This window comes from Paenibacillus lacisediminis, assembly GCF_046567315.2.
The window spans coordinates 288,358-519,043 of sequence record NZ_JBKIAX020000002.1 but is presented as its reverse complement, the minus strand read 5'-3'; the positions used below and the strand labels follow the sequence as shown (position 1 = coordinate 519,043).

General features: G+C 51.1%; 221 protein-coding genes, 2 pseudogenes and 1 riboswitch (1 of these 224 cut by a window edge). Of the genes and pseudogenes, 167 read left to right on the top strand and 56 right to left on the bottom strand.

Going from position 1 to position 230,686, the window contains the following annotated elements:
* Positions 1-82: 82 nt before the first annotated feature.
* Positions 83-2,188, bottom strand: coding sequence for a GxGYxYP domain-containing protein (locus ACLD72_RS05750; protein WP_411001795.1), 2,106 nt, complete (start codon positions 2,186-2,188; stop codon positions 83-85).
* Positions 2,189-2,452: 264 nt separating this feature from the next.
* On the opposite strand from ACLD72_RS05750, the gene ACLD72_RS05745 reads away from it, so the two are divergent.
* The 8 genes from ACLD72_RS05745 (at position 2,453) to ACLD72_RS05710 (ending at position 15,532) form a co-directional block, all read left to right on the top strand.
* Complete coding sequence (locus ACLD72_RS05745) at positions 2,453-3,736, top strand: GntR family transcriptional regulator (RefSeq protein ID WP_411001796.1); 1,284 nt, start codon at positions 2,453-2,455, stop codon at positions 3,734-3,736.
* Positions 3,737-3,938: 202 nt separating this feature from the next.
* Entirely contained in the window at positions 3,939-4,946 is a 1,008-nt protein-coding gene (locus tag ACLD72_RS05740) for a carbohydrate ABC transporter permease (RefSeq protein WP_411001797.1), read from the top strand.
* Entirely contained in the window at positions 4,918-5,841 is a 924-nt protein-coding gene (locus ACLD72_RS05735) for a carbohydrate ABC transporter permease (RefSeq protein ID WP_411001798.1), read from the top strand. The genes ACLD72_RS05740 and ACLD72_RS05735 overlap by 29 nt, the downstream gene beginning before the upstream one ends.
* A gap of 72 nt (positions 5,842-5,913) precedes the next feature.
* A complete protein-coding gene (locus ACLD72_RS05730; protein ID WP_458475607.1) occupies positions 5,914-7,386 on the top strand; it encodes an extracellular solute-binding protein in 1,473 nt (490 codons plus the stop codon).
* Positions 7,387-7,416: 30 nt separating this feature from the next.
* Entirely contained in the window at positions 7,417-10,563 is a 3,147-nt protein-coding gene (locus ACLD72_RS05725) for an alpha-mannosidase (RefSeq protein ID WP_411001800.1), read from the top strand.
* Positions 10,564-10,587: 24 nt separating this feature from the next.
* Positions 10,588-12,807 carry a hypothetical protein gene (locus ACLD72_RS05720; protein ID WP_411001801.1) on the top strand — a complete coding sequence of 740 codons (2,220 nt, stop codon included), beginning with the start codon at positions 10,588-10,590 and terminating at the stop codon, positions 12,805-12,807.
* 61 nt (positions 12,808-12,868) lie between these two features.
* Positions 12,869-14,941, top strand: a complete 2,073-nt coding sequence (locus ACLD72_RS05715; RefSeq protein ID WP_411001802.1) for a glutaminase domain-containing protein — start codon at positions 12,869-12,871, stop codon at positions 14,939-14,941.
* Positions 14,942-15,202: 261 nt separating this feature from the next.
* Positions 15,203-15,532, top strand: coding sequence for a substrate-binding domain-containing protein (locus ACLD72_RS05710; protein ID WP_411001803.1), 330 nt, complete (start codon positions 15,203-15,205; stop codon positions 15,530-15,532).
* Between the two features lie 59 nt (positions 15,533-15,591).
* On the opposite strand, the gene ACLD72_RS05705 is transcribed toward ACLD72_RS05710, so the two are convergent.
* From ACLD72_RS05705 to ACLD72_RS05690, 4 genes are all read right to left on the bottom strand, one after another.
* Positions 15,592-16,428: a YitT family protein gene (locus tag ACLD72_RS05705; protein ID WP_411001804.1), complete on the bottom strand. Its 837-nt coding sequence runs from the start codon at positions 16,426-16,428 to the stop codon at positions 15,592-15,594.
* A 26-nt stretch (positions 16,429-16,454) separates the two neighbouring features.
* A complete protein-coding gene (locus ACLD72_RS05700; protein ID WP_411001805.1) occupies positions 16,455-16,949 on the bottom strand; it encodes a cation:proton antiporter regulatory subunit in 495 nt (164 codons plus the stop codon).
* Between the two features lie 114 nt (positions 16,950-17,063).
* Positions 17,064-17,423 (bottom strand): hypothetical protein, encoded by a 360-nt coding sequence (locus ACLD72_RS05695; protein ID WP_411001806.1) that lies wholly within the window; start codon positions 17,421-17,423, stop codon positions 17,064-17,066.
* An 85-nt stretch (positions 17,424-17,508) separates the two neighbouring features.
* Positions 17,509-18,792, bottom strand: coding sequence for an ArsB/NhaD family transporter (locus ACLD72_RS05690; protein ID WP_411001843.1), 1,284 nt, complete (start codon positions 18,790-18,792; stop codon positions 17,509-17,511).
* 353 nt (positions 18,793-19,145) lie between these two features.
* On the opposite strand from ACLD72_RS05690, the gene ACLD72_RS05685 reads away from it, so the two are divergent.
* The 11 genes from ACLD72_RS05685 to ACLD72_RS05635 all read left to right on the top strand — a co-directional run bounded on the left by ACLD72_RS05685 (position 19,146) and on the right by ACLD72_RS05635 (position 30,010).
* Positions 19,146-19,463, top strand: coding sequence for a hypothetical protein (locus ACLD72_RS05685; RefSeq protein WP_036619784.1), 318 nt, complete (start codon positions 19,146-19,148; stop codon positions 19,461-19,463).
* A 65-nt stretch (positions 19,464-19,528) separates the two neighbouring features.
* Positions 19,529-20,203, top strand: a complete 675-nt coding sequence (locus ACLD72_RS05680) for a PspA/IM30 family protein (protein WP_251591583.1) — start codon at positions 19,529-19,531, stop codon at positions 20,201-20,203.
* A 4-nt stretch (positions 20,204-20,207) separates the two neighbouring features.
* On the top strand, positions 20,208-20,699 hold the full coding sequence (locus tag ACLD72_RS05675; RefSeq protein ID WP_411001807.1) for a PspC domain-containing protein: 492 nt from the start codon (positions 20,208-20,210) through the stop codon (positions 20,697-20,699).
* Between the two features lie 3 nt (positions 20,700-20,702).
* Complete coding sequence (locus ACLD72_RS05670) at positions 20,703-21,404, top strand: PspA/IM30 family protein (protein WP_411001808.1); 702 nt, start codon at positions 20,703-20,705, stop codon at positions 21,402-21,404.
* A 111-nt stretch (positions 21,405-21,515) separates the two neighbouring features.
* Positions 21,516-22,166 carry a cell wall-active antibiotics response protein LiaF gene (liaF, locus tag ACLD72_RS05665; RefSeq protein ID WP_411001809.1) on the top strand — a complete coding sequence of 217 codons (651 nt, stop codon included), beginning with the start codon at positions 21,516-21,518 and terminating at the stop codon, positions 22,164-22,166.
* A 19-nt stretch (positions 22,167-22,185) separates the two neighbouring features.
* A complete protein-coding gene (locus ACLD72_RS05660; protein WP_411001810.1) occupies positions 22,186-23,259 on the top strand; it encodes a histidine kinase in 1,074 nt (357 codons plus the stop codon).
* Positions 23,243-23,893: a response regulator transcription factor gene (locus ACLD72_RS05655; RefSeq protein WP_251591578.1), complete on the top strand. Its 651-nt coding sequence runs from the start codon at positions 23,243-23,245 to the stop codon at positions 23,891-23,893. Before ACLD72_RS05660 ends, ACLD72_RS05655 begins: the two co-directional genes overlap by 17 nt.
* Positions 23,894-24,292: 399 nt before the next feature.
* Positions 24,293-25,282: a hypothetical protein gene (locus ACLD72_RS05650; protein WP_458475606.1), complete on the top strand. Its 990-nt coding sequence runs from the start codon at positions 24,293-24,295 to the stop codon at positions 25,280-25,282.
* 101 nt (positions 25,283-25,383) lie between these two features.
* Complete coding sequence (locus ACLD72_RS05645; RefSeq protein WP_411001812.1) at positions 25,384-26,202, top strand: spermidine synthase; 819 nt, start codon at positions 25,384-25,386, stop codon at positions 26,200-26,202.
* A 513-nt stretch (positions 26,203-26,715) separates the two neighbouring features.
* On the top strand, positions 26,716-28,272 hold the full coding sequence (gene zwf / locus ACLD72_RS05640; protein WP_411001813.1) for a glucose-6-phosphate dehydrogenase: 1,557 nt from the start codon (positions 26,716-26,718) through the stop codon (positions 28,270-28,272).
* 154 nt (positions 28,273-28,426) lie between these two features.
* Positions 28,427-30,010, top strand: coding sequence for a peptide chain release factor 3 (locus tag ACLD72_RS05635; protein ID WP_411001814.1), 1,584 nt, complete (start codon positions 28,427-28,429; stop codon positions 30,008-30,010).
* A 79-nt stretch (positions 30,011-30,089) separates the two neighbouring features.
* On the opposite strand, the gene sspI is transcribed toward ACLD72_RS05635, so the two are convergent.
* A complete protein-coding gene (sspI, locus tag ACLD72_RS05630) occupies positions 30,090-30,329 on the bottom strand; it encodes a small acid-soluble spore protein SspI (RefSeq protein WP_411001815.1) in 240 nt (79 codons plus the stop codon).
* Positions 30,330-30,457: 128 nt separating this feature from the next.
* Between sspI and ACLD72_RS05625 the strand changes: the two genes are divergently transcribed.
* The 3 genes from ACLD72_RS05625 to ACLD72_RS05615 all read left to right on the top strand — a co-directional run bounded on the left by ACLD72_RS05625 (position 30,458) and on the right by ACLD72_RS05615 (position 34,943).
* Positions 30,458-31,132 carry a potassium channel family protein gene (locus tag ACLD72_RS05625; protein WP_411001816.1) on the top strand — a complete coding sequence of 225 codons (675 nt, stop codon included), beginning with the start codon at positions 30,458-30,460 and terminating at the stop codon, positions 31,130-31,132.
* A gap of 244 nt (positions 31,133-31,376) precedes the next feature.
* Positions 31,377-32,168 (top strand): TrmH family RNA methyltransferase, encoded by a 792-nt coding sequence (locus ACLD72_RS05620; RefSeq protein WP_411001817.1) that lies wholly within the window; start codon positions 31,377-31,379, stop codon positions 32,166-32,168.
* Positions 32,169-32,720: 552 nt separating this feature from the next.
* Positions 32,721-34,943, top strand: coding sequence for an ATP-dependent helicase (locus ACLD72_RS05615; protein ID WP_411001818.1), 2,223 nt, complete (start codon positions 32,721-32,723; stop codon positions 34,941-34,943).
* A 42-nt stretch (positions 34,944-34,985) separates the two neighbouring features.
* Here ACLD72_RS05615 and ACLD72_RS05610 read toward each other — a convergent pair whose 3' ends face one another.
* Entirely contained in the window at positions 34,986-35,345 is a 360-nt protein-coding gene (locus ACLD72_RS05610) for a hypothetical protein (RefSeq protein ID WP_411001819.1), read from the bottom strand.
* Positions 35,346-35,550: 205 nt separating this feature from the next.
* Between ACLD72_RS05610 and yunB the strand changes: the two genes are divergently transcribed.
* A complete protein-coding gene (gene yunB / locus ACLD72_RS05605; protein ID WP_251591558.1) occupies positions 35,551-36,423 on the top strand; it encodes a sporulation protein YunB in 873 nt (290 codons plus the stop codon).
* A 33-nt stretch (positions 36,424-36,456) separates the two neighbouring features.
* Here the strand turns inward: yunB and ACLD72_RS05600 are convergent, their stop codons facing one another.
* The gene (locus tag ACLD72_RS05600) at positions 36,457-37,470 is read right to left on the bottom strand and encodes a M23 family metallopeptidase (RefSeq protein ID WP_411001844.1); all 1,014 of its coding nucleotides are present in this window, start codon (positions 37,468-37,470) and stop codon (positions 36,457-36,459) included.
* A gap of 200 nt (positions 37,471-37,670) precedes the next feature.
* Between ACLD72_RS05600 and lipA the strand changes: the two genes are divergently transcribed.
* The 3 genes from lipA to ACLD72_RS05585 all read left to right on the top strand — a co-directional run bounded on the left by lipA (position 37,671) and on the right by ACLD72_RS05585 (position 39,335).
* A complete protein-coding gene (gene lipA / locus ACLD72_RS05595; RefSeq protein ID WP_251591556.1) occupies positions 37,671-38,570 on the top strand; it encodes a lipoyl synthase in 900 nt (299 codons plus the stop codon).
* Positions 38,571-38,598: 28 nt separating this feature from the next.
* Entirely contained in the window at positions 38,599-38,913 is a 315-nt protein-coding gene (locus tag ACLD72_RS05590; RefSeq protein ID WP_251591554.1) for a YutD family protein, read from the top strand.
* Between the two features lie 146 nt (positions 38,914-39,059).
* Positions 39,060-39,335, top strand: a complete 276-nt coding sequence (locus tag ACLD72_RS05585) for a hypothetical protein (protein ID WP_411001820.1) — start codon at positions 39,060-39,062, stop codon at positions 39,333-39,335.
* A 222-nt stretch (positions 39,336-39,557) separates the two neighbouring features.
* Here the strand turns inward: ACLD72_RS05585 and ACLD72_RS05580 are convergent, their stop codons facing one another.
* The 3 genes from ACLD72_RS05580 to ACLD72_RS05570 form a co-directional block, all read right to left on the bottom strand.
* Entirely contained in the window at positions 39,558-40,016 is a 459-nt protein-coding gene (locus ACLD72_RS05580) for an SRPBCC domain-containing protein (protein ID WP_411001821.1), read from the bottom strand.
* Between the two features lie 229 nt (positions 40,017-40,245).
* A complete protein-coding gene (locus ACLD72_RS05575) occupies positions 40,246-40,557 on the bottom strand; it encodes a YbjQ family protein (protein ID WP_411001822.1) in 312 nt (103 codons plus the stop codon).
* 103 nt (positions 40,558-40,660) lie between these two features.
* Positions 40,661-41,320: a CPBP family intramembrane glutamic endopeptidase gene (locus tag ACLD72_RS05570; protein WP_458475603.1), complete on the bottom strand. Its 660-nt coding sequence runs from the start codon at positions 41,318-41,320 to the stop codon at positions 40,661-40,663.
* 555 nt (positions 41,321-41,875) lie between these two features.
* On the opposite strand from ACLD72_RS05570, the gene ACLD72_RS05565 reads away from it, so the two are divergent.
* Positions 41,876-42,610 carry a response regulator transcription factor gene (locus ACLD72_RS05565; RefSeq protein WP_411001845.1) on the top strand — a complete coding sequence of 245 codons (735 nt, stop codon included), beginning with the start codon at positions 41,876-41,878 and terminating at the stop codon, positions 42,608-42,610.
* Positions 42,607-44,346, top strand: coding sequence for a sensor histidine kinase (locus tag ACLD72_RS05560; RefSeq protein WP_411001824.1), 1,740 nt, complete (start codon positions 42,607-42,609; stop codon positions 44,344-44,346). The genes ACLD72_RS05565 and ACLD72_RS05560 overlap by 4 nt, the downstream gene beginning before the upstream one ends.
* A gap of 238 nt (positions 44,347-44,584) precedes the next feature.
* Here the strand turns inward: ACLD72_RS05560 and ACLD72_RS05555 are convergent, their stop codons facing one another.
* A complete protein-coding gene (locus ACLD72_RS05555) occupies positions 44,585-44,872 on the bottom strand; it encodes a hypothetical protein (RefSeq protein WP_411001825.1) in 288 nt (95 codons plus the stop codon).
* Between the two features lie 195 nt (positions 44,873-45,067).
* On the opposite strand from ACLD72_RS05555, the gene ACLD72_RS05550 reads away from it, so the two are divergent.
* Genes ACLD72_RS05550 through ACLD72_RS05540 form a run of 3 tightly spaced genes read left to right on the top strand, consistent with a single transcriptional unit; the run spans position 45,068 to position 48,770 of the window.
* A complete protein-coding gene (locus ACLD72_RS05550) occupies positions 45,068-45,814 on the top strand; it encodes a DeoR/GlpR family DNA-binding transcription regulator (protein WP_411001846.1) in 747 nt (248 codons plus the stop codon).
* 2 nt (positions 45,815-45,816) lie between these two features.
* Entirely contained in the window at positions 45,817-46,731 is a 915-nt protein-coding gene (gene pfkB / locus ACLD72_RS05545) for a 1-phosphofructokinase (RefSeq protein ID WP_411001826.1), read from the top strand.
* Positions 46,732-46,781: 50 nt separating this feature from the next.
* Positions 46,782-48,770: a fructose-specific PTS transporter subunit EIIC gene (locus ACLD72_RS05540; RefSeq protein WP_411001827.1), complete on the top strand. Its 1,989-nt coding sequence runs from the start codon at positions 46,782-46,784 to the stop codon at positions 48,768-48,770.
* A gap of 106 nt (positions 48,771-48,876) precedes the next feature.
* On the opposite strand, the gene ACLD72_RS05535 is transcribed toward ACLD72_RS05540, so the two are convergent.
* From ACLD72_RS05535 to ylbJ, 3 genes are all read right to left on the bottom strand, one after another.
* Entirely contained in the window at positions 48,877-50,349 is a 1,473-nt protein-coding gene (locus tag ACLD72_RS05535; RefSeq protein ID WP_411001828.1) for a S41 family peptidase, read from the bottom strand.
* A gap of 46 nt (positions 50,350-50,395) precedes the next feature.
* Positions 50,396-51,199, bottom strand: a complete 804-nt coding sequence (locus tag ACLD72_RS05530) for an NAD kinase (protein WP_411001847.1) — start codon at positions 51,197-51,199, stop codon at positions 50,396-50,398.
* Between the two features lie 82 nt (positions 51,200-51,281).
* Entirely contained in the window at positions 51,282-52,508 is a 1,227-nt protein-coding gene (gene ylbJ, locus ACLD72_RS05525) for a sporulation integral membrane protein YlbJ (protein WP_411001829.1), read from the bottom strand.
* A gap of 407 nt (positions 52,509-52,915) precedes the next feature.
* On the opposite strand from ylbJ, the gene ACLD72_RS05520 reads away from it, so the two are divergent.
* Positions 52,916-53,293: a globin domain-containing protein gene (locus ACLD72_RS05520; protein ID WP_251591538.1), complete on the top strand. Its 378-nt coding sequence runs from the start codon at positions 52,916-52,918 to the stop codon at positions 53,291-53,293.
* Positions 53,294-53,347: 54 nt separating this feature from the next.
* Positions 53,348-54,046 (top strand): DUF2225 domain-containing protein, encoded by a 699-nt coding sequence (locus ACLD72_RS05515; RefSeq protein WP_411001830.1) that lies wholly within the window; start codon positions 53,348-53,350, stop codon positions 54,044-54,046.
* Positions 54,047-54,159: 113 nt separating this feature from the next.
* Here ACLD72_RS05515 and ACLD72_RS05510 read toward each other — a convergent pair whose 3' ends face one another.
* Both ACLD72_RS05510 and ACLD72_RS05505 read right to left on the bottom strand, forming a co-directional pair.
* Complete coding sequence (locus ACLD72_RS05510; protein WP_251591536.1) at positions 54,160-54,393, bottom strand: hypothetical protein; 234 nt, start codon at positions 54,391-54,393, stop codon at positions 54,160-54,162.
* Complete coding sequence (locus ACLD72_RS05505; RefSeq protein WP_411001831.1) at positions 54,390-54,614, bottom strand: YycC family protein; 225 nt, start codon at positions 54,612-54,614, stop codon at positions 54,390-54,392. Before ACLD72_RS05505 ends, ACLD72_RS05510 begins: the two co-directional genes overlap by 4 nt.
* 102 nt (positions 54,615-54,716) lie before the next feature.
* Here ACLD72_RS05505 and ACLD72_RS05500 point away from each other — a divergent pair, with 102 nt between their 5' ends.
* Entirely contained in the window at positions 54,717-56,519 is a 1,803-nt protein-coding gene (locus ACLD72_RS05500; RefSeq protein ID WP_411001832.1) for a M3 family oligoendopeptidase, read from the top strand.
* Between the two features lie 570 nt (positions 56,520-57,089).
* Here the strand turns inward: ACLD72_RS05500 and ACLD72_RS05495 are convergent.
* A complete protein-coding gene (locus ACLD72_RS05495; RefSeq protein WP_458475600.1) occupies positions 57,090-57,992 on the bottom strand; it encodes a transposase in 903 nt (300 codons plus the stop codon).
* Between the two features lie 275 nt (positions 57,993-58,267).
* On the opposite strand from ACLD72_RS05495, the pseudogene ACLD72_RS05490 reads away from it, so the two are divergent.
* Together ACLD72_RS05490 and ACLD72_RS05485 are read left to right on the top strand one after the other, a co-directional pair.
* A pseudogene (locus tag ACLD72_RS05490) lies at positions 58,268-58,527 on the top strand (IS4 family transposase); the annotation flags it as partial.
* A gap of 120 nt (positions 58,528-58,647) precedes the next feature.
* Positions 58,648-59,064, top strand: coding sequence for an O-methyltransferase (locus tag ACLD72_RS05485; RefSeq protein ID WP_410996501.1), 417 nt, complete (start codon positions 58,648-58,650; stop codon positions 59,062-59,064).
* 97 nt (positions 59,065-59,161) lie between these two features.
* Here ACLD72_RS05485 and ACLD72_RS05480 read toward each other — a convergent pair whose 3' ends face one another.
* Positions 59,162-59,386 carry an alpha/beta-type small acid-soluble spore protein gene (locus ACLD72_RS05480; RefSeq protein WP_128629835.1) on the bottom strand — a complete coding sequence of 75 codons (225 nt, stop codon included), beginning with the start codon at positions 59,384-59,386 and terminating at the stop codon, positions 59,162-59,164.
* 202 nt (positions 59,387-59,588) lie between these two features.
* Complete coding sequence (locus ACLD72_RS05475; RefSeq protein ID WP_410996499.1) at positions 59,589-60,584, bottom strand: aldose 1-epimerase; 996 nt, start codon at positions 60,582-60,584, stop codon at positions 59,589-59,591.
* A 514-nt stretch (positions 60,585-61,098) separates the two neighbouring features.
* On the opposite strand from ACLD72_RS05475, the gene trpS reads away from it, so the two are divergent.
* From trpS to ACLD72_RS05460, 3 genes are all read left to right on the top strand, one after another.
* Positions 61,099-62,082, top strand: a complete 984-nt coding sequence (trpS, locus tag ACLD72_RS05470) for a tryptophan--tRNA ligase (RefSeq protein ID WP_410996497.1) — start codon at positions 61,099-61,101, stop codon at positions 62,080-62,082.
* A 226-nt stretch (positions 62,083-62,308) separates the two neighbouring features.
* Positions 62,309-63,247 (top strand): heme o synthase, encoded by a 939-nt coding sequence (gene cyoE / locus ACLD72_RS05465; protein WP_251591521.1) that lies wholly within the window; start codon positions 62,309-62,311, stop codon positions 63,245-63,247.
* Between the two features lie 14 nt (positions 63,248-63,261).
* A complete protein-coding gene (locus ACLD72_RS05460; protein ID WP_410996495.1) occupies positions 63,262-63,864 on the top strand; it encodes an SCO family protein in 603 nt (200 codons plus the stop codon).
* 12 nt (positions 63,865-63,876) lie between these two features.
* Here ACLD72_RS05460 and ACLD72_RS05455 read toward each other — a convergent pair whose 3' ends face one another.
* The gene (locus ACLD72_RS05455; RefSeq protein WP_251591517.1) at positions 63,877-64,224 is read right to left on the bottom strand and encodes a toprim domain-containing protein; all 348 of its coding nucleotides are present in this window, start codon (positions 64,222-64,224) and stop codon (positions 63,877-63,879) included.
* A gap of 353 nt (positions 64,225-64,577) precedes the next feature.
* Between ACLD72_RS05455 and ACLD72_RS05450 the strand changes: the two genes are divergently transcribed.
* A complete protein-coding gene (locus tag ACLD72_RS05450; RefSeq protein ID WP_410996493.1) occupies positions 64,578-65,522 on the top strand; it encodes a serine/threonine protein kinase in 945 nt (314 codons plus the stop codon).
* Here ACLD72_RS05450 and ACLD72_RS05445 read toward each other — a convergent pair.
* Positions 65,488-67,575: a vWA domain-containing protein gene (locus ACLD72_RS05445; protein ID WP_410996491.1), complete on the bottom strand. Its 2,088-nt coding sequence runs from the start codon at positions 67,573-67,575 to the stop codon at positions 65,488-65,490. The two genes, ACLD72_RS05450 and ACLD72_RS05445, sit on opposite strands and share 35 nt — an antisense overlap.
* A 376-nt stretch (positions 67,576-67,951) precedes the next feature.
* On the opposite strand from ACLD72_RS05445, the gene ACLD72_RS05440 reads away from it, so the two are divergent.
* From ACLD72_RS05440 to ACLD72_RS05300, 29 genes are all read left to right on the top strand, one after another.
* Positions 67,952-70,123, top strand: coding sequence for a transcriptional regulator (locus ACLD72_RS05440; protein ID WP_410996489.1), 2,172 nt, complete (start codon positions 67,952-67,954; stop codon positions 70,121-70,123).
* Between the two features lie 141 nt (positions 70,124-70,264).
* The gene (locus ACLD72_RS05435; protein ID WP_128629826.1) at positions 70,265-70,699 is read left to right on the top strand and encodes a membrane-associated protease 1; all 435 of its coding nucleotides are present in this window, start codon (positions 70,265-70,267) and stop codon (positions 70,697-70,699) included.
* Positions 70,700-70,760: 61 nt separating this feature from the next.
* Positions 70,761-71,258 (top strand): DnaJ domain-containing protein, encoded by a 498-nt coding sequence (locus tag ACLD72_RS05430; RefSeq protein ID WP_410996487.1) that lies wholly within the window; start codon positions 70,761-70,763, stop codon positions 71,256-71,258.
* A 37-nt stretch (positions 71,259-71,295) separates the two neighbouring features.
* Positions 71,296-71,835, top strand: a complete 540-nt coding sequence (locus ACLD72_RS05425) for an FHA domain-containing protein (RefSeq protein ID WP_458475599.1) — start codon at positions 71,296-71,298, stop codon at positions 71,833-71,835.
* A 45-nt stretch (positions 71,836-71,880) separates the two neighbouring features.
* Positions 71,881-72,405, top strand: a complete 525-nt coding sequence (locus tag ACLD72_RS05420; RefSeq protein WP_410996543.1) for an FHA domain-containing protein — start codon at positions 71,881-71,883, stop codon at positions 72,403-72,405.
* 17 nt (positions 72,406-72,422) lie between these two features.
* On the top strand, positions 72,423-73,316 hold the full coding sequence (locus ACLD72_RS05415) for a PP2C family protein-serine/threonine phosphatase (RefSeq protein WP_458475626.1): 894 nt from the start codon (positions 72,423-72,425) through the stop codon (positions 73,314-73,316).
* 42 nt (positions 73,317-73,358) lie between these two features.
* Entirely contained in the window at positions 73,359-75,473 is a 2,115-nt protein-coding gene (locus ACLD72_RS05410) for a serine/threonine protein phosphatase (RefSeq protein ID WP_410996480.1), read from the top strand.
* Positions 75,470-76,756: a normocyte-binding protein gene (locus ACLD72_RS05405; RefSeq protein ID WP_410996478.1), complete on the top strand. Its 1,287-nt coding sequence runs from the start codon at positions 75,470-75,472 to the stop codon at positions 76,754-76,756. The genes ACLD72_RS05410 and ACLD72_RS05405 overlap by 4 nt, the downstream gene beginning before the upstream one ends.
* Positions 76,747-77,448 carry an iron-dependent peroxidase gene (locus tag ACLD72_RS05400; protein WP_410996476.1) on the top strand — a complete coding sequence of 234 codons (702 nt, stop codon included), beginning with the start codon at positions 76,747-76,749 and terminating at the stop codon, positions 77,446-77,448. The genes ACLD72_RS05405 and ACLD72_RS05400 overlap by 10 nt, the downstream gene beginning before the upstream one ends.
* A 340-nt stretch (positions 77,449-77,788) precedes the next feature.
* The gene (locus ACLD72_RS05395; RefSeq protein WP_410996474.1) at positions 77,789-80,479 is read left to right on the top strand and encodes a molecular chaperone; all 2,691 of its coding nucleotides are present in this window, start codon (positions 77,789-77,791) and stop codon (positions 80,477-80,479) included.
* A gap of 14 nt (positions 80,480-80,493) precedes the next feature.
* The gene (locus tag ACLD72_RS05390) at positions 80,494-81,039 is read left to right on the top strand and encodes a hypothetical protein (RefSeq protein WP_410996472.1); all 546 of its coding nucleotides are present in this window, start codon (positions 80,494-80,496) and stop codon (positions 81,037-81,039) included.
* 374 nt (positions 81,040-81,413) lie between these two features.
* Positions 81,414-81,929 carry an RDD family protein gene (locus ACLD72_RS05385; RefSeq protein ID WP_410996470.1) on the top strand — a complete coding sequence of 172 codons (516 nt, stop codon included), beginning with the start codon at positions 81,414-81,416 and terminating at the stop codon, positions 81,927-81,929.
* Between the two features lie 41 nt (positions 81,930-81,970).
* Positions 81,971-82,543, top strand: a complete 573-nt coding sequence (locus ACLD72_RS05380; protein WP_410996468.1) for an RDD family protein — start codon at positions 81,971-81,973, stop codon at positions 82,541-82,543.
* A gap of 23 nt (positions 82,544-82,566) precedes the next feature.
* Positions 82,567-83,340, top strand: a complete 774-nt coding sequence (locus ACLD72_RS05375) for a DNA and RNA helicase (RefSeq protein WP_410996466.1) — start codon at positions 82,567-82,569, stop codon at positions 83,338-83,340.
* A gap of 58 nt (positions 83,341-83,398) precedes the next feature.
* Positions 83,399-85,000: a contractile injection system protein, VgrG/Pvc8 family gene (locus tag ACLD72_RS05370; RefSeq protein WP_410996464.1), complete on the top strand. Its 1,602-nt coding sequence runs from the start codon at positions 83,399-83,401 to the stop codon at positions 84,998-85,000.
* A gap of 13 nt (positions 85,001-85,013) precedes the next feature.
* Entirely contained in the window at positions 85,014-85,211 is a 198-nt protein-coding gene (locus ACLD72_RS05365; RefSeq protein ID WP_410996462.1) for a hypothetical protein, read from the top strand.
* A gap of 13 nt (positions 85,212-85,224) precedes the next feature.
* Positions 85,225-85,866 carry a hypothetical protein gene (locus tag ACLD72_RS05360; RefSeq protein WP_410996460.1) on the top strand — a complete coding sequence of 214 codons (642 nt, stop codon included), beginning with the start codon at positions 85,225-85,227 and terminating at the stop codon, positions 85,864-85,866.
* Entirely contained in the window at positions 85,838-86,341 is a 504-nt protein-coding gene (locus tag ACLD72_RS05355) for a hypothetical protein (RefSeq protein WP_410996458.1), read from the top strand. The genes ACLD72_RS05360 and ACLD72_RS05355 overlap by 29 nt, the downstream gene beginning before the upstream one ends.
* A gap of 12 nt (positions 86,342-86,353) precedes the next feature.
* Positions 86,354-87,490: a PAAR-like protein gene (locus ACLD72_RS05350; protein ID WP_410996456.1), complete on the top strand. Its 1,137-nt coding sequence runs from the start codon at positions 86,354-86,356 to the stop codon at positions 87,488-87,490.
* Positions 87,491-87,505: 15 nt separating this feature from the next.
* Positions 87,506-90,193 (top strand): hypothetical protein, encoded by a 2,688-nt coding sequence (locus ACLD72_RS05345; protein ID WP_410996454.1) that lies wholly within the window; start codon positions 87,506-87,508, stop codon positions 90,191-90,193.
* Between the two features lie 224 nt (positions 90,194-90,417).
* Positions 90,418-91,068 (top strand): hypothetical protein, encoded by a 651-nt coding sequence (locus tag ACLD72_RS05340; RefSeq protein ID WP_410996452.1) that lies wholly within the window; start codon positions 90,418-90,420, stop codon positions 91,066-91,068.
* 245 nt (positions 91,069-91,313) lie between these two features.
* Positions 91,314-91,532, top strand: a complete 219-nt coding sequence (locus ACLD72_RS05335; RefSeq protein WP_458475598.1) for a hypothetical protein — start codon at positions 91,314-91,316, stop codon at positions 91,530-91,532.
* A 514-nt stretch (positions 91,533-92,046) separates the two neighbouring features.
* The gene (locus tag ACLD72_RS05330) at positions 92,047-92,352 is read left to right on the top strand and encodes a hypothetical protein (protein WP_410996448.1); all 306 of its coding nucleotides are present in this window, start codon (positions 92,047-92,049) and stop codon (positions 92,350-92,352) included.
* Positions 92,353-92,660: 308 nt separating this feature from the next.
* Entirely contained in the window at positions 92,661-94,004 is a 1,344-nt protein-coding gene (locus tag ACLD72_RS05325) for a hypothetical protein (protein ID WP_458475597.1), read from the top strand.
* Positions 93,943-95,397, top strand: coding sequence for a hypothetical protein (locus ACLD72_RS05320; RefSeq protein WP_410996444.1), 1,455 nt, complete (start codon positions 93,943-93,945; stop codon positions 95,395-95,397). Before ACLD72_RS05325 ends, ACLD72_RS05320 begins: the two co-directional genes overlap by 62 nt.
* A complete protein-coding gene (locus ACLD72_RS05315) occupies positions 95,379-95,873 on the top strand; it encodes a hypothetical protein (RefSeq protein WP_458475596.1) in 495 nt (164 codons plus the stop codon). The genes ACLD72_RS05320 and ACLD72_RS05315 overlap by 19 nt, the downstream gene beginning before the upstream one ends.
* A gap of 207 nt (positions 95,874-96,080) precedes the next feature.
* Positions 96,081-96,503: a hypothetical protein gene (locus tag ACLD72_RS05310; protein ID WP_410996440.1), complete on the top strand. Its 423-nt coding sequence runs from the start codon at positions 96,081-96,083 to the stop codon at positions 96,501-96,503.
* Positions 96,504-96,708: 205 nt separating this feature from the next.
* Complete coding sequence (locus ACLD72_RS05305) at positions 96,709-97,314, top strand: pentapeptide repeat-containing protein (RefSeq protein ID WP_410996438.1); 606 nt, start codon at positions 96,709-96,711, stop codon at positions 97,312-97,314.
* A 582-nt stretch (positions 97,315-97,896) separates the two neighbouring features.
* A complete protein-coding gene (locus tag ACLD72_RS05300) occupies positions 97,897-98,400 on the top strand; it encodes a hypothetical protein (RefSeq protein ID WP_410996436.1) in 504 nt (167 codons plus the stop codon).
* A 583-nt stretch (positions 98,401-98,983) separates the two neighbouring features.
* On the opposite strand, the gene ACLD72_RS05295 is transcribed toward ACLD72_RS05300, so the two are convergent.
* A complete protein-coding gene (locus tag ACLD72_RS05295) occupies positions 98,984-99,187 on the bottom strand; it encodes a helix-turn-helix domain-containing protein (RefSeq protein ID WP_036619881.1) in 204 nt (67 codons plus the stop codon).
* A gap of 227 nt (positions 99,188-99,414) precedes the next feature.
* Here ACLD72_RS05295 and ACLD72_RS05290 point away from each other — a divergent pair, with 227 nt between their 5' ends.
* From ACLD72_RS05290 to ACLD72_RS05275, 4 genes are all read left to right on the top strand, one after another.
* Entirely contained in the window at positions 99,415-99,678 is a 264-nt protein-coding gene (locus ACLD72_RS05290; protein ID WP_410996434.1) for a DUF6809 family protein, read from the top strand.
* 556 nt (positions 99,679-100,234) lie between these two features.
* Positions 100,235-100,741, top strand: coding sequence for a hypothetical protein (locus ACLD72_RS05285; RefSeq protein WP_458475595.1), 507 nt, complete (start codon positions 100,235-100,237; stop codon positions 100,739-100,741).
* Between the two features lie 85 nt (positions 100,742-100,826).
* On the top strand, positions 100,827-101,156 hold the full coding sequence (locus tag ACLD72_RS05280) for a hypothetical protein (RefSeq protein ID WP_410996430.1): 330 nt from the start codon (positions 100,827-100,829) through the stop codon (positions 101,154-101,156).
* A 178-nt stretch (positions 101,157-101,334) separates the two neighbouring features.
* Positions 101,335-102,078 carry a hypothetical protein gene (locus ACLD72_RS05275; protein ID WP_410996428.1) on the top strand — a complete coding sequence of 248 codons (744 nt, stop codon included), beginning with the start codon at positions 101,335-101,337 and terminating at the stop codon, positions 102,076-102,078.
* 388 nt (positions 102,079-102,466) lie between these two features.
* Here the strand turns inward: ACLD72_RS05275 and ACLD72_RS05270 are convergent, their stop codons facing one another.
* On the bottom strand, positions 102,467-102,673 hold the full coding sequence (locus tag ACLD72_RS05270) for a helix-turn-helix domain-containing protein (protein WP_128629791.1): 207 nt from the start codon (positions 102,671-102,673) through the stop codon (positions 102,467-102,469).
* Positions 102,674-102,878: 205 nt separating this feature from the next.
* Between ACLD72_RS05270 and ACLD72_RS05265 the strand changes: the two genes are divergently transcribed.
* The gene (locus ACLD72_RS05265; RefSeq protein ID WP_410996426.1) at positions 102,879-103,166 is read left to right on the top strand and encodes a DUF6809 family protein; all 288 of its coding nucleotides are present in this window, start codon (positions 102,879-102,881) and stop codon (positions 103,164-103,166) included.
* Positions 103,167-103,376: 210 nt separating this feature from the next.
* Positions 103,377-104,084 (top strand): GntR family transcriptional regulator, encoded by a 708-nt coding sequence (locus tag ACLD72_RS05260; protein ID WP_410996424.1) that lies wholly within the window; start codon positions 103,377-103,379, stop codon positions 104,082-104,084.
* A 78-nt stretch (positions 104,085-104,162) separates the two neighbouring features.
* On the opposite strand, the gene ACLD72_RS05255 is transcribed toward ACLD72_RS05260, so the two are convergent.
* Together ACLD72_RS05255 and ACLD72_RS05250 are read right to left on the bottom strand one after the other, a co-directional pair.
* Positions 104,163-107,066 (bottom strand): S-layer homology domain-containing protein, encoded by a 2,904-nt coding sequence (locus ACLD72_RS05255; RefSeq protein ID WP_410996422.1) that lies wholly within the window; start codon positions 107,064-107,066, stop codon positions 104,163-104,165.
* A gap of 345 nt (positions 107,067-107,411) precedes the next feature.
* Positions 107,412-108,101 carry a hypothetical protein gene (locus ACLD72_RS05250; RefSeq protein ID WP_410996420.1) on the bottom strand — a complete coding sequence of 230 codons (690 nt, stop codon included), beginning with the start codon at positions 108,099-108,101 and terminating at the stop codon, positions 107,412-107,414.
* A 271-nt stretch (positions 108,102-108,372) separates the two neighbouring features.
* Here ACLD72_RS05250 and ACLD72_RS05245 point away from each other — a divergent pair, with 271 nt between their 5' ends.
* The 7 genes from ACLD72_RS05245 (at position 108,373) to ACLD72_RS05215 (ending at position 115,054) form a co-directional block, all read left to right on the top strand.
* A complete protein-coding gene (locus ACLD72_RS05245; RefSeq protein ID WP_410996418.1) occupies positions 108,373-109,890 on the top strand; it encodes an MFS transporter in 1,518 nt (505 codons plus the stop codon).
* The gene (gene yiaK, locus ACLD72_RS05240; protein WP_458475594.1) at positions 109,865-110,920 is read left to right on the top strand and encodes a 3-dehydro-L-gulonate 2-dehydrogenase; all 1,056 of its coding nucleotides are present in this window, start codon (positions 109,865-109,867) and stop codon (positions 110,918-110,920) included. Before ACLD72_RS05245 ends, yiaK begins: the two co-directional genes overlap by 26 nt.
* A 23-nt stretch (positions 110,921-110,943) precedes the next feature.
* On the top strand, positions 110,944-111,411 hold the full coding sequence (locus tag ACLD72_RS05235; protein ID WP_410996414.1) for a YhcH/YjgK/YiaL family protein: 468 nt from the start codon (positions 110,944-110,946) through the stop codon (positions 111,409-111,411).
* 25 nt (positions 111,412-111,436) lie between these two features.
* Positions 111,437-112,462 (top strand): zinc-binding alcohol dehydrogenase family protein, encoded by a 1,026-nt coding sequence (locus ACLD72_RS05230; RefSeq protein WP_410996412.1) that lies wholly within the window; start codon positions 111,437-111,439, stop codon positions 112,460-112,462.
* A 216-nt stretch (positions 112,463-112,678) separates the two neighbouring features.
* Positions 112,679-113,659 carry a YiiG family protein gene (locus tag ACLD72_RS05225; RefSeq protein WP_458475593.1) on the top strand — a complete coding sequence of 327 codons (981 nt, stop codon included), beginning with the start codon at positions 112,679-112,681 and terminating at the stop codon, positions 113,657-113,659.
* Positions 113,660-113,672: 13 nt separating this feature from the next.
* Positions 113,673-114,695 (top strand): DUF3829 domain-containing protein, encoded by a 1,023-nt coding sequence (locus ACLD72_RS05220; protein ID WP_410996408.1) that lies wholly within the window; start codon positions 113,673-113,675, stop codon positions 114,693-114,695.
* A 29-nt stretch (positions 114,696-114,724) separates the two neighbouring features.
* On the top strand, positions 114,725-115,054 hold the full coding sequence (locus ACLD72_RS05215) for a hypothetical protein (RefSeq protein ID WP_410996406.1): 330 nt from the start codon (positions 114,725-114,727) through the stop codon (positions 115,052-115,054).
* Positions 115,055-115,119: 65 nt separating this feature from the next.
* Here the strand turns inward: ACLD72_RS05215 and ACLD72_RS05210 are convergent, their stop codons facing one another.
* Positions 115,120-115,266 (bottom strand): helix-turn-helix domain-containing protein, encoded by a 147-nt coding sequence (locus ACLD72_RS05210; RefSeq protein WP_410996541.1) that lies wholly within the window; start codon positions 115,264-115,266, stop codon positions 115,120-115,122.
* A 572-nt stretch (positions 115,267-115,838) separates the two neighbouring features.
* Between ACLD72_RS05210 and ACLD72_RS05205 the strand changes: the two genes are divergently transcribed.
* The 14 genes from ACLD72_RS05205 to ACLD72_RS05140 all read left to right on the top strand — a co-directional run bounded on the left by ACLD72_RS05205 (position 115,839) and on the right by ACLD72_RS05140 (position 126,455).
* On the top strand, positions 115,839-116,540 hold the full coding sequence (locus tag ACLD72_RS05205) for a GntR family transcriptional regulator (RefSeq protein ID WP_251591482.1): 702 nt from the start codon (positions 115,839-115,841) through the stop codon (positions 116,538-116,540).
* An 84-nt stretch (positions 116,541-116,624) separates the two neighbouring features.
* Entirely contained in the window at positions 116,625-117,620 is a 996-nt protein-coding gene (locus tag ACLD72_RS05200; protein WP_410996404.1) for an ADP-ribosylglycohydrolase family protein, read from the top strand.
* A gap of 3 nt (positions 117,621-117,623) precedes the next feature.
* Positions 117,624-118,970, top strand: a complete 1,347-nt coding sequence (locus tag ACLD72_RS05195; protein ID WP_128629780.1) for a purine-cytosine permease family protein — start codon at positions 117,624-117,626, stop codon at positions 118,968-118,970.
* Entirely contained in the window at positions 118,957-119,859 is a 903-nt protein-coding gene (locus ACLD72_RS05190; protein ID WP_410996402.1) for a PfkB family carbohydrate kinase, read from the top strand. The genes ACLD72_RS05195 and ACLD72_RS05190 overlap by 14 nt, the downstream gene beginning before the upstream one ends.
* A 309-nt stretch (positions 119,860-120,168) precedes the next feature.
* Positions 120,169-120,906, top strand: coding sequence for a tRNA(His) guanylyltransferase Thg1 family protein (locus ACLD72_RS05185; RefSeq protein ID WP_410996539.1), 738 nt, complete (start codon positions 120,169-120,171; stop codon positions 120,904-120,906).
* Between the two features lie 2 nt (positions 120,907-120,908).
* Positions 120,909-121,352 (top strand): AAA family ATPase, encoded by a 444-nt coding sequence (locus ACLD72_RS05180; RefSeq protein WP_410996400.1) that lies wholly within the window; start codon positions 120,909-120,911, stop codon positions 121,350-121,352.
* Positions 121,353-121,595: 243 nt separating this feature from the next.
* Positions 121,596-121,997 (top strand): hypothetical protein, encoded by a 402-nt coding sequence (locus tag ACLD72_RS05175; protein WP_410996398.1) that lies wholly within the window; start codon positions 121,596-121,598, stop codon positions 121,995-121,997.
* A gap of 42 nt (positions 121,998-122,039) precedes the next feature.
* Positions 122,040-122,372, top strand: a complete 333-nt coding sequence (locus ACLD72_RS05170) for an MmcQ/YjbR family DNA-binding protein (protein ID WP_410996396.1) — start codon at positions 122,040-122,042, stop codon at positions 122,370-122,372.
* Positions 122,373-122,388: 16 nt separating this feature from the next.
* On the top strand, positions 122,389-123,333 hold the full coding sequence (locus tag ACLD72_RS05165; protein ID WP_410996394.1) for a WG repeat-containing protein: 945 nt from the start codon (positions 122,389-122,391) through the stop codon (positions 123,331-123,333).
* Positions 123,334-123,361: 28 nt separating this feature from the next.
* The gene (locus tag ACLD72_RS05160) at positions 123,362-124,012 is read left to right on the top strand and encodes a hypothetical protein (protein ID WP_410996392.1); all 651 of its coding nucleotides are present in this window, start codon (positions 123,362-123,364) and stop codon (positions 124,010-124,012) included.
* A gap of 136 nt (positions 124,013-124,148) precedes the next feature.
* Positions 124,149-124,328: a hypothetical protein gene (locus tag ACLD72_RS05155; RefSeq protein WP_458475591.1), complete on the top strand. Its 180-nt coding sequence runs from the start codon at positions 124,149-124,151 to the stop codon at positions 124,326-124,328.
* Positions 124,329-124,332: 4 nt separating this feature from the next.
* Positions 124,333-125,307, top strand: a complete 975-nt coding sequence (locus ACLD72_RS05150; protein ID WP_410996390.1) for a hypothetical protein — start codon at positions 124,333-124,335, stop codon at positions 125,305-125,307.
* Positions 125,308-125,349: 42 nt separating this feature from the next.
* A complete protein-coding gene (locus tag ACLD72_RS05145; protein WP_410996388.1) occupies positions 125,350-125,799 on the top strand; it encodes a DUF6630 family protein in 450 nt (149 codons plus the stop codon).
* Positions 125,800-126,221: 422 nt separating this feature from the next.
* Positions 126,222-126,455, top strand: a complete 234-nt coding sequence (locus tag ACLD72_RS05140) for a suppressor of fused domain protein (RefSeq protein ID WP_458475590.1) — start codon at positions 126,222-126,224, stop codon at positions 126,453-126,455.
* 142 nt (positions 126,456-126,597) lie between these two features.
* Here ACLD72_RS05140 and ACLD72_RS05135 read toward each other — a convergent pair whose 3' ends face one another.
* Entirely contained in the window at positions 126,598-127,596 is a 999-nt protein-coding gene (locus tag ACLD72_RS05135; protein WP_410996537.1) for a UDP-N-acetylmuramate dehydrogenase, read from the bottom strand.
* 125 nt (positions 127,597-127,721) lie between these two features.
* Positions 127,722-127,874 (bottom strand): hypothetical protein, encoded by a 153-nt coding sequence (locus tag ACLD72_RS05130; RefSeq protein WP_410996383.1) that lies wholly within the window; start codon positions 127,872-127,874, stop codon positions 127,722-127,724.
* 893 nt (positions 127,875-128,767) lie between these two features.
* Here ACLD72_RS05130 and ACLD72_RS05125 point away from each other — a divergent pair.
* The 17 genes from ACLD72_RS05125 to ACLD72_RS05045 all read left to right on the top strand — a co-directional run bounded on the left by ACLD72_RS05125 (position 128,768) and on the right by ACLD72_RS05045 (position 144,655).
* The gene (locus tag ACLD72_RS05125; RefSeq protein ID WP_410996381.1) at positions 128,768-130,864 is read left to right on the top strand and encodes a BglG family transcription antiterminator; all 2,097 of its coding nucleotides are present in this window, start codon (positions 128,768-128,770) and stop codon (positions 130,862-130,864) included.
* Positions 130,865-130,892: 28 nt separating this feature from the next.
* Positions 130,893-131,324 (top strand): PTS sugar transporter subunit IIA, encoded by a 432-nt coding sequence (locus ACLD72_RS05120; protein WP_410996379.1) that lies wholly within the window; start codon positions 130,893-130,895, stop codon positions 131,322-131,324.
* Between the two features lie 46 nt (positions 131,325-131,370).
* A complete protein-coding gene (locus ACLD72_RS05115; RefSeq protein WP_410996377.1) occupies positions 131,371-131,634 on the top strand; it encodes a PTS sugar transporter subunit IIB in 264 nt (87 codons plus the stop codon).
* Between the two features lie 83 nt (positions 131,635-131,717).
* The gene (locus ACLD72_RS05110) at positions 131,718-133,016 is read left to right on the top strand and encodes a PTS ascorbate transporter subunit IIC (RefSeq protein WP_410996375.1); all 1,299 of its coding nucleotides are present in this window, start codon (positions 131,718-131,720) and stop codon (positions 133,014-133,016) included.
* A 31-nt stretch (positions 133,017-133,047) separates the two neighbouring features.
* Positions 133,048-134,040, top strand: coding sequence for a phosphotriesterase (locus tag ACLD72_RS05105; protein WP_410996373.1), 993 nt, complete (start codon positions 133,048-133,050; stop codon positions 134,038-134,040).
* 13 nt (positions 134,041-134,053) lie between these two features.
* Positions 134,054-134,800 carry a creatininase family protein gene (locus ACLD72_RS05100; RefSeq protein ID WP_410996371.1) on the top strand — a complete coding sequence of 249 codons (747 nt, stop codon included), beginning with the start codon at positions 134,054-134,056 and terminating at the stop codon, positions 134,798-134,800.
* A 6-nt stretch (positions 134,801-134,806) separates the two neighbouring features.
* The gene (locus ACLD72_RS05095; protein ID WP_410996370.1) at positions 134,807-135,541 is read left to right on the top strand and encodes an SIS domain-containing protein; all 735 of its coding nucleotides are present in this window, start codon (positions 134,807-134,809) and stop codon (positions 135,539-135,541) included.
* Between the two features lie 329 nt (positions 135,542-135,870).
* Positions 135,871-136,767 carry a class I SAM-dependent methyltransferase gene (locus tag ACLD72_RS05090; protein WP_410996368.1) on the top strand — a complete coding sequence of 299 codons (897 nt, stop codon included), beginning with the start codon at positions 135,871-135,873 and terminating at the stop codon, positions 136,765-136,767.
* Complete coding sequence (locus tag ACLD72_RS05085; RefSeq protein ID WP_410996367.1) at positions 136,721-137,386, top strand: class I SAM-dependent DNA methyltransferase; 666 nt, start codon at positions 136,721-136,723, stop codon at positions 137,384-137,386. Before ACLD72_RS05090 ends, ACLD72_RS05085 begins: the two co-directional genes overlap by 47 nt.
* Position 137,387: 1 nt before the next feature.
* Positions 137,388-137,627: a hypothetical protein gene (locus ACLD72_RS05080; protein WP_410996365.1), complete on the top strand. Its 240-nt coding sequence runs from the start codon at positions 137,388-137,390 to the stop codon at positions 137,625-137,627.
* Positions 137,620-137,928, top strand: a complete 309-nt coding sequence (locus tag ACLD72_RS05075; RefSeq protein ID WP_410996363.1) for a pyrophosphohydrolase domain-containing protein — start codon at positions 137,620-137,622, stop codon at positions 137,926-137,928. The genes ACLD72_RS05080 and ACLD72_RS05075 overlap by 8 nt, the downstream gene beginning before the upstream one ends.
* Positions 137,929-137,936: 8 nt before the next feature.
* The gene (locus ACLD72_RS05070) at positions 137,937-138,488 is read left to right on the top strand and encodes a TIGR00725 family protein (protein ID WP_410996361.1); all 552 of its coding nucleotides are present in this window, start codon (positions 137,937-137,939) and stop codon (positions 138,486-138,488) included.
* Positions 138,489-138,538: 50 nt separating this feature from the next.
* Positions 138,539-139,747, top strand: coding sequence for a hypothetical protein (locus ACLD72_RS05065; protein WP_458475589.1), 1,209 nt, complete (start codon positions 138,539-138,541; stop codon positions 139,745-139,747).
* Positions 139,748-139,766: 19 nt separating this feature from the next.
* On the top strand, positions 139,767-141,449 hold the full coding sequence (locus ACLD72_RS05060; protein WP_410996357.1) for a glycosyltransferase family A protein: 1,683 nt from the start codon (positions 139,767-139,769) through the stop codon (positions 141,447-141,449).
* A gap of 47 nt (positions 141,450-141,496) precedes the next feature.
* Positions 141,497-142,432: a DUF1848 domain-containing protein gene (locus ACLD72_RS05055; RefSeq protein ID WP_410996355.1), complete on the top strand. Its 936-nt coding sequence runs from the start codon at positions 141,497-141,499 to the stop codon at positions 142,430-142,432.
* A 17-nt stretch (positions 142,433-142,449) separates the two neighbouring features.
* Positions 142,450-143,721: an MFS transporter gene (locus tag ACLD72_RS05050; RefSeq protein ID WP_410996353.1), complete on the top strand. Its 1,272-nt coding sequence runs from the start codon at positions 142,450-142,452 to the stop codon at positions 143,719-143,721.
* Positions 143,722-143,983: 262 nt separating this feature from the next.
* Complete coding sequence (locus tag ACLD72_RS05045) at positions 143,984-144,655, top strand: hypothetical protein (RefSeq protein WP_410996351.1); 672 nt, start codon at positions 143,984-143,986, stop codon at positions 144,653-144,655.
* 99 nt (positions 144,656-144,754) lie between these two features.
* On the opposite strand, the gene nfi is transcribed toward ACLD72_RS05045, so the two are convergent.
* Positions 144,755-145,429 carry a deoxyribonuclease V gene (nfi, locus tag ACLD72_RS05040; protein WP_410996349.1) on the bottom strand — a complete coding sequence of 225 codons (675 nt, stop codon included), beginning with the start codon at positions 145,427-145,429 and terminating at the stop codon, positions 144,755-144,757.
* Positions 145,430-145,541: 112 nt separating this feature from the next.
* Between nfi and ACLD72_RS05035 the strand changes: the two genes are divergently transcribed.
* The 4 genes from ACLD72_RS05035 (at position 145,542) to ACLD72_RS05020 (ending at position 147,710) form a co-directional block, all read left to right on the top strand.
* Complete coding sequence (locus ACLD72_RS05035) at positions 145,542-146,066, top strand: SMI1/KNR4 family protein (RefSeq protein WP_410996347.1); 525 nt, start codon at positions 145,542-145,544, stop codon at positions 146,064-146,066.
* A 42-nt stretch (positions 146,067-146,108) separates the two neighbouring features.
* The gene (locus tag ACLD72_RS05030; RefSeq protein ID WP_458475587.1) at positions 146,109-147,068 is read left to right on the top strand and encodes a hypothetical protein; all 960 of its coding nucleotides are present in this window, start codon (positions 146,109-146,111) and stop codon (positions 147,066-147,068) included.
* Positions 147,069-147,329: 261 nt separating this feature from the next.
* Positions 147,330-147,524, top strand: a complete 195-nt coding sequence (locus ACLD72_RS05025) for a hypothetical protein (RefSeq protein ID WP_410996343.1) — start codon at positions 147,330-147,332, stop codon at positions 147,522-147,524.
* A gap of 54 nt (positions 147,525-147,578) precedes the next feature.
* Positions 147,579-147,710: a hypothetical protein gene (locus ACLD72_RS05020; RefSeq protein WP_458475586.1), complete on the top strand. Its 132-nt coding sequence runs from the start codon at positions 147,579-147,581 to the stop codon at positions 147,708-147,710.
* Positions 147,711-147,824: 114 nt separating this feature from the next.
* Here ACLD72_RS05020 and ACLD72_RS05015 read toward each other — a convergent pair whose 3' ends face one another.
* Together ACLD72_RS05015 and ACLD72_RS05010 are read right to left on the bottom strand one after the other, a co-directional pair.
* Positions 147,825-148,595 carry a response regulator gene (locus ACLD72_RS05015; RefSeq protein WP_410996341.1) on the bottom strand — a complete coding sequence of 257 codons (771 nt, stop codon included), beginning with the start codon at positions 148,593-148,595 and terminating at the stop codon, positions 147,825-147,827.
* Positions 148,592-149,830, bottom strand: a complete 1,239-nt coding sequence (locus tag ACLD72_RS05010; protein WP_410996339.1) for a PocR ligand-binding domain-containing protein — start codon at positions 149,828-149,830, stop codon at positions 148,592-148,594. Before ACLD72_RS05010 ends, ACLD72_RS05015 begins: the two co-directional genes overlap by 4 nt.
* Positions 149,831-150,919: 1,089 nt before the next feature.
* Here ACLD72_RS05010 and pduA point away from each other — a divergent pair.
* The 14 genes from pduA (at position 150,920) to nrdF (ending at position 166,204) form a co-directional block, all read left to right on the top strand.
* Positions 150,920-151,204: a propanediol utilization microcompartment protein PduA gene (gene pduA, locus ACLD72_RS05005; RefSeq protein WP_124333160.1), complete on the top strand. Its 285-nt coding sequence runs from the start codon at positions 150,920-150,922 to the stop codon at positions 151,202-151,204.
* 15 nt (positions 151,205-151,219) lie between these two features.
* Positions 151,220-152,062 carry a propanediol utilization microcompartment protein PduB gene (gene pduB, locus ACLD72_RS05000; RefSeq protein WP_410996337.1) on the top strand — a complete coding sequence of 281 codons (843 nt, stop codon included), beginning with the start codon at positions 151,220-151,222 and terminating at the stop codon, positions 152,060-152,062.
* 43 nt (positions 152,063-152,105) lie between these two features.
* The gene (locus ACLD72_RS04995) at positions 152,106-152,735 is read left to right on the top strand and encodes a BMC domain-containing protein (RefSeq protein ID WP_410996335.1); all 630 of its coding nucleotides are present in this window, start codon (positions 152,106-152,108) and stop codon (positions 152,733-152,735) included.
* A complete protein-coding gene (locus tag ACLD72_RS04990; protein ID WP_410996535.1) occupies positions 152,735-153,394 on the top strand; it encodes a phosphate propanoyltransferase in 660 nt (219 codons plus the stop codon). Before ACLD72_RS04995 ends, ACLD72_RS04990 begins: the two co-directional genes overlap by 1 nt.
* A gap of 5 nt (positions 153,395-153,399) precedes the next feature.
* Entirely contained in the window at positions 153,400-154,188 is a 789-nt protein-coding gene (locus tag ACLD72_RS04985) for a hypothetical protein (protein WP_410996333.1), read from the top strand.
* A 36-nt stretch (positions 154,189-154,224) separates the two neighbouring features.
* Positions 154,225-155,733 (top strand): acetaldehyde dehydrogenase (acetylating), encoded by a 1,509-nt coding sequence (locus tag ACLD72_RS04980; protein WP_410996331.1) that lies wholly within the window; start codon positions 154,225-154,227, stop codon positions 155,731-155,733.
* A gap of 15 nt (positions 155,734-155,748) precedes the next feature.
* Complete coding sequence (locus ACLD72_RS04975; RefSeq protein WP_036619984.1) at positions 155,749-156,012, top strand: EutN/CcmL family microcompartment protein; 264 nt, start codon at positions 155,749-155,751, stop codon at positions 156,010-156,012.
* Between the two features lie 21 nt (positions 156,013-156,033).
* Positions 156,034-157,167 (top strand): 1-propanol dehydrogenase PduQ, encoded by a 1,134-nt coding sequence (locus ACLD72_RS04970; RefSeq protein WP_410996329.1) that lies wholly within the window; start codon positions 156,034-156,036, stop codon positions 157,165-157,167.
* A 59-nt stretch (positions 157,168-157,226) separates the two neighbouring features.
* Entirely contained in the window at positions 157,227-159,794 is a 2,568-nt protein-coding gene (locus tag ACLD72_RS04965) for a glycyl radical protein (RefSeq protein WP_410996328.1), read from the top strand.
* 23 nt (positions 159,795-159,817) lie between these two features.
* Positions 159,818-160,738: a glycyl-radical enzyme activating protein gene (locus ACLD72_RS04960; RefSeq protein ID WP_410996326.1), complete on the top strand. Its 921-nt coding sequence runs from the start codon at positions 159,818-159,820 to the stop codon at positions 160,736-160,738.
* Positions 160,739-160,777: 39 nt separating this feature from the next.
* Complete coding sequence (locus ACLD72_RS04955) at positions 160,778-162,019, top strand: acetate/propionate family kinase (RefSeq protein ID WP_410996324.1); 1,242 nt, start codon at positions 160,778-160,780, stop codon at positions 162,017-162,019.
* Between the two features lie 763 nt (positions 162,020-162,782).
* On the top strand, positions 162,783-163,142 hold the full coding sequence (gene nrdI, locus ACLD72_RS04950) for a class Ib ribonucleoside-diphosphate reductase assembly flavoprotein NrdI (protein WP_251591408.1): 360 nt from the start codon (positions 162,783-162,785) through the stop codon (positions 163,140-163,142).
* The gene (gene nrdE / locus ACLD72_RS04945) at positions 163,129-165,213 is read left to right on the top strand and encodes a class 1b ribonucleoside-diphosphate reductase subunit alpha (protein ID WP_410996323.1); all 2,085 of its coding nucleotides are present in this window, start codon (positions 163,129-163,131) and stop codon (positions 165,211-165,213) included. The genes nrdI and nrdE overlap by 14 nt, the downstream gene beginning before the upstream one ends.
* Before the next feature lie 31 nt (positions 165,214-165,244).
* The gene (nrdF, locus tag ACLD72_RS04940; protein WP_410996321.1) at positions 165,245-166,204 is read left to right on the top strand and encodes a class 1b ribonucleoside-diphosphate reductase subunit beta; all 960 of its coding nucleotides are present in this window, start codon (positions 165,245-165,247) and stop codon (positions 166,202-166,204) included.
* A gap of 102 nt (positions 166,205-166,306) precedes the next feature.
* On the opposite strand, the gene ACLD72_RS04935 is transcribed toward nrdF, so the two are convergent.
* The 3 genes from ACLD72_RS04935 to ACLD72_RS04925 form a co-directional block, all read right to left on the bottom strand.
* Complete coding sequence (locus ACLD72_RS04935) at positions 166,307-167,068, bottom strand: GNAT family N-acetyltransferase (RefSeq protein WP_410996319.1); 762 nt, start codon at positions 167,066-167,068, stop codon at positions 166,307-166,309.
* Between the two features lie 136 nt (positions 167,069-167,204).
* Positions 167,205-167,399, bottom strand: a complete 195-nt coding sequence (locus tag ACLD72_RS04930; RefSeq protein ID WP_251591699.1) for a hypothetical protein — start codon at positions 167,397-167,399, stop codon at positions 167,205-167,207.
* 113 nt (positions 167,400-167,512) lie between these two features.
* Positions 167,513-168,682 (bottom strand): MFS transporter, encoded by a 1,170-nt coding sequence (locus ACLD72_RS04925; RefSeq protein ID WP_410996317.1) that lies wholly within the window; start codon positions 168,680-168,682, stop codon positions 167,513-167,515.
* Between the two features lie 512 nt (positions 168,683-169,194).
* Here ACLD72_RS04925 and ACLD72_RS04920 point away from each other — a divergent pair.
* The 5 genes from ACLD72_RS04920 (at position 169,195) to ACLD72_RS04900 (ending at position 175,937) form a co-directional block, all read left to right on the top strand.
* Positions 169,195-169,635 carry a hypothetical protein gene (locus tag ACLD72_RS04920; protein WP_251591402.1) on the top strand — a complete coding sequence of 147 codons (441 nt, stop codon included), beginning with the start codon at positions 169,195-169,197 and terminating at the stop codon, positions 169,633-169,635.
* Positions 169,636-169,724: 89 nt separating this feature from the next.
* Positions 169,725-170,873, top strand: coding sequence for a transglutaminase domain-containing protein (locus ACLD72_RS04915; protein WP_410996315.1), 1,149 nt, complete (start codon positions 169,725-169,727; stop codon positions 170,871-170,873).
* A gap of 434 nt (positions 170,874-171,307) precedes the next feature.
* On the top strand, positions 171,308-173,323 hold the full coding sequence (locus ACLD72_RS04910; protein ID WP_410996313.1) for a peptidoglycan D,D-transpeptidase FtsI family protein: 2,016 nt from the start codon (positions 171,308-171,310) through the stop codon (positions 173,321-173,323).
* A gap of 111 nt (positions 173,324-173,434) precedes the next feature.
* Positions 173,435-175,489 carry a peptidoglycan D,D-transpeptidase FtsI family protein gene (locus tag ACLD72_RS04905; protein ID WP_410996310.1) on the top strand — a complete coding sequence of 685 codons (2,055 nt, stop codon included), beginning with the start codon at positions 173,435-173,437 and terminating at the stop codon, positions 175,487-175,489.
* A gap of 199 nt (positions 175,490-175,688) precedes the next feature.
* Positions 175,689-175,937 carry a polysaccharide deacetylase family protein gene (locus ACLD72_RS04900; RefSeq protein ID WP_410996533.1) on the top strand — a complete coding sequence of 83 codons (249 nt, stop codon included), beginning with the start codon at positions 175,689-175,691 and terminating at the stop codon, positions 175,935-175,937.
* Positions 175,938-176,202: 265 nt separating this feature from the next.
* Here ACLD72_RS04900 and ACLD72_RS04895 read toward each other — a convergent pair whose 3' ends face one another.
* From ACLD72_RS04895 to ACLD72_RS04865, 7 genes are all read right to left on the bottom strand, one after another.
* A complete protein-coding gene (locus tag ACLD72_RS04895) occupies positions 176,203-177,414 on the bottom strand; it encodes an ABC transporter permease (protein WP_410996309.1) in 1,212 nt (403 codons plus the stop codon).
* On the bottom strand, positions 177,411-178,130 hold the full coding sequence (locus tag ACLD72_RS04890; RefSeq protein WP_410996307.1) for an ABC transporter ATP-binding protein: 720 nt from the start codon (positions 178,128-178,130) through the stop codon (positions 177,411-177,413). The genes ACLD72_RS04895 and ACLD72_RS04890 overlap by 4 nt, the downstream gene beginning before the upstream one ends.
* A complete protein-coding gene (locus tag ACLD72_RS04885; protein ID WP_410996305.1) occupies positions 178,127-179,584 on the bottom strand; it encodes an efflux RND transporter periplasmic adaptor subunit in 1,458 nt (485 codons plus the stop codon). The genes ACLD72_RS04890 and ACLD72_RS04885 overlap by 4 nt, the downstream gene beginning before the upstream one ends.
* A 202-nt stretch (positions 179,585-179,786) precedes the next feature.
* Positions 179,787-180,920, bottom strand: coding sequence for a TolC family protein (locus ACLD72_RS04880; RefSeq protein ID WP_410996303.1), 1,134 nt, complete (start codon positions 180,918-180,920; stop codon positions 179,787-179,789).
* Positions 180,921-181,055: 135 nt separating this feature from the next.
* Positions 181,056-182,210, bottom strand: coding sequence for a hypothetical protein (locus ACLD72_RS04875; protein ID WP_410996301.1), 1,155 nt, complete (start codon positions 182,208-182,210; stop codon positions 181,056-181,058).
* Positions 182,207-183,667 carry a sensor histidine kinase gene (locus tag ACLD72_RS04870; protein ID WP_410996299.1) on the bottom strand — a complete coding sequence of 487 codons (1,461 nt, stop codon included), beginning with the start codon at positions 183,665-183,667 and terminating at the stop codon, positions 182,207-182,209. The genes ACLD72_RS04875 and ACLD72_RS04870 overlap by 4 nt, the downstream gene beginning before the upstream one ends.
* Positions 183,664-184,377 (bottom strand): response regulator, encoded by a 714-nt coding sequence (locus tag ACLD72_RS04865; RefSeq protein WP_410996297.1) that lies wholly within the window; start codon positions 184,375-184,377, stop codon positions 183,664-183,666. The genes ACLD72_RS04870 and ACLD72_RS04865 overlap by 4 nt, the downstream gene beginning before the upstream one ends.
* A 338-nt stretch (positions 184,378-184,715) precedes the next feature.
* Here ACLD72_RS04865 and ACLD72_RS04860 point away from each other — a divergent pair, with 338 nt between their 5' ends.
* Genes ACLD72_RS04860 through ACLD72_RS04845 form a run of 4 tightly spaced genes read left to right on the top strand, consistent with a single transcriptional unit; the run spans position 184,716 to position 188,344 of the window.
* Positions 184,716-185,699 carry a metal ABC transporter solute-binding protein, Zn/Mn family gene (locus ACLD72_RS04860; protein ID WP_410996295.1) on the top strand — a complete coding sequence of 328 codons (984 nt, stop codon included), beginning with the start codon at positions 184,716-184,718 and terminating at the stop codon, positions 185,697-185,699.
* Positions 185,700-185,740: 41 nt separating this feature from the next.
* On the top strand, positions 185,741-186,499 hold the full coding sequence (locus tag ACLD72_RS04855) for a metal ABC transporter ATP-binding protein (RefSeq protein ID WP_410996293.1): 759 nt from the start codon (positions 185,741-185,743) through the stop codon (positions 186,497-186,499).
* Positions 186,500-186,504: 5 nt separating this feature from the next.
* Positions 186,505-187,458 carry a metal ABC transporter permease gene (locus ACLD72_RS04850; RefSeq protein WP_410996531.1) on the top strand — a complete coding sequence of 318 codons (954 nt, stop codon included), beginning with the start codon at positions 186,505-186,507 and terminating at the stop codon, positions 187,456-187,458.
* A gap of 1 nt (position 187,459) precedes the next feature.
* Complete coding sequence (locus ACLD72_RS04845) at positions 187,460-188,344, top strand: metal ABC transporter permease (RefSeq protein WP_410996291.1); 885 nt, start codon at positions 187,460-187,462, stop codon at positions 188,342-188,344.
* Between the two features lie 382 nt (positions 188,345-188,726).
* Here the strand turns inward: ACLD72_RS04845 and ACLD72_RS04840 are convergent, their stop codons facing one another.
* Positions 188,727-189,767 (bottom strand): LacI family DNA-binding transcriptional regulator, encoded by a 1,041-nt coding sequence (locus tag ACLD72_RS04840; protein ID WP_410996529.1) that lies wholly within the window; start codon positions 189,765-189,767, stop codon positions 188,727-188,729.
* Positions 189,768-190,311: 544 nt separating this feature from the next.
* Between ACLD72_RS04840 and ACLD72_RS04835 the strand changes: the two genes are divergently transcribed.
* The 10 genes from ACLD72_RS04835 (at position 190,312) to ACLD72_RS04790 (ending at position 204,806) form a co-directional block, all read left to right on the top strand.
* Positions 190,312-191,196 carry an ABC transporter permease gene (locus ACLD72_RS04835; RefSeq protein WP_410996527.1) on the top strand — a complete coding sequence of 295 codons (885 nt, stop codon included), beginning with the start codon at positions 190,312-190,314 and terminating at the stop codon, positions 191,194-191,196.
* Between the two features lie 45 nt (positions 191,197-191,241).
* The gene (locus ACLD72_RS04830) at positions 191,242-192,123 is read left to right on the top strand and encodes a carbohydrate ABC transporter permease (protein WP_251591382.1); all 882 of its coding nucleotides are present in this window, start codon (positions 191,242-191,244) and stop codon (positions 192,121-192,123) included.
* A 56-nt stretch (positions 192,124-192,179) separates the two neighbouring features.
* Positions 192,180-193,793: an ABC transporter substrate-binding protein gene (locus tag ACLD72_RS04825; protein ID WP_410996287.1), complete on the top strand. Its 1,614-nt coding sequence runs from the start codon at positions 192,180-192,182 to the stop codon at positions 193,791-193,793.
* Between the two features lie 76 nt (positions 193,794-193,869).
* Positions 193,870-195,324 carry a glycoside hydrolase family 32 protein gene (locus tag ACLD72_RS04820; protein WP_410996285.1) on the top strand — a complete coding sequence of 485 codons (1,455 nt, stop codon included), beginning with the start codon at positions 193,870-193,872 and terminating at the stop codon, positions 195,322-195,324.
* Positions 195,325-195,652: 328 nt separating this feature from the next.
* Complete coding sequence (locus tag ACLD72_RS04815; protein ID WP_410996283.1) at positions 195,653-196,543, top strand: ROK family protein; 891 nt, start codon at positions 195,653-195,655, stop codon at positions 196,541-196,543.
* A 101-nt stretch (positions 196,544-196,644) separates the two neighbouring features.
* A complete protein-coding gene (locus tag ACLD72_RS04810; RefSeq protein WP_410996281.1) occupies positions 196,645-200,475 on the top strand; it encodes a GH32 C-terminal domain-containing protein in 3,831 nt (1,276 codons plus the stop codon).
* An 896-nt stretch (positions 200,476-201,371) separates the two neighbouring features.
* The gene (locus ACLD72_RS04805; protein ID WP_410996277.1) at positions 201,372-201,806 is read left to right on the top strand and encodes an RQC-minor-1 family DNA-binding protein; all 435 of its coding nucleotides are present in this window, start codon (positions 201,372-201,374) and stop codon (positions 201,804-201,806) included.
* A 24-nt stretch (positions 201,807-201,830) separates the two neighbouring features.
* Positions 201,831-202,574, top strand: coding sequence for a Cof-type HAD-IIB family hydrolase (locus ACLD72_RS04800; protein ID WP_410996275.1), 744 nt, complete (start codon positions 201,831-201,833; stop codon positions 202,572-202,574).
* Positions 202,575-202,590: 16 nt separating this feature from the next.
* Positions 202,591-203,076 carry a DUF456 domain-containing protein gene (locus tag ACLD72_RS04795; protein ID WP_251591676.1) on the top strand — a complete coding sequence of 162 codons (486 nt, stop codon included), beginning with the start codon at positions 202,591-202,593 and terminating at the stop codon, positions 203,074-203,076.
* A gap of 98 nt (positions 203,077-203,174) precedes the next feature.
* The gene (locus ACLD72_RS04790) at positions 203,175-204,806 is read left to right on the top strand and encodes an oligosaccharide flippase family protein (RefSeq protein ID WP_410996273.1); all 1,632 of its coding nucleotides are present in this window, start codon (positions 203,175-203,177) and stop codon (positions 204,804-204,806) included.
* 659 nt (positions 204,807-205,465) lie between these two features.
* Here ACLD72_RS04790 and ACLD72_RS04785 read toward each other — a convergent pair.
* The gene (locus tag ACLD72_RS04785) at positions 205,466-207,160 is read right to left on the bottom strand and encodes a DUF2515 family protein (RefSeq protein ID WP_410996271.1); all 1,695 of its coding nucleotides are present in this window, start codon (positions 207,158-207,160) and stop codon (positions 205,466-205,468) included.
* 722 nt (positions 207,161-207,882) lie between these two features.
* Here ACLD72_RS04785 and ACLD72_RS04780 point away from each other — a divergent pair.
* From ACLD72_RS04780 to ACLD72_RS04740, 9 genes are all read left to right on the top strand, one after another.
* Positions 207,883-208,248 carry a thioredoxin family protein gene (locus ACLD72_RS04780; RefSeq protein ID WP_410996269.1) on the top strand — a complete coding sequence of 122 codons (366 nt, stop codon included), beginning with the start codon at positions 207,883-207,885 and terminating at the stop codon, positions 208,246-208,248.
* Positions 208,249-208,582: 334 nt separating this feature from the next.
* A complete protein-coding gene (locus ACLD72_RS04775; RefSeq protein ID WP_410996518.1) occupies positions 208,583-209,536 on the top strand; it encodes a COX15/CtaA family protein in 954 nt (317 codons plus the stop codon).
* A 15-nt stretch (positions 209,537-209,551) separates the two neighbouring features.
* The gene (locus ACLD72_RS04770; protein WP_410996267.1) at positions 209,552-211,318 is read left to right on the top strand and encodes a UbiD family decarboxylase; all 1,767 of its coding nucleotides are present in this window, start codon (positions 209,552-209,554) and stop codon (positions 211,316-211,318) included.
* Between the two features lie 15 nt (positions 211,319-211,333).
* A complete protein-coding gene (locus ACLD72_RS04765) occupies positions 211,334-212,050 on the top strand; it encodes a Cthe_2314 family HEPN domain-containing protein (protein WP_410996265.1) in 717 nt (238 codons plus the stop codon).
* 100 nt (positions 212,051-212,150) lie between these two features.
* A riboswitch (SAM riboswitch) is annotated at positions 212,151-212,308 on the top strand.
* A 276-nt stretch (positions 212,309-212,584) separates the two neighbouring features.
* Complete coding sequence (locus ACLD72_RS04760) at positions 212,585-213,601, top strand: methionine ABC transporter ATP-binding protein (RefSeq protein WP_410996263.1); 1,017 nt, start codon at positions 212,585-212,587, stop codon at positions 213,599-213,601.
* A complete protein-coding gene (locus ACLD72_RS04755; RefSeq protein ID WP_251591368.1) occupies positions 213,601-214,269 on the top strand; it encodes a methionine ABC transporter permease in 669 nt (222 codons plus the stop codon). Before ACLD72_RS04760 ends, ACLD72_RS04755 begins: the two co-directional genes overlap by 1 nt.
* Positions 214,270-214,330: 61 nt before the next feature.
* Positions 214,331-215,227 carry a MetQ/NlpA family ABC transporter substrate-binding protein gene (locus ACLD72_RS04750; RefSeq protein WP_410996260.1) on the top strand — a complete coding sequence of 299 codons (897 nt, stop codon included), beginning with the start codon at positions 214,331-214,333 and terminating at the stop codon, positions 215,225-215,227.
* A 342-nt stretch (positions 215,228-215,569) separates the two neighbouring features.
* On the top strand, positions 215,570-215,692 hold the full coding sequence (locus ACLD72_RS04745; RefSeq protein WP_458475584.1) for a hypothetical protein: 123 nt from the start codon (positions 215,570-215,572) through the stop codon (positions 215,690-215,692).
* Positions 215,693-215,772: 80 nt separating this feature from the next.
* Positions 215,773-216,546 carry an SDR family oxidoreductase gene (locus ACLD72_RS04740; protein WP_251591361.1) on the top strand — a complete coding sequence of 258 codons (774 nt, stop codon included), beginning with the start codon at positions 215,773-215,775 and terminating at the stop codon, positions 216,544-216,546.
* A 70-nt stretch (positions 216,547-216,616) separates the two neighbouring features.
* Here ACLD72_RS04740 and ACLD72_RS04735 read toward each other — a convergent pair whose 3' ends face one another.
* Positions 216,617-216,862, bottom strand: coding sequence for a NifU family protein (locus ACLD72_RS04735; protein WP_251591359.1), 246 nt, complete (start codon positions 216,860-216,862; stop codon positions 216,617-216,619).
* Positions 216,863-216,941: 79 nt separating this feature from the next.
* Here ACLD72_RS04735 and ACLD72_RS04730 point away from each other — a divergent pair, with 79 nt between their 5' ends.
* Positions 216,942-217,181, top strand: a complete 240-nt coding sequence (locus ACLD72_RS04730; RefSeq protein WP_410996258.1) for a YuzB family protein — start codon at positions 216,942-216,944, stop codon at positions 217,179-217,181.
* A 28-nt stretch (positions 217,182-217,209) separates the two neighbouring features.
* Here the strand turns inward: ACLD72_RS04730 and ACLD72_RS04725 are convergent, their stop codons facing one another.
* A complete protein-coding gene (locus ACLD72_RS04725) occupies positions 217,210-218,274 on the bottom strand; it encodes an NAD(P)/FAD-dependent oxidoreductase (protein ID WP_410996256.1) in 1,065 nt (354 codons plus the stop codon).
* A 49-nt stretch (positions 218,275-218,323) separates the two neighbouring features.
* Positions 218,324-219,430 (bottom strand): aminofutalosine synthase MqnE, encoded by a 1,107-nt coding sequence (gene mqnE / locus ACLD72_RS04720; RefSeq protein WP_410996254.1) that lies wholly within the window; start codon positions 219,428-219,430, stop codon positions 218,324-218,326.
* 205 nt (positions 219,431-219,635) lie between these two features.
* Here mqnE and ACLD72_RS04715 point away from each other — a divergent pair, with 205 nt between their 5' ends.
* The gene (locus ACLD72_RS04715; RefSeq protein WP_410996252.1) at positions 219,636-219,992 is read left to right on the top strand and encodes a HesB/IscA family protein; all 357 of its coding nucleotides are present in this window, start codon (positions 219,636-219,638) and stop codon (positions 219,990-219,992) included.
* Positions 219,993-221,188: 1,196 nt separating this feature from the next.
* Here ACLD72_RS04715 and ACLD72_RS04710 read toward each other — a convergent pair.
* Positions 221,189-221,410: a helix-turn-helix domain-containing protein gene (locus ACLD72_RS04710; RefSeq protein ID WP_410996250.1), complete on the bottom strand. Its 222-nt coding sequence runs from the start codon at positions 221,408-221,410 to the stop codon at positions 221,189-221,191.
* Positions 221,411-221,705: 295 nt separating this feature from the next.
* On the opposite strand from ACLD72_RS04710, the gene ACLD72_RS04705 reads away from it, so the two are divergent.
* Together ACLD72_RS04705 and ACLD72_RS04700 are read left to right on the top strand one after the other, a co-directional pair.
* Positions 221,706-222,008 carry a hypothetical protein gene (locus tag ACLD72_RS04705; protein ID WP_410996248.1) on the top strand — a complete coding sequence of 101 codons (303 nt, stop codon included), beginning with the start codon at positions 221,706-221,708 and terminating at the stop codon, positions 222,006-222,008.
* On the top strand, positions 221,992-222,351 hold the full coding sequence (locus ACLD72_RS04700) for a hypothetical protein (protein WP_410996246.1): 360 nt from the start codon (positions 221,992-221,994) through the stop codon (positions 222,349-222,351). The genes ACLD72_RS04705 and ACLD72_RS04700 overlap by 17 nt, the downstream gene beginning before the upstream one ends.
* Positions 222,352-222,417: 66 nt before the next feature.
* Here the strand turns inward: ACLD72_RS04700 and ACLD72_RS04695 are convergent, their stop codons facing one another.
* A complete protein-coding gene (locus ACLD72_RS04695) occupies positions 222,418-223,329 on the bottom strand; it encodes a helix-turn-helix transcriptional regulator (RefSeq protein ID WP_410996244.1) in 912 nt (303 codons plus the stop codon).
* A 517-nt stretch (positions 223,330-223,846) separates the two neighbouring features.
* Here ACLD72_RS04695 and ACLD72_RS04690 point away from each other — a divergent pair.
* Together ACLD72_RS04690 and ACLD72_RS04685 are read left to right on the top strand one after the other, a co-directional pair.
* Positions 223,847-224,311: a VOC family protein gene (locus ACLD72_RS04690; RefSeq protein ID WP_410996242.1), complete on the top strand. Its 465-nt coding sequence runs from the start codon at positions 223,847-223,849 to the stop codon at positions 224,309-224,311.
* A gap of 113 nt (positions 224,312-224,424) precedes the next feature.
* Positions 224,425-224,905 (top strand): annotated as a pseudogene (locus ACLD72_RS04685) (YdeI/OmpD-associated family protein).
* Between the two features lie 231 nt (positions 224,906-225,136).
* On the opposite strand, the gene ACLD72_RS04680 reads toward ACLD72_RS04685, so the two are convergent.
* The 5 genes from ACLD72_RS04680 to ACLD72_RS04660 form a co-directional block, all read right to left on the bottom strand.
* On the bottom strand, positions 225,137-225,664 hold the full coding sequence (locus ACLD72_RS04680; protein ID WP_410996516.1) for a VUT family protein: 528 nt from the start codon (positions 225,662-225,664) through the stop codon (positions 225,137-225,139).
* Positions 225,665-225,812: 148 nt separating this feature from the next.
* Positions 225,813-226,268: a hypothetical protein gene (locus ACLD72_RS04675; protein ID WP_410996240.1), complete on the bottom strand. Its 456-nt coding sequence runs from the start codon at positions 226,266-226,268 to the stop codon at positions 225,813-225,815.
* Between the two features lie 59 nt (positions 226,269-226,327).
* On the bottom strand, positions 226,328-226,999 hold the full coding sequence (locus tag ACLD72_RS04670) for an SOS response-associated peptidase (protein ID WP_410996239.1): 672 nt from the start codon (positions 226,997-226,999) through the stop codon (positions 226,328-226,330).
* 21 nt (positions 227,000-227,020) lie between these two features.
* Positions 227,021-228,211, bottom strand: a complete 1,191-nt coding sequence (locus ACLD72_RS04665) for an AI-2E family transporter (protein WP_410996237.1) — start codon at positions 228,209-228,211, stop codon at positions 227,021-227,023.
* Between the two features lie 157 nt (positions 228,212-228,368).
* Complete coding sequence (locus ACLD72_RS04660) at positions 228,369-228,599, bottom strand: hypothetical protein (protein WP_410996235.1); 231 nt, start codon at positions 228,597-228,599, stop codon at positions 228,369-228,371.
* A 207-nt stretch (positions 228,600-228,806) separates the two neighbouring features.
* Between ACLD72_RS04660 and ACLD72_RS04655 the strand changes: the two genes are divergently transcribed.
* Together ACLD72_RS04655 and sda are read left to right on the top strand one after the other, a co-directional pair.
* Positions 228,807-229,469 (top strand): YheC/YheD family protein, encoded by a 663-nt coding sequence (locus ACLD72_RS04655; RefSeq protein ID WP_410996233.1) that lies wholly within the window; start codon positions 228,807-228,809, stop codon positions 229,467-229,469.
* A gap of 235 nt (positions 229,470-229,704) precedes the next feature.
* Positions 229,705-229,848 carry a sporulation histidine kinase inhibitor Sda gene (gene sda, locus ACLD72_RS04650; RefSeq protein WP_128629692.1) on the top strand — a complete coding sequence of 48 codons (144 nt, stop codon included), beginning with the start codon at positions 229,705-229,707 and terminating at the stop codon, positions 229,846-229,848.
* Between the two features lie 52 nt (positions 229,849-229,900).
* Here the strand turns inward: sda and ACLD72_RS04645 are convergent, their stop codons facing one another.
* Positions 229,901-230,149 (bottom strand): hypothetical protein, encoded by a 249-nt coding sequence (locus ACLD72_RS04645; protein ID WP_410996231.1) that lies wholly within the window; start codon positions 230,147-230,149, stop codon positions 229,901-229,903.
* Positions 230,150-230,222: 73 nt separating this feature from the next.
* Positions 230,223-230,686, bottom strand: partial view of an NAD(P)/FAD-dependent oxidoreductase gene (locus tag ACLD72_RS04640; protein ID WP_410996229.1) — the 3' portion only. It continues 538 nt past the right edge of the window; only the last 464 of its 1,002 coding nucleotides appear in the window; the start codon falls outside the window, past its right edge; it ends in the stop codon at positions 230,223-230,225.

Below are 230,686 nucleotides of genomic sequence, written 5' to 3'. Positions count from 1 at the left end.
ACAGCCGCGCAAAGAAAAGCCCTTTCTTCATCCCATACGAGCAGGAAGAGAAAGGGCCTTGCAATCTCCATGTTGGTTTATGTTATTCGCTTGCTTCCATTTGCAAGCTTTCGCTTTCCAACGCCCGTGGCTTGGCGGGCAGGTCATACGCTTCGCGGATCAGCGAGAAGTAGTGATCGCCGCGGACGATTTCATATTCCGGACCCAGCACGTCGCTCATCCGGACAACGTCTGACGGCGTCATGCTCCAGGCGAGCAGGCCGAGGGAGACGAACAGCGGGGATTCTCCATCCCAGCCGGCCTTGGCCTCCTCCAGGATGCGCAGGCCGTCCTGAACCGTGCTGATGCCTTGGATTGTCGAAACCGGCAGCGAATCGTGCAATATTTCGACGCCGTGGCGATCCTCCCAGCTCAGGAACAGGCCGGGCGCTTTGTAATAGCGCTCGTAGGCGCGGGCGTAGGATTCGCCTAATGGGACGTTTTCGCCGTCAATCCGGTTCAGCACGTAAGGAAGGCCCATGCCGGTTTTTTGCAGGTACTTGTAGGACTGTTTCAAATAATCGGCGAAGGTCGCTTCCGGCCAAGCTTCCGGATAAAAGTAGCCTGCGCCGGAAGGTCCGGCGATAATCAAGTCATTCTCTGTCGCCGTTTTCCGGTAATAGTTCAGCATCGCCGGCGCCGCATCATACAGCAGCGGGCTCGAGGTCCAGTTGATCGGCACCTCGCCGCGGGCCGGATCGTCCCACAGATTCCGCATCTTGTGCTGGTTGTACTGGAAGTTGTCGCCCTCGCTGAACGTATAGGTGACGTAGATTTTGTTCTCCAGCTCGGGCGCCCGGGGAGCTTTCGCTTTGACCGGCTGGACTTTGGTGCCGGAAAAAACGGTCAGATTACTAAACCAGTCGGCGGCTAGCACATATACCCCGTAATTGGACGTCACTTCTACCGAGCTGAATTCGCCGGCAACGTCGTTGCTGAACCAGCCAAGGTAAGGCGTGCCCGGCTCGACCTCGGACAGGATTCGTTCAAACAGCGCTCTCTGCTGCGGATCGTTCACTTCAAGCCAGAACACCATCGCCTTGTTGGCCACCGCGTAATCGCGGAGGTAGCCGTAAGGCTCCTTCTGCTCGGAGGACGGCGGCCCAACGTTCCCGGCCGATACCTTGTATTGGTTCCACATGACGACGGAGGCGGTCAACTCGCGTGTACCTTCCGGCGGAGTAAACCGGTAGACGAAATAACGCCCGTTGTCGGCGAAACGATGCCCGCCGTCCCCGGCGGAAACCTGTGAGTCCTGCCGATCGTACAGGAACTTCTCCTCCTCCGGTGTGCCCGGAATGAACTGCGCGATGATCTCCCCGTCCGCCTTAACGACAATTTCGTGAACGGCAGGGCCCCAGCCGTCCTGAGTAAAGGCATCATCGAAACGCAGATAAACCGATTCATCCCCCAAAAATCCGGATAAATCAAAATCGTACGTTCGTTTGTTGCTGGCGTCGCGGATCTGCTCGGTTTCTTCCGCGATCACTTCAAACGATTCGGGCAGCACCGGCGGGATGCTGATCGAGGTGTTTGGGCTGAGCCCGACCAACATACGGTGCGTCGTTTTGCTCCATAAATTTTCGTATTGCCATGTATAGGCATCCATGCGGTCCTTGAATTTGCCGCGAAGATCGTCGGCCACCTTCAAGTTATAAGGGGAAGCCTTAAGCCGCTCTGCCAGTTCAGGGCTGGCGACGACGGCGTCCTTCAGCCCGGCCAAAGTTGTGGCAACGTTAATCGAGTCGGGCACCTCCGGGTCGTAGATGATCATGCCTTTGACTTCATTTTTGTATTTCCGAACAAGATTCCAATAATCGTCGTGCAGCGTGTAGGGTACCTGGAGATCGTTCAGCCAGGTCAGCTTGCCTTCTTCCTGGCTCTCCAGCAGGTAAATCCGCGGCTCCGTGCGGTTAACGACCCCTTGCAAGGTGGCTAGCAGCAGCCGGATATCGCCGGGAATTTGGTACACGTCAGCGACATCAAGCCGCTTAACCTTCGCAAAGGTTGGAAGCGCTTGCGATTTGGGCCAGCTGATGGAGTTCTTTTGCGGCTGCGCTGAGGATTGTGCATTGACTGAGGTGGTGCCTAGGGTTAAGGACAACGTGCATAACAATACGAAACATGTCATCGTCAGCTTTCGAATCAAGCTCGTTCACCTCGGATCCTCTAATGTGGAGCCATCGTTGGCGGCCAGACGTTCCTTCCCTCCTTCTTCGGCTTTTTTGCACGACAACACCTGAATAATATGTTAAATATATCTAATTATCCTTGTCAAGCAGCCAAACAACATAAATGAAATAAATGCTACTTTAGTACGCCTTGATTAGACGTATGGAATTAAACAATTGACTAAATGACATAAATGATATAACTTGTGGAGTAGGAGAGATTAAAGATAGGAGAACCTGCGATGCAAAATGAACGAGTTCCGTTATATATGCAAATCCAGCAGCATTTTAAAGATTTGATACAGCAAGGACAATTAAAGGAAAACGACAAAATCCCCTCCGAAAAAGAACTGATGGAGCAGTTTGACGTCAGCCGGATCACTGTCGCCAACGCGCTGACGCAGCTGGCCAAGGACGGATGGATTTACCGTATTCCGGGAAGGGGGAGCTTTGTCAGCGAAAATATCAACGAGCTGCTGGGCGGCCCCCATGTCCATGAACCGGGTTCGGGGACGCGCATGGAGAACGGCGCAGGCAGCGCCGGCGGTACGAGCGGTATGGGCAGTGTGGCCAATACGAGCCTAGTGACCGCGGGAACGGCCGCAGCGGCGGACAAAATGCTCTTCTATACCCCAGATACTGCACCGCCTGGAGCTGAAGGAAGAAAAACGATCGGCCTCGTTATGCCGCTTCTCGTCGATTATTTTGGCATCCGCCTGATCCAGGGCATCAACAACGTGATCGAAAACAGCGGATACAGCCTGCACATCGTGCTGACGTACAACTCGATCGAACGGGAAAAAGAGGCGATTCAAGACCTGCTCCGCAAAGGGGCGGCGGGGCTGATCATTTTCCCGTGCGACGCGGAGACGTACAATGAGGAAATCCTGGCGCTGAAACTCAGCGGCTTTCCGTTCGTGCTGCTCGACCGGTATTTGCCGGGGATCGCCACGAATGTGGCCCGCAGCGACGGCCTGATCGGCGGGCAGCTCGCTGTCGATTATTTGTGGGGCCTCGGGCACCGCGATATCGCCATCTGCTCCGATTCGCCGCTGCCGACGATCACGGTCGAGGACCGGATTAATGGCTATATGGAGGCTTTGAAGCAAAAAGAGGCGATGATTAATCCGGCGCTCATCCTGACCGATTTCAACGTCGATTACAGCGGCATCGACAAAACGCACCCCCTGTACCGGTTTATCAAAAACCGGATCGCCACGGCCTACATTACGCTGAACGGACGGTTGGGGCTGCATATTTATTCGATTTGCAAAGAACTCGGCCTTCAAGTTCCGAAGGCCGTATCGATTCTTACCTTTGACGATCCTTCGCCGGGCCTGCATGAGTGGGGCTATTTTTCGCATATTTCCCAATCCGAAGTCGAAATGGGGGAGGCGGCCGCCAACATTTTGCTGCAAATTTTCGAAAATTCCGACAATAAAGAGCCGGGTTATGCCAAGGTCATTTTGCAGCCGAAGCTGCTCGAAAGCCAGTCCACCGGCCCGCTGATCCACGAGAAGCGATAATCCAAGCAGCCTGCGAAGAATTCGGGCGTCTGCATGATCCACCATGGCAGGCGTCTTTTTTATGTGAAAATTAGCGATAAATGATATATCTAATATCTTGACATAAATGATATAGTGAAATATATTTAATGATACAAATGATTGGTTGAATTGTAAGCGTTTAAGTGCAGGCGGAATTTGGTTAAGGAGGTCAGAAGCAGGTATGGAAAAAACGGCAGGACGGGAGGGAAGCTCTTCTTTCCGGTGGGGGCAGGGGCGCCGGCAGACATTTGGCAGGCATAAAGATGCTTGGATCGCTGCGGTCATCCTTGTGCCGATGTTTTTGTTTTGGCTGGTCGTCTCCGGTTTTCCGACGTTGTTCGGCTTTGGGCTCGGTTTTTTTGAATGGATCGGTCTGGCGTCCTCACCGAAATTCATCGGGTTCGATAATTTCATTAGCTTCTTTAACAACCCGGTTTATACCGAAGCCTTGTGGAGGTCGGTGTGGCTGGGCGGGCTGGTGACGGTTATTACGCTGGCGGCGGGCTTTGGGGCTGCGTTGCTAATGAATATGCCGCTTATGGGCAAAGGCTTTTACCGCTCGATTTGGTATATCCCCGCCGTAACGGCGACCGTAGCGACAACGCAGGTGTTCAACATTTTTTTGGATTCGAATAACGGGGTCATCAACAATTTGCTGAAAGCGCTGGGCAAGGAACCGATCGTATGGCAGTATTCCGTATCCTGGGGTATTTTCTGGATCGTCGTTTATTCCGTCTGGAAAGGCGTTGGAGGAGCGGCGCTCATCTGGCTTGCCGGGCTCCAATCGGTCGACGTGTCGCTGTACGAGGCGGCGGAGATCGACGGTGCGGGGCGTTGGGGGAAATTGCGCTACGTCACGCTCCCCGGCCTGAAGCCGATCGCGACCTATATCGTGATTACCAATCTAATCGCGGCGATTCAAATCTACGAACAGGTGCTGTTCATTACGAACGGGGGGCCGTACGGGCAAACCGAAGTGCTCGTCTTCCGCATTTACCGCGACGGGTTCTGGGACTTCAATCTGGGCATGGCCGGCGCTTCGTCTTTGATTATGGCGGTCATCGTGATCGTCATCACCGTGTTGTATTACAACTGGTCAACCCGGACGGACAAACGGACGGCGATTCCGATCAAACCGGTTAAAAAGGGGGCGGGAAACCATGCCGGAAACGTTAAGCGCGAAGTTTAAAAAGCAATGGAAGCCCGTATACCTGCTGGGTCATATCCTGTTGCTCGGCATCGGCCTGATTTTGCTCTATCCGCTGATTTTCATGGTGCTCGCGGGATTTTTTACAAAAACGGAGTTTACCTCTACTGTGCTCGGCATTTTCCCGATTCCGAAAGCGCCTACGCTGGAAAATTTCAAGGCGCTCGTCGTCGGCTCCACCGACGCCGCTGTTACGACCTATTTGAAAAATTCGCTCATCCGCACGGCCTACAACACATTTTGGGCGATCCTGACTTCGTTTTTGGCCGGTTACGTATTTGCACGGCTCCGGTTCAAAGGAAGGGATACGCTGTTTCTAATCCTGCTGGCGACGCAGATGATCCCAGGCACGCTGGCGATTATTCCGACGTATCTGGAATTTGCCCGTTTTCCGTTTGCCGGGGGCAACCATATTTTCACCGGGGGAACCGGCATTTTGAACTCGTGGTGGATTTATTTGATCGGCGGGCCCGCCATCAACATCATGGGCACGTTTTTGGTGAAGCAATCGCTTGAAAAAGTTCCGCTGGAAATCGATGAAGCGGCGATCGTCGACGGCGCCGGGACGGTCCGGCTGATTTTTCAAATCCTGTTCCCGCTGCAGCTTCCGATTATGGCCTTTATCGCCATTACGACGGCGCTCGGTACGTGGAACGATTTCATTACACCGTTTTTCTATACAACCAGCGACAATTTGCAAACGCTTCCGGCGGCGATTACGAGATTGTCCTCCGTCGGGGCCAGTCCGGGCGCGGTGATCAACTATCCGATGATCATCACGCTGAGCCTAGGCATTACGCTGCCTGCATTGCTGATTTTTGCCTTCTTCCAGAAGTACATCGTCCAGGGTTTGGCCAACACGGGGATCAAAGGGTAGGTACATGCGGCCTGCCTGCTTTTTGGAGTGTATGTCGATACACATGATTTCTTAATAAATGGAGGGGTACGAATGTGGCTTAAAAAGATGAGCGCCATTGCGCTTACGCTTATGTTATCCATCGGTTTGGCGGCTTGTTCGTCAGGGGGGAGTGGAGCAGCCGGAGGCAACGCGGGAACGGGCGATCCCGGCACGGCGCAATCGGAAGGCGGCGGCGCGAATACGCCGGAGACTTCGGGCGGCACAACGATCACCGTACTGAATGAAGGAGCCGTCGGCATCGGCGTAGGGGTACTGAACGATTTGCTGGAGAAAAAGAAGCAGTCCCTCATTAAGGATGAAACGCAAAATCCGCGCATCACGGAGGAGGATTTCTCGTATACTCCCGGCCAACCTCTGAAAAAAGCCGGCGTATTCCCGTATTACTACCAATCGATCATCATCGATAATCTCAAGAGCAAGAACATTACCGTCAAAACGGAGGATTGGGGCTGGGGCGAGCCGCTGATCCAGAAACAAACGGCCGGTTTCCTGGCGAAAAACATGCCCGATATCATCGTCGGCGAAACACAAATGCCAGGTTTTGCCCAGCAGGGCTTGCTGGAGCCGTTCCCGGAGGAGATGGCCAAGGAAATTCGCGAAAAAACCGCCCCGGCAGCTTGGAAGCCGATGGAATATGACGGGAAAATTTATGGATTCGCCTCCCAGCCGGGCGTCAGCAGCTTGTTTTGGAACAAGAAGCTAGTGCAAGAGGCCGGCCTCGATCCGGACCAAGCGCCGGTAACCTGGGAGGAGTTCGCCGCCAATGTGCAGAAGGTGACGGAAGCCGGGGGCGGCAAGTTTTACGGCGGCGGGGTGTACGCCGGGCCAAACGCGGGCGGATATTTACGGTACGGCACGCTGCTCGTCATTAACGGCGGCGGCTTTGCCGACGATCAAGGCCAGCCTGTATTTAACTCGGATGCGAACGTGGAAACGGTGCAATTTCTAAAGCAGTTGAATGCGGGCCATCCGGCCGGTCTGATGGTTAATACGAACGAGGGCACCTATTTCGACGCCTTCAAAAAAGGGCAAATCGCCTACCTGATCGACGGCCCCTGGCGCGCGATCGAAAGCGCGCAGATCGGCATCGATTACGGGATGGCGCAAATTCCGTTGTCGCCGGACGGCCAGCCCGGCAACATTACGATCGGCGCGGCCTTCCACGCCGTACCGAAGGACGCGAAAAACAAAGAGGCGGCGTTCGAATACATCCGCGCGATGTACAGCGAGGAAATTCAACAGCTGATCGCCGATACCGGGGTCCGCTCGCCGGTGCTGAAATCGATCGCCGAATCGGAAGGCTACAAGTCCGCCCATCCGGAGATGTACCAGCATTATCTGGCCATGTCCGGCAATGTGCAGGGGCTGCCGACGTTCGCGAAGGAAGATTCGAAGGTGTGGCAAATGTTCGGCGACGCGGTCACCAAATCGCTGATGACAAACGGGGACATCAAGACGATTTTGGACGAAGCGCAGAAAAAAGCAGAGGCGGTTACGAAGTAAGGCGGCGAATAAAGGAGAGAGTGATGCAGCATGCCATATGAAACAAATCAGATCATGACGCAAAGGGCGAAACAACGGCTTTCCAAGCTGGAAAGCTGCATATATCAGCCTGTGGAAGCCTTGGCGGTCACAGCTTGGGTTACGAGGGAGCCGGTCCCCTACGCGGAGCGGAAAAGCGGAAAGCCAATGGAACTCAAGTCCGGAGATAAGTGGGGAGAACTGTGGGATTGCGCCTGGTTTCATTTTCGCGGGGAGGTTCCGGAGGCACTTGCAGGCAGTAAGGTGGTACTGCTGATTGATATTAATGGAGAGCTATGCTTGGTCGATGCAGAGGGAGCTCCTTATCAAGGGTTAACGAACGTCAGTTCCGGGTTCGACTACAGCTTGGGGCGTCCCGGCAAGCGGGTGGTGGACGTCAGTCCCGCGGCTAAAGGCGGGGAAACGATCGATTTGTGGGGGGACGGCGGCAACAACGACCTGTTCGGAGAGTTCCGGAGCGGGACGTTGAAGGAAGCTTGCATCGCCGTCTGTCATGAGGAAGCCCGGAGCTTGTATTACGACCTGGGGGTGCTGATCGAGCTGGCCGAGCAATTGCCGGAAACGAGCGCAAGAAAAGCGCGGGTGCTTCAAGCCGTATACGAGGCGGCGAACCTGCTGGCCGAAATCAACGACAGGACGGTACGGTTGGCTCGGGAGCGGGTATCCGGCGAGCTGGCGATGCGGGGCGGCGATCCGGTATTGACGGTCAGCGCGATCGGGCACGCGCATATCGACCTGGCCTGGCTATGGCCGATCCGGGAAACGATTCGCAAAGGCGCGCGGACATTTTCTACGGCGCTTCGCAATTTGGAAAAATACCCGGACTATGTGTTTGGCGCCAGCCAGCCGCAGCTGTACCAGTGGATGAAGGAGCATTATCCGCAGCTGTACGAGCGAGTGAAGGAGCGCGTCCGGGAAGGCCGCTGGGAGGCCCAGGGAGCGATGTGGGTCGAGCCGGACACGAACATTTCCGGAGGCGAGGCGCTGGTACGTCAGATCCTGTACGGAAAACGGTTTTTCCGGGAGGAGTTTGGCCAGGAGATGAAGGTGCTGTGGCTGCCCGACGTGTTTGGCTATACGGGGAGCCTGCCGCAGATATTGAAGAAATCCGGCGTCGATTTCATGATGACGCAAAAATTGTCCTGGAGCACGTATAACACGCATCCGCATCACAGCTTTATGTGGGAGGGAATCGACGGGACGAAGGTATTGACGCATCTTCCGCCGGAGGATACGTACAACAGCCCGGCCGCGCCGCGGTCGCTGGCGAAAATCGAGCAGAGCTACCTCGACCGCAACGTATCCGGGCACGCCCTGATGCTGTTCGGGATCGGCGACGGGGGCGGCGGCCCGGGCGAGGAGCATCTGGAGCGGCTGGCGCGGGAGAAAAACCTGCTTGGCCTGCCGCCGGTCGTTCAGGAACCCGCGCTCGCGTTCTTCCGCCGCTTGGAGCAGGAGGCTGCGCGTTTCCACACCTACCGCGGCGAATTGTACCTGGAAAAACACCAGGGGACGCTGACGACGCAGGCCCGGAACAAATGGTACAACCGCAAGCTGGAAAAAGCGCTGCGTGAGCTGGAGTTCGCGGCTTCGCTGCTGTGGGCGCTGGGCGGCGTGGCATATCCGGCGGGACGGCTTGAGGCGGTTTGGAAAGAAGTGCTGCTGTACCAGTTCCACGATATTTTGCCGGGCTCCTCGATTACGAGGGTTTACGATGAGTCTTTGGCGCGGTATGAGGCGCTGCTTGGCGAGGTCCGGCCGATGATCGAGGAGATGTACGGTAGGGTTGCCGCTTTGTCCGGTCTGGCGGATGGGCCGGTGTTGTTTAATTCGCTGCCGTGGGAGCGGCGGGAATGGGTGGAATATGGTGGCCGCTGGCATCGGGTAAGCGTACCGGGGATGGGCTGGCGGTCTTTGCGGGAGGCGAGCGCGGTAATGCTTGAGGTTCGCCCGGAACCGGGGATGGGGAGTGAAGTGCTCGTGGCCGAGGAGCGGCGGCTGGAAAACGACCGGCTGGCGGTCTGCTTCCATGAGGACGGCAGCATTGCTTCGCTGTACGATAAGGCGGCCGCGCGGGAGGTGCTGCCGGACGGCACCAGGGCCAACGTGTTTATGGTGTACCACGACGACGGAGATGCCTGGGATTTTCCGCGCGATTACCGCGAAATGGTCGCGGGGACGATGGAGCTTGTCAAGGCGTCGGCTTATGTGCAAGGGCCGAAGGCGGTGATCGCGCAGGAATACCGGTTCGGGAACTCCATGCTGACGCAGAAAATCAGCCTGCTTCAAGGCGGCGCTACGCTGCAATTTGAAACGGAGTGCGATTGGCGGGAGTCGGCGAAAATGCTGCGGGTGGCTTTTCCGGTGAACATCGCCAGCGAACAGGCGAACTGCGAGATTCAATTCGGCGTCATCAAGCGGCCGACGACCCGGAACAATCGGATCGAATTTGCCCGGGACGAAATTTGCGCCCACCATTACATTGACCTGTCGCAGCCCGATTACGGCGTGGCGCTGCTGAACGACAGCAAATACGGGCACAGCGTGGACGGCAACGTGATCGACCTGAACCTGCTGCGCAGCCCGGGATATCCGGACCCGGTTGCCGACCGCGCGCAACACAAATTTATGTATGCCTTGTACCCGCATGCGGGCGACTTCATCGAGGCGGGCGTCTACCGCAAAGGATATGAACTGAATGTTCCGCTGATGGCGGTGGAGCCGGGTACGGCTGTTGACGGAGAGAATGCTGGGGAGAACGGTGCCCGGATCGGCGGTGGAAATGTTGGCAAAACCGGTGGCGAGACCGTCGGAGAGAACGGCAGTAAGATCGTTGGCGCGCAAGGTGACAAGATCAACGGCGAACTGGTCCGGCTGCGGCAATTCGTGCAAATCGATCACCCGCACGTGATGGTGGAAGCCGTTAAAAAAGCGGAAGATAGCGGCCATTTGATCGTCCGCCTGTACGAGACGGCCGGGGCCGGAGCGCGGGCCGGGCTGGCGTTTGGGTTCGAATGCTCCGCCATTGAAGAAGCCGACTTGCTGGAAAATCCGCTCCGTCTGCTGGCGGAGGAACAAAGAAGTGTAAACCTGCAATTTACTCCGTTTGAAATCAAAACGATCCGCGTCCGTTTATAACGGGCGTTAAAGGAGGAGCGGCGTATGCAGAGTCAGGGACGCGAGGAGGAACGCACGGGCTTTCAGGAGGGAGGCTCGTTCAGCCCTTCCTACGATCTGCAGACGGATTTTGTCATGGTGTACGGGATCAATGAATCGATGCCGCAGCGGATTCACGAATGGGCGGACCGGGGCTACCGGGTGCATTTGATGACCGGCGTGTCGTGGGGCGGGTATCAGGATTATTTGAACGGCAAGGCCGATGGCCGTCCCCATTGGGACGAAGCGCAAAAATACGAGGACGGCGAAACGATCATCCACGGTACCTCGGCCGACATCCCGTACATGGTGCCGACGATCGCTTATGCCGATTTCCTGGCCGGCCGGATTCGCCCGGCCGTCGATGCCGGGGTGGACGCCATTCATTTGGAGGAGCCGGAATTTTGGGTCGAGGGCGGGTACTCTGAGGCGTTCAAGCGGGAGTGGCAAAATTTTTACAATGAGCCGTGGATCGCTCCGCACGCGTCGGAGGACGCGCAGTACCGCGCCTCCAAGCTGAAGGCGTATTTGTACGCCCGCTGTCTGGACCGGATCTGCTCAGCGCTCAAGGAATATTCGCTCGTTCGCTATAACCGGCCGCTGCGCTTTTTCGTGCCGACGCACAGTCTGATCAACTATGCGCAGTGGCGTATCGTCAGCCCGGAATCGAAGCTGCTGGATCTGCCCTCGATCAACGGCTACATCGCCCAGATCTGGACGGGAACCTCCCGCACGGCCAACGTGTACGAGGGGAAGCGGGCGGAACGTACGTTTGAAACGGCGTTTCTGGAATACGGGATCATGCAGGAACTCGTGCGGGGAACGGACCGCAGCATGTGGTTTCTGCATGATCCGATGGAGGACGATCCGAAGCGGACCTGGGCCGATTACCGTGAAAATTACATCAAAACGCTGACCGCATCGCTGCTCCATCCGGAAGTGTCCCGCTATGAGGTGGCCCCCTGGCCGAGGCGCATTTTCGAGGGGCGTTATCCTTCCAAAGACGGCAGCGGCAAAGAGGGGATTCCGGCCGACTACGCCACGGTGCTGCTCACGGTGATGAATACGCTACGCGACATGGCTCAGGCGGATGTGGAGATGGACGGAACCGGTGCTGTGGCCGGCGTTTTGCTGGCGGATTCGGCCATGTATCAGCGAAAGCGCATCGGCGTGAAAACGGCCGGGTTCCTCATGAAATATGACGGAACCAATGAGGTGGAGCTTACCGACGAGGACGCGGTGGAACTGCTCAACTTCTCCGCTTTTTACGGCCTGACGCTGCCGCTGGTCAAGCACGGACTGCCGGTCAGACCGGTCCAGTTCGACAACGTCCGGCGGTTCCCGGGTTATCTGGACGGTTATCGGCTGCTGGTGCTGAGCTATGAGTTTATGAAGCCGGAGTACCCGGATCTTCACAGTGCGCTGGCGCAATGGGTCCGGGAAGGCGGGACGCTCATCTACGTCGGCGACGACAGCGATCCGTATCATCGCGTGCGGGAATGGTGGAACCGCGGCAAGCGGAAGTATACTTCCCCGCGCGAGCATCTGTTCGAATGCCTTGGCCTGAGCGCCGATGCCCCGGAAGGGCTGACGCCGGTCGGGGACGGCTTCGTTTCCTATTTGCGCTTGCGCCCGGAACGGTTTGCGGAAAGCGCCGAAGGGGCGGAGCGGCTGCGGCGTGCCGTGAGGGAGGCGCTCGCGGCTTTGGATGGCGGCGATTCCCGGGTTCGCTGGGAACCCGCGCATTATTTTAAAATCCGCCGGGGCCCGTACGTAATCGCGTCCGTGATGACCGAATCGGTGAGCGATTCGCCGCTGGAGCTGAAAGGGCGGTTTGTCGATTTGCTGGATTCGGGACTGCGCGTCGTGGATCGTGTTACCGTACAACCGGGGAAACAAGTGCTGCTCTACGATTTGGATTATGCGGGGGCGCCGCGTTGCGGAGTGATCGCCGCTTCCTCGCGGGTCGAAGATTATACCGAAGACGATCGGACGATTTCGTTTGTGGTCCGGGGGCCGCGGCCGCTGCAAGCGGTGGCCCGCGTTCGCTGTGGGGCGAAACCTGCGGCGGTGACCATGCTGGCCAGCGGCAGCGGCGGAGAACCCTCGCCGGCGCAAACCGGCATCCCGCTTCCCTTCGCTTGGGATGCGGCGTCCCGCACCCTCCTGGTGTGTTATGAGCATGCCGAGGAGAAAGCGCGTATTACGATCCATAAAAGTGCGTGATCAAAAGCGGATTTTTTGAGCTACCTCTAAAACAGATTCCATGCAGGGAGGGAAGTGACTTATGAATACCATTCTACGCCCGCCGGCCGTTCCGTTGGTGACGATCGATCCTTACTTCAGCGTATGGTCGATGGCGGACCGGCTCACCGATGATTTTACGCGGCACTGGACCGGCAAACGAAACGCGCTTACCGGGATCATCCGGATCGACGGTGTCCCCTGGCGTTTCGCCGGGCTGCTTGAGCCCAACGCGGAAAACTACTACCCCGAACCGGAGGCGATGCCGCAAACCGGGCTTGAAGTGACTCCGCTTTCCAGCACTTATCGCTTTGAGGGGGCGGGGGTTCGGCTTGAGGTGAAATTTACGAGCCCGCTGCTTTTGGATGATCTTAAGCGGCTGTCGCGGCCTGCCTCCTACGTGCATTTCCGCGTTTGTGCCGTGGACGGCCGGCCACATTCCGTGCGGATCTATTTTGACGTGACCGGAGAATGGTGCGTAAACTCTAGCGATCAGAGCATCGTATGGCGGCAAGAAAAAGCGGCCGGCTTGACGCTGCTGCATGTCGGCCATGCCGAGCAAAACTGTCTGAACACATCGGGCGACGACCGGCGGATCGATTGGGGTTATTTCTATTTGGCGGCGCAAGAAGCGGCCGACACCCGCACCTTTATGGACACCGCTGCGGTCCGCAAGGCATTTGCGAGAACCGGGGAAGCGGAGCTGGAGCCTGGCTCCGTTGGAAAAGACCTGTCCAGCATACCTCAGCCGCAGCCGGTGAGGGACAGCCAGCTCGTCATGGCCAGCGTGTGGGAGTGCGGGGAAGTGACTGAAGCGGAGAAGACGAATTTGCTCGTGCTCGCTTACGACGATGTTTATGCGATCGAATATTTCGGCCAGCAGTTGGAGGCTTATTGGAAAAAAGACGGCCAAACCGCTGCGGCGATGCTGGCGGATGCGTACCGGGAGTACACCGATATCATGGAACGCTGCGACTCATTTGATCGGCAACTCCGGCAAGATGCAGTTGCCGCCGGCGGGGAAAAATACGCCGACATCCTGGCTTTGTCCTACCGCCAGGCCATCGCCGCGCACAAGCTGATCACAGGCCCGGAAGGCGAATTCCTGTTCATGTCCAAGGAATGCTTCAGCAACGGCTGCATCGCCACGGTGGACGTAAGTTATCCTTCGATCCCGCTGTTTTTGCTGTACCGGCCTGAACTCGTACGGGGAATGATGCGGCCGATTTTTCGATATGCGGCAAGTGAGGCGTGGCCGTTTGACTTCGCGCCGCATGATGTCGGACAGTATCCGCTGGCGAACGGCCAGGTGTACGGTGAGAACGCCCTGGACGGACAAATGCCGGTCGAGGAATGCGGCAATATGCTGATCATGGCTGCCGCGGTCAGTTTGGCCGACCGGAACGCGGAGTTCGTGCGGGAGCATCGGGAACTGCTGGACCGGTGGGCGGGCTATTTGCTGCAACACGGGCTGGACCCGGAAAATCAGCTTTGCACGGACGATTTTGCCGGCCATTTGGCCCGCAATGCTAACCTTTCGGCGAAGGCGGTTATGGGGGTGGCCGGCTATTCGCTGCTGCTCGGTCTGCTTGACGAACCGGAAGAAGCGGAGCGCTATAAGGCAGCGGCAAAAGAGATGGCCGCACGCTGGGCGGAACTGGCCGAGGAGCGGAGCGGCGGAAAAAATGGGGACAGCGGGGCTCACGGCCACACTGTGCTGGCGTTTGGACAAGAAGGCACGTGGAGCCTGAAGTACAATCTGATCTGGGACATTTTGTTCGGCACCCGTTTATTTGACGAGGAAATCGTGCGGCGGGAGGTGGCCTGGTATGTGTCGCGGCAGGAGCGGTACGGCGTTCCGCTGGATAACCGCGAGCATTACACGAAGGCCGACTGGCTCGTTTGGGCCGCCTCGCTGGCGGAGAACCGGGACGATTTCCTCCGCCTGATCGAGCCGCTTTGGGATTTCCTGAACGAAACGCGCGACCGCGTCCCTTTTTCGGACTGGTATGACACCCGTACGGCCCGGCAGATGAACTTCCAGCACCGCAGTGTGGTTGGCGGAATGTTTATCAAGCTGCTTAAAGAGAAAGGGTTAGGTTCGGCGGGAAAATAAACGGCACAATGAAGCCGATCTGCGGGTTGCCTGCGGGTTGCAGGTCGGCTTCGGCCGTTTCTCGAGCGGCCCAGCTGTCTGATTGGAAATATCCAATAGAATTGGAAAATAAATGGTAAATGTGGCTGCTAGATTGGATATTTCCAATAGATTGGGGTCGGCGGGGTCCCAAACGGGCGATTTGAGCGAAATTTATTGGATTTTTTCCAATGAGAGCTCAAAATTCCGTTCGATTACCGCCAATCTATTGGAATTTTTCCAATGGGCCTTGAATTTTTTAGAGTGACGCTGGCAGGGATACCGCTTCGATCCGAAGTGTGGGCGGCGGGGATCGGGCTGCGGTTCCATGCGGTGATGGAGCTTGGAGCGATCGAAACGATGAAGGAAGCGGTGAAATGCAACATCGGGATCGCCGTGCTGCCCCGGCGGAGCGTGGTGCGGGAAACCGCGTCCGGCGAGCTGATCTGCCGCGATCTGCCGGGGTACAGCAACAGCCGGCGGATATGCCTCGTGTGCCGGGAGGAAAAATCGCTGTCCCCCAGCGTTCGCAGATTTAACGAATACCTCCTGGAGCAGCTTCCGAAACATTGACCGAAAAAAGAAAACCCCTTCTCTGCCAAGAGAAGGGGTTATTGCAGCCGTATAAGGCATCAGAAGCGAAACGTTATTTTACCGTCCGCATCGTGGTCTCTGACGATCGCCCTTAAACGGAAAAGCTCCAGGCGGTTGCACTCACACTCGAGTATGCCGTGTTCTTCCCCGTTTTCCGCCGGGAAGGGGCGGAAGGCGGCGCGGAGGTTTAAATACCGCTGCAAATCCGCCTGAATTTCCTGGTAATTCCGGCTTTGGATCAGCACGGTGTAGGTAAATCTAAAGCCTTGAACCGGTATTTTTACGGCCTCAAAGGCGAGGATATATGCGATCACGGAATAGACCGCCTGATCGAAGCCAAAATGGAAGCCGGCTGCAATCAGGATCGTACAATTGAAGATCAGAATGATCCATTCCGGCGATATAATTCCAAACCGCATAAACTCTGCGGCCTGTTCTGCGGTATCCAAGGCCCCTCCGAAACGAAGTGCCAGGCCGATGCCCATGCCGAGCGACAGCCCGCCGAGCAGTGCGGCAGGAAGCTGTTCGCCGGTCAGGGACGGGTAGGGGTGCAGTATGATCGTGCCCAGCGAAAAAACGAGCAGGCCCAACACGGTGAAGATTCCGAACGTGAAGTCGATTCTTTTACGTTGAAGCAGCAGAAAAGGGACGTTAAACAAGAAAAGAAACAATCCCAACCTCATTTCCGTTTTGAAAGCGAATAAAGCGGACAATCCGGTCATTCCGCCCACGACAATGCCATGGGGCATCAGGAACAATTCCAGCCCGATGGAAGCGAGCAAGGCTCCGGCGCTCACGCCCAAACAGCGTATTGCCGCATGGCTCTGATGCCGCCCGAGGTTTATGGGGGAGCCGACGCTGCCCTTTTGCTTCAAATGAGCCCCTCCTTTCGACTAGCGTATCAACTGCTTCCACTCAATAGAATCTGCTTAATTTGCTGTTGGTGCAGCCGTTCGCCGAGAACAACAACCATCGCTTCCGCGGTCAGAAGCAAATCGGCGCCGGGGTTGACGTGTTTCGTATGGTTTTTCTCGATCACCGCGATAATGGTAGCCCCGGAGCGCTGCCGGATCCGCAGTTCGCCGATCGTTTTGCCGATCGCTTTATAGTGGGGCTCGAGTTTGTACCATTCAATGATGAGATCGCCCAGGGCCACTTCGATATTTTCCAGTGCCGTCGGCTGATACGTTACCCCTCCGATGATGGATGACACGTATCTCGCTTCGTCGTCGTCGAGCGTGACCATGGAGATGCTGGTATCGGGTTCGTCATTGTCAAAATGGTAAAGCTCGCGCCGGCCATCGTCGTGGATAATAATGGTCAGATTATCACCGCTGCGGGTTTGGATCGCGAATTTTTTACCGATTCCCGGCAGAATGGTTTCTTTGAGATTCATTTGCGTCAAGCCTCCAGTTTTATGGTCGCTTTTTAATTTTGGGTATTGCAAAACAAGCCTGAAGCTGCGGGCCGTTTGGACCGGCTTAAGGACTTTGTCAAAACCGGAAAAATGTCAAGCCATAAACATACTTGTGAATTTAATGGGCATTAGCAGCCGCCGTTTCAAAAACAGGCAAAACAACGGGCGGAATTGAACCCAGGCGGCGATCAATACCAGCACCGCTTCGGCAGGCACCTTGAAGAAGCCCTGCACGGTTCTGTCGATGAAAAGCTTGCCATGAGGCGAGGAAGCGTTGAGACGCAAAGGCGGTTTGTGAGAATGGTGGTAATCCGTTTCAAACGCCTCCCTCTCCGTGGCCTCCGAAGTGACTGGAGCCCAGGAGAAGGAAGGGAGGAGTAGGGTCAAAAACAACGAGAGCAGCAGCAGCGGGGAACCAGCAAGTTTGCCAAGCCCAGCGAACCGAACTTTCATGATGACCCCTCCTCCTAATGTAGATTCGTATTATAAGGATAGCATATATAGCGCAATTAATGAAGGAAAGGGTCTGCATCCTGCATTAGATCAGGAAGTAACGGATCAGCACATATGCGGCCGAGAGCGCTACCGATAAGATCATGAGCGGAAAACCGTATTTCAAATATTTCATAAACGAAATCGGTTCGCCTTCCTTGGCGGACATCCCGGCGGCGATCAGGTTCGCGCTGGCGCCGATCAGCGTGCCGTTGCCGCCCAGACAGGCGCCAAGCGCGAGGCTCCACCAGAGCGGCTCCAGATTGGCGATGCCCATGCTCCCCATATCCTGGATCATCGGAATCATCGTGGCGACAAACGGGATGTTGTCGAGGAACGAGGAAGCGATGGCGCTGAGCCAGAGAATCAGCATGGACGTCAGCATTGCGTCTCCACCGGTCAAATGAATGGCCCATTCGGCCAGCCGCTTGATCGTGCCGGTATCGATCAGCCCCCCCACGAGCACGAACAGTCCGATAAAGAAAAAGATCGTTGGCCATTCGACGGTTTGGAACGCCCGCTCCATCACATGCTCCCCGGTGATCAAGAGCAGCAGGAACGCGCCGGCGAGGGCGACCGTGGCCGATTCCAGGTGAAACGTCTGATGCATAAAGAAACCAAGCAGGGTGAGCCCCAAAATGACGAGGCATTTGACGAGCAGCTTTTGATTCGTAATCAGGCCGTTCAGGCTGATGTTCATGATGCCCTTTTGCAGTTCCGGCGCCGTTTGCAAACTTTTGCGGAACATTAGAATGAAGAGCGGCAGCGTCACGGCCATAATCAAAATCGCGATCGGGGCCAGGTTTTGCAGGAAGGCGACAAAGGTCAGCTCTTTCACCGCGCTGCCGATCATGATGTTCGGCGGATCTCCGATCAGGGTGGCCGTGCCGCCGATATTCGAGGCGATGACCAGCGAAAACACATACGGGAACGCCTTGACCTTCAACTGGCGGGTAATGCTGAAGGCAACCGGAACCATCAGAATGATGGTCGTTACGTTGTCCAGGAACGCCGAGCCGATCGCCGTAATTAAAGCGAGCAGCCACAGGATCGTAACCGGGTTCCCTTTGGCCTTGCGGGCCGTCCAAATCCCTATATATTTGAAAAGACCCGTTTCCGCGGTCGTGTTCACGATGATCATCATACCGATGAGCAGCCCCAGCGTGTTGAAATCGATGTGATGGATCGCCGATTCCTGATCGACGATGCCGAGCACGATCATCAGGACCGCGCCAACCATGGCCAGCAAGGTCCGGTGGATTTTTTCCGAAATAATGAGTGCGTACGTCAGCAAAAAGATGCCGATCGCCCAGATGGCTTGTTGCTCCATAATAACCCCTCCCCGACAGTTTGCCATGCCCTGAGGTACCTCTAAATTGCCATGCGGGGGCTTAAATTATGCCTTACAGGCCCGAAAAAAGGCAAAAAGAGCCCGCAACGTGGCAGGCTCCTCCGATAACTGTCATTTTCTTTTGTATAGTTGTGCTTTTCCATTATATTATCTGCCTTTTGAATTGTAAAGAAAAAACCGCACCCTTTGCCGGGCCGCTTTCTGTCCTATAGGCCGATGTCTACCTCGACTTAGGTCCAGGATGAAAAACCGTCCCCAGTCCGTTTTGAAAAACCCCGGTTCCTCCTAGAATAGAGACATAAGGTTGATCAAATGAGAGGCGGTGATAATCAATGAGAACAAATCGACCGAACGGTTTCGCACTTTTACTGATTGCCCTGGGGGTTCTGATCTTGCTCGGGAAGCTTCCGCAAATTTTCGGATTCCTGACTCCCGTTCTGGGCAGCCTTTTCGGACTGGTGATCGCGGCGCTAATGGTTGGGCTCGGGATCTACGGCATCCGCCAAGGGAATGCGTTTTTCGGATGGATCGTACTGATCATCGGCGTCATTTCCCTGATCTCCAAGCTGGCTTGGTTGATCGTTCCGGTGCTCGGCATCGGGTTAATCGTATACGGTATCTCCTCCTTGCGGGGAAGAAGGGGTTACTAATCCCGGAAATTAGCAATATCTTTTGATAATACGGATGAGCCGAAAGGTTAGGAGGGAAGGCAAACATGAGTGTATTTCGTCGGGTACGGGATATCACGGTAGCCACATTAAACGAAAGATTAGAGCAATCTCAAGATCCGGTGCGGTTGATCGACCAGTTTCTGATTGAAACCCGCCAGGAAATCGCGGAAGCGGAAAAACTGCATTATCAATACTCCGGACACGCCAAACAGCTCAAGCAGCAGGTGGATCAGGCGAAGGTGATGCAGGGCAAGCGCGAGGAACAGGCGCTGCTCGCCCTTAAAGCAGGGGAGGAGCATCTGGCTAAGCTGGCGCTTCAGGAGAAGCTGCTGTATGAGGAGAAGATCGAACAGTATTCCGAATTGTACTCGCAAAGCCTGGAGTCATTGCAGGAGCTGGAAAGCCAACTGCATGAGCTGAAAACCGAATATCAGGTCGTTTACAGCAAACGCCAGTATTATTTTGCCAGAATGGAGACGCTCCGTTTGCAGCAGCGGATGAACCAGCGGATGAGCGGTTACGGCGCGACGGATGTGCCGAAAATGTTCAACCGTTTGGAGGACCGGGTTTCCGATATGGAATGGGAGGCCCGCAGCCTTCGCGAGTTGCGGAAAGCCGGCGAGGATTTTGTCAACCAAGCCGGGTCCATGATTCAGTCGACTCTGGAACAGGAGCTCTCCCGGTTAAAGCAGAAGCTGAATAAGCCAAAAGGAGAGTAAGACCATGAACAAATTGTACCGTTCCAGAAGAGACCGTTGGATCAGCGGTTTGCTCGGCGGGTTTGGCGAGTATTTGGGCATCAGTTCCTGGGTGCTTCGTCTGCTTATGCTGATCAGTATTCCGATCACGGGCGGAACGACGGTTTTCATCTATTTTATCGCGGCCCTGGTCGTTTCCAAAGAGCCTTTTGCACCGTACGATCCATATTATAACGGCGGATGGCAGGGCGGAGGTTACGGACCTGCCTACGGTCCCAGACGTCCTGAAGGTTTCGGGGATCCGCGCTTTAATGACCGTCCTCCCTATGGCGGAGGAGGGGGCGCTTACGGCAACCGGCCGTCGCAGTACGGTTCGGGGGTGCCGGGGGCGGGTTTTTCGGCCGCTGGGGCGTCCAACCTGGATTCCATGATGGAAGATATCGAAAAGAAAGCAATGCAAAAAGAACTGGATGAGCTGCGCAAAAAGCTCTCCGACTACGAGAAGGGAGAAGTGTAAAACATGGGAGTATTTAAAAGAATTAAAGATATCACGAAAGCGTCGGTTAACGATTTGCTCGATAAGGTAGAAGATCCGATTGTGATGCTCAACCAATATTTGCGTGATATGGAGGCGGAAATCCGCGACGCTGAGGTAACTGTGGCGAAGCAGATGGCCAACGAGCGCAGAATGAAACAGCGTTTGGATGAAGCCGCCCGCATTTCCGCCCAGCGCGAAGCGCAGGCTGAACTGGCCCTTCGCAACGGTCAGGAGGAAGTGGCCCGCAAAATGCTGGAGGAGAAAATCCATTACGATCAAAAGCAGACCGAATTCGCCGAACTGCACACTCAGGCTGAAGCGCATGCCGCTGAACTGAAGCAGCAATTGCACGATATGAAGGATGAATTCTACAAGCTGCGCAACAAACGCAACGAGCTGGTCAGCCGTGCGCAAATGGCCAAGGCCAGAAAGCAGATGTCGCAAATCAGCACCCTGCATTCGATCGAAAGCGGCAACGCATCGCTTGGTTTCCACCGCATGGAGGAGAAGATCATGCAGCTGGAAGCGGAAGCCGAGGTAGCCGGCGTCGCATACCGGGGAACAACGCCTTCCACTTACATCAACCCGGCCGATGCCGAAAAGCAACTCAAGGTCGATGCTCAGCTTGAAGCGCTGAGATCTAAATTGAATGGCCCAGCGAAACCGGAGGAAAATAAGGAATAAGCTACACGTTGCTTGGGACTTGTGGTATGCTAAGTCATGGTAAAGCCATACGGTATGGAATCATGCCGTTATGGCTTTTCCGATTCTTTGAACCTGCGAAGGAGGTGCGGCATGGATAAGCGGAAAAGGTTCTTAGCCATCGGGTTGATTGGACTTGGGGTTCTGCTGATATTTGGAAAATGGCTGAGTTTTTTCACCATCGCCGCCCTCTTCTTTTTAGTCTTTGGGATTTATCGAATCCGCCGGGGAGAACAAGTGAAGACGGGGTATATATTCTTAGCGATCGGCGGCGGCATCATCCTGCTGGACAACTTTATGCTGGTTCTGGCGATCCTGATGATATCGCTCGGCTTCTATTACGCCAAAATTCGCAAAACCCAGCCCCAGGGCAATTACGTGCAGAAACAAAACATTACGTCCAGCATTCATTGGAACCGCGATCCTTGGAGCTTACGGAACACCAGTATGTGGCATGTGCTCGGAGAGCTGGACATCGACTTGTCGTTGGCCATCGTGGAAGGGCAAAGCAATATTTTGATGTTCCAGGGGATCGTCGGCGACGTGGATCTGGTGATACCGGAGGATTACGGCGTTGAAATCGAGGCGTTCGTCCTGTTCGGACAAATCGATTTTGGTCCGGACAAAGAGACCGGGATGTTGAACCGGCTGTACTGGAAGTCGCCGAATTACGACGCCCGCGAACAAAAAGTGAAAATTATGATTTCCTACCTTGTAGGAGACGTTGATATACGTTTAACTTGAGACAGGAGGATCACCCCGCATGAGAAAAAGAAAACCGAGCAATATGGTATCCCGCGGCATGCGCGGCGGAATTCTCCTGTCCGTTATTATTGTGGCAGCCACTTTTTACGTGCTGTATACATACGGATATTTTAGGCCGCAGGCGTCCTGGCCGACGGGAATCCGGGCGGGCCTCACGCTGCTCTCGCTGCTGGTCGTGATCGGAGCCGCATACGGCTTCTTTCAGGGGTACCGTCCGAAGCGGAAGATCGATGAACTGCGCGACGCGCTGCTGCAATGGGAAAAGGGCAGCCAGGTCGGCATGGTTCCGAAGCTTGGCGAGGATGAAATAGGAAGGCTTGGGGAACAGCTGGAGCGCATCGGCAAACGTTGGGAAGAGCAGGTGTCTTCCCTGCAGCGATTGTCGACGCATAACGCCCAACTCGCCGACCAGGCGCGGGTGTCGGCGATCGTCGAGGAGCGGCAGCGGCTGGCGCGGGAACTGCATGACGCGGTGTCTCAGCAGCTGTTCGCCATATCGATGACGGCTACGGCCGTCAGCCGGACGCTGGAAAAGGACTTCGACAAGGCGCAGCGCCAGGTGGAGCTAATCGAGGAGATGGCCTCCGTGGCCCAATCCGAGATGCGCGCCCTGCTGCTGCATTTGCGCCCGGTTTATTTGGAAGGCAAGGAGTTGTCCCAAGGTTTGCTTGACCTCGTCCGGGAGCTGAAAACGAAGGTGCCGATGGATTTGACGCTGGAAATGGACGAGGAATTGAACTTGGGGAAAGGGATCGAAAACCACTTGTTCCGGATTATTCAGGAGGCTATGTCCAATACGCTCCGCCATGCCAAAGCGGATAAGATGGAGATTCGCATTCATCGGCGGGGCGAGGCAGTCAAAGTGATTTTGAGGGACAATGGGGTCGGTTTCCAATTGGACGACAAAAAGCAGGCTTCGTACGGTTTGTCGACGATGCAGGAGCGCGTGCACGAGGTTGGCGGTTCGATTCAGTTCATCACCGCGCCCGGCAAGGGAACGCGGATTGAGATCACGATACCTTTAATCCATGAAGAAAGCGGGGGGACGGACAGCGATGGAGCTGGACAATGAAATCAAAGTGCTGCTGGTCGACGATCACGAGATGGTGAGAATCGGGTTGGCGGCGGTGCTGGGAACCGAAGAAGGGATTGAGGTCGTCGGAGAGGCGAGCAGCGGGGAAGAAGGCATCCGGCTGGCGCAGGAATACAAGCCCGACGTCGTGCTGATGGATTTGGTCATGGAAGGGATGGACGGCATCGAGGCGACCCGGCAGCTGCTGAAGATATACCCGGAATGCAAGGTGATCGTGCTGACCAGCTATCTTGACGATGAGAAGATGTATCCGGTGATCGAGGCAGGCGCGTTCAGTTATCTGCTCAAAACGTCGCGCGCGTCCGAGATCGCCGAAGCGATCCGCGCCGCGGCCCGCGGCCAGTCTGTGCTCGAATCGCAGGTCGCCTCGAAAATGATGAACCGGTTCCGCCAGCCCAAGGTAGAGGCGCCGGCCCATGAGGAGCTGACCGAGCGGGAGATGGACGTGTTGAGTTTGCTTGCCCAAGGCAAATCCAACCAGGATATCGCCGACGAACTGATCATCGGCGTTAAAACGGTGAAATTCCACGTGACAAACATTTTGGCGAAGCTGGGGGTCGAGGACCGCACCCAGGCGGCCATTTACGCATACAAAAACGGCTTGGCGGAGTGATGGACTTCGCCAAGCCGTTTTTGCGGTTTGCGGGATAACTCTAGTCGCAATGCTGTATCACGAAATGCTGCACCACTAATGCTGCGCCACTAATGCTGCGCCGCGATGTGGTACCAGGCTAACGGACACCGGAGACCTTAATCGGCCTCAAACGGCGGTTTTGGAATTTTAACGGACTCAGGAGCCTTTATTACACGCAAAACTACGAAATCTGCGTAATTTTGCGTGTAATAAAGGCTGTGGTGTCCGTTACAGCGGGAAATGATCGGGAAATGAGCAAATAGAGTCATTTGAGTCCGTTAGAAAATAGAGAGTGGCAGGATAATCGGCTGGGGGCTGGCGAATCTGTATATTACTAGAAATGTGTGTGGCCATTCGATGACTAGGGAGGCGAAAATGATGCAAAACCGCAAGTTGTGGAGCTATAGCCTGATCGTTATTGTTTGCGCGTTGCTGCTAATTGGACTGCAGTGGTTTAAAAACGAGCAATCCGGTGGTCCGGCCACGGCAGGTGATCCGCTGTCTGCCGGAGATTCGCTGCAAGCCGCTAGCGGGCAACTGGAGAAGCTGCTCGCGATCGGGACGGCGTTGACGCCGGACCCTTACCTGGTTACGGTCAAGTGGCAGGGGAATTGGGAAACGCAGCTTGCGGAGGAGGAAGCGGCTGGGGCGCTTGCCACCCGGCTAGGTCTTTCCGAACCTCAGACGGAAAATGTTCAGGGTCATACCGTGTACAACGCCAACGGTTCCAACGAAGGCGTTCGCCTGACGCTGGACGTTACGGCGCAGAGCGAGGGGCAGTATTACGTCGTGCTGCGGCTTGAAGGCGCCGGCGGCACGGCGGGAAGCGCGGAGCGTCTGCTGAACGTTCAACAGCTTGCCGGCGAATCCCTGGCCGATGAAGGCGTGCGGATCGGCTGGAACGCGGCCGTTCAGGGCATTGGGCTGGCGAGGACAGGTGCAGGTAGGACGGAAAGCGAACCGGCAGAGGGCGAACCTAGCGAATCGCAGGCGGGTGCGGCAAGCGAGTCCCAGTCAAGCGTAACGGGCGAATCGCCGCAGGGCGTAACGGGTGAGTCCCCTCCGGGCGTAACGAGTGATTTGCCGCAGGATGCGCCAAGCGAACCTGCATCGGCGGATCGGACCGTTTCCGCGGTGCTTGCGGGATTGGAACAACAGATCGAGGATGAGTTGGGCCAGAAGCTGGAACGTGTGGAAGGCTTTGAAGACGAGCTGACAGCAAGCAAATCTTACGCTGTGCCGGGGTTTCCGATTACGGCGCAAAGCGGGAAACGTCAGGTTGCGCTGCAACTGGCCGCCCACCGCAATGCGGACACGGGCATGGACGAGATTGCGGTCGGGTCGCCGTTGTTGACGGTGGAGTATTAACGGCCCATAGGCCCGCATTGTGATTGAGTATAAAACAACTAAGTTGGCTGGAATCCGTTGTTAAGGAGGGTTCTTTTTCGAATATAGAGGGGTAAAGGAAGATGAAAGAACGAACAGGCAAGCAAACAGGCAACTCGAAACAGGTTCAGCGGCAAATTGAAACGAACCAAATCCCGGCTGACATTCCGGCTGACATTCCGGCGGAAATTACAGTCTATGAAACAGCGGAGCTATACGGCGAGAGAGGGCGCTTTCGGGTGCTGCAATTTGGCGACGGGGCTGTGCAGGGGGCGATGGATATAAATCGGCCGGAACGGATCATACTAGAATATCCGTGGGCGATGCTTCATTTGCTGGAGCATAATGTGCCGGATTATGACAAAGTGTTTATGATCGGCCTGGGGGCGGGGACATTAGCGGCTCATTTGGAGGCGGCGGGCAGACAGGTGCTTGTTGCGGAGATCGATGAGCGTGTGGCCGACTTCAGCCGCAGTCATTTTGGGTATGCCGGGAGCACCGTGCGGATCGGCGACGGGCGGCGGATTCTGGAGGAGCAGCCGGCCGCCGGTTTTGACGGCATGATTATCGACGCTTTTACGGAAAAAGGAACCCCGCGGCATCTCATTTCCTCGCCGTTTTTCGGACTGGCGGCGGAGAAGCTTCGTCCCGAAGGGATCGTTCTGCTTAACGTGTTTGGCAGAAGCAAACATGATGAGCTGATGGCGGCGATCGTGACGACACTTCAGGTGCATTTTGCTTATGTTCGAGTTTTTTCCCTGCCAGCGGAGCATACTCATGATAAGAGGAATATGGTCATTGCGGGCAGCCGGCAGCCGATAGGTTATGACCGCCGCCATATGGCCGGGTTTGTTGAGATCGAAGTGCAGGAAGGATATATAATCAGAGATCGAAGCTGGTAGTCGGTTATGCTATCGAACAGGGTAGCTACATGAAAATTATATAAGTTGAACTAAAGAAAAGAGCTAGTTAGGCTAGAGGGTTCAATATTCTAAATAATAAGCACTTTATAATATTGAACCTAGGTGAAATGATTCTGAAGAAACTCAAAGCTTTCTGCAAGAAAGCTGCATCGGAAGCATATGCTTGGTCGCCTTTGTGAACGGATTTCTACATCATTCGAATTTAGTGGATTAAAGAAATCCGCGAGCAACAGCGATCGTAAGAACATTTCACACGGCTGCCCTATGCGCGTTCAATTAATAGTTCAACTTATATAGATGAAAATCAGATAAAAATTAGATGAAGTTTTCTGAAAACTTAACAATTTTTGTTGTTTTCTGAGATTAAGGTGATGGCAACATTTTGCCGAATGTGCTAAAATAGCATCACATCTCGTGATGCTTTGTAAAGAGATATCATTGATAGGGAATTGAATAAACATACACTATATTACATAGAAAGAATGAGGAGCCATGGCTGAAAATCAACATCAACAATCACCTCAGGCACCTGGGGCGGTATTTTTTATTTTCGGAGCAACCGGAGACTTGGCACGCCGCAAGCTGTTCCCCGCGATTTATTCGCTGTATCGCGAAGGCCGGCTGGCCGAGGACTTTGCCGTGATCGGTGTCGCCCGGCGTCCGCGTTTGCCGGAGGAGTTCCGCGAAGACCTGCACGCTTCGATTCAGGAGTTCTGCCGTTACAAAATCGAAGACACTGAGCAGTGGACGCGGTTTGCCGACCATTTTGCGTATAAATCGCTGGACATCAACAACGTGGACGGCTACCACGAGCTGTGCGAATTGACGGAATCGATGGAATCCCGGTTCGGCATTCCCGGCAACCGCCTGTTCTATTTGGCGCTGGCTCCGGAACTGTTCGGCAGCGTATCGTTAAACCTGAAGAAAGGCGGCATGCTGGACACCCAAGGCTGGTATCGCCTCGTTATCGAGAAGCCTTTCGGCTACGATTTGGAGTCGGCTCATAAGCTGAACGAAGAGCTGAACCAGGTGTTTAAGGAAGAGGAAATTTACCGGATCGACCACTACCTGGGCAAAGAGATGGTGCAAAATATCGAAGTGATCCGCTTCGCCAACGCTTTTTTCGAGCCGCTGTGGAACAACAAGCATATCGCCAACGTTCAGATAACCCTCGGCGAAACGGTGGGCGTCGAAGAACGCGGCGGTTACTACGATCATGCGGGCGCACTGCGCGATATGGGACAAAACCATATGCTGCAAATGCTCACCATGATCGCTATGGAGCCGCCGAGCCGGCTTTACGCGGAGGATATCCGCGACGAGAAAGTGAAGGTGCTGCGTTCCCTGCGTCCATACGAAACGGCGGAGGAAGTCAAGGCGAACGTCGTGCGCGGCCAATACACCGCCGGGGAAGCGGGCGGCAAGAAATTGCCGGGATACCGCGAGGAAGATAAAGTTGATCCGAACTCCAACACGGAAACGTATTTTGCGGCAAAAGTATTTGTAGATAATTTCCGTTGGGCCGGCGTTCCGTTCTACATCCGAACCGGCAAGCGGCTGCCCGTCAAAACGACGGAGGTGGTCGTCGAGTTCAAGCAGATGCCGACAAACGTGTATCTCGGCCAGAAGCATTCGCTGGAGCCGAACCTGCTGGTCATCCGTGTCAATCCGATGGAAGGCATCTACATCAAAATCAACGCCAAAAAGCCAGGCTCGGAGTCGCAAATCGAACCGCTGGCGATGGAATTTTGCCAAAGCTGCCTGGTCGGCATCAACTCGCCGGAGGCTTATGAGCGTCTGCTGCACGATGCGGCTCAAGGCGACTCCACGTATTTCACCCGTTGGGACGAAGTCGCCGCCGCTTGGGCGTTCATCGATCGCATCGCTGCAGCTTGGGCGCAAAACCCTTCCGACGTCAGCCCTTATCCTGCCGGATCCTGGGGTCCAAAGGAAGTGGAAGAGCTGCTGGCCAAAGACGGTTTCCACTGGTGGCCGGTCAACGGTCAAGAGGAAGACAACGTCGTTTGGATCGCCCCCGGTCAGAAGTAAACCTTTTGTAACGGCGGCGTACATTTGCGGAATATGATATATTAACCTAAAACACCTTTATGTCCCTTGAGGGGGTAAAGGTGTTTTTGCGTAAACATGGAACAAAATATGTTACAATAAAAAACGTGAAATTGTGGACGAGAGGAATGTGAGCATGAGCAAAGCATTGGAACAAGTGCTGCAGCAGGAAGTCGACAAACGGCGCACGTTTGCGATTATCTCCCACCCGGACGCCGGGAAAACGACCTTAACGGAAAAACTGCTGCTGTTTGGCGGCGCGATTCGCCTTGCCGGTTCGGTCAAAGCGCGCAAAGCGAGCAAACACGCCACCAGCGACTGGATGGAAATCGAAAAGCAGCGGGGGATTTCCGTAACTTCCTCCGTCATGCAGTTTGACTATAACGGGCACCGGGTCAACATTTTGGATACGCCGGGCCACCAGGATTTCAGTGAAGACACCTACCGCACGCTGACCGCGGCGGACAGCGCCGTGATGCTGATCGACGTGGCCAAAGGGGTCGAGGCGCAGACGATCAAGCTGTTTCAGGTTTGCGCCAAGCGGGGAATTCCGATTTTTACGTTTATCAATAAGCTTGACCGCGAAGGGCGGAGTCCGTTTGAATTGATGGAAGAGATCGAGCAGGTGCTGGGCATCCGCTCCGTGCCGATGAACTGGCCGATCGGGATGGGCCGCGAGCTATCCGGGGTGTATGACCGGATGAAAAATCAGGTGGAGCTGTTCCAGGGGGACGATCATTCCACCATTCAGGTGAAAAAAGTGGAGGACTACCGCGATCCGGTCATCCGCGAAATGGCGGGAGAATATCTCCACGAACAGCTGTGCCAGGATCTGGAGCTGCTGGACGTGGCGGGTGACCCGTTTGATCTTGAGAAGGTGAGACGCGGCGAATTGACCCCGGTATTTTTCGGCAGCGCGGTCAACAACTTTGGGGTACAGACGTTTCTGGAAAACTTCCTGCAGCTGGCGCCAAAGCCGGAGCCGCGCCGGAGTACCGCAGGGCTTGTAGCACCGACGAACGAGAAGTTTAGCGGATATGTTTTCAAAATTCAGGCGAACATGAACCCGGCGCACCGCGACCGGATCGCGTTCTTGCGCATCGTGTCGGGCAAATTCGAACGCGGGATGTCCGTGAAGCATGTGCGGGCGGGCAAGGAGATCAAGCTGTCCCAGCCGCAGCAGTTTTTGGCGCAAGACCGGGACATTGTTAGCGAAGCGTACCCGGGGGATATCATCGGGTTGTTTGACCCGGGCATTTTCCGGATCGGCGATTCGCTCAGCCAAGGCAGCGAAGTTGTGTTTGACGAGCTGCCGACATTTTCGCCGGAAATTTTCGCGAAGGTCACGGTCAAAAACGCGCTCAAGCATAAGCAATATCAAAAAGGCATCGATCAGTTGACCGAAGAAGGCACGATTCAGGTGTTTACGACGGTCGGTTTTGAGGATACGCTGCTTGGCGTGGTCGGCCAGTTGCAATTCGAGGTGTTCGAGTACCGGATGAAAGGGGAATACGGCGTCGACGTGCTGCTGCAGCGGATGCCGTTCCAATTCGCGCGCTGGATCGTGGCGGACAACATCGACCCGTCCAAATTCCGCATCAACTCGACGCTGGTTAAGGACAAAAAAGGCAATTACGTCGCCTTGTTCGAAAACGAATATGCAATGCGGACGGCGATGGAGAAAAATCCGGATGCGAAGTTTCTCGAGACCGCGCCGTAATTTAGGGGTACGCTCATCCCGAAAGCAAGCCTTCTTTTTGACCGTATTACGGTCTAAAGAAGGCTTGTTTTTTCCCTGCCTATTGATTTAAAGGCTTTAGATTCAAGGCGTCGACCTGTTTCTTCAGAACGGATACGAGCTCGTTTTGCTTGGCGTCGTCGAGGTTTTTCCAGATCGTTTCAAACACGACTCCCAAACCCGGCAGGGCCGCCTCCTGAACGTCGATCGAGCCCTCGATCATGTCCCGCAGCGATGCCTCGTCCTTGCCGTTGATTTTGTGCATGATCGCCTCGCGCAAAGTGAGCGTAATGGCCGGCATAGCGATTCCTCCTTTAATAATGGTACCTATCCAATGCTTAATGTGTCCTGTAAACCGGGTGAAAATTCAAGTTTGCCGCGGATTATGGTATACTGAATCGAATGAAAAAAAGCTCGGGTGGTGAAAATATGGCGCATGCGAACAAAAAACAATTTGCCGTAATCGGGATGGGCCGGTTCGGTTTAAGCGTAGCCACTGCGCTCAGCAACATGGGACTTGACGTGTTGGCCATCGATGCGGACGAGCACCGGACGCAATTGGTAGCCAATTTGGTCACGCACGCCGTTTCCGCGGATTCGACCGATGAAGAAGCGCTGCGAGCGCTGGGCATTCGCAATTTCGACGTCGTCGTGGTCGCGATCGGCGAAGACATACAAGCGAGTATTTTGACGACGCTGATTTTGAAGGACTTGGGCAGCCCGCTGATCGTGGTGAAAGCCCAAAACGAGCTGCACGGCAAGGTACTGCAGAAGATCGGCGCGGATAAGGTGATCTATCCTGAGCGGGATATGGGCCTAAGGGTAGCACATCATTTAACGTCGCCGAATGTGCTGGATTATATCGAGCTGTCGGACGAATACAGTATCGTGGAGATGCGTGTCTCTGCGGAGATGGTCGGGAAAAACCTGATCGAACTCGATATTCGGGCGCAGTTCGGATGCAACGTGATGGCGATCAAGCGTGGCGCCCGGATGAACATTTCGCCTTCGGCGGCGGAGCGTCTAACGACCGATGATGTCCTGGTCATCGTGGGCGAGAAGAATGACCTAACCAAGCTGGAGCTGGCTTACGCGGAAGCTTAGGCCCATCGGGGCAAATCGAAAAGCCTAAGTTGAACTAAAGTAAGAACGGGGGTAGGCAAGAGTGTGAAATGATTCTGAAGAAGCGGAGCGTTCGCCTTTGTGACCGGATTTCTACCATGTAGGAATTAAGTAAATCATAGAAATCTGGGAACAACAGCGATCGTAAGAACATTTCACACGCCTGCCCTAATCCGTACTATCAATAGTATATAGCATGAACCTCTAGAATAAGGATGGACCTGGTATGGAGATATTGTCTCCGCAGAATCCCCGCGTCAAGGAATGGGCGGGACTGCTTGAGAAGAAAAATCGGGACAAGCATCATAAATATTTGATCGAAGGCGTTCATTTGGTCCAGGAAGCGCTTCGTGCGGGCGCCGATATCGAATGTGTCTGCTACGATATTGAAGGCGGTATCCCGGCGGAACTGCATGCGGCAGCGTCCACGCGCCTTGATGTGGAGTGGATCGGCGTGTCCTCCGCCGTGATCGGCAAATGCAGCGATACGAAGACGCCGCAGCCGATGTTCGCGGTCGTCCGCAAGGACCGCGGGGCGTTTGCTCCGCTCCTGGACAAGGAGCGGAGTTTGGTGGTGGTGCTGGACGGTGTGCAGGATCCCGGCAACGTCGGCACGATCATCCGCAGCGCCGACGCGATCGGTGCGGACGGGGTGATCGTCGGCGCGGGCTGCGCCGACATTTACGGGCCCAAGGTGCTGCGCGCCACGATGGGCTCGATCTTTCACTTGCCGGTGGTGAGCGGCAAGCTGGAGGAGGTGCTGCCGCAGGCGAAGCAGCGCGGCATCCGGCTCGCCGGAACGAGCCTGCAGGCGGCGGCGAACTGCTACGCCTACGACTTCACCGGCCCGGTCTGGCTGCTGTTCGGCAGCGAAGGCGGCGGCCTTAGCGCCGAAGTCCGCGAGCTGATGGACGACGGCCTGCTCATCCCGATGCGCGGCCAGGCGGAATCGCTGAACGTGGCGATGGCCGCTTCGGTGCTGCTGCATGAGGCGATGCGGCAGCGGTATTTTAGCTAAATAAAAATTTCTGTCCACAACCCTAAATAAGTGTTCAGCGATATAATTTAGTTGCGAAGTAGTATAGGCGGGATAAAAAGCATAAAGCAAATAAAAAAGACGCTTACCTGGGCAAGTTCCCCAGCATAAGCGTCCCTTTTTATTGCAATTTTAGTTCAAGTAAGCGCTCCCGTAGCGTGAAAAAGCAGACCGTATAGGATGGATTCCAATTCTATACGGTCTGCTTAATTATGAAGCTCCTCGCCTCACCCTTCATTGGAAAAAATCCAATAGATCACCGGATATCGAACACCATATTGAACTCTCATTGGAAATATTCCAATAGAACACACTCAGATCGCCCGTTTGCGCTCTGTCTGAAACTAATCTATTGGAAATTATCCAATCAAACTGCTGTATTTGCCAACTAATTTCCAATTCTATTGGAAAAATCCCATCAGAACATTGTATCGAATCTTGCGAATCTGCTGCCCGGCTGTTATTTGTTAAGATAGATTGCGATATAATAGGAGTATATTGTACGCACGGTGAAATGAAAGGGAAGAAGCGGTAATGGGCAATCCGGATGCATTTTTTAATCGAAAAAAACAAGAAATAGGCGTGGAACTAAATGAGGTGCAGAAGCGGGCGGTGCTCCATACGGAAGGGCCGTTGCTTTTGCTGGCTTCGCCCGGGTCGGGCAAAACGACGACGATGATTATGCGGATCGGTTATCTCATTGAAGAGAAGAACGTGGATCCCCGCCGCATCAAGGCAGTTACCTTCAGCCGGGCGTCGGCGAACGATATGAAGGAGCGGTTCAAGCGGTTTTTTCCTTATCTTGCGCCCGTTGATTTTTCGACGATTCACAGCTTTGCTTTTGAAGTGATGCGGGAATATTTTCGGAAAACGAAAACCGCTTTTCGAATCATCGAGGGCCATTTGGATGCGGAGGAAGAAGGAAAGCACGACCCGCATCATCCGCCGCTGCACAAAAAAGCCATTTTGCGGAATTTGTTCGATTCCATCGTTGGCGAGAAAATCACCGAAGACCAAATGGATGAATTGACCACCTACATCAGCTACATCAAAAACAAAATGATTCCTCCTGAAGAATGGTCTTCAGTGCGGGTGGAAGTTCCCGAAGCGGAACGGATTTTGCATGAATACGAGAGGTTGAAAAAGACGGGTTTTGACGAGCTGCTGGTTGACTTTGACGATATGCTTTCGATAGGAAACGAGGTTTTGCGGGAGGATACGGAACTGCTGCGGCGGTATCAGGAACGTTTTCAATACGTGTTAACGGATGAAAGCCAGGACACTTCCCCGGTTCAACATGCCATTATCGAGAAGCTGGTCCGGAAACACGGCAATTTATGCGTTGTCGCCGACGATGACCAGTCCATCTACAGCTGGCGCGGCGCGGAGCCGGCTTACCTGCTGGACTTCAAGCAAGTATATCCGGATGCCGCCACTTTGTTCATGGAGCAAAATTACCGTTCCTCGCAGGATATTGTTGCCGTTGCAAATCAGTTTATCAAACGGAATAAAAACCGCTATGACAAAAATATGTTCACGGAGAACCCGCCGGACAAGCCGATCAAGATTAGAAGTTTTGCGGATTACCGGGATCAGTCGAAATATCTCGTGCGGGAGATTCAAAAGTGCGAAAATCTCGCCGAAATCGCCGTGCTTTACCGCAACAACTCGTCATCCATTGCTCTCATGAATGAGTTTGACCGGGCGGGTATTCCTTTTTATATGAAGGATGCGGATCAGCGTTTTTTCTCGCATTGGGTCGTTGAAGATATTTTAAACTTTATGCGGATGACGTTCACCGATAAACGGGCGGACATTCTGGAGAGGCTCCACCTGAAATTGAACGGGTATATCAGCAAGCAGCAGATGGCTGCGTTAAAGCGGCTCGACAATAATGAGTCGGTTTTTGACAATTTGCTGCGGCATGTCCCTTTGCAGGATTATCAGGTCAAGCCATTGATGGAGAGCAAGGAAACCTTCCAGCAAATGAAAGGGATGCCCCCGCGGCCGGCCATTCGTGTCATCCGGGATCGTTTGGGATATGAGAAGGCGCTGGAAAAGACCTGCAAACGGCTTGGTTTTCGTAAAGAATATCTGATCGGTATTTTGAACACGTTGGAAGAAATTGCGGACGGGCTGGATACGATGGAGGCGTTCGCCGATCGGCTTAAGCATCTGGAATCCGTGTTAAAGCACGCCAAATTTAGAAAAGATCAGAACGCCGTGACTTTTTCAACGTTTCATAGCGCTAAGGGACTTGAGTTTGAACGGGTATACATGATTGACCTCGTGGAAGGCGTCATTCCCTCTTCCGATGATCTCGGCGCGGATGATTTGGAGCTGATGGAGGAAGCCGTCCGCTTGTTCTATGTGGGCATGACCCGGGCGAAAAAGCGCCTTGAGCTGATCGCTTACCGAAACAGGGATGGTGAAAAAGCGGAAGAATCGCGGTTTGTAACGGCCGTCAGGGACATCATAAACCCGCCAAAGGAAGAAAAGCCGGAGGACCGGAAAAAAAGTACTCGGAAAAATGACATGGGGAACAGCTCCAAAGCAGGGGTTCCGTTTAATCCCAAGGCGATTCGGAATAAAGCGGAACTGGTTACGGAGATGTCCGTTCGCCATAGGGTGTTCGGACCAGGGACGATCATCAAGATCGATGAGGATCAGGATCGGGTTCACATTCGTTTTGCTGCAAGGGAAAAAGAATTATCCATAGAGATTTGTCTGGAAATGGGGCTGCTGGAGCCGGCCTGATCTTTGGCGGAAGCAGCCCTCATTTATCCGGAAGCGGTGCCTTCAGACGCGGGCCTTTGCGGTGGCGGGCTTGAGCTGAAGCGCTTTTTGATTCAACTCAAGGTCCTGCAAATATTTACGGATTATCGATTCGAGCTGGTTCACGATCATCCGCTGCATCTCCTCGATATGTTCTTCCATAGAAAACCCGGATACCGTCAGGGTACCGTCGCAATAAGATTTCGTTTCATGAACCGCTATGTTCAGCTTTTCCTTATACAGCCTCTTTACGGGGCCGTTGACTGGTTTGATTTCATAGTAACGGTTCGTTTCGATTAGCAGTTTCCAGGGCATTACTTTAAAATTCAATTGATCCAAGCGTAGTTCTCCAGTGACCTGGTACAGTTGTTTTGAGCTGTTCATGATGAAATTTCCCCTTGAATGTTTATGCTGCAAAATGAATGTTCTCTGTGAAAAAAGAACTAAAAAGTGATACTAAAGAACTATAAAACAAAAGAGTGGGAAAAACAAGTGTTAATTCCTATGGTGGTTTTTTCCATGTCCTTCTTTTTTTGCCCTGTCCCGCATAACTTGTATAGAAGCTTTACCAGTGCAAGGGGGCTGGACAATGCGAATACGACGCGGGTGGAAAAGCCGGAGAAGAAGGCCGCGAAGCAGGCGGACGCTGTGGATCGTCGTTTTGGTGATCGCCGTGTTTGCCGTTTTTGAATTTTTTCAATATGTTGAAAAGCATATGCGGGAGCCGATCATTCACTTGGCGCAAATCCGGGTAAAGCAAATTGCCACCGATTCGATTAATGACGCCATCGCCGCCCAGGTGGCAAATGAGCAGCAGGTCGAGGACTTGATCGATTGGAAAACCGACGATTCCGGGAAAATCACCGGATTTATGCTGAATTATTCCGCGCATATGAAGGTTACGTCCGAGACGATCCAGACGGTGAGACGTACGGTGGAAGACGTGTCCAGGCTGTCGGAACATATTCCTCTCGGCCAGGCGCTGGGAAGTCCCATTCTCGCCTCGTTTGGGCCCAGTATTCCCATTAAAATCGAACCGAAAGGCGACGTCAAGGTGGACCTGAACACGCGCCGGCAGGATGCGGGAATCAACATGATCCTGGTGGAGGTGTTTTTGCGGGTAAAGACGGAACTGGCCGTTGTTGTTCCCTTCGATATGCAATCGCAGATTGTGGAAACGGAAATCCCGGTGTCTTATTTGCTCGTCGTTGGAGATGTCCCGATGTATTATTATGACAGCAAAGGGAATCCGGTCGGAGAAAGTCAGGCAAACGCGCCGAATATCGCTTTGCCGTCGCTGCCGGGAACGGAGGAGAAGCTGGAACAGCAGCTGCCGGACGGACTGAACTCCGGGCCGGGGAATGATGCGGTGCCCGAAGCTGATTCGGATGAGCCGGACGCTCCTCAGGAACCGGCGGAAAATACGGGCCAGAACGCAGGTAATAACGCATCTTCTCACTGATTTGAATCTGGAAGAAAAAGGGCCGCTCCTCGTTTAGGAGCCGGCCCTTTTATTTTTTTTCGACGCTTCGGCGTGTTCCCATTTTTTGAGTAAAGGATAAGGATCAAACGCCCAGTCCGCGCTGCCCGTATCGCGGTAGATGCCGTAATGGAGATGGGGAGGAAATTTGCCCGACGTTCCGGGCGGCCCGTAACCGCTGCTGCCCACCCAACCGATGGTTTGCCCCGGCTCGACGATATGTCCGACTTCAACCCCTTTTGCATACCCTTGCAGGTGTGCGTAGTAATGATAGCGGTTGTAAATATCGCGGATTCCGATCCGCCATCCGCCGTAAGGGTTCCAGCCCTTCGTTTCAATGATGCCGTAACAGACGCTGCGGACGGTCAGGCCCATCGGGGCAAACAGGTCGGTGCCTTCGTGAATCCGAACGCCTCCCCAGCCCCGCCGGTCTCCCCAGGTATCGCGGTATGTATAGGTGCTGTGAAGCGGCAGCGGAAAGGCGCTGTCCGACAGGTCCAGCTTCCCTAACGTTTTGTACAGCTTGGCGAACTGCCGGATCCGCTCCACGGCCGAATCGCTCTGATAATACCGCCATAAGGCGATGCGAAAATCGTCCTCACTGTAGCCGTAGCCAAGCAAATAAGAAGCCATGGTGAACAAAGCGTCCCGGTCGTTTTTGGGGTCGGCGGCGCCGTCGGACGTCGCGTCTTTGCCAATACCCCCGAACAATCCGATCGTCGCCGGGTTCCGGTCTGCCGAATCCGGGTTAAGCAGCCCGGCCCAAAAAGCTTCCTTAAAGCGAATTCCGGTCAGGCGATCTTCTTCCTGCTGTTTTTTTCGCGGCGTGACGGTGCGTTCATATTGGTCCACCGCTGCCAGCCAGTACCAGGGGATTTGGGTCAGGATTTCCATTTCTTCGTAGAGGCTGCGGCGCATCTCATACACGTTTTTGGCGGAACCGCCGGCAGTCGTGCCCGGCGCTTCGGCATAAGCGGCTCCAAATCCGGGAATCGTCCACAAAGACGAAAGGATCGCCGCGCAAATCATGCATCGAATATATTTGCTGCAGGGGAGCGGATGAGACTTCACGTGATTATTCCTCCTTACGGGTTTGCTGAACGTCTCTTAGCTTGAGGCAAATGCTGTGTTTTTATTCCATTTCGTAAGTAGGTTTAGGTTTTTCCAGCCGATTCATGGTATAATAAAGACCGCTACGGCTTATATCAAGAGAAAGAAGGTCTGTTGCTTTGGCTAAACAACTCCAACCTAAACCGGATTGGATCCGAATCAAGCTGACAACCGGCGATAATTACCAGGACATTAAAAACATGATGCGTTCCAAAACGTTACATACCGTGTGCGAGGAAGCGCGGTGTCCGAACATATATGAATGCTGGGCGAACCGTACTGCAACGTTTATGATTTTGGGAGATATTTGCACCCGGGCTTGCCGTTTCTGCGCGGTGAACACCGGCATGCCTACCGAGCTCGATCTGCAGGAGCCGGAGCGGGTGGCCGAAGCGGCCGAGAAGATGAATCTGCGCCACTGCGTCGTCACCAGCGTGGCCCGCGACGATCTGCGCGACGGCGGGGCCGGCATTTTTGCCGGGACCATCGCGGCGATTCGCGCGCGCTTGCCTTTTTGCAGCGTGGAAGTGCTGATTCCCGATTTTCAGGGGGATGAGGAGGCGCTTCGCATCGTCATGGAAGCGAAGCCGGACATCCTCAATCACAACATTGAAACGGTGGAGCGGTTGTCCGACCGGGTACGGGCAAAGGCGAAATACCGCCGTTCCCTCGAACTGCTGCAGCGTGCCAAAGCAATGAAGCCGGATATCCCGACGAAATCGAGCATCATGCTCGGCGTCGGCGAGGAATGGGAAGAAATCCTGCAGGCGATGGACGATCTGCGCGCCGTCGATTGCGATATTTTGACGATTGGCCAATATTTGCAGCCTACCCCTCAGCATTTGCGGGTAGAAAAATATTATACGCCCGAACAATTTGCGGCTTTGAAGGAAGAGGGAATGAAGCGGGGATTCAGCCACGTCGAATCCGGACCGCTGGTCCGCAGCTCCTATCATGCGCATGAGCAAGTGAAATCGGCCAAAAGCCGTAAGGAAGAAGGCGTTCCAACATCATCCTAATTTAAGCTGATTTAAGGAGGAAACACCCTTGATTCAAATCGGCGGAAGAACCTACGAACTGATTCAGAACTATAGAAACGCCTGGGACCCTGAAGCCTTCAAGCAAAGATACAGCGAGGTTTTGGACCGTTACGATTACATTATCGGGGATTGGGGGTACGAGAAGCTCCGCCTGAAAGGTTTCCTGCGGGACAATCATCCGAAAGCGAACCGGGATACCGCCTTTTCCGGGATTACGGACTATATTAACGAATATTGCAATTTTGGCTGCGCCTATTTCGTGCTCCAGAAGGTCAAGGACAATCATAATCATGCGGAAGCGGGGCAAGCGGGCGGCAAATAGCCGCCTGGGCCTAGCGGCTGGCTGGTAAACAGCTGGCTGCTCGACACGGGCTGGTAGACACGGGCTGGTAGACACGGGCTGGTAGACACGGTCACGGGCTCCAAACACGGGCTGCTGCCAAGTACAGGCTGCTTTAGGCAGCCTAGTTGTTAAACAGCCTAGCTGATTACAACGGGCTGCTAAACACGCGTGCGGGGTGTGAACGTTCGAAAAATAGCGGTAAAAAAGGGCGTTATTTCCTAAAACTTGAGGAAGCCGGTGAAAATAGCGGAACTTTTGGGCGTTATTTTCCTGGCGAGACGGATCAATGGCCGTTTTTCCGAGGGACTTGGGGAAATAGAGCCGTTTTTTACCGCTATTTGTATGAGGCTGGAGAAAAACGGACAAATAGCGGTAAAATTTACGGCTATCCGGAAAGATAACAAGCCTTCCACCTGTGAAGCGGCACGCCACGAAACTGTCACACCGTGAACCGCCGCGCAGCGGATATGCCGGCACTATCGTCCCCCTATTTTCCCACGGTGAGCGTAAAGTGCTTGTTCAACAAGTTGAAACATAACCGTCGACTTGCTACCCGCTACAATAATTTAGCGTGTAGGTTTGTCGCTTTTTTCAAAACTGGCTTCCGCTCTGATCTGGCTCGCTTAAGCTTTGAAGATACTCCCTAGCATTTCACCGGTTTCCAGCAAAGTTTTTAATCCCGAAATGACGATCGGCAGTCCGTTTTCAAGAATCTTTGCAGTGCCGGGAGCCTGTTCGAATTCATCGTGTATAACGGTTACGAGCGACACGCCTTGAAGCTCTTCGTGCGAATCGATTTCCCATGTGATGCGGGACGTCATGTCGTTTTCCGTGCTTGTGAATGAAATAAAGCGCCAGCTCATTACGAGTTTACGGGGAAGGGTAATCTCAAGAATGGTGCCCTCGGCTTTTTTCTCTTCTCCATTCCATAGTTCGAATGGCGATCCGACCTCCCAGGAGGCCTGGATGGCGCAATTAAACCAAAACTTCGAGGTTTTGGCCGGATCCGTAATTGCCTGCCATACTTGTTCCGGCTTTGCTTTAATTGCTATCCGATGTATATGCCCGGGTTTGTTTTCCATTTTCGTTTTACCCTCCAATTCATTGAAGCGAGGTTAAGCCGATCGTTGGATTGGCAACAACCAGCTGGCCATTATGGTTTTTAAGTAACTGGGCGATTGTCCGGCCATCCTGCTCACAAATAATACTTCTAATCGGCTCTCCCGGAAGCGCATCGTGGTTGGTTTACCAAGATAACTAATCTCTTTTAGTTAAGTTATTGGTCGGACTTATGGCCCCCGGCTAGGTGGCTTATACAATCACAGCCGTCCCGCTTACAGCGACCATCAGCATGCCATCGCGAATGACTTCGTAATCAATGTCGATTCCTACAATTCCACTAGCTCCCATCCCCGAAGCTTTCTGGGTCATCTCAGCAAATGCTGCGTCTCTCGCTTCTTGAAGCTTGCCTTCGTAAGCGCGCGAGCGCCCCCCTACGAGGTCGGTAATCGAAGCCTTAAAGTCTTTGAACACGTTGGCTCCCATAATGACTTCACCGGTGGCAATGCCCAGATACTGCAAGATCGGGGAACCTTCAATAGTTGATGTAGTGGTCATAATCATAAATTATCCTCCTCAATTAGCCTGGCTATATGGAGATACGCTTGTTGCTGTTTTCCGCTTCAGGCCTCAACCGACCTTTTTCGGATGTCTCATGAAATTAGATCTATAGCGTAGAATAGTAGAGAAGGTTGAGGCCGTTATACACGATATGCACCACGACCCCGGGCCAGATGGAATCCGTCTTACGGAACAGTATGCCCGTCAGGATGCCGACCATGAATGCGTCGAACAGGATGACGTTGAATCCATGAACGACGCCGAAGATCGCAGCGCTGCCGACCACGCCGGGCCATGCTCCGTAACGGTTCAGCGCATTGGCAATAACGCCACGGAATACAAACTCCTCGCCGAGCGGCGTGAGGATGGCGCCAGTGATAATCAGAACAAAGAGTGAGCGCGCGCCGCCTTTCGCCGCCGCCTGGAAGTCCGCTTGGTTGTTCGGCTCGGTGATGAAGTGAAAATACACCCCCTCTATAACGAAGCATCCGCCGAACGCGACAACACCGAGGGCGGCTCCCACAAGCAGCCATTTCCGTTCGGTCACCCGGAAACCGAAAGCGCGCAGATCGCGAACTCGCAGGGCGTAGGCTGCGAACAAGGCGGCGAGGCCAACGAGACCATTGCCTACACCTCCGATGTTAATTCGCAAGATGGCTTGCTCGTCAGGGATTTGCGTCATCCAAAGACCGAGCATAACAATGCCGATCAGATAGAGACCCAGTGCAGTTAGGGTCTCTGGCCAGCCAGGTCGGGCTTGGGGCATAGTCGATGTGGAAGGGCTACTCATTTCCAGCCTCCGATAGTGTTGGTCTCAACGTTTTCAATTGATGCGGCCAGTTCTTGCCGCTTGAGAGTGCACAACGCGCAGGTGCGCTCCCCACGAATTCGCGGCTAATCCCGGCCTGCCTCCCGAACGCTAGTTGGCACCAGTTTTTACTCATATATCTTTCCCCTTCCGCTCTCTGTTTTCATCTGTTTTTCATACTAATCATTTGATTGCGTAATATATCATTCATTACGTTTATGATCCTTCGTCCGGGTTGGACTATGGCCATAGGCCGACCTCCCGAATGATTTTGGGGCTCACGTGACCGGGAATGCTGTAAGCTTCTTGACGACATGAGTACAACGACAGTAGCGGCGACTTAGGACGACTCTCATACCCTCCTCCTAGATGTTCGAATTGGCTGCTCATTCCCTATCCTACCAGCCCCAATGAAACAGAACCTAAACGGCTAGATAAACAACAGCTTAATTTTTCTCCTGCCGTTTAGGTTCTGTTAATGTGAGTATGCTACTATGGAATAGGGTGAAAATGATGACAAGTCTATCCGATATTAAAATCGCCATCGTCGACGACGAGCCTTCGATTGTCACCATGCTGCAAATGGTGCTTCGCAGGGAAGGGTTTCATCAGCTGCACGCGGCTTCCACTTGTGCGGAGGCTCTCCACCTAGCACAGCGCGTAGTCCCCGATATCGTCCTGCTCGACATTATGCTCCCCGACGGCAGCGGACTAGAGCTCTGCTCCAAGCTCCGCGAATACGGGAACCCGCATATACTGTTTCTGACGGCCAAGGCATCCGATCTCGATGTCCTGCGAGGCTTCGCCATAGGCGGGGACGATTATATCACGAAGCCTTTCAATCCCCTGGAGGTGGCCGCAAGAATTCAAGCGCGCATACGCCGACTGGAGACGGAGGCCTCGACGTCCAGTCCAGCGAAGCGGCCCGATCCAGGGGTTTACCGGTTCGGCCGCTTCACCGTCAACGAGGCGGAGGGCGAGCTGACTGTGGAGGGACAGCCCGTTCCTTGCCCCGCACAGGTCTTCCAGCTGCTGCTGCACTTCTGCAAGTATCCCGGAATCGTATTTTCCAAAACACAGCTCTACGACAAGGTTTGGGGGATCAACGGACAGGGAGATGATTCGACCGTGATGGTGCATATCCGGCGCATCCGGGAGCGGATCGAGATCGATCCCGGCAATCCGAAGCTGCTGCTTACCGTACGCGGGCTCGGCTACAAGCTGGTGAAGGAGCCGCAGGAACGATGAAGATCCAGCGGCGCATGGCATTCCACTTCACGTATCAATTGATCTTCTATGCTCTGGTGATTGTGGCCATTACCCTGGTTGCCTGCATCATGTTTTTCCAGAACATGACGAGTAATGAGATACGCCGGAACTTTCCGGTTGGCGTCCTGCAACAGATCGCTCAAGAAGCTCATTACAAAGGCGGGACGATTCAGATCTCCCCCGAGTGGGACAAGCTCATCGAGGAGAAAGGAATGTGGCTGCAGGTTGTCAGTGCAGAAGGAGAGGTAGTCTACACCGTCAATACAACTCCACATCCTGCGCTACCGGCCTCCTACTCCATCGCTCAACTGCTCGATATTCAAGAGACACGGACGTTTGGGCCGTATGCCGTACACACTCAGTTGAATTTTTCTTTCCAGGACCCGCTTCTATATATGCTGGGCTACCAAAATCCTGACCTTGACCAGCTCGTGGCCTGGTTCGACGCTTACGGACAGCATGGCATTGTGCGTAGTGAAGCGGTTCCCCTCTTGGACCAGCGGCTGCGCGAAACCGGCAGCTATCTGCAGGTGATCGATCCCGAGAGCCATATCGTACAAGGTATCGGCGATGGAGCATACGTACAGAAGGCGTATCGACTGCTGGATATCCTGGCCATCCAGCAGTCTCCCGGCAACTATGACGCGAATATTGTCACCCATCGGGACAAGCAGACCGGAATGACCTGGATCGTCTATAAGACCCATGCAGCGGGAACCCCTCTGAAGCATCCTGTAATGGAATCGGCAACGCGTGGACTCGTCTGGTTTGCAGGTCTGATCCTGCTCTTGGCGCTGCCGATCTCCATCTGGCATGGCTACCGCTATGGCCGGCCACTGATTCTGTTCGCAGGCTGGTTCGAACGAATGGGCAAAGGCCAGTACGACGAGGTGCTGACCGCCAAGGACAAGCGCAAGGTATTCCGCCGCAACGGCACAATGCGAATCCGCTACAGGCTCTATCAGGAAGTCATTCAATCCTTCTATCAAATGACTCATCAATTGGCTCAAACCGAGAAGGAACGCGAGAGGCTGGAGAAGGAGCAAGCGGATTGGATGTCAGGGATCTCCCATGATCTGCGCACGCCCCTGGCCACGATTCAAGGCTATGGGTATATGCTGGAGAAGTTGCCTGAGCAATGGAGCCAAGAGGAAATGCGGATCATGGGCGCGACGATCCGGGAAAAGGGGGATTATATGCTTGAGCTGATTTCCGACTTTTCTTTGATTCATCAGCTCAAGCAGGGCGATTCGATCATGGAGCTTCGGGAGATAGACTTGGTAGAACTGGTACGCTGCTCCGTGCTGAAGTATGTCAACGACGCCACGATGTCTGAGTATCAGTTTCACTACATTGGGGAGGAGCGTCCCTTGCTGATACAGGCGGATGTAACTTGGTTGCAGCGGCTGATGGACAATTTGCTGTCCAACGCTGTGAAGCATAATCCGCCGGACGCGACCATCACCGTCTCTCTTGGCAGGGTCAACGACAAGGCTTGCATACGGGTAATCGATAATGGTAAAGGGATGGACGAGGAAACGCTGCATCATTTGTTCAATCGCTACTACCGGGGAACGAATACCGAGGAATCGACGGACGGCTCCGGGCTCGGGATGAGCATCGCCAAAACCATCGTGGAAGCGCACGGCGGCGAAATCCAGGTGCAATCCAAAGTGTGGCAAGGCACGAAAATTGAGATCCTCTTGCCCTGCTGAGCATTTGGATGGGAAGCATTCTTATAGTATTGGACATACTGCAATTCCAGTTACCGCCGTAAGCATAGAAAGTGCCGCGGCCGGTTTCTTTATCGATACAAAATAATGTTCACCACTGGCGGCGAAAATGGAATTGACGGTGAAGCCCAACTTGCACCCCGTTCCTACCGTAATTATGGAACGAAACCGTGGTCTGTCGCCCAACCTTAGCGATAACAAGACTTTTCTAAAAATCCCTCTAATTGCCCTTTTCCAAACCTTCCTCGTCCCCCCAAAGCTTCCACGCGGGCATCAGTTTCATAATAAACTCACCTTCCTCCGGGTATTGTTCTTTCAACTCTTCCAGCAACCGCTTGTCTTGCTCGGGATCGGCATTGAAATACTGATCCGCCACCGACATGATCAAGGCCATTCGCGCATCATCCAACTTTCCTTGCAGCCGTAAAATCATCCGTAAATACTCCAGGCGTATTTTTCGCTCTTCTCCCTTGGTGTAGCCCATTTTCGCCAGCAGCGCAGCAGCCACCGGATTGACGGAATCGATAAATTGCCGCCAGGGTTGAAAGCAATGTTTTCGTTTGGACTCCCATTTGCTCCGATGATTCGCTTTGCTAATGTGAAGTGTTTATGACAGAGGCTGAATGAAATTGAATGTTTGTGAGATAATTTGATTGATTTTTACTGATTTTGTGATACTATAGGAAACGGATAGGTGATGAAAATGCTTACAGAAGAAAGATACGATTTGATTATCAAGCGCTTACAGGAACAGGGCGTTGTGAAGCTTCAGGAGTTGGTAGAGCTGCTGGATGCTTCGGAATCTACCGTTCGCCGCGATCTTGTCGATCTTGAAAACCGGAATCTGCTCAAGCGGGTCCACGGGGGCGCCACGTTGGTCAATCAGAAGAGCTGGGAGCCGGGTATTGAGGAGAAAACGTCCAAAAACGTTCAGCAAAAAAATACTATCGCTCGTCTGGCGGCCGAACAGCTTGTGGACGGGGAATGCATCTATCTGGACGCCGGAACGACGACGCTGGCGATGATCCCTTTTATTGAAGCCAAAGATGTCACGGTTGTTACGAACGGTTTGTCACATGTCGAAGCGCTCGTCAGCAAGAACATCAGAAGCTATTTATTGGGCGGGATGATGAAGATGCATACTAAAGCCGTGATCGGCAGCATGGCGCTGCAAAACCTGGACAATTTCCGGTTTGACAAGTGTTTTCTGGGGACGAACGGAGTTGACGCGGGAATGGGGTATACAACGCCTGATCCGGAAGAGGCCATTATAAAAAGGCGGGCTCATCAGCTGTCCGGACGCACCTACGTGTTGGCCGACTCCAGCAAAATCGGAGACATCACTTTCGCTAAATTGTTTGATTTGGAGGAAGCGATTCTAATCACCGAGTCGCTGCCCGACGCTTGGCGCGGACCAATCACCGAGAAAACTAAAGTAATCGAGGGATAACCATGATCTATACTGTAACGCTTAACCCTTCCATCGATTATGTCGTGGAAGTGGAGGATTTGAAGCTGGGCGGTTTGAACCGGATGAGCCGGGATTTAAAGCTCCCCGGAGGGAAAGGAATCAACGTGTCGCGTGTGCTGAACCGGCTTGGCGCCGAGAATACGGCGCTTGGCTTCCTTGGCGGATTTACCGGCCGCCATATTGAAGATCTGCTGCGTGAGGAAGCGGTTCGCACCGATTTTGTACATGTCGCGGACGATACGCGGATTAACATCAAGTTGAAGCATGGGCAGGAGACGGAAATCAACGGCCAAGGGCCAAAGATTCATCCGGAGGAAGAGGAAGCTTTGATGCGTAAGCTGTCGGCGTTAAGGCAAAATGATGTTGTGGTTCTGTCCGGCAGTATCCCTTCGTCGCTCGCTGCCGATTTCTATCAGCGGATCATCGGTGTTTGCGCGGAGACCGGCGCCGATTTTATCATCGACACGACCGGAGAGCCGTTAAAACAGGCGCTTGGCAACCGGCCGCTGCTGATCAAACCGAATCATCATGAATTGGCCGATTTGTTTGGCGTAACGCTTGAATCGAAGGAACAGATTGTCGCTTACGGCCGAAAGCTGCTTCATGAGGGCCCGCGCCACGTTCTGATATCGATGGCGGGCGACGGAGCTTTCTTCATCACCGGAGAGGAAGTTTACTACGCGAACGTTCCGTCCGGCCAAGTCCGGAACTCGGTCGGAGCCGGGGATTCGATGGTTGCCGGATTCGTCGGCACGCTTGCGCTGGGAGGAGACGCTCTTGAAGCCTTCCGCACGGGCGTCGCTTCGGGAAGCGCAACGGCGTTTTCCGATGACTTGGCAACGCGGGAGCGGATCGATCAGCTGCGGCCGCAGGTGAAAATTTCCCGTTGGTTTTAGATATCTTCAAAAGCGAACTTTTTGAACAACCTTTCTAGGGAGTGAGTATCATGAGAATTACAGACTTGATGATCAAAGAAACAATGATTATGGATTTGCGGGCGTCCAGCAAAGAGGCGGCGATCGACGAGCTGATCGCCAGCCTCGCGGCCAGCGGCAGAATCAACGACTCGGCGAAATTTAAGGAAGCGATTCTGAAACGCGAGGAGCAGGCGAGCACCGGGATCGGCGGGGGAATTGCCATGCCTCATGCCAAAACCGCCGCGGTGAACGAGCCGACCGTCGTATTCGGCAAAAGCGGCCAAGGGGTTGATTACGACGCCCTGGACGGTGAGCCTGCTTATTTGTTCTTTATGATCGCCGCTCCGGAAGGGGCGGGAAATACCCATCTGCGCACGCTCGCCGCGCTCTCGCGGCTGCTGATTGACAGCGACTTCATCGCTAAGTTGAAGGAAGCGAAGACGCCGGACGAAGTAACGGTGCTGTTTGACGCCAGACAAGCCGAGGAAGAAGCGGCTAAACAGGCGGAAGGCGCGGCAGGGGCGGACGCAAGCGCGAAAAAGGCGAGCAGCACGAGTGCGAACGCGAACGGGACCAGCGGGGATGCAGCGAAGCAGGAAGCACCAGCAGCTGTAAGCGCCGGAGGTCCGGCGGACGAGGAGCCGTTTGTCGTCGCTGTTACCGCATGCCCAACGGGGATTGCGCATACGTTCATGGCCGAAGACGCGCTGAAGAAAAAAGCCCGCGAGATGGGGGTAGCCATCCGCGTGGAAACCAACGGCTCGGAGGGCGCGCAAAATGTGCTTACCGCCGATGAAATCCGCCGCGCCCAAGGCGTTATCGTAGCGGCGGACAAAAATGTGGAGATGGCCCGGTTCGAAGGGAAGCCGCTTCTGCAAAGACCGGTCAGCGACGGCATCCGCAAGCCCGAGGAACTGATCCGTAAAGCGGTGAACGGCGATGCGCCGATCTACCGCGGCCAAGGCGCCAAAGCTGCGGAAAACGGAAACGAAGGCCGGAGCGGAGGCAGCAAAATTTACAAAGATTTGATGAACGGGATTTCCCATATGCTGCCCTTTGTTGTCGGCGGCGGGATTTTGCTTGCCGTTTCGTTCCTGATCGAGCAGGTGGCCGGGGAGAACAGCCCGCTGTTCCAACTGCTGCAAACGATCGGCGGCGGAAACGGAGCGTTCCATTTCCTGATTCCGATTCTGGCCGGCTTCATCGCGCTCAGCATCGGCGACCGCCCGGCCCTGATGCCCGGGATGGTCGGCGGCCTGATGGCTGTCAACGCCAACGCCGGCTTCCTTGGCGGGCTTGCGGCAGGTTTCCTGGCCGGGTATGTCGTTATCTTGCTGCGTAAGGTTTTTGCCGGGCTGCCGAAAACGCTGGATGGACTTAAGCCTATCCTGCTGTATCCGATATTTGGCCTTTTGATCACCGGCTCCATCATGTTCTACATTGTCGATCCGATCTTCAGTTGGATTAACACGGGTCTGATCGATGTGCTGAATCACCTGGGCACCGGAAACATGGTGATTCTCGGCCTTATTCTTGGCGGCATGATGGCCATCGATATGGGCGGTCCTTTCAACAAAGCCGCTTACGCCTTCGCGATCGGGGTGTTCACGTCGAGCGGGAATACCAACGGGGCGATGATGGCGGCCGTTATGGCCGGCGGGATGGTTCCGCCGCTGGCGATCGCTTTGGCCACGACATTTTTTAAAGGCAAATTTACCGAACAAGAGCGTAAGTCTGGGGTAACGAACTACGTGCTTGGCCTCTCCTTTATTACGGAAGGCGCCATTCCGTTTGCCGCTTCCGATCCGCTGCGCGTCCTGACCTCCTGTATTCTCGGTTCGGCGATTGCAGGCGGTCTGACGCAGCTGTGGCAAATCAATGTTCCTGCGCCGCACGGCGGTATTTTCGTCGCCGTTCTTGCCAACCATGCCCTGCTGTTCCTGCTGGCGGTGCTGCTTGGCTCGGTCGTTTCCGCGCTCGTTCTCGGGGTATGGAAGAAAGCTTTGGCGGCGAAGTGAAACGGATAATAATGTTATAGTGAAAGGGATTGTCTTAGGGCATATCCAGCAAACGAAAAAACGCCTGCGGAACGGTAAAAGTCCGCAGGCGTTTTGCATCTGAAATTTAGGATTTAACGGATAATTGCAGAGTACCTTGCTTGTAGCTCCATACCAGAGCCGGGTATTTTTGCTGGAAGCCGTGCAATTCCACATAAGATTCGCCATAGACGACTTTGACGCTTTTGGATGCTGCGGAGAAACCGATCGTCCTGCCGCTGCTGTCCGTAATCGTCAACTTCTGCGCGCCGGCGTTCCAGGCCGGTTCGCCTTTCACAAGCGCCGCCAGGATTCGCGCCGGGACGTATATTTTTCCGCCGTTCTCTGTTACGTCGACAAACCCGGCGAAAGAGGCGCCGTTAATCGTCAGGGAAGCCGGGCTTCCGCTCAGTTCGATTTTTCGCACTCCGGCTTGATACAAACCGGTGATCAACTGGGCCGCCGCACTGTTGTTTACTTCGATGTCCGGCTTGAGACCGACGTGGTTGAAATCCTCCTGTTTTGGCGTGAGGTAACGCTGAACGGTTAATTTGAGCGAGCCGCCGTTCGATAAGTTGAAAAGTTTCTGGATACGCGCTTTACCGTAGGTTTGCGTGCCGACGACCTTGGCGATCCCGTTGTCGCGCAGAGCGCCCGTTAAAATCTCCGAAGCGCTGGCCGTCATCTCGTTGACGAGCACGATGACGGGCATCCCGATATTTTCACCGCCCTTGATCGTATACGGCTGAAGCGTCCCGCTTTGATCCGCCGTGTACATCAGCACGCCATCCTTCATGAAAAGCTTGGCGATGTTTGCGGCCGCATCCACATAGCCGCCGAGATTATCCCGCAAATCGAGCACCAGCGCCCCAATTCCTTGTTTGCGAAGGCCGCTTAATTCGGCGGCGAACTCGTCATCCGCGTTCTCGGAAAAGGAAGAAATCGCGATATAACCGACCTTGCTGGAAGGAATCAGCATTCCGGTCACGGAAGGCATGGAGAAATGCGCCCGTTTGATCGGAAAATTCAGCTTTTGCCCGTTTCGGCTCACCGTAATATTTACGATCGTGTTCTCCTGCCCTTGAATCCGGGCGATGTCTTCGCCGCCAGTCACGGCCTTCCCGTCGACCAGAGTGATGATGTCGCTTTGCTTCAGGCCGGCAGTTGCCGCCGGGGAGCCTTCCAGTACATCGGTAATGTACAGTTTGCCTTCCGTGTAGCGGAGTGTGGCGCCAATGCCGACATATTCCTGGTTTAGGCCTTCTTCAAAGCTTTGCAGCTCTTCCTCGGTGAAATAATCGCTGTACGGGTCGTCAAGCGAATAAACTGCGCCCCGGATGGCATTTTCCAGAACCTGCTCTCTTTCCACCCCTTCGATATTGTACGCATCCAACAGGTCCAGCACTTCTTCAAGTACGACCAGATCGGAATTTTCCGCCGCTTCGCTTGCTTCGTTAGCTACAGCGCTGCTTTCCGCAGCGCCGGCCGCCTGTGGCAATCCTAACAGCGACAACGCTAACAGCGGGATGATGGCGTACTTGCGGAAATGGTTCTTCTTCATATTGCGTTCGTCCTTTACAAAATATTGTGGAGTCTTGTCCCAAGAATCAGCCTAAAAAGGCGGTGCGTACGCGATCCCAAAAAGGATACGGACGATAGCGCACAAAGCTGACTTTCTGTTCGGCCACCCGGCAGCGTACGGAAATCAGATCGTTCATAGGCAGGTTGACGTGGTCGACCGTAAGCAGCAGGTTTTGTTCTTTTTTGGAATAAATGTCGCAATGATGATGTTTCGGCAACACGAGCGGCGATCCCATCGTCCGGAACACCCGGTTGTTGATCGAGGCGATTTCGGTGATTTGCAGGGCTTCGATCGACGGGTGAATCATGGCTCCGCCCAGACTTTTGTTATAGGCGGTGCTCCCGCACGGCGTAGAAACGCAAATGCCGTCCCCCCGGAACATCTCGAACATTTGGTCGTTGATGTCCACCTGGGCGACAACGGTGCCGTCCACGCCTTTTAGCGTGAATTCGTTCAGGCATATGTAGGAGGTGGTTCCCGACTTTTTTTGAATCTCCAGTTCGATCAGCGGATATTGAACCATCCGGGGCTTGGGGAATCCGGAGTTCGCGTGTCCGCCCATCATTCCAACGAGCTCGGGAATCTCGTCGGCCTTCCAGTCCGCGTAGAAACCGAGATGCCCGGTATGAATTCCGACAAAAGCGATGGATGGAATCTGATCGATAAACGTGTGAAAGGCGTGCAGCATCGTGCCGTCTCCTCCGATAGATACGACGACTTCCGGGGATTTGGCGTCGAGCTGCAGACCTTGCTGGGCAGCCAGCTTACGAAAAGACTCGCTTAAATCGGCAGATAACTGGTCGCCACGGTCAAGCACATAATATCTCAAGATGGCAAGCTCCTTTGAAGTTCCTTTTGTAAAGATCATAATCAATTCCCGGGCAGAACACAACGTTTCATTCCGGCTCGATCTACTGGTTCCGTGGCTTTGTAAGCCAGCGATGAATGATTCTCGACAGGACAGACAAAATAATCAGCGTGAAGATCATTGCAAGCGCCAGCCGGAGCGCCGCCGGAACCGAATGCCAGCCGTGAAGCTGGGCGGCTTCCGCGGGCGAAAACAGGCCGAAGGCCGGCGCCGCGCCCATGACGGGCTCCCAGATCAGGAGCAGCAAAGCGGCCGCTATGAGGCCGTGAAGAAAGCGGGCAAACAGGAACGGCAGGTAACGCAGATCGCTGCCGTTTAAGATGCTGGCCACTTGGGCATGCACCGAAAGCCCGCCCCAGGATAAAATAAAAGCCGCTGCCGCCGCTTTGTACATCAGCGGGATGCCTTCGGGGGCCGCAGAAGACTTGGCGCCGAGCGTAACTTCAAACAGGCCGCCAACGATCGCCTCGGCCAGCTCCGGGGGGAGCCCAACCGCGGGCAGCAGCCAGCGCAGGACGGCATAGAGGACGCTCATGCCGCCGGAGGCGGTCAAAATCTCCAGGATGACGGAGAAGAATACGACCAAGCCGCCGACGACGGTCATGAGCTGCAGGGACGAGACGACAGCCTGGCGCAGCAGTTCGCCGATGCTCCGCCCGTCGCTGATCCGGGCCTGGTGCATCGCCTGCATCGCCTGCTTCAAACTGAAGCGCCGGGAGGAAGCCGCGGCGGCGCGAGCTTCGGTTGCCGGCGCGCTCGCCCGGTAAAACCGCATGATTCCCCCGATCAGCAGCGCTCCGCCGTAGTGGGCAAGCGCGATCGCCCCGGCCAGCTTCGGGTTGCCGAAGAAACCGACCGAGACGGCGCCGATCAGAAAGATCGGGTCGGAGGAGGTGGTAAAGGCGACCAGGCGCTCGCCCTCCTCGCGGGTGACGAGGCGCTGCTCGCGCAGTTTGGCGGCAAGCTTGGCGCTGACGGGATAGCCGGACGCGAATCCCATAGCCAGCGCAAAGCCGCCGCTGCCGGGAATGCGAAAAAGCGGCTTCATCAGCGGGTCGAGCAGCTTGCCCAAAAAGTGCACAATCCCGAATCCAAGCATGATTTCCGAGATCACAAAAAACGGGAACAGCGACGGAAACAGCACATCCCACCAAATTGCCAGTCCGCGAATACCGGCTTGCCAGGACTGTTCCGGATAGCAAAGCATCAGCACGGCCAAGACCGCGGCGGACATGAGCAGAAGAAAGGCAACCATTCGTTTTATGACCATAGTAACGCGCCTCCACATCGAATCATAGTGAAGTTTATGTATTTTGTGGGACAAACAGCACAAAAAATTAAAGCAAGCGGCCGCGACAAATACTGATCTTTCGGCATTTTTATGCTAGAATAAATTTAGATGATAAAATTGAAACTTTAGTACCAGCTTAAATTACGATCATGGACCTCGCAGAAGTAAAATTTTGTGGATGGAGTGATAATAATGAGCATTGTTGCAGGTGTTCTCGTATGCGCTTTTGTGTACGTTATCCGCGCCTCTCTCGTCCATTCCGGTGAAGAGGACTGGAGCAGCTATTAACCGTTTTGATGTTGTATGACCTACACGCAGAAGCTCCGATAGGAGCTTTTATTTTTTTTTGCTATAATATAAGGAGTTGAAAAGCAGGCGGTGAGTATATGGACCCAACCTTAAGCATCTATGATAATCTTGGCGGCGGCCCTACGCTAAAGCGGCTTGTGGAGGCTTTTTATCCCCGGGTGCAACAAGATCCGCTGCTTGGACCGTTGTTCCCGGAGGATATTACGCCGGTCATGGAGAAGCAGTATATGTTTTTGACACAGTTTTTCGGCGGACCGCCTCTGTATTCCGATGCGTTTGGCCACCCGATGATGCGGGCGCGGCATATGCCGTTTCCAGTGACAAGGGAGCGGGCTGAAGCCTGGCTGGCCTGCATGCGAGCCGCCCTGGAGGAGATCGGAATTGAGGAGCCGCTGCGCGGATTCGTGCTTGACCGCCTTTCCGGCCCCGCTTTCCATTTCGTAAACACACCTTAGAACAAGACGCCGGATATGCGCCGAAGGCGGACTTTTGGAAAGGAAGTTGTAGAATTGGAACTTGAACCTCTTTATCAGATCAAAATCACCTGTGCTTACTGCGAACATGAATTTTCGACGTCGCGCGTCCGGCCCAGCTTTAAGCGGGCCGTGCGGACGGATAGCGATTTTTGCGGATATTTTCAGAAGGAGAATCCCGATTATTACGTCGTCAGGGTCTGCCCTTCCTGCGGATTTGCTTCTACTGAGAACTCCACGGACAGACTGAACGACAAGCAGCGGGCCCTGTTTCAGGAAGCGATCGGCAGCAAGTTCGCCAAACGGGATTACGGCGGGCACCGCGATTGGGCTGCCGCCCTGGAAACGTATAAGCTTGGATTGCTGTGCGCGCAAACGATCGGGGAGAAAGAGCGGATTATCGCCAGTCTCCTGCATCATATTGCCTGGCTGTACCGTTACCAGAGCAACGAACCGCAGGAGAAGCGATTCCTGCAATATTCGCTGGAATCTTACGTTCGCGTATACGAAACCGAGGGCGTGGGAGGCAGCGACGCCCGGCTGATGTATTTGATCGGCGAGTTGAACCGCCGCATCGGCAATTACCACGATGCCGTCAAATGGTTCAGCCGCGTCATCAACGACAAAAAGATTATGGATGCTGCTATGATCCGGGCATCGCGGGAGCAGTGGGCGGTGCTGCGCGAGGAAATGCTTGGCGCCGGGCATGAGCTTCCGGAGGAAATGCAAAGTTAACGCCGGAGGCCTAAGGGACCGGGATGCCTGCCAGATCAAAACTTAAAGGGCCGTTCATGCAATGAACGGCCCTAATTGCAGCGATGAGCGATATGCGCGGCAGTTTTGCGGGTTTAGCGCCTTAACACCGTGTCGGTGAGCAAGTAGTCGTTGTCGCAATCCAGCACATGCACCTTGTTTCCGCAGCAGGGGAACACCAGCAGCCTTTTTTTGCCTTCGCGTATGGTTTTGAGGTCGCGCGGTTTTAACGGTAGCAGCACATTGCTGGCGCCGCAAAAAGGACAATCCTGTACATACACATCTCCCATGACCACATCATAAGGCAAAGTTCGATTAAACGGAATCATGAGCTCTGCCGCGGATCCCCGGGTTTCGTTTCCCCCGCCGCTTCGGACGCAGAAGGCTCCGCGCCGGCTTCGGCCGTTTTGCTTCCGGCTTCTTCCTTGGCGAGCTCGGCGATCTTTTGGAGTAAAATGTGCTGCGGCATATGCATCAGGTGCTCGAGCGGCACCTTTAATTTCGCTGCTAATTTAACGGCGGTGTCTGGTGAAATTTGTAGCGGCTTCATATGAATATCCCTCCTGTTAAACTGGTAGCTATATAATAGCATACTTTTTAGCCTGCTTTGGCATCAATAATAAACGATTGAAGAAAGGATGAGACAATATCCATGACATTATTCACTGGACCCCTTGATCCGACTTGGGAGCTTAACTCGATTTTCCCGGGAGGTTCTTCTTCAGCAGCATTCCGTGAATTTCTTGAGACACTGGAACGCAATATTGCCAGTTACCATTCAGCGATCAAGGAGCTGAGCGCTCCGGCCTCGCTACAGGACACGGCAGCTTTTGACGAAATCATTGAAGGGCTGCAGGCGGCCTCCGCCAAACTGATGGAAGCTGGTAGCTTTGTAGCCTGTTTGACGGCTCAGGATCAGCATGACAAGAAGGCGGTTCAACTGGACGCCAAAGTAACAGCGCTCCGGGCTGCGTACAACAATGTGATGACCCTGTTCTGGAACGTGCTGCGCATGACGAACAACGAGGTATGGGAAGGCTGGATAAAACGCGATAAGATTGCGCCGATTTCCTTTGTGCTCAGCGAAAAACGCAGTGAAGCCCGCGAGAAGCTGCCGCCCGAGCTGGAGAGCCTGGCTTCGGATCTAGCCATTGACGGTTATCATGGCTGGGGACAGCATTACGATACGATCGTCGCCAAAGTAAACGTGCCGTTCCAGGAGCAAGGCGGCGAGGTGAAGATGCTGTCCGTAGGCCAAGCGGCCAATAAGTTGGATGATCCGGACCGCAGCGTCCGGGAGCGGGTATTTGCCAGCTGGGAAGAAGCCTGGGGCAATTCCGCCGATTACTGCGCGGACACTTTGAACCGGCTGGCGGGTTTCCGTTTGAAGCTGTACGAAAAGAGAGGCTGGGACGATATCCTGAAGGAGCCGCTGGCGATCAATCGCATGTCGGGGGCGACGCTGGATGCGATGTGGCAGGTCATTGAGGAGAACAAGCCGAAATTCGTTGCTTATTTAGAGCGGAAAGCGAAGCTGCTTGGACTCGAAAAGCTGAACTGGGCCGATGTGGACGCGCCGCTCGGTAAAGTGTCGGAAGAAATTACTTACGACCAAGCCGCGCAAGATATCGTCAAGCAGTTCGGCGGCTTTAGCCCGAAATTGGCCGAATTTGCGGCCGAGGCGTTCCGCAAGCGTTGGATCGAAGCGGAAGACCGTTCCGGGAAGCGGCCGGGTGGTTTCTGTACCGCGCTTCCGGTCAGCAAGCAAACGCGGATTTTCATGACGTTTGGGGGAACGGTTTCGAATGTGTCGACGCTGGCTCATGAGCTTGGTCACGCCTATCATCAGTATTTGATGGAGGAGCTGCCGGTATTCAACCAGGATTACGCGATGAATGTCGCGGAAACCGCTTCGACCTTTGCGGAAATGATCGTGTCGGACGCTCTGGTGAAAAACGCGGCAAGCAAGGAACAGAAAATTGTGCTGCTGGCCGACCAAATCCAGAGATCCATCGCCTTCTACATGAACATTCATGCCCGCTTCCTGTTCGAAACGCGCTTTTATGCGAAACGCCGGCAAGGCTTGCTGGACGCCGGCGAATTGTCGGAGCTGATGGAGGAAGCGCAGCGGGAAGCGTACCGCGGGGCGCTGGGCAACTATCACCCGCATTTCTGGGCTTCCAAGCTGCATTTTTACATCACGGACGTGCCGTTCTATAATTTCCCGTATACCTTCGGCTACATGTTCAGCACCGGCATCTATGCGATGGCGCAGCGGGAAGGTAAGGCGTTCTCGGAAAAATACGATGCGCTGCTGCGGGATACGGGCCGGATGACGGTTGAGGAGCTGGCCGCCAAACATCTGCAGGTTGACTTGACCAAGCCGGATTTCTGGCGTGAAGCGATGGCGTTATCCGTGGCTGACGTTGATGCGTTCCTGGAATTGACCAAATAAAAGGTGTGAGCGGGTCCCCCGTCTTTGGTGACGGTGAGGGTCCCGCTTTTTTTGTGGCCATGGCGCAACCAAGAAACGTCAGAAGAGCTTCTACGATCAGACAGAAGAGGTGTTTTTCATTGTTATGTATTGTTTTCTTGGGGTGGGCGGCAGATCAACACTTGCTGTCCGGACGCTTTGCACGATTATCCCGTTTGATCAGGGTAGCAGAGAAACAGACAAGCTCGGGAGAAGAAAATATTTGGTGGAGAAACAGATAGGCTCGAAATAATTTAGACGGGTTTAGGAGAAGGAATCAGGTTTAGGGGAGGTGAAACAGATTGGACAAGGGATCAAGACAAAGAGATCAAGACAAAGAGATCAAGACAAAGACATCGAGACAAGAGATCAAGGACAAGACGCGAGGGAAACGAAAAGACCGTGATTTTGCTGTAGCCTGAACCTTTCCGTTTGCAGCAACGTCCACACCGTTCATGCTAACTCACTCCAATCAAGTTGATCCGCATTAAGCTAACCCCTATCCATTAAGTTGATCTTCGTCAAACTCCCCCCGCCGTTCCAGCGTCTCGATCAGGCCGCAGCCGCAAGGGGCTGGTTCGGTTGGCGCGCGATCAGCCGGCGGTAAGGGATCGCCGGAATCGCCACACACATGTACAGCAACTTCTGCCGCATCGTTTCTTCCGCTCCGGGCATGCGCAGCCGGCGGCGTCCGGTATATTCGTTTAGGTACGCCTGCAGATGCTTCAGTCCCAAGGCCATATATGTACTCTTCAGCGATTCCCACGCCTCTCTCACTACTTTCCGCAAGGGTGCATACAGACGAAAGGCTAGAGGGAATGACTGTACCGCCGATGTGCGAACATCCACATGCCCGTTGATGAAAGCGGCGAGTTCGTGACGGTTTACTCTTTTCCCGTCTCCTCTCTTATGTGGCACCAGGCGGATTTTGACCTGCTTCGGCTCGCCCGATTCCGTCACCGTGCATCCCGCTACGACCGCCGTGGCATATGGATGCGAAAGCTCACACCGGGACGGGTTACGCCCATACAGATCGCTGTTCACCTTCACGTCTCCGCTGAGCAGCTCCCGGGCATCGAATTCCCCGACGGCATGGCGTATTTTGTGCAGCATCAACCAGGCGGTTTTGTAGGTGACCCGGATCACCTGGCTCAGCCGCAGCGCCGAGATGCCGCCCTCAAGCAGGAACAAATCCAGGGCCTCGAACCACTTGAGCAGGGGCAGATGCGTTCGTTCAAAAATCGTGCCGACCAAAGCCGACGTTTGATGCTTGCACTTTCCGCACTCGAATAAGGGGATATTCCGAGAGGTCAAACGACTGCACCGGGTGTGAGCGCAGCGCGGACAGACGAAGCCGTTTGGCCACTTCATCGCGATCAGCGCCTCCATGCAGGCCTGCTCGCTGTTATAACGGCTGGTGAATGGCTGAAGTTCCGTTCCCGCATTGATCTCCATGTTTGCTCGCCCCCAAATCAAGAATTCACGAACATAAGTTCCATTTATTTCATTATACCAAACGTACGTTCTCTTATCAAGCCAAAAATCTCCTGAACCGCCTCATTTTTTTCCTCATCTTTTTATTTTTTCTTCTCTCTTTTGTTGGAACCCTTGCCTAGCCCCCACCTCCTGCCCTCTGAACGAAAGGGATAATTGTACAAAGGCTGCTGCATGGACACCAAAACACCAAAACACCAAAATACCAAAATACCAAAATACGAACCCACTGGGCAGCTCCCCTCACCTGGCGTCGATTTGTGACACTGCTCGAAACGGCTACGGTGCAAAAGGTAGATGCGCTGACCTCGGCGAATCGTGACGCCCTCTTTATCGTTGACGCTTCCGTGCTTCCATGCTTGAGCGGAACCGCAGCAAAGCGGTGGAGTTGCTTGCCCGGTTTAGAGATCATGCCACCGGCACGTTTTACAAGGGATCTCCTTTACTCACGATGGGCTGGTCGAACGGCTACACCTTTTTACCCCTCCACTTCGCATATTTTGTGTAGTAATTATTAACCAAATTTGTAGTATATTGTTGATGTATATAAAATTATGGCCTATAATGGGACATAAGCCCTATGTAATAGGGACTTACATGGGAAGGGAGGGTGGATATGCTGAATATCGACGAAATTTCACTCGCCAGACAAGTGGAAATGGCATTTAAGGAGATGGAAGAGGAGCTTTCCGGATTAACGTCAGGCACCGTATTCATCCAAATCCGCAACAATACCATCGGAAAATTCGGAATCCGCCACAATCCGATTGCCGGACGGAACGGACATCTCGCCGAGGAGAGCACAGGGCTGACCATGGAGCAGATCATTAGTTTTCGGAGGATGGCCATCGAGTCGTTAAAGTTCAAACGGTATTGGACTCACGCGGAAATCAGTTATGAATTTGCGCTTCGCCAAGGAATGATTGTCGTGGACACCATCTTGGAATCCAATTACAACATGGCCAATTTGCTGATCCAGCGCTACTCGCGTAAGGACGCCATCAATACATACAAACAAGATAAGACCTCTTAAAACGCGGTAAATGCAGCACGCATGAATGGGGAAACAGGCGACCTGCAAAAAGCAGATCGCCTGTTTCCTATAGTGTTAAATGATAGGAGAATGCAAGTTACAGGTTCGAACGACCCGACAATTGCTGCTCCGCCAATTGAACCAGACGTTTCGTAATGTAACCCCCGAGGGAGCCGGTTTCACGGGATGTGTAGTTCCCGTAGTAACCGTCTTGCGGAATTTGCACGCCTAATTCTTGAGCTGCTTCAGCTTTCAGTTGTTGCAGCGCGGCGTTGGCTTCGCGAACGATAAGGTTGTTTCGGCTTCCGCTTCTACCTGCCATCGTTGTCACCTCCTTTGCCTTTGTGCTGTTAGTATGGTTCCTAGGGAGAAAAATATGCGGGTAGACTTCGATTTTTAGTAGTGGTAATTATTTCATTTCAGAAATCGGCGGCCCGGTGGCGACGCACAAAAAGGCCGTCCATCATCACAAGTGGATGACGAACGGCCGCTTGGTTTCGTATTGACGCGAGCGAAGCAAAGGATCAGGAATCTGATTCGGGGGCGGATTCGCCGGCAGGGTAAACAATATCCAGGTTCAGGTTCAGCTCTACGGTTTGCTGCGGCTTTAAATCAATCAACCCGGTCTGTTCGGCAGGCAGCGGAGAATTTGGGGCATCCGGGAGCCAGGTGTAGGGCTCGATGCAGAAAAACTGATCGGCCTCGCCTTTGGAATAGATGACCCAGAATTTAAAATATTCCGGATCGGCGGAATAAACCAGACCGTATCCGTCATCCCTGGTCAACGTGGCTACCGCCGGTTTGCCGCCGATGTTCAGCATCGTATCGCAATCTACGCCCTGCAGGTTCATCCCTTCGTTTAAAGCTTCCCAGGGACCTAAAGGAGCGATCTCTCCCGTGGGGATCAGCTCTTCATCGGCTTTGAACAGCCCGCTAACCGGCAGCTTCAGGTTCCAGCGGCCAGGTTCGCCGTCGATCAGGAACCAGGTGTGCAGGCCCAAACCGAACGGAGCGGCGTTTTGTCCCAGGTGCGTGATTTTAAAGGTTTGTTTCAAGGAAGCGCCCTGCAGCCGCAAGGTCATTTCCAGTTTCAGCGGTTCGGGAAATTGCCGAATCCAGCTCGGATCGTCCGAGGTTACGAACTCCGTTGTGATGGCGCAGCCTTCGTCGTCTTCTTCGATATCGCTGACGCACCAGGATTGCGTACGGTGCAGCCCGTGGATGTGGTTGTCGTTTGCCGTGTTGCGCTCAAACTGATATTCCTGGCCTGCGTACGAGAAGCGCCCCCTGCGAATCCGTCCCGGCGGAATCAGCAAAGGGATGCCGAAGTGGTACGGCTTTTGCAGATAGAAATCCAGTTCGCTTTCGTCCGGGTGCCGCAGCACATCGCGCTGCTGAACACGGTCCCAAATGCGAATCACGTTATTGCCAAGGCGGGGTAGCAGCGTGACTTCAAGTTCGTGGCTATGTAAGATATACGTATCGTAACCGTTCCATTGCCCTTTGGTCACCTTTTTCATATCGTTGCTCCTTTTCCCACATAATTATCTGTTCCTTAAGCTAAAACTAATCATAACATTTTTTTGCGGTAGACGAAAAATGAATTTGACATGGACAGCAAACACTTTTATGATTATTATCAATAAAAGCGGGTCCTGCAAAGGTTCTGTAGCCTTAGAGGATTCGCCCATAACGATAATGTGATGATGAGGGCAAGTAAGCGAAACGTTCGTCCTGCAGAAAGCCGGTGGTTGATGCGAACCGGAGGAGGAGTTTTGGCCGAATGGGCCTCGGAGCGCCGGACAGAACCGCGGGCAGGCGGGAAGCCTTGCTGCAATGCGAAGTATGCCGGCCGGGTGTTCCACGTTACGGAATCATTAAGGCTGATTTTGGTTAAGGTTGGCTTGCACAGACGCAACTCAGGCTGCAAGACCCCTGGAGAATTAAATTCGGCGAATAAGGGTGGCACCACGGTCTCACGTCCCTTGCGGGAGTGGGGCCTTTTTGCATTTAAATCAAGGAGGTCATTAAACGATGAAAAAAGTGCTTTCAGGCATCCAGCCAAGCGGGAAACTAACATTGGGAAATTATATTGGAGCGATCAAAAATTTCGTAACCTTGCAGAATGATTACGCCTGCAACTTTATGGTGGTCGATCTTCACGCCATCACGGTACCCCAGGAACCAGCCGCATTGACAGACCAGTCCGAGGCTGTGGCGGCGCTGTATATCGCGGCGGGCATCGATCCAAATAAAGCTAACATCTATCTGCAATCCCACGTGATGCAGCATGCCCAGCTCGGATGGCTGCTGACCACGCTCACTTCGATGGGCGAACTGGAGCGGATGACCCAGTTTAAGGACAAATCAGCCGGCAAAGAATCGGTTGGCGCGGGTTTGTTTGTGTACCCGGCTTTGATGGCGGCGGACATCCTGGTTTATAACGCCGACCTGGTGCCGGTAGGCGAGGACCAGAAGCAGCATCTGGAGCTGACCCGGGATTTGGCGGGACGGTTCAATCACCGCTATGGCGACTATTTTACGATTCCGGAGCCGTATATTCCGGAGGTCGGCGCGCGGATCATGTCTCTGGACGACGCCGCGAAAAAAATGAGCAAAAGCAACCCGAACCCGGGCAGCTACATCGCTTTGCTCGACGAACCGGACGTCATCCGCAAAAAAATCAGCCGGGCGACGACCGACTCGGGCCGCGAGGTTAAATTTGATCCGGAGAACAAACCGGAAGTCAGCAACCTGATTACGATTTACAGCCAGTGCTCCGGCCTGTCGATCGAAGAGGTGGAGAAACGCTACGAAGGCCAAATGTACGGTCCGTTCAAAAAAGATTTGGCCGAGGCCGTCGTCAGCGTAATCGAGCCGCTTCAGCAGCGGTACCGCGAGATCCGCGAGTCGGGCGAGCTGCGTCAAATCCTGCGCCAGGGCGCGGAACGGGCGTCCGAAATGGCGGAAAAAACACTGCAGGACGTGCAGCGGCTGATGGGGTTTGTTATCAAGTAACTATAAATATTCGGTATAAAATTATAAAGCCGCTGGACAACTTCCGGCGGCTTTTATGTCACTAAATTGTCAAAATAACCCCGCGGAATTCCGATGATTGTCAAACACTTTTGCATTTTGATATGATAAAGTTTATAGCGAGAGCAAAATATTGCCGAATAATTTACGGATTTATTGATATAGCTTAGTCCCAAACTCAATAAAAATTTGTAGGAGGATGAATCGCGTGGACAAACCATTAAGATATCAGGCTTCTTCGGAATCCGCTGCGTTGTCCGTGAGACCTACTCCTCCGGGAGAGACGGCGACTTGGAAAGATTTCATCGCTTTGACCAAGCCGGGAATCCTGCGTTCGAACCTGATCGCGTCCTTCGCCGGTTTTTGGTTGGCTTCACATTGGCAACTGCAATACGGCAAGCTGATTTTGATGCTGCTGGGAACGATGCTGGTCATGGCCTCTTCGTGTGTTTTTAACAACTATTTCGACCGGGAAATGGATATGAAGATGGCCCGCACGAAAAATCGCGCCCTCCCGACCGGGAAGGTTTCCCCGAAAACGGTGCTTTGGTACGCGGTTGTTTTGGGCATTCTGGGCCTTGCCGTTTTGTTCGTGTTTTCCGGCCCGCTGGCCGGCCTGTTCGGCGCAGTGGGCATGTTCGTGTACGTCGTTGTTTATACTCTTTGGCTGAAAAGAACCTCGACCTGGAGCACCTCCATCGGGGCGATTTCCGGGGCGATGCCGCCGGTTATCGGCTATGTCGCGGCGACTGGCACCGTCGATCTGGGCGCATGGCTGCTGTTCGCCATGTTGTTTTTGTGGCAGCCTCCGCATTTCTGGGCGCTTGGCATCCGGCGCACGGAGGAATACCGCGCGGCCGGCTTTCCGCTGCTGCCCGTAGTGAAGGGCGTTCCGCGGACGAAGCTGCAGATGATTCCGTATCTGGTTTTGCTCGTACCCATTCCGATCCTGATGTACGTTTATGATTACACGGGTATCTGGTTTCTGGTGATCGCGGAAATTTTGTCGGTCGCCTGGCTGTTGATGGCGCTGACGGGCTTCCGTACCAAAGACAACGATGCTTGGGCGAAAAGGGTTTTTCTGTTCTCCGTAAACTATTTGACGGTGAACTTGATCGTAATGATTCTCGATACCGTTCGGTTGTGATGGAGGTCTGAGGGATGGCTGTTTTAAAAAAATACAAGTGGACCTGGATTTTGCTGGCGATCTGCGTTGTTTTGGCGGGATATCTGCTGTGGGACACGTATGCCGCCAAGCCGAAGCTTCCGGTTATCCGGCCGGTGGGCGAATTCAGCATGCAAAATGTGGACGGCAAGACAGTCACCCTGGAGGACACGAACGGAAAGGTCAGATTGTTTTATTTCTTCTTCGCCAACTGCCCCGACGTTTGTCCGATTACGACGTTCCGGTTAAGCCAGGTGCAGGATATTTTGAAGGAAAAGGGCTTGTTCGGCAAAGACGCTTCCATCGTCTCGGTCACCTTTGACCCGCAGCGGGATACGCTGGAGAACGTCAAAGCTTTTGGCGATAAATTTAAGGCCGATTATTCGGGCTGGTATTTCCTGCGCGGGGATGAACAGAAGACATTCGACCTGGCAATGAACTCGTTTCAAATCCTGATTAACAAAGATAACGACGGAAACTTTGTGCATATGGACCTGATTGGGATGGTCGACCGCGAAGGACGCCTGCGCGAAATTTACCGCCCTGAGGCGACGCCCGAGGAAATCGCTCAAGGCGTGATCGATTTGGCACGAGAATAAATATATAACAGCTTAATATGAAGCCGGCGGAGGATATAAAATAAATTCCTCCAGTCCGGCTTTTTCCAATTGGGCGATTACATATTCGTCAGGCGTTCCTTCTACCCCGGCGTACCCTCGTCTTGTATAAATTTGTTCGGCATCGGGAAAAGCGTCCCTGAGGACGGCGCGGATTCTTTTCCCGGACGGATCGTTGTCCAGAAACAGATAAAGCTCGTCGTCCCCCGCCTGCTTGCGCAGGGATTCGAGTTTTGCCGTGTTCAGTGTGCCAAAGGTGCAAAGGATACGCACCTCATCGCCCAGCAGGCGGCGCAGCTTGCTGCGGTCGTTTTTGCCTTCGACAATGATGCTGACGCTCAATCTAAAATCACCCCGGGAGTAGGATTGGATCGGTTTGGTATGCTTATAGTTTATACCGGGCGGCGGGTGTGATGCAAAGTACGGCGTGGTGATTTGCCGTTAGCAGCAGTCCTTATTCGGCATTTCAACACACATTTTGTGCTGATTTTGAGCAAATAAGTGCATGTCGGTCCGTTAGAGCAGGAAATTGCCGGGAAATGAACGAATAAGGTCATCTGAGTCCGTTAGGGGAACCGTCGGAACCGTCGGAACCGTTATCAATGAAGACAACCGCTAGACGTTATACTTATGTGTTAAAATAAGTCAATAACCTGCTCAGGTTAAAACCGCGGACTATTGTTCAGGATAGAAAGGTGAATCGTGATCAGATGCTTGGGCTTGAGTTAAAGCGAAATGCCAGAATCGGCGGGGAAGGCGAAGCTTCTTCCCGCAGCCAATACCGTATCCGCAAGGTCCTTTCCGTCAGCGAGCTGGCGGTCGTGTATGCCGCGCGAAATGAAACGGACGGAAGCAGATGCGTTGTGAAGGAATTTTGCCCGGGGCGATTCGTGTACAGGAGCAAGGACGGATCGGCGCTGCGCCGCAAGGCCGGCACGGCGGCCGATAAATACGCGGTGCTTTGGAACGCTTTTCAGCAAGAAGGGGCGCTGCTGGAGAAGCTTGAGCACCCGGGAATCGTGCGCTGCCTGGACCGTTTTGAACAGAACGGGACAGCGTATATCGTGATGGAATACTGCGAAGGCGTCACACTGGATAAATACATAGCTGCAAATAAAGCGGCAGTTACACCGCGTTTTTTCCACCAAACGATCCTCCCGTTAATCGACACATTGGATTATTTACACCGCTTTGGCTTCATTCACCGCGACTTGAAGCCGGGCAATCTGATGATCTCAAGCGGCGGGGACTGCAGGCTGCTTGATTTTGGTTCGGCGGCAGCAACGGGGGAAACGCAAGAGCGGCGGCCGATTTTGACAACGGCGGGATATTCCCCGCTCGAATTGTATTCGGAGCAGTCGCGCCAGGGTCCGGAAAGCGATATTTACAGCCTGGCCGCCGTGCTGTATTTCTGCTGCCGGGGGGAGGCTCCCACCGATGTCCGCAAACGCTTGTTCGAGGACCGGCAGGAACTGGCCGGCGCGGAGATGAAGCGCGCCTGGCCGTTTCTGTCCCGGGCGATCGAACGAGGACTTGCCGTTTCGGCAGATAAGCGCCGCGTTTCGCTGGACCGGTTCAAAGCGGCCATCCGCCTCGAACATAGGCTCAGCTGGCTGTATCGGCGCGGGTATAAATATTAGTGCTTGGCTTGATCGCTTTGTAGCGCAGCTCCAGCTCGGTAATTCCGTCCTCGAAGGTGATGTACAGCTTGTCGTTGTATTCGAGGGTTTCCCGTTTGTTGCTCGCCAGCGGCGTGCGGTTCCGCACCAGCGAGCAGCGCGATTTGTTTTGCACGATCAGGGTGCCTCCCTTGCCCGCCGTAAAGAAAATATTCCGCGCTTCCGGCAGCGGTTCGTTGACGTCGAGGCTTTGGAACAGCTCGCCAAGGTTGACGGTTCGGCCGTCAAACGAGGTGAGCGGCCACGATTTGACCGGGATTTCGCTGCCGCTGGCCGTGGCCAGGAAATAACCTTCCAGCTTTCCGGCAAAAGCCGGCTTGGGCCGCAGCCAGAAATACAGGGCAACGCCGATCAGCGCCAGGGCAATTCCTCCGGCGATGGACCATTTCAGCACCGTATATTTGGATTTAATGTTCAGCGCCAGATGGGCTGTGACCTGGGCGCCTTCCGAATCGGTGGCGGTAATCGTCAGCTCCGCTCCGCCGGTCCGCAGCGGCGCAATGTGCAGTTGATCGCCAACCAGTTCGGCCCGGGCCGCCTTGCCCGCCGCGTCCTGCAGCGCAAAGCTCAGCTTATCCCCGTTTTCATCGAGGAACAACGTGTTCAAATCGAGTTCTGTCAGCCCGTCTTCTTTCGTCAGCTGAAGCCGCTGTTTTCCTTGAACAACCGGGGCCAGGTTGACGATTTTCTGAACATTTGCCGGCGTGTTGCGGAAAAAGGTATCTCCCTCCATTTTCACATACCACTCGTATTCCCCCGAAGCGCTGAATGTGTGCTCGGCATAAAACCTTGTTCCTTCGTTTTTCATTTCCACCACGTTTTCGGTGTACGCGGCTTTATCCAAGACGACCAGTTCGGCGCTTAGTCCCTGATAAAGCTCCTTCTCCTCCAACGGTTCGTTCGAACTAGCGTCGATCAGAAACGCTTCGATTCCGGCGGGTTTTCCCTTTACCGCCTCCCCCTTCGTCAGCTTGGCTTTCGCCTCCATGGCGTAGCTGCCGAGCAAGCTGATTTTCACCAAATCTCCCGAGCTGCCCTTGAATTTGAGCGTCGCGGTTCCTTTTTTCGGTGCGGTGATTTTCAGCAAAGTGTAGCTGTTTGACTTGAACAGGCGAATGTTCTTGGAACTGTAGAACAGCTGCGCGTCCTTCAGCGGGTGCGCGGATAACAGGATGATATTGGCCTCGCTCATCGAAGAGTTGGGGATTTCCACCTGAATCTCCTGCATTTTTCCGGAAGCGGTCACCCCGGCCACGGGCATGAGCACGGAGCGCATTTCCCGGGCGAAAATCTGATTGAAAATTTCCGGCAAATCATCCGCGCTGCTGGTCGTATAGAAAGCGCCTCCGGTGTTTTGCGCGATCCGTTTCAGTTCATCGGGATTTACCGTGCCATCATGATTCAGGCCGATCGTGTAAATGGGGTACCCGTGTTTTTTGGCCATGGCGATCGCGGTATCGCTGTCTTTCGCCGAATCTTCCTTGGTTCTGGATTGCCGGTAAGGGCCGAAATCCGTTTCACCGTCGGACAGCAGGATGAGAAACGGTTTGCGGCCTTCCGTTTGCCCGCCGTTTGCGGAAGCCGTCAGCAGCTTGCTGCCCGTGAGCAGGCCCAGACCCAGATCGGTGTAACCTGTCCGGCGAAGCCCCTCAATCTGCCGCTTGATCTCGTCCCGTTTGGAAGCGACGGAGATCGGGGTCAGCGGTATGGAATTGACGATTTGATGATTGTAGGCGGAGAATCCGATGCGCGTCCGGCTGGCATCGCTGATATCCATGAACATGCGGACGACCTCGCCCGCCATTTTGTCCGGATCGGCATGGTTCATCGAGTAGCTCGTATCGAGTACGAAGATGGCGTCAAAGGCCTCCTGATTTTGCGGCTCTTGCTGCTGTTCGGCGGCCTGAACGGGAACGGAAAACGAGCAAGCCGTTACAACCATCAGCAAAAACAGGAGTATAGTCCTAGAAATGATGAAAAATGTAATAATGTGTCGATTCTTCTTGTGAACCATTATCCAATACCCACCTCAATTATCTAAAAATATACAAAATAGATATATTAAACTATCTACCAACTATCTCCTTTATATCGGATTGACCATTTTAAATTTGTATAGAATTCCAAAAAATAGGTCTCCGATTGGATAATCATCCCTTTCATAGGTTTTTCTATAGGTCTAAAATCCTTATTTCAGGGGCAAATGCTATAGATTGACAATTCAGGCGGACGCTGTTTATGATTACCCCTAAAGGCCTGACCGGAAAGTGCCGGTTTCGAAAAAACCTAAATACAGAGCACTATTTTTGGGGCCTGCAGCCGCATGAAATATGGGGTTTTTGGCATAGGTAATGCGTCTTTGAAGAAGCGGGAGGAGGACAAAAAGATCTATGGATATCATCAATCAAACCAATCGGACGATGCTGTTTGATGAGATCAATCCGGAGAAACTGGACTTGCTGACAATTGTGGGCGATGTCAAAGGGATCGACAGCTTAAGCGACGACAAGATCAAGGAGATCAACGAGCATCTGCTCATACGCAGCTTTGACGAATTTTTGACAAAGTTTTCGCCGTGCGTGTATTCGTTTTTCAATGCGGCCAATCAGAAAGTCGTTTATACGCTGAAAAAGCCTGAGGGCATCGCGGAAGATGCGATTTCGGAAATCCGGATTGACCAGAACAACGATTTTCTGAAAATGCTGTTTACGCTGATCGATACGAAGCGGAGCCAGGGCATGACCAACGTCGATTTCAAATTCGAGAATTTGCTCGACATGATTTCACCGAAAAAGGTTATGGACGATATCCGGCAGGTGCGCAAAGAAATCCATTACTTGTACGGACAATATGACAAGCTGGACGAAGAGGATCCGAAGAAGCTGGATTTGGGCGACAAGCTGAATGCGATGTTTGAAGAGGCAAGTGCAAATTATAACAATGTTATGGCGATGCTGCCGCTGGCGATCGAAGACATTAAAACGCGGCTCCTGCTGGGTGGCTCCAGTGAGGAAAAAGACGCCGAAGCCGTGCAGATCGGGATGCTGACGATCGGAGAAAGCGGCGAATTGAAAATCATCGAGGCGCCGAAGAGCGAAAGCACGGAGCTGGTGCTGCTCGACGAGAAGGGCTCCAACGGTTTGGCGCTCGTCTTCGAAGATGATTACAACTCGATTACGGAGGCGCCATCCGGATATGTACGCGACCTAGTTGTACGTACCTTTAGCCCGTTGCCGGCCATAAGCACGGAAGTCAACGTGGAACAGGAAGTGCAAAACTACAACACGTATCTGGAATTTTACAAGACGGCCAAGGACGATTTTGTAAAAACGGTCAAACCGCTTGTGGAGAAAATTTTGGGCGTGAAAATGTTTTTTGACCAATATGCCGTGAAGAACAGAGGGATGCAGCCGTCAATGCTCGTCACGAACAGCAAGCTGGAGATGACTGTCAAGAGCTCCAACATCCCGCGGCTGGAGACGTATCTGAACACCGTTAACGCGAAAAACGATTTCACGGATACGATCTGGTTCGGCATCGTGCCTTCGGTTGAGCTGGAAAGTGCGGGCAAAGTGAAAGTCAGCCGTGAGCGCTTCAAGGGCAACGAGAAAATCGTCAAGCAGGACGGCAACAACATGGAATCGCTGGCGATGCTGCTTACGGTCGTGAAGGAATTCAAGGTGCAGGTATTCTTCAGCTTCGAATCGGGCGAGGAGACGACATTCAACAACATCGCCACCTCGGGAGTCGACAAATACATCGACAAATGCGCGATGCTCATCCGCAAGGATTACAGCGAATTCGCCATTCCGTGCCTGCCGAACTTTACGGTCATCCCCAAGGAGAAATCGGGCGTGATCATCGACAGCCGCATGGTTCAAACCGAAGGCGGGGCGGCCCGGCTCTCCCGGGAGAAGGAAGATATTCTGAAGCTGTGGATCGAGGGCGTTTACGTGGGGGCGTCTTACGTCGCCGCCGGGGTTGCGGCCGCTTATCAGTGTCCGGAATACCTGCGGGAATCGTTCAAGAACACGAGCAAGGAGTTTCCGGGCGTGCGCTTCGACATCGAAGCGGGGGACAACAGCCTGCGCGCCGTGACGACCATGGCCAAAGAAATTACCGGCTTTACCAATACGATTAAGGATTCGATCAACCGGAAAAATTTCGGCTTTGTTTTCTCCTCCGAAAACGCGCAGCTGCAGGGAAAAGACATCCGCCGCATCACCGTTTACAAAGCGAGAAGCCTGGCGGCGTCCGAGGACGGATTCGACTCGATTTACAAGACGCTGGTCAGCACGTATATCGAGCGGATTTTGCGCTTCCAGACCGCCGACTTCAAGCATGAAAATATTATTAAATTTTTCAGCAACAACCCGAGCAGCCAGAAGAGTCAATGGCTGGCCAAACGGGGCTTCATCAACTCGATCATCTATGACGGGGACGATATAAATTACGTGATCGACGAGAAAAACAACCTTTGCCATATCGACTTGATTTACAACGGCAACGTGAAAAATCTCGAAGTGATGATCACCAAGGGCACAAGCCCTGTCAAAGCTTAGGCATATTCAAGCACAATTTTCGTATGTAGGAGGACCGGCCGCCATCCGGTGACCGCCCTCGTTACATAAATTCCGGGGCAGCTCACTGTTTAGCGCAACGCCCTGGAGCCATCATATTTTTACTTTAAGGAGGATGTATTTATGGGATTCAGACTGAAAGTTGAAGGTGCCGAAACGATCGAATTGGGATTGGACAACATCCAGAAGGTGTACTATGACACCGATACGCCGGACGACTCCAATGCCAGATCCACAGACGTGGGCTCCACGCTGAGAATCATCGGCAAAATCATCACGGCGACCGACGGCGACAAAGCCGACGACACGCTGAAGCTGGCCCTGTGGTCGCTGGTTCCCGCTGAAAAAGCGGACTGCTACCGCAAGCTGACGCTGGAAGTCATCGCCGCCAATCAGGTGGTGCGGGAAATCGTGTTCCCGAACGCATTTGTGGTCGACTACAAGGAAGCGTTTGGCGACACCGAAGGCATCGGGCAATTCGAGCTTTATGTGAAGCAGAAAAAAGACAAGACCGAACTGGCCAAGCTCAACGGCGGCTATCCGGTCAACGACATCTAAGCTTGCTTCATAGGGCGCGTGGGCGCCCGCATTTCGTAAATCTCAAGAGGCCTGGGGCCTCTTGAGATTTACTATACCTATCACGAATTCGAAAGTAGGGAAGCATTTGGCGGACTATTACGAACGGCTGGGCGTTTCCCGGAACGCGGAAGCCTCCGAGATCAAGGCCGCTTACCGCAAGCTGGCCAAGCGCCATCATCCGGATGCGAACCGCGGAGATTCCCAGGCGGAGCAAAGATTTAAAGACATCGTCGAAGCCTATGAAACGTTAAGCGACGCGGAGCGCCGGGCCGCTTACGATGAGCGCTTGCAGCGCGGGAATTTCGGCGCGCCGGGGGGAAGCGGAAAGCCGGGGCCGGAGGCGCAGCGGCGGACCGGCGGAGGGACGGGGGCAGCGGAGCCTTTCGATCCCGCGCGGATGAGGGAGCAGTTTGAGCAGTTTTTTGCCATGCCGCGCAAAGGGCAGAAGGACTCGGAACAAGGGAAGGAAGCCGAAGGGAAAAATCCGCTGGATACTTCCGCCTTGTTCAATAGCTTTTTCGGCTATCGCAAGAAATAACAATTGAGATGAATTCATCTGACGGGGGTAGCTGCCTGTGAAGACGGAGAAATCCGCTTGGATCTTATATATTGAACTCATGATATACGCCATACTGGTCGGTTTGGTGGTCTATGTATTGTTGCGGCCAGTTTATTATGTGGCGCAAATGGGCACGGTTGCGGTGTCTGCCGTGATCATCTCGGCCATCCTCTGGACGGGGGGCGACCCGAAGCTGCGTCCGGGCAGGAATCCACAGGAAGTGAGCAAAATCGTGCTGCTGGATGATGATGGAGAACGGGTGAAGGAATGGCTGATAAAAGGGGAGACGTCCGTATTGATCGGCAAGAAATCGGATCAAGGCGAAGTGGACATCGATTTGACGGATTGCGAGTACGCCTCGCTGGTCAGCCCGGAACATGCCGTATTGAACCGCGTCGGCGCCGAATGGTATATCGAGGACGCGGAATCTTACAGCGGGACGGGAATTCGCAAGGCGGGACGCAGCGACGCGAATCGGCTCATTGCCGAAGAGCCGGTACGGGTCGGTGCGGGAGATATGATTTTTATCGCGAACACCAGGCTGTTGATTAAATAAGCGGCACTCCCACTTACATTTACATACGGAGGAATGAATCTAAAAATGAGCCTGACGAGATGTATGAACGGGCATATGTTTAGTTCGAGAAAGCACGGCAACACATGCCCCTACTGCAATACGACCGTGGAGCAGCCCGCCCGCGCGCCCAAAAACGCGCAGAACCCTGCAGCCGCCGCGGATATGGATGAGAAGACGATGCCTTACCTGGGGGAAACGACCGGGATTCAGCCGGTAACCGGCTGGCTGGTATGCGTTGAAGGCGCGCAAATGGGTCAAGACTACCGGATCATGGCGGAGAAAAACTTCATCGGCCGCGCCGAAGAGATGCATATCCGGATCATCGGGGATAACGCCGTGTCCAGACGCAATCATGCGGTCATTGTCTATGATCCGAAGAAGCGCAACTTTTACCTGCTGCCGGGCGATGCCTCGGGACTTGCTTACCACAATAATGAGGCGGTGTACTCTCCCGTGGAGCTCAACGCCTACGATTTGATCCAGCTCGGGCACAGCAAGTTTGTGTTTGTGCCGCTATGCGGTCCGCATTTCGAGTGGGACAACGGTTAGGAGCCGGGATGATGGGGATGGGTGATTGGTTCACTACTGATGTGCTCGTGGTCTACGCGGCGGTGCTTGTTGTGGTCGCTGTTTTGATCGTCCTGCGCCAACGGCTGCGCGCGGCCGTTGGCGCGGGTCCGGCCCGGACGGTGGCGCCTTTGTCGCCTTCGGCGGATATGGAACAGCAGCCGGACCGGGAAATTTCGATCGGCAATGCGCAGACGATCGGCCGGCGCGCGGAGCAGGACGATTATTTCGCCAGCGCCGTGACCAAGGTGGGCACGTTGGCCGTGCTCGCCGACGGCATCAGCGGCGTGTCCAACGGCCGGATGGCCAGCACGCTGGCGGTCACGATGTTTTCGCGGGAGTTTCTGAAGCTGGATGATGCCGGGGATATCCCGGAATTTTTTCACAAGGCGTCGATTGTCAGCAACCGGGCTATTATGGAGCAGCTTGGCGGAGCGATTGGAGGCACTACGCTCGTCGCCGCCGTGATTTCGGATCATCGGCTGCATTGGGGCGCGGTCGGGGACAGTCTGATTTTGCTGTTCCGGGACGGGGAGTTTCTGCCGGTGAATTCCAAGGATACGTTTGAGAGCGTGCTCGAAGCCAGATATTTGGCGGGGGAGATCGGCCGGGAAGAGGTCAGCGGCCATCCGATGAAAAATCAACTGACCAATTATTTGGGCTACGGGGGCTTTATGAGCATGGAGATCGGCGAGCCGATCCTACTGGAGCCAGGGGACATCGTTATCCTGTGCAGCGACGGCGTCTATGACGCGCTGACGGAAGTGGAGATGGAAGAGATCCTGATGCAAAGGATGCCGCCGCAAGAAACGGCGGAGGAAATGATCGCTTGCGTGGAGCGGAAGAGCTACAAGCATCAGGATAATGCGACGGTCCTCATTCTGGAGCATTAATCATCACCCTCGCGCCTGTGCGCGGGGGGAACGGGGGAACGCATGAGGAAGGAGAACAGCGATTTCAAGACAGCATTCGTCTCCGAAGCGGGTTCGCATTTCGACAACCGGGATTATTTTGCTTTCGTGGAGCTTGACGACATGGCCTGCTATGTCATTGCGGACGGCCTCGACCTGGATAAGGAAGTGCGCAGCGCGCAGATGGCGGTTGAGGTGATTCTGGAAAGCTTTATGGAAAAGCCTTCGATGTCCCGCCGCAAAATCCGCCAGGATCTGGAGGCGGCGCACGAATGGCTGAAATTTGAAAGCCGCCGGGTCCGGTTAAAGGCAAGCGTGCTGGTCGTCGTCACGGATTATACGCGGATGGTGTGGGCGACCTGCGGGAACGCGCGGCTGTATCAATTCCGCGGCGGCCGGGTGAATTTGCGCTCCAAGGACCAGAGCCTGACGCAGCTGATGCTGGATCAGGGAAGGCTGGCCGAGGACCGCAACTACAATCACGAAGAACGCGGCAATCTGCTCAATTACATGGGCAGGCCCGAGCGCTTTGAGCCGTATGTTTCGGACAAAATGCCACTGACGGACGGCGATGTGCTGCTGCTGGCGACTCAGGGCGTCTGGGAGCAGGTGGACCTGCCGGAAATGCTGGACGCGCTCGCGGAAGCGAGCGATCCGGAGAGCTTGACCGATACGCTGGAGGAGGTCGTGCTCAGCAAGCAGCAAAAGTCGGTCAGCAATTATACGGCGGCCGCCGTGTATGTGAACAAGACGTTTACGGAAAAACCGAAAAACATCAAAAAGTGGATTTTGCGCGGTGCCATGCTGTTGCTGACGCTGGCGATCGCCGGCGGCGGTGTCTGGTACGTCAAGGCGAAGCAGGCGGAAAAACTGGCCCAGACGGCCGTCTCGATGGTCGAAAATGAGGAGGACGGGGACAGATACGCTTCCGCCGGCGACTACGCCAAGGCGCTGAAGTCCTACAGCGAGGCGAAGAACGCCGCCAGCAAGCTGAAGGACAAGCTGCATTTTCAGCTGCTGCGCGGCAAGCAGCAGGTGGCGCAGTTCCTGAGCGACGGCGACGGCTATGTGCAGGACGGCAGCTACGATATGGCGGTGGACAGCTACAACGAAGCGCTGAAGCAAGCGGACAAATACAAGCCGTTTAAGGCGGAGGATATCAAAGCCAGGATCGAACGCGCCGGGGCGATTGAAGCCTTGTCTGAGGTGATCAAAGAAGGCGATAAGCTGTTTCAGGGGCAGGATTACAACGGAGCTCTCGAGGTGTATTTAAAAGCGAAGAACGCGGCGGTTGAAGCGGAATACGAGAGCGGGCAAAAGAAAGTGGAGGAGAAGATCGAGCAGACGCAAAGCAAGATCGACAACATTTACAAGGAAACGAGAACGCTGAAAGCGGACAATTTGGAGAAAAAAGGCGATCGCAGCCTTGCCGCGATGGATTATGCCGCGGCGATTGAGTCCTATAAGCTGGCTCAGGAAATTTATCAGGAAATCGACAAGCTGGAGCGGGTGCTGGCGATGGAGCGCAAAATCTCCCAAGCCGACGAGAAGCTAAATCCCGCGGTTCCGGCGGCGGCCTCATCCGGTGAGGCTGCCGGGGCGGGCGGCAACGCTGCGGGGAATCTGAATCAGCAGCAGCAAGCAGCGGCGGGTTCAGCCGGCGGCGGCCAAGCCGGGGCAAGCCAGCAGGCGTCAGATGCGGCGGCGGGTTCGTCCGCTAAAGAGCAGTCCGGGACCCCAGCGGGCAGCGGTGAAGGCGCGGCCGGAGGGAACGGTGCAGCCGGTACAACAAGCGGTAACGGCAAGGCTGGCGGAAACGGTACGACCAGTGGAAATGCCGGAGCCGGGAAGAACAGTGGAAACGATGGAGATGGCGGTAACAAGACCGATACGGGAGCCAAGGCCGATAATGGCGCGGATGCCAAGACCAATGCCGATGCCGGCGATGCATCCAATACCGATGCGGAAACCAATGCCGGTACGGATACCAAGGCCAATGCCGGCAAGGAAGACAAGGCCAATGCCGGTACGGACGGCACATCCAATACCGATGCGGAAGCGGGTTCGACAGGTAACGGGGCGGCGAAGGGGGCTCCCCCGGCAGGCCCGACTTCTTCCAAAGGAGGGAACGCTTCATGAAGGATATTATCATGGACCGCTTAAGCAAAATGGAGGATTTGCAGCAGCGCCGGCTGCTGCGCAATTTGATGAGCGGCGTGTTCCTGAATCTCGTGGAATACCAGGAAGAACTGAACCGGCAGCTGGAGCGCCGGGTGTTCGAGGAAGTGGGCGAATACGACGGAAAATACGACGTTTTCGTCTCCGCGTGCTCCAGGGAGGAATGGGATCCGCTGCATGAATATTTGTTCCCGATGATTCCGGAGGACACGGAAGCGGGCAAAATCGATCTGCGCACGGTGGTATCCGGCTTGCGCGACGGGGAAGAGGTGCGGATCTGCACGCTTTTTCTGGAATGCAAGTATGCGGAAATTCAGCAGCTGCTGCACAGTGGACGCCGGTTCAAAGGGGAGTTGGTCACGTCCCAAGGCCGCTATGCCGTGGAGTTCAAGCTGGAGCGGAATATGACGTACATCCGGGAGATCGAGAAGCTGTATCATGTTTTCCTTAGCAACGGGCTGCCCTGGAAAACGGTCAATCATCCATATGCCCATAAGTTTGTGGACGCGGTGCTGACCGAGGTGGACGGAGAACTCGGCGAGGAGGAAGAAGTGCTGGAGCTTACCGTTCATTTGGAGGAATACGAGCCGTACAAACGGGCGGATATGATTCCTTTGTGGAACATCCAACGCCTTGAGCTGAAAACGGGTGGTTTTCCCGTGCCGGCCGCGGACCGCGTTAACTTTGAGCACGTGCTGCCTTTACGGAAAACGGGCGTGCAGCACGGCTACCTCGTGGACGTCGACGATGACAGCATCCGCTACGTCAAACGCACGCCGGAGGAACTGACCGTCGTCTCGCCGCTGGAGAAGTCGGATATGTGGCGGGTGCTTATGCTGGTCGAGCCTTTTGAATCGGTGGTCAGCAGACCGGGATACGCGCTGCTCTCCAACCGGCAGAAGGAGGATTTCATCGGCAGCTACCGCCGCCAGCAGGGGCAGATCGTCCGGTCCCGGGGCGAGATTTTGCGGCTGGTGCATTCTTTTGCTGCGGCGGAGGCGCTGGAACTGACGGATGTGGAAATTCGTCCGCCGGGCGTGAGCCGGGCGATCACGTATGAGCTGAACCGGTTTATTACGGATGAAGTGCGGGTGGACAACGGGAAATGGCGGATGTGCCTGAAGTTTGGCGACCGCGGCTTCACAAGCCGGCTTGCGTTTATGGCCGAGGATGTGATGAGTTTTCTCGTCTCGGAGGTCCAGCTTTTGTTCCCGGAATACCGCTGTGAAGGAGAATGGGCTTGAATTACATTTGGGATCTGCTCGTGAGGGCCGGAGAAGCCGGGATCGAAAAACGGCAAGTCAAGTTCCTGCCGGCCAAAGTGTATTCGCCGTATATGGAGCTGAGCCTGCACGAACTCAACGCGGGCGCGGGACAGCACGGTCTGGAGGTCGAGGTGAATCCCCATTACCGGTTCCCGGCTTTGTTCGGCGATCTGCTGGATATCAATCTTACGGAGGACCCCGAGTTCCGGAGCGTGCTGTTCGATATTTTGATGCATTTTTTGGCCGAGCTCGATTTGATGCAGGGCATGAACAAGCGGGAGTATTACATCCGGTTCGTGCTGCGCGATCTGAAGTCCGGGGCGTTCGGGGAGCGGGTAAAAGAACGCATGAATCTGTTTGACCGCGACGAACAGGAGTTTATCGCCGGCGCGATCCTGCGGATGTACGATACCGGCGAGCCGCTGCATCTGCTGAAAAGCGCGGTCGGCCGCGTGTTCCGCCGCTCCACGATCTACGTGAACAGCGAGGAGAAGGACGAAATGCTGTTCTATATCGGCCAGAAGCGGACGGAGCAGGGCCGGCTTAAGCTGGAGACGCTGATGGAGCTGTTCCTTCCGGTCCGCTACCGCACCGAGGTGTACTGGGACTGCCATGTCGGCATTATCGACGCGGAGGAGACGATGATCGTGGACCGGATCGCGTTGTATTGATTTTCAGGTTGCCCGAGAGACTCTAACGAGAAAATAAAGGAAAAAAATACCGCTATTCCGCCGCTATCCCCATTTTGAGAGAAATAGAGGAACTTTATGCCGCTATTTTCTCGAACCGCAAGGAAATGCCTGCGATCTAAACCATTCATAGGAAAATAAGCACAAAAAATTCCCCTATTGGGGATGAACAAGCCTGGCTGCGGACCATAAGAACATAAAATTCCGTTATTTTTGTAGGCCAGAGAGGATGGTTTGGGGAATGGAGGAGAAGCCGCTGCGGAAGACGCGAAAATATTGCGATAAATGGCGTCGTCGTCACGAAACAGGAGGGAAAAAGCGCATGAGGGGATTTAAATTGTATACCGATTCCGCCGGCCGGGAGCGCGGACGCGGACAAGCCCGTTACTCGCGGGAGGAGCTCGCCGAAATGACCACGTTCCAGCTCCGGAACATCTGTTACCGAGAACGGCTTGTGGAAGGGTTAAGCCAGCGGCTGGACCGGGAAGAGACGATCCGCATCATTTTGAAATATTTGGGCGTGGAGGAGCGTTTGTTGATCGGACCGCGCTGCGAAGGCGGAATCGAGCGGGTACAGACGGCGATGCGCAAGTATATGCAGGCTCCGCTGCAGGGAGACGGCGGCATTCGCGTGCCGGCCCGCATCGTTTTGTATCCCGGGATCGCCGTGGAGCGGCTGGACGGCTACGAAGTGAAGGCGCCGGCGGGATATGCGGAGTCCAACGTGCTGCTCGTCAACGACCGGATGGAGCTGTGCGGGATTTTTCATCTGCGCCGGGACGAGGAAAGGCCGGGGGGCTATTATTTGGCCGCGCATCACGACGGCGAGTGGCGGCGTACGGCAAACCGGCAGTACAGCCTGCTGTTTCTGCGCCGGCAGGATTCGGAATACGTGTACAAGACGTATTACCAGGAACGGGAGTTGCCCCCGACCCATATCCACTATTACAAAATCCCGCTGGCCGATCTGGAAATTTGCGAGCTCCAGGAGACGGGCGCCGTACTGGCGATCGATTTCGGGACCTGCAATACGACGGCGGGAGCCTACCTATATCCGGGCTACACCAAGTTTCCAGCGGGTCACGATCCGCTGAACGGGCAAATCCGGCTTGGCGAAATCAATTTCGTTAAATTCCCCGATCCGGATGGCTCCGAGCGGACCGAGGCCTTGCCTACGGCGGTTGGCGTGGCGGATTGCTCCGATCCCGGCGGGGTCAAGTATGTTTTTGGCCATGAGGCGCTGCAAAGCGGCCGGCGCAGCAGCTTCGGCAGCCGGGCCTCCGTGTTCCAGGGGCTGAAGCGCTGGGTGAATGATTACGGAAAAACGGTCGAAGTGATGGACAGCGAAGGCAATACCGCGCTCGTGACGCGGACCGAGCTGCTGCGCGCCTATCTGGAATACGTGATCCGCATGGCGGAGCATCAATTCAAATGCAAGTTCAAGCAACTTCATTTCACTTCACCGGTGAAGATGAAGACGCCGTACCTGAATATGTTCTCGGAGCTTTTGCCGGATCACCGGATTGAGCAGGAGAACGCGCTAGATGAAGGGATGGCTGTGCTGTACAACACGATCGCCGACGGGATCGAGCGCAATATCTTTGACGAAGGCGCCGAATACAAGGCGCTTGTGATCGATTGCGGCGGGGGGACGACGGATTTGTCCTCGTGCGCTTTCCGGGTCGAAGACGGGCATATGTCATACCGGATTGCCATCGAGGCGACCTATGAGAACGGGGACACTCATTTTGGCGGCAACAACATTACATATCGGATTATGCAATTTTTGAAAATCGTCTTTGCGGACTACTACACGGGAAAAAAAGGTATGACGGATATCGACGCGCTGATTGCTTTTCCGGGCAACGATTTGTTCCGGGAGGTGGATGAGCGGGGCGTGGACGCGGTTTACGCCGAGCTGGAGCGCAGGTACAAGGAAGCGGAGGCCGTGATTCCGACGGCGTTTGCGATGTATGAGAACCGCTCTCGCGAGGAGTACATGCGGGTGCGGAGCAATTTTTATTTTCTGTGGGATATTGCCGAGGAAATGAAGGAGCAGTTTTTCCGCAAAACGGGCGTGCTGATGAACCGGTTCCAGGCGGAGCATGGCGTGTCCGTGTCGGATGGACATGGGCTGCATTACGGCAGCCGGGCGGCGTTGCCGCAGGGAGATGGCGTGCTGGAGATGACCCGGGTGGAACGCTGGTTCCTGTCCGTGTTCCGGAGCGGCGATTTGAAGGACGAATACGAAATTCCCGACGTGGTGTTCAACATCCAGGAGATTACGCAGCTCATCAAAGCGGACATTTACGAGGTTGTACGGCGGTTTCTTGAGGATTTTTACCGGGCTGGCGCGCTTGGGGAGTATTCGATTATTAAGCTGACCGGGCAGTCGTGCCGGATCGACGTGTTCCGCGAGGCGTTGAAGGAGTTTGTGCCGGGGCGCAGCATCGAGTTCCGCCAGAAGCCTGCGGAGGGGCGGGTGCCCGAGCTGAAGCTGGCCTGCCTGCGCGGGGCCATCCGTTATTTGAACGCGCGCAAGGCCGGGGAGATCGAAGCGAGCATCACAACCCGCTCGGCGGTGATCCCGTATACGGTGAGCGCGTTTACCCATAACCGCCGCGAGGTGGAGCTGATCAGCAGTCTGCGCCGCAGCGACAGCGCGCCGGGGGCGATTTCGCGTCCGTCAGACGTCGTCCAGCTGGATCTGTTTCTGCGCGGCAGCGATGGGACGCTGCGGCAGCAGTACAGCTACAACAACCGGTCGAAGTCTTACAAGCCGGTGCTGTACGAGGACATTCAGGTGCAATACGGGGAGCGGATTCCGCAGGACGACACCGACTCGATCGTGAACGGGGAGACGAAGTTTTTCGTGTTCGCCGACGACAATCACTGGGGGTTCCACGTGCTGCCGGTCGCCCGCCGGGATGAAGGCCTGTTCTTGGGCCGCAAAGCGCTGTTCCCGTTTGAGACGGACAGCTCGGAGCTGGATTTTTTTGATGGAATGAAATAAGGAGAGGGTCAGACATGAGGAGATTTTTTGTTCGTTTCGTGGTTCGTAATTTAGTGGGGGAAACGTTTCGCCCGGCGGTGAGAGATAACTCCGGCAGCATGATTTTGAAAAAATCAAGGTTTGTGTTCGTAAGCTGTCTGCTTGGTTTGTTGGTGACATCGGCGGGTTTTGCGCTTTTATTGCTGGATGAAAGCCCGGAGATGAAGGAGTTAATGCCGATTGCTTGGCTGATCGGTTTCGGTGCGGTTTTGCTGCTGTTCCATGTCCTAAACCATCTGGTCTTCCGGGCCGAAGTAGGCGGAAATTCCGTGAAGGTGCGTTCGCTGGGCGGCAGCCGGACGGTTCGTTACGAAGAATTGAGAAGCGTGGGCTACAGCCGTTTCAACAGCGGGCAATTGGTGCTGCAAGGCGCGGCTGGCGCGATTCGCATTCCGGCGGGAATCCGCGGGGCGGCGGAGTTCGTCGCGCTCGTCAGCGGGAAGATCGGCGAGGCCGTTTGTGTGGACGCGATAAAGGCGTTGGATGTGCGGCGGGAAGATTTGCGGAAGTGGGGCGGGTAGCGTACGGTCGGCTTGAAACTCAAGCCAAACCTAAGGGGAGGGGGCGCCGGACTTCGAAATAGCGGTACTTTATGTACTTATGATCCGGAGGCAGGCGTGTTTACCCCCATTAGCGGCATTTCTTGTACTTATTTTCCTGTGAAAGGTTCAGCACGCGGGCATTTCCTTGTGATTCGGGAAAATAGCGACATAAATGGTCTCTATTTTCCTCAAATTGATGGATATCACTAGAGTAACGACATTTTTTGTTCTTATGTTTTTCGCAGAAGGTTCTCATGATGGTTGGGTCAGCGCCGTTTTTGGTTTTGAGTCTGGCCGCCAGCGCAGAGAGAATGGACGGAATCACGAAAATTGGGGTAAAAGAGGGCTAACTCATGTATGACGTGTTATGGAGAAGATACGGCGCCTTGGTCGTCGACCGGATCATTGTCGCTATAGCCGCGCTGATTCTTAGTTTTGTTTGGATGTCATTGCAATTACTTGTTTCAGGTTATGCGGATACGGAGGGGTCGGGCGTTTCTATTTTGCTTATGCTCGTCTGCCAGTGGCTTTACTATACGCTCTTGGAATCTTCGAAGCATCAGGCGACTCTGGGGAAAATGCTGGCCGGTATCGTGGTGGTTGATCAAAACCATCGGAGAATATCCTATGGCGAAGCCAATGCCCGGTTTTTTGGGAGAATTTTGTCGGCATTTACTTTTGGAATCGGATATTTGATGGCGATTTTTACGAACAAGAAGCAGGCGCTGCACGATAAAGTAGCTTCCACCTACGTCGTTAACAAGAGCCTGCTCCGGGTACGGGAATTGGCGGAAGACGCGGAAGATACCCGCCGCTTACACCAAGCAATCCGGGCGGACCGTTCGACAGATTTTAATTGGCCCGATTGAGGTCGCGGCAGGGGGATGATTGTTTCGAAGGAGAGGGACGAATGTACGCCGGTTTTTGGAAAAGATTTTTCGCGAATCTGCTGGATTCGATGATTGTGTATTTTATTGCCTGGGTAATGATGCTTATTTCTTTGCTGCTATCTATGGTTTTTGGGGTACTCGGTTACTATGTGTTGGAGAACTGGCCGGGAGTTTATCAAATTTATAATGCGTCCGGTTATATCATCGGATTACTGATCGCCCCGTTAGCGGTATGGCTCTACTATGCGATTATGGAATCTTCAAAATTGCAAGGGACCCTGGGCAAAATGGCGCTGGGCATCATTGTCGTGAACGAGCGGTACGAACGGGTTTCGTTTTGGCGGGCGAGCGGCAGGTTTTGGAGCAGAATGGTCTCGCTTTTGACGATTTATATCGGTTATATCATGGCCGGATTTACGAAAAAGAAACAGGCGCTGCACGACAAGATTGCCCGGACTTATGTGGTCAACAAGAAGGTGCTTGAATACGGTCAAGGGCTGACCGGGCAGAGAAATGCCGCCGCGCACACCCAAGCGAATGCCGCCGCATTGTTGGAAGCTTTTGAAGAAGTAAGTCAAGCTCGTAACCGATAGAAACTGAAAGGAGGAGGATGCCTTTGTTTACCCACATCGCGCCGAAGTTTGAGAAGGGACGCATTTTGAAGACGGCGATGCTGGAGAATCTGCGGGATTTTCCGCGCGAATTCGCGGATATTTACTACCAGGATTATGCGGACGGTATCGTGACGGGGGCGGAAGTCAAGGTTGGACCGGACACGCTGACGATTCACCCAGGCATTGTAAAGCACAAGGGGCGTTTATACTCGCTGAGCGAACCGGCCGAGCTTGCGTACCAGACCACCGGGCGGGAGACCGCCGTCAAGGTTCGCTTTCTGGAGGGGAAGGAAGACAGCGACTGGAGCGTGTACCGGAGCGAAATCGTGCTGGACGAGCGGGTGGAAGCGGGGGCGGCGGAGCTGGAGTTGTGCCGGTTCAAGCTCAAGGAAGGCGCCCGGCTGCGCCAGGATTACCAAAACTTCCGGGACCTCGCCACGGAATACAATACCGTCAACCTGCTGTATGTTCCGATCGCTGCTTACGGGCAAAGTACCATGTCTCCGATCGTGATGCGCATGTTCGGCGACGAACTGCTGCGCCGGGGAAGCGCCGAACCGCAGGACCTTGCGTTTGCCATGATGTGCTTAAACGAAGGCACCCTCCACCGCGGCGTGATCCTGCACTACATCGCGGGCCGCCTCGGCATCGCGTACAAGGATTACGGCAACGCGGACATCCACAAATACCTGGCCCGCATCCTGGACAGCGCCCGCGGCGGCGGCCACCGGATGGGCATGAGCCCGGGCGGCGGGGGACGGGTGATTGTGGATTAGGGGGAGAAAGTTGCAGTGAGTTCCTATAGTTTTTAATTAAGTGAGGAGGGATTTATTGATGAGAAATGCAACTGCAGTGCAGGGGGAGACATCTGAAAAGCAGCTAGTTACCAAACTTATTGTGAAATATGAGGACGAGGAGCTGGCCATCGAAAATGTTCAACTAACTATTGAAAAAAAGTTAAATGAACATACCTTAGCCAGATTAAAGGGAAGAGTTAAACAGGATAAATTTGATCAGTTTGTTCTAACTACCAATGCTGAAACGAATCTTGTCATAGAATACCAAGTTGGGGAAGATAAAATCCTACTGTTTAATGGCGTTATCGTCAAAATCGAATCCGAAGCGGAAGGTATTGAACAAAATGCAATTTACTACTTGGAGATAGAAGCTCTCTCTTACACGTATTTACTGGACATTCAGCATAAAAAGCGTTCCTTTCAAGATGTAAATATGACCTATTATCATTTAATCAAAACAGTAATAAAGGAATATCCTGGTTCGGATTGTTTGGATTATGCAACCGAAAAGGAAACCTTAAACAGCATTGTCATGCAATATCAAGAGACGGATTGGCAGTTTATTAAACGAATGGCCTCAAGATTCTATGCGCCCATTATTGCAAACCATACTTCAGACTCGCCCAAATTTACCGTTGGCGTGAGGCCCGAGTCAACAGCTACGAAATTGGAAAACTTAAATTATAAAGTTGTCAAGAATGTGGATACTTTCAGAAATAATGTTCATAATTACCGAATTCATTCAACTGAATCGGATTATATGTTTTACGAGGTTACGACAAAAGGGAACGACACGAAATCCCTAGAGATCGGGGATTCAGTTCTCTATAAAGGAAGAACCTTTTATATCGTATCTGCCCAAGCTATGGTTAAACACCATATCCTTTCGCATATCTACACCTTGTCCGCGTCAAACGGGTTCTTTACTCCTCCTATTTTTAACGAAACGATAGCCGGGTTAACGATTCAGGGAACCGTCATAAAAGTGTCCAGAAATTTATTGAAGGTACGTCTGGATATTGATCCGGAGCAGTCAGCGGAGAAAGCTTATTGGCTGAAATATTCAACATTTTACTCCACATGGTACTGCATGCCCGAGGTAGGTGACCGTGTTAATGTTCATTTTCCCACCAAAGATGAATCCGATGCGATAGTCATAAATTCTATTAAACATGCGTCATCCGGCAGTTTCAAACGATCGAACGACGGAAACAGCACTGCGGCCGCTGGCAGTTCTGGAGGTGGAAGTAGTCAAGCAGGGCTTTCAATACCAAATGCCCAAACACCTACGGCGCAGAAGAAACAAAATTTTGACTTTGAAAATTTATCCCAGAATGAAAAAGTAAAAATGATCGTTACACCAAGCGGAAAAATGATCATTTTGGATGACAACAGTTCCAGCGTCTCTATTGTTTGTAACGATAGCACCTATATTAGATTGGCCGACTCCGGGGACATTTCAATCTTTACAGAATCAGAAATCACGTTCGAATCCAAAGCCGACATTAACTTTTCGGCAGAAGAAATGATATATATGAAAGCCAAGGAAAGTATTGCTTTCGAATGTGGTGAAAGTTTACTGGAGCTGACTCCTGAGGAAGTAAAAATCAAAGGCACGGATATCAAATTAAATAAGTGAGAAGGTGTTAACAATGCTTGTCACAGGTGCCAAACGTGCAGATGAGATACAAAATATTCTACTGAAATTAGCGATTGGCGGCCTTTCCGGAGGACTTGTCAACGGATTGACCGTTCACAACGCAAAGCTGACTCAAAGAAAGATAACCGATAAATTGTATATAAAAAATATCCAGGCACAGATTAGCGAGCACTATAAAAGCAAGCAATGAGAAGGTGAATGGGATGAACAAGGCACAGGACTTTAATACTTTTCTCCAGCAAACGGTATTAAAGAAGGCGGATGAACATTACAAACGAGCGATGGAACATTTAATCCAAAATAGACAGCAAGTTATTGATGAGTATGTCGCGGCATTCCAGGATTTATGCTTGGACATAAAGCAAAAACAACGTCTAGACCCGGCCATCAAAGTGTTCTATATCCAATATTCCTTATTGTTTAGCCATGTGCTGTTGAAGAAGGCTCCATACCAGTTAGAGGCCTTCGATGGGGACTATTATTTGGGCAACGTAATCAGCGAAGCTAACTATAATCCCACGTGGCTTTTTGAGCCGCTCCATGCGTTCCATGAGGAGATCCAAAGAGAGGCTAAAAAGTATATCTTAAGAGTGACTCCGATTGAGGTTGAAAGAATTTTCCTCATTGAACTAAAAAAGTATGAAGAAATCGTCAAATTTCTGGCCAAGGAAGCTATAGAAACACTGGTGGATACGGAAGAATATCAAAGTTTGCCTTATGGAGAGGAAGTCCAGTTCAGGATAGGCGAGTTTAGAGGCACCACGGATATTTTGTTTATTAAAAACGAAAGAAATGACTCGCTATGGAGGTATGTTTGTGGATTATTTTCAAATCAAGCAAGATGATCGGTCAAATAATGCAATCATACCTCAAGTTCCCGACCCCGTCGGTATCTGGAAGTCTGATAAACCAGCTTTTTTTCGGGCTGTGGCCGAAGACGCAAAGTCGCATCTTGATTTCCTTCCTTTGATAGAGAAGCCGTTGTTGATGGTTTCAGATGCAGTAAAGGGCATCTTTGAAATGTACCAGAGTAAAATGTTGTTCAAACCTTGTGCAATAGGAAGTATAGAGCAGCAAAGAATCGAAGTGTACTGGCTGCTACAGTCCAGAATACTGGATTGCTTGGATGAAAGTACGGAGTTTTATCCGGATGGCACACTGAAAGAGATTGTTCTTAACAAGACGAAGATCGGTTTCAATAAAATCTTTAAAATTGATTGTTTGCGCGGAGAATATTTGATTGCGGATACCGAAGTCTTGGAAAGATTGTTCAGAGAAGGGATTCATGCCTTCAAAATGATACCAGTTAAGTACCGATAAGAGGTGATGATTTTGGCCAAAGAGTATGTCGTTGAAAGCGCGATGATCTCCTGTGAGTACGGAAGCATACCCATTGAACTAAAAACCCCTGATCATAGACATATATTTGCGGATGAAAAGAAGTTATCCAATATCACAGACATTGATTCCTCCTGCATCGGGTGTTTTGGTTCATGCAGCAGTCCCTATCTGTTTAGTTATGATGTGCCAACGATGGAACAGTTTGATATTGACACAGTACAAGAGGCCAGAAAGTTTCTCGGTGACAGCAGTTGTCTATCTCAAGTAGTTATTCCTTGGCAAAATCCTAAGCCGGATGTTTTCGCAGGACATCACCAGGCCTTGATAGAGGGATGCTGGACCGTTTGCCAAAAGGGATTTGGCATCATTTCTGTTATAGCCTCGGGGCAATCTGCAGAGTCCAATAACCAGTTGGTTATGCAAAAGCTAAAAGAGTTGGAGCAAGCGGTAGAAGCTTATATGAAGGAACACGGCATAAAATCAAAGTATAAAGATAAGCTGCTGGAGAGTATTTTGCTCTGGGACGATTATGACCAAACCTTCTGGGAAAAAAGAACAAGCGATGAACATACGACGGGCTTCTCTGAATATTTAAGGAAGGATAATCCGGCGTTGTTTAACTTCTTTGAAAGAAACATTACGATTCAAGATATAGCGACCGGCAAGGATGTGGACTTGACTTATTTTATAGGGTTGATGAAAGGCTTCGACAAGGATCATACCGATCCATTGGAAGCGATCAGTCCGGAAATAACGAAAAATGAGAGCATGCTCAACGCTTATGTTGATGCGGCCAATTTGAATCAAGTTCACTATGATGATATCAAGGATAAGTCATTAGTAGAAATTATCGATGGTTACTATGGATTAAGCGGGACACCTAGCGGAAAAACACAGACGAGGTATAGTGATTTTGTTGACTACGTTACACCAATACTGGACGGCCCTTATTTAGGAGATCTGGTCGCTTACGAGCAGGCCACCGAGGAAGAAAAGAAGTTTATTCGATTAAACGACATGATTAGTGGACGGTTACAGCATGGCGCTGACGAAGAATACGCTTCCGAACTGACAACCTCCTTTCTTGGTAAGGTTCGCCAAGGGTTGTCGGAAGAGAGAAGCAAGTAAAGGGGGGAGGGATTCATGGCAGAAACGTGGGGATACGACAACATTGTATTGGAAGGCATCGACGGCGCTGCATATATCGAACAATTGACGATGGATCAGAAAATGAATGACCACGCAATGGTGAACTTGACGGTTGTCATGGACGAGGACAAGGTTCAAAGCTTCTTAACCGCCAATTTATGCAATCGAAAGTTTGTTTTAAGAGATCGGCATAACGAGCGCCGCGTTTTATTTAATGGAATCATTAAAAATAGTGAAGTTGAACAGATTAATGGCGTCTATACTGCAAAAATAGAAGGAACATCGCATACATACAACTTGGATATTGAGCGGCTACGGCGTTCTTTTCAAAACGAGAATGTGACTTATAAAGAGCTATTTGAACGGGTTTTACAGGGTTACGCGCATTCGGATTTTATTTGTTCGGATACACTGGAGAAAGAACCGATCAAGCGATTTATACTCCAGTACGATGAGACGGATTGGGAGTTTATCAAACGGGTAGTTTCCCGTGCAAACAAAGGGCTAATTGCAGACGTTAGACTGGAGGGGGCTAAATTTTACATCGGTTTGCCCGAAGGACGGGAGGAAATTGAAATTCCTAAAGCCCCCTATCGGGTGAGTCGCGATTTAGCATGGATACAGAGAGTGATGAGGAACCGCTCGATTGCTCAAATCGATGAACAGGACAGCCTGCAATACGAGTTGAGAGATCTGTTTGCCAGCTACGAGCTTGGCGATCGTGCACGCTTTCGAGACCGTACGCTGTATGTGGTCGGCAAGTATAGTTACTTATCCAAACGGGACGGGGTTCTCCGGCACCATTATACCTTGAGGACGCTTAGGGGAAGCCAGCAGGAGAAGCTGGTTAACGAGAGACTGAGGGGGAATTCGATAGCCGGAACGGTGATTGATGTCAAAAGCCATTTCACCAAGCTGCATTTGCATATCGACAAGGAGCAGGATACGGCCGCGGCGGTGTGGTTTCCTCAACCTACGTATTTTACGGGAGGAGAGGGAAAAGGGTATGGAACCATGCCCGAGAGAGGGGAAGTACTCTATCTGCATTTCCCAATGAATTATGAGGAAGCGAATTACGTGATCAGTTCGGACGGCAACGATTACGACGCGATTTCCAGCCGCATCCAGACATCCACGGTGAATCCTGAACCGTCCAAGCCGGGCAAAAAGGCTCAAGCAAATGCGGGTATGGCGAATATGACATCTGCACCCACCAAAACCCGAAATCCCGGAAAGGCGATGACGGAGGAAACCATTACTCGAAGCAAGCAATGGTTTTCACCAGGAAACAAATCATTATTACTGGACGATCATCAGGTGAAGCTGCATGCGACGGGCGGAACAGCGCAAATTACGTTGCTTGAGGGTAGTGGCATTTTGGTCACAGGCAAGGGGAGTTTGGATCTGACGGCCAAGAACATACGAATCAACCCGGACTTTGTCGGGGCGAAGGAGACAATTCCGAGCGAAGGGGTGAATGTGAACTTATCGGCCGGCAAAACAGTGGCGCTCTTGTGTGAGGGCAGCAGCCTGATGATGAGCGAAGCGGACCAAAGCATTGATGTAGTGTCCGATAAAATCACACTGGAAAGCCCCGCAAACCCGATGGATATCCAGGTCATGTCCCAGGACGCCGTGGGGGCCCTGCTTGCCAAGTACGAGGAAATACGGCTGCGTGCGCAGCCTGTGTTCAAGTCGGATGGAACCCGAATTACGGCGGATGATAGGGATTTGTTGTTCAATTACTTTTTGAAGTACGTGTTACATGTAGAAGGTACCCCAACTCTTGATGAAGTTCGAGAGAGAAACATCAAGTACACAGAATGGCGGCAAAAGAACTATGGATTAAGTACGCTGGAGAAGAACAAGGAGTATTTCCTAAAAAGCACGAAATTCGTCATAGAAGGAAACTATTCAGACGAAGGTCCTACAGGGCTGGGCATTGGAGCCAACGTACTTTTAGGTATTTTTGGATTGGATGTTTTGGCAGATGGGCGAGACCTTTTCCATAATTTCACACACTGGGAATGGAGCTGGGGGCATACCGGGGAAACGCTTCTGAACTCCATCGCGCTAGTTCCATTTGTTGGAGTAGTCAAAAACCTGAAGTATTCTGACGAAGTGCTGGAAATGGCAAAACAAGCTGACAATATTGACGATCTGGTAAAGGGAATCAATAAAATCGGCGGAATCATAGATGCGGCCGGGAATCCAATATTCATCAAGAAGTTGGGAGACGGTACGTATGAGTTGATCAATGTGAATGGCAAGGTAATTAATAAGGTTGACGACATGCCTGGTTTGCTTGATATGATGGGTATTAAGATAGGGAAGGGGCCGGAGGTTCCAGGAGGGACGGGTAATGTCGAACGCAAATTGGCACCTAATGATGGAAAACATAAAAGTGAAGCAAAAGGTGACATAAGTGCAGATCCATTTTGGAAAGATAATGAAGTAGGTCAAGAGTCATTAAATAAAGCATATTCTTCAATAGAAACAAAACAGTTATATAATGTTCATGATGGAAAATTGGTAAAATTTCAGCCAGATAACGTTGGGGGATACCATTCTTATGAGGTTATGAATCCAACAATCGAGGTACCAACTGATGTACTCAGACAAATGAAGAAGGACGGAGTAATAAGTAACGCGCAATACAAAAAATGGATAAAGAATAAATAGTTTTGGAAAAATCCTTAGCAAGCTTAGACGAAAAGATTAACACTTACCTCAAGCACAACCGGACTGAATTACGAGCTATTACAAACCCTCCCTGGAGTGAGTGAATTAATGCTGCGGTGCTTATTGTAGAGATCGGCATAAGTATGGAACAATTCCCTTACGCAGAGAAACTGTCATCTTGAGCCAGTATATTCACATAATAATTACTATATAAGGAGAGAACAATGATAAATAGATTTGGTGATCCCAATATTTTTGCTATTGAATATTCTTTTTTAGAAAATCCGTTAAATGAAAATGGAATTTTAAAAGAATCATGGGGTTATTTTGGATTAATAATTAAAGGTAATGATATTTGTGAGTATAGGATTGAAGATGAAACGAAAAAATACACCTACAGTTTAATTCATATTGCTGACTGGCTAAGTAGTAATCTAATTTATATCATTGGCTACGATCCTTATCCACTACCAGTAAAGGGAGATAGCACGCAAGAATTAATTTTAAATAGTGAAGAGCAAGCTCCAGAAGAAGATGACGAGGAATACTATTGGTACCATGCAAAAAATTCCTGGACAATGCGACACAATTGGTTTTCTAGTAGAGCAGGCTCTTATCTCGCTAGTACTTATTTTAGACGTGTCGATAATAAAATTGAAATATCGTGGGATAATTTGTTTTTTAGAGAAAACAAGATTATATTTTCTCAATTAGAAGGCAAGGCTTTGATATCCATAGAAGAATTTAAAAAGATTGTTTTTGAATTTTTAAATGATTTCTTTTACCAATTGTCAAAAAAAATTCCAGATGAAATTAGTGACGATAGACTACACGTTGAAAACATGTGGAAAAAAGTTAAACTACTAGAAGAATAGAGACATTTAATGTGTCTATACTCGTCTATTATATAGAGCTTCCGATTCCTCAATGCTACTACATCATCAGACCTTGGTCGAGTGCTAGTTGCTCGATCAAGATCTTTTGCTTAAAACAACCAAAGATGCGGAGCCCCGCAAGCGAGTTGTCATTCTAACGGTTGTGGGGGGCATATTTCAGTAAAAGCAAGGGAAAACAAATTTAACCGGTTACAGCGGAAGAGAGTCAGGATTTGTCAAACCGAATGGCTAAGGTTCTTGAAAAGTGTTCCAGTTTTGACAGAACCGTTAATCCTGAGTTGTATATTACTAGTATGAATAATGACGAATTAATTACTATTGTAAACGGCCTAGAGGATTTTGAAGAAGTTTCTTTTGCTTTAACAGAACTATCAATAAGGGATACAAAAATAGTATCACTGTATTGTTGGGAAATAATGTATCACTGTATTGTTGGGGAATAATGGATGAAAACTTGGGGGATGAGTTCTCCCAAGTGATAGCGTTTAATTTGCTTTATGAAAGTGACCATTCAAAAGCTTTGGAGATAGTTAATCAAAAATTAATAAGTAGTCCTGCGTCATTGTTAGGGGTAATAATGGACAATTTATCAACCGATAGTTTACAGCCATTAGGAAAGTCACTTACATCAAGGTAGATTCTTAGAACTGAGTGATACTGACAAAAAACGTATTCTTGATAATTATGAGTTGAGGACAGGCTTATATAATAAGTCGCAGATTTTTGATTAACAATAGAAGCCACAGATTCAGGAATGCTTGTCACACATGACTCAATTGTAATTGGAACAATTCCAACTCCTAGTTGGGGAACTATGCCACCTGCAACGCAAATATTACCATGAAAAATATGAAAATAAAATTTGATGAAAAACAGATTAGCAGTAACAAAGAGATTAGATGGTACTTGTCCAGTCAGATTATTTGTATGGGGTGGAAATAAAAACTGAGGTTATTTATGGAAAAAAGATTACGTGAAGTATTGAATATACTAGAGAAACTTAACTCAAACACCGATATAGTAACGAAGGAAGACATAGATGAACAACATGAAAATATGGATGATTTTGGGGATTTAACTGATGAATTAGACCAACTATTAAGTAGCTTCAATACTGTAAATCTTAATGATGGTAATAAAGTAGAGGAATTATTATTCGAAATTCATAGAATTATGACGACTTTTGAATGGCATTTTTCGGAGATTAGTGAATTAAATACAAAATTATTAAAAGGGTATAAAGACAAAATCAAAAACCAATAGTCATTAAAGCCTTATAGGAGATTTTCTATAAAGATGGAGTCTGTAAAATACTTCATATCATGAGGTTAGTTGGGCTAATACAGCAATCTCACTTTCATTTAAAAATTTATAGCTAGGGTACTCGAATAGAACTTATAAAGGCTTATTCCGTCTTGAATCCAAAGAAGGAATGAGCCTTTATTAAAAGGTTTGAGTTTGATTGAGTAGGAATCATCAATCATCCATGAACCCTGTAAAGGAGCCATTCAGAAGCTTGGGCTAATACATTGGGCGTTTGTTGTCCTGTATAACATCTCACGTATACCGGGTTGATTCAGAAGTTGGCGGCCATTTATCCGAAGGGGGATATTCTAAATGAAGCCACAAACCCGGGAGACACTATAGGTGAATTAATGGTTCAGTACCAGGAGACGGATTGGCAATTTCTGAAACGCCTTGCTTCCCGAATAGGAACGGTTATTTTGCCGGATGTGGTGATGGATGCACCGCGCGTTTATTTCGGGGTTCCGGACTTTAAATGGGGGACCGTTATTCACGCCAAAAAGTATACGCTTCTCTCGAACCGGGCGGTTTATTTGGATCTTAAGGCGCATACGGAAGGGGGGGCGCTGCAAGAAAACGATCTTATCAGTTACCTTGTTGTGACCGATCAATACTGCCAGGTGGGGGATAACGTTGGGTTCAAAGGGCGAATGTGGGTCATTGCAGAATCAGCGATTACGTACGAAAAAGGAACTACTTCCTATGCATATTTGCTTGTTCAGCGCTCATCCCTCCGCCGTAAATCACGCCTGAATAAAGGGATTCAGGGTGTTGCCCTTGAGGGGCGTGTGGTTAAACGGGCCAATAATATGGTCAAGGTGCACTTAGATATCGATAATGAACACGATGAATCAGGAAATTGGTGGTTTCCGTTTTCGCCGGAAGGTAACAATATTTTTCATTGCATGCCGGACGAAGGAGCACGAATCAAGATTTATTTTCCCAGCGGGATAGAGAAGCAATCCATAGCGATTAACTCCGTCCGCGGCAGAAGTGAAGAAATGACGTCCAGAACAGTGTTCCAGAAGCCGACCACCAAAGTATTCCATATGCCCGGCGAAGCGAAAATGGAGCTCGGGGATGACGGAGTATTGTTTGAAAAGGGTACAGTACGAATTCATTTAAACCAGAATGATATTCGACTGGAAGCGGACAAACATCTATTCGTAACTGCAAGCAATAATTTGAATTTCGGATCCCGAGACGCGGTGATCGATTCCATTAAGCTGACAGCCAGTGATTTTATTACTTTTCAAACACTAGACTCGCAGCAGTCCGTCACGGTCCAAGGGAATCGGGTTGGCATCCGTTGCAAGGAACTCCACTTTGAGAAGGTGGAGATGGACTATATTGAATTGCTTACAGATGAGGAGCTTAAGGAGCTGTATGTTGATCAGTTAACAGAAGAAGGAATGCTTTCGGTATACCTAGAGAAGCGTGAACAGAATGAAATATCATATGATGAATTGGAGGCATATGCTAGCTACAAAATAGAGGCTGATAATCTAAAGAAGGAAGATGTTCGTAAAATAATAGCTGGACGAGTGGATGAAGATCCTAACGCTAAGCCAAACGCTTTGGAAAAAAATGAGCAAGATAGATGGGATTGAGCTAAGGGATCGTTATAGGAAAAAGTTTGTTATATCCTCGAATGGGGAAGAAACGACAGAGAAGGATCTGGAAGAACAGAAGCAGAAGTATATCAATGCATATAATCAGCATAAGGCGTTGAAACAGCAGCAGTATGAAGCCAAAAACAAGGGGAATGAGGAGCGAAATCAACCTGCCCCAAGTACACCGTCCGTACCTGAGTTATCAGGAAAGCCAAACATAGGGAGAGAACAGCCCTTCACAGGTAGTGTACAGACTCTTTTAGGGAATGCGATCGAGGCGTTTATGAAAGAGGCTGAATTGAACCTGATCGTTCCCCAAAAGCCCAATTATTTAAGTAAAGCAGAAGATAAATCTCTTTTGTATTCCCGATATACCTTTTTTCAGTTTCAGATCTCGCCCCAAATCATGTTTGCGGAAATGAACATTTTATTTGGTGCGGTAGCGATTGTGGGGGCGTTCTTCACTGGGGGAAGTTCATTGCTCATGTTATCTCTTGCGGCAGGCGGTGCAGTTCTTGGAGCAGCGGACATAGGGATTAACGTACAAAAGATAAATGATTTAAACGAAGGGAAAGACTACACTGATCCTACCTTTATGGGGATGAATCAAGATTTCGTAAATATAGCCGGGTTAGTCGTGGGTGCAGGAGAACTTGGACTTGGACTAAAAGCTCTTCTGAAATCCGGGGATTTAGCGGCATATGCTCGGAATATTGATGAGTTGGATGAGGTTTTGGATGGCGGGTTAAAGAGAGTGCAGAAATCAGGCAAGGGTGGTTCTTGGGAAGCTCAAAACCCGATGTTCGGAAAAGACTGGGAAGCGTATTTTCAAGCTAAATATGGAGCTGGAAATGTTACGTGGGAGACTAAGTGGAAGGGTAAGTTTAATGAATTACTGAGAACAAAAACTAATAAAGGAATGGAAGTTGAATTTATAAATCCAGCGGGTAAAACAATTAAATGGGTTGAGCAAAATCCCAAAAATATACCAGGTGCAATTGATATTGCAAAAAAGAGTAGTAATGATGGTAAAGCCATTGAAGGAATAGTAGGTGAATATGTTCAAGAAAAAACGGATGTAATTGGGTTTGGATTAAAGATGAATAATATTTCAACTCGTAAACCAGCAGGTGATATTGATATTTTGACAAATAATCAAATTATAGAGGTTAAGAAGTCAATGTCTGCTTTTAAAATGGATCAAATTGATAAGTACATTAACCCCAATCATCCAAATTTCTTTAATTATGAGCAAAGAGAGATTGTAGTATATGTTAATGAGATTATTGATACCTCAGATCCTCATATAACAAAAATTATTCAAGAACTTAACAGCAAAGGTGTTAAAATTGTAAATTCAAAAGAAGATTTATGGAGGGTATTAAAATAATGGGAATCTCAACATTTTTATTGTTTAAACGTGGAGAAAGTATTGCGGCAAACGACTTACTATCGAACATTAAAAATCTCTGTATAAGGGAGAATCTTTTCTTTGATACTGATGAGGAAAAATTTAACATTGGTGGGGTGTTAAAATATTCCCGAGTATATATTAGTGATATTCCATTTGAAGAGGATTATTCAAGACAACTTTGCTTTAGTCTATACGATGAACCCTACGATTATCAAACAGTTAGTTTTAAATGGGATGATATCCATAGTGAATATTTCAAAGCATTAGTATCCGATGATTTTTGTGATAATGAAGATTTACTATTTCGATTCGTATATAGTGTTCTTAATATTTATCCAAGTGCAAAAATATGGATAGAAGATGACTGGTTCTATACACTCGAAGACTTGGAAAAAATTAAAAGGAAACCTTATGATAATAATTGGTGCTATAAACATCCAAAAAGTTCGTAATGTATATTTTCAATAAATAGTAGTTAGAGGAATAAACGAAATGAATGGAATTGAAGGATATTAAGTTAAAAGGCAAAGTGAAAAATGCTTTGGTCTTCTGTTGCATATCAGTGTGGCATACAAATCATTTAAAAAACAGAAACATAAACCACCAGACGACCTGTAAGGGCTTATTCCAACTTGAATCAAGAGAAGGAATGAGTCTTTTTGCATAATAAAGAAGTTTTAACTTGGGAGGAAAAGAAAAACAGAAGTATATCAATGCATATAATCAGGTATAAGGCGTTGAAACACAGCTTATCTGCCGTAGATTATTATAAAGCTTTAAAAAACGAATATTATAATAATAGATATGTAGATGGTATGTATACGGGGGGCAGAAATCAAGCTGAAATGGACATTTTAGCTAATGATCCTGCTCATGCTGGTTCAACAAGACAAATTGACATTGACAAAGGGATACACGAACGTAAAGTAGGTCTTGATTTAGAGGAAACAAGAAGGATCGACGGACCGATTACAAGGGACCCTTCTGGAGATGCTGAATTTTTTGATCGCTACGGACAGGCCTGGGATGTTAAATCATTTAATTCCAACTATAAACCTAGAAAGGGCACTAGCGTTGCATAGACCCTAACATAAGATTAACATTTTAGGGTATGCAAAGCTCTCCAAAAATCAATGGATGAAATTTACGATTCATTAGGAAAAAATGAGAATGTAATTCTAGACACGTCTCAATTAAGTCCTGCTCACAAAAATGAACTATTGCAAGAAATATTAAACCAAGGGTTAATGGATAATATCATTGTGTGGCCGTAGGAGGTAATAATATATGGATTTATTCACTAAACTTCAGAAATATACTGATTTTTCGGAAGGAAAGTCACAAGAAGTATGCGAAATCATTTATCAAGATACATTCTTTGAGAATATAATTTTCACAGGTTATGATCTAAACAATACTAATTTTTTAGAAGTATCATTTAATAACTGTGATTTTACAAACGTTTATTTAAGCGGCGCCTCTTTAAGCGGAAGTTCATTCGATAACTGCATTTTTACAGACAATATATTCCGCAAAGGGGTAGCAGATTATACTCATTTTAGAAAAACTAATTTTACTAATATTGACATCTTTCGAACTAGTTTTTACGAGGCAAAATTTGAAAATTTAAATATTACTGATTCCATGATAAAAAATTGTCATATTGGAAGAGCCTCATTTTCCAATGTTTCGTTTATAAGAACGGACTTGAGCAAATCAAACTTTAGTCATTCAACATTTAATAATGTGAAATTTATTGATTGTAGGCTTGAAGAAACAAGATTTCAAGCTGTTACAGGCATAGAGAAAATCGACTTTTCTAATATTAGTATAATGGTAAATGGTAATTTAAAAACAGGAATAGGTAATGAAATAAAAAGTTATATTATATGAAAAATGGATAAGATTTAGGTTATGCTTTGTTTTGGAAAAGAGTTTCATAGGAAACATTATTAGTTAAGAAGTACAGAAAAAACAAAACGAAAAATATTTGATAAGTTTCAATGCTTGAATTTTATACCCTAAATAATGCTATTCTATTACAATATACAGGCCGATTGTGGGTGGACACAACCATGATTGACCTGTTTTTATATGCTGATCCTCACTACAATTTTATGTTTTTCCCTAATACTTAGATTTTCGTCCATTGACCAATTTGAGATATGGATTGAGGGGAGTTTGTTTTTAGAATGAATGAATTAGAGATAAAAAATGTCTTGCACCTCTCTACGAAGGATTGGTATGAAAGTTATGGAGGTATTCAACCTATTGACATAAACTCATTTTAGAAGAGATAAAACTACAAACCAAGCTAGAAGAATAGTGTTAAATTTAAATGATTATCCTGTTGAAAATAGGACTGAGCTTATTGACTTTTTATAAGTAAAACTCACAAGGATTTAAAACATTTAAATGAACTATTAGTCATTGAAGGTCGTCAAGTAACTAGAGTTTACTGGAGGTTTGAATAAGATGGATTTTCGTTTATCAATTGGTTCTAATTTGCCTAGAGAAGAATTGGGGAAATTGCTCTATGATATGATATGCGAAGTATTATTTGTAGAATTAATTGATTATGAGGCAGAAGTATGGGCTAGTTCTTATACAGAACGCATAAATGTCGGTTGCACCTATTTTTCAATGAGCATTGATTTAGATGCTGAGGAAGACTATATTGAATATTTTCGAGAAATGAACCGCGAAGCATATGGTGTAAATACGAATGTTCTTATTAGTATTCAATTTATATCCAGTACGTTTGAGATTGGATGGGTAAAACTACTGGAAGTTATTGGAAAACTGTTGCGATTGAACGATCAAGATTTGGTTTTGGAAGATGATTCCCCGGATTCATTACTGAAAAGAATTAAGGGGTCTTTACTTATCAGGGGTAATTTAGATGAATATCAAACATGGCTTATGAGTAAAGAAAATCTAGCATTACTTAATTATCCGTATGAAGAAGAAGATTTTTAAAGGCAGTGGGCATGAAAGGTAATTAATTTAATTCTGTCTGTTGATAAAATGACATAAGAGTTTGTAAGCATTTGTTTACCCATCGTTCAATACAATTAATAAACACCACAATAACGAGCGGAACCGCCCGTGTTTTGGTGTTTTTTGTCCTTGTCACTGTTTGGCGGTTGATAAATAGCCCGCGTTCAGTATGGAATGAATCGGGCGACTAGGTCTAAGTAGACTTAACTCATGTAATATCCGTAAAGATGGTCATAGACTGAAAAAAATTTAATTCTGACTACTTATCTAGGGATTGTAACGATGATTATGCTGTAAAGAAATCTCTAGTGACGACCAGTTTACATGTTTTCGAAATCAGTTAATAAAAAGGTCAATTATGTTATACCATTGATTGACCTTTTTATTATCTAAAAGTCTAAATTGTACAGAAACAATAACGGTTCTAATTGAAATTTCCGACCCACTACATAGTTGGTAATGAAAAGCCAAATCCTAATTCTAAAAGGATTATAGGAGATAAAATATCGTATACCCTCATTGGAAAAAGATAATGTTAAAAGAAATCAGATAGGACTAAAAGTCACTCTTCCATATCAATCAATTCATGAATGTGTATATTCAGCGCCTTGCAAATCTGCTCAAGGGTACTGATATAAATTCTGTCCGTCGTCCCTCTGCAAAGGGCATTTATTGTTCCAGGACGCATATTAACCATAATTGCAAACTGACGCTGAGAAATATTCCGCTCATCTAATAGTTGTTGCAACTTAATTTTGATTTTCATTGTAATTTTCCCCCAAGTCTTATATAGAACAATATACCATGAATTAATAAAAAAGCATTGACCGTTACGCTGTAACGTCATATAATTAGTTGTGTGACGTTATAACGTAACGCCGAAAAGTAAGAATAACGGCACAAGAAAAGAAACTGCGAATAATTCGAAAGGATCATTGAAATCTGTACGAAAGGGAGAATGAAAAATGAAAAGCATGCTGGAAGCATTATATTGTGGTGAATTTCGCCCGGAAGAGAAGATCGATCCCGAGAGATCCCGAGTTCCGTAGAATAAGAAGAGAGATATCCGAAGCCAAAGGAATGTGGAAAGGGAAACTGTCTACCGATAATTTCAATCAGCTTGAAGCGCTACTCGATTTGCACAGACAGACCGAGTCGATGCAGGCTACATCTACTTTCATAAATGGGTTTCAACTTGGGGCGTTAATGATGATGGAAATATACGCGGCTAAGAAAGAACTTATTTATGGTTTATGATAATTAATCGGTAACACAAATTTGAAAATATGTGGTTAGCGAAAAGCTTGTTTCTACTTTGTTTTAGTAGGAATAGGCTTTTTTCGTTGCGATATAAAGCTATATAAGTTGAACTATTGAAATGCTGATGGATTTTTTGTTGAATTATTTTATGAAGCATGTGCTGGATCAAGACTTGCCGCTTAGGCTAACCACTGAAGAAGCCATAGAAATAAATAAGCAATAGGAGGAATGGCGGCTAGCGAACTATGGAATTGACCAGTGCGAGAAAAACCAGGAGTATAACGAAAAAAGCCTAGAGTTCGTCATTAAAGGGAACTATGCGGACGAAGCCACCGGGCTAGGCATTGGAGCAAACGTGCTTCTAGGATTAACGGGACTTGACCTACCGGCAGATGTACGAAACTTTACGCACTGAGAATGGAGCTGGGGGCATACCGGGGAAACGCTTCTGAACTCCATCTAACTGGTTCCTCTTGTTGGGGAACTCAAAAACCTGAAGTATTCCTACGAAGTGATAGAACTAGCGAGGCAAGCCGAGAATATTGATGATCTGGTGAAAGGGATCAATAAAATCGGCGGAATCGTGGATGCAGCCGGCAATCCGGTAGTCATCAACAAGCTGAGCGGCGGCACCTACGAACTGATCAATGCGAATGGCAAGGTAATTAATAAGATTGGCGACATGCCTGGCTTGCTTGATATGATGGGTTTTAAGATAGGAAAGGGGCCGGAGGTTCCTAAGACTGCGGGTAATTCTTTTAAAGAAATCAATATTCATGGAAAAATAAATACAGAATTAGATGAAATTGATTTAGTAAACAAAATAATCTATGAGGATAAGTCTGCTACAAAATTATATATGGATAATCCAGACTTTCCACAAACTGAAGAGCAATGGGCATATAAGCAAATATATAAGAAAGGTTCAAATAGAATTCAAGCACTTCATCAGTCAGAAATCAATTTATCAAGTAGTGTTTCGGACAATCTTCCATCGGTTCAGGATATACTTCTATTAAAGATTATGTATTTAGAATTGATGCAGATACTCCACAACTAAGAGCTGCTGTTCAAAATGAATTGAATAACTTAAAAACAAAATTTCCAGAGTATAATTTTTCTGCAACGTATGGAGGGAAGAATTAATGTCAATTGGATTGTTTAGATATAATGGTGATATCAATGACCGCGATTCAGAACTTACTCTAAGTGAGAACATTTCATCTCAAAAGTTTTATGAGAAATATTGGGAGAAAGCCATACATGACTTGGGAATAAAATATATACAAGAGGGAGCTGAATTTGATAGATCAAAATTAGACGATGTTTTAGTAGAACTCGATTTATTAAGGAACTGGGCTATACAAAATTTAAATGGGACGGATTTAGAATATATGGAGGGAAGATTAGAGAATTTGCAAAAAGTCATACCAGATGCATTTATTAGTGATGATACGATCTTATATATATTTTAGAATTTCGATAGAACTTAGACAGGCAGTAACTTGATCAACAAAAAAAGGTGGTAAATTGTTGCGAAACAATTACCACCTTTTTTCTTAGCAAGCTAATATAATGGCGGTAATTTAAAAATCTGTTCTAAAATATAAAAATTGGTTGGTGTTGGCTTTATTTGAACAGAGATGACTAACCGTGCTTGAAAGTAAAGATACTCCAAGAGTTCCGCGAAGCAAGCAATGGTTTTCACCGGGAAACAAATCATTATTGCTGGACGATCATCAGGTGAAGCTGCATGCGACCGGCGGCGCAGCGCAAATTACGCTACTGGAGGGTAGCGGCATTTTGGTCACAGGCAAAGGGAGTTTGGACCTGACGGCCAAGAACATCCGAATCAACCCGGATTTCGTCGGGGCAGAGGAGACAATTCCGAGCGAAGGGGTGAATGTGAACTTATCGGCCGGCAAAACAGTGGCGCTCTTGTGTGAGGGCAGCACCCTGATGATGAGCGAAGCGGACCAAAGCATTGATGTAGTATCCGATAAGATCACGCTGGAAAGTCCCGAAAATCCAAAGGATATCCAGGTTATGTCCCAGGACGCTGTGGCAGCCCTGCTTGCCGAATATGAGGAAATGCGGCTGCGTACGCAACCTGTGTTCAAGTCGGACGGAACCCGAATTACGGGAGACGATATGGAATTATTGATAGGGTATTATATCAAATATGTGTTAGATAGGGACACGTTATTTAGCTTAATGTCCAAAGATGACGGAAACATGGAGATCGTCAAGCTATATAGGGAATGGCAGCAAAATAACTATGGATTGAGTACGCTGGAGAAGAACAGGGAGTATTTCCTAAAGAGCATGCAATTCGTCGTAGAAGGAAGCTACTCAGAGGAGGGAGCGACTGGGCTAGGTATTGGAACTAAGAGATGAAACACCGACTCAAGAATTACGGGATCGGAGGCTGCCTTGTTACTGATGTGTAATTCCGATGTGACAAAATCAAGATTTTCTCATGCCCCTGTATGTCTGTTGTGAATCCTGCCTGTAGAGTGTCTAACCTATAAAGGAAAACATTTCGAAAGGAGCAATCATCCATGAATCATCCTGTTAAGGAGTGCATTCAGAAGCCAGGGCTAACACATCGGACGATTGTTGTCCTATTCCAATTTAAACTAATAAGAATAAGTCTTTTGCTATGCTTAAGGACGTTTGGCTTAACCTAACTTAATAATATAGGAGTTCCTTTTTGGAAATTTTGCTAATTGGGCAGATGTCCTCGTTACCTTTCATGTTTACGTTAGCCTACAGCTATATTTGTTTAGTCGTCATCCATTACAAGAAGTTCATGCAAGCTGATGTTGAGTGTTTTGCAAATCTGTTCCAGGGTGTCAAAATAGGCGGCATTGACTTTATCGGAGCAGAGATGACTAACCGTGCTTGGCCGGATATTCATTCTACGGGCGAGTTCTCGCTGACTCATTCCCCGTTCTTCTAAGATTTCTTTTAAACGAAGCCGGATTGGCATTGATTAATTTCCCCCAAACGTTTTTTCGTTTCAAGTATTAATACTTTCTTCATGATATCATGAAAATCCTCTTGAATGTAACGGTGTGCCGTGATAAAATAAAAATATGATACGGAACACCGTTACAATACATAATAATTCAACTACTTATTGCGTAATTCTCTCCTTCAAGTAACACCAAAATCCTCTTGAAAAGAAGATGGAAATGAAAAGCATGCTGGAAGCATTATATTGTGGTGAATTTCGTCCGGAAGAGAAGATCGTCCCGAGAGATCCCGAGTTCCGTAGAATAAGAAGAGAGATATCTGAAGCCAAAGGAATGTGGAAAGGGAAACTGTCTGCCGATAATTTCAACCAGCTTGAAACGCTGCTCGATTTACACAGACAAACCGAGTCGATGCAGGCTACATCTTCTTTCGTAAATGGGTTTCAGCTTGTGGCGTTAATGATGATGGAAGTGTACGCAGCTAAGGAAGAGCTTCTTTATGGTTGAAGGTAATTTGCGGTAACACTTGGCAATTTATAAAAGCTTGTTTCTACTTTTATGGTGGGAGCAAGCTTTTTTTTAGCTATGAGGCAAAATTGGTTTAGGATATTTATGTTGGTACAGGTATTCAATGTTACCGTAATATTAAAGTTTGATTCCAATCCTTGCATACTAGTATAATAATCTTATCGTAGTACATTTAGGTAAGGTGAGAATATGAATTTACCGAATATTTCCAAAAATAGGAACACTCTGTCCGACCATGCTTATCAGGTTATTCGGGGGGCCATTGTTACGTTGCAGTTGGAACCGGGGCAGCTCGTATTTGAATCGGAGTTAGGGAGCACATTGGGGGTAAGCCGGACACCGATCAGGGAGGCTTTCCGCCGTTTGATGACAGAGGAGTTAATCGAGATCCTGCCGCAGCGCGGCGCCCGAATCGCATATATGTCCAAGAAGAAGATTGAGGAGGCTCGCTTTGTACGTGTAAGTCTTGAGGTGAGCGCTTTTAAAGAAGCGGCCAGGAAGTGGAACGCAAACGATGCTGCCTTCGAGAAGGGGTATCAGCAGATCAGGGGGATTTTGGAAGAGCATCGAAAAATCATTGATGAACAAAACTTCGATAGGTTCCTTGAGCTTGATGAGAGCTTCCACAGTGCGGTGTTGGAGCTTACGGGGAATTCCACGTTGATATCGATCATCAATCAAATGCGCGGCCATTTAAACCGCATGCGGTATTTAGAACTGTTGGAAACGAAGCATATGAAACAGCTTGTAAGCGAGCACGAGGCAATATTCGAAGCCATAACCGTTAATGATGAAGAGAAAACGGAACGACTGATCAGAGAGCACATTACGTCGCTTGAATATTGCACGCCGGATTTGGTTAAGAAGTACTCGCATTATTTTCAAAGCGTAGAATGAAAACAAGAACCGAAAGCGATATGCTCTCGGTTCTTGTTCTTTAACCTCAGGTTCCAAAGCATCTTCCGCTTCAGACTCTCACTGATAATTCACTTCTTCCGCGAAGTAAATCTCCTTCAAACGATCCTTTATGCGCTGAATTTCCTCTGCTGTTAACGGAGCCGTAGGATTTAGCTTGAAGTTCCTTCCGGTGACATAGCTTACATCCGTGTCCTTATTCAAGTTGTAGGGTGTCTTTGGAACCGGAACGCGGGTATAGTCGGTAAAATCAATAATAGACCATGCTTCGTCTCCATCTTCCTTGGATAAAATAATCCGCTGTGAGGCGTTTTCCGTCCACAAATAGCGCAGATTGGCCGGCGAATTATTGGAGTCCATAGCCGTCTTAATGCCGGAGCCTCTAAACATGAGCGTAAATTCCGCATGATCATTATTCGATCCGGCCAATGATTCATAAATCTGTTTCAGTCCGTCCACGCCTACAATCTCAACCTCGCGGTCGGCAGGGAAGTGATTCACAAAGTTCTCCCAGATTTGCGACATGTTATGGTTGCTGGCAAGCCAGTTAATGTCCAAAATAATGGACATGTAGTTTACCGTATTTATACGTTGAAACGGATTATCTAAATATTGTTGTGCTATATACAGTTGTGGTGCCGCATCCGTTTCATTCACATACGGGTCACCCGGATGGAGAGTCCAGCGTGAGGAATCTTTGGTATAGCGTGATCCAATCGGATCAATCGTAATCGAGTTCATGAATACGGTACCGCTATGATCAGTAAATCCTTGCGCAGGGACCATCGGATTGTCCTTATTGGACCAGTAAGGCATCAAAGGTGAACCCTCACCATACATGCCGTTCACATTATATTGTGTAGCCGACCACCCCATCGCGGAAGTGATCTTAAAGTGATCTTTAAGCCATTGGGTTTGCTCGGGATTCACCGTAAAGCTGGTCAATGATTTAGGCAGATACTTCCGATATTGGTCCGTATCCATGCTTTCAAACACCGAAGGCGACCCCAATGTACCGGATTGGTGCAGCTCATTGAGTGCATTATACCGATACATATACAACCACTCGTTCATCCGCGCTTCCCAAAAAGGGAGCTCATACAGGTTATTCGGATATCCGTCCAAAATACCGACTTCATCACCATACTGATCGACGTATTCCAACACCTTTTTAAGCTGCGGGCGATTCGTTTCTACGAAAACAAATCTATTTTCCATGGCCCAAGTTACTTTTATGTTCGGGCCAAAGTGGTCCATCAGCAATTGACGAGCCTGCTCGATTTGTTCTACCGTGGTCGTACTGCCCGCAACTTGTCCTTGCAGCATGATCGAGACAGCAAAATATTGCTTTTTGCGTTCTCCGGGTGCTACCGTTAATTCGGCATCGGATATGAAGTGAATTCCCTGGGATGGTGATTCAACTTCGATTTTGAATGGAATGACAGAGCCCACTGCAGGAATCAGATGCAGGTTGGCTATGCGTCCATCCTCGTCAAATATTCCCCTGGAATCCTCGATCCGAAGCTTCAAGTCTGACGGTAACAAACCTTGTGGTATTACCTCTCCCTTTGCATTTTGAAATACATAGGGCATACTCCAGGCTGCAGGGTCTAGAGTAATGGACTGTGGGATGGTATACGTGGCCAAGTAGACGGACCTGATTACATTTGGGTCCTCTACTGGAGGAGTTTTCCCTTTTACGATCAGCTTGGTCTGTGCTGTAAGTACCTGATAGGGCTTGGCAATGGTGATTTTTATCCCTACAGGAATGAAGCTATCAGCCGCCGGAATCTTTTCGGCATGTGCGATTTTCCCTTGTGCATCAAAAACGCCTAATTCATCACTAAATGTATAAGTAACACTTGTGACGCTGGCCGCGGGAATGCTTACCGGCCGCCCTTTATCGTAGAGCTGAAAGGACAGCTGATACAAAGGATACGTTTCCGGTTGATTTACCAGCTCCGGCGCCTTGATGGCGACCTCATCCGCTACAAAATCCACAGAATCATCCGGTGGAAGCACCGGGGGGTCTGACGGAGTTATTGGTGGTGTCACAGGCGGTGTTACTGGTGGTTTGGGATCAGACCCTGGTGGTGTCACTGGCCGATCTGGCGGCTTCGGTTCTGTTGGCGTTACCGGACCTGCTGGTGGATCAGGTCTAGGACTATGGCTTCCAGGCTCCGCGATTTGCGGATTCGCACGTTGGCCGCTAATTTCCGGCGCCAGATCGATCGCTACCTTATTCGGTTCCGGTGGGCTGGCCGGCGGATTCGCCGCTGCAGCTTCATTTCCTGATGAATCCAGCAAACGCTTGGCGCGTTCTCTCAGCTCGTCGCCGCCAAGCCATACTCGATAAGCAACCAGCGTAGCATCCTGCCGTTTCACGAATTGTTTGGGATGAAAATAATGATTCGTATCCCCCTCAATCAGCTCTAATTGCTCCATTAGCCACACGCTTGTTTGTGCATAGTCCGATATATCGGACCGGTCCGCAAAGCTGGATATACCGGAGGACGGGGTATTTTCAGAAACACCGAAATACCTGGCGTACCAAACGGCCATATCCTGGCGAGTCAGATTGTGCTTGGCACCGAATAATTGGCCGCCAATTCCTTCAGTAATGTTCTCTTCCTGCAAGACCTGTACATAGGGGAGAGCCCATGGTGACACATCGCGAAAAGAAGGTAGGCCTTTGTTATTCGCTGTTGGCTTTAAGGTTTTAGCGAAAATGCTTGCCCATTCCTGCCGCGAGATAAATTGCAAAGGCCGAAAGCTCCCATCCTTATAACCGGTAACATAACCTTGAGCAGCCATGGCCTCAATCGCATCAGCCGCATAGGAATGTTCAATATCGTTAAAGGTTCTGTCCGCAAAAACGGGAACACTATGTATGCAGAACAACCAAACAGCCAGTAAACCAGCCATGTAACTCCTAATTCGTTTTAACTTTTTTTCACACTTCATTATTTCAGATCATCGAACCTCCTTTGCGAGATAGCACAAGGTCACTTACGCCTGCACCTCCATGTTAATCTTGAAAATAGGCCTCTTTTTTCAAACGGGTTTTCATTTTCATTACATTAAACACCAAACTGTATATACTTGAATTATCGGAATAATCTCCCTGGGAATGAATAAAATCAGCAAAAAAAATGGTTCTCGCAACATACCTTTTAAAGCCATAATTCCCTATCACTTAACAATGGTTTTCATTGGTAATTGAGTGTTTAGAATAAAAAAAGATAACATCATGTGCCTCCATTCGGTATGGAGAATACAAAATGTTATCTTGTTTGGCTCTGTTATTCTTTATTCTGTGAACCCTTTAAAAACATAATAATAGCCGTTTGAAATTCCATCTTGCGGATAAGCCGCAGAATCTTCGCTTGTTACTTGACCTACAAGCTCTCGATTTATAAACGCAGGTTCTCCTTCTTCGATTAACGCTTCAGCGGACATTCCACTGATCGGTCTTACTGTACTGGACCAGAACGTAACCAGGTAAACATCGTCAGCATTAAACTGATATCGTCCTTCACTTGGTGTCCCCTCATAAAACAACTCTGCCAAAGCAGCCGCTTCCGATCCTCTCATAAAAATGCGAATATCATCGGTTCCGTTCCAGCGGTGGGGGATCCCGCCTCTTGGATTTACGTATTCTACAATTTCAGGCTCCACATCGCGAATAAAATCAACAACCGTATATTTATAAACCCCATCCGTTACACTCACGGTTGCAACTCCAGTTGTTTTCCCTGTTTTATAGCCGGTGAACCCTCCGTATACATTTGGGGTTTCGCTGATTGCGTCAAAAAATTTTTCCTGATCCATAGATCCTGCTCTTCCAGATAACGCGGCCAATCGATAGGTCCTGACCTCCGTGCCCTTATACTTATCCCAAGTGTATGCTGCAGCCGCATAAGATACTCCGCTATTCCAGCCCGCAGATACCACCATGAGAATACCAATCATCAAGAATAATGGCCATTTTTTCAACATCTTTTTCTCTCCTTTTTTTCTCCAAATCCACGCAAATGATCATTAGCATTATAGCGTTTCAACAATTCCACTAACAGTTAAATTTTAGAAGAAAATAGGATCGGAGGGCAAAAGAACTATTTTTGGGTAGTGACAAAATGATCACAAACTTGAACTTGTATACTAGCATAATGTATGCTAGTATTTCACTCAAGGCCGGCTTAAAGATGTCTGTACAGATGAGCAGTTTTGAGAAAGCGCTTTATAGCAAGTTGCAGAAGGGGATGAAGCCATGTTACTAAAGAACGGTGCAACAAAGGAAATGAAGCTTGGCAATATGATTGCTTATGGCGTAGGCGATTTTTTTGGCGGCGGTTGTTACGCTATTTTAGGGCTATGGCTTATGTTTTTCTACACGACCTACGCAGGTCTTAGCCCCATGGAAACTGGAGCTATATTGGCTATTGCTCGTGTATTCAGCGCAGTACTAGATCCAGTGATGGGTTACATCACGGACAATTTCTATCGGACCAAGCTAGGTCAGCGATATGGCAGAAGAGGTTTTTTCTTCATCCTAGGCATTCCGGCAATGTTAGTGTATGCATCTTTATGGGTATCCGGCTTTGGATTTTGGTACTATCTCATCACCTATCTAGCTTTTGATATCGTGTACTCTATGGTTATTGTACCTTACGAGACACTGGCCGCGGAAATGACCAATGATTTCAAGGTTCGTTCCAAGTTAACAGGGGTTAGAATGCTCTTTTCGACCGGAGCCGGTATTTTAGCAGCGTGGGTGCCGGGGCTTCTGATCAGCACCTTTGGTGAAAAATCACCATTGTCGTTCCTTTACATGGGATTAATTTTTACTTGCTTGTTTTCTCTGGGTACTTTCATTCTATGGAGATTCACATGGGAACGTAGAGTGGAAATTAAAGGCGATGAACCTACGATCAATTTCTTGCAAGACATGAAACGCTTAGTCATTGAACTCGCATCCACGATGAGAGTGAAGACCTTCCGGCATCATGTAGGGATGTATACGGGCGGTTTTGTAGCCAATGATATTTTAGGTTCAGTATTTACCTATTTCGTGGTCTTCGTGCTGATGCAAAGCAGTGTATTGGCTTCCCGGACATTAACGATTATGTCGATTGTTCAGTTTTGTTTTGTACCCATTTTCATAAGATTGTGCCTAAAAATCGGAAATGGAGCTTCTTATAAATTAGCTCAGATTGTGTTTATTTTAGGGGTTTTATCGTTTGTGGGCATTTATCTATTTCATCTTAACCAGATCGTCTTTCTTATTTATCTTGCCGGGGCCATCATCGGTATTGCAAAAAGCGGCATCTTCTATATCTGTTGGAATATTTACAGCTTTATGGCCGATGTTGATGAAGTTCTTACAGGAAGAAGACGTGAAGGTATATTTGCAGGAATCATGACCTTTGTTCGTAAGGCAGTTCAGGCAGTTGCGTTATTCCTGGTAGGTGTGGTATTGGAGGAGTTTGGTTTTATTTCGGGTAGTACATTACAATCCCCGCAAGCTATAAACGGAGTTGTAACCGTTTTCTTTGTAGGGACCTTCATCTTTTTAATATTCGGGTTCCTAGTTTCCTTACGCTTTAAGCTGACCCAAAAAAATCATACCACTTTGGTTAACGAAGTGGAACGTCTTAAGAAAGGTGGTTCCATGGCCGATGTTGATTCCCATACTAAGAAAGTGGTTGAGGATCTGACAGGTTGGCCGTACGAGCAAAACTGGGGAAATAACAACGTAGGTTATGATGCAAGACTTAAACATTCCTAAAGCAGAAAAGGAAGCGATTACTATGACCAGAGTACCTTTTGAAACCATGAAAAACGAAATTAAACGAGCGTTTATGAGTGTTGGGATGACAGAGGAGAAAGCCGATATTTGCGCACAAGTTCATACCGAAACCAGCTGCGACGGCGTTTATTCGCACGGACTGAATCGTGTAGCACGCTTTGTCGATTATGTAAAAAAGGGCTGGGTTGACGTGAATGCCGAACCCACCTTGTTCAAACAATTAGGATCTATTGAAATATACGATGGCAACCGGGGCCCTGGTATTTTGAATGCGATTAAAGCGGTCGACAGAGCGATGGAGATTGCCAAGGAAAATGGTGTAGGTATTGTAACGCTAAGAAATACGACCCACTGGATGCGCGGGGGGACTTATGGCTGGAGAGCGGCCCAAAAAGGATTTATTGCGATTAGTTGGACCAATACGGAATCCTGCATGCCAGCTTGGGGAGGCAAGAATACCCGCTTAGGCAACAACCCGTTTGTTATGGCCGTACCTAGAGAAAAAGGGTCTATCGTCCTTGATATGGCTATGTCCCAATATTCTTATGGAAAACTGCAGGTTACACGTTTGAAAAACGAACTTCTTCCTTTCCCCGGAGGTTTTGATGAACACGGTAATTTAACCAGCGAACCAGGCCCGATTGAAAAATCGATGCGTATTTTACCAATGGGTTATTGGAAAGGATCGGGCTTCGCGGTTGTGCTTGATGCCCTTGCCGCTATGATGTCCGTAGGTCTTCCAACCAATGAAATCGATAAGGTTCAAGAAGGAAGCTGCGGGGGCTGCTCACAAGTCTTTATTGTCGTGGACCCAAGTCAAATTGGCGGAGAAGCGTATACGCAGAGCGTGGCCGACGGCATTGCTGATTACGTAAAAACGTCTGTGCCGGATAAAGAAGGCGGAGAAGTATTCTACCCCGGTGAAATTGCGGCTAATGTTCGCAAAGATCATCTGGAGAATGGCATTCTGGTTGATGATGAAGTTTGGAAAGAAGTACAGTCTCTATAATTCAGGAGAAAGGATGAGCTTAAATGATATTCGGTAACATTGAATTATTGGAGACAGCCCGCAAAGAGTATCCGAATGTAATTGCTGATGTTCTTGAATTTTTGCAAAGTGTGGCCTTCGATTCGGTTGAGGATGGCGTTCTTCCATATCAATCAGACTCTGTTGTCATCAAGGTGTTTCATGGAACAACAGAAGATGAAAGTAAAAGAACGCTGGAAAGGCACAAGAAGTATATCGATTTGCATTACGTTATCGAAGGAAGAGAGACGATCATTTTTTGTGCGCTGGATCGCAATGTGAAGGTTAAGGAAGAACTGCCCAAGGACGATCTATATCTTCTGGAAAATAGTGATAGAGAGATGAAACTGCATTTGGAACCGGGCGATTTTTCCATTTGTTTCCCATGGGATTTGCACAAGCCTTTGGTTAAAACCAATGAGTCCGAAACTATAAGAAAATTGGTAGCCAAAATCCCGGCTGATTCACTATAAGTTACTAGAGAACGGAGTGAGTGGATTGAAAGCGATACAAGTTGTAGAACCGGGGAAAATGAGACTGATCGAAAAAGAAATGCCGCGGATTATTCACTGTAACGAGGTGCTGATTAAGGTTCGCATGGTGGGCATATGCGGCTCCGACATGCACATTTATCACGGAACTTCTCCGGTTGCCACCTACCCGCGCGTAATCGGACACGAGATGGCTGGGGAAATCGTAGAAGTCGGCGCAGATGTCCACCGGCTGTCGCCTGGAGACAAGGTGGTGATGGAGCCGATCGAAACCTGCGGACAATGTTATGCCTGTAAAGCCGGCCGCAAAAATGTGTGCGCCAAGCTGCAGGTGTATGGAGTTCACAAGGATGGCTCCTTCCAGGAATATATCGTCCTTCCCGAGCATTTAGTGCATAAAGTGGACCAGCGTTTGGCTTGGGAGGAGGCGGTTTTGGTCGAACCGTTCACGATCGGCGCTCAAGCGAACTGGCGTGGTGATGTCCGGGCCGGAGATTATGTTTTTATTATGGGAGCGGGTCCGATCGGATTGTGTGCACTGCAGGTCGCCAAACTCAAAGGCGCGTTGTGCATGATTTCCGACCTAAGCGATGAGAAGCTGGCATATGCTAAGGGAGTTGGCGCCGACTATACCTTGAATCCGCTTACGGATAATGTGGCCGACGAGATTAAGCGCATAACGGGCGGATTAGGTCCGAACGTAACGATTGATGCGGTTTGTACGGAAAAAACCTTCGAACAGGCGGTGGAAATGACCTCTGTGGCCGGGCGGGTCGTTGTTCTCGGCTTTGGCGAAACTCCGTCGCAAATTCCGCAGCTGCCCATTACCAAGAAAGAAGTAACCATAGCGGGCTCCCGTTTGCAGTCGGGCAAGTTTCCTGAAGTGATAGAATGGTTTAACAGCGGAAGGATCGCGGTGAATTCTTTTGTCACACATCGTTTGGCGTTGGTGGATTTCCGTGAAGCGATCGAGCTTATCGAAACCCATCCCAACCAAGTTCGGAAAGTAGTCCTGGAACTCCATACGAAATAGAGACGGACCGAAGACTTAGGAGAAACATCTGTCATATCCTGTTGTTATTTCTTATAACAGTGCGGGTTTTACAGATGTTTTTATTTTTGTCCGCGTTAATGATTTCCCCAACTCCTATTCAAATCCGCCTCTTCCAGCCGATATAGATAAAGGTACAGAGATTAAGACAAAAAGGGAGAGAATGTAGTGAAGAAAGTTGTAAATTTATTTTTGTGTATGATGTTGATCGCAATAGCGACAACGGCATGCAGCCTGCCGGCAGCGGGGAAACTTACGGGGGCGGCCGGCGGAAACGAGGTGAAGGATTCGCTCAAGTATAACGAATACATTGACCTTAGCAATCAGATTAACGGGGGGATGTATGACTCTGTTTTCAGCAGTTATGTGAATGAGTTTGGAGCGGAGAAGGAAATTTACATCGATGACAGGTTTGACGGGTTCAGCACAACGCCGTTTATTCCGACCGTGCTCGAGCATGCCGGTAAAACATTGGATTTTGCCTCCGCCGAGCCGTCCTATGGCGCAACGGATGAGAAATTGAAAGGGTTAATGCCGATCATTATAGATCTGATGAAAGCGAATAATGACATTCAAAATTACTACACGGCGAAAACCTATGTTGATGACGATTTTAAGCAAGGCCGCGAATTACATACGCGTTTTATTTCATTGTTTGAGAAGTACATAGAGGCAAGAGAGCAATTCAACGAGGAGTTTGCGAAGATCACGAATGAGCGCAAGTATGCGGAAGCGGAGAAGCTGAAGGATGAAGATATGCTGATACGCTACTACGCGATGAGCACCGTATTGCGGGCGCAGGAGATTCAGGAGGCTTTTTACAATAAGGGAGTTGGGAACGATAACGTTCTGGATTTCGATGTTGAGGAATATGAGAAATTGTATCAATTGCTGACCGAGGATATCGAGCATTATTTTGAATATTCCAAGGATGCAGATCGGTCGAAGAAAGAAGGATGGCCAGGTCTCGAAATATTCCGGACAAGCATGGAAGGGGTAAAAGTAACGGCAACCGATATTCTCAGAATTTTGCAGGAACAAGACCCGGAAATTAACAGCGACACGGAAGGCAAAGTGACGACAGGCGGTTCTAATGCGATTTTGTCAACGTTTGACCGCAAGGTCTCTTTCCTCGTGGATGCCTACAATACCAGCATCAGGATGACGGTTGTGAATTAATTCGATGAGAAGCATGAGAGTAAGGTGGGGCGTTGTTGTATCTTTAAGCCTTCTGGTTGTACTGCTCTCGTCCTGCCAGGCGCCGCTGGAGCTGGTGAAGATCATCCGGCCGGAAGGAACAAAGCAGGCTGCCTCCACCCAGGAAGAAAAGCCCGGAACGGAAGCGGCGGCACGGAAATACGCCGGCTATAGCGCCCTGGATATTTATATCCATGGCGAAATAGCCGATGTTCTGGAACGGTACGGAGAACGGTTCGGACATAAGGAAAAATTCGTTCTGCACAAAGAGGCTCATCTGGAGTGGGGCGTAAATCTGGAGCTTAAAGAGACCTATAAACTGGCGGAGTATACGGAATTGGCCGTTAAACAGCCGGCTCTGCCCGATGTCGATGAGGCTGTGAAGAAGCTTGCTCCAAAGCTGGAAGATCTGGTCAAGATGCTTGGCGAAATCGATACCTATTACAGGTTCAAATTTTACGTCGATGACAATTTTGCGAAGGGGAAAACGCTGCATGAACAGCTGCAGGTTTTGCTGAAGGAATGGGAGCCGCTTGCGGAAGACTTTACGGCTAATCTGCATCAGTCGCTTATGAAGCAGCGAAAGCTGGACCTCGCCGATTTTAAGGCAAACGATCAGATGATCCGGTACCATGCGCTTGCATCGATCATGGCAGCGGAAGCGATTGAAGACGAACTGATTAGGCAGGGCGTGACATCGGAGACATTAAACGGCCTCGATGCCGCATCCTACCGGGTTCTGTACGATCGGCTTACAGAAGAAGTAGCCCAGTATATCGCCTTGGCTGACGATCCGGAGCGGGTAAAGCGGGAAGGGCTGGACACCTATAATTCGTATGGAAACATGCTGAAACATAAAATCATGCTGGTGAAAGCCTCCGCCACCGATTTGCTGCAGCGGGCCGAGCAATCGCGGACGTTCGATGAACACAACAAAGACGGCACGCCCAAAGACTATAAGAAGAAGCTGCAGGAGGCCATTTTGGAATACTATGTGTTTATCATTGGACCTGAATAAGGGTTGATTTTGAGAAAGGAAGTTTTTGCATGATTATTTGGAAAGGTCTGGGAATATTAAATATTGTTATCCCAGGGGTTTTGTTTTTTATTGTCAATGGTTTATTATCCCTTCTGGGGCTTGACATAATAGATGCCCGGCTGCCGCTGGCTTTTGTGTTCATCGTGTCAGGAGTTATTGTCTGGTATATAGGAAAAACGCTTAACGCCGGTGCGGGCAAAGTGCTGGTTGATATGGAAACGGGGCAACGCTACCAAATGGGATTCCAGCATAGTCTGTTTTTTATCCCTATGCATTACTGGGGCCCTATCGGCCTAGTGATAGGATTTATTCTGATTGTTGCAACGATATTTACGTAGGGTTAACTTCGCATAACATGAACATGAGCAAATTCTTTGAACACCACACTACGAGCCAGATGCTCCTATTGTGGTGTTTTTCTTTTAACGGAATCATCAGAGCGTCCTACAAGGTAATCAAGGCTTACATCAAAACAATCAGCCAGAGCGTAAGCAACTTCTAAACTAGGAGTTCGCGTCCCTCTTTCCCAAACTCCGGCTTCCTTGGTCATTGTTGAATGGAATAGTTGCACTATGTACAATTACTTATCCGCAAATGCTGCCACAACGCTTGATTAAGTGTAAAACCTGCAATTACTCCGCTATATTTCGAAGAAGAGGCAAAGAGACGAGGAAATAGATGTATGAAATGCAATTAGACGAACAATTAGGTAAATGTATATAAAGTTAGTTGTATGATTTGCAATTAATGGTCAGAGCCGAGCCGGTCAAGCACACTAAATTTTCGTTTTCGGAAGTGCTTATGCTCGGGATGTTTTCCTCGCGTTGCCACTTTTCTGAATAAACGAAAATAACCCGCCCAGGTTAGCTGCCAAGGGAACGGGTTATCTTCCGTATTATCTTGGAGGTTTCCCACCCAAGTGTCGTGCAGGGAGCCGATGGCACTCGACTCCTTTATTTATTGTTATCTTAGCATATCGCGCCGTATACCTCAATTACACAGGTTAAAATAATTAAAAGGAACCGTAAAGCGTTGTAATTTTCTGAGAGTCAATAGTTTGGAATATGTTATAATGGTTAAGAAATACTTATGTAACACTATTAATGCTTAGGGGAAAATGAAATGTTAAACAAGTATAATGATATCCCGTTATATGTTCAGTTAAAAAATAAATTACGTGAAAAAATCTTAAATGGCAGTTTAAAAGAGGGTGAAGTGTTGCCTTCGGAAAATCAGTTAATGAGAGATTTCGGTATTACACGCAGTACCATAAGAAGAGCCGTTGAAGAATTGGTGAAAGAAGGACTTGTGGAAAAAGAACAGGGGAAAGGTGCTTTTGTAAGGCTGCGTCAAACCAAACAGAATCTTTGGAACTTTCAAGGGTTTACCGATCTGTCCTTAAAGAAGAACCAACAACCTGTTACTAGAGTGCTGAAAAAAGAAATTGTTATAGAAAACAATATTACCTATTTTAAACTGGAACGTGTACGTGGAACAAAGTTAAATGACAAAACAAGATGGTTGACCATCGATCAATCCATGCTTCCTCTTGAACTATTTAAAGGTATTGATCAGTTTGATTTTAATAGTACTTCTCTATATCAAACCTTACGTAAGGAATATCAAATATTTCCACATCATGTAGTTTTGGATATCAACCCCATTATGTGCAATGATGAAATGTGCGAGAGATTGGAGCTGGACAGTCCAATTCCTTTGCTTGAGGCCAGTGGAACTGTATATAGCAAGGACGGCATGGAGATTGAAAAAATACACATTATTTATGGACCGCATTTTCAGTTTAAATTAAATCAGTATATATAATACGCTTGACAGATCGTCAGGCGTATTATATTATCGTTTTAACTTGTACGAATAACCGAACAAGTTAAAAGAGGGGGGTATTTTATGAAGGTACTAGGTATGTTATATGGTATGGCAATAGGAGACGCGCTTGGGATGCCTTCTGAGCTGTGGAGCCGTAAAAAAGTGAAATCTCATTTTGGTAATATTACTGAATTTTTAGATGGTCCAAAAGAAAATGACGTTGCTTGTAATTTTACTAAAGGACAATTTACAGACGATACGACACAGGCACTGCTTATTTTAGATGCTTTAATTGAAAATGATTTTATTCCTTCAGACACTTTAATTGCTGAAAAACTCCTGAATTGGGCAATCCGAATCGATGCTTTTGAAAATAATATATTAGGTCCAAGTTCAAAAATGGCTCTCCTGGCAATTAAAGAAGGAAAAGATGTAGAAACATTTACGAGCAAGGCGCTTACAAACGGGGCGGCAATGAGGATTGCTCCCATTGGTGCCTTATTCTCGACAGCTCAATCTAAAGAGTTAGCGCAATACGTATATGAAGTGAGTAAAGTAACTCACTCGACTGATGTATCCATCGGCGGTGCGGCCATGATTGCCTATGCTGTAAGCGCTTCAATAGAAGACAAAAACTGGGAGCAAATTATTAAGGGAGCTCTCAATATCTATGAACTGGCTTCAATGAATGGGGCGGAAACCTTTGCGGCCTCCATTCCGGAGCGCTTGAAGCTTGGCATTGAATTTGCTGATAGATACCAGGATGACGAAGAAACTTTCACACAGAAAATTTATAATGTCATTGGTTGCGGTACAATGACAAGTGAATCAGTTCCGGCTGCACTGGCGATTGCCTATTATGCGAAAGACCCGAATCGATGTGCTTTAATCTGTGCAAACCTTGGCGGAGATACCGATACGATCGGCGCGATGGCGACTGCTATTTGCGGAGCAAAATATGGTTACGAAGCGATCCGTAAAGATTGGATTGAAACCATTGATCGTGAAAATAATGTAGACTTGAAAAAATATGCTCATTTGTTAGAATCCCATAAGTCACAATTTAAAGGGGTGTAATTCATGGAGAAAGAGCAGACAATTATTCTTCAAGATGGTGAAAAAACGGGTAAACCGCGGGATTTATTTTTTATGTGGTTTGCAGCGAACATCGGAATATTAGGAATTGTATACGGTGCAATAATTGTAAACTTCCAATTAAGCTTTTTTCAGTCGATTTTAGTTGCCCTTCTCGGGCCGTTGTCTTTTGTACTGGTCGGGTATGCGAGTTTGTCCGGACGTGACAGTGGGGCGCCAACCTTCGTCATGTCCAGAGCAGCGTTCGGCTTTAAAGGTAATTTCATACCGGCTTTAGTAGGATGGTTTGGCCAAGTGGGCTGGTTATCGGTGAATGTCACGACCGGCACTTTGGTGCTCCTGTCGATCTTTAATGAATTCGGGTTAAATACAAGCACACCTTTAAAATTTATAGCCTGGTTAATCTTTGCGGGTTTGGTATTGGCGTCCGTATCGTTTAGCCAGGAAACACTGGTTAAAGCCCAAGCTTTCTTTACTTATATTTTTGGCGGCCTGACCATTATCGTACTGGCTTTCCTCATACCGAATACGGATTGGCACCATCTTTTTGGCTTGAAGTCCGGATCATGGATTTCCAGCTTCTTGCCGGCCTTGATGTTTGTCATTATAGGAACAGGACTTACTTGGACGAAGGCGGCTTCTGATTACAGTCGCTATCAAAGCAGAAAGAATTCTTCAAGATCAATCATCTTGAATGTGACCGCAGGAGCGTTCATTCCCCTATTTCTAATTATTGGAACAGGCGTTCTATTAGCGTCCAAGGTAGATGGACTAGCGAGTGCTGAAAATCCTATAGAACTAATTGGAAGCGTTTTACCGGGGTGGATGACCATTATCTATTTAATTGCCGCGCTTGGAGGAATAACTCCTATGTGCTTTATTGGACTGAAATCATCAAGACTCATTCTTGCTTCGTTTAATTTAAAGGTTAAAGACTCCACTGCCATTTCTATTCATGCTGTCCTAATCACAATTATCCCACTTTATGTACTTGTTGTTTCCAACAACTTTATGGGAAATTTCCAAACCTTTTTAAGTTATTTAGGTATTGGTTTAGCCGCATGGATAGCTATATATTTAATTGACTATACTTTCTTAAGAAGACGCGCCGGATACAGCAAATCATTGTTGGAGGATTCTTCGTTCAATCCGTTTAATGCTGGTGGTGTAGTCGGCTGGATTTTAGGTGTCAGTTCGGCTTTGATCCTGAAGAATTTTATTGAATCCAGTTATTACATCCCCATTACTCTATTAATCAGTGGAGGTTACTATTACATCTCCATACGAGCGAAAATTAAACAGACGAGTGAGGTTATATATGAGAAAGATTAATCGTAATAGGGTACTGCTTATTGGAGGCGTTTTCATCGATGTGATCGCGAAAGTTCAGCACGTCCCTGAAACGGGACAGGATATTCCGGGCGAAATGATTGACCGTATCGTGGGGGGATGCGCGTATAATGTGGCCAATGTTTTAAAGCAACTGGATGTCGAATATGATCTAATGGTTCCAATCGGCAGAGGAATTCACGCTGATATTATAAAAAAGGCGTTTAACGAAGATGGGCATAAACTGTTCATTGAAGATTCCAGCAAGGACAATGGTTGGAGCTTATCGCTTGTAGAAGAAAGCGGGGAACGTACCTTTATTACCTTTAATGGAATCGAGGAATATTGGAACGACGAATGGTTCAGTCAGATCCATTTTGAGGATTATCGTTATATTTATTTGACGGGTTATTCCCTTGAGGGACAAAAAGCCGATGTAATTCTTAATCGATTATCTAAGAACTCATCCGGCGGCAAAATCATCTTTGATCCGTCTCCGCGCATTTCTGCCATTAAAAAGGAGCACTTGGAAAAACTTTTTGCATTAAGGCCTATTGTGCACAGCAATCTAAGTGAAATTCTGGAGCTCACCGGCGAACCGGAGCTTGAACAAGCTGTTCGAAGATTACATCAATCCACCCAGAGTGAGGTTGTTGTTACGTTAGGACCCAAGGGCTCATTTTGTTACAACGGTGAACACATGATTACTCTTGATGGGAAAAAGGTGCCTGTGGTTGACACAATAGGAGCTGGAGATGCCCATACAGGCGCATTTATTGCCTCATTGCTTCATGGTCAGTCTTTAGAAAAAGCATGCGAACAAGGGAATGAAGCAGCCGCACAAGCGGTACAGGTGCAAGGCGGAAAATTTAAGCTAAATCCGTTTTGCTAAATTAGATAGGGACGAAATTGTTGAATCATTAAATCCCAATCTCTCATTTATATAACTGAGAGGTTGGGATTTTTAATAATGGAATACCCAGCGAAAGTTTGAAATTCGCTGACAGTTTCTAAATTCTCATTTAACTTCATTTATATTTGCGGCAGAGGTAGTTACTTTTACAATATATCGGAAAGTCCAAATCGAATTTTGATACATTTACCTAGGTAGAGGTTTTTTATTAACAGTTTGAGGATGTTTCCGTAATTATCTATAATGGGCCTTGGATGGATGATTAAAAAGGAGACTAAAGAACAAATAATGAAAAAAGACGACTTTGGCAACCGGATGAAGGGGTATGAGAATATTTTCAGACAAACGCTTCCTCAGCGGCTCCCCGTGATCCTTCGAATCGATGGCTCTCATTTTCACACCTTTACACGGGATATGAAAAAACCGTTCGATGAAGCGTTAATTCAAGCGTTTTGGGAGACCTGCAAGTACCTGGCGCAAAATATGATGGGCTGCAAGTTGATTTATCATCAAAGTGACGAGATATCGATTCTTTTGACCAATTATGACAAGCTGACAACGCAATCCTGGTTTGAAAATAATCTGCAAAAGATGGTTTCGGTTTCGGCCTCAATGGCTACCGCAAAGTTCAATGAGGTCATTAAAGAAGCCTATCCGGATAAACCGCTGGCTACTTTTGATAGCCGGGCTTGGGTGCTTCCTCATGATGAAGTCACTAATTATTTTCTCTGGAGACAACAAGACGCGACTAAAAACAGTATTTCGATGGTGGCCCAGGCCAACTTTCCTCATGAGGAGCTGCAGGGGTTGGACGGGGGAAAACTTCAGGATAAGCTGTTCTTGGAGAAAGGCATCAATTGGAACGACTTGCCCGTTTGGCAGAAACGTGGGGCATGCATTACAAAGCAGTTCTATAAAAAAGGAGAAGCGATACGCAGCAAATGGGATGCTGACCTCAATACGCCGATTTTTAGTCAGGATAGAGAGTACATAAACCAATACGTGTATTTGTCGAAGGATGAATAATTATGGAATGTGTTATTTTCATCGGAATTCAGGCTTCCGGGAAATCAACATTTTACAAGGAGAAATTCTTTAAAAGCCATATGAGGATAAACCTCGACATGTTAAAATCCAGGCATCGGGAGAATGTTTTTCTGGAAGCCTCCCTTCGAACCAGCCTGCCCTTTGTGGTGGATAATACGAATCCTTCCATAGAGGATCGAAAAAAATATATCGAATTAGCTAAAAAACATAAATTTAAAATCGTGGGTTATTATTTTGAACCCAATTATGATTTATCGTATGAGCGAAACGAACAGAGGCAAGGGAAAGAAAAGGTCGCGGAAATAGGGATCAAAAGCACATTAAAAAAATTGCAGCCCCCTTCATATAGTGAGGGATTTGACGAGTTGTATTTAGTGAAGTCGCATAACGATGGGTTTGTGATTGAAAAGATGACAAAGGATTGAAAGTAGGGAAGAATGCTGAATATTAGCAAAGAAACTTTGAAAATATTAAGGGATTCCGCATTTGATAAGCGGGCATGGGATGAAGCTGTGGGGATTTTGTAAAAAGGAAACTAATATACGAGGAACGAGCGCATGAACTTAGATATTGGAGAAATCCGCGGATATTACGACATTGAGAAGCCACGGGACTATGATTACGATGATTGAGTCCATCTCGGGATAAGTCCTGATAATGCCGACGTCATGACCAGGATTAGTGTACCGGGCCAACTTGGTGATTTTGAATTCTATGAAAAGGATCGTTTTCAAAAAACGCTTATTGAAGGCGTGACCTATATCCAAATCGGCCATTACGGATATGGGGAGTATGGGTTTTACGTGAAAGAAGGTGGTGACGAGGTATACGTTGGCTCTGTTTTTCATCAACCCTCAATCTATACGCTTAATAAAAACCTGAGAACGTTTTTCTTGTTTCATTTAATCAGGAATGAATTGTTAATGACCATGAAACGGCAAGGTCAATATACTTCCTATAAATATGCGTGTGAGCTGCGTAGGCTGTATGAACAATTAGATCCCTTGGCAATGCAGAATGTTGAGGGATATTGGTCACATCTGGTGGAGGACTATGAAACAGGATTATGAAACCGACCGGAGAGAGAAGTATAATCTGAGGTGAGGCAAGCTATGAAAAATAGACAAGAAGCCATTGATTACTGCTTGAGTTTGGGCCATGCATATAAAGATGCTCCTTTTCGTGATAAGAATTGGACCGTAGTGCGGCACACGAAAAGCAATAGAGTGTTTGCGTGGATCTTTGAAAAAGAAGGCCATATCTGGATCAATGTAAAGTGTGAACCAGGGGCCTTGGAATTCTGGCGCCAGGCATACACTTCGGTAGTCCCAGCTTTTCATCTGAATAAAGACCATTGGAATTCCATCATTCTTGACGGTACCGTTCCGGAGGAAGAAGTACACGAAATGATAAGCCAGAGCTATGTGTTGACTAAAAAGAAATAAACACGGAGGAGACCGGATGGAGGAGCAACCATTATTTAGAATCCTTGTAGATGGAAAATACGGCTTCATTAACAATACAGGAGAATTCGTGATTCCTCCTATATATAAGATGGCAAGTGATTTCAGTGAGGGATTTGCTTACGTTTGGAGTTTTCATAATAAAAAGGGTTATATCAATTCGAAAAATGAAATGGTGATAGAACTAACGGGAGATCATGGTTATGAAGGGAATTTTGAGCATGGACTTGCCATTGTAGGTACAAATGGTAGATACGGTTGTATAAACAAAACCGGGCAGTATGTAGTGGAACCGATCTTTGACCGTATCGTTGGCGTTAATCCCAACAGGACATTTTCAGCTTTAATTAATGGAACAGCGGGACTATATGATTTGCAAAGTAATGCAATTATTGAGCCTGGTTATTATGATTTTATAGATGCCTTTTCGGATGGATTAGCTTTTGTATCTGTAGAAGGTAAAGATGGATATATGGATGAAACCGGAAATGTGGTGATTACTCCTCAGTTCTTGTCAGTTTCCCCGTTTTCCGAAGGCTTGGCCGGTGTCTCGATCGATGGGGACAAATACGGGTTCATCAATAAGCTCGGGGAATTCGTAATCCCGCCCCAATACTACCAGGTTAAAGATTTTAGTGAAGGTCTGGCGGGGTTTCGCTTGAAGACAGGAGGGAAGTGGGGGTACTTGAACAGCTTGGGAGAAAAAGTGATCAAACCCAAATTTCAAACCGTGTGGGCATTCGTCGACGGAATGGCTCCAGTTGAAAATAAAGATAGGTACGGTTATATCGATAAAAAAGGGCGATATGTTTTGAAAAATGTGTTTAATACAGCACACGAATTGAAAAGTGGACTCGGTTTAGTCACTTATGATGGCGAGTGGGGTTACATTGATCGTCATGGTCAATGGGTTTATAAACCTAGCAAATTTGACCTTTGGTGATAAATTGAAATAGAAAGGTTATGCCTCCATGATAATTACGCTGGATATAAGTAATGAAGAATTCGACGGGATTGTAGCGGATGATGGAGAATTTTCACCGGTGATTTTCCTGAACTTTCCGAGCGATCTAAGAGGGATCTATGAATTCGAACTAATGAACACCGTGATCAATATTTATGATTTTAAGGATCAACTGCAGAGCCTGGGGATTGGTACTGAGGAGGATTCACTTTTTGTTTATGGAAAAATAAACGTTCGAATCGAAGGCGTCAAGGGCGCAGACTTCAAGCTTGTTGAAGGTGACTTCCACATAGGGCGCAGACGGTATCATAGCTGGCCATATACCATTGATGAAGGTGATGTTATATGTAAATGTGGGGGGAGGTTATCCTTCCTTGAGGATTGCTACGCATCGATCATGATCGTTACGGAGAGCAGGCCTAAAATCACATTAACATTTAACCTTGAAGAAACGGTTCCCTTTGACTTTATGAAAAGCAGCAGTATTGAGCTGGCTCACACCTTAAAAGCAGGGCATACATATACAAATTCTCCGGGGAAAATGTTTAATCACAGCTTTTTTCGTGAGCATTTCGGATCGGGAAGAAAAGCGATTAAAAGTGAGGCAAGGGCCATAGATGTCAGCGAAAAGTCATGTTTGAATCGGAGGTTATTATGATCAACCCGCAATCCTTAGCAAGTTTCCAACTTTATTCCGCGGTTGAGGACAAGGATATAAACAAGGTCGAAGCGGAAATGGGTTTGAAAGAAACCAAATCTACGAGGTCTCGGAGTACGCGCCGGGTTATTTAGCTGTGGGCAGTAATGGCGGCGGCAAGTTTTACCTGATGGTGGCGAATGAGAGCTCCACGGAACTTTGGCAAGTCGGCACCGGAGTCATGGACCCAGCGTTTGCTTCTTTGGTGAGTGAGGATTTTATAACATGGGTTAACGCAGGGGCCAAAGATATGGATTTGTTGGAAGAAGGAGACTAGTCGAATGCTCAACCCGAAAAAACTCAATATAGCGTACAAAAGATACAGTAAAAATTTTGTGAATGGGATTAAGTTTGAAGATGTCAAAGAGGATTATGAAGAGGATAAAAGCGAAGTCGTTGATATAGTAGAATCAAATAATACAGAAAAAGATCATATATTGCTGATCGATTTAGACTCCATATCTTCCTATTACCTGTCCCAATGGAAAAACGAGGTATTGATTACCGGCGGGAAGCGGCCCGATGGATTAAAGCACATGCAAATGGTCGTTTTCTATCAATGCATGGCGCAGGATCTTTATAAGGTCCGGTATCCAAAGATGATGACGGAGTATACGTTTAGAGAAGTTATCGTCGCGTTAATTCATTTTACGATGTTTGGGTGGGAGAAAGAAGAAAGTATACTCTTTGATTTTATAGTAGACCACCTGGGCGGGAACATTCTGAACGCTGATGATCCGAACAAACACGTGTGGTTTCTGATAGAGTTGTATTTACAATATAGAAAAAAGACCATCGCGGGAAACGATCAAAACGTACATATCGTTGTGAAACAAAAGTTGAAGGAGGCCGGACTGCCTCACGGCTCGATACCGGATGATCTGGAGGTGTATCGGCACGTATTGGATCGATGGTCGACGTCTGATCCAACAGAGATCACCCAATTGATCGGCAGCATGTCATTATTTCATTCGGTGCAGGCTTCTGAAATAGGGAATTTTCATGAGTTTGGCGATTATCGATACGGATTTTATCCCTATGAAATTTTGTTCCTGATTCATGTGCGGAGAATGCAGGGCTTGCCGGTTCCCGAGCACTTTGAAGATTTTTTAATGAACAACCCGGAAGCCAAAATGGAGATCAGCAACCCCGAACCGTACCCGGAGTGGGACCCGATGCTGCGTCTGATCGATCATTTCTACCGGAAGAACTACCCCGAGTATATCCCTAACCAACATGAAGAGTTGTTTCGATGATAATAGTAATCATCCTACATAACCCACCAGGAGGACTTTAAAATGTCAGAAAAAACGCTCATCCCGCTTATTTTCGAAGAAGATCAAGACTTGTTAAATAACCCCGATATACTAGACAAGTACTCGGACTTAGTAGATTACGGATTTGCTACGAAGCGATTTCTCTATCTCGATCATCGAGGTGAAGAGAATCAAGAGATTGTGAACTATATTTTGGATTATGAATTCGCTCATAACCTTGAATTGGCTTCCGAAGAGGAACTCGAGGAGTTGGGGGAGTTTGAGTATGAATATGTGCCGGAAAAGATCAAAGAAGTGAATAAGCTTATTTCGCCTAAAGGCTACGGCTTATTCTATTATCCTACCGGCGGCGATTTCTGCGCCCTGTTCATCGCCAAACTGGAGTATAAATCCAAATTGCTGGAAGTTGAAATTGTGGATGATGAATGGACGCCTATCCAGGAAAGATATATTCAGTATTATGAACATTAAAAAATATATACATAAAATAAAGGCTCAAGACCAAAATCAGTGCTTGACAAAATAAAAGATGACGGAGATAGAGGGGTGTTGTCTCTCCAAATCACTTTGCACGATTATCCCTCTGGTTCAGGAAGCCAAGTCACCCGATCAAACGGGATAATCGTGCAAAGCCCCCGGATAACGAGTCTCGCTTCAGGCCACGGTCTGTTGCCGGCTTGAACCAAAATAAAAGAACAACTCGCAAAAAATCCTGATAGCATTCTTATCCCCGACCTGAGATTGAGCGAGGAATGTGGTAAAATGATGAACCCTGCACAATTGAGTTTAGCTGAAATGGAGAGCATCCATAACCATATTACGAAAAATATCGGCGCTCCCAAGCTTGTGAACCATGAAGTGACTTCCAGAATTGTACATATCGATATTTTTTGGTGCCTGCAAATAACGCAAGGAGTTACCACACGTTAATTACTTCAGGGATGAGCGCGTTACCAGCAAATACGGCTGACGAGGAGGAGGCGTGGAAATATACCGAGCTGCTTATGTACTTACCGTCAACTTGGGATTTCTATTTAATACACAAGGTTTTGAGCAGGAGCTTTGCAGCCTCATCATCGCTTCCGGCGAAAAAAACGACCCCGAGCCACTACGCGAGTTCATTATGAACTGCATAGGGCTGGTTCACTCGGTATATACGGGGGGATGCTGGATCATGATTGGGAAGATGAATTAGAGCTGGAAACTAAAGAAGCGGCGGAGCGTCATTTCGGACTGCTGTTTAATTTTTGAAAAGTTTATCTAACGTTGCTATACAATCACCACTTCCGGCTCAGGGACAAAATCGTAGTGTGTATAAATTTCCTCCTGCACCAGTTTTATGAGGTCCAATACATCCTGTGCCTTCGCGCCTCCGCGGTTTTGAATGACGTTGCCGTGGGTGGGGGAAATGACCGCTTTGCCGCGCTCCGTTCCTTTGAGGCCCAGGCTTTCCACAAGTTTGCCGATCGGCTGCCCGATGGTGTAGTTGTTTTTGAAGACCGAACCGCAGGATGGAAAAGAGAAGTGATGTTTTCCCGTCCGATCCGCGATGATTCCTTTTAACGCGGCTGAAGCCGCGGCGGAAGGGTTCGGTTTCTGTTCAAATTGCCGGATAAAATAAGCCGAGAAATCCGCCAGACTTGAAATGCTCAGCGACGGTGCGGCCAACTGCTTGCGGCAGGCGGCGATGGCATCAGGAGCGATCGGGCGGGAGGTTATTAAATCGGCTCCGACAATCACCCAGGGATGACGCTGAAAAATCGATTTTTTGTAGGCAAACTCGCAGCTTTTCCCCGCAATCGCTTGAATGCCCAGGCCGATCGCCGTTAGATCGATGTAGTACACCGTATCCAGGACATCGCAAATCTGGCGGTCAAAATACTTGGCGTTCATGTAGATTCCGCCTCCCAGCGTGCCGGGCAACAAAAAGGTAAACTCGAAATCCGGAAGCCCCGCATATAGTCCAAGCAGTGCCAGCAGCGACATCGGCGTACCGGCGGAGACATACAGCCGTCCTCCTCTTGTATAGAAATCCACCTGCTCCCGCAGGGAAATAAATAACATTTCTTTGCTTGGCTGGTCCGGGAAGAGCAGATTGGAACCCATGCCGAACAGAAACGGCAACAAGCCGCTGGCCGAAGCTTGCTCTAAAGCGGTCAGCACTTCTTCGGCCGTCTTCGGAGCGGCCAACCAGCGGGCGTCACCGCCGATATGATAAGTCGAGAAGGAAGCCAAATTTATATTTGAAACGAACAGTTCTGATTTCATTTGCACGTGAAGATTTCTCCTTTGGGTCAACAATAAAAGATCGCATACCATTATATTACGACCCGCCGCAGGATTGAAGCATTTTACGAGAAATTTTCCGCTACCTAAGCCGTCTTATGGCTGCTCTAATGAAACAAGTCGCCAGGAGGAGTACGTTTCGTCTCCGCCAGATCCCGGATGTCCTTGTCCTGCTCCGGTGTGAAGATCGGAACAAGCAGCACGATGCCGATATTCGCCAAAAAAACCTCCGTATTGCCTACCGTATTATGACGAAGCATCAGGTCAGCCCCGTATTGCCCGCGGTCAGCACGAAATACCCGTTAATTTCAAAATAATCCTTCAGCAGTTCGACGATATCCGCTTCATCATCAACGATCAACAATGTATGGCTCATCTTGTCCACCTCGCACCTCTAAGCATACCATCAACCATATCATCGAACGATCAACTTTTTATCTATAGTAGTTAACTATTTGATTACGTGATAGGGCAGCCGTGAGTATGAAGGGGGAGCAGACGGCCAGCGTTTTTTGTGGAGGTTCCGGGAATAGCGGTAAAAAAGGTCCTTATTTTCGCTCAAAAAGGGAGTGCAACAGAAATAGAGGGATTGGCTGAAATGCACAACAAGCGGCCGATATTCCAGGCTCAATATTCTACCCATTTGCCTAGCTCTCGCCTTTCTTTAGTTCAACTTATGTTACTAGCCCGCTCACCGTATAATTTTGCAAACAATTAGGGGACAATAATTGCGCTGTTTAATACCAAACGCCTTGCGTATAATGATCTGCAAAGAGAGAGACTTTCTATAGCTAGGGTGGACTACCTCTATAATTGTGAGGTTCAAAAAGTCAGGTTTTCAGCACCGAGAAGGTTGGATGAAGCTAGGGACGAAAGGAGAGGAGCGTACGTTTTGGGTACGTGAGCAACGGAAGGCCCGGCTGAATTCAAGATTCGATGTCGAGTCCACTGCATGACCTGCTTCGTGATAAGAAAAATATTTATCGATGTACCTTCTCGGAAGCCAGACCGCCTATAGCGGTAATTTATTCTTGCGATATAAGGAAGCCGACACTTAGATGTTACTTCTTTCTTATATCTTCAAAAGATGACTTTTTGAACTACCACTTAGGAAAGCGGGTGGTGAAGCATACTTGACGAACGCAGTTCTTCGATGCTTGCCTTGCTTCAGAAGACCAAAGCGTATGTGCCGGTTCAAGAATTGATGGATAAATTCCATGTCTCCAAGCGCACCGTTTATTACGATATGGATAAAATCAATGACTGGCTGCGCGAAAGCGGCCTGGCCCCCGTCGAATACGTTCGCGGGACGGGGTTTCTGCTCCCCGACACATCGCGGACGCAGCTTCCGGCCAAAGCGCAAACCGTGCAGCCGCAGCAATACTATTTGTCCCGCAGTGAACGCAAAGCATTGCTTTGTTTGCAGCTGATTTACCGGAGCGGGCCGATGTTTCTGTACGATATGGAAGAATTGCTGAAGGTCAGCCGGGGCACCGCCCACGCCGAACTGAAGCGATTAAAAGACGAGCTTGCCGGATACGGGCTGACCCTCGAATTTGACCGCAAGCTGGGCTATTTTATCCAAGGAAATGAAAAGGACCTGCGAGCCGCTCTGTCTCATTTTCTGTTTGAACTGCTTCCGTATGGCGACTGGAATAACTTCTCCGCGACCATTGACGGTTTGATCCACGCGGACCTGTTCAAAAGACATTTCCCGGCTTTCCGCGAAGAGCAGATGGCTTCCGTATACGACACGATCGTTTCCGGCGAGCAATTGATCGGCATGGAGCTGACGGATGAGACAATCCTGCACCTGACGGTTCGGCTCTGGCTTTCCGCCACCCGGCTCACGCAAGGCAACGCGGTCAAGATGGACAAAGAGGAAAAAGCAGCCTTGCAGGAAACGCTTCAATACAAAGCTGCTGCGCAAATTGCCGAAAAGCTGGGGGAGCTCTTCCGCATCGACATTCCCGAAGATGAAATCTGCTACATTACCGTGTACCTGCTTGCCGCCAAGGTGAACCGGGTGGAGGTGGAGTCCGACACGCTGGAGGCCAAACGGCTGCGCCAGGCGACAGAGGAGATGATCGGCCTTTTCGAAAAAAACGGCTGCGTATACTTCCAGGACCGGGAAGCGCTCCAGAAACAATTGTTTCTTCATGTCAAAGCGGTTTTTTACCGGACCAAATACGGCCTCAGTATCGAGAATCCGCTGACGGGCACGATGATGAAAGAATACCGGGAAGTGTACGAATTAACCAAAAGGTCGATTCAGCCGCTGGAAAAAGTGTTCGAGAAACCGCTCAATCAACACGAGATAGCTTACTTGTCGATGCACTTTGGCGGTTGGCTGCGGCGTGAGCAGGTGGAGCCTGTTCCGCGGAAAAGGGCGGCGGTCGTTTGCGTCAATGGGGTTTCGGCCTCGCGGATGCTGAAGAACCAGTTGGAGCAATTGTTCCCCTCGATCGACCTAACAGACGTTCTTTCACTTCGCGAATACGAGAAGTTCAAAGGCAAGGTTGATTTGCTGTTTTCCACCGTGCCGCTTCCCGAAAGCGGGGTTCCGGTGTTTATCTTGAACGCGATTATGAGCGATGCGGAAAAGGCGCATTTGCTGGGGCAAGTTGCCCCTTACCTTGAGCACAGAGCCGGGCAGCAGCCGGGGCTTTCCGCGCAAGCGATCGTTGAACTGGTTGGCAAACACGCAAAGATTACCGATAAGGAAGCCTTGCTTGAGGATATACAACGTTATTTGACGGCGGCCAAAGGACCGCCGGCGCCGAAAGAATTCAAGCCGGCGCTGGGCGAGCTTTTGACTCCTTCGCGGATCACGATCCGGGAAGAAATTTCCCACTGGCGCCTGGCGATCCGGGTGGCGGCGAAGCCTTTGCTGCAGGACGGCTCCATCTCCGACAGGTACGTGCAGGCCATGATTGATAAGGTGAATCAATACGGCCCTTATATCGTCGCCGCGCCCGGTGTGGCCATCGCCCACGCCAGGCCGGAGGACGGAGCCGCCAAGGCTTCCATGGCGTTGCTGACCATCCGCAAGGGGGTGGCGTTCAGCAGCCAGGCCAGGCATCTCGTAAACCTGCTGATCGTCGTTGTCGGGACGGATGGGGAATCCCATCTGAAGGCACTTTCGCAGCTTGTAAACCTGCTCGTTGATGAACAAAACAGGCAGGTATTAGGGAATACTGATAAAAAAGCGGAAATCAACCGCATGATTTTACAATATTCCGCGACTTGATGGATAACCTAAGGAGGAGTTTTTGAACATGCATTTTATGGAAAAGAGCCTCATATCGCTTGATATCGAGGCAGAGGATGCGGAGCAAGCGATCCGCGCGGCCGGACAACTGCTGGTTGACAGCGGCGCCGTGGACAACAGCTACGTCGAGGCCATGGTATCGGCCTACAAGAATACCGGACCGTATATTGTCATCGCGCCGCATATCGCTTTGCCGCATGCCAAGGCGGAAAACGGCGTCCGGGAAGCTTCGGTTTCCTTCGTCCGGCTGCGGCATCCGGTTGCGTTCGGGCATCCCGAGAACGATCCGGTTGAGCTTGTGTTTGCGCTCGGCTCTTCTTCCAGCTCGGACCACATTGCCTTGCTGCGCAGACTGACCACCCTGCTTAATGAAGCGGATAACGTAGATGCGCTTAAGAAGGCCAAAACCGCCGAGGAGATTGAGTCGATCATCCAATGACCGGCAGTCCGGCAGCGAGAAAAACTATATTACAGGAGGAATCGCCATGAAAATTTTATGTGTTTGCGGATTAGGACAAGGAACGAGTTTGATTTTGCGGATGAACGTGGAGTCGGTTTTAAAAGAGATGGGCGTCCAGGCGGATGTGGAGCATACGGACGTCTCCACGGCTTCCGGCATGTCGGCCGATTACATTATCACCAGCAATGAGCTGGCGCAAAGCCTGCAAGGACACGCGGCCAAAATCGTGATCGTCAACAATTACTTTGATTTGAAGGAAATTGAACAAAATTTGAAAGAGGCCATGTAAAAATGAGCCTATGCTTCCGAAACGAGTTTTGTTCAAAGCTTGTAAGGAAGTAACGCTCACAAAACTTTTAGGGGGAAGGCTAAATGAACGTTATTTTCTGGATAGCCACCAATATTTTCGGAACGCCGGCGATTCTTCTTGGCTTCATCGTGCTGATCGGTCTGCTGCTGCAGAAGAAAACGACGAGCCAGGTGATCAGCGGCACGTTTAAAGCGGTGATCGGCTTTCTGATCATTTCGGCCGGCTCCGGCGTTATCGTCGGCGCGCTGAACGTGTTTGAACCGATGTGGAAGGAAGTTTTCGGTCTGCAATCGGTCAGTCTGGGGCAATTTCTCGGCCAGGAGGCGTTTAACGCCAAATTCGGCAGCTCCGTCACCATGGCCATGCTGCTCGGTTTTCTGATTAACGTGCTGCTGGCCCGGTTCACCAGGTTCAAGTACATTTACCTGACCGGGCACATGATGTTCTGGACCGCCACCATTTTTGCGGGGATCGTCGTCCATACGGCGGGAGGGGCGGTTCCTCAATGGAAGCTTGTGCTTTTCCTGGCGATTATCCTTGGACTCTACTGGACGTTCCAGCCGGCGCTGACGCAGCCGTTTATGCGCAAAATCACCGGCAACGACAATATCGCCCTCGGCCACACCTCGGCTTCGGTCGCTTTGCTGGGCGCCTTGTTCGGCAAATGGCTCGGCAATAAAGAGAACGATTCGGAGAAAATCAAAGTGCCGAAAGGGCTTGAATTTCTGCGCGATTCCAACGTGATTACGGCGCTCAGCATGGGGGTTCTGTTCTTCGTCGGCGCAGTCATCATCTCCATGAAGGGGACGCCCGGCGCGCAGGAATTGATCGCCAAGGCGGGAGAACAAAACTTTATTATGTACTCCATCATTCAGTCGCTTACGTTTGCCGGCGGGATTGCGATCGTGCTGCTGGGGGTGCGGATGTTCATCGGGGAGCTGGTTCCGGCGTTTAATGGGATCGCAACCAAAATCGTCCCCGGCGCCAAGCCGGCCCTGGATTCTCCGGTCACCTATCCGTATGCGCCCAACGCGGTCATTCTCGGCTTTATCGGGGCGTTTGCCGGCGCGTTGATCTGGCTTATTGTGCTTGGCAATACGGTGGCCTATATTTTCGTTCCGACGATGATCGTCCTGTTCTTCCACGGTGCTACGGCGGGCGTATTCGGCAACTCAACCGGCGGGGTGCGCGGCGCGCTCATGGCTGGATTTATTACCGCCACCATCGTCGCCTGGGGCCAATTCATCATGGTTCGCTATCTGATCTCCTCGACCGTACCGGATACGGCGATGTGGGCCGCCGATTCCGATATGTTCATTCTCGGACCGATCATTCGGCTGTTGGCTGGGCTGCTGTTCTAAAGATTACACATAAATTGGGAGGAACATCACCATGACTTTCGTACGAACGCTTGACGCGGACATCGCCCCGGAACAGATGGGGTTCACCTATTCCCACGAGCATATCGTATGCCGCCCGGCCCACTGGTCGGAGCGCGGCGAGGACGATTTATTGCTGGACGATCCGGAAAAATCCAAACTCGATGTGCTTGATTTTAAAAAACACGGCGGCCAGACGATCGTCGACGCGACAGCGGTCGATTACGGCCGGGATGTACCGGCGGTCCACAATATTATGAAGGAAACCGGGGTGCGCATCATCGGCACCGCCGGCTTCAACAAAAGCTTTCTCTGGGACGCAAAGGTTAAAGACGAGCTGAAGCCAATTATCGGCAACTATGAAACCTATTACGAATGGATCGAAGCCAAAAGCATCAATGAGCTTACCGATTTTGTCATCCGCGAGGTGGAGGAAGGGCTGGAGGGTACGCCGTTCAAAGCCGGTCAAGTCAAATTCGGCACAGGCTATAACCGGATTACACCGCTGGAGGAAAAAACACTGCGCGCCGTCGCCCGCGCCCACCACGAGACCAAAGCGCCGGTCCATTCGCATACCGAGGTCGGTACGATGGGGCTGGAGCAAATCGAGCTTTTGCGCAGCGAAAATGTGAACTTAAGTTACCTTAGCCTCGGCCATATGGACCGCAATCCGGACCCGTATTACCATGAGCAAATTGCCAAAACCGGCGCGTTCCTGTCCTTTGACGGCATCGCCAAAATCAAATATGCTCCCGAAAGCACGCGGATCAGCCTGATTCTCGAGCTCGTCAAAAAAGGTTATGAGGATCAGATTCTCGTCAGTGGAGATACGGCCCGCAAAACCTATTACAAGCATTACGACTACGGGCCGGGGCTGGAATATATCATCGCCAAGTGGGTGCCGCGGTTTGTGGACGAGGCCGACCGGGCCGGCTTTGACGGGCAGCAGCTGATTCATAAATTTTTCGTGACGAATCCGGCAAGATGCTTTGCCTTTAAAAAGTAGGGAGGCGCACAGGATGATTTTTCAAGACGAAAACGCCTTCGACATCGCGGAAAAAATCAAGCGCATGCCCTGCGCCATCCTGCCGATCGGAGCGGTGGAGGCGCATGGCCCCCATCTGCCTTTGGGTACGGACAATCTGCTGGCCGAACGGCTGGCCCGCCGGCTGGCGGAGCGTACGGAAAGCTTTGTGCTTCCTACGCTTCCTTACGGCCAGGTGTGGAGCCTGCAAAATTTTCCCGGCAGCATCAATGTCTCCAACGAAGCGCTGATCCGGATGCTGTATGACATCGGGGAAAGCCTTTACCGCCAAGGCCTGCGCATTTACGTGATGCTAAACGGGCACCTCGGCAACGCGGTGGCGCTAAAGGAAGCGGCACGCTTGCTTTACAAAGATTACCCGGAGCTGAAAGTGTACTACTTCTTTTATCCCGGGTCAAAGCAGGCGATCGAGCGGGTGCGGGAAACCCCGGCTTCGCATGGTTCTTATTTTCATGCCTGCGAGCTGGAAACCTCGTATATGCTCTATTTGGCCGGCGAGTATGTGAACATGGACAAAGCGCTGAACGACATTCCGAATATCGGGATCGAGGCCGACTGCACGCCGACGCCTTGGGAGGAATTCACCTCGACGGCCGTGCTCGGCAACGCGGCGATCGCCACCAAGGAGAAGGGCGAAGCGATCATTGAAGCGACCTTAAACACGATGACGGCCATGATCGAGGGGGCCAAGCAGCGATTACAAAGCGGGAAGGAGCAGTGATTGCCGATGCTGCATACTTATTTTGACCATATCCGCCGCATTTTGCAGCAAGTCGAGGAACAGGAAGCGGAGCAAATCGGCCAGGCGGCCCGCAAGACCGCTGAAACGATTATGGACGGCGGCATTATCCATCTGTTTGGCTGCGGGCACTCGCATATTTTGACCGAGGAAGTGTTTTACCGGGCCGGCGGGCTGGTGCCGATTCACCCGATTTTCGTGGAAAAGCTGATGCTGCATGAGGGAGCGGTCCGCTCCTCCGAGCTGGAACGCCAGAACGGGCTGGCCGAGGAGTTCATGAACGGGCAGGATATCCGGCCGGGCGAGGTCATGTTTGTGCTGTCGACCTCCGGCCGCAATCCGGTTCCGGTCGACGCGGCGCAAATCGCCAAACAAAAGGGCGCGTTCACAATCGGCATCACCTCGTTGGAATATTCGCAAAGCCAGCCGTCCCGGCACGTGAGCGGCAAGCATTTGTTCAATTCCGTCGATCTCGTCATCGACAATTACTCGGCTAAGGGCGACGCCGTGCTGACCCACCCGGACTTGGCGACTCCGTTCACGCCGACGTCGACGGTGATCGGAGCGGCGATCCTCAACGGGATTTTTGCCGAGGCGGTTCGCTATATGATCGAGCGGGGCTACGAGCCGCCCGTTTATTTAAGCGGCAATATCGACGGCGCCGACGACCACAACCGGCGGCTGATTGAACGCTACCGGGACAGAATCCCGCTGCTTTCCTAAGCGGAGATACACTAGGCGCAAAATATCCTTTTACAAAAGGGCTTGTTCTACTTGATAGTGAAGTAGGCAAGCCTTTTCTTGCAGGGTTGTAACAAGGTTCGCGTTTTTTTGGTAGTTGTTGATATATATTTACAAATATGCTATATATTATTTATGACACTCCCAAAATCTACTCTATTGACCTCCCAACCGTAATTTTCAAAACTTCTACTTCTACTTGCTAAATCTACTCCCACAAACGGCATTAATGGCATCATGTTCTCGATTTAACGTCTTTCATCATCGGATTACATGTGATATGTTTCACAAATTTAGATGAGGTGACGAAAATGAGTGTGCAGAGCCTAAAGGTTGGAAACGTATTTAGTAAGGAATTGGCCAAGGAATGGGAAAAGAAAGGGATCCACATCAAGGAAGTGCAAGGTTGCGACAACCCGATGATGAAAGAGCTGGAATTCGAATTAGGCAATGGAAAGGAGATTTTGGAGATTGGGTGCGGATCGGGTAAACTGCTGGAACATATCGCTTCGCATTATGACCGCTGCCGCATCGTCGGACTTGACATCAGCAAGGATATGATCGAGGCCGCCAAGGCCAAAATAGACCGGCTGGGCAACCATAATAATATCGTTCAATACGTTGTAGGGGATATAGAGGACGGTATTTTTAGACAAGCCAGTTTTGATGTCATTATCTTAAAGCAGGTATTGCATCATTTGCATGACCCCGTTTTTGTATTAAGAAAGATCAGGGAATACCTGAAACCCGAGGGAATTATCATTTTAATGGTGCCCGGAGGTAATTATCAAAGCGAAATATTTCCCTTCGATGAGAACGGCAAAGATGTGCTGGGCCGGTTTTCGCTGGACAGTTTGGAAGAGGTCCTGATGGAAGGAGGGCTTTTTCCATACCGTATTTGGAAGGAGCGTTTTATTTTTAAATTTGCGAATTTTTACGATTATATGACGTTCATGAAAGATATAGGCGGGCTGCAAAAACTATTTGATTACAACCAGGAAAAATATTCCGAGGCCTTCGCTCTGCTGAAACTGTACGAGAAAATGTTGGTTTTTACGCGCGATTTCGACGTTTCCGGGGAATATGTCGTCGCCGCATGCCAAAGGCGGGAAGTATGGGGGAAGTACAGCTCCTTAATCGAACGGAGGGAGGATGCTTATCATGATTCGGAAGTATTACATGAGACGGGTTTACAAAGCGTTCAATAGCTGGGCGCCTCAATACGAAAATGAAGTCGTGCCCAAATTGATCAAAAGGGGCTACTCTTACCCGGAGCTGGCGGAGTTAATCACCAATACCCTTGAATTGCGGGAAGGCCGGACGGCCATAGAATTGGGGGTTGGCACCGGTGTCCTTGGTAAAGAGGTCAGGAATAGATCCAACGCCAGCTTGATCGGCGTGGACATTTCGCGTGAAATGTTAAACATCGCCGCCCAAAAGAATGTATACGATTATTTAATCAATTCTTCCGCCGAGGAAATTCATCTGGACGGGCAATGCGTTGATGCGATCTTTTCCGCTTTTATGTTTCATAGCGTCTATAACCAAAAGCAAGCTTTATGTGAAATTGGAAGATTGTTAAGCAAGAAGGGAAAAGCCGTGATTGTCGATTTGTTTCCGTCGGACCGTTCCTCTGCGATTCAGAAATTGTTCCGCGGATATTTTCATTCCATCAAATATGAATATGGGGCGCCGGCGAACTACAAATCCATTGAAAGTGTACACAAAATGCTGGAGCGTTCAGGGTTCTCCATATTGGATCATGGTCAGCTTGGAGAGGATAAAAATTATATCCACTATTATTTTTCCATCGAGAGAGGGGATTAGTATGGGAGTTAGTACAAAAAGCAAAAGCCTGTTCGAGTTGGTCGTATGCAAAAACGGCCATTCCGAAATGGAGTTTAAGGAGGCAGGACCTGAGGTTCAAGGCGGACTGCTGAAATGCAGTGTTTGCGGGAACGAATATCTGGTATTAAACAACGTTATTTTGACGAGTGAAGAACTGATGAGCGAAGCGGATAAGCAGATCCTGCGGCAGTTGAGAGAGGAGAGAGCGGACTTTGAATGATCTATTGGAAGCTGTGCGGGAACTTCATGAGCGGCATAATTTTAAAAACAATGGGGGAGAGGACCCGCTGTTTCGCATGAATTTGATCATGGAGGAAGTAGGCGAAATCTGTTCCTGCCTCACAAAACATAAGGGGAATTTAGCGGAGGAACATGCCGATTTGCTCATTTTGCTGCTTGGCAACTGCGTTGCCTTTAACATCGACATCGAAACTGAATTTCGGAAAAAGATGGACAAGCTTAAATCCTATTCGACGATTGCTGCGGACGGGCATACGAGAATTACTTCTAAAGGGGAGTAGAAGCTGGTATGGTCAAGAACATATGCGTGATCGGCAAATGGAAGGATGAAATCCCGGAAACCTTGGAGTTTGCGGAGCAAGTAGGAGAAATGATCGCCGTAAGGGGAGCGCGTCTGGTCACCGGCGGCGGGCCTGGAGTGATGGAGGCGGCATGCAAGGGAGCTAAACGCCATAACGGGTTAACGATCGGGTTTCTGGCTACGCGGGATATTGAGCAGGAAGCCAATCCTTATTTGGATATCATTATTCCCACGGGGATGGGGTACGATGTCAGAAGCTCGCTCGCCATCAGGTCCAGCGATGCCGTGATCATGGTGGGGGGAGGAAACGGAACATTGGGGGAAGCTTCGGTGGCTTACCTGGAACAGGTTCCCCTCATTGTGCTTTCGGGTACGGGCGGTTGGGCGGATAAGCTGCCTGGCTTTTTGTACGAAGGCAAATATTTTGATGAACGCAGGAATATGGAAGTTAGGTTTGCTGCTTCGACTGCGGAAGCTGTCGAATTGGCGATGACAGCGGAGCGTGTAAGGGCAAGCGAACCGGCCAAATACGCCATTTGATTTCATCATCGCGATCCATCGCGGATAAGGTTGTGATACCTGTGAAAAAAATGAAAATTTTAACGGGCGCCGGCGCTTGGGGATATGGGCCTTGTGCTACCTTGCGATTACTGCTTCGGGAAATCGGAGATTTTGCCGAAGTGGATTTTGTCGGGGAGTCCGTTGCGCTTGATTTTGCCTTACGGCATAAAACGCAATTTCATCGGGTGTTCGATAGCTATCATTCCATACAAGAAAACTATGACCTGGTGATCAGCGTGATGGAGCCTGATGTTTTGTTATGGGCTTATAAGCAGGATGTTCCCTCCGTCAGTATAGACAATTTGTATTGGATGTGGGAATGGGAAGAACCGTTGCTGCGATCTTCGGTTTCGGCGATCGACAAAGAGGAGAGCATCGGCGAGATCCGCAATAAACTCCAACATTTCGGCGGATATTTTGACTATAGCGTGATGTATACCCTTGCTCAGAAGGTGTTTTTGCAGCGGTTTGATCAGGGGCTTCCCGCTAGTCTGGAAGGTTTTGCGGACAAAATTCAGTTCGTGGATCCGATGGTGGATTTATCTTATCGGAAGGCTTTGCCGCAGAGGAACACGATTTTAATTTCATTTTCCGGCATGATCAATCCCTATGTGACCGAATTGGATTTGATCGTTTATATCCTTTTCGTTCGTTCCATTTTAAGAGAAGGGCTGGACCGATACGGAACTGGACATGAGATCATTTTCGCCGTGCATGAGTCGCTGGCCGATGCGGTAAAAAAAGTATTCCGGACGGAGAACGTTTACGCCTTGGCTCATCCGGAATTTTTGCAGCGGCTTGATGATTGTTTGCTGGCCATTGCTCCCGCAGGGATGGCGACGATGTTTGAATGTCTGGCTTACGAAGTTCCTCTCTTGGTGCTCCCAGAACAGCATGATGGCAATTATACCAACTATATGACCTTATATCGCAACGGAGTATCCGACGAGGCCGACTGGGAGGCGTTCCCCGAGCTGATGTTGTCCACCAGATTTCCGGAGGCCCGGCAATTTAAGATCGAAGATTTTTACCAGCGATACATGGACGAGCTGACTGGGGAGGCTTCGCCTTTTTTGCGTGAGCTTTCCGCGCTTGCGGGCAAAACTTTGGGCGAGATCGCCACGGCGGATGCCAGCCGGGATTTCGCCCGGGCCCAAACCGCGAAATTGTCCCATATCGTAGGTGAATTTAAAGGTGTGCAGCAGATTGCCGAAGCCATAAAAGAGCAGTTCTTTTAATTATAGAGGGGTGTTAGCCGTGAAAGTTTCTATCTACCCGCCAACAAGCCGCATGATTAATGACTTTTTTATGGACCAGCTGGAAGAAGAGGCGGAATGGACGGACTTGCCGCAATCCGATGTAGTGCTGCTGATCGTGGACCATCATACCGCAGAGGTGTTCCAACAAGATTATTGTTCCTTCTACGGCAAAAAAGTCGTCGCTTACGTCGTTGAGTTAAACTATCTAACCATCCCGCTCGTTAAATTGGCGGATTACGTTATTTACCAGGATGAACAACAGCGGCGGTTGGTTGAACTCACTATGGGGTATAAGATACCGTCCGATATTCTGCCGGTACCTCAGTTTGAGTTTTCGGAGTGCAACCTGGATCTGAGCGGGAGCCCCCATGCGGTCATTTATTCAGATTATTTGCTGGATGAAGATGTGGTCATCGAACATATGCAAAAGTTGGACTGTCCGCTAATTACATCCGAAATGAATATTCTGTTTGTCTCTCTGTCTCCGCAAAAACCAAAGGTTAGCCCCACTTCGCTGGAGTATGCGGATCTGAGCGTGATGCGGCCGGACGAACTTCCCCGCAAAGCCCGGTTTATGGTTTTGGACGATGCGTTTAAAAGCGGGGATTTGAATAGGCGGGCGAGCCGCGGGGACAAGACGGGGCTGTTCTATTCCAGCAATGGATGCTCGGGTGAGATCTTGCGTTACTTTATGGTTCGCGGGGCCAATCCTTTGATCGGGAATCCGCCTGCGATAAGTATGTTCCGGCAACGGTTAGGGCAAGTATTATACCAGGTTTCCCACATGATGAAGACGCCTGTAATTCCTGACACGCTAAACCAATTAAATGTGATTGCCGGAAAACCGCTGGTTAACCGGTTCGTCTTCTCCATTTGCTGCCGAAATCAGCGGCATAAGCTGCTGCGCTGCGTCGCTTCGATCTGCGAGCAGAACGGACGGCACGATATTGGAGTGGCGGTGATTGACGATGCTTCGGAATATGACGTCCTGGATGAAGTGGAATCTATTCTCCGGCAGCACAAAGTGGACTACTGCTTAGTTAAAAACGAGTCCAGAAAATACGCGGCCAGAAATTTTTATAACATGATCCATCTGCTGGTGCCAAACGAAGATTCATTTCTTATCGAGCTCGACGGCGACGATTACCTGTTTGACAAAAACGCGCTGAATATTTTAAGTTCTGCGGTAGAGCAAGGAGCGCTTAAAACGAGGGGCAACCTGGTGGTCGATACGGGGAACGAAATTAAACGGAACGTGTTTTTGCAAGAGAAGGAAAACTGTGATGCCGGCTATCCGCGAAACACGTCGAAATGTTCCGGGTGGTATCATTTAAGAATGACGCAAAGAGCTGTTTTAAGCCGGATAGAGATTGAACATTTTTTGGAAAAAGGAAATAATTGGCTTATTACCACCCACGATCTTTCGGTTCATTCCAGGGCGATTGAACTTACCCGCTCCCGCATTACCCTGATTGAAGCCGAAATATATGCCTATGATTTGTCCGGAGCTCAGCATGATTCGATTGTCTTGGATGAGGGCGAGGAGCCGGATTCATGGGAATACGGGACCTATCTGTTTCAGGATGATTACTTGTTTAAAATGTACATTCCTTTATTTGAAGAACCGCGGTTTGTTCCGTCCGCGCGGATTGGGGAAGGTTTGATCCAGCAAATATTTTAAGATAAGCAGCCGAACTTGAATTTATGGTGAACCGAAGGTGAGTAAAGTTGATTATTAGCGCCAGCAGAAGAACGGACATCCCGGCCTTTTTCGGAGATTGGTTTATGCGCAGAATTGCCGAAGGGTATTTTCACCGGGTCAACCCGTTTAATTACAAGCAGGTAACGGCCTTTAGCCTATTGCCCGAAGATGTGGACGGCATGGTGTTTTGGACCAAAAACCCCAAACCGTTCATGAAGCATTTGTCTCTATTGGACGATAAAGGTTACATGTACTATTTTCAATACACACTAAATGATTATCCGGAAATTTTTGAGCCTAATTTGCCCCCCGCTGCGAACCGCGTGGACTATTTCCGCGAGTTAAGCGAGCGGCTTGGGGCAAACCGGGTCATTTGGAGATACGATCCGATCATCATCAGCAATATCACCCCTGTGGAGTACCATCTTGAACGCCTGGAACGTTTAGCTGGCCAACTGGAAGGGTACACCCATCGATTGGTGATAAGTTTTATGGATTATTACGGGAAAACCGTGGCGAGATTTAATAAACTGCAGCAAAACCATGCGGTGTTATGCACCGATATTACTTTGCCCGATTATAGAGAACGAATGGACGAATTTGCCGCAAACATAAGCCGTATTGGAGCCGCTCACAGTATTTCTGTGGAGACTTGCTCGGAAGCCGCCGATTTGGATCACTGCGGGATTCGTCATGGCAGTTGTATTGATGCCCGGCTCCTTTCAAGCATCATCGGGCGGGATCTGGATTATGCCAAAGATAAAAATCAGCGGGATACTTGTCTTTGCACCGCAGCGGTAGACGTAGGCGTATACAATACGTGCAAGTTTAACTGTCAGTATTGTTACGCGGTTCAAAGCGAAAACGCCGTGGCCAAAACTTTGCAAAATCATATCATAGACAGCCCGTCTCTAATTTATAAATACAGTGAGGATTTGAAAATTCACAAGAAAAAGAATTAGGCAAAGAAGGTTCCGGCATGTATCATAAATCCTTTTATTATTTATGGAGTACGCAAACCATAGCCAACATGGCCGATTTGTTATATACGCTCGCTTTAACGATATTGGTGCTGGATACTAGCGGATCGATTATTGTGACTACGTTAATCCCGTTTATCACGGTCATCTCGCGCCTGATCAGCGGTTTTTTTGCCCCGCTTTTGATCAACCGATTCAGGTTGCCTGCTTTGTTGTTCATCTCGCAAATGGGGCAATTTGTACTTTTCGCTTGTCTGATGGTGTATCTATGGTTTGATCAATCCGGCGGGCCGAACTTGATTTTTATCCTTATCATTGTGTTGCTTCTATCATTTCTCGACGGCTGGTCAACGCCATCACGCAATGCTTTGGTTCCCCGGTTGGTGGATGACAGCGGATTGATGAAGGCGAATACGCTGATTTCCACATCCGATCAAATCGTCCAATTTGCCGGCTGGGCCTTTGGCGGGATTCTGCTGTCCTTTGCCGGGCCGCTCAACGTTATAAGCGTTGTAGCAGTTTGTTATGGATTTGCCATGATATTCACCATTTTTGTTACGGATCCAACCGAGACCCCGCGAACCTCCGTATGGAGCCTGAGAAGCGGCCAGAGGCATAACGTTGCCGAATCTTCGGATTGGCAGGCGCTGAAGGAAGGCTGGGTACTCCTTTGGAAATCAAGAAGGCTTCGCTCCCTATTGATTATGGATGCCACCGAACAATTTGGGGGGGCGGTCTGGGCCGGTTCCTTTATGCTCGTTTTCGTGATCGATGTCTTAAAACAAGGCGAACAATGGTGGGGGTATATCAACGCGAGTTATTTTGGCGGGTCGGTACTGGGTGGTATCGTCCTGATTATGCTGGTTAAACGGCTGGAAAACAAAATTGTCGCCGCCTTGCTTTTTGGGACTTCCGGTTATGCGGTAATCACAGCCTTGTACGCTGTTAACACCGTGCCTGTCATCGCTTTGCTTATTGTGTTTCTGACCGGGCCGATGACGGAGCTTTCCAATATCTGCAGAAGAACGCTGGCGCAAAGAAGCGTTGACCCGCAATTGCTGCCCAAAGTGTTCAGTGCGCAGTACACGGTGCTAAGTTTAATTTACGGAATCTCCTTAATGTTGATGAGCGTGGTTGCGGACCTTTTTGGCGTGGTGTGGATATATCTGCTGGCGGCTGTGGCCAGCGCGATGGCTGTTGTTGTGGGGCGGACGAACCGCAGAGCGTTTGAACCAGCACCGGCGGCGGAGCAAGCCACGTTGTCGAATTAATGAACTAAAAAAACTCCAATAATGCGATGAAGGAATTGTCACAGCCTTTCCGCTTCCCGTAAGGGGGCGGGAAAGGCTGTTATTTTAGCTGGACCCCGTATTGGTGGTATATAATATATAAATGCAGAAAAGGAGGTTTTGAAATGATCATAAACGACCCGACTTTTGGATTATTACATAGAAAGAAGACAAGATATTGAAGTGGGCTTTCAGGATGTGGTGATGTGAAAGTTAGCATATTAAGAAAGAAGTTGTGATTCGGATGAAATACAAGTTAATATGCGGTTTGTTTTTGCTAATATTGTTGGTTGCATGTAATACAGACCGAAGCAAAGAAAATATGGTTGTTGAGCCCAAAGCTCCGGCAAAAATAGAATTGCAAAATTATCAGGGATCATGGACAGATGCAGATTTTAATCAATATACGTGCAGTGATTGTCTAAATAGCATAGAGATATCTGTGAATGAAAATCGCAAAAATGAAGGGGCTATTAGCATATTCTTATATAATCCAGGCAGATTGACGGATTCAACGGCTGATTTTCAGTTGGTGGACAACAAGGCTGATTTTATATTTGATGACGATGCGGGGAAGGGGAAGGGAACCGTTACTTTTTTAGAAGATGAAATACATATTCGGCTAAGCTTGGAGCAAGCGATTGATGAGTTGAATGAAGTATATGATAAGGAGAGAATACTCGTTAGGGATCCTTATCAGGGATTAAAACGATACGATCCTCTCGAGCTTACCAAGGATTATTTGCATTTGAAGGATACGAGACTTCTAGAGCTTAACAGCAGTGTGGAATGGAACGAAGAACTAGAAGCCGGCCCGGAAGTCGAGATCGTGAATAGAAAAGATGAATCGGGCAAGGTAATAGAAATGTACCAAGTGAACACGTTGAATAAAAAAATTGAAGAGCTGGAGATGTGAATTTTTATTGTGCAGGGAGCCGGTGGCCGCCGGCTCCTTAAGCATATCGCACCGTATGCCTCAATTATACGAACAAAAATAAGCAGTCTTAATGGAGATTTATTCCGCCATCGTCTTTCGCACCAACTGATCGGCCAGCCGGGTCGTTTCCGGCAAACGGTATTTGGGCGCCAGCATTAAGATCCACTCGCAAGCTGTGCTTAAGGATATCCGGTGGCCAACCGATACGAAGATCGGCTTGATACTGCGCTGCGTTCTGAGGACATGTCCGATCACTTCACGCCCGTCCGTGAGCGGGGAGAAGGCGCCTCTGTGCAATTCCGGCTCCTTATAATCGCCGCAAAGCCTGGTTTTCCCGCATCCGATGGCGGGGATATCGTAGAGCACACCTAAATGGCAGGCCAGTCCGAACCGTCTGGGGTGGGCCAACCCCTGGCCGTCGCATACGACTAGCTGCGGGGGAGTGACGATCCGCTCAAATGCCTTGATGATCGGTGGAAGCTCCCGGAAGGAGAACAGCCCCGGCACATAAGGAAAGTGAACGGTATCTTCAACGACCGCAGATTCCACAGGCTTCAGAGTATCTGCTTCCAAAATGACAACCGCGGCGATTAAGCGGTCGTTTTGTTCGCTGTAAGCTACGTCTACACCGGCAATGTAACGGATTGGCTCAGAAAATGCATCCTGCCTGATCACTCTTGCAGCCAGTTCCCGCTGCAGTTGAATGGCTTCCGCTTCCGTCAAATCCCAGCGGTGTTCCCGAAGTATTTTCAATTTCGACTCCCCTATCATTTCTCTTCATATTAAACTTATTGTAGCAGATTCTAGTTTGATTTCGACATTGGCGCCGATATATATTGGTATATCTAAACGGGAGGTTTGAGACTTGTTAAAGCAGGCGGAACGGTTATGGAGCTTGATTATTGAAAAGGGGGAGGCTAAGGAGGACGGTTTTCAGGAGGCGCTAAGGCTGCGGCCCGGTGCCGATGAAGCGGAGTTCGAGCACGCCGAGAAGGCGCTTGGGTTGAAGTTTCCCGAGGAAATGAAAACTTTCTATCAAGTACATAACGGGCAGGACTCGGATCTGGGATCGGAGCCGTTCGTGAGAAATTTGACGCTCAGCCCGCTCGGGGAAATTGTGGAAAATTGGAACTTCCTGCGGGAAGAGTTTGAAGCGGATGAAATGGAGCCGGACATTGGGCAAGAAATCAAACCGCTGTTATGGAATGACAAGTGGATTCCGATCGCGTATAACGGCGGCGGGGACTACCTGTGCCTGGACATGGACCCGGCGGAAGCGGGCCAAGTCGGACAGGTGCTCTACTTCTGGCATGATTGGGGGAACCGTTCCGTGGAAGCGGCTAGTCTGTTTTCTTTTATTCAAATGTGCCTGGAAGAAGATGACGAATAGAAAGGCGGGGCGGTCAACCACAAATCTGGAAGGAGAACGATGATGTTCAATGAGAAGCTGATGGAAGGGAAGCTGCAGGCTTTTGCCGCAGCGAGCCAGGAGCAGCGCCAAGAACGGAAGGAGATGCTGGTTGAAGAGATACTGGCGTCCGGTGAAGCACAAGGCGCGGTCCTCTGGATCGCGGATCGTTTGGCAGGGGCCGGGCAGATCGATGGAAGTACAGGTTTCATCGCCGAATTAAAGGACTACGAGTTTACGGCTGACCTATTGGAAGTGGCTTATGAAAGCTTGCGGGCGGACGGCGTTGCTTTCATGGCGTATGTTGTCCCTGCGGCGCGTCTCATGCATATCGCAAAAAAGGCAGCCGACAAAACGGAAACCGAACTTTATGTCCAGTACCGGGCCGCCGCGCTCGTGGATGAAATGCTGGCTCTGGGCGTTGCTTTGCCAGAGGAAGCGCTGAGACTGTTGCTGTCTCAATACTATAGCGATACGCAAACGGAAGAATTGAAGTGCCGCGTCTGGTGGAGAGTGGCGGAGCGGGGGATCGATATCTCCGGACGGATCAACGCGCTGCTGACGAATTTTCATAACTATGAAACTCCCGAACTGGCCGGGAATAGTTTAATGGCTTTATGGGCGGCCTTGCGGAAGGGATTTTTTGACTCTCCGATTCCGGACAGCGATAAAACCTGCCAGATTTGGCTGTGGCATTTGGTGACGGAGCTTGTTTCCAAGCTAAAACCGAAGTACGACGAGAATACCCGTTTAGGGAGCGTAGGCTGCCTGCTGGAGGCCGCAAGCATGTACCCGCAGACGCAGCGGCTGATCCTGGAATGCATGGAAAACTGGGGGATCAAAGAGCCGAAACGGCCGCGCGGCGATTTTCAGCTCGATCTTAAGGCGCTTTATGACCGCTGTCGGAATCATCCCGGCACTACCTGCTTGCCCGATAATTACGTGATTACGAAAAAAGGGATTATGATGATGGCACGCCAGTAGATAAGCTTGCGTAAAAAACGCAGGCCAGCATTCTGCACGCGATGGATCTGACTGCACGCGGCTAACGGACACGAAAGCCCTTATTTGCCCGAAAAAGCGGCGTTTTAAATTCTAACGGACCAGTGAGCTCTTATTTGCGCGAAATAGGAGGAAAAGGCGGGCTTAGATGCCAAATAAGGTCTGTGGTGTCCGTTACACTCCGCAGGGTGTTAATTTCGCCGAAATAACGACGCTGCGGTCCGTTAGAATGGGAGGAAAAGCATGAAATATTTTGAGGAGGCCAAGTACCTGTGGCAGACGTATGTTCCTCCGCAAGGTCAAGCGGAGACTGTTCAGGACGAACCGATTCGAGCCATCGAGAAACTTCGGGACGAGGCCCAAAGAAACGGCAACATCAACTGGGATAAAGGTTTTGTCAGATTTTGCGATTATGATTATATCGAGAAGACATTGTGAGAGTCCGAGGTGTTTGAGAAGAGCGCAAAAAAGGAAATCCGTAAGAGCGTCAAGATGCTCAGAAAATACAAGAGGCCGTATTTGGAAGACGACATCTACGATGAGTTGACAGACCGCATTGTGGAATGGTATTTGCAAAATAAAGAGCCGATTCCCAAGCCTTATGACCCAAAACTGTATCGCTAGGCGGAGGTTACGTAAGGGTAAGGGGGATCGATCAAGAATGGGAGACATCACCTTTATGCCGGACTGGCGTCCCCCAAAAAGCAGCGCTTCTCCAATCACTGGGGGATCGCTGCTTTATTGCCCTCTTATGCGCTCGCGCAGAGCCCGTTCGGCCTGCTTCTTGAACTGTAGCGGAGTCTGCTGTTCATATTTGAAGAAGACACGCGAGAAATAGGCCGCGTCCGAGAACCCCAGATCAATCGCCACCCGGTAAACCGGCAGGTTGCTGTGCAGCAGCATATCCTTGGCCCGGTTGATCTTCTGCACGGAGACGTATTCGGTAAAGGTGACCCCGGTGCGGCTTTTGAACAGGCGGCTGAAATATTGCGGATTCAGGTGAATGAAGGCGGCAACCTCAGACAAAGTCAGTTCGCTGGTAATATGCCGTTCAATATATCGCAGTGCCGTCGCAATCAGATCTTCGTCCGGCTTGGGAGTGGCAGGGGGTGTCTCTGCGTCCATAGCTTCGCCCGGATTCAAGGACTGGATCGCCTTATCGAGCGCAGATTTGAGCTGGTGGGGCGGCACCGGCTTCAGGAGATAGTCAATAACCCCACACTGCAGTGCTTCGCGGGCATATTGGAAATCACTGTAGGCCGTCAGAATAATCGTCTTCGTCAGTGGGAATCTGTGGATAATCTGCTGCTGGGCCTCCAGTCCGTTTTTCTCGGGCATGCGGATATCCATCAGCAGAATTTGCGGCCCCAACAGTTGTACCTTGTGGATCGCTTCCTCGCCGTTGAGCGCATCCTCCACCACCTCCAGGTCCAGCGGCAGCCTTTGAATGATTTTACGCAGGGCTATTCGCTCCAGTGGCTCATCCTCAACAATCATCAGTTTAATCACAAATGTTCATCCTCCATTCGGATCGGCAGATGTTCCTTCAAGCAGGGCAGGGTGATATGGACCAAGGTGCTAACATCCGACTCGCTGCGGATGCTAAGGCCGTACGATTTGCCGAAATAGCCGCGCAGCCGTTCATGCGTGTTGAACAGTCCGATCCCCGTATGTGTGCCCTTGTCCTCATCCCCGTTGGCGAACGCACGCAGAATATCCGGCTTAAAGCCTCTGCCGTTATCCGCAACCGTGATGACAATCCGGTTATCCGGCGTTCGGCAGCCGCTGATCCGCACGGTGCCGCCGTCACGCTTCTGCTCAAGTCCGTGGATGAAGGCATTCTCCACCAAGGGCTGGAGCACCATCGACGGGATGCGGTAATCCATAATCTCAGGATCGATTTTAATCTCATATTGAATCCGGTCGCTGTAGCGCAGAGTCTGGATGTAGAGATATTTCTTAATCGACTCGATTTCCGTGCGGATCTTGGGGAATTCCTCCACATTCTTCAGATTGTAGTGCAGCAGGTCGCAGAGGTTATAGATCAGCTCTTCTGTTTCCGGGGCATTTTCGATCAGGGCCATGCGGGCGATCGTGTTCAGAGTGTTGAACAGAAAATGGGGATTAATCTGGGCCTGAAGCTGCTTCAGCTCCATCGTTTTGGCTTTTTGCTCCAGCAACAGATTCTCGCGGCTTTCCTTGAGAAATTGCTCCTGCACCATTTTTTTCATACTGATCTCGGCAATATAGTTCGCAACAAAGGTATCGAAATTGACCGAATCCTCCAGGTATTGCCGGCTGACGAGCGGAATCTGCCCAATCGCCTCCAGTACCTTTTGCAGCGGCAGCCCGAATTCAACGGAGATGCGCTCGGCGTCAATTTTCGCACGGTCCGCTTCATCCGTCAGCACTTGCCCGCCCAGCACCGCCCCCAGAAAATAACCTTCGGCAATGATTGGCGCCACACAGTCCTGCAAACCCAGATGGCAGCGGTAGATTTGCGGTTCGCGGTGTTTCATCGCCAGCTTCCCTGCCTCATAGTCGCAACTGATGCATCTCCGCTCTCCTTCGCTGGAAGAACGCACCAGCTTGCAGAACGGGGAGAAATTGCTCCACGCGCCCATCGGATTACCTTCCGCGTCAATCGTAATAACGGGAAACAGCACGATTTTGGCCAGCTTCTCCTGTATGCTCTTGAATGCTTCCACTTCGATAATGTCGGCAAGTTGAATCACTTCGGACATGTTATCGCCATTCCTTTCAGAGGTTGTTCAAAAAGTCGTCTTTTGAAGATATAAGAAAGAAGTAACATCTAAGTGCCGGCTTCCTTATATCGCAAGAATAAATTACCCAGGGAGCGGTTTCGGCGTCGAATCTTGAATTCAGCCGGGCTCTAGCATATGCTTCCGAAGCATGTTTCCTGCGGAAACATTTTAGTTGCTCACGTACCCTCACAAGACTATGTTTCCGAAGCCGTTTTCTCCGAAAACGTTCAGCTCCGCTACTCAATCCCTAGTAGAATGATCCGGAAATAATATGGCTTATCTGCGGACAGGGGCCATGGATCACTTTGTTCTATATTAGTCTTGCGCTCAGTATCGTTCCCCATAAAATAGAGGAACTTTAGGGGCTTATTTTGCGAATTTGAGCCTATTCATCACCATAGGGGAACTTTAGGGTCTTATTTTTCGATGAACAGGTCGAAAGGCGGTCTTTCGCCACTAAATCGTGAGAATAGCGCCATAAAATTCCTCTATTTCACGCAACATGGGGGATATCGCTGAAATAGCGCCCTTTTTTTCCTTTATGTTGTCACCCGAGATCTTCAATAGACTAATTTTGCCGTTTTCTCAAGTCTTCATTTGCCATCATGCTAACGTTATTTCCAGAATCGTCTACTAGCTTCATCCGACCTAAAGCGTTTTGAAAAAACGCACTTCGGAAGCATATGCTAAGCGTTTTGAAAAAACGCACTTCGGAAGCATACGCTAAGCGTTTTGAAAAAACGCACTTCGGAAGCATATGCTTCGGTGCTGAAAAGCCGACTTTTTGAACACACACTTTCAGAGGTTTGAACACTTACTTTCACTGAACCCTGCTCCTCAGGCAAGGAGGCAGCTGTCAAGATAGTGGGATTATGCCACAGCTTATTTGTAAGCGCAATCAATTATTGCATATTAACTACATGTAATTTTTTGCCATGTCATTAAAGTACCAGGCAGCGAGTCGTAATAGTCCTGTTTTGAGTGGTTATAGTCAAATATTTGCGGCCCCGTTCTTCGTACAATGGGAGATGAATACGCAAGTTCAAATCTATGGAGGTGCGCAAAATTATGCGGCAGGAAGCACTCGGACTTATTGAAACAAAAGGGCTGGTCAGCGCAATCGAAGCAGCGGATTCAATGGTAAAAGCTGCAAATGTGACCTTGATTGGCTATGAAAAAATCGGATCCGGTCTGGTAACCGTTATGGTTAGAGGAGATGTAGGCGCTGTCAAGGCGGCAACGGATGCGGGAGTAGCTTCCGCAAAACGGGTAGGCGAGGTCATTTCGGTACATGTAATTCCAAGACCGCATATGGACGTTGAGAAAATTTTGCCGAAGCTGTCTGAACAATAAAACCGGGGTGAGAGTATGGATGAAGCAATTCTGAAGCAGGTGATTGAAGCGGTTGTCCAGGCAAGCCCCGGGGGTGTGCCTTCCGCCCCGGCAGCCGATGCTGCCGCAGGCTTTTCGCTGAACAACCAACAGTATACGGAAAAGAGGGAGCAAGACGTGACAAGCCATTACAACGCGATAACGGAATATGTCGGCTCAGCCATGGGGGATACCGTGGGCCTGGTGATCGCCAACCTGGACCGCCATCTGCATGAGAGCATGGGCCTGGACCCGAGATACCGTTCTATCGGCATCATCAGCTCGCGCACCGGCGCAGGCCCGCAAATTATGGCTGCCGACGAAGCAGTGAAGGCGACCAACACGGAAGTGGTCTCGATTGAGTTGGCGCGGGACACCAAGGGCGGGGCCGGACACGGCTGCACCATTATTTTTGCCTCCGAAGATGTCTCCGATTCCCGCCGGGCAGTAGAAGTGGCGCTCAAAGAGCTGCCGCGCACCTTCGGCGATGTCTACCCTTGCGATGCCGGACATGTGGAGCTCCATTATACAGCACGTGCGAGTCTGGCATTGGAGAAAGCTTTTGGCGCACCGGCGGGCAAATCCTTCGGTATTCTAGTTGGTGCTCCGGCTGCGATCGGCCTGTTGATGGCGGACACCGCACTCAAAACAGCCAATGTAGAGATTGTAACCTACGCTAGCCCGGATAAAGGTACAGCCCGCTCGAATGAAATTATCGTCACGATTACAGGCGATTCCGGCGCGGTCCGCCAAGCGGTGATCTCCGCCCGCGATGTGGGCGTAAGCGTACTAAGATCGATGGGCCACAACCCGGTATCGATGGCACAGTCTAATCTGTAGAGCAGCACAGGCATACATGTAAAACGTTGAAGGAGTGGCTACTGTGAATGAGAATGCCCTTGGTCTGATTGAGGTGATCGGTTATCCGGCGGCGCTGGAGGCTGCCGATACCTGTGTGAAATCGTCCCATGTCAAGCTGCTGGGCTACGAGAAAGCGCGGGACGGGCGGATCGTGGTCAAAATTACCGGAGATGTGGGTGCGGTCAAAGCTGCGGTAGAGGGAGCAAAGAACAGCGCCGGCAAGCTGGGGACGGTTATAGCGGCGATGGTCATTGCCCACCCGGCGGAAGGTATCGGACGGCTGGTCCATTCTCCTGAAACCGTATTCACCGAATCGGGGGCGGAACAGACGCCTGTAGAGCCGCTGGAGGAAACTGCGGGCGGGGAAACGGTAGCGGATCCGGAAGCGGAGCAGGCGCCCGTGGTCGAAGCTACGGATCAGGAGTTGCGGACGGAGCCGCAGTCAGAGCCGCAAGTACCGCATTCAGAGCCGCCAATACCGCAACAAGAGCAGCAAGAGCAGCAAGTAGAGCAAGTAGAGCGGAAAGAGGTAGAGGTCGGCTGCAATCTGTGCGGCGATCCGCTGTGTAGGAGGATGAAAGGCCAGCCGGTCACGCTCTGTCTGCACCACCGGCCGCGCTCAGCCAAAACAAATAAGGATGGTCAACCGTGATGGACATAAATAATCAGCTGGTACAAAGTCTTGCGGCGGAAATCGCGAGCACGCTTAAAGTAAAGGACCGCAGCTATAGCATCCCGGTTGGAATCTCCGCCCGCCATATCCATTTGGACCGCCAGGATATGGAGGTGCTGTTCGGAGCTGGCCATGAGCTGACGGTCAAAAGCAATCTGAAGCAGCCCGGTCAATTCGCCGCTTCGGAAACCGTCTGTATCGCCGGCCCCAAAGGTTGCTTTCCAAGCGTCCGCGTGCTGGGGCCGCTGCGGCCGTCCAGCCAGATCGAAATTTCGCGCAGCGATGCTTTTGCGCTCGGCATTAACCCTCCCGTCCGCGACTCGGGAGATACGGCAGGCGCTGCGAGCTTGTGTGTGATCGGACCCAAAGGCATGCTGGTGATGAACAATAAGGCGATCTGTGCCAAACGCCATATTCATATGAGTGAAGAGGATGCAACCCGGTTTGGGGTGAAGAACGGCGATTCAGTCACTGTGGAGTCGGCGGACTCCGGCAAGAAAATCATGTTTCATGATGTACGTATCCGCGCAGGCCGCGAGTTCGTGCTGGAGATGCATATCGATACCGATGAGGCAAATGCGGCAGAGGTGAAGAACGGAGACACCGTTCGGATCACTGCAGTGCATTCGCAAGGGTGAAGCCGATGGGCGCTGTGATGAACACCGAAACCTTAATCCGCCAGATGCTGGAGTCGTTGCTGCCCGCACTGAGCAGGAGAGTCGTTGTGTTCCTCAGCGGAGGCACAGTGAACGAAGACTGTGTAGCCAGGTTACTGGCGGATTATCCGCTGTACCGCTACAGTCTCGTCATCGATGACAGCCCCGGCTTGCCCCTGCTGGATGAGACGCTGCTGTCCCGGTTGTCCGCGCGCAGATTAACCGGGCTGGCCGAAATCGAGCAAGCCTTGCGCGAGGCGGAGCTGGTGCTGATTCCACTCGCTACCCGGGGTGCATTAAGCAAGATCGCGCTTGGCATCACCGACAGCCCGCTTACCGCTGGCATCGCCGCGGCGATCATGCTGCGCAAGGAGATCATTGCGGTCCGTGACGGCTATGATCCGCTACATACCGTGCAGGCCGCCGCCGGGATGGGCGGCAACGCGGCGTACAACAGGATGCTGCTGGGTTATGAGCGTACACTGCAGGACTTTGGCGTTAAGGTGGTCACACTCGCGGAGTTTCGCGAAACGCTGAGCACGTACGGACTGCTGGCGGAGGGAGACCCTGCCGCTGGCATTTCGTCAGGCAGCGGAAGGACAGCCGCCCAGAACCCGCCGAACGCCATCCATCTGCCGGATTCGGTCATCACCCTAGCCGATGTGCAACATATTCCAGGAGGGACGCTGAGCGCGCGGGAGGATGCCATCATCACACCGCTGGCCCGTGAGCTGCTGGAAGCGCGCAAGGTTGAACTCCGTTTTCTGAAGAAGTAAGTGAGCAACAAGCATAAGAAGCAGGAGGAAACGGCAATGAAGATTCTGGATCATGATCTGCAATCGATACAGGAGGTTCGCGTCATTCTCGCAGCCGCCAAGGAAGCTCAGAAGGTTCTGCAAAGCTACAGCCAGGAGCAAATTGATCATATTGTAGCGCAGGTGGCCGCGGCTGCAGAACAGTCCGCCGTCAAGCTCGCCCAAATGGCCCACGAGGAGACCGGATTTGGCCGCTGGGAAGACAAGGTCATTAAGAATACATTCGCCAGCAGGGAACTGCACCGGCATATTAAGGACATGAAGACCGTCGGTGTAATCGCCACCCATGAAACCGATCAGATCGTGGATATCGCCGTCCCGGTCGGTGTAATCGCCGGGCTGATTCCATCAACCAATCCAACCTCGACGGTGATTTACAAAAGCTTGCTGGCGCTGAAGACAGGCAACGCTATCGTCTTTTCGCCCCATCCGTCCGCACGCCGCTGCATTAGCGAGACAGTAGCTATTCTCTCCGCTGCGGCGGTGCAGGCGGGAGCGCCTGAAGGCATTCTGGGCTGCCTGTCTATTCTCAGCATGCCGGGCACCAGCGAGCTGATGAAGCACCGCGACACCTCGCTTATCCTGGCCACCGGCGGGGAAGCGATGGTAAAGGCGGCTTACAGCTCCGGCACACCTGCCATCGGTGTCGGCCCTGGCAATGGCCCGGCCTTCATCGAGCGGTCGGCGGATATTCCGCGCGCGGTCAAGCAGATTATCGACAGCAAGACATTTGATTACGGTGTGATCTGTGCTTCCGAGCAATCGATTGTGGTGGAGAAGGAGAGCAGACAGCAGGTTGTACAGGAACTGCTGCGGCAAGGGGCCTACTTCCTGAACAGCGAGCAATCGGCTGGGTTGGGCTCCTTCCTGCTGCGGGGCAATGGCACGATTAATCCGCAGGCGGTCGGCAGGTCGCCGGAGAAGCTGGCGGCGATGGCCGGATTCAGCATTCCGGCCGGAAGCCGGGTGCTGATCTCGGAGCAGACGACCGTTTCGCACAGCAATCCTTATTCCCGGGAGAAGCTGGCGCCTGTGCTGGCTTTTTATGAGGCAGAGGATTGGCAAGCGGCCTGCGAGCGCTGCATGGAGCTGCTGGAAGGGGAAGGCAAAGGCCATACCATGACGATCCATTCGCGCAATGAAGCTGTGATCCGGGAGTTTGCACTCCACAAGCAGGTGTCACGCCTGCTTGTTAATACTCCGGCAGCGCTGGGCGGCATTGGAGCAACCACGAATCTTCCTCCGGCCATGACGTTGGGGTGCGGTGCGGTTGGCGGCAGCTCCACATCGGATAACATCGGCCCAATGAACCTGCTGAACATCCGCCGCTTAGCCTATGGTGTGCGCGAGATGGAGGATTTGCGGGAGCCTGTGCCGGTGTGTGCGGCAAAGCAGATGACGGCTGAGGCAACGGCAGTACCGGCAGCACCGACGGCACCGGCAGCAATGAATGAGGCCCAACTTGAAGCGATCGTACAGCAGCTGCTGCGGCAACTGATGGGATAAGGGAGGGATCACAGCATGCATCTGGCTACAGTCATCGGCAAGGTCGTCTCTACCCAGAAATGTGAGAAGCTGATCGGCGCCAAGCTGCTTATGATCAAATCAGTGGACGAGAAGCGCAGAATGACCGGTGATGATGTGTTCGTTGCCATTGATATGGTTGGCGCGGGAATCGGTGACCTGGTGCTGATTGACTGGGGCAGTTCCATGTATGAGGACATCCGCTTATCCGCAGATATGTCCATTGTCGGGATTGTGGACGATTTGCAGACCGACGAATGACGTGGAACGGAGGCAAAAGGAATGAAGCGTTTTAGTGTAAAAACGGAGGTCTATTTTGATACAGGCGCGCTTGAATATTTAACGCTGCTCGATAACCGCCGGGCCCTGGTCATTACCGATCCTTTTATGGTGCAGGCCGGGTTCGCGGATACATTAATTCATATTCTGCAGACCAGTGTGGAGGATTACCGGCTCTTCACCGGCGTACAGCCTGATCCGCCTGCTGAGGTGGTGGCCGCCGGAGTGAAGGAGTACCTGGCCTTCCGTCCCGATCTGATTATTGCCCTGGGCGGAGGTTCTACCATTGACGCGGCCAAAAGCATTTTGCTGTTCGCCCGCCAGCATGCCGGAAATGCGGATGACGGCGGCAAGCCGTTGTTCATCGCCATTCCGACGACAAGCGGTACCGGATCGGAAGTGACCTCCTATTCGGTCATGACGCTGGGCGACACGAAAATTCCGCTTGTCTCGCAGGACATCATCCCGGATGTGGCGATCCTGGACGCCGCCTTTCTGAGAACCGTGCCACCGCAGATTACCGCCGATACCGCCATCGATGCGCTCACGCATGCCATCGAAGCTTATGTGTCGAGCGAGCATTCCGATTATACGGATGCGCTCTGCGAGAAGACCATCGAACTGATCTTTGATTATCTGCTGCGCGCCTATCATAGCGGCGACGATCTGGAGGCGCGGGAGCGCCTGCACAATGCCTCCTGTCTGGCCGGCATGGCGTTTACGAACGCGGCGCTGGGCATTACCCACAGCATGGCACATACGCTGGGCGGGCATTTTCATCTGCCGCATGGACGGGCGAACGCCGTGCTGCTGCCCCATATTATCGAATACAACGCTGACCTGGAGAGCGGGGGTGAGAGCCAGGCGGCGGCGCGTTATTGCAAGCTGGCCCATCGCCTGCACCTCCCGGCGGCCACGGTGGCGGAGGGCGTGGCCAGCTTGGTTTCGGCGGTGCGGGCGCTGCAGAAGCTGACCGGCACACCTGCGTCGCTGGAAGCGGCCGGCATTGACCGTGAGGCTTATGAAGGACTGCTGTCCACGATGAGCCAGGCGGCGCTGAAGGATAAATGCACCGCGACCAATCCGCGCGAGGTCAATGTTGAGCAGCTGGAACAGTTGTTTCGTAGGGTGTATTAGCGCTTATCATGAACAGCTGGCAAGCATTAGGAAAGCAAACTGAAGGGGGAGGCTATACGATGACAAAAGTCTACGATATGCCCAAATCAGCAGCAGTAACCGGCCGGATCGGCCATCTGATCGACAACCTGATGTCCGGCACTCCGGAGATCGAAGCCGAAAGAGCGGTGCTGATTACGGAATCTTTTAAGCAAACCGAGCATCTTCCGATGATTATCCGCCGCGCCAAAGCGCTGGAGCATATTCTGCAGAACATGACGCTGGTGATCCGGGACAAAGAGCTGATCGTGGGCAATTTGACTGCCAAGCCAAGAGGATGTCAGATCTTTCCCGAGTTTTCAAACCGTTGGCTGCTGAGCGAATTCGCTACGGTGGCCCGCAGAACGGGTGACGTGTTTACGATCTCGGATGATGCGGTCAGCAAGCTGAAGCATTCTTTTGAATATTGGAACGGCCGCACGGTGCAGGAACTGGCAACTTCCTTCATGTCTCCCGAAGCGTTGACGGCGATCGATGCGGAAGTTTTTACGGTAGGCAATTATTATAATAACGGCGTTGGCCATATTTCTGTGGATTATGGAAAGGTGCTGTCCAAGGGCTTCAAAGGCATCATCGAGGAGGCGCGGCAGGCCAAAGCGGAGGCAGACCATTCGTTGCCGGATTATATCAAAAAAGAACAGTTTCTGAACGCGGTGATCATCTCTGCGGAAGCAGCCATCCAGTTCGGCAAACGGTTCGCGGAGCTGGCCAAGAGTCAGGCCGCAGCCTGCAGCGACGGTGTCCGCCAGCGGGAACTGCTGCAGATTGCCCGCAATTGTGAGCAGGTTCCGGCGAATCCGGCATCCAGCTTCAGCGAAGCGGTGCAGTGCTTCTGGTTCGTGCACATGCTGATTCAGGTGGAATCGAACGGGCACTCCGTGTCTCCGATGCGTTTTGACCAATACATGTATCCGTATTACAAACAGGATATCGAGCGTGGCACCCTTCGCCATGAAGAAGCCCAGGAACTGCTGGACTGTCTGTGGGTGAAGCTGAACGAGATTAACAAAATCCGCGACGAAGCCTCCAGTAAAGCTTTTGGCGGATACCCGATGTTTCAGAATTTGGTGGTCGGCGGTCAGAATGAGGAGGGGCTGGACGCCACCAACGAGCTGTCCTTCGCCTGCCTGGAGGCGACGGCCCATGTGAAGTTGCCACAGCCTTCCGTCTCGATCCGCGTCTGGAACCGCACGCCGGATGAGCTGCTGCTGAAGGCAGCGGAGGTCAGCCGTCTGGGTCTTGGACTCCCGGCGTATTACAACGATGAGGTTATCATCCCCGCGCTGGTCAGCCGTTCCGTAAGTCTGGCGGATGCGCGTGACTACGGCCTTATCGGCTGCGTTGAGCCGCAAAAGGGCGGAAAAACCGAAGGCTGGCATGACGCCGCATTCTTCAATTTGCCGAAGGTGATGGAGTTTGTCATCGGCAACGGCACCGTCAATGGCAAAAAAGCCGGGATCACCACCGGAGACTTCGCCTCCTTCACCTCCCTGGATGAGATTATGGAGGCTTACCGCAAGCAGATGGAACATTTCGTCAATCTATTGGCTCAAGCGGATAACTCGGTGGATTATGCGCATGCAGAAAGAGCACCGCTGCCGTTCCTGTCCTCCATGGTGTATGACTGCATCGGCAGAGGCAAATCGCTGCAGGAAGGCGGCGCCTTCTATAACTTCACCGGACCGCAGGGCGTAGGTATTGCCAATGTAGCGGATGCCATGTACGCGATCCAGAAGGTGGTTTTCGAAGAGCGGAAAACAACGTTGCCAGAGCTGAAGGCAGCGCTTGAACGCAATTTTGGCCTGGCCCAGCCGGCTGCTGCTACAGCCTCTGCTCCCATCTCGCTGGATACGTTGACCCAGGAGCATATTGTTGAAATGATCAAAAAATTCCTCATGGAAGGCAACCAGATTTCGTTAGCCCAGTTGGGCGCGCAAGCAGATGTGAAGGTGGATCTGGGCAACAGCCAGAGCCAGGGTCAAGGCAATGACGCCCGCCTGCGCGAGTGGCTGATTGCCGCGCCGAAATACGGCAACGACATCGAAGAGGTCGATGAATTGGCCCGTCAAGTAGGACTTGTCTACTGCCGTGAAGTGCAGAAGCATGTCAATCCGCGCGGCGGCACCTTCCAGCCCGGATTGTATCCGGCTTCGGCCAATGTGCCGTTGGGCGCCGCCACCGGGGCAACGGCGGACGGACGGCTGGCGGGCGAACCGCTGGCCGACGGGGTGTCGCCGGTATCTGGCCGGGATACCAGTGGACCTACGGCTTCGGCCAACTCGGTGGCGAAGTTGGATCATCATATCGCCTCCAACGGTACGCTGTTCAATCAGAAGTTCCATCCGTCCGCGCTGAGTGGACCGGCGGGACTGGAGAAGCTGGCGGCGTTGGTCAGAGGTTTTTTTGACCAGAAGGGGATGCATGTGCAGTTTAATGTGATCAGCCGTGATACGCTGCTGGAGGCCCAGCGCAATCCTGAGAAATACAAGAACCTCGTCGTCCGTGTGGCAGGTTACAGCGCCCATTTCACCACACTTGACAAGAAACTGCAGGATGACATTATTAACCGGACGGAGCAGACGATGTAACTATATAGATCAGGAGGCCCACCATGAATGAAGTCATTTGGGAAGCCAGGGGGATGGTCAGCGATATCCAGCGCTTCTCGCTCCATGACGGACCAGGTATCCGCACGATCGTATTTCTGAAGGGTTGCCCGCTGCGCTGCAGCTGGTGCAGCAATCCCGAAACCCAGGCTCCCGGTAGCCAGCTGATGGTTCAGGAGGACAACTGCTTCAGCTGCGGACGCTGCGCAAAGGTCTGTCCGGTGGGAGCCATCAGCTATCGGCCGAAGGTGACCGTTAACCGCCTAAGCTGCGTATCCTGCGGACTTTGCAGCGCCGAATGCGGCAACGGGGCGCTGACCATGAATGGCAAAGAGATGGGCACCTCTGAGATTGTGTCCATTCTGCGCAAGGATGAGGCTTATTACCGGCGTTCCGGCGGGGGGATTACCCTCTCCGGCGGTGAGCCGCTCTATCAGAGCGACTTTGCTCTGAACCTGCTGCGCGCCTGCAAGGATCAAGGCTGGAACACAGCGATTGAAACCACGGCCTACTGTAATCCGGCCGTGCTGGATCAAGTGCTGCCGCTGCTCGATACGGTTTTGCTGGACATCAAGCATATGGAGGACAGTAAACACTATGAATATGTGAAGCAGTCCAACTCGCTGATTCTGGAGAACGCCCGGCGGATTGCCAGGCGGGGGGCGCAGGTGATTATTCGCGTGCCCGTCGTTCCCGGCTTCAACAACACGATCCATGAGATTGCCGCCATTGCCTCGTTTGCCGCGGAATTGCCGGGGGCGCGTGAGCTGCATCTGCTGCCTTTTCACCGGCTGGGCGAGAATAAATACACCTATCTGGGCACGGAATACCATATGAAGCAACAAACTCCACCGCCAAGCGAAGAGATGGAGAGCCTGCGCCATGTGGTGGAAGGTTATGGCTTGCGTTGCCAAATCGGCGGTTGAATTTATAAAGAAATAGGGATGGAAGAGGGGAGCCGTATTATGAAGGTGCTGGTCATTAACAGCGGCAGCTCATCCTTGAAATATCAGCTGTTTGATATGCAGGATGAATCGGTGCTTGCGAAGGGAATTATTGAAGAGATTGGAACGGAGCAGGCGATTCATCGTCAGGATTGTACGCCACCGCTGCCTCCGCAGACCGGTCTGCGGATCCTGGAGCATAAGGAGGCCATCACCCATATGCTTGCGGCGCTGACGGATCCGGGCAGCGGGTCCATCGCCTCGGTGCGGGAAATCGCGGCAGTAGGGCACCGGATTGCCCATGGCGGTGAATTTTTTTCGGATGCGGCACTGCTGGGCGATGAGGTGCTGCAGGCGGTAAGACGCAATATCGAGCTGGCGCCGCTGCATAATCCGGCCAATCTGAAGGGGATCGAATCGTTCCGCCAACTGCTGGGCAAGGAGACGCCGATGGTGTGTGTGTTCGATACCGCTTTTCACCAGACGATGCCGCAGGAGAGCTACATGTATCCGCTGCCCAGAGTCTTGTATGACCGTCATAAAATCAGAAGATACGGGTTCCATGGAACCTCGCATAAATATGTCAGCGTACGCCTTGGCGAAATTACCGGCCAACCCCTCCAGGGAACCCGTGTAATCTCCTGCCATATCGGCAACGGAGCCAGCATTACCGCCATTCGGGACGGGAAGTCTGTTGATACCAGCATGGGCATGACCCCGCTGGAAGGCCTGATGATGGGAACCCGCTGCGGCGATATCGACCCGGCGATCATTCCCTTTGTGATGGCCAAAGAGAATCTGAGTCTTGGCGAGATCAATTCGCTGCTGAACAAGCATAGCGGGTTGGCCGGCATCTCCGGCCAGAGCTCCGATTTGCGCGAGATCATCCGCTGCGCCGATGAAGGCCATGAGGGCGCAAGGCTGGCGCTGAATATGTATGTACAGCGCATTCGCAAATACATCGGCTCCTACTGCGCCGTACTGAACGGTCTGGATGCGCTGATCTTTACCGGCGGGGTCGGAGAGAATTCCGACTATATCCGCGCCAAGGTCTGCGAGAGCCTGTCCTATCTGGGGCTGGAGTTGGACCCGAAGTTGAACCGGAGCCGCTCGCCTGGCGAGCGCAAGATCAGCACCCCCGCCTCCCGTGTGGCAGTGCATATCATCCCCACCAACGAAGAGCTGATGATTGCCCGCGATACACAGCGGCTCGTCCAACAGCGTGCTGCTTCTGCGGCGGTGCACCAGTCTGTCCTACTGTGATGCGGCCATTGTCAAAAAACCTTGTCATAACGGTTGTTTGCCGGTATGACAAGGTTTTTTTGCACGCCTAGTAAATGATCCAGAAAAAACGTGATAAATCTACGGGTCGGGTGGAGGTCTATCCAAAAAATAGCGGAACTTTATGGTCTTATTTTCCGAATGGAGCCTGTTCGTCCTGATTAGCGGAATTTTTTGGCCCTATTTTTCAATGGGTGCTGCGAAAAGCGGCCATTCCCCTGTGATTTGAGAAAATAGCGCCATAATTTTCCTTTATTTCTCTCCAAAACGGGATTTCGCCGAAATAGAGCCATTTTTTTCCCTTATGTTTCCGGCTGAGTTTTTTAGCAAGCTAACTTTTGCAGTTCAAGAGAAGCCGCCACCATGCTCCATTATTTCAGGAACAGCCTACTAGCCAAGCCAGGGCTCAACTGCCGAACTCTTAATTAAACCGCAAAAGGGAAAGCAAAACAAAGTAGCTTCCACGCACAGCAATCTATCTTTTTTTGATAGAAAAATTTTTAAAAATTTTTTATCAACAACTTGTCCCCCAGCGGACCCTAGTATGATGCGGGATTGCATCGATTTTCCACATTATCCACAGGGGATTTGGATGCGGTTTGGGACGTTTACCAGGTTGACAACACAATATATAGGTATTAAATTAAACAAGTACACCAATATGTTGTTGTGAAATGGATTTTGGTGTGTATCTCATCTATATCATATACTTACCGCGTAATAGAAGAAAAGTGGGGGAGTAACGATGCTGATTGCCTATGATTCCAAAACCGGAAACGTGAAACGGTTCATCCAGAAGCTTGATTTGCCGGCCGTGCAAATTGACGAGAATATGACGCTGGAGGAGCCGTTTGTGCTGATTACATATACAACGGGGTTTGGACAGGTGCCGGCAAAGGTCTCCGCTTTTCTCGAGCATAACCATCAGCGGCTGCTAGGTGTAGCGGCCAGCGGAAACCGCAACTGGGGCGAGCGCTTTGCCTTGAGCGCGGATTTGATTGCGCAGCGCTATCATGTTCCCGTTGTGGGCAAATTCGAGCTGTCGGGCACGAAACAGGATGCGGAAAGATTTAAGCAGGAGGTGAGCCGGGTTGCGGCATATTGAACTAAACAACATGTTGATGAAGCGGGACGAGAGCGGGTTCTTCCAACTGGAGAAGGACCGGGAAGCTGTCGCTGAATTTATGCAAGAAGTCGAACTTAAAAGCGTGACCTTTTCGAGCACGACCGATAAAGTGCGGTACATGATCGAAAACGATTATTACGAGAACGTGTACGAACAGTATACGGAAGACGAGGTCGAACGCGTATATGCCATTACCCACGGCTATCATTTTGAATTTCCGTCTTATATGGCGGCGTCGAAGTTTTATACCGATTACGCGCTGAAGACGAACGATAAGTCCAAGTATCTGGAGCATTACCCTGACCGGGTAGCGGCGGTGGCGCTGCACCTCGGCCGCGGCAACGCGGAAACCGCCGGCCTGCTGGCCCGTTCGATGATGGAGCAGCGGCTGCAGCCGGCCACCCCGACGTTCCTGAACGCGGGCAAAAGCCGGCGCGGCGAGATGGTGTCCTGCTTCCTGCTGGAAATGGACGACTCGCTGAACTCGATCAACTACGTGCTGAACACCTGCATGCAGCTGTCCAAAATCGGCGGCGGCGTGGCGGTGAACCTGTCGAAGCTGCGCGGACGCGGCGAGGCGATTAAAGGCGTGGAAGGCGCGGCCAAAGGGATCATGCCGGTGCTGAAGCTGATGGAGGACGCTTTTTCCTATGCTGACCAGATGGGGCAGCGCAAAGGCTCGGGCGCGGGATATTACAACATTTTCGGTTGGGATGTCGCGGAATTTTTGGATAGCAAAAAAATCAACGCCGACGAACGGATTCGCCTGAAAACCTTGTCGATTGGGCTGATCGTACCGAACCGGTTCTATCAATTGGCCAAGGACAACGAGCCGCTATACGTGTTCGGCCCTTACAGCGTATATAAAGCTTACGGCACCCATTTGGACGATATGGATCTGGACGTGATGTACGACAAACTGCTTGCCGACGAACGGGTTAAGAAAAGAAAGCTGATGAGCGCGCGCGACATGCTGACCAAGATCGCCACGGTCCAGCTGGAATCCGGTTACCCATACATCATGAATAAGAGCAACGCCAACAACCAGCATGCGCTGAACAAGGTCGGGAAGATCAAAATGTCCAACCTGTGCACGGAAATCTTCCAATTGCAGGAGACGTCGGAAATCGCCGATTACGGGCAAGCGGATGCGATCCGCCGCGACATCAGCTGCAACCTGGCTTCCCTGAACATCGTGAACGTGATGGACCGGAAGAAGATCCGTGAGTCTGTGCATGAAGGCATGGTCGCACTCACGTCCGTCAGCGACATGACGCATATTTCCAACGCTCCCGGCGTCGCCAAAGCGAATCGGGAAATGCATTCCGTCGGGCTGGGCGTGATGAATCTGCACGGATTTTTCGCGAAGAACAAGATCGCTTACGAGAGTGAAGAGGCGCGTGATTTTACCCGCACGTTCTTTATGATGATGAACTATTATTCCCTGGAAAAGAGCATGGAGATCGCCGTGCAAACCGGAGAGACCTTCGCCGGCTTCGAACAATCCGACTACGCTACAGGGGAGTATTTCGACCGTTATCTGAATACGGACTACCGTCCGCGCTCCGGCAAAGTGACCGCTTTGTTCGAAGGCATGCACATCCCGTCTCCACAGGACTGGGCTGAGTTGAAGCAGCAGGTGATGACAAACGGCTTGTACCATGCTTACCGTTTGGCGATTGCGCCGACCGCCAGCATTTCGTACATTCAGAACGCCACCTCGAGCGTGATGCCGGTCGTGGAGCAAATTGAAACCCGGACCTACGCGAACTCGACGACGTATTATCCGATGCCGTATCTTAGCCAGGAAAATATTTTCTTCTATAAATCGGCCTATCAGATGGACCAGTTCAAGGTGATCGACTTGATCGCGGAAATCGTGCCGCATGTCGACCAAGGCATCTCGACGATCCTTCACGTCAACAGCAACGTGACGACCCGTCAGTTGGCGCGTTACTATTTGTACGCCGCTCATAAAGGGCTGAAGTCACTGTATTATACCCGGACGAAGACGCTGTCCGTGGAAGAATGCCTGACCTGCTCGGTATAATGGAGAATTAGAAAGGGATGAACGAACGGCGATGTGCGCATTACGAGCTGTAAACTGGAACCGTCCGGACGACGATTTTACGATGATGTTCTGGAACCAGAACATCATGCAGTTCTGGACGGATGACGAAATCCCGTTGTCCGACGACAAAATGTCCTGGATGACTTTAAACGACGATGAAAAAGAAGCATATATGAAGGTCCTCGGCGGCCTGACGCTGCTTGATACGGTACAGGGCGGCGTCGGCATGCCGCAGATCATGGAGCATGTGGAAGGCCTGCAGCGTAAAGCCGTACTCGGATTTATGGGCATGATGGAGCAGATTCACGCCAAATCGTACAGCAGCATTTTCACCACTTTGGCTTCCAATGAGGAGATTGACGAGGTTTTCCGCTGGGTGGAACAGAACCCGATGCTGCAGACGAAGGCGGAGACGATCCGCCAGTACTACACCAACATCCGCTCCCCGAGAGAGCTGTATTTGGCGATGGCGGCCTCCGTATTGCTGGAGAGCTACTTGTTCTATAGCGGCTTTTTCTACCCGCTGTATTTGGCTGGCCAGGGCAAAATGACCTGCAGCGGCGAAATCATCGACCTGATTTTGCGCGACGAAAGCATTCATGGCGTGTACGTGGGCGTGCTCGCCCAGGAAATCTACGCGCAAATGAGCGAAGACGAGCAAAAGGAAGTGTACGAAACGCTGGAAGGGCTGCTGCATTACTTGCACGCCAACGAAGAACGGTATACGGAGCAGATTTACACGAAAATCGGGCTGGTGGACGAAGTGAAAGTCTTCCTGCGCTATAACGCCAACAAGGCGTTTATGAACCTCGGTTTCGAGCCGCCGTTCGAGGAGGAAGAGGTCAATCCGATCGTGTTCAACGGCATCCGTACCGATACGAAGCAGCACGACTTTTTCTCCAAAAAAGGCAACGGCTACGTACGGGCGCTGAACGTCGAGCCGCTGACCGACGAAGATTTCAATTTCTAAGCCGACCGGGCTTTTTAAATAAGAACAGGGTGTTTGCTCCCGGAAAGATCGTACAGCGGGAGACACCCTGTTTTTTGCGTGTAAATGGATCGGAGGAGTCCGTTAAGCCTGAAGCAGCCGCTCCAGCAGTTTATCGAATTTATTCACGCTCAAGATTTCATGCGTGACGAATTTTCCGTCATAGTACAGGGCAAAGGTTGTCCAAACCGCAGGGGCCTGCTGCGCCTGTTCTTTGGACGTGATCCGGCAGGCTCGAAACGGAACGCCTTTGAAGCGAGCAGCGCTCTGCAGCTCCTCAAGCATGCCAACCGCAAATGGGCACTGGGCCGTGTAATAGATTGAAATTCCTTTTTCCGGGACGGAGGCCTGCTTGCCGTGCGGCTTGAACGTAGGAGCAGCAGCGGATTTGCTCCAGGTTAAAGCCATCAATTGAAAATAAGGCTGGGCCTCATCCGCCGCTTTAAACCCCATATGCTGAAAAAAAGCCTTATCGCTCAAGTAAGGCAGCTTTTTGTTTCCGACGATATGCACAATGCCGTCCATGCCCCGGGCCGCCGCGTCCTCCTTGCACCGCTCCAGCAGCCTTCCTGCGTGCCCCTGCCCCTTATGCCTGCCAGACACCCAAAGGCAATTGATAAACATATAGTTGGGGGCATCGACAGGAGCCCAGGCTTGATCGGCCGGCAAATATTCGATGAAAACTTTGGCCCGGTCGTCCAGACGGTAAAATACGAGGCCCTCGTCCATTCGTTCCTTTAGCCAGCTTTTTTTCTCGTTTACGGCTGCTTCATACTGCTTGGCGCCTAAAGCGCAGCAAATGTGTTGGCCGTCGATGTTTTGCTTGGTAATTTGCAAATATTCCAAGTGGACCAGCCGCCTTTCGCGAATATCTTTTCTGGTATTTTCCTATCCAGTATAAGCTTTGCAATTTGTTATATCTATGAAAAAAAACAGCCTGCCGCACGGCAGACTGTTTGGCTTGCGGTTATTGCATAGCCCATTAAATAAAAGTAGAGTGAAGAATAATCACCAGCAAAATGTACAGTACAAGAATCGTACCTGTTGACGTCCAGAAGCCGGGAAAGCCGTGATGAACAGGTGCGACATTGACAGGCGCAACATTGACAGGCGCAATATTAGGTCCAATATTGGCGGGTCCAACCGCGCCGGGCCAAACATTGTTTAAAGAGCTCATTTTTGGTTCACCTCGTTATATTTGGTTATCAGCTGATTTCACCTTATCTTATGTAGGGCGTTCGTCTCTGTCCTGTGCGGCGGCCTAGAGGGCGAAAAAACCATAAAATGGGCTCATGAACGGCCGGCTTCGGCGCCGATCGGCGGCGTCAATACACCGGCGTGTTTTTTTGGCGGTACCAAAATGAGCGTCAGCATCAGCAGGAAAAAGGCCAGGAAGTAGGGAGAATACGACCCGTGCATCGCCCCGGCGGCGATCGGCCCGATAAAGGAGCCAAGCGACGTCGCGATCGACTGCAGGGAAAATACGGTGCCAAGCCTTTGTCCCCCGCTCAGGTCGATAAACAGGGAAGAGAGCGCCGGAAAGACGACGCCTTTGGCCATTCCAAGGACGAACAGGATCGCCGGAAGCGGGATGAAATCAAGCGCAGCCATAGCAAAAAAACAGAGCGCAACGCCCAGGATGCCGAAACTCGCCCGCTTGTAGGGCGACAGTTTGCTAAGGAACAGCATCGAAAGGGTCACAAGCGCCCCCAGGCTGATGATTGAGAAATAGAGGCCGGTGTGCATGATTTCCGTACCCCCGCCGGTTTGCAGCGGAAGTTCGAAAAACAGAATGCCCTGGGAACAGGCGACGGCCAGCGACAAAAGGTAGTAACGAAGCGGAATGACGTTGAGCTTTAGCGGGATGCTGGAGGGTGCTGCTTTCGGCTCCAAAGCGGCTGGCTTGATCTTTTTGGCGGGCTCGTGAATGGTGAACATGGCAATGACGCTTGTTGTAATCAGCAGCCAGCCCAGCATTCGAAACGCGAGCGAGAAGCCCGACTGGGCGACAAGGAACGCGCCGACCGCCGGCGAGACGACGGAGGCGATCGTATGCATGACCCCGTGGCCGGCCATCAATTTCCCCTGCTGCACCGGGTTATTGGACAATGAAGCAAGCATCGCCAGGCAGGCCGGCGATAAAAAGGCCAGCACAAAGCCGCTGATCGAGCGTATGACGAGCAACTGCCACGGCTCTGTCACATGCGCCTGAAGCAGTAACAGCACACCGGCGGTAAGCAGGCTGAAAATCATGTATCTCCGGCTGCCGTGCCGGTCTACGCCTTGGCCGGCGATCAGGTTGCCGGGCAAATGCGTTAAGGAGTAGATCCCCATCATCCAGCCGATAAACGTCGGCGCCGCGCCGAGGGACAACGCAAACGGAGTCAGAATCGGATACTGGGCGTGCAGGTCAAAGAAAGCGAGAAACATAAAGAAATACAGCCAGAACGCGATTTTCATGCGTTAGCCCTCCTCTCATGGATAGTAACGATGCTCTACTTGTACTTGTACGCCTGCCGGGACGAACTTATGTCTAAATAGCGGAAAGCTTCCTGACTTTGATGGCGACCTCATGAATCTGCTTCAGCAGTTGCTCGTTTCTTATGGGAGGAAGAACGGCTCGATGGATCAAATGCAAAAATACATTTGAATTTCCGCAAATTTCCGCTTTTGAGCGGTTGAAGTGCAAAAATACATCTCATTTGAGGCTATTGGAAAAAAAGTAGCGTATTATCGGAAATGAACTGCATATTTGCAGTTGAACCGCCAGTTTCGGGGACTTTCGACGAAAATCGCATGCACTTTTGCCTTTCGTGGGATTTCACCCTCTGTATTATGATGGCAAAGTGGTTAAGCTGACACCGGCCTAGGCCATCATGTATAATGGAAAGGCAACCGTGTTGTTGCCGATTATAATGGGGCCGGTCAGGGAAAACTCCGCCGGCAAAAACGTGTAGGAGTGTTTGCGAATAATGGATGTTCAAGTATGGACCACATTTCTGAAAGAAAATTGGCTGTTTATCGTCATTGCGCTGGTTGTTCTTTTTCTGGTGCTGAATTTCGTCAAGACTGTCGTCAAATGGGCGCTGGTGCTGGTCATCGCAGCGATTATCATCGTTTACAGCGGTATATCGCTCAAGGATATCGGCGCAGCGGCGACCGCCACAACGGAACAACTCGTGGATATCAGCCAAAGCGAAGTTTTGAATATGATGAAAAAAGAAGCAAAGGATGCCAAGTTGACGCAAAATTCGGATGGAACGTTTACGATTTCCACGCCGAATTTGGAGGTGACCGGCACTGAGGGGAGCGATAAAGTGAAGGTTTCGTTCCGCGGGGTGTCCCTCGGAGAATGGTCGGTGAACGATACGCTGAAGGCGTTTATTCAAGAGGCGCAGCGCAATTCCAAGTAAGCGGAGGTTCGAGTTGTACCTGCATTTTTCGGAGGATTTGGCGTTAATATATATGCCGTGCCGGCAAATCATCGGGATCGGGGGGTGACATGATGGAGGATTTGCTGCAAAGTGTGCGGGAATACAACTTCATATCGTTGCTTCTTTTGTTTATCCTGTTGGGATCGATACTTCAGGGCTTGCTGCGCGGGGCATCGCGGTCGGCGGGCCGCTTGTTTTCGCTGCTCAGCGGGGGGGTGCTGTCGCTGCTCGGGATTGCCGCCGCCATCCCGCTAACGCTGTGGATTTCTCCCAAGGTGCAGGAGTGGCTGTCTATGCTGACGATACCGCAGCGCGAGCTGGCGCTTTGGGAGCAGGTCTTTTACACGTTCATCATGGCGGTAAGGGACTTTCCGCTGATGCGGTTTGCCGTCGTGTTCATCCTGATGTATTGGCTGATCCGGACGGTCGCGGGCTTGGCCGCTATGTTTTTTGGCGGCGGCTCCTGGTTCGGGCGGCTGTTCTCGGGCGGAGACCGCCCGGCTTCCTTGCTAAGCCGCCTGGCCGGAGCTTGCATCGGCGGCGTGATTGGGGCGGCGCGCTGCCTGATGGTTATCGTCGTGCTTTTTATCGCGGTGACGCTGTTTCCGAACAGCAGCTTCAGCCGTTATGTCGAGGCGTCCCCGGTATACCAGCAGGGGGCCCGTACTATCATCGAACCGCTGACCGGCAACCTGATCAAGGAGAAGCTGCCGGTGTTTACCCGCAGCGTGGAGGCAGAGCTCAGCGGTATCCTGCAGCAAAAATACGAGCTGATCGACGCCCATATCCCGCAGGATATCGAGCTGGCGGCGGCCGAGATTACGAAAGGCGCGGACAGCGACAAGGAGAAGGCCCGCCGGCTGTACGACTGGATCGGCACGAGAGTCAGCTACGATTACGATAAAGTGAAGGACTATGAGGAGAAGGGGATCTGGCATGAGCAGACACCGCAAATGACGTTTGAGACGAAAAAAGGCGTCTGCATCGACTACGCCCGGCTGTACGCGATGATGGCGAGATCGCAGGGCCTGGACGTCAAGGTCATCACCGGGCTCGGTTATGACGGGCGGGGCGGATACGGCCCGCATGCCTGGAACGAAGTGTTTTTGCCTGCGCAAAACGCCTGGATTCCGCTCGACGCGACCTGGGCCCAAAGCGGGGATTGGTTCAATCCTCCGGCCTTCAGCGAAACCCACATCCCGGATAAGCTAATTTAATAGGTAGTTCAAAAAGTCATCTTTTGATCACGAAGTAAAACTATGGTGCTTATTCGGCATCGAATCTTGAATTCAGCCGGGCCTTCCGGTGCTCACGTACCCAAAACGTACGCTCCGCTCCTCAGTCCCTGGCTTCATCCAACCTTCTCGGTGCTGAAAACCTGACTTTTTGAACACGCATCAAAAGTTTTTCAAAAAGGCGGGCGAAAAAAGTTGGAACTGGGCCGTAACTTTGCTGCGCCTTCTTTCGTTAAGATTATAGAATTATAAATTTTCAGCCGAGCTGAACAACTCCATAATCGCAAGAAAAACTGCCGCTAATCACGGTCTGTCTTCTTAGAAAATACATCGATAGAAGTTTTTCTTATGTTGCTATATAGAAAGCTGCAGACTTATCGATCTAATTTTTAAGGGAAAGAAGGCAGGGAATCGTAGTGAAAAGTGTCTACATGGATGATCCGCGCGAGCAAGAAGCGGCGATGCAGAGACATTTTAATATCCGGCTAAATATGTTTTTCTTTAGCGCTTTTGCGATTTTTACCGTGATTATCGTTCGCCTGGCGATTTTGCAGTTTGTGGAAGGCCCGACGCTGTCCAGGCAGGAAAGCAATCTGCGGGTTAAGGATGTGCCAATGCCTCCGATGAGAGGTTCTATATTGGCTGCCGGAGGCGAAAAGCTGGCTTATTCGACACCGGTTCAATCTTTGTATTTGACTTTGCAAAAGAGCAGCTACAGCCAGGACAGTGAATCGGGAAAAAAGAATTACGAGGAAGCGGTGGCTTTAGCCCAAAAATTGAAAGATGTGTTTGACCGTTATGGAGACCCTGACAAGGCAATGTCCAAAGAGAATATCCTCAAAGAAATGGACCTTAATTTCCAGACCAATAACGGCTTTGTTCCAAGGCGAATCAAAACAGAACTAAACGCTCAAGAAGTAGCGTACTTTATTGAACGCAAAAGTGAGTTTTTGGGGATTGATGTCGTCGAGGAGAGTATCAGGCATTATGACAAAGATGGGGTAGCCGTGCAAACGATCGGTTATATCCGGAAATACTCCAATGCGTCAACGAACCTGGATTTTTATAAACAGATCCGCGCGCAAAAAGATGCGCCGCCGGATATGCAGTATACGGAAACCGAGGACGTTGGTTACGACGGGCTGGAATTGTACTATCAAAATGAATTGCGGGGCAAAAACGGATTTAAGAGTGTCCCCATCGATCCGCGCAATATGGCCAACGGGATTCCGGAGATGACGCCGCCGGAAAAAGGCTATGATTTGCATACAACGATCAATAAAAATGTGCAGCTGGTCGCCCAGCAAGCGATCATGGACCAAATCAAATGGGTGCATACGCATCCGGTGTCCGGAAAAGTACATCCCCATGCCAAAACCGGTTATGCCGTCGCTATGGAAGTGGATACCGGTAATGTGGTGGCGATGGTCAGTATGCCGGATTACGATACGAATGTGTGGCAGTCGGGCGGGATCTCGCCGGACGACTGGAACAAAATTATAAATAACTACCAAAATGGGACGATCACCCCAATCAGTTCGGGACGTTCGGGCCATGATTTTGAATCTACCGTTTACCTTGGTTCGACGATCAAGCCGTTGTCCGTGTTAATCGGCTTGAACGAAGGTCTGTTTACGACGAGTGATCAATATAAGGATACAGGGATTGCCTATTTTGGGAGAAATGATTCGTCAAGTGTGCGAAATTCCTCAGGACATGTGTACGGCTGGATTTACCCTTATGAGGCGATCGCCCATTCCTCCAACACCTTTATGGTCGATATGGTGGGAGAAAAGCTGTGGAAGAAGTACAATGACAAAGGGATTGGCGTTTGGGACGGTTACATGAAGCAGTTTGGCCTTGGCGTATCCACGGGTGTGGATCTCCCCAGAGAATTCCTGGGTAGTTTGGATTATACTGACGAGTCGGAAACCTCCTTGGCCCGATTGGTGTACTCTTCCTTTGGGCAGACCGGGAAATATACCACGCTGCAGCTTGCCCAGTATGCGACCACGCTTGCCACCCGAGGCAAGCGGATGGAGCCGCATCTGGTAAGTAAAATCACCGATTCCGAAGGAAATGTCGTCAAAGAGTTTAAACCGAAGGTGCTGAACAAAGTTAAATTTAATAATGTGTATTGGAGAGAAGTCATTAAGGGCATGAGTACCAAGGTGAGCGCATTCGACGGTTTTCCGTATGACTTTGCACGGAAGACGGGAACGTCGGAGCAGGATTACCGGGGACAGCTCATGGAAAACGGCGTATTCATCGCCTTTGCGCCGCGTGAAAATCCGAAACTCGCCGTCGCTGTCGTGATCCCGGAAGGCGGCTTTGGTGCACACAGTGCCGCGCCGGTAGCCCGCAAAATTTTCGACGCCTATGATCAGGAATATGGCCTGGATGGAGTGCCGAAAAAAACGAAAAATAAATAACGCTGTAACTTCGCTTCGTTTCCTTAAGTTATGTTAATATAAATAAGGCTGACGGTTGCCTCGATCATGCCGATAAACGACACACCAGGGGAAGAAAGTAGGGGAATCGCAGTGAAAAGTGTCTACAGTGAAGATCCGCGCGAGCAAGAAGCGTCGATGCAGAGACATTTTAATATACGGCTGAACATGTTTTTCTTCAGCGCATTTGCCATTTTTACCGTCATTATCGTTCGGCTGGCGATTTTGCAGTTTGTGGAAGGTCCGACCCTTTCCAAGCAGGAAAGCAGTCTGCGGGTGAAGGATGTGCCGCTGGCACCCACGCGGGGCACGATTTATGCGGCCGGCGGGGAGAAGCTGGCGTATTCCACGCCCGTACAGTCCCTCTATATTACTTTGCAAAAGGATTACAGCAGCACGACGGACAAGGGGAAAAAGAACCGTCCGGAAGCGCTGGCATTAGCGGATAAATTAAAAGAAGTGTTCGATAAATACGGCAAGGCGGATTCCAAGATGACGAAAGATGAAATCATCGAAGCCATGGACTTGGATTACCGGAAGCAAAACGGATTTTCGCCGCGCCGGATCAAAATGGATTTGACCAAGGAAGAGGTCGCTTATTTTCTGGAGCGGAAGGACCAGTTCCCGGGAATTGATATCGTCGAGGAAAGCATCCGGCATTATGATCCGGATACGGTAGCCGTGCAGACGATCGGGTATATCCGGAAATACTCCAATGCGTCGACGAACCTGGATTTTTATAAACAGATCCGCGCGCAAAAGGATGCACCGCCGGATATGCAGTATACGGAAACCGAGGACGTCGGTTACGACGGGCTGGAATTATATTATCAGAGCGAGCTGCGCGGCAAAAACGGGTACAAAAGCGTTCCAATCGATCCGCGGAACATGGCCACAGGCATCCCTGAGGTAACGCCGCCGGTGAAAGGAAACGACCTGCACACCACCATTAACAAAAACATCCAGCTCGTGGCCGAACAAGCGATTTTGGACCAAATTGCGTGGGTGCATACGCATCCGGTGTCCGGGGAAGTTCATCCCAACGCCAAAACCGGTTATGCCGTAGCTATGGAAGTGGATACCGGCAACGTGGTGGCGATGGCCAGCATGCCGGATTATGATGCGAACGTCTGGCAGTCAGGCGGGGTTTCCCCTGCTGATTGGAAGAAGATTTCAAGCAATTATATGAATGGGACAATTACCCCGTTCAGCTCGGGGCGTTCGGGACATGATTTCGAATCTACCGTCTTGCTCGGGTCTACGATTAAACCGTTGTCCGTTTTGATCGGCCTGAACGAAAACTTGTTTACGACGAACTCTTATTATAACGACACGGGGATTGCCTATTTTGGGAAAAACGATTCGTCGAGCGTCCGAAATTCCCAAAGACACGCGTATGGCCCGGTTGACCCAAGACTGGCGATCCTTCACTCCTCCAACACCTTTATGGTTGATATGGTTGGGGAAAGGCTATGGAAGAAATACGGAAACAAAGGGATCGACGTATGGGACAGCTATATGAAGCAGTTTGGCCTTGGCGTATCCACGGGTGTGGATCTTCCGCAGGAATACCTGGGCAAGCTGGAATATATGAATGATAAGGAAACCTCCTTGTCTCGGTTGGCGTACGCTTCCTTTGGACAGCAGGGGAAATATACCACGTTGCAGCTAGCCCAGTATACGACAACGCTTGCCACTAGAGGCAAGCGGATGGAGCCCCATTTGGTAAGTAAAATTACCGATTCCGAAGGAAACGTCATTGAGGATTTTAAACCGAAAGTGCTGAACGAGGTTAAATTTAACGACGCATACTGGAAAGAAGTAATTGCCGGGATGAGCACCAATGTGTCGTCTGCTTTTTCCGGCTTCCCGTATGACTTTGCCAGAAAAACGGGGACCTCGGAGCAATGGGGTGCCGGGAAAAATAGAGATAACGGCGTATTCATCGCCTTTGCGCCGCGCGAAAATCCGAAGCTCGCCGTTGCTGTCGTCATACCGGAAGGCGGGTTTGGCGCTTACAGCGCCGCACCGGTAGCCCGCAAAATTTTCGACGCTTACGATCAGGAGTACGGCCTCGACGGAGTGCCGAAGAAGACGAAAAATCAGCAGACGAACGGCCAGGCTTCTGAGAATAACAAGGCGGAGTAAGAACCCCAAAATTGAAAAATACATGGATCAGCGATCTTTTCACAACATCGTTTGGGAGAAGGTCGCTGATTTTTTTGCATGCTTAGGAGTTTATCCGGAAGATGGATCAATATTCTTAGAAGTTACAATCTCGATACAAGTCTTCTGAAATCCGAAACAAGATCCCTCTATAATAAAATCCAACGAAACATAAAGCCGCATCGTTAGTGAAGGGCATGCCCTGGGCAACCATTCCTGGAGTCACCGGAATTTAGCCAAGATCAGTGAAAAAGAAATGCGTGAGGAAATTACAAAAACGGATGAAGCGATTAATGAGGTTGTCGGATTTGTACCGGTGCTTATGCGCCCTCCTTATGGAATGTCGATCCGCGTGATTGGGACGGCGCCTCCGTCTCTGACATACTTGAGACCCTCAAGTCCGGTCCTGAGGGGGAGGTCACTATCCTGATGCATTCTTCAGGGGGGAGAGGCGGAGATCTGAGTAACACGATCAAGGTGCTTCCAGAGATTATCGATTACTATAAATCAAATGGCTATATCTTTGTCACTGTGCCCGAACTAAAGGGCTTGGAGAGTTAGGCGATTAGAAAGGACGAGTAATGCTATGGACATACAAGATATATTTCATAGCTATCTACAATTATAAGTACCCGTCAAAAACCTTGATTTTACAAAGCTTTTGACGGGTTTTAGTTTCCGTTCCGCTACAAATCTTATTCATAACGCAGGGCATCAATCGGTTTGAGCTTGGAGGCCTTGAGTGCCGGATATACTCCGAAGATTACCCCGACCAGTACACTGCTGGTGAAGGAATAGATAATCGGCTCATAGGAGAATTCTATCGGCATACTTGCGAACTTTTCCAGCAGCTTAGCTCCGCCGATTCCGGTGAAAATGCCGATGATCCCGCCAATCAGACTGATGAATACCGATTCGGTCAGGAATTGGGTCAAAATATTGCTGCGCTGAGCGCCAATCGCCTTACGGATTCCAATCTCCCGCGTCCGTTCGGTTACCGAGACGAGCATGATGTTCATAATGCCGACCCCGCCAATGATGAGTGAAATTACGGCAACCCCAAGCAGGAGCATATTCATAGTATCATTCACTCCGGAGGACATCTGCATAATTTCGGATTGGGTCATAATCTGGAAATCATCCTGATCAGCAGGTTTCAGCTTGTGACTGCTGCGCAGAAGTTGCTGAATCTCCGCCCGAGCCTGATCTATCTTATCAAATGTTACGGCAGACGCATTCATTTCCTGAATATCCATTTGCCCGAACATATTCATCCCCGTCGTGATCGGGATATAAATCTGTTTGTTCGTGTAGCTGCGCATCGCATCCGCGGGACTCATAATCCCTACGACCTTAAACGGGATATCCTTGATTTGGATGGTCTCTCCTATGGTCTTGGCCGATGACTGGCCAAAAAGAGTTTGAGCCGCATCGGAGCCGAGAATGGCCACGTTAACACGGTTGTCTTCCTCATAAGATGTGAAAGTACGCCCATAGGCCAGCGATTGCTTTTTGACGCGGTAAAAGGCTCCCGAGGTCCCATCAATCTGCGCATTGAGCACCTGCCGATTCCACGTGGCTTTCGCTGAACTCATGGCACTGGGTGCTACATCGGCGACAGAGGGGAGCTTCTTCATGGCTTTGACGTCCTCCAGCGTGAAAGCCTTCGGCTGGGCCATCGTCATCCAATTGTCCTCATCATAAGGTATATATGGGTAAATCATGAGCAGGTTACTGCCCAAGCCGTTAATTTCTTTCGTGATGCTGGCGGTCGTTCCGCGGCCAATCGCCATAATAGCAATCACGGCCCCGATCCCGATGATGATCCCCAGCATGGTCAGGATCGTACGGAGCAAATTGCCGCGCAGACTGCTGAGCGCTACACGAATCGTCTCCAGGATACTCATTGCACCACTTCCTTTCGCGCGAACCTCCGGTTCTCCACCGGATGATCCTGTTCTATTTGGCCGTCGCGAAAGTGAATCAGCCGCTTGGCGTACTCCGACACCTCAATATCATGCGTAACCAGTACAATGGTCTTGCCATTGTCATTCAGATCCTGAAAGATCTCCATAATTTCCCGGCTAGTTCGCGAGTCTAGCGCCCCTGTCGGTTCATCCGCCAGCAGGATCACGGGATTGGTAACAAGCGCTCTGGCAATAGAAACGCGCTGCTGCTGTCCGCCTGACAGTTCGTTAGGCTTATTGTACATCCGCTCTGCCAGTCCGACATTCACCAGCGCCTCCATCGCACGTTCACGCCGCTCCCGGGCTGGTACGCCCGCATAAAGCATGGGCAATTCTACATTAGCGAGTGCCGTAGATCGCGGGAGCAGATGGAATTTTTGGAATACGAAGCCGATCTTCTCATTGCGGATGTACGCCAGCTCATTTTCACGAGCGTCCAGAATGGAGTATCCGTCCAGATAGAACTCGCCAGAGGTAGGCGAATCCAGGCAGCCCATCACATTCATCATGCTGGATTTGCCTGAACCTGACGGACCCATGACAGCGACGAATTCTCCTTCCGTAATGGACAGACTAACGTCCCGGAGCGCATGAATTTCCTGATCGCCTACATGATAGATCTTTTTCAGATTTTTAATCTCCATTACATAATTCATGGGAGGACCTCTCCTCCCGAGGCATCCATCATTCCGGCGCCTCCCGGAGCTGGGATGACGACGGTGTCGCCCTCATTGACGCCCGACTTCAGCTCTACGCGGTCTGTAGTGTAGAGTCCCAGCTCTACAGGCTTGAATTCAAAGACAGACGTATTGGAGGGGTCAGCGGCGACATAGACTCCGTCTGATCCCCCGTCCGATTGGATGGCGGTCACGGGTACGAACAAGACATTTTCACGCTTGCTGAGCTCGATGGCGATATTCATAATCATGCCCGTCTTCAGCTTGTTGTCCAAATTAGAGATAGATAACTCCGCTGGATAGGCATTTACACCCTCCTCTGTAGAGACTTCGGGAGAGATGAAGGTGACGGTGCCTTCAAATTCCTCACCAGGATAAGCCGTAGTAGTCAGAATGGCTTTCTGTCCGGTTTTTACCTTAACAATGTCACTCTGGTTGATCTTGGTCGCAATCTTCAGGTCATTGGAATTGGAGTTGTTCATTACGATGAACGGAGCCGTGGGGCTTGTCCCCACGTCGCCATTGACCTTGAGGATGACACCATCCCAGGGAGCTGTAATCTGAAGTTTGTTCAGCTCACTGCGCTTTTGCTCCAGATCGGTCTCAGCCCGGCTAATGTCGATGCGCAGATTCTCCAGTGTATCCGCCTCCGGCGGGGCCTTGAGCTTTTTAAGCTCTAATTGGGCGGTACGGTAGGACAACTCTGCATCCTCAATGCTGCTCTCGATCTGATCGCGGGTCTTGCGTACCTGCAGCTCCGTAGCGTCATAACTGGCTTGCGCCTTCTCCCACGCTTGCTCCGCTTCCGCCATCTCCTTTGCGGAGACGGCCCCGGACTCGTTCAGGAATTTTTGATCTTCGTAGGTTTTCCTTGCCAGCTCCAGATCGCTTTTGGCTGTCTTGAGCCGCTCCTCGGCCTCCTGAAGATCATAGCTCTTCTTGGCGGTCTCCAGTGCCTTAGCGGCCTTTTGCACGTTGATTTCCTGCATCTCTACCTCGGTTTCCTTTGGTCCTTTGGTCGCCTCGGCCAGCTTGGAACGGGCCATACGCAGCGTGTCCTCGGCATTCTGAATTTGCAGCTTTGCTTCCGTATCGTTTAACCGGGCCAGGAGTTGTCCCTTTTTCACCTGATCTCCGACCTTGACATTCACCTCGGCCAGCTTGTCCGTGCTGGTGGTGTTGAAGTTCAGATTCACCTCTTTGGAGGCTTTGACTGTTCCGGTGACGGACAGCGTCTCGGTGATGTCCCCGCGCTTCACGATGATCGCTTCGTTAGGGATCGCTGCCATCTCTGGCGCGGATTTATGCATTGAGCTATATATGGTAGCTCCGCCGCCACCGAGCGCGAGCAGCACGACGAGGCTGATTATCCATTTTTTGCGGCGTTTCTTGCGTAATTGCTGCAGTGCGTTGTTCATTTGGTTCTGCGACATGTAACATCCTCCTGAAAGTTTTGTGAGCGTTACTTCCTGAATCAGCTTCGTACAAAACTCGCTTCGGAAGCATAGACTCAGTTTTGTGAGCGTTGCTTCCTGAATCAGCTTCGTACAAAACTCGCTTCGGAAGCATAGACTCAGTTTTGTGAGCGTTACTTCCTGAATCAGCTTCGTACAAAACTCGCTTCGGAAGCATTGGCTAACTGCTCCAAGGTTTGTTCAAGGTATAATTGGACTGGATCAGTCCAATGGCAAGCTGGCTAATTTGCTGGTTCAATTGATCGACGCTCAGGCGAGCTTTGGTCAGTTCCAGCTCTACGATCAAGCCGCGCTCCCATTTCTTCTGAGCCAGCTCTAGGTCAGCCTGGGCGATCTTTAGATCTTCGTGCAGTTGTACGTATTTTTTCTGTTCTTCTTGCAGCGTGGTATAGAGAGATCTTACCGACTCGGCAAAATCGTCCTTGCCGTTGGTTAGGGCCTCATTGGCATTTTTCAAATCCAGCTTGACCAGTTCATAGTCTTCGGATGTTCCTTGGAAATCATAATATTGCAGACTGATCCTTGCATTTTTGACAGCGTCCTGCAGCTGCCAGACGGTTGGGTTATTTTTGAGCAAGCCCGTAATATGTGTCTCGATATTCATTGGTTCCGGCTCCTGGTAGACCGGGTAATCCACAAGATGAAAGGCCGTCCCCTTTGGCTTGTTCATCAAGGTGTTCAGCTCGTCCCTGGCCTTTTGCAGATCGGTGTTGCGCTCCTCCAATTTCTGCTCGGCATCCGAGCGCGCCTTCGTGCTTTCGATCTTGCTCTTCTCCGAGATGAGTCCCCGGGATAGCTTGGCGATCGCAATGCGCTCCTCTAGCTTGGCGATTTGAGCGGACTCCTGAGCGACATTGACCTGATTCTCGGCTGTAAAAATGGCGTAATAGGCTTTCATGGTCTGAAAATAAACCTTATCTTTGGCGAATTCAGCCTGTTTCTTGGCAGACAGGTAGGACAGGTTAGCGGATGTGTAGTCTCTCCAAGCAGCGTTGTTGGCTGTGGAATCCGATTCTTCCAAATTAGATGGAAGTTGCATGTATCCCAGGGCATTGGTGCTCTTTTTTAGCTCCAGATCTTTGCGTTCGAGGTCCTGAGCAGCCGTCTTCAAGGTGTAGCTGTTGGCCTGAGCCCATGCGTTGGCTTGGTCGAGAGTAAGCTCCTGCTGCTGAGCGCTGTTGCTTATATTGGCTGTCTGTGCTATATCTTCTATGTTAGACGCGGCAGCTGACGGCGCACTAAAGACAGCGGACAACGACAGAAACAGCACGGCTGCGGCTGCTTGATGTTTCATGGAGATGCTCCTTTCAAAATGGAGAAGTATAAGAGGTTGAACTTGCATTATAACCTAAAATATTATAATTGGCAGTTGTATCCGTCTCGGTCACAATTGTATCCAAGTTGTAAAATATGAGTATGTTATGCCGTGTTACCAGGCGCGGAACGTGAAGCGGTAAATCTCGCTTTTTTCCATGGAGCTACTCACAACAAAGAGATTGTCGCCGTTCCATTTCAGATTGACAAAATTATCGATATTACGATACACCACCGTGTCCGCCAATAACTTGTCGCCGTCAAGATAAGCCATGTGCAGCTCATTTTTTTGGTTTTCAAGCGCCTTAAAATAAGCAATCCGGGATTCATCTTCATTTAGGTCGAAGCTCCAGATGTTGCCTTTCATCAGAAGATCGAAACGCTTTGAGGCGGCTTGGTATATGAATAGCCCCGGCACCTTGTTCACAGTGCCCTGAACCAGTATATCGCCGTTCTTGAGCACTCTGAATTGCTGTATAGCCTCCGCGGGGGTGCACGCAACTGCATTGTTCCGGCCATTCACAGGGAAGCGGTATACCATGGTCGTGTTATTCCAGCCGACAAGAGTATAAAAGTACTGCAAATCCCGGCTGAACTCAATATTGAAGAGAATCCACACGTCATCCGGATTCCGGATATGCTTCTCCTTGGCAACCAGCTTTATGATTTCTTCATCGCTGTATATTAAGCGTTTCTTGTCTGAATTTAAATCGATCATTTTAAATACGAGATTATCGTGTCCGATGTATGCGTCGTTGCCAATATACTCCCGGTAAAAGGAATTGTCATCAGCCAGTTTCCGCCGCTGTCCGGATTTCATATCGTACTCATAGGTTGTTTGCTGTGCCTGCGGTGAGCGATATTCGGAAAAGATCATCTTCTTCCGATCGGGGCTCAAGACTACGCCATAATCGGTGTTCGTCGCAAGATCCCTCACATGGTTGTCATCCAGTTTAAGCATGGAAATTTTGATGCCGGTATATGAGTTTTCCGGCCGGTTCAAGATCAAGGTGTTTTGATCAGCGACTTCAAAATCGTAGATGGCAAAATCATTGGGCAGCTTGATCGCGGCCTCAATCTGAACCGTACTGTTTGGCGGAGGGGCGAGACGGCTGCTGAATTGCGCTTCCGGGAGAATGACCGTCCTCAGTTTGGAACCGTTCATGTCGAACAAAGCTCCGACCCCGAATATGCCGCCGACAAAGGCGGCCAGCAAAATGGTCAAAAGGAGCACATCGCGATATTTTTTCCAGAATTCCCGGTTCTTCATGCCGGCCATTCTCCCGGAAGATGGATGTGTACCTGTGTGCCCTGGTTCACTGCACTTAACATTTGGACGGTTCCTCCATGCTGTTCGATTGTATTTTTTACGATGGACAAGCCCAAGCCTGCGCTTCCTCTCTCTTTTCTATTTACCCCGTTCACCCGGTAAAACGGCTCAAGCACATGTTTCAAGGCCTCTTCACTGATGCCTTCCCCCTGATCGCTGATCACGATATAAGCCGAATTGCCCGACCGGAACGACCGGACTTCGATCATCGAATTAACATATCCGTACTTAACCGAGTTATCGAGCACATTTAGGAACGCTTCCTTGAGCTTATGCCGATCGCCCCGGATATGGAGGTCCTCTTCCAGTTCATAATGGATGGCGATATTATATTTGCCCGCCTTGATCGCCATGTCCTCGCAGGCCTCCCGAACGACCTTCGACACATCGATCCGTTCGAACCGATAAGGCTGCATTGCGGCGGACGCTACGGAAAATTCCAAAATATCCGCAACCATCACGTTCAGGCGCCGGCTCTCATTAATAATGTAGTCCAAGCCCTTGTCGAAAAACGCTTTGTCCGTAAATCCATTATCACGCAATATTTGGGCATACCCCAGAATGGTGGTCAACGGTGTTTTTAATTCATGGGTCACATTGTCAAAAAATAATTTGCTGCGCGCCTGCACCTGTTTTACCTCATCTCGTTCACGTTCAATCACGTCGATCTGCTCCCGCACGCGGTTGATCATGACATTGAAGCTGGAAGCCAGTTCGCCAATCTCGTCTTTTGTGGAGATGTTGACGTCCGCATTCAGATTGCCCTGCGCCACTTGTACCGAGCGTTTAGTGAGCACGCGGACCGGTCTGGTAATTTGCCGGGAGATGAAGACGGATGCGATAAAAACAAATACAAAAATGACCGCCGCCAAATATTTGACCGTATTTTGAAAGCGTAAATGCCGTCTGAACAGCTCTGTATAATTTTTCTCCAATTGAATAATGCCGATGACTTGCCGGCCGGACATGATGGGAAAGGACAGGCTGGAGATGAGTTTACCATTCTGCATCGATGTGGAGTACGCGATCTGCGAATTGGCGGCAGACTGTATATCCGGCCGTTCGGAGGCAATTACGGCAGGGCTGGAAGACGCATTATACGGAGAAGCATCCGGGTGATAAAGCGTAACCTTACCGCCCGCCGCGGCCCCGATCTGCTCCTCCAGGTCCCGGCTTCCCGCCTCGAGCGACTTTTCGTTCAATCGTTTGTTATGAATCAGGAAATATTGATTGAGCGCAATATCCAGATTTTTTTTGACCTGAATCATGTCTTCATGCACTTCCCGGTACATGTTCTCTTCGCCCACTTTGTTTGAAAGGATGAGCAGGGAAGAGAAGCCGATAAATACGATGACCGAAAAAAGGGATACCATTTTGAACTGGATCGTCCACTTCATGTCCGCACCTGGGTGTCCAATCTGTAACCAACGCCGAACACCGTCTCGATAATGGAAGCTCCCTGACCGTCGCCGTCCAGTTTCTTGCGGATGCGCTGCACGTGTATATCCACTGTACGGGTGTCGCCGGCAAAGTCGTATCCCCATACTTTGTCCAGCAGTTCGGATCGCGTAAACACCTTGCGGTTATGGCTTGCGAGAAAGAGCAGTAAGTCATACTCCTTGTTTGTCAGTCCTGTGCGTTTTCCGTCCTTCCAAACCTCCCGCTCGTCCTTGCGAATCTCGATGTGCTTCCCCAAGCGAATAACCTCGAACGATTCAATTTCCAGTGTCTCGCTGATCAGATCGATTCGGCGGAATATCGCCCGGATACGCGCCACGACCTCCCGAATATCGAACGGCTTGGTGATGTAATCGTCCGCTCCCAGCTCCATGCCCAGCACCTTGTCCAGCATATCCGACTTGGCCGTAATCATAATGACCGGCGTTTTCGCATCGGCTGACAAATGCCTGCAAATATCGAACCCGCTCATATCGGGCAGCATCAAATCCAGCAGCACCAGGTCGGGATTGAGCCGGTTCAACATTTCAAGCCCTTCCGTCCCCGTCGCCGCTTCGTGGATCACGAACCCTTCCTTTCGCAAAGAATAAGACAATATGTCACGGATGGAATCTTCGTCCTCAATGATTAATAATTGCTTATGTCTCATAATCCTTTTAAATCTCCCCTGCTCCTGCAATTCGTCTTCTTATATATTTTGAAGCCAAGGCGGACAATTGAACAGAGGTCAGAACAAAAATTTACAACTTCGATACAAATGCCGTGAGTTTCGAAACATCAATCCTGTATACTCAATTGGTTAGGCAGAAAACTATGATTCATCTAAACCGAAAAGCAAGAGGAAAAATCCTCTTGCTTTTTTGTATGCACTGCGTTTAAAATTTGCATTAGGGAAACATTTTTATATTAAGCTAAAAAACAGGTATTAGGAAAACAAGTGTTCACTGGGGAAACAACTAATCCAAAATAAGGAGATGAGTTGGGGAAATGAGCGAAAAGGACGAATGGAAGATCAGAAAAAGCCCGTTTCAGCGGGCCAAAATGACGCTGGGGATGCTGGCTTTAATCATTCTGGCGGCATGTTCGAAAGTAGAGGGGCAAGCCGATCTGACGCATCGGCACGATGACGGGACGCCGATTCAGGTCGTGTCGACGATCGGGATGATAACCGATGTGGTTCGGGAGGTCGGCGGGGAGGAAGTGGACGCAGCCGGGCTGATGGGCCCGGGCGTCGACCCCCACTTATATAAAGCGTCGCAAGGTGACGTGAAGAAGCTGGATGAGGCGGAGATTATTTTTTACGGCGGGCTGCACCTGGAAGGGAAAATGACGGAGATTTTCGAGAAGCTGGAGCAAAAGAAGCGAACGGTTGCCGTTTCCCAAAATATCGACCCCGCGCTGCTGCGATCGGGCGAGGATGCGGGGGGTTCGCAATACGATCCGCACATCTGGTTCAACGTCAAGCATTGGGTGAACGCGACCGAAACGATCCGTGACACGCTGATGGAGTACGATCCGGGGCACGCCGAGGTGTACCGGCAAAATGCGGAGGCCTACATAGGCGAACTGGAGCAATTGGATGCCGAGGTCAAGCGGCAGATTACGGAAATCCCCGAGCAGGACCGGGTCCTGGTGACGGCGCATGACGCGTTTGGGTATTTCGGGGACGCTTACGGGATTAAGGTGATGGGGCTGCAGGGCATCAGCACGGCGGCGGAATACGGTTCGAGGGATGTCAGCAAGCTGCGGGATTTTTTGGTGGAGAACCAAATCAAAGCGGTGTTCGTGGAGTCGAGCATTCCGACCAAATCGATGGAAGCCGTGATCGCCGGCGCCAAGGAAAAAGGGCATACTGTGAAGATCGGCGGTGAATTGTACTCCGATTCGCTGGGCGAACCCGGCGGCGAGGCGGATACGTACATCAAGATGGTCCGACACAACGTAAACACCATTGTGGAAGCGTTGAAATAAATGAGGGGCGGCAGTGCCGCCCGGAGAAATGAGGCGATAAAATGAAAGTGATTCCGCTTGAAGTTGATCAACTAACGATCGCTTATCAGAAGAAACCGGTGTTAAGATCGGTATCGTTTCAGATTCCCGAGGGGAAGCTGATCGGCGTGCTGGGCCCGAACGGAGCGGGCAAGTCAACCCTGCTCAAAGCAGTGCTCGGGCTCATCCCGAAAGTGGAGGGGGAAGTCCGCATTTACGGCAAACCCTACCGGGAGCAGCGAAAAATCGTGGGGTACGTGCCCCAGCGGGAATCGGTGGACTGGGATTTTCCGACAAATGCGCTCGATGTGGTGATGATGGGCCGCTATGGCCATTTGGGCTGGTTTCGCCGCCCCGGGGCGAAAGAGCGGCTGATCGCCATGGAGTGCCTGGCGAAGGTGGGCATGGCCGATTACGCCGGCCGGCAAATCAGCCAGCTGTCCGGCGGGCAGCAGCAGCGGGTGTTCCTGGCCCGGGCGCTGGCGCAAAACGCGCAGCTCTATTTTATGGATGAGCCGTTTGCCGGGGTGGATGCCACGACTGAAAAAGCGATTATCGGCCTTTTGCATGAACTAAAGGAACTGGGCAAAACCGTGCTCGTTGTGCATCATGATCTGGCCACGGTAAGGGAGTATTTCGACCACGTGCTGCTGCTGAACGGCGAACTGATCGCCGCTGGTCCGACCGGGGAGACGTTCGCTCCGGAAAATTTGCAAAAAACGTACGGCGGGCGAATCGCCATGCTGCAGGATCTCGCGGCCGTACCGGCGGGGACGGTGTGACGAACATGCTGGTTACCCTGATCTCTTGGATCACGGATCCAAACATGCAGTGGATTTTAGCCGGTTCGCTGCTGCTCGGACTTGGGAGCGGTGTGATCGGAGCGTTTGCTTTTCTGCGCAAACAAAGCCTGCTGGGGGACGCGCTGGCGCATGCCGCTCTGCCTGGCATCTGCATCGCCTTCATGCTAAGCGGCGTCAAATCGGTGGGCCTGTTCATCATCGGAGCGATCCTGTCCGGGATGCTGGCGACGTTTGGCATATCGGCCATCACCCGCTATTCGCGCATCAAGCAGGACGCGGCGCTCGGCATCGTGTTGTCGGTCTTTTTCGGGATCGGCATCATTATGCTGACGAAAATCCAGCACAGCGGCAACGGCAATCAAAGCGGGCTGGACAAATATATGTTCGGCCAGGCGGCATCCATGATGCTGTCCGACGTATATATGATGGGGGCGGTTTCGCTGCTGCTGATCCTCGTCTGCACCCTGTTGTTCAAGGAATTCAAGCTGGTCAGCTTTGACCCCGGCTTCGCCCGGGGCATGGGGATGAACGTGGCTTTCCTGGAACAACTGCTGCTGTTCATGACCGTGGTGGCCGTCGTCATCGGCATCCAGGCGGTTGGCGTCGTGCTGGTGGCGGCGCTGCTGATCACGCCGGCGGTGGCCGCCAGGTATTGGACGGACGCTCTGGGCCTCATGGTTTTGTTGGCCGGATTGTTTGGGGCGCTGTCCGGCGTTACGGGGACGCTGATCAGCGGGGCGTTGTCCAATCTGCCGACCGGGCCGGTGACGGTGCTGGCCGCCACCTCGCTGTTTTTGGTCTCGGCGCTATTCGCGCCAAACCGTGGACTGCTGGGAAAATGGGTCCGGCACTGGCGGAACCGCAGCGAAGTACGGCAGCGCGTGGAAGGGGCGGTTATCCGCCAAAACGCAAGCGCCGTGGAAAGGGGGGCGGAGTAATATGGCCGATGTGTGGATTATCGTGACCGGCACGCTGGTCGCCGCTGCCTGCGGCATGCTGGGATGTTTTCTGATTTTGCGCAAAATGGCGATGGTGGGCGACGCGATCAGCCACTCCGTGTTGCCGGGGATCGCGATCGCGTTTCTGGTGAGCAGCTCGCGGGATTCGCTGCTGATGCTAATCGGGGCGGCGGTGCTTGGCCTGATTACTGTTTTCCTGATTCAGGCGCTTCAGCACAGCGGGCTGCAGTCGGACGCCTCGATCGGCATTGTGTTTACGGCGTTATTCGCTGTGGGCGTCATTCTCATCAGCCGCAACGCCGCCCATATCGACCTCGATCTCGACTGCGTGCTGTTTGGCGAAATCGCCTACGTGCAATGGGACACCTGGGTCTGGAACGGCTATGACATGGGGCCGGCCGCCGTGTGGATGCTGGGCGGCACGCTGCTTGTCGTGCTGGCGGCGATCCTGCTGTTCTACAAGCAGTTCAAGCTGTGCGCGTTCGACCCGGCGCTTGCGGCCGCCGTGGGCATCCCGGTGGCGTTGTTCCATTATCTGCTGATGGGGCTGGTCTCCTTGTCCACAGTCGCTTCGTTCGAAAGCGTCGGGGCGATCCTGGTCGTCGGCATGCTGATCGTCCCGGCTTCGGCGGCTTATCTGCTGACCGACCGGCTTAGCGTGATGCTGCTCCTCAGCGTGCTGATCGGCGCGGCCAGCGCCGCCGGCGGGTATTACGCCGCCACATGGCTGGACGCTTCGATCGCCGGCTGCATGGTCGCCGTGGCCGGGCTGCTGTTTGCGCTGGCGTTTCTGTTTTCGCCGTCGCACGGTCTCGTTGCCCGCCTGAGCCGGCGCCGGCGGGTGAAAGCGGCCGCGGCCGCTTAGGATGGCGGCGACCCCCGAGCTTTCGCGCGCCGTCAACGCCAACGACCACCTCCAATCTCCTTTGGGAGCCGGAGGTGGTCGTTGGCGTTCATGTTTGCGCGGGCCACGGGATTAGCGGTAAAAAAGGGCTCTATTTCGGACGTGTGAGGGACTTCGACCCAAATAAGGGAATTGTTTACCGCTATGCTCGACGGATGGAGGCAGATGTGCACTTTTTCCAAGGTCGGCAACAAAATAAGTACCTAAAGTTCCGCTATTCCTTCAACGTGAGGGAGAATATCAAAGATAGCGGTAAAAGTTACCGCTATCTTCGGCAGTTGCGGCGCTAACCGCGTTCTGTCTCCGTTAAAGGATGCCATCAGGCATTTTCTCCCGGCCGGACTTAGCTGATATTCGGCGTAGATTCCCGAATGACCGGTTTGGTGTAGATATGGGACACCTGGTAGGGCTGATTCGGATCTTTAATGCGCGAAAGCAGCATTTCGGCGGCTTTGACGCCCATTTCGTTGCTGAAGATATGGACCGTCGTCAAATGCGGTTCGACGATCACGGACTCGGGGCCGTTGTCGAAGCCGCAGATGACGATATCCTGGGGAATCGACAGGTTCCGGTTCTTCATCGCCTTCATCACGCTCACGGCAATGTAATCGTTCGCGCAGACGAAAGCAGAAGGGAGCTCCCGTATCCCGGCCACCCGCTCGTCCATCCATTCGGGTGTGGAGAAGAACAGCCGGTCGTCGTCGATGATGCACCGGGATAGATCAAGGGCGATGCCGGCTTCGGTCAGCGCGCGGTTAAACCCGGCCCATCTTTCGTTAAAGCTGCGGCAATGGTTGTAATCACCGATAAAGCCAAAGCTTTTGTAACCGCCATCAATTAATTTTCTGGTAAGCTGATAAGTGCTGTGTTCGTTCTCCATCAGCAGCACGTCGGCGCGAAAATCCGGGTAGCAAACGTAGGCCGAGCAATCGATAAAGATGGTCGGGATGCCGAGCCCGGTGATGAGGTTGCTGTATTCCAGATCAAACAGCTCGATACAGATGATGCCGTCCACATTGGCCGCGTCGAAGTTGTTTGGCAGTGACAGCGATTTTTGCTCAATGTCCCTGACGATATGGATGGACAGGTTGTAGCCTTCGGCGCTGATTCTTTTTTCCAGGCCGCTGATCAGGGTTGAACCGAAATGGGATGTGTTCGGCAAGTTCTCCGTCAGCAAGGCGATGTTGCCCGAACTTTTGGACAAAAGGCCATCGCTGTCCATAAAGGCAAACTGCTTGTATTTTAACTCAATGGCTTTTCTGATTACTTTATTGCGCGTTTCCGCCGGGATGCTTTCGCTTCCGTTCAGCGCTTTGGACGCCGTGTTGCGGGAGATGCCCAAAGCGTCGGCGATATCCTGAATCGTTACTTTTTCCTTCGCCATCATTTCACCTCTATAATATCCTCGGGTCACGATGCATAAAAAGCGAGTATTTGCAAAGATTTCCTATTACCAATGTATAATAGATCGGGAAAAATAGCAACAATTATTTTACAAATGCACAGTTTGATTTTACATTTATTCCGTTTACATTTGTCAAATCCCCTCCGTGGTTTGCTGTTTAGTTTTTGTCTTGTGTGCTGTAAGGAAAATGCTGCTTTTCAGCTGCTGTTTCTGGTGTATTCGTTTGTTATAGTGTTTTTTGTTCAGTGAATATAGCTTTTTTGTGCAAATTTTCGAGAATTTATTTTAACAAATGCACAAAAATAATTTTACAAAATATATTGACTCAGAGAATCTTGTTTGTTAAATTGTAAATGCAACGGGGTGCAGACAGTAAACAAGTGTTTTTGCTGAAAGCCCTTACTTCACAAGAAAATGTAAACTTACCGGGAGAACGGAGGTAACAAAATTGCAAAGCACAATAAAGGCAAGTCAAGGAAAAGCGGCACTCGGGAGATCCCGCGGACAAAGCCCTTTCGAATATTTGCGGAAATATGGATTTCTCTATTTACTGCTTGCGCCGGCCCTGGTCCTTACCTTGATCTTCAAATACGGGCCGATGTACGGAGCGGTGATTGCGTTTAAGGATTTCAGTCCGATCAAAGGCATCCTTGGCAGCGATTGGGTCGGACTCAAAAATTTCGACAAGTTTCTGTCCTCGCCCAACTTTGAAGTGATTTTTATGAATACGCTTAAATTAAGCTTGCTTGGGCTTGTGCTCAGCTTTCCCGTGCCGATCCTGCTGGCGCTAATGCTCAATCAGGTCCGCCGGGCCGGTGTAAAAAAGAACATCCAGTTGTTTCTGTACGCCCCCAATTTCATTTCCGTTGTGGTCGTCGTTGGGATGCTGTTCATCTTCCTGTCGCCGACGGGTCCAGTCAACCAGTTGTTCATCCGGTTTACGGATGAGCCGATCATGTTCATGTTAAGCCCCGAATATTTCCGGTGGATTTATATTTTGTCGGATATTTGGACGGGAGCCGGCTGGTCCTCGATCATCTATGTGGCCGCGCTGGCCAACGTGGACCCGGAGCTGCACCATGCGGCCAACCTGGACGGCGCCAACCTGCTGCAGCGGATTCGCCACATCGATCTGCCGACGATCCGCCCGATTATGGCGATCGTGTTCATTCTCGCCGCCGGCGGAATCATGTCGATCGGGTTCGAGAAGGCTTACCTGATGCAAACGGCCATGAACCTGCCAACCTCGGAGATCATTCCGACCTACGTGTACAAAATCGGTTTGCAGTCAGGGGATTACGCCTACTCCGCCGCCGTCGGGCTGTTCAACTCCGTTATCAACGTCATCCTGCTCGTGACCGTGAACTTTGTGGTTAAAAAGCTAAACGAGGGCGAAGGCCTCTATTAAATGGGGGTGCTGAACTCGCAATTGCAATGAAAGGAGCAAACTGCCATGCCCATCAAACATTCGAAATTCGACCGTTTTCTGCTGGCCTTAAACGCCGCCGGCTTGGTGTTCGCCGTACTGATCGTGGTCGTGCCGCTGATTTATGTCGTCGTGGCCTCATTTATGGACCCCTCCGTACTGCTTAGCCGGGGCCTGTCCTTCAACGTTGCGGACTGGACCCTGGACGGTTACAAGAAAATCCTGACTAACCCGGCGATGGTCCGGGGGTTCGGCAACGCCGTACTGTACTCGACTTCTTTTGCCCTGATCACCGTGACGGTGTCGGTCTTCGCGGGTTACGCCCTGTCGGATCACCGGCTGGTTGGCCGCCGTTTTTTTATGACCTTGTTTTTGATCACGATGTTTTTCGGCGGCGGGCTGGTGCCTACTTACCTGCTGGTCAAAGAGCTCGGCATGATCGATACGGTCTGGGCGGTCATCATTCCCGGCGCGGTCAACGTATGGAACATCATCTTGTCGCGGACGTTTTTCAAAGGTGTGCCAAACGAGCTGAGGGAGGCCGCCAACGTCGACGGCGCTTCCGAAGCGATGATTTTCTTCCGCATCGTGCTGCCTCTGTCCAAACCGATCGTTTTCGTGCTGGCGCTGTACGCCTTTGTTGGCCAATGGAACGCCTATTTCGACGCAATGATTTACCTGGATAATCCGAACTTGCATCCGCTGCAGCTCGTGCTCCGGTCGATCCTGATCCAGAACCAGGTTGATCCCGGCATGATCGCCGACCAGCTGGCCATGGCGGAAATGAAGCGGTTGTCCGAGATGATCAAATACGCGGCAATCGTGATTTCGAGCCTGCCGCTCGTCGTGATGTATCCGTTTTTCCAGAAATACTTCGAGAAAGGTGTCATGGTCGGCTCCCTGAAATAACGCCGGCTGCACATAAATGCTTTGCCTAAAGCACAAACCTGGGAGGTCAAAAGACAATGGTAAAAAGCCAAAAAGTGAAATTTGCCTGCAAAGCCGTATCCGTCTCCGTACTTGCTTCCGCGCTTCTGCTGTCCGCATGCGGCAACGGGGGAAGCAAAAATTCGTCCGGCAACGAACAGGACCCGAGCGGGAAGATCACGCTGAACATGATGACGCAAAGCTCGCCGCTGGCACCCGCAGATCCCAACAACAAGCTGATTTTCAAACGGCTGGAGGAAAAAACGAACGTTCATATTAATTGGAAGAATTTCACCAAAGACGTGTTTGTGGAAAAAAGAAATCTCGCGATGGCCAGCGGCGATTTGCCCGACGCCATCTTCGACGCCGGTTACGGCGATTACGAGCTGCTTAAGCTGGCCAAGGACGGTGCGATCATACCGCTAAACGACCTGATCGAGCAATATATGCCGAATTTCCAAAAGGTGTTGGAAGAAGCGCCGGAATACAAGGCGATGATCACTGCGCCGGACGGCAACATCTACGCTTTTCCGTGGATCGAAGAGCTCGGCAAGGGGAAGGAGCGGATTCAATCCGTCGACGCTGTTCCGTGGATCAATGTGGAATGGCTGAATAAGCTCGGTCTTGAGATGCCGAAAACGACGGAGGAATTGAAGCAGGTGCTGATCGCCTTCAAAACCCAGGATCCGAACGGAAACGGGCAGGCCGACGAAATTCCGCTGTCTTTTATCAACAAGCCGGGGGCCGAGGATTTGGTGTTCATGTTCGCCGCGTTTGGCTTAGGGGAAAATCCCGATCACGCGGTAGTTACGAACGACGGTAAAGTCGTGTTTGCGCCTGCCGAAGAAGGCTACAAAAACGCCGTCAAATATATCAACGAACTTTACAAGGAAGGACTCATCGATGTCGAAGCGTACACGCAGGATTGGAGCACGTATCTCGCCAAAGGCAAGGACCACAGATACGGCCTGTATTTCACCTGGGATAAGAGCAACATTACGGGCGCTAATGACAGCTACGAGGTCATGCCGCCGGTAGCCGGGCCGAACGGTGAAATCAATGTAGCCCAAACGAACGCGCTGGGCTTCCACCGCGGCCGGATGGTCGTTACGAGCACCAACAAAAACCCGGAAGCGACGGCGAAATGGGTGGATCAGATGTACGATCCGATCCAATCCGTGCAGAACAACTGGGGCACTTATGGGGACGAAACGCAGCAAAACATCTTCGAATACGACGAAGCGGGCAACAGCCTGAAGCACCTGCCGCTGAACGGAACCGCTCCGGTTGAACTGCGGGAAAAAACGAGCGTTGGGGGGCCACTGGCGATTCTGGACAGCTACTTCGGCAAATACACCACTGTGCCGGACGACGCCAAGGAAAGGATGCAGATCGTCAAGGAGGTTATGGCTCCCCATATGAAGGCGGAGCAGGCGATGCCGAACGTATTCCATTCGATTGATGAACTGGAACGGCTGACGACGATCGAAACCGATCTGTTCGCCTATGTGCTGAGAAAACGCACCGAATGGTACCAAAACGGCAAAATCGATCAAGAGTGGAACAGCTATTTGCAGGAGCTCGACCGGCTGGGGCTGCAGGAGTGGCTGAAAATCAAGCAGGATGGTTATGACCGCGCTATGAAGCAGTAAAACCGAGGGATAGAAGACGGCGGATAGCCATAGAAATAGACGTTTTTATTACGGAGGCAAAAGGAGAGACGCTGGAATGACGAAGATCACCAAGCAAAACTATAAAGGCAGGTATCATTTCTCACCGGAGAAGAACTGGATGAACGATCCGAACGGATTGGTTTATTTTGCCGGAGAATACCATCTATTCTATCAGTATTATCCTCGCGGAACGACCCACGGGCCGATGCACTGGGGCCATGCCGTAAGCAAAGACCTGGTTCATTGGGAGGAGCTTGACATTGCGCTTTTCCCCGATGAGAACGGAACGATTTTCTCGGGAAGTGCGGTAGTGGACTGGGGCAATACCACCGGCTTTTTCGGGGAGGAACCGGGGCTGGTCGCGATTTTCACCCATCACCTGGAATCGGAAGGAAAACCACCAGTGCAGATGCAAAGCATCGCCTACAGCAAGGACAAAGGCAGAACTTGGACGAAATACGCGGGAAATCCGGTGTTGAGACATGAACGCTTCGTCGATTTTCGCGATCCCAAGGTGTTTTGGCATGAAGACACCCGGCGCTGGGTTATGATCCTCGCTTGCGGGCAGACGGTATGCCTGTATCATTCTCCCGATTTAAAAACATGGACGTTCGCCAGTGAATTCGGCAGCGGAATCGGCTTCCATGAGGCGGTTTGGGAGTGCCCCGATTTGTTCCTGCTGCCGGTCGATGACGATGCCTCCCGGCAAAAATGGGTGATGCTGGTCAGCGTGGGCGATCATCCCGCTTATGAGGAAGGGTCGAGAACGCAGTATTTTACCGGGGATTTTGACGGCGTGACGTTTACGCCCGATGAAGACTCGCGAGAGGTCCGCTGGCTGGACTATGGCCGGGACAATTACGCGGGCGTCAGTTGGTCCGATATCCCGGCGGAGGATGGCAGACGGCTGCTGATCGGCTGGATGAGCAACTGGAAGTATGCGCAGCTTACGCCGACGGAAGAGTTTCGCGGCGCGATGACGGTACCGCGTGAACTTGCTCTGGAATCCCGGAACGGTGCGACCGTTCTGACGCAGAGACCGGCGCGGGAACTGGCGCGTATGCGCCGGCCGGTGCTCAGCCTGGCGAATGTCGCCGCCGGGGAAGCGGAAGCCGCACTGCGTTCCCTGCGGCTGGAAAGCTGCGAGCTGGTTGCGGAAGCCGCACCCGGTGCGTCCTTTGCCTTCAAGGTCAGGACGGGGGCCGGCCAGGAGACGGTTGTCGGCGTAAACGCGGCTTCCGGGGAGGTTTATGTGGACCGCACGAAATCCGGACAGCACGAGTTTCACGAGCAATTCCGCGGCGTACACGCGGCCAAGCTGCACACCGCGGGGGAAAAGCTCGAGCTGCGCATTTTCGTGGACTGCTCCTCCGTTGAAGTGTTTGCCAACGACGGGGAGGCCGTCATTACCGATCTGATCTTTCCTGGCCCGGAGGCAACCGGCCTTTCCTTGGTGGCGGAAGCGGACTTCGCGCTGGAGTCACTGGCGATTTATGAGCTGGCGCCGTAAGTGGCTGGTGTGACGACGGTGGGTGCGCCGGCCCGGACGGCTAACGGACCTGAGCGACCTTATTTGCTCGAAAAGGCGGCGTTTCAAGCTCTAACGGACCGTAGCGCTCTTATTTGCCCGAAAATGACCTAAAACGTACGCTGTATGGCCAAATAAGGTCTGTGGTGTCCGTTACGTTATGCAAACTGTTGTTTTTGGCGAAATAACGGCGCTGGTGTCCGTTAGGATCGGCGCTGCGGCCGATGAATGCGGCTGACTGAATGCGGCCGATGAAACATATAAGATGCGGGACTGCCTTGGACTGTATCGAAAAAAGGAGATCAACAACATGCGCATAGGAGCGATTGAAGCCGGCGGGACGAAATTCGTCTGCGGCATCGGCGATGAGCACGGCGTGATTGAGGACAACATCAGCTTTCCGACGGAAAGTCCGGAGATCACGCTTGGCAAAGCGATTGCTTATTTGAAGGACAAACGGGTGGAGGCGATCGGGGTCGGATCATTTGGCCCCATTGACCTTCGGCAAGATAGCCCCACCTACGGCTATGTGACCACAACGCCGAAACCCGGCTGGAGCCAGTTCGATTTCCTCGGCGCGCTGCGCCGCGAAATTCCCGTGCCCCTGGGCTGGGATACCGACGTGAACGCAGCCGCGCTGGGGGAAGCGGTATGGGGGGCAGCGCAAGGCCTGAACAACTGCCTGTATTATACGGTGGGAACGGGCGTCGGGATCGGCGTTTATTTGGAAGGGCGGCTGGTGCACGGGCTGGTTCACCCGGAAGGCGGCCATGTGCCGGTAAAGCGGCACCCGGACGATGATTTTGCGGGCCGCTGCCCATATCACGGCGATTGTCTGGAAGGCATGGCGTCGGGGCCGGCGCTTGAAGCCCGCTGGAAAGTCAAAGGGCATGAGCTGCCAGGGAATCATCCCGCTTGGGAAATCGAGGCGTTTTATCTTGCCCAGTCGATTACAGGGGCGGTGCTTCTAACCTCGCCGGAAAAGGTCATCCTGGGAGGCGGGGTCATGCAGCAGCCCCAACTGTTCCCGCTGATCCGGGAGGCGGTGCGCCGGAACCTGAACGGATACGTCAACGCCGGCGAGATTTTGGAGCGTATGGAGGAGTATATCGTGCCTCCTGGCCTCGGGCAGCAAGCGGGGCTTTGCGGCGCTTTGGCATTGGGGCTGAAGGCGTTACACGGGCGGCATCCTTCTTCTTAAGCGAAGAGAGCGTGCCGGAGGAGGCAGTGGCTATGATCCATGGCCTCCTGCGCCGGAAGCCAAAACATGTTTGTATCTCTCACAGGAAAAGAGGGTGTATCATGGGCAAAGGCAAATCCGTATTATCCATTCTTTTATCCTCCGCGCTTATTTTTGCCGGGTTTGATGCTGGAACGGTCCGGGCGGCAGGTGCGGAGACGGAAACGGGAAAGGAGGCTAACGCCATTTTTGAAAGCGCAACCAACTTTGCGACGAATTTGACCGGCTGGCGAATCGAAGGAAAAGGCCGAATGGAGACGGCGGAGCAGGGGCTTCTGCTCGTCTCGGAGCCGAGGGAGAACGTCATCGCTCTCGCGGAGACGCGGGCGGCCGATTTTATCTATGAAGCCGACGTCATGGTGACGGAGAGGCAGGCGGATGCCACGTTGGTATTCCGCTCCAATGAGGACGGATGGTCCTCCTATATGCTTCAGCTCGTGCCGAACGCGGGGCTGATCCGGCTGAAGGACGCGAGCGGAGAAGGCAAGCTGCGGGAAGAACGGCGGGTCGATTTGGCCGAAGGGGAAATCTATCATCTGAAAGTCAAAGCCGAAGGAACTCGGCTCCAGGTATTTTGGGGGGACCGTTATAAACCGCTGATCGACGTCCATGACAGGGCTTACGCTTCCGGGTATTTGGGCCTGAACGTTTGGGACGGCTCTGCGCTGTTTCAGAACGTGAAGGTCAGCGGACTGAACAGCAATTTAGGCGCGGCGATCGCGAGCTCGGGAGCCTGGCAGCCGGGCCTGCAGGGGGAACTGGGAACGGCGGACGGTACCCGGCGGGCACTGCGGATTTATCAGGGCTATGAGCAGGATCTCGTGCTGGAAGGAAACGTGTCTTTTACCGCGGATCATGGGGATGCCGGTTTGCGGTTCAGAGCGAACGGGCAGGGGGCGGACGGCTACGAGGCGGCTTTGCGAAAAGACGGCGGCCAGGTTTGGGCGGAGCTGAGAAAAGCGGACGGCCGCGTCATCGCGGTCTCGGAACGTGCTTACCCGTCGGCTGCCAAAGCAAGGCACCATCTGGAAATCCATGCGCTCGGGAGCCGGATTCAGGTCTATGTGGACGGATACGCCGTACCGGCCGTCGATGCCGTCGACAATAGCTACGCGGTCGGTCACGCGGGATTTGCGGTATCCGGGGGAGCGGCGTATTTTCAGGACGTCTATTTGACCGCAGCCAACGATTATTACACGGAAAAATACCGCCCCGACTACCATTATTCACCTGCCCGCGGGTCGGCGAGCGATCCGAATGGGCTGGTCTACTTCGAAGGGGAATACCATCTGTTTCATCAGGACGGCGGAACCTGGGCCCACGCGGTCAGTACCGATCTGGTTCATTGGAAGCGGTTGCCCATCGCCTTGCCCTGGAACGATTGGGGACATGTCTGGTCGGGTGCGGCCGTCGCCGATCTCCATAATGCCTCCGGCTTGTTCACGGATTCCGGGGGAAAAGGCCTGATCGCTTATTATACTTCCTATAACCCGGACAGCCCAAACGGCAACCAGCGCATCGGGCTGGCGTACAGCAAGGACCGCGGCCGCACCTGGGAATACGCCGCAGAGCGCCCGATCGTGGTCGAAAATCCGGGCAAGCAAGGGGACGATCCGGGAAGCTGGGATTTTCGCGATCCCAAGGTCGTGCGGGACGAAGAGCATAACCGCTGGGTTATGGTTGTGTCCGGCGGCGACCATATCCGCTTTTTCACTTCGACCAACCTGATCGACTGGACGCTGACGGACAATTTCGGATATGGGGTTTATGTCCGCGGCGGCGTGTGGGAGTGCCCCGATTTGTTCCAACTGGCCGTGGACGATGACGCGGGCGAGAAAAAATGGGTGCTCATGATCAGTACGGGCGCCAATCCGAATACCAAGGGCTCGGCGGCGGAGTATTTTGTCGGGGAGCTTACTCCGGAGGGCAAGTTCGTTAACGACAACCCTGCCGGCAAGGTGCTGGCGACCGATTACGGAAAAGAGTTCTACGCCTCCATGTCTTTTGCCGGTATGCCGGACGGACGCAGGGTGATGCTGGCTTGGATGACAAACTGGGATTACCCGTTTGCTTTTCCGACCGAGGGTTGGAAGGGGGTTCTAAGCATTCCGCGCAAGTTAACGCTGCAGAAGACGAACGAGGGAATCCGCCTGGCGCAGACGCCGATCCGCGAGCTGGAATCGCTGCGCGGCCAGCTGCTGTTCACGGCGTCGGACCGCCGCGTTCAACCGGATAGGGCGAATCTGCTGAAAGGCGTATCCTCCGGCGCCTATGAAATTGAAGCCGAAATTGAAATTCCCCAGGCCAGCCGCGTGAGCGAATTCGGTTTCCGCCTCCGCGAGGGGAACGGCAAGCGGACGGTCGTCGGCTACAAAAGAAAAGAGAACGAGATGTATGTGGATCGCTCTCTTTCCGGCGACATCGGCTTCTCCGACCGGTTCACCACGCTTCATCAGGCGCCGCTTCAGCCGGACAACCGGCGCGTGAAGCTGCGGATTTTCGTGGACGATTCCTCGCTGGAAGTATTCGGAGGGGACGGCCGCGCGGTGTTTTCGGAAGTGATTTTTCCGGATCCTGCACACCGCGAAATGAGCTTTTTCACTGTAGGCGGAGAGGTGAACGTGCTTTCCTTGAAAGTGCACGCGCTAACAAACGTATGGAACGAGGCGGCGGGGAGCCAAACCTCCATCGTTATGGATACGAGTCCGCGCGAATTGGGGCTGGGGGACACCCGGACCTTGTACGCTGCGGTGAGCGGCGGCGCGAAAGGCGGGCGCAGCGGCGGTACGGACGTCAACCGAAGTCAGCCGATTCGCTGGGAGTCGAGCGATCCGCAAGTCGTGGCCATCGCCTCGTCCGATCAGCAGCAGGCGGTGATTCGTGCGGCCGGCCAAGGTGAGGCGGTGGTTACCGCCTCCACCCCAAACGGGAAAGCGTCGGTCAGCGTTCCGGTGAAGGTGTTTGCCGGGGAGTTCCATACGAATCTAACCGGTTGGACGCCCGACGTGCCGGCCTCCGCCTGGGTGGCGACGGAGCGGGGCATCCGCGGCAGCTACGGGAGCGACGCTCACTATGTGGCGGAGGAGACGGCCGGCGATTTTGTGTATGAGGCCGAAATGACGTTGGCCGAAACGGGCGGGGCGGGCTCTATCCTGTTCCGGGCCAGTCGGGACGGGCGCAGCGGGTACTATTTTAATATCGATCCAAATATGAAAGCCTTCCGCTTGTTTTACAAAATCGATGGCGCATTTGCCGAACGCCAGGTGCTGGCGAACGTGCCGGCTTTCATCCAGCCGGGAAAGAAATACGCCATTGTCATCGAAGCGGACGGGCCGCGTATCCGGATTTCCGTGGACGACGCCCAAATCATCGACCTTAATGACGGCACGTTTGCGGAAGGGCATTTCGGCGTTCACGTCTTCGGCGGCACGGCGTATTACCAAAACGTCAACGCCAGCCGGATGGAGCAAGCCAAGCTGCGGAAGACGAGCTTCGTTAACGCCGGCACGAACGCGTCGCTGTACGCCGCGAAAGCGGAAAACGGCGAGCCGGTCGCGCTGCTCCCAGCCGGGGACGGGGAGGCGTCTTCCCAGACTTGGGTTTTGGTGCCGACCGGAGACGAGTCGAGCTCCTATTCGATCCGCACCGCCGCGGTAGGCAAAGCTTTGGACCTCGATACGGGCCAAAACAAACTCCAGCTGTACGATTATCTCGGCTACGACAATCAACGCTGGCTGCTTCGCGATAATGATGATGGCACTGTAGCCATTCTGTCGCTTCATACTCGGCAAGCGCTTGAAGCTTCGGCGGACGGCGGCTCCCTGTACTTGAACGAACCGGATCCGGCGCTGGACCGGCAAAAATGGCAAATGGCGGATACCGGCGCGCCGTGATGCTCTGGTTTTTAAAGTTCTAGCGGCCGGGTTGGTTAATAATGAAGGGTTCCCAAATCGCGGAGAAGGTCTCTTCCGCTTGGGAGCTCTTTTTTTGTTTGGATATTTGTGAGTAATGATATAGTTTATACTATATAAATCAACTGTCGGTGCGACCAACATGAAATTGGCAATTAAGCGAAGCAGTTGTTGCAAAGCGATCACCCCATCCGAGCGTACCTGCTTCACTCTCCAGCTTTCTTGGTCCATTGTTGAATGGAATAGTTACAGAATGTACAGTTACTTATCGGGAAATGCTGCCACAGCACCTGAATAAGTGTAAAACCTCAGACTGTTGAGAAAGTCTTTAGACTTTTCCATAATTTAAAATTTGTGTGGTGACTCCTGGAGCTAGATTCGCTATCCGGAGGCTTTTCACGATTATCCCGTTTGACCAGGTGACTTGGCTTCCTGAACCATAGGGATGATCGTGCAAAGTGGTTTGGAGAGACTACACCATCTATGTCATCATTTATTTTGTCAAGCACTGATTTTGGTCCTGAGCCCGAATTTTGTGTTCAAATTTTAAAAAATGGACTTTCTCAACAGTCTGATGATTTGCAATTAATGGTCAGAGTGGGGCCGGTCAAGCACACTTTTGCCCGCCGTCCGACCAAGCGAAATAAATAGGCAACGGTGTACTCTGTCTGTACAGCATCGGCAGTTAAGCCGATTATGGTTCGGCGAAAGTTGAGTGTATAAGTTGAACTAAAGAAATGCGGAAGTTAGGCAAAAGGATTTATACAACATCTGAATTTAAATTGAATTAGATATAGGTTTCAAAAAACGGAACGGGAAGGGAAGAAAATGAGCGATACATCCGATAAACTCGTGTTGACGGAGAGGAAGTCCGCTACATGCTTCATGCCGCCGACAGCATCGCCGGGCGCGCGGGAAGAACGATGCTGGCCAAAATACTGAAAGGTTCCCGCGACAAAAAACTGTTGGCGTTAGGGCTGAGCGATAGTATAGCTTACGGATATTATCGGCAGCTGACGATCGCGAACATCACCGAGCGTGTAGACTGGATGATTAAAAATGATTTTCTGGCATTCAGTTGGGTTGGCGAAATGCCGGTGCTGGTGTTTACGGAGCGGGGGTGGGAAATCCAGCGGGAGCAGTTGGCGGACCTGCTGCTTTCGCAGTGGAAGGCTTGGGTGGAAGCTGGATATGATGCAATAACGGCTCGCAAGCTGCGACCGGGGAGTCTCCGGTCAGCCTGCCTGCTTTTGCCGAAGCTTTGTTGGGATTCCGGGATTATGGTAAAATGGCGGTGTGCTATTATAGGATGACCCGAAGATGGGAGGAGCTTTTTTTTGAAGTACAAATTGTTGGCGCTCGATATGGACGGAACGTTGTTGAACGATGAGCAGCAAATTACGCCGGAAACGGAAAAATGGATTCGCAAGGCGGCAGCCGCCGGGGTGCATGTCTGCCTGTCGACGGGGCGGGGATATCACGAGGCGATCGCGTACGGGGAGCAGCTTGATCTGGGCACGCCGATGATCACCGTGAACGGGAGCGAAATATGGAGAACGCCGAAAGAGCTGCACAGCCGGGTATTGCTTGACCGGTCGCTTGTTGCCGGGATGCATGCCATTGCTGAGGAAAAGAAGGTATGGTTCTGGGCCTACTCGGTGGAAGGCAGCTACAATGAAACGAATTGGGTCCCTGAAGTGCTGGAGCGCAACCAGTGGATGAAATTCGGTTATTTTACCAAGGACGATGAGGTGCGGCAGGATATCAAACGGCGGCTTCAGGAGCTGGGCGGTCTGGAAGTCACCAATTCGTCGCCGTACAATTTGGAGATCAATCCCGCGGGGATCAGCAAAGCGAGCGGCATTCGCACTGTCTGCGATTGGTTTGGACTCGATCTGTCCGAAGCCGTGGCGGTTGGGGACAGTCTGAACGACCTCGCCGCGATCGAAGCGGCCGGGCTCGGCGTCGCCATGGGCAACGCCCAGGAAGCCGTAAAGGCCAAGGCGGACGTGGTGACAGCCACCAACAACGAGGACGGCATCGCGCTGATTATCCGCGATTTTATTTTAACGGGAGAGTGAAGTTGTCGTGATGATCATGACCGTGCTCGGGTGGATTTTGGTGATATTGCTGTTTGCCATCGGTATGGCGGGGACGGTATATCCCGTACTTCCCGGCGTAGTTGCCATCTATTTCGCCTTTTTTGTGTACGGCTGGTTTTTCTCCTTCGAGCCGTTTGGGCCGCTTTTCTGGATCGTGCAGACGTTGATCGTCGTTGTGCTGCTGGTTGCAGACTATGCGGTCGGAGCCTGGGGCGTGAAAAAATTCGGCGGCAGCAAGCTGTCCGTCTGGCTCAGCACGATCGGCATCATCATCGGACCGTTTGTCATTCCGGCGTTTGGGCTTGTGATCGGGCCGCTGCTCGGGGCGATGCTCGGGGAGATTATCCGCGGCGAGTCGCTTTCCAAGGCGTTTAAAGTGGGGATCGGCTCGGTCGTTGGTCTGTTTAGCAGCATCGTCGTCAAGGTGATTTTGCAGCTGGTCATGATTGTCGCGTTTATTATCTGGATCATAGCGGCTTAGCTTTACGGCGGATAGGCCGGTGCCAGGCTCTTGTTCCTAGAGCGTTATAATCATCGCAGAAATGGACTTATTCAGGGTAGCGAAAGAAGGAATCGTTGTTGTCCAAAAAAGAATCGTTTATTAAAGGCACTTTGATTTTGGCGGGGGCGGCGCTGATCGCGAGGGTGCTCGGATTGTTTCAGCGCGTGCCGCTGGAGCACATTCTCGGCGACGTCGGGAACGCCTCCTATTCGCAGGCGAACGCGGCTTACTTCATGCTGCTGACGTTGGCCACGGCCGGCATTCCCAGCACGTTAAGCAAAATGGTTTCCGAACGGCACGCCTTAAACCGGCCCGACGAGGCCCGCCGCGTGTATCACGCCGCGCTGATCTTTGCCGCAGCCGCCGGCGTGGTCATGTTTGCGCTGTTGTTTGTTATGGCGCCTTATTATGCGAAAGCTGCCGGCGTTCCTGAATCGGTGGTGGCAATTCGGGCGCTTTCTCCGGCGCTGCTGTTGTTTCCGCTGATCGCGATCATCCGCGGTTATTTGCAGGGGCGGAACATTATGATCGCCGGCGGCGTCTCGCAGGTTATCGAACAAATTGTTCGAGTCGTGACCGGCATTGTTTTGGCTTTTTTGCTGTTCAACTGGGGTTTTTCGGGCGAAGATGTGGCCGCAGGCGCCACTTTCGGCGCGGTGCTTGGCGGCGTCGCCGCTTTGCTCGTCATGTTGTATTTCAGCGTGAAAATGCTGCGGCAGGACCGGGGGGAACGGACAGCGGATGCCCAACCTGAGGAAAAGCTGCCGTTTAAACGGATTTATGCGGAAATTTTCAAATTGTCGATTCCGATCGTGCTGACCGCGTTGGCGGTTCCGGCCGTCAATTTTATCGACAACTCTATTTTGAAGCCGCTGCTGAGCGGACAGATCGGCTCCGGACAAGCCACCTATATCCTGGGGATTTTGGGCAATCGGGCGCAAATGATCGCCGGAATTCCGCCGATTTTGGCCATTGCGCTGAGCCAATCGCTGGTGCCGATTATTTCCGCGGCATACGCCCGGAAAGACCAGGAGCATTTGCAGCGCCAGGTTACGCTGGCGATGCGGGTTTCGGTGCTGACCGGCATGCCGATCATCGTCGCGCTGGGTTCGGCGGCTTATTCCGTGAACGGTTTGCTGTTCAGTACGCGGGATGGCAGCAGTATCGTGGCTATGCTGACGTTTGCGACGATTTTTCAAATTACGATGATGACCAGCAACTCGATACTGCTCGGCGTGGGCAAAGCGAACCAGTCGATGGTTCACGTCGCGATCGGGGTTGTTGTGAAGCTGGCAGCCAGCTATATTCTCGCGCAATTTTGGGGGATTTACGGCATCGTTACGGCGACAGGACTATGTTTCCTGGTCATTACACTGCTCAATGTACGGGCGATGAAGCGGATCGTTCCGTTCTCGCTGATGGGCGACCGTTGGCTGGGCTTCCTGGCGACGGTGGTCGTGCTGTCCGGCGTGGGCTACGGCCTGAATCAGGCCGGTATCCAAATGGAGGCGCTAATGCCGGCGCGGGTTGCCTTCTTCCTGACCTGCTGCATCGTCGGAGCGGCCGTGGTCGCTTTGTACCCGGTCATGCTGATCCTGCTGCGGGTGGTCCGCAAGGACGAACTGGCCGGTTATCCGAAGCCGCTGCGGAAAATCCTGTCCCCGCTCATGCGCCTGCAGCGCGGCGGCCAAACCGCCGTCGGGAAATAGGTAGAGGCGGCAGGCAGGGTTGGGCGCTGCTAACGCGCTTTTTACTGGCGTGCGTTCCCGTGCGGCAGGTGCGCGGTTTAGAACGTGTGCTGCGCTTGGACAAACTTTCGCCGTCCGGCGGTGCGAGGCAGCATTGATCGCGGGCGCGCTGGAACGGGCCGACCTGCAGCCGCGTTGGCGACCTGCGGCCGACCCCGGGCGCCCCGCTAGCCGGACCCGGGCGCCCACTAGCCGAACCCGGGCATCCGCTAGCGGTAAAAAAGGGCGCTATTGATAGAGTTTTGCGTGTTAATAGGAAGTTAGCGGAATTTTTGGGCGTTATTTTTGTGGGATCGGCTACGAAACACCTGTTTTTGCCGGCGGCCCCTCAAATAACGCCTTTTTATTCCGCTATTTCCTTATGGGGGCAAACATTGGCAGAATAAGACCATAATTTACCGCTATTTAATGGCGTATTATTTGGATTTAAGCGTGTTGGTGTGCGACCTGCGACTATGGTGATCTCGAGCAACTGGGCAGGTGCAAATCACCTATGTCGCGTTTAGGAGCGATGCCCGCTAGTTTTGTTCACGCTAGTTTTGTTCACGCTAGTATTGTTTACGATAGAAGTGTTGCGCGCAATTGGGAGTTTTGTCCACCTTAACGAGCCGCGCCGGCTTTTAGGAGTCGCCCAGCGCATCGTGGAGCAGCGCCGTTTCGAGGATGCCGCCCCGGTGCTCGCGGCTGATGTCGCACAGAAACGGCCGCTTCGGCGCGCTGATCCCGTCCAGCGCGCTGTGGTCCTTGAGCCAATCCTCCCGGGATATTGGCTCATATGGCGTGTCGCCCCAAGCGCTTAGCAGCTTGGGGCTGTAGAGACGCTCGCCGGCCGGCAGCGTCTCGCCTTGAAGAAGCTCTGACGCCTGCCGGCCGGCGGTCAGAGCTTCTTCCTTATTGGCCGTGAACAAACCCGGCCAATAATCCGCCCGCGAGCCGCTGTGCGGCACGCTCGCGGCGAACCGCTCCGCGCCGCTGCGCACGGCGCGGTAGCCCATCAGCATCGCGTACAGGCTTTTGCCTAACGCGATGCGGGCGGGCAGGCTGCCGAAGTCGGAGACGACGCGCCCCGCAAGGCGGCGCACCTCCCACTCGGCAGCCGGCCCCGGCTCTGGCGCGGCGCCTTGCGCCTGGGCCGCGCCGCTCCTCGCGCTGGCCCGTCCCGGCAAAGCCGCGCCTTCCGCGCTGTCACTCCCGCCTGGATAGCCCGCTTCCGGAGCACCCTCACCGCCGTCGCCACATACTTCCGCCCCGCCCTCTGCGGCGGAAGTATTCGTCCCGGCTCCACCCGACGCAACCGCACCAGCCCCGCTCTGCGTGGCCCCCCCGCCTTCCCCAGCGCGTTCGTCCCGTGCAGATCCGGCCTTCGCTGCAACTGCCGCAGCCGCTGCTGCGGACACGCCCTCCTGCCCGCCGGGACCCGCCCCGGCAGCCCCGCTCGCACCGCTCTCGTCCGGTGCAGCCGCCCCGGCCCCGTTCTGTGTGGGCTCCCCGGCTTTCCCGCCTTCTTCCCGTTCCAGCAGCGGAAACACGACTTGATTCAACCCGGCCAGGCTAAACAGATGAAATTTAGTTTTGCCTGTTACGTATTTTTGGAAATACGGATGGCGTACAACCCGCTTTTCGATGTAATTCTGCTCGTTGATGATCAGCCCGACGGTGAGCAAAGCACTGCCCCGGTCAATCCAAAAACGCTCCCAAAACGGCCGCATAAACCGCGATACATGAAAATACGGAAGCAGATGGAAGTAGCTGGCTCCGCGTTCCCGGCTTTTCATATAAAGCAGCAGTTGGGGGTAGGCGTCCTGAAAAATGAGCGCATTATTTCTCTCCAAAAACCGATAGGTCAGCCGTATCTCTTCGGTATCGATAATGTCGGCCATGCGGCTGCCGCTTAGATCGGTCATATTCCATCCCGCATTACGGGATACCATATGGGCGAGGAACGCCCAATGCAACTCGGGATACGCCTCAAAGCAGGCCAGGTATGCCGCGGTGCGAGTAATATTGCTGGCGCCGGCCCGGCTCGTCTCGGCGGCGATCTCTTCGGCCAAAGCCACATCCTCGGGGCTCAAAAACGGCTCCTCCGCCGGACGGGCGGTTACGGCGCGCCGCAGCGTGTCTTCGATGTCGGCGATGACGGTGCGGGCGGCCGATTCGTTCCAGTCCAGATTCAGCACCTCTTCGCGCATCCGTGAGGAATCGGCGAATTGGGCGGTTTTGTTTTTGAAAATGTTTAAGGCGATAGCGGGCAGTCGGGTGATCAGCTTTTTGGCGTTTTCGGACAACACGGTATGGTGGCGAGGCTGCGATTTCATGGTGGAGGGCTCCCTCCCCTTAGTTTCAAATTTATTTCATCCGGAATCCGGACTTTTTGACAAAACTTTTGGACTTCAGGCCGCAGCAGCAGTTAAGGATAGCACGTAGTTACTGATCATCCCCAAAACCCGGTCGTCCCTCCGCCTCACATTGGAAAAAATCCAATAGATTGACGGATATTCAATGTAATTTTGAGCTCTCATTGGAAAATATCCAATAGAATTCGCTCAAATCACCCATTTTGTACCCTGACTAACCTCATCTATTGGAAATATCCAATCAAGTTACTATATTTGCCATTAAGATTCCAATTCTATTGGATATTTCCAATCATAACATGATGCCCGACCGGGTACCCGGCGCGCAAGCCTGTCACCCCGCTATGATCGGATTGACCTCGAGCAATTTGACTGGATAAATCCAATGGAATGAGCAAAAATAAACCTGAGCCGAGCGTGTCATGGCGTTAATCTGTTCCGGCGCAGCAGCATGGTTCCATGGAGATTGGTCACTTGGTTCAACCATAAAGCCATATCGTGTTTCTCCACAGTCATATCGTATTTCGCCATAGTCATATCCTGTTTCGCCACATCCGGTCCATCAATGGAGCGCCCAGCCAGACAATCGTTATTTACTTGCAAGTATGCCCAAAAAATTGACTTCCACTCCCGGATTTGGTTGACTTAAGGGGAGAGAGGAACAGAAAGGAAGGGAAGCTTAAATGAAAAAAGTGACATCTCCCGGAGAATTTCAGGTCAGTATTCAATCCAGCAGCCTGGTGGTCGCGGTTTTTAAAGCGGACTGGTGCGGAGATTGCAAATTCATAGATCCTTTTATGCCGGAGGTTGAGGAAAAATACGCGGACCGGTTAACCTTCATCGAAGTGGATGTGGATCAGGTCGGCGAGGTGAGCCAGGAGCAAAACATTCTCGGCATCCCGAGCTTCGTGGCCTATACCGACGGTCGTGAGCTCGTTCGCTTTGTCAACAAGCTGCGCAAATCGCGCGAGGAGATCGAGCAGTTCCTTGGGCGGGCGCTGGACGTATACCATACGCTGCATGATACGCCGGAGAAACGGGATCAGTGAGAGGTAGTTCAAAGTAGTTCAAAGTAGTTCAAAGTAGTTCGACGTAGTTCAAAGCATACGCTTTGGCGCTGAAAACTTGAGTTGTTGGAATACGGCACTATAAGGTCGAAAAGGTCGAAGTTTAGGAACAAACTCTAAAGTGAGGTTCGCCTTCAAACCAGCATGCCTATTGCATACATGCACATCAAGCCGCCGTCCTGGCCAACCGGGGCGGCGGTTTCTTTTTTGTAACTTTTTACACAGGCTGCCTATGAAAGAGGTTGCTTTATCGGTTATAATGAGAAGGATATGTCAACCGAATGAAGATCAATTTGGATCAGAAGGTGTGAACCGTTTGAATACGAAACAATTGAAGTGGCTCAGTTATATTTCCTGCTTTGTGATGTTTCTGGCTACCTTGGGGGGCAGTGTCGTCACCAAAACGGAGTCCGGGCTGGGCTGCGGCAATGAGTGGCCGCTTTGCCACGGCAAATTCGTCCCTGCCCACACGCTCGCTTCCCTGATCGAATATTCCCACCGGGCCGTGAGCGGGGCTGCCGGGCTGTTGTCACTGGCGGCGTTCGTCGCCTTTTGGCTGTACCGGAAAAACCGCAGGGATCTCCAGCTGTTTTCGTTCCTGGCTTTGGTTTTTGTGATGGTACAGGCGTTCATGGGGGCGATGGCCGTCATTTACCCGACATCTTCCTACGTTATGGCGCTGCATTTCGGATTTTCGCTGATCGCTTTCGCCAGCTCAATCATGCTGGTGCTGGGCATCCGCCAGGAGGAACGCAGGCAGGCAGGATTCGGGCCAAAGTCCGGAGTGTCCAAAACCTTCCGCAACCTGACCTGGATCGCAACCGGTTACACGTATATCGTCGTTTATCTGGGCGCCTACGTCAGCCATACCGATTCGGCGGGAGGCTGCAGCGGGTGGCCGTTATGCAACGGACAGCTGATCCCGGGACTGGCGGGGGGAGAAGGGATCGCGTTTACCCACCGGGTGGCCGCCGGCCTGCTGCTGTTCGTCATCGCCGCGCTTGGACATTTGGCCTTCTGGAAGCATCCCGATCTTCCCGAAATACGCAAGCTGGGACTCGCCGCCACGCTGCTGATCATCGTTCAAGTGTTCACTGGGGCGAGCATCGTGTTTACGCTGAACAACTATCATGTCTACTTGTTTACTTCGCTGGCGCACATTATCGTGTTGGCTGCGTTGTTTGGGGTGCTTTGTTATCTTAGCGTCCGCACCTGGCAGCTAAGCAGGGGAGCCGGAGGGTCCTTGGCCGGTGCGGGCAAAGCGGTTTAGGAGGATTGATCAACTATGAGTTATAAGAACTTGCGTCAATGGATCGATGCACTGCAAAAAGAAAACCAGCTGGCGATTATCGATGTTCCGGTCGACCCTTATCTGGAACTGGCGGAAATCCACCGCCGCGTCATTGAGGAGGGCGGCCCGGCGCTGTTGTTCACCAACGTGAAAGGAACTCCGTTCCCGGTGGCGACCAATTTGTTCGGCACGGTGCGCCGCGTGGAAATGGCGTTTGGCACCCGTCCGGAAATGCTGGCGAACCGGCTGGTCGACGCGATACATAAGCTTTTGCCGCCTTCGCCGAAGGCGCTGTGGAATGAGCGGGGATTAATTCGGGAAGTGCTAAAAGTGGGGATGAAAACCGTCACCAAAAGCGATGCCCCGATTTTGGAGGTGTGCCGGACCGAAACGCCGCTTAAGGAGTTGCCGAAGGTGACCAGCTGGCAGGAGGATGGCGGTCCTTTCATCACCTTGCCGCTCGTATATACGGAAAACCCGCTGCAGCCCAAGGAGAACAACCTGGGTATGTACCGGATTCAGCTGTATGACGATCAGACGACGGGGGTGCACTGGCAAATCCAAAAAGGCGGCGGCTTTCATTACCATGAAGCCGAGAAACGGGGCGAGCCGCTTCCGGTTTCGGTGTTTCTGGGCGGCCCGCCGGCGATGATCGCTTCGGCGATTTCCCCGGTGCCCGAGCATTTGTCCGAACTGCTCGTCGCCTCGTTTATTCTCGGCGAAAAGCTGCCGATGGTCGACAATCCGCTCGGCGGCCACCGGATCCCGGCGGAATCCGAATTTGCCATCACCGGGCTGGTGCCGCCGCATGAGCGCCGGCTGGAAGGCCCGTTCGGCGACCACTTCGGGTATTATTCCCTACAGCATGAATTTCCGGTCCTGCACGTAAACCACATGTGGCACCGCAAAAACGCGATTTATCCGGCGACGATCGTCGGCAAGCCGCGCCAAGAAGATTATTATATGGGAGATTTTCTGCAAAAGCTGCTCTCCCCGGCTTTCCCGGTCGTCATGCCGGGCGTCCGCTCGCTCTGGACCTATGCGGAAAGCGGATTTCACGCGCTCAGCTCGGCGGTCGTCCGGGAGAGCTATTCCCGCGAAGCGCTTGTCTCGGCGCTGCGGATTTTGGGGGAAGGCCAGCTGTCGCTGACGAAGATTTTGATGCTGACGGACAAGCCGGTTGATCTGGCCGATTTCCGCCTGCTGCTGAAGACGGTGCTGGAGCGCTTTGATCCGCGTACGGACTTGTTTATTCTGAACAATACCTCACATGATACGCTGGATTATACCGGGCGCAAGCTGAACCACGGCAGCAAGGCGATTTTGATTGGGGGCGGCAACCCGGTCCGCGAGCTGCCGCAGGCGTACAACGAGGGCGAGATTGCCGAGATCGACCGGATCCGCGTGTTTCATGACGGATGCCTGGTCGTGTCCGGCGCGTCTTACGAGGAGGAGCCCGAGCTGGCGGAACGGCTGCTTGGCCGGCTGCGCGAACGCGGTACGAGCTGGCCGCTGGTCGTACTGGTCGATGACGCCGATGCGGCGACGCGGGACCAGACCGCCTTTTTGTGGACGGTGTTTACGCGCTTTAATCCGGCGGACGATATTTTTGCCGCGGCCGAGGTGCGGCAGCACCACCTGGCTTATGGGCTGCCGCTGGTCATCGATGCCCGGATGAAGCCCGGGTATCCCGACGAACTGTTTCCGCGGGAGGATATCGTGTCTTTGGTGGATGAGCGCTGGAAATCTTATTTTTCGTGAAACGGGGACTAACGAATGCTGCGAAGCTTACTTGGCGAACCGCCGAGACGAAATGAAGGCCGGCTGGCCGAGACGTTGGATGCGATGGTGCAAACCGTAAAGCTGCTGCAGCGGGAAATGAAGCGGCATCAAGATCCTACCCATGATTTCCGCAAGCTGGAGGTCTGGATGCACGGGCTGATTTCCTCATTGGATGAGTTGGAGCAGTGCCTGTTCGCTGCGGCGTTTTTTCGCAAAAAAGTCCGGACCGGTTTCGTGGACGATATGGGAGCGGACGAGCGGGAGAATTATGCGCGATACGTCTTTTTTTACAAGGACGGATTCATTCGGGTGTTTTCCGCCCTGGATAAGCTTGGCACGGTGTTGAACGAGTTGTTCGATTTGAACACGTCCAAGGTTAAGACGCATTTTTCCTACTTTACGGTGCTGCGCCAATTCGCCCATTTGCAGGTACAACCCGAGCTCGGCAGCAAGCTGACGGCGATCAAGGAGGAGTACCGTGAGGCGCTGGGTGTGCTGCGGCGCCGGCGGAACACGGAAATCCATTACATGAACTCGGAAATGAAGGACGATCTGTGGCAGCGGCACCAGGCCCTTCACGGGAAGATTGAACTGGAGGACCTCGACCGGCATTTGCGGGATTTGGAGCAGGGTTACCGCATGGTCTGCGAAACCTTCTGGACCGTTTTTGATTATACGAACCGGCGGTGGAAAAAGGTCGCAACAAACTGACTTCCAATGAGCTATTTTTCCTTTGACAAAATGCGAGAAAGTCTTTATACTCAACAATAGTTTCAGAAAGCGTGAATTAGTTTTTTCCAATTTAATATTTTTCTTATCGAGAGAGGCGGAGGGAAAGGCCCGATGAAGCCCAGCAACCGATTCGACCAAGGTGTTTTCGCGGGTACCTGCGGAGCTTGGCGGATGTCATGGTGCTAATTCCTTCAAAACCGATGGCTGCAGTGGCAGATTGGTTTTGGCAGATGAGAAGGCATTGTCTTTACGTAAAGAGAGCCCTTTGATTCTGTCAGGGGCTCTTTATTTATATAAGTGCGTGTTCAAAAAGTCGGGTTTTCAGGACCGAGAAGGTTGGATGAAGCCAGGGACTGAGTAGCGGAGCGTAGACAGATCTACGTGAGCAACGGAAGGCCCGGCTGAATTCAAGATTCGATGTCGAGTTTACTCCCTGAACTACTTCGTCATGGAAAGACGACTTTTTGAACAACCTCTATAAGCGGAAATGGTATGGAAAAGGGGGTTAGGAGCTTGATTGAACTAAAAGGCATCACCAAAATTTACAACGGCAAAAAAACGTCGACCACCGCGTTGTCGGGCCTCAATATGAGCGTGCAAAAAGGGGAAATCTTCGGCGTCATCGGCCACTCGGGCGCCGGCAAAAGCACGCTGATCCGCTGCATCAATTTGCTGGAACGTCCGACGCAAGGCGAGGTGTGGGTCGGCGGCGTGGAGTTGACGAAGCTGGGCAAACGCGAGCTGCAGCAGCAGCGGCGCAAAATCGGCATGATTTTTCAGCATTTTAATCTGCTGTCGTCGGCCACCGTCTATGATAACATCGCTTTTCCACTGACTCTGATCGGAACGCCGAAGGCGGTCATTGCGGAAAAGGTGGGCAGCTTGCTGGCATTGGTCGGTCTGGAAGAGCACCGCCATAAATATCCGGCGCAGCTGTCCGGGGGCCAGAAGCAGCGGGTTGGCATCGCCCGGGCGCTGGCGAGCGACCCTGACGTCCTGCTTTGCGACGAAGCGACCTCGGCGCTCGATCCGCAAACGACGGACTCGATTTTGAGGCTGCTGCTGGACATTAATAAGAAGTTTCATTTAACGATCCTGCTCATTACGCACGAGATGCACGTCATTCAAAGCATCTGCGACCGGGTGGCGGTCATTCACGAGGGCGGCATCGTCGAGGAAGGACCGGTGGCCGAGGTGTTCCTGAAGCCGAAGCATCCGGTCACGCGCGAGTTTATTCACCGGGACGCCGCCGGGGAGGAAGGCATCAAGCTGGGTGCTTCAGTGCCGCGTCCGGAATGGTCACGGTTGGTGAAGATAACGTTCCTCGGGGCGAAGACGTATGAGTCGGTATTGTCCCAGGTCGTCCGGGAGACCGGCGTGAATTTCGCCATCCTGCAGGGGACGATCTCGACGATCAAGGAAGTGCCGTACGGGCAGCTTACCGTTTCTTTTGAGGGCGAGGACGCCGATGTTGACCGGACGCTGGCGCTCCTGAAAGCACGGGATCTTGATGTGGAGGTGATCGGATAATGTGGAATGTGGATTTCGCCGGGTTGGATTGGCCCGAAATGGGCACGGCCACGATCGATACGCTGAAAATGCTGGGATATGCCTCCCTGTTCACGTTTTTGATCGGGCTTCCGCTTGGGGTGCTGCTGTTCACCTGTTCCCGTTCATCGTCCGCGGTGCTCGCTTGGATTTACCGGATTGTCTCGTTTATCGTCAATATCCTGCGCTCGGTGCCGTTTATCATTCTGATCGTCGCCTTGATTCCGGTGACCCGGGCGATCATGGGCGTTTCGACTGGCGTGGAAGGAACGATTCCGCCGCTGGTGATCGGGGCCGCTCCGTTTTTCGCCCGCTTGGTGGAAACGGCGCTGCGCGAAGTCGATCGCGGGGTGATTGAAGCGTCCCAGGCGATGGGCGCCTCGTCGTTTCAAATCATCCGCAAGGTGCTGCTGCCGGAATCGCTGCCCGGCCTGATCGCCGGGATGACGATCACCGTCGTGACGCTCGTGTCCTACACGGCGATGTCGGGCATGGTCGGCGGCGGCGGGCTTGGCGACCTGGCCATCCGTTACGGTTACTACCGTTACGAATCGGGAGTGATGATCGTCTCTGTCGTATTCATGGTCATCCTGGTGCAAGTGCTGCAAATGCTGGGCGACCGGCTGGTTATCTTTTTTACGCGGAAATAAGGAACTACTCAAATATATATCAATCCTTATTCAAAACACATTTTAAGGGGGAAGAACTGCAATGAAAAAATGGACTTTATCTTTGTTTACATTGGCGCTTGTATTGGTGCTTGCCGCTTGCGGCAGCAACAATGCGGCAAATAGCGGTGCGGGCAGCGCCGCAGGCGGAAACGCCGGTGCGACGAATGCCGGGGCTGCCGAAGGCAGTTCGGAAGGCGGAGACACGAATACTGCGGCTGAACCGGTGAAACTGGTGGTAGGCGCAACGTCGCCTCATGCCGACATTTTAAAGTTTATCGCTCCGAAATTGAAAGAGGAAGGCATTGAGCTTGAAGTTAAAGAGTTCACCGACTATGTGCAGCCTAATGTACAACTATATGAACAAGAGCTCGACGCAAACTATTTCCAGCATCAGCCTTATCTTGACGAGCAAAACAAACAAAACGGTTTTGACCTCGTTCCGGTCGTAGGCGTTCACGTTGAGCCGTTTGGCGCTTACTCGAACAAATACAAATCCGTGGACGAAATTCCGGACGGCGCAAAAGTGGCGATTCCGAACGACCCGACGAACGGCGGACGCGCGCTGTTGCTGCTGCAAAAACAAGGCTTGATCAAGCTGAAAGAGGGCGCCGGCATTACCGCCACGAAAAAGGACATTGCGGAAAATCCGAAAAAGCTGCAGTTTAAAGAAGTCGACGCGGCCATGCTGCCTCGTCAGTTGGCGGAAGTGGATCTGGCGCTGATCAACACAAACTATGCGCTGGAAGCCGATTTGAACCCAACGAAGGACGCTTTGTTCATTGAGGACAAAGACTCGCCGTACACCAACCTTTTGGTAGCCCGTCCGGACAACAAAGATTCCGAGGCGATCCAAAAGCTGGCCAAAGCGCTGACATCCGACGAGGTCAGAACGTTCATCAACGATACGTACAAAGGCGCGCTTGTGCCGGTGTTTTAAGCCATTATTATAGATATCCCGCTGCTAAAGCAGCGGGATTTTTTTGCGTGGGGCGGGCTAACGGACTGAAATAACCTTATTTTCTCGAAATCAAGCATTTTAGGAGTTTAACGGACACAGTTGACCTTATTTAGCCTTTACAGGAACATTTTGGGCTTATTTTAGGCAAATAAGGCTTTTCCTGTCCGTTAAAAAATACAACGCCGCTTTTTTCGGTAAATAAGGGCGCTCCTGTCCTTTAGCATGTCCAGGATGAAGTCCCCAGTTCCAAAATAAAGGGGAAACGAATGAGTTTGCAGAATAACTTATCCAGCCGGAAAGATAGTTAACCAAAACCTGTATTTGGTTCATAACGAGGCCGTTAACGACAAGTTGTTCAGTTCCGGGCTGGTTCCGGATCTTTCGTCCGGCTTCAACTTATTGGCGGAGTTGTACCATAGTCTGTACAAGCTCAAAGCGATGTAAAGTGTTTGGCCGTTTGTGGGAACGTCCCAAATCTTTTATACTTGAGATAAATGTGCAGTTTGGGAGGAGGAGTAGGAACGTTGCTGGGTAAGGTAGCCCTAATCACCGGGAGCGCCAAAGGTCTCGGAAAAAAGACGGCGCTCACGTTGGCCGCGCAAGGCTGCAATATCGCGCTGAATTACGTACATAGCGAATCGGAAGCGCTCTCCCTTCGTTCCGAAATCGAGCGGATGGGCGTGCGCTGCATCGCGGTGCAGGCGGACATATCGCACGGAGAGCAAATCGAAGATCTGGCCCGGCAGGTAAATGAAAGCTTGGGGACGATCGATATCCTCGTCAACAATGCCGGCCCTTTCATCCGGGAACGCAAGCTGTTTGCCGATTACAGCCAGGCTGAAGTGCTGGAGATGATCAACGGCAACCTTGTCGGGACGATGTTGCTGGATCATCAGGTGCTAAAGGGCATGCGGGAAAAAAGCTGGGGACGGATCATCCACTTCGGCTTCGGACACGCGGCGGAATCCCGGGCCTGGCCGCACCGCGCGGTGTATGCCGCCGCCAAGACGGGGCTCGTCTCCTTTACGAAGACGCTCGCCGTCGAAGAAGCGCCGTATGGGATCACCGTTAATATGGTATGTCCCGGCGACATTCGCGGGCGGAACAAGGAGATTTCGATCCGCGAAGCGAGGGAGAAGCAAGACGGCGAAACACCGCTCGGCCGGCCCGGCAGCGGTGAAGACATTGCCCGCGTCATCGCTTTTTTGTGCCATCCGGACTCCGATTTCATCACCGGGAACATTATGGACATTTCCGGCGGACTGGACCCGATCCGTCCGTGGATCAAACCGACATAACAAAGCAAAAAAACTCGGCCTCGCCGGCTAAAACCGGTTGGGCCGAGTTTATTATTGCATCATGATGGTCTTAGAATACTTGGACTACCTCTTCCACGCCTTCCACTTCTTCAAACAGGGCGCGTTCGATCCCCGCTTTGAGCGTGATGGTGGAGCTTGGGCAGCTGCCGCAGGCACCCATCAATCTCAGTTTGACGATGCCGTCCTCCACGTCGACCAATTCAACGTCGCCGCCGTCACGTTGCAGGAAAGGACGCAGTTTGTCGAGCACTTCGGAAACTTCATCATACAATCTATCTTGTACATTTTCGCTCATCTATGTTCAACTCCTTTCTTGACTTATTATAATACAGAATAGATAAAATTTAAATGCTTCTTAAGCGGGAGGCCGAAAAGTGAAACCGATTATTGAATTTTGTGCAAACAATGCCGGTTTTGGGACCGACGAGGCAATCCGCAAAGTGCGCGAGCGGCAGGAGTGCGATGTTTACGAATACGGCTGCCTGACCAACTGCGGCACCTGCTTTATGTTCCCATATGTTCTGGTCGACGGGGAGCCGGTGGAGGCGGAGAACGCCCACCAGCTGTATGAGCGGATTCTGATCAAAATCAAGGAATCCGCGTCCGCGGACTAACGCAAATTACATCAGGCACATTCCGAGTTTATCCAATATGATGCTTGGACATCCACAACACGCCGCTTTTGAGCAGGCGCGGGACGCGGCCCTTCACCTGCGTTTTGCCCATGAGGCCAAAACCGGCTTTTCTGCCCAAAGAACCCAGCGTCCCTTTCAGCTTGATCGGGTGCAGCCGGGGCTGTTCGCCGAGCCACAGTGCGGAGACGATGTGGGCGATTTGATGGCCTTGTCCTTCGGCCGCCTGGGCGCTGGGCGAAAACGGCAAGCTGGCACAGTCGCCGCACACGAATACTTCCGGATGCTCCGGAATTTGATGGTATTCGTTCAGCAGCACGCGGCCCTGACGATCCTTGGCCACATTCAGCGCCTGCACGATGTCGACGGGGCGGATGCCGGCCGTCCAGACGGTGACATCGGAAAGGATGTCGCCTTGTTCGTGGTGAATAACTCCGGGTTCGAGGGATTGGATCGCAATGTGCGACAGCGTTTCAACCTCATGCTCATGGAACCATTTTTCCACGTATTCCGAAAGCTTCGGCGGAAAAGCGGAGAGCACGCGCGAACCATGGTCAATGATGGCGATATTCAGGTCCGGCCGGCTCTCCCGCAGCTCGGCGGCGATTTCGACGCCGCTGAGTCCTCCGCCGACGATGTTGATTTTACTGTAAGGCTTCGCGTTGTTCAGCCGCAAATACGTTTCGCGAACCGCGGCGAACGACTGGATAGTGCAGGAATACTCCTCCGCTCCGGGAATCCCGTGAAAATTGTCGGAGCATCCCAGCGCGATAACCAACTGGTCATATTCCAGCGGATCGCCGTCCTGAAATAAAATGCGCCGCTGCTCCAGGTCCACCGAGGCGACTTCCCCGTATTTGATCCTAAGCTCGGGATAATCGGGAAAAGGAACCCGCAATTCATGGTCGGAAGCGGTTCCTGCCGCCAGGGCGTAGTATTCGGTTTTTAGGCTTTGAAAGGGCATTCGATCAACGAGGACGACTTGTATGTCCGAAGGGATCCGGCTTTTGAACAGCTCGTGAATCACGGTCGTTCCGCCATACCCTCCGCCAAGAATAACGAACGGTTTCTTCATTCGAATTCCCCTTTTGCCGGAACTTCAGGCGCAAGGCTTGATCCGGGCTTTATTCGTAAACTTTGATTTCGTTGTAGAATGTGTCCCGCTCGACCGGGATGCGTCCGGCCCCTTTGACGAGCCAGATCAGCTCTTTCAGCGTGAGCCCTTCCGGCGTTTGCGCTCCGGCCGCATGGCTGATTTGCTCCTTCAAAATCGTGCCGTGCACGTCGGAAGCTCCGAACGTGAGGGCGACTTGCGTCAGCTGCACGCCGATATTGATGAAATACGCCTTGATATGCTGGATATTATCGAGCATCAGCCGGCTGATCGCGATCGTTTTGAGATCCTCATACGCGGAATTCCGGCGCATAATGCTGGCGTTTTTGTTGCGCGGCTGCATGGACAACGGAATAAACACGCTAAATCCGCCGGTCTCGTCCTGGAGCTCGCGAATTTGAATCATGTGGCGAATCCGGTCCTCATACGATTCGATCGAGCCGTACAGCATCGTCGTCGGTGTTTTCATGCCTAACTCGTGAGCGGTCCGGTGAACGTCCAAATACTGCTGGACATTCGCTTTTTCCACCTTCATTTTTTCCCGGTATTGGTCGGACAAAATTTCCGCGCCGCCGCCGGTTAACGACTGCAAGCCGGCTTTTTGCAGCGCCACCAGCACTTCCTTGGTGCTGAGGCCGCTAATCCGGGTGAAAAATTCGATTTCCGCCGCCGTATAGGCCTTGAGAGTCACATGCGGAAAACGCTCCTTCAGCGCTTTGAGCGAATCCACATAATATTGAAAAGGGACATGATTATTATGCCCACCTACGATATGGAATTCTCGAACGCCGGGGGTAATATGCTGCTCCACGAAAGCAACCATTTCCTCGCCGGACAATGTGTACGCTCCTTCTTCGCCCTGATCTTTGCGGAAGCTGCAGAATGCGCAGTGCGACTCGCACACATTCGTAAAGTACAAGCTCATATTTTCGATAAAATAAACCTTTTTCCCATTTTTCCGCAAATTGACCTCATTGGCTAATTGCCCAATTGTCAATATATCGTCGCTTTCATATAAATAGACCCCGTCCTCCAGAGTGAGGCGTTCCCCGCGGCGTACTTTATCGACAATTTCCGCCATTTTTTGCTCCGTGTTGGGGGTGACGACTGTGGACATGACATTCCCTCCGTTTCCAACGATTCTGACAATGAAACCACCATCCTATTATAAACCTCACTTTTTAAGGGGGCAATAAGCCTACCCCTTGGAAAATGATCCGGCAATGAGAAATATCGCATTTATCGGATTTATCGGATTTATTGGATTTGTTGAGCGGATTCGGGTTGTGGAGTATAATTTCTTATAAAGGAGTGTGAAAAACATGATTACAATTACCGATAGCGCGCTGGCGCGAATTAAAGATATGCTCGCTGAGGAGGAAACGCCGAACATGTTCCTTCGTGTCGGGGTCAATCCCGGCGGCTGCAGCGGTTTTTCATATGGCATGGGACTTGACGATCAGGAGAGCGAAGAAGACGTGTATATGGACGTCAAAGGGCTTAAAGTGGTGGTCGAAAAGGAGAGCATCCGTTATCTGAACGGGCTGGAGATCGATTTCAAGGAATCCGGCATGAGCGGCGGCTTCACCATCCACAACCCAAACGCCATCGCCACCTGCGGCTGCGGACAATCGTTCCGCTTTAAAGATGAAGAGGGGCAGCCGCAGCCTTGTGATTGAGGAGGGGCGTAGCTCGCGGTTTCATCCGTTGATCCAAGCGCAAGCCGAAACGGAAACCATTGCTCAAATGAACGTTTGGGGATGCGGATTGCAGTGCTAAATTGAGCGTTATCGACCCCGATTAACTGTACATTAACAACCCCGAAATGAGCGTTTTAGGGTTGAAGATCTCGGCCTCTATTGCGTAAATACACGCTTTGGAGGTCGTTTTATTATGATATTGAAAAAACGGGAGAGACGCGTTCCCAAGGGCCCGGACAGTCCGTGAGTATCTACGAATCACACTGGACCCGCTGGACTTTGTGATAAGCGCTAAAAGGGCTGAGGGGCTGTGCGAAAGGACGCTTGTTGATTACGCCATACCTAAAAATCGATGCTTGATTAACGGGTTAATCTTGAATGATCAAGCTATTCGGAATATTTTCTACGCTAACGGTTGTAATCGGGCTTATTCGAGCGAAAAAGCAGTGGTTTCTATTTTAACGGTTGTCATCGCGCTTATTTAGGCAAAACTGCCCCATTACTGCCGATAGTACGGGAAATAGGCTCGCTGGCAACCGTTACAATTTGTATTCACTCGTTTTTAGCCAAATAGCGTCGCCCACAACCGTTAGATTTTTTTCGCCCTCTCAAAGTCAAAGCGATATTGGCGCAGACGAACCGCCACGATTTCGTAGGTTTCCGGAATTACGTCGGAATCGTGACGTTTTAGACAGCTGGCTTCGCATATCGGAGTTGTTGCGGTTTCTGATATTGATATTTTCGACTTGATTTGTCGGGAGATTCGGTCGGGCGAATCCGAGAGGGAATAAATTAAACTTAACATCATCGGTTATCCGCTCTTTCAGAAACAAAAAAGCGCAGACTCAATGCAAGGGATTTTGCTCCGAAGGTCTGCGCTTTTTAAAATTAAATTGGTAACTATCCTATGTGCGCGTAAAATCACCTGTCACATCTCGGGCATCTATAAGCCTTTCCTTACGTAATACGCGACCACACGTTGGGCATACGAACTTCTCTGCTGGCCTGATCTTTTGAAGAGTATGCAGTAAAAGTATTGTAGAAATAATTAGGATAAATATTGATGACAAATTTTAGATGTCTTCCCTTTTTTTCTTAATTATACTAGATGGTCGGTGGATGGTATGTACGAAATTGCACTTAATAGGTTCATTTATTAACTTTAGTGAAATAGATCATTTTTCACTATCAACCAGCATTATGATCTTGCTTATATCGTTAGTCCCCAATGCTTCGGCTATTTTAACAATATGTTCAAAATTGATGTTTTCCCGCTTTCCGTTGACTAATTCCGAAAGAGCAGCTCGCCGCACGTTTGACCGCGTCGAAAGTTCATTTAATGACATACCTCTTTCAGTGAGAAGTTCCCCAAAAGTGACCTTTACTTTCAATGCCATAAAATTACCTCCTCAAAAGTCTTGACTGTACGTATATGCGTACGGTATAATCAAACTAAGAGTTGTACGCGTTAACGTACAATCAATAGTATACATTGTTATTTCGCAAAAAAACATAGTTTTGCGCTACTTTGTCGCACCCATTTTTAGATTTAGGAGGCGAAGGCCATGTATCGCGGAGGCCGGCGGATAAACGGGCGGCTATATGTCCGGACACGCGGCGGAAACTGGATTGATTTAAGGTTAATTATTTCAAATTTAAGAAGGACTTAGCGGCATTGTAGGGATGATTCGAGTGAACTTCGTAAAAGTAACGGAGATTTGCGAAGACCCCGACGGTTTAGGCGAAACGAGCGTGCTTGTTTACGATGGGTTCAAATTAAGCGAAAATATCGCGGCCTACGTGGATCGATCCGGCACAGGCACGTATCTCGTTGTTGAGAGAGTCATTGAAACGGAGAGCGGGCTGCGGACGGTCAGCGATCCCGGCAGCGTATTGTTTGACGCCAATCTGCCGCAAAAGCTAACGATTCAGGAAATCGCCGCTATGACTGCGCTCGAAATATTGGAGGTGCTTGCATATGCCGGAAACCATTGATCTTGAACGCGTTTTGGTCGTCGATGGCTATTTCTGCAGCGATCCGCTCGATTATGATCTGCACCGGGCGTGGCTAATCCGCGACGACCTGGCGCTATATTTTAGCGGTAACTATCTTGTTTTGCGCTGTGTCACGCGTTATGCCGACATTGCAAACCATCCGCGCCTTTACATTTCACGCGAGATCAAGTATTCCGTTCGGGTCGCGAAGGGGATCGAGCAGACGGACGAGATTGTCGCGGAAGTGGCTGCTTGCCTGTTACGGATGTCGGCGCTCGACTTTCTTGTCGAATGTGTTATGAACGATCCGGACGCCGGGGAAAAGTTCCGAGTTGTACGATAGGGCCGGCTCCCCAATGAACCTACGCGGCTGCAAAGGCTCAAGGTGCGCCAACACCGTAAGGGACCTTTAGGAATATTTATCCACCATTTTAAGTAAATAATTTCGAAATTCTTCAACATATGATTTGGGCTCTACGATTTCTAAATTTGTACCGAAGCTTGCTAAAAATTGAAATCCAATACTGTTTTGAGGAACATGAATGGTTGCCAAAAAAAGTTCAGAACTATAGTTTTCAATACTCTTTCGACCATACCTTTCCATGAAATGATCTTTTATGCTGGGCGAAATCAACGCTTTTACAGCGACTAGTTCCGGTTGATAACTGGCTTCATGTTCCTGTTCTAATGAAAAATCTCTAGGGTTAAATGTTTTTTCATCCATATGAAGATGATCGATCCGAGATAATTTAAATGTTCTATATCTCATGCGATGCAAACAGAAGCCTTTCAAATACCAACTCGTTTCGCTAAAATGAAGCTGGTATGGCTCGACCATTCTATTCGTTTTCATGCCATTTTTATCGATATAATTAAAAGTAATTAACCTTCTCGCTAAAATTGCTTCTTGACACTTCTTCAAGGTTTGAAGAATTTCAGACCGGCCCTCCCAATCATAAAATGACAGTTGGATTGAACCTTTCGGCGACAATGGGCTAACCATGGCTTCTATTTTTTTTATAGTCACTGCAACTTCTTCGCTAATAAGAATTTGTTCCAATCCGCCGAGCGCAGTCAATATATTCTCCAAGTCGGAGCTGCTTAAAAGACGTTTATCAAATTTGTATTCATCCATAATACCATAGCCGCCATGAACCCCGTTGACAGAATAGATGGGAATGTTTGATAAACTCAGTGTTTCCATATCACGAAGAATCGTTCTTTTGGAAACGTTAAATAATTGTGTGAATTCTTTGGTTGAAACAACATCCTTTTTCAGCAATATCATGATGATGGATATTAATCTCTCAACCTTTTCCATATTTTCTCCTTCTTTTTGGTTCAAAACCGAGATAAGTGCTTGACAAAATAAATTATGATAGCGTTCGTGTCTTGGTATCCCTGCATGCTGCTTTGCACGATTATCCCTTTTGTACAGGGGGGAGAGGGGGGACTTATCACGGTCCTTTCATTTTTCCCGGTGCCTTGCCCCATTCCTCCCGTCAGGTCTGCTTCACTTCGCCTAAACCTCCTTCCACAAACCTGTCTAACGATCTCAAAGATGTTCTCCCAAACATATTTTCTTTTTCTGATTTTATGTTTCTCTATGCTTCCAGATCAAACGGGATAATCGTGCAAAGCGTCCGGACAGCGGATGTTGAACTGCCGACCCCACCGGCCTTCCGATATTTCTTACCATGATCGGTTACCGGCTTGACTGTCAAGCGCTGATTATTAGGTTGAGCCTCTTCTTTTGTACTTTATTTATAAATGGTGACATACATATGTCACCTCTTATTCATTATACTGCATTTATAACAAGAAGGAGGTTTTGCTTTATGTCAGCTATTGTATATTTAAATTTTGACGGAGTTGCAGAACAAGCGATTGGTTTTTATTCGAAGGCTTTAAATGCGAAAGAAGTTAAAAAAGTAAAATTTAAGGATTTCCCGCAAGATCCAAACTATCCATTGCCGGAAAATGAATTAAATATGATCATGGAGTCTTCAATCGAATTTGCAGGCGGGAAAGTCATGATATCGGACATTTTACCTTCCATGATGGCGGTAACAGGGGAACTGGTGAAAGGAAATAATGTACTTATTAGTCTGGTCAATGATGATAAACCAACATTGGAAGAATACTTTAAACAGTTGTCTGTTGGCGGCCATGTTGTAATGCCGTTATCCAATACGTCTTGGTCTTCGTGTTTTGGAATGCTGGTTGATCAGTTCGGAGTTTCCTGGAAATTTAATAGCGACGCGGATCGGTTTCTTGATAACGTAATTTCAAACAAACAGTAACTCATTCCAAAAAATGGTCTTGCAACTGAAGACCATTTTTTAATGTACTATTTATAAAAAAAATCAAATGTTAAGAAATATAATCAAATTATAAAGGAAAAGGGATTTTAATGATGGAAATTGAAAATTTAATTCAAATAAAATCGAGAGGAGATTTAAGGATTTGGCTGCAGGAAAGATGTGTTGTTATATTTGGACGCCGTAGAGGAAGCGTTGTGCTTTGGATGGATTGATGGAGTCAAAAAGAAAATATCTGAAACGGAGCTGGCGCAGAGACTGTCTCCTAGAAGTAAAAAAAGCTCGTGGACTGAATTAAATAAAGAACGTGCCCGCCGCCTTGAAAAGTTGGGGCTAATGAGAGATGGGGGAAGAAAGGTTCTCCCTGATATGAATCCAGATTCTTTTAGTATAGATAAGGGGATAGAGCAAAGGCTAAAAGAGGAAAAGCAAGTATATGAGAATTTTATGGCTTTTCCGGATCTTTATAAAAGAGTTCGGATCGACACAATCCAGAGCGTTAAAAATCAACCGGAATTATTTAAGAGTAGATTAGACAAATTCATAACAAGCACGAGAGAAAATAAAATGAATTAGGGGGCTAAGGGACTCCAGAGCCGTTATTTTCGAAAAAACGGGGGTTTGCAAAATGTAACGGACACAGATGACGTTATTTACCTCAAATCGTCCTGGATGAACAGGTTTAGAGCGAAATAGGGTCGCCTGTGTCCGTTAGGCTGGGAAATACCCGGGAAATAGGCGGATAAGGTCGCTGGTGTCCCTTAGAGTAACGTCCAAAGTAGAAGTCAGAGCCATTAAAGGACGCCGTTAGGCGTTTTTCTTATGTTGCAATATACGCGAGACAACACCGGCTCCAATTGCCTGCATGGCCGATTTTACGAGGTACTGGCCGAGAATGGCTGCCGGAACCGCAGACCACGGAAGGATTCCGGCCCCTAACGGGGAAAGTCCGACGATGACAAAAACCGTGCTATCAATCGCGCCGCCAACCAGGCCGCTGTATAGCACACGCTTTGCCAGGCTGGCCTTTAGCCGTGTAAATATCTCGGTATCAATCGTTTCGGATAGCGCAAAAGTAATCGCACTGGCCACGGTGATAAGCAGCGTGTCGCCAAGCAGGGCCGACGAGATTGCGGACAAGACTAGAGCTGCTAAAATTACCAAGTATGTTGCGCGGCGTCCGATCCGTTTTTGCACCAGGTCCCGAAGAATAAATGTCGCACCTATCAGAAACGTCCCCATCGGAACGATAAACGGCCCCCAAACCAGAGGAGAAAAGGCCGCCGTTATTACGTTTGCGCTGATAATGGCCAATAAATACAAGATGACCCGGATCAAGCGGCCTCACCTAACCTTTCGTATTTTTGCGTGCACATCCAAGTATATCATCTTCTTTATGCTGCGTCTCCGCCGTTTCGGCACGCGGCTGAATAACTAAAATAAAGGCCCGGGTTCTCTAGTTGAGAACACCGCGCCTTTTGACTTAATAGTATTCGCTTGGTTTATACACCGCAACTGCTTCAAAATACAGATGCTTCATTTCATCCTCTTGCAGATCAGGAGAAAGTTCCTTAAACCAGTCTTGTTGGAGATCTTCTTCCGTTAAAATAACGGGTCTCCATAATGACAGACCAATCTCCGGAAAATTATACGTATACCCTAGTTCACTATCATTTCGATCATATGGAGATACTTGATCAAGAATCTCTACTAATTCGGTCACTTTTGTATTAAATAGATCAATATCTCTATAAAAACACCGATATCTGTCAGCCTCGCCATAACCTATCTCGATAAAATGGACTTTATCATTTGAATCATACTCTATTTTCGCATATAGATCGGCATGCGACTTGATAGCATTTTCAGCCTGGGTTTTGGTCATCCCCAACTTTATGTCTCCTATGGATTGCCCAGGAATAATATTCAGGTTGTCCAATGTAATCCTCCTAGTCCAAATTTAATCTATGCGTTCACCGGCCAGACACACCAACCCGCCTACTTCACTTCCTCCAGCAGCTCAGGCGAATCGTTCCGGACGTTGCCGACTTTCGGCGAGACCGGATAGGCGCGCATTTGGTCGGCATCGTAGGGCCGGAGCAAGCGGAGCAGGGCGGGGACGTCCGCAAGGTCGCGTGCCAGCCATTCGGCCTCGTCTTCTTGGCGGAGGATGACCGGCATGCGGTTATGGATTTCGGCCATCAGCGCATTGGGCTCCGTAGTAATGATTGTACAGGTGGCCAGTTTATTCCCGTCTGCGTCCGCCCAAATGTCGTAAAGCCCGGCCAGAGAGAACGGGGCGCCGCTCTGCATAACAATCCGGTACGGCTGCTTAAACCCCTCCCGCTGCTGCCATTCGTAGAAACCATCGGCCGGGATGATGCAGCGCCGGGAAGCCAGCAGGCGGGCGAAGGAGGGTTTTTCGGTTAACGTCTCGGCCCGGGCATTGATCATTTTGTTGCCGATTTTGTCGTCTTTCGCCCAGGAAGGCACCAGCCCCCAACGCAGTTCACCCAGCCGGTTGCCCGTTTTGCCCTGGATGATCGCGGGGATAAACTGCATCGGGGCGGCATTATACCTCGGCATATAATTGAAGATCGTTGATTCCTGGATAAGGTAATGCAACATTAATTCATCGATCGGCAGTGTAATCGTAAACCGCCCGCACATATTGAAGTCCCTCCCGCAGGGTTATTCTTTGGTTCCGTTCACGCTTTCCACATGATCCTCCACGACCACGGCGTTTGCCTCCGGCTCGTACAGGCCCGAACGCCGTTCGAACCATTGGAACAGGTGAGTGCAGATGACTTTGAGCACGGCGTATCCCGGGACGGCCAAAATGATGCCAAACACCCCAAACAGATTGCCGGCGGTCAGGATGACGAAAATGATCGTGATCGGATGGATTTTCAGCGACTTCCCCATAATTTGCGGCGAAATAAACTTGCCTTCGATCAATTGCACTACCGTCCAGACGATAATCAGCTTTACCAGCATGATCGGCGACGTGACGAGGGCGATGATCAATGCGGGCGTAATCGCAATCGCCGGTCCCAGATACGGCACGATGCTCGTAAACGCGGCGATGATGGCCAGTACGAGCGAATAGTCGAGGCCGATAATCAGGAAGCCGACGTACATCAGCGCCCCGATGCAGAAGCTGACGATAATTTGCCCGCGGATGTAGGAGCTGATCTGGCCGTTCATTTCCGTCATAACATGGTGGGTTTGCTGACGGAGACGGACGGGAACGAATCTTAGAATAAAATGCGGCAGTTTTTTGCCGTCCTTCAGCAGGTAGAACAAAATAAACGGTACGGTAACGATCGCCAGCACGACGTTTTTGACCGCTCCGATGAAGCCGCCGATGCCGGACCAGGCGCTATTGAACAGCGCGGTAGCTCGTTCGGATAACGTGTTGCCGAGGTCGTTCGGGTTGAAGCCCGTCGATTCCTGGAGCTGAGAAAAGAAATTGCCCCCGATCAGATCTTCAAATTGCGCCTGAATTTCGGTGCTGTATTGCGGAATATTTTCGATCAGGCCGGTCACCTGCTCCTTCACCAGGGGAACAACGCTCATGATCACCACCGTGATGACCCCCGCGATGAAAAGATACAAGGCGGTAATAGTGTATACTCGCCGGACTCTTTTCCCCTCCAGCCAATCCACAAGCGGATTCAGCAAGTAGTAAATCGCCCCAGTCAGCAGGATCGGCAGCAGCACGGTTTTGAGCAGCACCGTGACTGGTGTGAACACAAACGAGATTTTGGTGAATACGAAAATATTCAAGCCAATAAGCAGCAAAATCAGCAGAAACAGCACAAAACGATTGTTGATGAATAGCTTTTTGAACCGTTCACTCCAAAGCTGAGTGGTTCCCATGCAATTTTAACCCCCTGTAATCCTGATTCAGGCAAACATTTAAGATTTTAATTTTTTTATATGTAGTAATACGTATCAGAACGGTTTGGTTCCAAAAAAAATTGGCGCCGGTAACGTCCTGAATCAATGATCCGCAGCCGGGGGGCCTATTTTCATCCTAGAAAAATTGCCGGTTTACCATCATCACGACCATGCCGGCGGCGACCAGCGAGAAGACGATGCAGCCGATCCCTAAGCCTTTGCGCGAGCTTTTGATCATTTTAAACCCGGTCAGGAACAAGGCAACGGTAATCGCCGCCAGAATAAGCGACATCGCGATCATCGCAAACCAGTACAATATTTGAAAAAATTTGGCCTCAAACGATTGCCCCGTATCCAAAACTTTCATTCTCCTTTCTTGAGAGGATATATACCTTGTTGTCCCCATCATATACGCTAATTCCCCAAAATTGCAAAAAAAGCTGGGGAAAAAGACCATCCGCGCGCTTCCGAAGGGGCTATCGGGAAAAGGGGCGGGAGGTCTCGGACAAACATCCAAGAATATCTCTCTTTCTTCGAGTAGTATATCGTATAGTGCGAGAAAGGGGATGGTGTAATGGCGGGAAGACAGCTGGCCAATAAATGGCTGAAAACCGAGGCGCTACTCAGCAACGCGGACGTGGCCCCCCACATACCGCTTACCCGATTGTACAGCGCCGACTCCCTGAAGCAGATGCTGCATCAGTTTGGCATGGTCGTGATCAAACCGATTCGCGGCGGCGGGGGATACGGCGTTATTAAGGTCACTTACGAAGGTGGGGTTTACGCTTTTACCTATATGTCAAAGCGGAGAGCATTCTCCAGATTCAAGGCGATGTTTCAGGCGTTAAACCGCGCCAAGGTCGGGCGGAAATACATGATTCAGCAGGGCATTCATCTGGCCACGATCTCCGGACGGCCGATCGATTACCGGGTCAAAGTCGGTAAGATTAATGGTAAGTGGGTATATCGTGCCATGGTGGGGCGCCTTGCCCGGCCGGGACTGTTTGTCACCAATCTTTGCAAAGGTGGAACGATGTTAAGCGCGCGTGCAGGGCTGGCGCGATCGCTGGGCCCGAAAGCGTCCGCCCGCAAACGCGGGGAAATGCGAAAGCTGACCAATACCTGCGTGCGCATTATGGAAAATGCTTTTCCGGGCGTCGGTTCGCTTGGTTTTGATTACGGGATAGACCGCAGCGGAAAGATATGGATTTTTGAGGTGAATACACGACCGCAGTAAGGAAAAAAATCAAAAATCTATAATTCTCAAAAAAAATTTTTGCTAGAAAAAGTGGCACAGCCATCCTGTGAATAACTTTTATCCACATTATCCCAATACATTTTTCAACGCTTTTCGCCGATTAATAACATGTTATTCACAGGATTTCCACAAGCGTTTGTGGATAACAGGAACACTTGTTCTACTAAACTTTTCCTGTTATGATTAGGAAAAATATAGAAAGGATGTGTGACTAATGGCGCTGTTAACGGATGAGCTGCTCCTGGAATCCTATCAAAAAGCAACGGAGTTGCAATTGGATCGGGAGTTTATCGCATTGCTGTTAGCAGAAATCCACAAACGCGAATTGGAGCTGACCGTGTCGTCCGTTGTACATTAAAATGGGACAATCTTATCCACAGGTTGGATGTATATTAAGTTATCCACAACTCTTATGGCGCTTGCCAAGCGTTCACATGATAAATATAGGCTTCATGACAATGCGGACATTGGACAACATGTTCGCAGCCGGACGGAATGCTCGCGGAAATCGCGGAAGTGTATTGATCCGCCGAACCGTAAGGGCTGTAGGGCCCGACGTAATCTTCTTTCCTTCCGGCGTTCTCCAGTACGTGTCCGCAATCGGGGCAGGTGGCGGTTAGTGACGCCAGGCCATTGCATAACGGGCATATATAAGGCAAAGGGTATCTCTCCTTTACGGCAGAATATTCCGTATAGGTAAGATACCCTTTTGTTTGCAATCTCATGTACGGATTACAATTTCATGTTGCTGCTGTGGCCCGGAGACAGTTTGGCGTCCGGGTCGATATACACCTTGGCATTATTAACCGCAGTTGGCGCTTCGCCGAAGCCAACGGCGATCAGATCAAGTTTGCCGGGATATGTCGTAATGTCTCCGGCAGCAAAAATACCGGGAATCGAGCTTTCCATGCGCGAATCGACGATGATCGCGTTGGTTTCGATGTCGAGCCCCCACTCGGCGATCGGACCAAGCGAGGAAACGAAGCCGAAATTGACGATGACGTCGTCAACGGCGATTTCCCGCGGTTCTTTTGTTTTGACGTCGGCGATGGTGACGCGTTCGATGCGCTCTTCGCCGTGCAGCGCGGTGATTTCCGTCGGCGTGATCACTTGCACACGGGAGTTCATTAGTTGCTCCACGCTGTGTTCATGGGCGCGGAATTTGTCCCGGCGGTGAATGAGCGTCACTTGCTCGG

Excerpts from the sequence above, each read along its gene's own strand:
- ACLD72_RS05745 (WP_411001796.1), top strand. The coding sequence starts at position 2,453 with ATGCAAAATGAACGAGTTCCGTTATATATGCAAATCCAGCAGCATTTT.
- ACLD72_RS05740 (WP_411001797.1), top strand. The coding sequence starts at position 3,939 with ATGGAAAAAACGGCAGGACGGGAGGGAAGCTCTTCTTTCCGGTGGGGG.
- ACLD72_RS05735 (WP_411001798.1), top strand. The coding sequence starts at position 4,918 with ATGCCGGAAACGTTAAGCGCGAAGTTTAAAAAGCAATGGAAGCCCGTA.
- ACLD72_RS05730 (WP_458475607.1), top strand. The coding sequence starts at position 5,914 with ATGTGGCTTAAAAAGATGAGCGCCATTGCGCTTACGCTTATGTTATCC.
- ACLD72_RS05725 (WP_411001800.1), top strand. The coding sequence starts at position 7,417 with ATGCCATATGAAACAAATCAGATCATGACGCAAAGGGCGAAACAACGG.
- ACLD72_RS05720 (WP_411001801.1), top strand. The coding sequence starts at position 10,588 with ATGCAGAGTCAGGGACGCGAGGAGGAACGCACGGGCTTTCAGGAGGGA.
- ACLD72_RS05715 (WP_411001802.1), top strand. The coding sequence starts at position 12,869 with ATGAATACCATTCTACGCCCGCCGGCCGTTCCGTTGGTGACGATCGAT.
- ACLD72_RS05710 (WP_411001803.1), top strand. The coding sequence starts at position 15,203 with ATGGGCCTTGAATTTTTTAGAGTGACGCTGGCAGGGATACCGCTTCGA.
- ACLD72_RS05700 (WP_411001805.1), bottom strand. The coding sequence starts at position 16,949 with ATGAATCTCAAAGAAACCATTCTGCCGGGAATCGGTAAAAAATTCGCG.
- ACLD72_RS05695 (WP_411001806.1), bottom strand. The coding sequence starts at position 17,423 with ATGAAAGTTCGGTTCGCTGGGCTTGGCAAACTTGCTGGTTCCCCGCTG.
- ACLD72_RS05690 (WP_411001843.1), bottom strand. The coding sequence starts at position 18,792 with ATGGAGCAACAAGCCATCTGGGCGATCGGCATCTTTTTGCTGACGTAC.
- ACLD72_RS05685 (WP_036619784.1), top strand. The coding sequence starts at position 19,146 with ATGAGAACAAATCGACCGAACGGTTTCGCACTTTTACTGATTGCCCTG.
- ACLD72_RS05680 (WP_251591583.1), top strand. The coding sequence starts at position 19,529 with ATGAGTGTATTTCGTCGGGTACGGGATATCACGGTAGCCACATTAAAC.
- ACLD72_RS05675 (WP_411001807.1), top strand. The coding sequence starts at position 20,208 with ATGAACAAATTGTACCGTTCCAGAAGAGACCGTTGGATCAGCGGTTTG.
- ACLD72_RS05670 (WP_411001808.1), top strand. The coding sequence starts at position 20,703 with ATGGGAGTATTTAAAAGAATTAAAGATATCACGAAAGCGTCGGTTAAC.
- liaF (WP_411001809.1), top strand. The coding sequence starts at position 21,516 with ATGGATAAGCGGAAAAGGTTCTTAGCCATCGGGTTGATTGGACTTGGG.
- ACLD72_RS05660 (WP_411001810.1), top strand. The coding sequence starts at position 22,186 with ATGAGAAAAAGAAAACCGAGCAATATGGTATCCCGCGGCATGCGCGGC.
- ACLD72_RS05655 (WP_251591578.1), top strand. The coding sequence starts at position 23,243 with ATGGAGCTGGACAATGAAATCAAAGTGCTGCTGGTCGACGATCACGAG.
- ACLD72_RS05650 (WP_458475606.1), top strand. The coding sequence starts at position 24,293 with ATGCAAAACCGCAAGTTGTGGAGCTATAGCCTGATCGTTATTGTTTGC.
- ACLD72_RS05645 (WP_411001812.1), top strand. The coding sequence starts at position 25,384 with ATGAAAGAACGAACAGGCAAGCAAACAGGCAACTCGAAACAGGTTCAG.
- zwf (WP_411001813.1), top strand. The coding sequence starts at position 26,716 with ATGGCTGAAAATCAACATCAACAATCACCTCAGGCACCTGGGGCGGTA.
- ACLD72_RS05635 (WP_411001814.1), top strand. The coding sequence starts at position 28,427 with ATGAGCAAAGCATTGGAACAAGTGCTGCAGCAGGAAGTCGACAAACGG.
- sspI (WP_411001815.1), bottom strand. The coding sequence starts at position 30,329 with ATGCCGGCCATTACGCTCACTTTGCGCGAGGCGATCATGCACAAAATC.
- ACLD72_RS05625 (WP_411001816.1), top strand. The coding sequence starts at position 30,458 with ATGGCGCATGCGAACAAAAAACAATTTGCCGTAATCGGGATGGGCCGG.
- ACLD72_RS05620 (WP_411001817.1), top strand. The coding sequence starts at position 31,377 with ATGGAGATATTGTCTCCGCAGAATCCCCGCGTCAAGGAATGGGCGGGA.
- ACLD72_RS05615 (WP_411001818.1), top strand. The coding sequence starts at position 32,721 with ATGGGCAATCCGGATGCATTTTTTAATCGAAAAAAACAAGAAATAGGC.
- ACLD72_RS05610 (WP_411001819.1), bottom strand. The coding sequence starts at position 35,345 with ATGAACAGCTCAAAACAACTGTACCAGGTCACTGGAGAACTACGCTTG.
- yunB (WP_251591558.1), top strand. The coding sequence starts at position 35,551 with ATGCGAATACGACGCGGGTGGAAAAGCCGGAGAAGAAGGCCGCGAAGC.
- ACLD72_RS05600 (WP_411001844.1), bottom strand. The coding sequence starts at position 37,470 with ATGATTTGCGCGGCGATCCTTTCGTCTTTGTGGACGATTCCCGGATTT.
- ACLD72_RS05580 (WP_411001821.1), bottom strand. The coding sequence starts at position 40,016 with ATGGAAAACAAACCCGGGCATATACATCGGATAGCAATTAAAGCAAAG.
- ACLD72_RS05575 (WP_411001822.1), bottom strand. The coding sequence starts at position 40,557 with ATGATTATGACCACTACATCAACTATTGAAGGTTCCCCGATCTTGCAG.
- ACLD72_RS05570 (WP_458475603.1), bottom strand. The coding sequence starts at position 41,320 with ATGCCCCAAGCCCGACCTGGCTGGCCAGAGACCCTAACTGCACTGGGT.
- ACLD72_RS05565 (WP_411001845.1), top strand. The coding sequence starts at position 41,876 with ATGACAAGTCTATCCGATATTAAAATCGCCATCGTCGACGACGAGCCT.
- ACLD72_RS05560 (WP_411001824.1), top strand. The coding sequence starts at position 42,607 with ATGAAGATCCAGCGGCGCATGGCATTCCACTTCACGTATCAATTGATC.
- ACLD72_RS05550 (WP_411001846.1), top strand. The coding sequence starts at position 45,068 with ATGCTTACAGAAGAAAGATACGATTTGATTATCAAGCGCTTACAGGAA.
- pfkB (WP_411001826.1), top strand. The coding sequence starts at position 45,817 with ATGATCTATACTGTAACGCTTAACCCTTCCATCGATTATGTCGTGGAA.
- ACLD72_RS05540 (WP_411001827.1), top strand. The coding sequence starts at position 46,782 with ATGAGAATTACAGACTTGATGATCAAAGAAACAATGATTATGGATTTG.
- ACLD72_RS05535 (WP_411001828.1), bottom strand. The coding sequence starts at position 50,349 with ATGAAGAAGAACCATTTCCGCAAGTACGCCATCATCCCGCTGTTAGCG.
- ylbJ (WP_411001829.1), bottom strand. The coding sequence starts at position 52,508 with ATGGTCATAAAACGAATGGTTGCCTTTCTTCTGCTCATGTCCGCCGCG.
- ACLD72_RS05520 (WP_251591538.1), top strand. The coding sequence starts at position 52,916 with ATGGACCCAACCTTAAGCATCTATGATAATCTTGGCGGCGGCCCTACG.
- ACLD72_RS05510 (WP_251591536.1), bottom strand. The coding sequence starts at position 54,393 with ATGATTCCGTTTAATCGAACTTTGCCTTATGATGTGGTCATGGGAGAT.
- ACLD72_RS05505 (WP_411001831.1), bottom strand. The coding sequence starts at position 54,614 with ATGAAGCCGCTACAAATTTCACCAGACACCGCCGTTAAATTAGCAGCG.
- ACLD72_RS05500 (WP_411001832.1), top strand. The coding sequence starts at position 54,717 with ATGACATTATTCACTGGACCCCTTGATCCGACTTGGGAGCTTAACTCG.
- ACLD72_RS05495 (WP_458475600.1), bottom strand. The coding sequence starts at position 57,992 with ATGGAGATCAATGCGGGAACGGAACTTCAGCCATTCACCAGCCGTTAT.
- ACLD72_RS05485 (WP_410996501.1), top strand. The coding sequence starts at position 58,648 with ATGCTGAATATCGACGAAATTTCACTCGCCAGACAAGTGGAAATGGCA.
- ACLD72_RS05480 (WP_128629835.1), bottom strand. The coding sequence starts at position 59,386 with ATGGCAGGTAGAAGCGGAAGCCGAAACAACCTTATCGTTCGCGAAGCC.
- ACLD72_RS05475 (WP_410996499.1), bottom strand. The coding sequence starts at position 60,584 with ATGAAAAAGGTGACCAAAGGGCAATGGAACGGTTACGATACGTATATC.
- trpS (WP_410996497.1), top strand. The coding sequence starts at position 61,099 with ATGAAAAAAGTGCTTTCAGGCATCCAGCCAAGCGGGAAACTAACATTG.
- ACLD72_RS05460 (WP_410996495.1), top strand. The coding sequence starts at position 63,262 with ATGGCTGTTTTAAAAAAATACAAGTGGACCTGGATTTTGCTGGCGATC.
- ACLD72_RS05445 (WP_410996491.1), bottom strand. The coding sequence starts at position 67,575 with ATGGTTCACAAGAAGAATCGACACATTATTACATTTTTCATCATTTCT.
- ACLD72_RS05440 (WP_410996489.1), top strand. The coding sequence starts at position 67,952 with ATGGATATCATCAATCAAACCAATCGGACGATGCTGTTTGATGAGATC.
- ACLD72_RS05435 (WP_128629826.1), top strand. The coding sequence starts at position 70,265 with ATGGGATTCAGACTGAAAGTTGAAGGTGCCGAAACGATCGAATTGGGA.
- ACLD72_RS05420 (WP_410996543.1), top strand. The coding sequence starts at position 71,881 with ATGAGCCTGACGAGATGTATGAACGGGCATATGTTTAGTTCGAGAAAG.
- ACLD72_RS05415 (WP_458475626.1), top strand. The coding sequence starts at position 72,423 with ATGGGTGATTGGTTCACTACTGATGTGCTCGTGGTCTACGCGGCGGTG.
- ACLD72_RS05410 (WP_410996480.1), top strand. The coding sequence starts at position 73,359 with ATGAGGAAGGAGAACAGCGATTTCAAGACAGCATTCGTCTCCGAAGCG.
- ACLD72_RS05405 (WP_410996478.1), top strand. The coding sequence starts at position 75,470 with ATGAAGGATATTATCATGGACCGCTTAAGCAAAATGGAGGATTTGCAG.
- ACLD72_RS05400 (WP_410996476.1), top strand. The coding sequence starts at position 76,747 with ATGGGCTTGAATTACATTTGGGATCTGCTCGTGAGGGCCGGAGAAGCC.
- ACLD72_RS05395 (WP_410996474.1), top strand. The coding sequence starts at position 77,789 with ATGAGGGGATTTAAATTGTATACCGATTCCGCCGGCCGGGAGCGCGGA.
- ACLD72_RS05390 (WP_410996472.1), top strand. The coding sequence starts at position 80,494 with ATGAGGAGATTTTTTGTTCGTTTCGTGGTTCGTAATTTAGTGGGGGAA.
- ACLD72_RS05385 (WP_410996470.1), top strand. The coding sequence starts at position 81,414 with ATGTATGACGTGTTATGGAGAAGATACGGCGCCTTGGTCGTCGACCGG.
- ACLD72_RS05380 (WP_410996468.1), top strand. The coding sequence starts at position 81,971 with ATGTACGCCGGTTTTTGGAAAAGATTTTTCGCGAATCTGCTGGATTCG.
- ACLD72_RS05370 (WP_410996464.1), top strand. The coding sequence starts at position 83,399 with ATGAGAAATGCAACTGCAGTGCAGGGGGAGACATCTGAAAAGCAGCTA.
- ACLD72_RS05365 (WP_410996462.1), top strand. The coding sequence starts at position 85,014 with ATGCTTGTCACAGGTGCCAAACGTGCAGATGAGATACAAAATATTCTA.
- ACLD72_RS05360 (WP_410996460.1), top strand. The coding sequence starts at position 85,225 with ATGAACAAGGCACAGGACTTTAATACTTTTCTCCAGCAAACGGTATTA.
- ACLD72_RS05345 (WP_410996454.1), top strand. The coding sequence starts at position 87,506 with ATGGCAGAAACGTGGGGATACGACAACATTGTATTGGAAGGCATCGAC.
- ACLD72_RS05340 (WP_410996452.1), top strand. The coding sequence starts at position 90,418 with ATGATAAATAGATTTGGTGATCCCAATATTTTTGCTATTGAATATTCT.
- ACLD72_RS05335 (WP_458475598.1), top strand. The coding sequence starts at position 91,314 with ATGGCTAAGGTTCTTGAAAAGTGTTCCAGTTTTGACAGAACCGTTAAT.
- ACLD72_RS05330 (WP_410996448.1), top strand. The coding sequence starts at position 92,047 with ATGGAAAAAAGATTACGTGAAGTATTGAATATACTAGAGAAACTTAAC.
- ACLD72_RS05320 (WP_410996444.1), top strand. The coding sequence starts at position 93,943 with ATGAAGATCCTAACGCTAAGCCAAACGCTTTGGAAAAAAATGAGCAAG.
- ACLD72_RS05315 (WP_458475596.1), top strand. The coding sequence starts at position 95,379 with ATGGAGGGTATTAAAATAATGGGAATCTCAACATTTTTATTGTTTAAA.
- ACLD72_RS05305 (WP_410996438.1), top strand. The coding sequence starts at position 96,709 with ATGGATTTATTCACTAAACTTCAGAAATATACTGATTTTTCGGAAGGA.
- ACLD72_RS05300 (WP_410996436.1), top strand. The coding sequence starts at position 97,897 with ATGGATTTTCGTTTATCAATTGGTTCTAATTTGCCTAGAGAAGAATTG.
- ACLD72_RS05295 (WP_036619881.1), bottom strand. The coding sequence starts at position 99,187 with ATGAAAATCAAAATTAAGTTGCAACAACTATTAGATGAGCGGAATATT.
- ACLD72_RS05280 (WP_410996430.1), top strand. The coding sequence starts at position 100,827 with ATGTCAATTGGATTGTTTAGATATAATGGTGATATCAATGACCGCGAT.
- ACLD72_RS05270 (WP_128629791.1), bottom strand. The coding sequence starts at position 102,673 with ATGCCAATCCGGCTTCGTTTAAAAGAAATCTTAGAAGAACGGGGAATG.
- ACLD72_RS05265 (WP_410996426.1), top strand. The coding sequence starts at position 102,879 with ATGAAAAGCATGCTGGAAGCATTATATTGTGGTGAATTTCGTCCGGAA.
- ACLD72_RS05260 (WP_410996424.1), top strand. The coding sequence starts at position 103,377 with ATGAATTTACCGAATATTTCCAAAAATAGGAACACTCTGTCCGACCAT.
- ACLD72_RS05255 (WP_410996422.1), bottom strand. The coding sequence starts at position 107,066 with ATGAAGTGTGAAAAAAAGTTAAAACGAATTAGGAGTTACATGGCTGGT.
- ACLD72_RS05250 (WP_410996420.1), bottom strand. The coding sequence starts at position 108,101 with ATGTTGAAAAAATGGCCATTATTCTTGATGATTGGTATTCTCATGGTG.
- ACLD72_RS05245 (WP_410996418.1), top strand. The coding sequence starts at position 108,373 with ATGTTACTAAAGAACGGTGCAACAAAGGAAATGAAGCTTGGCAATATG.
- yiaK (WP_458475594.1), top strand. The coding sequence starts at position 109,865 with ATGATGCAAGACTTAAACATTCCTAAAGCAGAAAAGGAAGCGATTACT.
- ACLD72_RS05235 (WP_410996414.1), top strand. The coding sequence starts at position 110,944 with ATGATATTCGGTAACATTGAATTATTGGAGACAGCCCGCAAAGAGTAT.
- ACLD72_RS05225 (WP_458475593.1), top strand. The coding sequence starts at position 112,679 with ATGATGTTGATCGCAATAGCGACAACGGCATGCAGCCTGCCGGCAGCG.
- ACLD72_RS05220 (WP_410996408.1), top strand. The coding sequence starts at position 113,673 with ATGAGAGTAAGGTGGGGCGTTGTTGTATCTTTAAGCCTTCTGGTTGTA.
- ACLD72_RS05215 (WP_410996406.1), top strand. The coding sequence starts at position 114,725 with ATGATTATTTGGAAAGGTCTGGGAATATTAAATATTGTTATCCCAGGG.
- ACLD72_RS05210 (WP_410996541.1), bottom strand. The coding sequence starts at position 115,266 with ATGACCAAGGAAGCCGGAGTTTGGGAAAGAGGGACGCGAACTCCTAGT.
- ACLD72_RS05205 (WP_251591482.1), top strand. The coding sequence starts at position 115,839 with ATGTTAAACAAGTATAATGATATCCCGTTATATGTTCAGTTAAAAAAT.
- ACLD72_RS05200 (WP_410996404.1), top strand. The coding sequence starts at position 116,625 with ATGAAGGTACTAGGTATGTTATATGGTATGGCAATAGGAGACGCGCTT.
- ACLD72_RS05195 (WP_128629780.1), top strand. The coding sequence starts at position 117,624 with ATGGAGAAAGAGCAGACAATTATTCTTCAAGATGGTGAAAAAACGGGT.
- ACLD72_RS05190 (WP_410996402.1), top strand. The coding sequence starts at position 118,957 with ATGAGAAAGATTAATCGTAATAGGGTACTGCTTATTGGAGGCGTTTTC.
- ACLD72_RS05185 (WP_410996539.1), top strand. The coding sequence starts at position 120,169 with ATGAAAAAAGACGACTTTGGCAACCGGATGAAGGGGTATGAGAATATT.
- ACLD72_RS05180 (WP_410996400.1), top strand. The coding sequence starts at position 120,909 with ATGGAATGTGTTATTTTCATCGGAATTCAGGCTTCCGGGAAATCAACA.
- ACLD72_RS05175 (WP_410996398.1), top strand. The coding sequence starts at position 121,596 with ATGACCAGGATTAGTGTACCGGGCCAACTTGGTGATTTTGAATTCTAT.
- ACLD72_RS05170 (WP_410996396.1), top strand. The coding sequence starts at position 122,040 with ATGAAAAATAGACAAGAAGCCATTGATTACTGCTTGAGTTTGGGCCAT.
- ACLD72_RS05165 (WP_410996394.1), top strand. The coding sequence starts at position 122,389 with ATGGAGGAGCAACCATTATTTAGAATCCTTGTAGATGGAAAATACGGC.
- ACLD72_RS05160 (WP_410996392.1), top strand. The coding sequence starts at position 123,362 with ATGATAATTACGCTGGATATAAGTAATGAAGAATTCGACGGGATTGTA.
- ACLD72_RS05150 (WP_410996390.1), top strand. The coding sequence starts at position 124,333 with ATGCTCAACCCGAAAAAACTCAATATAGCGTACAAAAGATACAGTAAA.
- ACLD72_RS05145 (WP_410996388.1), top strand. The coding sequence starts at position 125,350 with ATGTCAGAAAAAACGCTCATCCCGCTTATTTTCGAAGAAGATCAAGAC.
- ACLD72_RS05135 (WP_410996537.1), bottom strand. The coding sequence starts at position 127,596 with ATGAAATCAGAACTGTTCGTTTCAAATATAAATTTGGCTTCCTTCTCG.
- ACLD72_RS05130 (WP_410996383.1), bottom strand. The coding sequence starts at position 127,874 with ATGCTTCGTCATAATACGGTAGGCAATACGGAGGTTTTTTTGGCGAAT.
- ACLD72_RS05125 (WP_410996381.1), top strand. The coding sequence starts at position 128,768 with ATGCTTGCCTTGCTTCAGAAGACCAAAGCGTATGTGCCGGTTCAAGAA.
- ACLD72_RS05120 (WP_410996379.1), top strand. The coding sequence starts at position 130,893 with ATGCATTTTATGGAAAAGAGCCTCATATCGCTTGATATCGAGGCAGAG.
- ACLD72_RS05115 (WP_410996377.1), top strand. The coding sequence starts at position 131,371 with ATGAAAATTTTATGTGTTTGCGGATTAGGACAAGGAACGAGTTTGATT.
- ACLD72_RS05110 (WP_410996375.1), top strand. The coding sequence starts at position 131,718 with ATGAACGTTATTTTCTGGATAGCCACCAATATTTTCGGAACGCCGGCG.
- ACLD72_RS05105 (WP_410996373.1), top strand. The coding sequence starts at position 133,048 with ATGACTTTCGTACGAACGCTTGACGCGGACATCGCCCCGGAACAGATG.
- ACLD72_RS05100 (WP_410996371.1), top strand. The coding sequence starts at position 134,054 with ATGATTTTTCAAGACGAAAACGCCTTCGACATCGCGGAAAAAATCAAG.
- ACLD72_RS05095 (WP_410996370.1), top strand. The coding sequence starts at position 134,807 with ATGCTGCATACTTATTTTGACCATATCCGCCGCATTTTGCAGCAAGTC.
- ACLD72_RS05090 (WP_410996368.1), top strand. The coding sequence starts at position 135,871 with ATGAGTGTGCAGAGCCTAAAGGTTGGAAACGTATTTAGTAAGGAATTG.
- ACLD72_RS05085 (WP_410996367.1), top strand. The coding sequence starts at position 136,721 with ATGATTCGGAAGTATTACATGAGACGGGTTTACAAAGCGTTCAATAGC.
- ACLD72_RS05080 (WP_410996365.1), top strand. The coding sequence starts at position 137,388 with ATGGGAGTTAGTACAAAAAGCAAAAGCCTGTTCGAGTTGGTCGTATGC.
- ACLD72_RS05070 (WP_410996361.1), top strand. The coding sequence starts at position 137,937 with ATGGTCAAGAACATATGCGTGATCGGCAAATGGAAGGATGAAATCCCG.
- ACLD72_RS05065 (WP_458475589.1), top strand. The coding sequence starts at position 138,539 with ATGAAAATTTTAACGGGCGCCGGCGCTTGGGGATATGGGCCTTGTGCT.
- ACLD72_RS05050 (WP_410996353.1), top strand. The coding sequence starts at position 142,450 with ATGTATCATAAATCCTTTTATTATTTATGGAGTACGCAAACCATAGCC.
- ACLD72_RS05045 (WP_410996351.1), top strand. The coding sequence starts at position 143,984 with ATGAAATACAAGTTAATATGCGGTTTGTTTTTGCTAATATTGTTGGTT.
- ACLD72_RS05030 (WP_458475587.1), top strand. The coding sequence starts at position 146,109 with ATGTTCAATGAGAAGCTGATGGAAGGGAAGCTGCAGGCTTTTGCCGCA.
- ACLD72_RS05025 (WP_410996343.1), top strand. The coding sequence starts at position 147,330 with ATGAAATATTTTGAGGAGGCCAAGTACCTGTGGCAGACGTATGTTCCT.
- ACLD72_RS05020 (WP_458475586.1), top strand. The coding sequence starts at position 147,579 with ATGCTCAGAAAATACAAGAGGCCGTATTTGGAAGACGACATCTACGAT.
- ACLD72_RS05010 (WP_410996339.1), bottom strand. The coding sequence starts at position 149,830 with ATGTCCGAAGTGATTCAACTTGCCGACATTATCGAAGTGGAAGCATTC.
- pduA (WP_124333160.1), top strand. The coding sequence starts at position 150,920 with ATGCGGCAGGAAGCACTCGGACTTATTGAAACAAAAGGGCTGGTCAGC.
- pduB (WP_410996337.1), top strand. The coding sequence starts at position 151,220 with ATGGATGAAGCAATTCTGAAGCAGGTGATTGAAGCGGTTGTCCAGGCA.
- ACLD72_RS04990 (WP_410996535.1), top strand. The coding sequence starts at position 152,735 with ATGGACATAAATAATCAGCTGGTACAAAGTCTTGCGGCGGAAATCGCG.
- ACLD72_RS04985 (WP_410996333.1), top strand. The coding sequence starts at position 153,400 with ATGGGCGCTGTGATGAACACCGAAACCTTAATCCGCCAGATGCTGGAG.
- ACLD72_RS04980 (WP_410996331.1), top strand. The coding sequence starts at position 154,225 with ATGAAGATTCTGGATCATGATCTGCAATCGATACAGGAGGTTCGCGTC.
- ACLD72_RS04975 (WP_036619984.1), top strand. The coding sequence starts at position 155,749 with ATGCATCTGGCTACAGTCATCGGCAAGGTCGTCTCTACCCAGAAATGT.
- ACLD72_RS04970 (WP_410996329.1), top strand. The coding sequence starts at position 156,034 with ATGAAGCGTTTTAGTGTAAAAACGGAGGTCTATTTTGATACAGGCGCG.
- ACLD72_RS04965 (WP_410996328.1), top strand. The coding sequence starts at position 157,227 with ATGACAAAAGTCTACGATATGCCCAAATCAGCAGCAGTAACCGGCCGG.
- ACLD72_RS04960 (WP_410996326.1), top strand. The coding sequence starts at position 159,818 with ATGAATGAAGTCATTTGGGAAGCCAGGGGGATGGTCAGCGATATCCAG.
- ACLD72_RS04955 (WP_410996324.1), top strand. The coding sequence starts at position 160,778 with ATGAAGGTGCTGGTCATTAACAGCGGCAGCTCATCCTTGAAATATCAG.
- nrdI (WP_251591408.1), top strand. The coding sequence starts at position 162,783 with ATGCTGATTGCCTATGATTCCAAAACCGGAAACGTGAAACGGTTCATC.
- nrdF (WP_410996321.1), top strand. The coding sequence starts at position 165,245 with ATGTGCGCATTACGAGCTGTAAACTGGAACCGTCCGGACGACGATTTT.
- ACLD72_RS04930 (WP_251591699.1), bottom strand. The coding sequence starts at position 167,399 with ATGAGCTCTTTAAACAATGTTTGGCCCGGCGCGGTTGGACCCGCCAAT.
- ACLD72_RS04925 (WP_410996317.1), bottom strand. The coding sequence starts at position 168,682 with ATGAAAATCGCGTTCTGGCTGTATTTCTTTATGTTTCTCGCTTTCTTT.
- ACLD72_RS04920 (WP_251591402.1), top strand. The coding sequence starts at position 169,195 with ATGGATGTTCAAGTATGGACCACATTTCTGAAAGAAAATTGGCTGTTT.
- ACLD72_RS04915 (WP_410996315.1), top strand. The coding sequence starts at position 169,725 with ATGATGGAGGATTTGCTGCAAAGTGTGCGGGAATACAACTTCATATCG.
- ACLD72_RS04895 (WP_410996309.1), bottom strand. The coding sequence starts at position 177,414 with ATGAGTATCCTGGAGACGATTCGTGTAGCGCTCAGCAGTCTGCGCGGC.
- ACLD72_RS04890 (WP_410996307.1), bottom strand. The coding sequence starts at position 178,130 with ATGAATTATGTAATGGAGATTAAAAATCTGAAAAAGATCTATCATGTA.
- ACLD72_RS04885 (WP_410996305.1), bottom strand. The coding sequence starts at position 179,584 with ATGTCGCAGAACCAAATGAACAACGCACTGCAGCAATTACGCAAGAAA.
- ACLD72_RS04880 (WP_410996303.1), bottom strand. The coding sequence starts at position 180,920 with ATGAAACATCAAGCAGCCGCAGCCGTGCTGTTTCTGTCGTTGTCCGCT.
- ACLD72_RS04875 (WP_410996301.1), bottom strand. The coding sequence starts at position 182,210 with ATGAAGAACCGGGAATTCTGGAAAAAATATCGCGATGTGCTCCTTTTG.
- ACLD72_RS04870 (WP_410996299.1), bottom strand. The coding sequence starts at position 183,667 with ATGAAGTGGACGATCCAGTTCAAAATGGTATCCCTTTTTTCGGTCATC.
- ACLD72_RS04865 (WP_410996297.1), bottom strand. The coding sequence starts at position 184,377 with ATGAGACATAAGCAATTATTAATCATTGAGGACGAAGATTCCATCCGT.
- ACLD72_RS04860 (WP_410996295.1), top strand. The coding sequence starts at position 184,716 with ATGAGCGAAAAGGACGAATGGAAGATCAGAAAAAGCCCGTTTCAGCGG.
- ACLD72_RS04855 (WP_410996293.1), top strand. The coding sequence starts at position 185,741 with ATGAAAGTGATTCCGCTTGAAGTTGATCAACTAACGATCGCTTATCAG.
- ACLD72_RS04850 (WP_410996531.1), top strand. The coding sequence starts at position 186,505 with ATGCTGGTTACCCTGATCTCTTGGATCACGGATCCAAACATGCAGTGG.
- ACLD72_RS04845 (WP_410996291.1), top strand. The coding sequence starts at position 187,460 with ATGGCCGATGTGTGGATTATCGTGACCGGCACGCTGGTCGCCGCTGCC.
- ACLD72_RS04840 (WP_410996529.1), bottom strand. The coding sequence starts at position 189,767 with ATGGCGAAGGAAAAAGTAACGATTCAGGATATCGCCGACGCTTTGGGC.
- ACLD72_RS04830 (WP_251591382.1), top strand. The coding sequence starts at position 191,242 with ATGCCCATCAAACATTCGAAATTCGACCGTTTTCTGCTGGCCTTAAAC.
- ACLD72_RS04825 (WP_410996287.1), top strand. The coding sequence starts at position 192,180 with ATGGTAAAAAGCCAAAAAGTGAAATTTGCCTGCAAAGCCGTATCCGTC.
- ACLD72_RS04820 (WP_410996285.1), top strand. The coding sequence starts at position 193,870 with ATGACGAAGATCACCAAGCAAAACTATAAAGGCAGGTATCATTTCTCA.
- ACLD72_RS04815 (WP_410996283.1), top strand. The coding sequence starts at position 195,653 with ATGCGCATAGGAGCGATTGAAGCCGGCGGGACGAAATTCGTCTGCGGC.
- ACLD72_RS04810 (WP_410996281.1), top strand. The coding sequence starts at position 196,645 with ATGGGCAAAGGCAAATCCGTATTATCCATTCTTTTATCCTCCGCGCTT.
- ACLD72_RS04805 (WP_410996277.1), top strand. The coding sequence starts at position 201,372 with ATGCTTCATGCCGCCGACAGCATCGCCGGGCGCGCGGGAAGAACGATG.
- ACLD72_RS04795 (WP_251591676.1), top strand. The coding sequence starts at position 202,591 with ATGACCGTGCTCGGGTGGATTTTGGTGATATTGCTGTTTGCCATCGGT.
- ACLD72_RS04785 (WP_410996271.1), bottom strand. The coding sequence starts at position 207,160 with ATGAAATCGCAGCCTCGCCACCATACCGTGTTGTCCGAAAACGCCAAA.
- ACLD72_RS04780 (WP_410996269.1), top strand. The coding sequence starts at position 207,883 with ATGAAAAAAGTGACATCTCCCGGAGAATTTCAGGTCAGTATTCAATCC.
- ACLD72_RS04770 (WP_410996267.1), top strand. The coding sequence starts at position 209,552 with ATGAGTTATAAGAACTTGCGTCAATGGATCGATGCACTGCAAAAAGAA.
- ACLD72_RS04765 (WP_410996265.1), top strand. The coding sequence starts at position 211,334 with ATGCTGCGAAGCTTACTTGGCGAACCGCCGAGACGAAATGAAGGCCGG.
- ACLD72_RS04755 (WP_251591368.1), top strand. The coding sequence starts at position 213,601 with ATGTGGAATGTGGATTTCGCCGGGTTGGATTGGCCCGAAATGGGCACG.
- ACLD72_RS04750 (WP_410996260.1), top strand. The coding sequence starts at position 214,331 with ATGAAAAAATGGACTTTATCTTTGTTTACATTGGCGCTTGTATTGGTG.
- ACLD72_RS04735 (WP_251591359.1), bottom strand. The coding sequence starts at position 216,862 with ATGAGCGAAAATGTACAAGATAGATTGTATGATGAAGTTTCCGAAGTG.
- ACLD72_RS04725 (WP_410996256.1), bottom strand. The coding sequence starts at position 218,274 with ATGAAGAAACCGTTCGTTATTCTTGGCGGAGGGTATGGCGGAACGACC.
- mqnE (WP_410996254.1), bottom strand. The coding sequence starts at position 219,430 with ATGTCCACAGTCGTCACCCCCAACACGGAGCAAAAAATGGCGGAAATT.
- ACLD72_RS04715 (WP_410996252.1), top strand. The coding sequence starts at position 219,636 with ATGATTACAATTACCGATAGCGCGCTGGCGCGAATTAAAGATATGCTC.
- ACLD72_RS04710 (WP_410996250.1), bottom strand. The coding sequence starts at position 221,410 with ATGGCATTGAAAGTAAAGGTCACTTTTGGGGAACTTCTCACTGAAAGA.
- ACLD72_RS04700 (WP_410996246.1), top strand. The coding sequence starts at position 221,992 with ATGCCGGAAACCATTGATCTTGAACGCGTTTTGGTCGTCGATGGCTAT.
- ACLD72_RS04695 (WP_410996244.1), bottom strand. The coding sequence starts at position 223,329 with ATGGAAAAGGTTGAGAGATTAATATCCATCATCATGATATTGCTGAAA.
- ACLD72_RS04690 (WP_410996242.1), top strand. The coding sequence starts at position 223,847 with ATGTCAGCTATTGTATATTTAAATTTTGACGGAGTTGCAGAACAAGCG.
- ACLD72_RS04670 (WP_410996239.1), bottom strand. The coding sequence starts at position 226,999 with ATGTGCGGGCGGTTTACGATTACACTGCCGATCGATGAATTAATGTTG.
- ACLD72_RS04665 (WP_410996237.1), bottom strand. The coding sequence starts at position 228,211 with ATGGGAACCACTCAGCTTTGGAGTGAACGGTTCAAAAAGCTATTCATC.
- ACLD72_RS04660 (WP_410996235.1), bottom strand. The coding sequence starts at position 228,599 with ATGAAAGTTTTGGATACGGGGCAATCGTTTGAGGCCAAATTTTTTCAA.
- ACLD72_RS04655 (WP_410996233.1), top strand. The coding sequence starts at position 228,807 with ATGGCGGGAAGACAGCTGGCCAATAAATGGCTGAAAACCGAGGCGCTA.
- sda (WP_128629692.1), top strand. The coding sequence starts at position 229,705 with ATGGCGCTGTTAACGGATGAGCTGCTCCTGGAATCCTATCAAAAAGCA.